The organism is Serratia sp. CY71090 (assembly GCF_052166845.1).
In the GTDB taxonomy this organism is placed as follows: domain Bacteria; phylum Pseudomonadota; class Gammaproteobacteria; order Enterobacterales; family Enterobacteriaceae; genus Serratia; species Serratia nematodiphila.
Genome location: NZ_JBJNOA010000003.1, coordinates 167351 through 391702, shown reverse-complemented (window position 1 = coordinate 391702; position 224352 = coordinate 167351). Strand labels below are relative to the sequence as shown.

Sequence of the window (224352 nt, the reverse complement as noted above, 5' to 3'; positions counted from 1 at the left end):
GCGACCCGCACCCGCGCCAGCAGCTCACCGATGCCGAACGGCTTGCTGAGGTAGTCGTCGGCGCCGGCGTCCAGCGCGGCAATTTTGTCCTCTTCGGCGTTGCGCGCCGACAGCACGATCACCGGAATGGCGCTCCACTGCCGCAGATCGCGGATGTAGCTCAGCCCGTCGCCATCCGGCAAGCCCAAATCCAGGATGATCAGATCTGGTTTGCGCGTGCCGGCCTCAATCAGCCCACGCTGCAGGGTTTCACTTTCAAACACCCGCAGGCCTTCGCTCTCCAGCGCGGTGCGCACGAAGCGGCGGATCTCTTTTTCATCTTCAACAATCAGAATGTTGGTTGGCGTTATGCTCACGTTTCCCCTGCGTTGATTACAGATCGAAGGCGTCGCCGTCGATCTCGGGCGGTTTTTCCAGCGGCAGCACGAAGCGGAAGCTGGCGCCGCCGTTGGCGCCGTTTTCCGCCCAGATGCGGCCGTCATGCACTTCAATAATGGCACGACAAATGGCTAACCCCAAGCCGACGCCGGGGATCGCCGACTCTTTATTGCCGCGTGAAAACTTGTCGAAAATCAGCTGCAGCTGATCGGCGGGGATGCCGGGGCCGTTATCCCAGACCTCGACTTCCAGCCACTCGGGCAGCGTGCGGGCGCGAATGCCGATGGTGGCCTCGGCGCCGGCGTATTTATTGGCGTTTTCCAACAGGTTGGTGAACACCCGTTCCAGCAGGCTGCCGTCGCAGTTGACCAGGATTTGTTCCGGCGGCAGCTCGACCTCGATCGGATGCTGGCTGAGCAGCGGCTCCAGCATGTGCAGCGAAGCGCCGACGATCTCTTCCAGCGACTGCCACTCTTTACGCAGGCTGAAACCGCCGGACTGGATGCGCGCCATATCCAGCAGGTTGTTCACCAGCCGGGTGGTGCTCAGCACCTGCTGGCGGATCTGGCTGGCCTGGGTGGCGTGATTGGAGCCTTCGGCCGCCAGGTCCAGCGTGAGAATTTCCGCCTGGCCGAACAGCACGGTCAGCGGCGTGCGCAGATCGTGCGACAGCGCCGCCAGCAGCGAGTTGCGCAGCTGTTCGCGTTCGGCGTCCAGCTTGGCTTCTTCGGCGCTGCGCGCCAGGTGCAGCCGTTCCAGCGCGCTGGCGATCAGCACTGCGAAGGTTTGCAGCAGCCGCTGTTGTTCCGGCACCATCAGCTGGCGCAGGTTGTTGGGTTCGATCGCCAACAGGCCGAAGGTCTGTTTGGGGGTATTGAGCGGCAGCAGCTGGTAAGGCACGCCGGGCAGAGTGTCGGTGCCGGCGCCGGCCGGCAAGCCTTTATCGAAACTCCAGCGTGCGATGGCTTCGTCTACTGACAGCAGCCCGCCTTCCTCGCCGATCATTTGCTGCAGCCGGCCGTCTTCCTGCGGCAGCAGCAGCACGGTTTTCGCCTGGAAGCTGCTGGAGAGGAAATGACGGCTGGTGTTGGCGATGTCGGCCACGGTCAGCGCGCGGCTCAGCCCGCGTGACATTTCGTACAGATGGCGCGCCCGCTGCTCGCGGTAGCGCGCCACCCGGGCCTGATAACGCACCCCGGCGGTCAGGTTGCCGATGATGATACCGACGGCGAGCATCACGCCGAAGGTCAGCAGATACTGCATATCACTGACGGCGAACGACCATTCGGGCTGGACGAAGAACAGATCGAAACTGGCGACGTTGATCACCGCCGCCAGCACCGATGGCCAGCGGCCGAAGAACAGCGCGACGATCGCCACGCCGAGCAGGTAGACCATCACCAGGTTGGCCTGATCGAAGCCCGGTAGCAGCCACTGCGAGAGCAGGGTGATCAGTGCGCACAGCGCCACCGCCACCGCGCAGCCGCGCAGCTGCATGCGCCATTTCTCATTGAAGCTGCGGCCGTCGTGCTCCTTGCCCGGCGGCGGCTGTGCGGCGTCGCTGTCCAGCGCGACGATCACCAGATCGAGATCCGGGCCCAGCCGGCCGAGGCGATCGGCGAAGCTGCCGCGCAGCTTCCAGCGTTGCTCGCTGCGGCGGCCGATGATGATTTTGCCGAGGTTATGTTCGCGGGCGTAGCGCAGCACTGCGCGCTCTTCGGACGGATCGGCCAGGGTGGCGGTTTCGGCGCCCAGCTCCTGCGCCAGCCGCAGCGCGCGCAGAATGGCGCGGCGCTGGTTTTCCGGCAGCCGGTGCAGCTTGGGGGTTTCCACGTAGACCGCATGCCAGTGGCAGCCGAGCCGCGCCGCCAGGCGGGCGGCGATGCGCACCAGCTTTTCGTTGCCGCTGTTGTGGCCGACGCACAGCAGAATGCTGTCGCGGGTGTGCCACACTTTCTCGCGCCCCTGGGTGTCGCGAAACTCGCGCATCTGGTCATCGACTCGATCGGCGGTGCGGCGCAGCGCCAACTCGCGCAGGGCGATCAGGTTGCCTTTACGGAAAAAATGCTCGATGGCGCGCTCGGCCTGGCCGGGAATATACACTTTGCCTTCGTGCAACCGCCGGCGCAGATCGTCCGGCGGCAGATCGACCAGCACCACTTCGCTGGCCTCGTCAAACACGTGGTCGGGCACCGTTTCGCGCACCCGCACGCCGGTCACGCCGCCCACCACGTCGTTCAGACTTTCCAAATGCTGCACGTTGACGGTAGTCAGCACGTCGATGCCGGCGTCCAGCAGCTCTTCCACATCCTGCCAGCGTTTGGGGTGGCGCGAACCGTGGGCGTTGCTGTGCGCCAGTTCGTCCATCAGGATCAGCGCCGGATGGCGCGCCAGCGCGGCGTCGAGATCGAATTCATGCACCAGCCGGCCGCGATGCTGGATGCGCTTTTGCGGCAACAGCGCCAGGCCATCGAGCAGGGCGGCGGTCTCGCTGCGGCCGTGGGTTTCCACCACGCCGACCAGCACGTCCAGCCCCTGAGCGCGCAAACGCTGGGCCTCCTGCAGCATGGCGTAGGTTTTGCCCACGCCGGCGCAGGCGCCGAAGAATACCTTCAACCGGCCGCGCGGTTTTTCATTGGCCAGCGCCAGCAGGCTATCGGGATCGGGACGCTGCTGTTCTTCTTCGACCATGACAATTCCTTGTGTTACCAAGCAAAAAGGGGTTCGGCATGCCGAACCCTATCACTATGCTGAATACGGCGCGTTACTTCAACGCATCCAGCGCCAGGTTCAGCTTCAGCACGTTGACCACCGATTCCCCCATGAAGTTGGGCGTGGCCCGATCGGTGTTGTCTTCGATCAGTTTGGCGACCTGTTCCGGCGGCAGATGGCGCGCCGCCGCGACCCGCGCCAGCTGATAACGCGCCGCGGCGATCGAAATCTGCGGATCCAGCCCGCTGCCGGAGGCGGTCAGCAGATCCACCGGGATCGGGCCGCTCATGGCCGGATTGGCCTGGCGCAGCTGCGCCGCGCGTTCGACGATAGCCTTATCCAGCGCCGGGTTGGTGGCCGCCAGGTTGCTGCCGGCGGAGGCCTGTGGATTATAAGCCGAATCGCCGGTGGCCGACGGGCGGCCCCAGAAATAGTCGGCGCGCGTGAAGTTCTGGCCGATCAGCGCGGAGCCGACCGCCTTGTCGCCCTGGTACAGCAGCGAACCGTTGGCCGCGCCCGAAAACAGCAGCTGCGCCAGCCCGGTGGTCAGCAGCGGATAGGCGATGCCGGTGATCAGCGTCAGCAGGATCAACATCACCAGCGCAGGTCGTAAATACGTCATGTTCATTTCCCTCAATGGTTAACCGGCGACGTGCAGCGCGACCAGGATCAGGTCGATCAGTTTGATGCCGACGAACGGCACCAGCAGACCGCCGACCCCGTACAGCCACAGGTTGCGGCGCAGCAGGGCCGCGGCGCTCATCGGTTTGTAGCTCACCCCTTTCAACGCCAGCGGGATCAGGAACACGATCACCAGGGCGTTGAAGATCACCGCCGACATGATGGCGGAGGCGGGGGAGTGCAGGTGCATCACGTTCAGCGCGTTCAGCTGCGGATAGGTGGCCGCGAACGCCGCCGGAATGATGGCGAAGTACTTGGCCACGTCGTTGGCGATGCTGAAGGTGGTCAGCGAGCCACGCGTCATCAGCATCTGTTTGCCGATATGCACCACTTCGATCAGCTTGGTCGGGTTGGAATCCAGATCGACCATGTTGCCCGCCTCTTTGGCGGCCTGGGTGCCGGAGTTCATCGCCACCGCCACATCGGCCTGCGCCAGCGCCGGGGCGTCGTTGGTGCCGTCGCCGGTCATCGCTACCAGACGGCCTTCCGCCTGATACTGGCGGATCAGCGCCAGCTTGGCTTCCGGCGTGGCTTCCGACAGGAAGTCGTCCACCCCGGCTTCGGCGGCGATCGCCGCTGCGGTCAGCGGGTTATCGCCGGTGATCATCACCGTTTTGATGCCCATCTTGCGCAGCTCATTGAAGCGTTCCTTGATGCCGCCCTTGACGATATCCTTCAACGCCACCACGCCCAGCACCCGTGCGCCTTCCGCCACCACCAGCGGCGTGCCGCCGGTGCGCGCCACGCTTTCCACCAGATCGTCCACCGCCCGCGGGAAGTGCCCCTGATTGGTTTCGACGTGACGGCGAATGGCGTCCACCGCGCCTTTGCGGATCATGCGCTCCTGCACGTTGACGCCGCTCATGCGGGTCTGGGCGGAGAAGGGCACGAAGGTGGCGTTCAGCGCCTGCAGATCGCGCTCGCGCAGGTTAAAGCGCTGTTTGGCCAGCACCACGATGCTGCGGCCTTCCGGCGTTTCATCCGCCAGCGAAGCCAGCTGCGCGGCGTCCGCCAGCTCTTGCTCTTTCACGCCCGGCGCCGGCAAAAACTCCGAAGCCTGACGGTTGCCCAGCGTGATGGTGCCGGTTTTATCCAGCAGCAGCACGTCCACATCGCCAGCGGCTTCCACCGCGCGGCCGCTGGTGGCGATCACGTTGGCGCCGAGCATGCGGCTCATCCCGGCCACGCCGATGGCGGACAGCAGGCCGCCGATGGTGGTGGGGATCAGGCAAACCAGCAACGCGACCAGTACGGTGATGGTGACCACGCTGCCGCTGCCGGCCGCCTCGACGCTGTATTGCGAGAACGGGAACAGGGTGGCGGTGGCCAGCACGAACACGATGGTCAGCGCCACCAGCAGGATGGTTAAGGCGATCTCGTTTGGCGTTTTGCGGCGCTTGGCGCCTTCCACCATGGCGATCATGCGATCGAGGAAGGTTTCCCCCGGGTTGACGCTGCACTGCACCACCAGCCAGTCGGACAGCACGCGGGTGCCGCCGGTGACCGAGGAGAAGTCGCCGCCGGATTCGCGGATCACCGGGGCGGATTCGCCGGTGATGGCGCTTTCATCCACCGAAGCGCCGCCTTCCAGCACTTCGCCGTCGCACGGGATGGTATCGCCGGCTTCCACCAGCACGATATCGCCTTTGCGCAGGCTCTCGGCGGCCACTTTCTCCGTGGCGCCGTCGCGGCGCGGGCCGGCCAGCTTTTTCGCCCAGCTGGTTTTCTTGGTGCCCTTCAGGCTTTCCGCCTGGGCTTTGCTGCGGCCTTCGGCCAGCGCTTCGGCGAAGTTGGCGAACAGCACGGTGAACCACAGCCACAGGGAGACGCTGCCGGTAAAGGCGGCGGCGCCGTCGGTTTGGCCGGTGAGCATCGCCAGCCAGATAGCGGTGGTCAGCAGGCTGCCGATATACACCACGAACATCACCGGGTTGCGCCATTGAACGCGAGGGTCCAGTTTTTTCACCGCATCGATCAGCGCGGTGCGCACCAGAGCCGGTTCAAACAGCGCGCGTTGTTTGCGAGTCATCTCTTATTCTCTCTCTCTGACGTCGGTTAGTTTGCCAACCAAAGCTGCAAATGCTCGGCCACCGGGCCCAGCGCCAGCGCCGGCACGAAGGTCAGCGCGCCCACCAGCAGCACGGTGCCGATCAGCAGGCCGATAAACAGCGGCCCATAGGTTGGCAGGGTGCCGTTGCCCGCCGGCTGGCGTTGCTTGGCGCTCAGCGAACCGGCGATCGCCAGCACCGGCAGGATCACCCCGAAGCGGCCGACGAACATGGCGAAGGCCAGCAGCAGGTTGTAGAACGGCGTATTGACGCTCAATCCGGCGAAGGCGCTGCCGTTGTTGTTGGCGGCGGAAGACAGGGCATACAGCACTTCGCTGAAGCCGTGGGCGCCCGGGTTGAGGATGCCGGCGCGGCCAGCGTCGGTGCCGATGGCCAGCGCGCTGCCCAGCAACACCAGCGTCGGCGTGACCAGGATCGCCAGTGCGGTCATCTTCATGTCGTAAACGTCGATTTTCTTGCCCAGGTATTCCGGGGTGCGGCCGATCATCAGGCCGGCGATAAACACCGTCAGCAGCACGAACAGCAGCATGCCGTACAGGCCGGAGCCGACGCCGCCGAACACCACTTCACCGATCTGCATCAGCCACATCGGCACCATGCCGCCCAGCGCGGTGAAGGAATCGTGCATGGCGTTGACCGCCCCACAGGACGCGGCGGTGGTCACCACCGAGAACAGGCTGGTGGCGAGAATGCCGAAGCGCGACTCTTTGCCTTCCATATTGATGTTGCTGTCGGCGCCCAGCGCGCTCAGGTGCGGGTTGCCCGCCAGCTCGGCAACCATCACCACCACCACCGCCACCACGAAGATCAGCGCCATCGCCCAGATCAGCGCATGGCCCTGGCGGTTTTCACCGGCCAGCTGGCCGAAGGAGAAGCACAGCGCGCAGGGGATCAGGAAGATGGCCAGCATCTGCACGAAGTTGGTCAGCACGGTCGGGTTTTCGAACGGGTGCGCCGAGTTGGCGCCGAAGAACCCCCCGCCGTTGGTGCCGAGCATCTTGATCGCTTCCTGCGAGGCGACCGGCCCCATCGGCAGCGTCTGCTGCGCGCCTTCGAGCGTGGTGACGTGCAGGTAAGGCAGGAAGTTTTGCAGCGTGCCCTGGCTGACGAAGAACAGGGCGATCGGCAGCGCGATCGGCAGCAGCACATACAGCGTGATGCGGAACAGATCGGCCCAGGCGTTGCCGACGGTCTTGCCGGCGCGGCGGGTAAAGGCGCGGATCAGCGCAAAGGCCACGGCGATCCCGGTGGCGGCGGAAACGAAGTTCTGCACCGCCAGCCCGGCCATCTGGCTGAAATAGCTGAGGGCGCTTTCGCCGCTGTAGGCCTGCCAGTTGGTGTTGGTGACGAAGCTGACGGCGGTGTTGAGCGCCAGATCCCAGGAGAGGCCCGGGAAGCCTTGCGGGTTGAGCGGCAGCGAGCCCTGCGTCATCAGCAGGGCGAACAGCAGCGCCAGGCCGAGCAGGTTGAACGCCAGGATCGCCAGCGCGTACTGCCACCAATTCATCTCGGTGGCGCGGATGCCGCAGGCGCGCCAGACGCCGGCTTCCACTGCGCGCAGCGCAGGCAGCGGCTCACCTTCGATCAGGCGCGCCATAAAACCGCCCAGCGGCCGGGCCAGCAGCAGAAGCACCAGCAGGAAGCTGGCGATCAGTAAAAAGGCTGAAGCCGCCATCAGAAATCCTCCGCGTTAAACAGGGCGTAGACCAGATAGGCCAACAGCAGCAGGACCAACAGCGCACCACCAATAACGCTGAAACTCACGGGACACCTCCAGAGGTGTTGTTTTTGATAGAGGCAGTGTAGGGAGAGGGGTAGAAAGAAGATGAAAAAATCGCGCGGGCAGGTGTAAAAAAAGTATAAAAATGGCTGAAATTTCAGCGGAAATTGGCCGTTTCAGGCAGCCTGCTTGCGGCGAGATTGCGCCTGATGTGTGAATAAGCCGGGGCTGAGGCGTGGGATGAAGAACCGAATAATAACCACAATGTAACCCATGTTTAGTTAAAAATTAACTTGATTGTAACAAAATTACGAATCACTGCGGTGATTGGCGATTTTTTGTGCGATTTAGTGGTCGGATGAGTAGTAAACTTTCATCAAGTGCGCTAAAATTTTGTCCAGTTACCAAATTACCGATTGTTCATTTGATACGCCGACGCCGTTTTCCCTGACAAATCAACGGCAGGCGTTTTTAAGGAGGTTCGCATGTCTACGACCTATCACGCTTATTCACTGCATCGGATTCTCCTGCGCCGCAGCGCAGTGGTTATCGCGGGCATTTTAGCCCTGCCGGTGATGCTGTTCCGCAGCGATCGCGGGCGTTTTTACAGCTACCTGCACCGCGTCTGGTCAAAAACCAGCGACAAGCCGGTCTGGCTGCAGCAGGCGGAACTGGCGTCCTGCGACTTCTACTGAGTCACTGCCGACTCACGAACAACCCTCGCCCTGCGGCGGGGGTTTTTTTATGCCCTGGCCGCCCCTACCCAACGTAAGGTCGTATTCGGCAAGCCGTTCTTCTACACTTTCCTCAATCGGCTAACAACGCGGGAGAGCGGTATGAGCGACAAGATCCCTATCGGCATCAGCGCCTGTTTACTGGGCGAGACGGTGCGTTTCGACGGCGGCCACAAGCGGTTGGCCTTTGCGGTGGAACAGTTGGCGCCCTATGTGCGCTTTGAGCCCGTTTGCCCGGAAATGGCGATCGGCCTGCCCACGCCGCGCCCGGCGCTGCGCCTGGTGAAACAGACGCAGCCCTGGCCGGCGATGCGCTATAGCAACGACGCGAGCGTGGATCTGACCGAGGAGATGCGCAGTTTCTCCGCGCAGCGCGTGGCCGCGTTGCAGCACCTGTGCGGTTATATTGTCTGCGCCAAGTCGCCGAGCTGCGGCCTGGAGCGGGTGCGGGTCTACAGCGAGAACGGCAAGGACTCGCGTAAAAACGGCGTCGGGCTGTTTACCGCCGAACTGCTGCGTCAGATGCCGTGGCTGCCGGTGGAAGAAGACGGACGATTGCAGGATGCGGCATTGCGGGAAAACTTCATTGAACGGGTGTACGCGCTGTATGAGTTGAATATGCTGTGGCGCCAGGGGCTGACCCGCGGCGGGCTGATCGCGTTTCACAGCCGCTACAAGCTGTCGCTGCTGGCGCATTCGCAGCCGGCTTATCGCGAGCTGGGGCGCTTCGTCGCCGACATTCATCGCTGGGACTCGCTGGAGGCCTTCGCCGTGGAATACCGCAGCCGCCTGATGGCGCTGTTGGCGCACAAGGCGACGCGCCGCAACCATACCAACGTGCTGATGCACGTGCAGGGGTACTTCCGCCGCCAGCTCAGCGCGGCGCAGCGCCAGGAGCTGGCGCACCTGATCGACCGCTACCGGCAGGGCATGCAGCCGCTGCTGGCGCCGATCGCCTTGCTTAAGCATTACATGGCGGAATACCCCGACAGTTATCTGGCGGAACAACGCTATTTCGAACCTTATCCGGAGGCGCTGCGTTTGCGTTACGGCCATTGATTGACAAGGGAATTTTATGACCACGCATCTGGTCTGGTTGCGTAACGATCTGCGTATCACCGACAACAAAGCGCTGCACGCCGCCTGCAGCGATCCCAAAGCCCGGGTGTTGGCGGTGTTTATCGCCACCCCGCAGCAGTGGCGGCAGCATGAGATGGCGCCGCGGCAGGCGGCGCTGATCCACGCCAGCCTGCAGGCGGTACAGCAGGCGCTGGCGCAAAAGGGCATTGCGCTGCATTGCCATGCCGGCACGGACTTTGCCGCGTCGATCGACTGGTTGGCGGAGTATTGCCGGCGAGAGCAGGTGGACGCGCTGTTTTACAACCGCCAGTACGAACTGAATGAACGGCGACGCGATGCGCGGCTGGAGCAGCAGTTGAATGGACAGGTAACGTGCCACGGTTTTGATGACAGCCTGCTGTTGCCGCCGGGCAGCGTGCTAACCGGCGGCGGCGAGATGTACAAGGTTTATACGCCGTTTCGCAACGCCTTCATTCAGCGCCTGACTGAGTCCGACGTGAGCTGCCTGCCGGCGCCGAAGATCCGTGCCGATGGCGCGTTGCCTGCGCCTGAAGCGCCGGCGGCGTTCGATTATCCCGCGGCGGACATCGGGGATGACTATCCCGCCGGCGAGGAGGCCGCGCTGCAGCGGCTGCGCGCCTTTTGTCGTGAGCAAGTGCAGGATTACCTTCGCCAGCGCGATCTGCCCGCCATCGCCGGCACCAGCAGCCTGTCGCCCTATCTGGCGATTGGCGCGCTGTCGCCGCGCCAGTGCTTCAATCGCCTGCGCGCCGAATGCCCGCGGTTGCTGGAAGATCGCGAGAGCGGCGCTTTCGCCTGGCTGAACGAGCTGATTTGGCGCGAGTTCTACCGCCATCTGCTGGTGGCCTATCCCGAGCTGTGCCGCCATCGGCCGTTTATCGCCTGGACGGACAAAGTGCGCTGGTGCGATGACGCGGCGAAGCTGCAGGCCTGGCAGCGGGGCGAGACCGGCTATCCGATCGTCGATGCCGCCATGCGCCAGTTGAACGCTACCGGCTGGATGCACAACCGGCTGCGCATGATCAGCGCCAGTTTTCTGGTGAAGGATCTGCTGATTGACTGGCGGGCCGGGGAGCGCTACTTCATGTCGCAACTGCTGGACGGGGATCTGGCGGCCAATAACGGCGGCTGGCAGTGGGCGGCCTCCACCGGCACCGACGCCGCGCCGTATTTCCGCATCTTCAACCCGACGACGCAGGGTGAACGTTTTGATCCACAAGGCACTTTTATCCGTAAATGGTTGCCGGAACTGGCGGATGTGCCCGACAATGACATCCATCATCCTCACCGTTGGGCGGAAAAGCAGCGCCGTACGCTGAACTACCCGCTGCCGATCGTCGATCACAAACAAGCCCGCGTGGAGACGCTGGCGGCGTTCGAGGCGGCGAAACGGGGAGAGTCTTGAGGCAACTGCAAGGAGCGACGTAATGATGAAAAAGGTGCTGGCCCTGTGCCTGAGCGGCTATTCCGCGCTGGCGATCGCCGGCTTTGACGTGGTGGCGCTGGGCGTCGACGGCGGCGTCAGCGACGGCAACCTGACTTCCTACCTGATCCGCAGCGATAATCAGCCGCAGTATGTGGCGCTGGACGCCGGCTCGCTGTTGCCGGGCATCGCCAAAGGGCTGGAGAAGGGCAGTTTCCCGCAGGTGACCCCCGAGCTGGCCGCGCCTTACACGCCGCAGGGCTACGTGTTCCGGCAGTTGATCGGCGGCTATTTCATCAGCCACGGCCATCTGGACCACGTGGCGGGGCTGATCGTCGGCTCGCCCGAGGATAATAAAAAAACCGTTTACGCCCAGGCGGACACCGTGCTGACCCTGCGCAACCATTACTTCAACTGGAAGGCCTGGCCGAACTTTACCGATGCCGGCAACGGTGCGCGGCTGGGCACCTACCGGCTGCAAACGGTGCGGCCGCAGCAGCGATTTACCCTCGGCCTGACCGGGTTGACCGGCGTGATGTATCCGCTCAGCCACGATCGCTATCCGTCGTCGATGCTGCTGATTTCCAACGGCAACGAGTTCTTCGCCTATTTCGGCGATACCGGGCCGGATAAGGTGGAGCAGTCGCGCGATCTCGATACCGTCTGGCGCGCGCTGGGGCCGCTTGTCGAGCAGAAAAAGCTCAAGGGCATGATTATCGAAACCTCTTACCCTAACGGGGTGGAGGACAAACATCTGTACGGCCATTTGACGCCGGCCTGGCTGCTGAAGGAGCTGAAGAATCTGACGCAGTACAGCGGCGGCGAAGGCTCGCTGAACGGTCTGCCGGTGGTCATCAGCCACATCAAGCCCAGCCTGAAGCAGGGCGAAGACGCGCGCGCCGCCATTGCGCAGCAGCTGGCGCAGGGCAACGATCTGGGGGTGAAATTCATCCTGATGGCGCAGGGCGACCGGCAGACATTTTGACTATGAAGAGAGAAGAGAATGCGTAACCTCGATCTGGAACAACTGATCAACACAGAACTGAACGCCGCGGCGTTTCAGGACTACGCCCCCAACGGTTTGCAGGTGGAGGGGCGTGCGCATGTACAGCGCATCGTGACCGGCGTCACAGCCTGTCAGGCGCTGTTGGACGCCGCGGTGGCGCATCAGGCCGACGCGATCATCGTGCATCACGGCTATTTCTGGAAAAACGAGGCGCCGGCGGTGCGCGGCATGAAGCGTAACCGCCTGAAAACGCTGTTGACCCACGACATCAACCTGTACGGTTATCATTTGCCGCTGGACGCGCATCCGGTGCTGGGCAACAACGCGCAGCTGGCGCAGGCGCTGGGCATTCGGGTGATTGGTGAAATCGAGCCGCTGGTGCCGCACGGGGAATTCGAACAGCCGCTGACCGGCGAAGTGCTGCAACAGCGCATCGAAAGCCGGCTGGGGCGCGCGGTGCTGCACTGCGGCGATAACGCGCCTGAGCATATTCGCCGAGTGGCCTGGTGCACCGGCGGCGGCCAGGGCTTTATCGACAGCGCGGCGCGCTTCGGCGTCGATGCGTTCATCAGCGGTGAAGTCTCTGAGCAGACCATTCACAGCGCGCGCGAAATGGGCGTGCATTTCTTCGCCGCCGGTCACCACGCCACCGAGCGCGGCGGCGTGAAGGCGTTGGGGGACTGGCTGGCCCAGCACCACGGCTTTGATGTGACCTTTATCGATATCCCGAATCCCGCCTGATCTTTTTCTTCCCCGGATCCAGCCCGGCCTGCGCGCCGGCTGAATCCTTTTATCGCGCTATTTCCTTATTTTCCTTATGGTTGCGTTCTATTGACAGCCGGGGCCGCGTCACGCATAACTGGTGTGTTTTTCAGCGCGATAATAAGGAGAATAAGGGTGCAACAAGCACGTTATTACCTGTTGGGTGAAAGAGCGGTAGTGCTTGAACTGTCGCCGCCGGTGACGTTACCGAGCCAGCAGCGCATTTGGGCGCTGGCGGAAAAGCTGAATCACCACCCCGACGTGCGGGAAGTGGTGCCGGGGATGAATAACCTGACGCTGTTGCTGCATACGCCGCAGGCCGACGCCGAAGCGATGCTGGCATTGCTGCAGCAGGGGTGGGAGAGCAAAGAGCGCCTGACGCCGGAATCGCGTCAGGTGGATATTCCGGTTATCTACGGCGGGGAACAGGGCCCCGACCTGGATGAGGTGGCGCGTCATACTGGCATGACGCCGCAACAGGTGGTGGAATGCCACGCGGCGGCGGCCTATGTGGTCTATTTCCTCGGCTTTCAGCCGGGCTTCTCCTATTTGGGCGGCATGCCGGAACAACTGGCGACGCCGCGCCGCGCTGAACCGCGTCTGGCGGTGGCGGCCGGTTCCGTCGGCATCGGCGGCGGCCAGACCGGCATCTATCCGCTGGTGACGCCCGGCGGCTGGCAGCTGATTGGCCGCACGCCGCTGGCGTTGTTCAATCCGCATGAAATGCCGCCGACGCTGCTGCGCCCAGGCGATAGCGTACGCTTTGTGCCGCAGAAGGAGGGCGTATGCTGATTATTCTGCGCGCCGGCATCTATACCACGGTGCAGGATTTGGGCCGCGAGGGATTCCGCCGCTTGGGCATCAGCACCGGCGGAGCGCTGGATCAACCGGCGCTGAAGATCGCCAACCTGCTGGTGGGCAACGCGCCGGAGGCCGCCGGGCTGGAGATCACCCTCGGCCAGTTCAGCGCCGAGTTTACCCGCGCAGGCTGGATCGCCCTGACCGGCGCCGGCTGCGACGCGCAGCTGGACGGCAAACCGCTGTGGACCGGCTGGCGCTATCCGGTGAAAAAGGGGCAGCGGCTGGCGCTGGGCACGCCGAAACGCGGCATGCGTAGCTACCTGGCGATCGCCGGCGGCATCGCCGTGCCGGAAATGCTGGGTTCGCGCAGCACCGACATGAAAGCCGCCTTTGGCGGATGCGAGGGGCGTAATCTGAAGGACGGCGACCGGTTGCCGCTCGGCAACTCCGCCGCTGAACCGCAACATTCCTGTGGCGTGAAACAGCTGCTGTTCACCAATCGCATCCGTGCGTTGCCGGGGCCGGAGTACGCCGAATTCAGCGAAGAGGCGCAAGATACGTTTTGGCGCGCCGCCTGGCAGCTCAGCCCGCAGAGCAACCGCATGGGCTACCGTCTGCACGGCGGCACGCCGCTGGCACGCACCACCGAGAGAGAGATGCTGTCGCACGGCCTGCTGCCCGGCGTGGTGCAGGTGCCGCACAACGGCCAGCCGATCGTGCTGATGGCCGATGCGCAAACCACCGGCGGTTACCCGCGCATTGCCTGCGTGATCGAAGCCGATCTCTACCATTTGGCGCAGATCCGGCTCGGCGAACCGATCCACTTCGATCTCTGCTCACTGGCCGAGGCGCAGCGCGCCAAGGCCGAGCAGGATCTTTTCCTTCGACAGATTGCCTGGGGGTTACATGATCGTTGATTTGAACGCCGATCTCGGCGAGGGCTGCGCCAACGACCAGGCGCTGCTGCAATTGGTGAGTTCGGCCAACATCGCCTGCGGCTTCCACGCCGGCGATGCGCAGACCATGCGTCAGTCGGTGCGCTGGGCATTGCAGTACGGCGTGGCGATCGGCGCCCATCCGAGTTTTCCCGATCGGGAGAATTTCGGCCGCACTCGCATGCAGCTGCCGCCGGAAACGGTCTACGCGCAGGTGGTGTATCAGCTCGGGGCGCTGGCGGCCATCGCCCGCGCCGAGGGCGGGGTGATGGTGCACGTTAAGCCGCACGGCATGCTGTACAACCAGGCGGCGGTTGAGCCGGCGCTGGCGGAAGCGATCGCCCGGGCGGTGCAGGCGGTCGATCCGGCGCTGCGGCTGGTGGGGCTGGCCGGCAGCGAGCTGATCCGCGCCGGGCAACGGCTCGGTCTGACCACCCGGCAGGAGGTGTTCGCCGATCGCGGTTATCAGGCCGACGGCACGCTGGTGCCGCGCGGTTTGCCGGGGGCATTGATCGAGGATGACGAACAGGCGCTGGCGCAAACGCTGGAGATGGTGCGCCATCACCGGGTGCGCAGCGTGGATGGCGTCTGGGCCCCCGTACAGGCGGAAACCGTCTGTCTGCACGGGGACGGCGAGCATGCGCTGGCGTATGCGCGCAAGCTGCGGGACAGTTTTGTTCAGCAGGGGATCCGCGTCAGCGCGGAGCAGTAAAGCAAGACACAACATCACAAGCAAAAAACTATTAGAAAATATCGAGGGAAGACTATGGAACAGGCCGTGAATCTCTGGCCACTGATCGGCATCGCCGCTATCGTGGTCGGGTTTGTATTGCGTTTCAACCCGGTGCTGGTGGTGATCGCCGCCGGCATCATCACCGGTCTGGCGGCGCTGATGCCGCTGGACGTCATTCTGGAAAAGCTCGGCGAGGGCTTTCTCAACACCCGTAACCTGCCGCTGATCCTGCTGCTGCCGCTGGCGGTGATCGGCCTGCTGGAGCGCCACGGGTTGAAAGAGCGGGCGCAGGCGTGGATCGCCAGGATCAAAAGCGCCACCGCCGGCCGTTTGCTGATCGTGTACCTGTTCGTGCGCGAGATCACCGCGGCGATGGGGCTGACCAGCCTGGGCGGGCACCCGCAGATGGTGCGGCCGCTGCTGGCGCCGATGGCGGAAGGGGCGACGGAAAACCGCTACGGCGAGCTGCCGGAGCGCACCCGCCACCGCCTGCGCGCCATGTCGGCCGCCACCGACAACGTCGGGCTGTTCTTCGGCGAGGATATCTTCGTGGCCTTCGGCGCGATCATCTTCATGCACAACTTTATGCTGGAGTCCGGCGGCATTCAGACCGAGCCGCTGCATATCGCGCTGTGGGGCATTCCGACCGCCATTTTCGCTTTCCTGATCCACGCCTTCCGGCTGTATCGGATGGATAAACAACTGAGCGCCGAGCTGGCGCAGCTGAATCAGGCGGCGCTGCAGGCGAAGGGGGAAGCACGATGAACTTCCAGCAACAATATCTCTACTGGCTGGCCGGCGCGGTGCTGCTGATTGTGGCGGTGATGTCCTTCCGCGATCGCGCCAACCCGCGCCGCATCACCACCGGGCTGTTTTGGGGGCTGTACGGCCTGGTGTTCCTGGTCGGCGACTGGACTTACCGCCTGCTGGGCGACGTGCTCGGCGAAGGCAGCAACGAGAAACGCATGCTGCACATCATCGTTGGCGTGGTGGTGGTGGTGATGGCCCTGATCGCCGGCTTCGGCGGCGTGCGCCTCGGCAGCTATCATCAACGAACGCCGCAGGAGCGCGAGGCCAGCGCCAAGCGCCTGGGCAACAAGCTGTTTATCCCCGCGCTGGCTATCCCGGTGGTGACGGTGATCGGCGTGCTGCTGTTCAACAACATTCCGGCGTTGCAAAGCGCGGTGTTCGGCAGCGGTAACCATGCGACGCTGATCACCCTGTTCTCTATGACCGTCGGCTGCCTGATTGGCCTGGCGATCGCGGTGAAAATGACCCATGAGAAGGCCTTGCAGCCGGTGCAGGAAGCGCGGCGCTTGCTGGATTCGATCGGCTGGGCGTTCATTCTGCCGCAGATCCTCGCCACGCTTGGCCTGCTGTTTACTGTCGCCGGCGTCGGCACCGCAATCTCGCATTTGACCCAGGAGTATTTGGCGGTGGATAACCGCTTTATCGCCGTGGCGGTCTACGCTATCGGTATGGCGGTGCTGACCATGGTGATGGGTAACGCCTTCGCCGCGTTCCCGATCGTCACCGCCGGCATCGGCATTCCTATCCTGGTGTTGCAGCACGGCGGCAACCCGGCGGTGATGGCGGCGATCGGCATGTTCTCCGGCTATTGCGGCACCCTGATGACGCCGATGGCGGCGAACTTCAACATTGTGCCGGCGGCGCTGCTGGAGCTGCCGGACAAGAATGCGGTGATCAAGGCGCAGGTGCCGACCGGCGTGCTGCTGCTGTTGGTTAACGTGTTCCTGCTGTATTTCCTGATGTTCCTGTAGGAGTAAGGATGCAAAAAGTATTGATTACCGGCTTCGAGCCGTTTGGCGGTGAGCGGCTCAACCCCTCCTGGGAAGTGGTGAAGCAGCTCAATGATATGGAGCTGGTGGGCACGCGCATCGTGGCGCGCCAGCTGCCGTGCGTGTTCGGCGCGGCGCTGGAGGCGCTCAATGCGGCGATCGACGAGGTGCAGCCGGTGATGGTGCTGGCTGTCGGCCAGGCCGGCGGCCGCACCGACATCACGATTGAACGGGTGGCGATCAACGTCGACGACGCGCGCATTCCCGACAATCAGGGGCAGCAGCCGGTGGACGAACCGATCGTCGCCGGCGGTCCGGCGGCCTATTTCAGCACCTTGCCGATCAAGGCGATGGTCAGCTCGATGCGCGAGGCCGGCATTCCGGCCTCCGTTTCGCAGACCGCCGGCACCTACGTGTGCAACCATGTCATGTACGGCCTGCTGCACCGGTTGAGCGGCCAACGCGAGGTGAAGGGCGGGTTTATTCATATCCCGTACCTGCCGGAACAGGCGGCGGCGCACCCCGGCGCACCGAGCATGGCGGCCTCGACGGTGCTGTTTGCGCTGGAGCTGGCCGTTTCCATCGCGTTGCAGGTGGAACACGATCTGAAAGTGGCGGGCGGCGCAACGCATTAATCAAGAGAATCCCCGGCGCATCGGGCTGCGCCGGGTCTACGCAAGGAGTGGTCTATGCCGGAAGGACCGGAGATCCGCCGGGCGGCGGACAAACTGGCGGCGGCGGTGATCGATCAGCCGCTGACCTCCGTCGATTTCGCTTTTCCCCAGTTGAAGCACTATCGCCAGCGTCTGCTCGGCGAGCGTATCGTCGCCATCGAGCCGCGCGGCAAGGCGCTGCTGACCCATTTCTCCAATGGGTTGACGATGTACAGCCACAACCAGCTGTACGGCGTGTGGAAAGTGGCGGCGGCGGGGGAGGCGCCGGAGACCAAGCGCGATCTGCGGGTGCGGCTGGAAACCGCTCATAGCGCGATTTTGCTCTACAGCGCTTCCGACATTACCGTCGGGCCGCGCGAGGAAATAGAGCAACACCCGTTTTTGCAACGCATCGGCCCCGACGTGTTGGACATGTCGCTGACGGTGGATGAGGTGCAGGCGCGTTTGCTGACGCCGCGTTTTCGCCGCCGGCAACTGGGCGGCATGCTGCTCGACCAGGCGTTTCTTGCCGGATTGGGCAACTATCTGCGCGCCGAAATCCTGTGGCAGGCCGAGTTGGCACCGCAGCACAAACCGCAGGATCTGGCGCCAGATGCGCTGCGCCACCTGGCGGAGGCATTGCTGGCGGTGCCGCGCCTTTCCTACCAGACGCGCGGGCGGGCGGATGACAACCGGCATCACGGCGCGCTGTTTCGCTTCAAGGTGTTTCATCGCAGCGGCGAGCCCTGTGAACGCTGTGGTGGGATGATCGTGCGTACCGAGCTGTCTTCGCGGCCGTTTTATTGGTGCCCAGGCTGCCAGAAATAGCCAAAAAAAACGCCGCCCGAAAGGGCGGCGCTGTGCGTTTCAGCCGGTAAAACGGCTTACTTGTTTTTCAGCTGGGATTTGAAATCACGCTCGGCATAGCCGGTGTACAGCTGACGCGGACGGGCAATTTTGATGCCTTCGTCGTGCATTTCGTTCCAGTGGGCGATCCAGCCGATGGTGCGCGCGATGGCGAAGATCACGGTGAACATGGAAGAAGGAATGCCCATCGCCTTCAGGATGATGCCAGAGTAGAAGTCGACGTTCGGGTACAGTTTCTTCTCGATGAAGTACGGGTCGTTCAGCGCGATGTGTTCCAGCTCCATCGCCACCTGCAGCAGGTTGTCGTCCTTCTTGTTCAGCTCTTTCAGCACTTCGTGACAGGTCTCGCGCATCACGGTGGCGCGCGGATCGTAGTTCTTGTACACGCGGTGGCCGAAGCCCATCAGGCGGAAGGAGTCGTTCTTGTCCTTGGCGCGCTTGATGAATTCCGGAATGTGCTCGACGGTCTTGATCTCTTCCAGCATTTTCAGCGCCGCTTCGTTGGCGCCGCCGTGCGCCGGCCCCCACAGGGAGGCGATGCCGGCCGCGATGCAGGCGAACGGGTTGGCGCCGGAAGAGCCGGCGGTGCGCACGGTTGAGGTAGAGGCGTTCTGCTCATGGTCGGCGTGCAGGATCAGGATGCGATCCATGGCGCGTTCCAGCACCGGGTTCACCACGTACTCTTCGCACGGGGTGGCGAACATCATGTGCAGGAAGTTGCCGGCATAGGACAGATCGTTGCGCGGATAAACGAACGGCTGGCCCAGGGAGTATTTGTAGCACATCGCGGCCACGGTCGGCATTTTGGACAGCAGACGGAACGCGGTGATTTCACGGTGACGCTCGTTGTTGACGTCCAGCGCATCGTGGTAGAACGCCGCCAGCGCGCCGGTCACGCCGCACAGCACCGCCATCGGGTGCGAGTCGCGACGGAAGCCACGGAACAGATGGGTGATCTGGTCGTGGATCATGGTGTGACGGGTCACGGTGGTCTTGAAGGTTTCGAATTCTTCCGGCGTTGGGGTCTCGCCGTACAGCAGGATGTAGCACACTTCCAGGTAGGAAGATTCTTTCGCCAGCTGCTCGATAGGGAAGCCGCGGTGCAGCAGCACGCCTTTGTCGCCGTCGATGAAGGTAATCTTGGATTCGCAAGAAGCGGTGGAGGTAAAGCCGGGATCAAATGTGAAATAACCTTTGGAACCCAGAGCGCGGACATCGAGGACATCGGGGCCCAGTGTCGGTGTCAATACGCCCAGTTCGATCGGAGCTTCGCTGTCGTTAATGGTTAGCGTCGCTTTCTTATCAGTCATTTACTGTCTCCTTAGCGCCTTATTTTAAAAACCACTAACAACTGAAATACCTTAAATCTCTGCAGGTTGCCCGCAAAAAATGGTGCGGACGCTAACTCTGTGAGCGACTGCGCAACTGTGCGCGGGTAGGGTACAGAGTGCTGACCAGGCGAACGAGACGGGTGACCAGTTGTTAACGATTCATAGTAATTCGTTATAGTCTGTTAATCTTACCTATGAGCTGTTCGAAGAGATGTGAACCTATCCCAATAATCTGTTTTTATGTGCTTTATTTGCTTTTGACGCCGGCAAACTCGAGCGGGAAACAACGGCTATTGGGATAGGTTCGCCAAATACACTGTTGCATAACTCGAACCCGGGAGGAAGTGTATCTGCTGACCCATAGCGCATCATAGGACCGTTTGTGCCCCTATATGTAATGGAAATGTTGATCTCTTGTCAAATCAGATAATTAATTTTGCACTAATTGTGAAATCCGTGATCTGAATCACTGTTCGGGGGAAATGTTATCAAAGCGGTTGTATGAGAATTGTAATCAGAATGTGATCCTCCTATACTGCCGCCAGGTCTCCGGATTACCCTGAAGTAGGAGCACCCAGCGTTATAAATGCGCGCCGTTTGAGCACAGAGGATGTTGATGTTTGAGCGCGTGACGTGTAAGGGTTTTAGGCTCTTAACGCTGTCTGATCCCCGCCCAGGCCCGGAGGAAGGAAAATAATAAGAGCTGTGTGGGCAAATACGTGAAAAAACAACGACCTGTCAACTTGGATCTGCAAACGATCCGGTTCCCCGTAACTGCGATAGCGTCTATCTTACACCGAGTCTCTGGCGTAATTACCTTCGTTGCCGTGGGTATCCTCCTCTGGCTGCTGGGCCTGTCACTCTCTTCCCAAGAGGGGTTCCTGCAGGCGGCCGCCATCATGAATAGCTTCATCGTCAAATTCATATTCTGGGGCATCCTCACGGCGCTGGCCTATCACATTTGCGGTGGCATCCGTCACTTGTTAATGGATTTTGGCTACATCGAAGAGAGTTTGGCCGCCGGCACCCGTTCCGCCCAGGTGGCGATCGGTCTGACCGTCGTGCTGTCAGTTCTGGCTGGAGTCCTCGTATGGTAAACAACGTTTCTGCATTAGGGCGCAACGGCGTGCACGATTGGCTGCTGCTGCGCGCTTCCGCTATCATCATTACCCTGTACGTCCTGTATATCCTGGGCTTTTTCGTCACGGCTCCGGAACTCACTTATGACATCTGGCGCGGTTTCTTCGCCACTTCCATTACGAAAGTGTTCACTCTGCTGACCCTGCTGTCGATTCTGGTGCACGCCTGGATCGGGCTGTGGCAGGTGCTGACGGACTACGTCAAGCCGCTGGCGGTTCGCCTGGTGTTGCAGCTGGCTGTCGTGGTCGCGTTGCTGGTCTATTTACTGTACGGAACAATCGTAGTGTGGGGTGCTTAAATGAAACTGCCAGTCAGAGAGTTTGATGCCGTCGTAATCGGCGCCGGCGGTGCGGGCATGCGTGCCGCGCTGCAAATTTCCCAAGCGGGCTCGACCTGTGCCCTGCTGTCCAAAGTTTTCCCGACCCGTTCCCATACCGTGTCCGCACAGGGCGGCATCACCGTCGCTCTGGGCAACAGCCACGAGGACAACTGGGAATGGCATATGTACGACACGGTGAAAGGTTCCGACTATATCGGTGACCAGGACGCCATCGAATATATGTGTAAAACCGGCCCGGAAGCGATTCTGGAACTGGAACACATGGGTCTGCCGTTCTCTCGTCTGGACGACGGCCGCATCTATCAGCGCCCGTTCGGCGGCCAGTCGCTGAACTTCGGCGGCGAGCAGGCGGCGCGTACCGCAGCCGCAGCCGACCGTACCGGCCATGCGCTGCTGCACACCCTGTACCAACAGAACCTGAAAAACCACACCACCATCTTCTCCGAGTGGTATGCGCTTGATCTGGTGAAAAACCAGGACGGCGCGGTGGTCGGCACCACGGCTATCTGCATCGAAACCGGTGAAGTGGTTTACTTCAAAGCCAAAGCCACCGTGCTGGCGACCGGCGGCGCTGGCCGCATTTACCAGTCCACCACCAACGCCCACATCAACACCGGCGACGGTGTCGGCATGGCGCTGCGCGCCGGCGTGCCGGTGCAGGACATGGAAATGTGGCAGTTCCACCCGACCGGCATCGCCGGCGCGGGCGTGCTGGTGACCGAGGGTTGCCGCGGCGAAGGCGGTTACCTGCTGAACAAACACGGCGAGCGCTTCATGGAGCGTTATGCGCCGAACGCCAAAGATCTGGCGGGCCGCGACGTGGTTGCCCGTTCGATCATGATCGAAATCCGCGAAGGCCGCGGCTGCGACGGTCCTTGGGGCCCGCACGCCAAGCTGAAGCTGGATCACCTGGGCAAAGAGGTGCTGGAATCCCGTCTGCCGGGCATTCTGGAACTGTCCCGCACCTTCGCGCACGTCGATCCGGTGAAAGAGCCGATCCCGGTTATCCCAACCTGTCACTATATGATGGGCGGCATTCCGACCAAGGTGACCGGCCAGGCGCTGACCGTGAACGAGAAAGGCGAAGACGTGGTGATCCCGGGGCTGTTCGCCGTGGGCGAAATCGCCTGCGTATCGGTGCACGGCGCCAACCGTCTGGGCGGCAACTCGCTGCTCGACCTGGTGGTGTTCGGCCGTTCCGCCGGCATGCACCTGCAGGAATCGCTGGAAGAGCAGGGCGTGAGCCGTGACGCCAGCGACTCCGACGTGGAAGCCTCGCTGGACCGTCTGAACCGTTGGAACAACACCCGTTCCGGCGAAGACCCGGTTGAAATTCGCAAAGCGCTGCAGTCTTGCATGCAGCACAACTTCTCGGTATTCCGCGAAGGCGATGCGATGGCCAAGGGCCTGGAAGAACTGAAAGTGATCCGTGAACGTTTGAAGAACGCACGCCTGGATGATACCTCCAGCGAGTTCAACACCCAGCGCATCGAATGCCTGGAGTTGGATAACCTGATGGAGACTGCGTATTCCACCGCCGTGTCGGCCAACTTCCGTACCGAGAGCCGTGGCGCACACAGCCGCTTCGACTATCCGGAACGCGATGACGCCAACTGGCTGTGCCATTCGCTGTATCTGCCGCAATCGGAAAGCATGACGCGCCGCGAAGTGAACATGCAACCGAAGCTGCGCCCGGCATTCCCGCCGAAAGTGCGTTCTTACTAATTGCGGAGATCGACAGATGAAACTCGAATTTTCCATTTATCGCTACAACCCGGATGTCGACGACGCCCCGCACATGCAGGACTACACCCTGGAAGCGGAAGAAGGCCGTGACATGATGCTGCTGGATGCGTTGATCCAGCTGAAAGAAAAAGACCCGACCCTGTCGTTCCGTCGCTCATGCCGCGAAGGCGTGTGCGGTTCCGACGGCCTGAACATGAACGGTAAAAACGGCCTGGCGTGCATCACCCCGGTTTCGTCGCTGCGCAAAGGCAACGGCAAGATCGTGATCCGTCCGCTGCCGGGTCTGCCGGTGGTGCGCGATCTGGTGGTGGATATGGGCCAGTTCTACACCCAATATGAAAAGATCAAGCCATACCTGCTGAACGACGGCAAGAACCCGCCGGCGCGCGAGCACCTGCAGTCGCCGGAGCAGCGCGCCAAGCTGGACGGTCTGTACGAGTGCATTCTGTGCGCCTGCTGCTCGACCTCTTGCCCATCGTTCTGGTGGAACCCGGACAAGTTCATCGGGCCTGCCGGTCTGTTGGCGGCGTATCGCTTCCTGATCGACAGCCGTGACACGGAAACGCAAGAACGTTTAGATGATCTGGACGACGCTTTTAGTGTTTTCCGCTGCCATAGCATTATGAATTGTGTCAGTGTATGTCCTAAAGGCTTGAACCCGACGCGTGCGATCGGGCATATCAAGTCCATGCTGCTGCAACGCGGCGCATAAACGGAATGAGATGCTGCGCCGGGCTCTTTTCCGGCGCACGTCCCATAGGGGAGGGAACCTCTAAAAACTGACCCGCGGCTGCGGCGCTATGCAGCCTGGTTCTTCCGCCGGTTTTTAGAGGTTCCTTGTAAGGGACCGCAAGGTCCATAACAGAACGTATCGGGCCGACATGGCCGCAAGTACGTCGAGTGAACCGTTTTACGGCAAACCGTATTCATCACGGTAATTATGTTAACCACGGCGAAAACTAAAGCTTCAAAGCTTAAGGGATCATGATGCAGAACGGCGCAATGAAGGCCTGGCTGGATTCCTCCTATCTGGCGGGCGCGAACCAGTCTTACATAGAGCAGCTCTATGAAGACTTCTTAACCGATCCGGGTTCCGTTGAAGATAGCTGGCGTTCCATTTTTCAACAGCTACCAACCGCGGGTGTCAAACCCGATCAGCTTCACTCTCAAACGCGCGATTACTTCCGCCGCCTGGCGAAAGACTCCGCGCGCTACAACACCACCATCACCGATCCGGAAACCGACGCCAAACAGGTCAAGGTACTGCAGCTGATCAACGCCTTCCGCTTCCGCGGACATCAGCATGCCAACCTCGATCCGCTCGGCCTGTGGCAGCGCGAGCAAGTTCCTGACCTTGATCCCGCTTACCACAACCTGACCGAAGCCGATTTCCAGGAAACCTTCAACGTGGGCTCTTTCGCCATCGGCAAAGAAACCATGAAGCTGGGCGATCTGTACGCCGCGCTGAAGCAGACCTATTGCGGGTCGATCGGCGCTGAGTACATGCACATCACCAACACCGAAGAGAAACGCTGGATCCAGCAGCGCATCGAGTCGGTGGTGGGGCGCGCCAGCTTTACCGCCGACGAAAAACGCCGTTTCCTGAACGAGCTGACCGCGGCGGAAGGCCTGGAGCGCTACCTGGGCGCCAAATTCCCGGGCGCCAAACGCTTCTCGCTGGAAGGCGGCGACGCGCTGGTGCCGATGCTGAAAGAGATGGTGCGCCACGCCGGCAAGAACGGCACGCGCGAAGTGGTGTTGGGCATGGCCCACCGCGGCCGTCTGAACGTGCTGATCAACGTGCTGGGCAAAAAGCCGGCCGATCTGTTCGACGAATTCGCCGGCAAGCATAAAGAACACCTCGGCACCGGTGACGTGAAATATCACCAGGGCTTCTCCTCCGACGTGGAAACCGAAGGCGGCATGGTTCACCTGGCGCTGGCGTTCAACCCGTCGCACCTGGAGATCGTCAGCCCGGTGGTCATGGGGTCGGTACGCGCCCGTCGCGATCGTCTGGACGAAGCGCGCAGCAACATGGTGCTGCCGATCACCATCCACGGCGACGCCGCCATCACCGGCCAGGGCGTGGTTCAGGAAACCCTGAACATGTCTCAGGCTCGCGGCTACGAAGTGGGCGGCACCGTGCGCATCGTCATCAACAATCAGGTTGGCTTCACCACCTCCAACCCGCTGGATGCGCGCTCTACCGAATACTGCACCGACATCGCCAAAATGGTTCAGGCACCGATCTTCCACGTTAACGCGGACGATCCGGAAGCCGTGGCCTTCGTCACTCGCCTGGCGTTGGATTTCCGTAACACCTTCAAGCGTGACGTGATGATCGATCTGGTCTGCTACCGTCGCCATGGGCACAACGAGGCCGACGAGCCGAGCGCCACCCAGCCGGTGATGTATCAGAAGATCAAGAAACACCCTACGCCGCGCAAAATCTATGCTGACGTTCTGACCGAACAGAAAGTGGCCAGCCTGGAAGATGCCACGGAAATGGTCAACCTGTATCGTGATGCGCTCGACCGCGGCGATTGCGTGGTTGAAGAGTGGCGTCCGATGAACCTGCACTCCTTCACCTGGTCGCCGTACCTGAACCACGAGTGGGACGAAGAGTACCCGAGCAAGGTTGAGATGAAGCGCCTGCAGGAGCTGGGCCGCCGCATCAGCACCGTGCCGGAAGCGATCGAAATGCAATCGCGCGTGGCGAAAATCTACGCGGACCGCGCCGAGATGGCCGCAGGCAACAAGCCGTTCGACTGGGGCGCCGCCGAAACGCTGGCTTACGCCACCATGGCGGATGAAGGCATTCCAATCCGCATCTCCGGCGAAGACGCCGGCCGCGGCACCTTCTTCCACCGTCACGCGGTGGTGCACAACCAGAAAAACGGTTCGGTCTATGTTCCGCTGGCGAACATCCACAGCGGCCAGGGCGAATTCAAGGTCTGGGACTCCGTGCTGTCTGAAGAAGCGGTGCTGGCGTTCGAATACGGCTACGCCACGGCGGAACCGCGCACGCTGACCATCTGGGAAGCGCAGTTCGGCGACTTCGCCAACGGCGCACAGGTCGTTATCGACCAGTTCATCAGCTCCGGCGAGCAAAAATGGGGCCGTATGTGCGGCCTGGTGATGCTGCTGCCGCACGGCTATGAAGGCCAGGGCCCTGAGCACTCTTCCGCGCGTCTGGAACGCTATCTGCAGCTGTGCGCAGAGCAGAACATGCAGGTGTGCGTCCCGTCTACGCCGGCGCAGGTTTACCATATGCTGCGTCGTCAGGCGCTGCGCGGTATGCGCCGTCCGTTGGTGGTGATGTCACCGAAGTCGCTGCTGCGTCACCCGCTGGCGATTTCTTCGCTGGACGAGCTGGCTAACGGCACCTTCCTGCCGGCGATCGGCGAGAGCGACGACTTGGATCCGAAAGCGGTCAAGCGCGTCGTGCTGTGCTCCGGCAAGGTCTACTACGACCTGCTGGAACAGCGTCGCAAGAACGAGCAGAAAGACGTGGCCATCGTGCGCATCGAGCAGCTGTATCCGTTCCCGCATCAGGCCGTGCAGGCCGTGCTGGAGCAATACTCGCATGTGCATGATTTCGTCTGGTGTCAGGAAGAGCCGCTGAACCAGGGCGCCTGGTACTGCAGCCAACACAACTTCCGTGAAGTGGTGCCGTTCGGGGCTTCTTTACGTTACGCAGGACGTCCGGCCTCCGCTTCTCCGGCGGTGGGCTATATGTCCGTACACCAGAAGCAGCAGCAGGCTCTGGTGAACGACGCGCTGAATATTGACTAATGTTCGCTCGCTTGCCGGCCGAGGGGTCGGCAAGCAGATGATAAAAAACTTAAGGGAAAGCTAAATGAGTAGCGTAGATATTCTGGTTCCTGACCTTCCTGAATCGGTTGCCGATGCGACCGTAGCCACCTGGCACAAAAAACCGGGCGACAGCGTGCAGCGTGATGAAGTCCTGGTTGAAATCGAAACCGACAAAGTGGTGTTGGAAGTGCCGGCCAGTGAAGCGGGCATTCTCGATGCTATCGTGGAAGAAGAGGGTGCGACCGTGCTGTCTCGCCAGCTGCTCGGCCGCATCCGCCCAGGCGACAGCTCCGGCAAACCGACCGCCGAGAAGAGCCAGGAGAAAGAGTCCACGCCTGCACAGCGCGCGACCGCGAGCCTGGAAGAAGAAAGCAATGACGCGCTCAGCCCGGCGATTCGCCGCCTGATCGCCGAACACGACCTCGATGCCGGCGCCATCAAAGGCACCGGCGTGGGTGGCCGCATCACCCGTGAAGACGTGGAAGCGCACCTGGCCAAAGGCGGCGCCGCCGCCAAACCGGCCGCCGCCGTTGAAGCCGCACCGCAGCCGGCTCTGGCCGGCCGCAGCGAAAAACGCGTGCCGATGACCCGCCTGCGCAAACGCGTCGCCGAGCGTCTGCTGGAAGCGAAGAACAGCACCGCGATGCTGACCACCTTCAACGAAATCAACATGCAGCCGATCATGGATCTGCGCAAGCAGTACGGCGAAGCCTTCGAGAAACGCCACGGCGTGCGTCTGGGCTTCATGTCCTTCTACATCAAGGCGGTGGTTGAAGCGCTGAAGCGCTTCCCGGAAGTGAACGCGTCGATCGACGGTTCCGACGTGGTTTACCACAACTACTTCGACATCAGCATCGCGGTTTCTACCCCGCGCGGCCTGGTGACGCCGGTACTGCGCGATGTAGACGCCATGAGCATGGCTGACATCGAGAAGAAAATCAAAGAGCTGGCCGTTAAGGGCCGCGACGGCAAACTGACCGTGGAAGAGCTGACCGGCGGTAACTTCACCATTACCAACGGCGGCGTATTCGGCTCCCTGATGTCCACCCCGATCATCAACCCGCCGCAGAGCGCCATCCTGGGCATGCACGCCATCAAAGATCGCCCAATGGCGGTCAATGGTCAGGTGGTGATCCAGCCGATGATGTATCTGGCGCTGTCTTATGACCACCGCCTGATCGACGGTAAGGAATCCGTCGGTTATCTGGTGACGGTCAAAGAGATGCTGGAAGATCCGGCTCGTCTGTTGCTGGACGTCTAGTAACCCTTGCCGGGCGCGGCGTGCCGCGCCCGCACTCTGTGCTATGTGGCCGGAAAACCATGCGGTTTACCGCGTAATAATGGTCCGGCTAAAAACCTTCAGAACTGAATGGATAGAACATCATGAATTTACACGAATATCAGGCAAAACAGCTGTTTGCTCGGTATGGCATGCCGGCACCGACCGGTTACGCCTGTACCACTCCGCGTGAAGCAGAAGAAGCCGCATCCAAAATCGGCTCCGGCCCGTGGGTGGTGAAATGTCAGGTTCATGCTGGCGGCCGCGGTAAAGCGGGCGGCGTTAAAGTCGTCAACAGCAAAGAAGATATCCGTACTTTCGCGGAAGCCTGGTTGGGCAAGCGTCTGGTGACTTACCAGACTGACGCGCTGGGCCAGCCGGTTAACCAGATCCTGGTTGAAGCGGCGACCGACATCGATAAAGAACTGTACCTGGGCGCCGTCGTAGACCGCGCGACCCGTCGCATCGTATTCATGGCGTCTACCGAAGGCGGCGTGGAAATCGAGAAAGTGGCGGAAGAAACCCCGGAACTGATCCACAAAATGACCATCGATCCGCTGGCGGGTCCACAGCCTTATCAGGGCCGTGAGCTGGCCTTCAAACTGGGCCTGACCGGCAAGCAAGTCAGCCAGTTCGCCAAGATTTTCATGGGCCTGGCGACGCTGTTCCTGGAGCGTGACCTGGCGATGGTTGAGATCAACCCGCTGGTGATCACCAAGCAGGGCGATCTGGTGTGCCTGGACGGCAAACTGGGCGCCGACGGCAACGCCCTGTTCCGTCAGCCTGAACTGCGTGAAATGCGTGACCCTTCCCAGGAAGACGAGCGTGAATCCCGTGCGGCTCAGTGGGAGCTGAACTACGTTGCCCTCGACGGCAACATCGGCTGCATGGTGAACGGCGCCGGTCTGGCGATGGGCACCATGGACATCGTTAAACTGCACGGCGGCGAACCGGCCAACTTCCTGGACGTTGGCGGCGGCGCGACCAAAGAGCGCGTGACCGAAGCGTTCAAAATCATCCTGTCCGACGACAAGGTGAAAGCGGTTCTGGTTAACATCTTCGGTGGTATCGTACGTTGCGATCTGATCGCTGACGGCATCATCGGCGCAGTGGCTGAAGTGGGCGTTAACGTCCCGGTCGTGGTGCGCCTGGAAGGGAACAACGCCGAACTGGGCGCCAAGAAACTGGCGGACAGCGGCCTGAATATCATTGCTGCGACCAGCCTGACTGATGCGGCTCAGCAAGTTGTTGCAGCAGTGGAGGGTAAATAATGTCCATCTTAATCGATAAAAACACCAAAGTAATTTGCCAGGGCTTCACCGGTAGCCAGGGGACTTTCCATTCCGAACAAGCTATCGCTTACGGCACCAAAATGGTTGGCGGCGTCACCCCAGGCAAAGGCGGCACTCAGCACCTGGGTCTGCCGGTGTTCAACACCGTGCGCGAAGCGGTTGAAGCGACCGGCGCGACGGCCTCTGTCATCTACGTTCCAGCGCCGTTCTGCAAAGACTCCATTCTGGAAGCGATCGATGCCGGCATCAAACTGATCATCACCATCACCGAAGGCATCCCGACCCTGGACATGCTGACCGTGAAAGTGAAGCTGGACGAAGCCGGCGTGCGCATGATCGGGCCGAACTGCCCAGGCGTGATCACCCCGGGCGAGTGCAAAATCGGCATCATGCCTGGCCACATCCACCTGCCGGGCAAAGTGGGCATCGTTTCCCGCTCCGGCACCCTGACCTATGAAGCGGTGAAACAAACCACCGATGCCGGTCTGGGCCAGTCCACCTGTGTGGGCATCGGCGGCGACCCGATCCCGGGCTCCAACTTCATCGATATCCTGAAGATGTTCCAACAGGATCCGCAGACCGAAGCGATCGTGATGATCGGTGAGATCGGCGGCAGCGCTGAAGAAGAAGCGGCGGCTTACATCAAAGAACACGTCACCAAACCGGTTGTCGGCTACATCGCCGGCGTGACCGCGCCGAAAGGCAAGCGTATGGGCCACGCAGGCGCCATCATCGCCGGCGGCAAAGGCACGGCGGACGAGAAGTTTGCTGCGCTGGAAGCGGCGGGCGTGAAAACCGTTCGCAGCCTGGCGGACATCGGCGATGCGGTAAAAGCGGTGCTGAAGCGCTAAGAACCTAGTACGAAATAACAATATCTCGACATGTTTGGCCACCCAATGGGTGGCCTTTTTTATGGGCGAAACTCAGAAAACGTTGAGCGCCTTAATCAGCGCGATCCGATCCTGCAGGCGGCGCTGCTGCACCGGATCCGCGGCGGCTTGCCGCTGCTGCTCCAGCGAGGCGAGGGCGGCGCGGTAATCGTCGGCGTTGCGGAACAGCGCGTCTTTGACGTTGATCGAGGCGACGTTGGTGTAGCGGCCATCGTCGGTGGTCGGCACCTGGATAACGCCTTCATTCAGCAGCCGTTTAACGATCGCCCGCTGCGGTTCGTATCCCTCCATGCCGATCAGTTTCCAGCGCTGCGGCGGCACGCCCTGGTATTGGCCGTGTTTCACTTCTGTCAGGTAGCGCAGGGCCAGGTGGCGAATGGTGCCTTCTTCTTCACCGTACTGCGCTTTGCTGTCGAACAGCACCGGGAAGGATTGCCCTTCCAGCGCGCCGCCCTTTTGCGTCAGGTGGCCCATGCGGTAACTGTTCATGCCCAGACGGATCGGCATATCGTCCGTGACCGGCGTGCCGTCCGCCAGGCGCAGATCGACGATGCGCGAACCGGCGGGTTGGCGCAGATCAATGGTGTAAGTGACGCCATCGAAGAAATCGTTGGTGGAATATTTGGACGAACGCCGCGCCGGGTTAAAGCTGTAGGTGACGTCGCCCGGCTGCAGCTGATTGAAGTAGCCGGCGGACCACTCCATGTAGCGTTTAAGCGCTTTACCGTTAAGCTGATAAACGGTGATCTCGCCGCCGGCGTATTGGTAGTTAAAGGCGATATCCTTGGCCTTGATGTCGCCGACGTCCAGTTTGGCGCGATCGTTGTCGATCTGCAGGGCGATCACCTGCGCCAGCGGTGCGTAGTGACGGGCGGCCTGCTGGAACAGCGCGCTGATGCCGGTATCCTGCACGTGTACCTGAGGAATGCCGCGGAACTCGTCGGCAGGCACCAGGTCGCTGCCGCTCAGCTTCGCCACCACCCGGTTGGCGTTGGCGCGCAAAATGTCATGATACGGCTGGTAGAGAGCCTGCATGGCGCTGTCGGGCGTCAGCCCTTTGATCGGGTAGGTGTAGCTGTTTTTATCGATCAGCGTGAATTTGCCGTCGCGGCGTTCAAATTGCAGATCGATGCGTGACAGCGCGCGGCCGTATTTGTCCGGTTCGGTGATGATGACGCCGTTGACCACCGCCTTGTCGATCTTCACATGCATGTGGCCGGCGACGATCGCCGCCAGTTCCGGGTTGGCGTTGGCAATGTCGGCCACGCCGGTGCCCGGGCGCTGGTTCTCGTTGTCGATGCCCATATGCGCCACCAGTACGATGGCATCGACCTGGCCGTCGATTTGTTTGATGACCTGTTTCACCGCCTGCACCGGATCGGTGAAGTTCAGCCCCTTGATACGATCGGTGCCCTTGGCGAATTCAGCGGTCATCGGCGTGTCCATGCCGATAATGCCGATCTTCACGCCCTGGCGTTCGAGGATGGTGTAGGCCGGCAGATAAGGCTTGCCGTTGTCCCAGACGATGTTGCCCGCCAGCGCCGCGCCCTTGAACTGCTTGAGCGGGGTGGCCAGCACCGGCAGGCCGAAGTCGAACTCGTGATTGCCCATCACCCAGACGTCGTAATTGAGTGCATTGAGGCCCAGCATCATCGGGCTGACGGCCTCATGCTTGAAGGTTTCAACGAAGTTGCCCTGAATAGTGTCGCCGGCGTCCACCAGGATCAGGTTAGGCTGCTCGGCGCGCACCTTTTTGACCTGAGTGGCTATCTGGCTCAGGCTGCCCGCCAGGTTTTCCGTGTCGCTGGCGTAGTCCCAGGGCACGAAGGTGCCGTGCAGATCGGAGGTGCCCAGCAGGGTGATGTTTACCGTTTCGGCGGCCATGGCGTTTCCCGAGAGTCCCAAGACAGAGGCAAAGATGATTTTTTTCATAACTTATTGTCACTCAATGGAATTTTAACATAAGTGGTCATTTTGCTACAAAATCGCAACCTTTACGATCCCATCGCGAGAAATAGACTAATATTGGAGAGAGATTTGTTGTTTTGTGACTGCAATCACTGTCACGGCTTAATGGAAATAAAAGGTTAATTATGTCGCAGAATAAGCGCGTAATAATACAATGGCGGCTCTTTTAAATTACATTTATTTAACACAAAAATATCATTAAAAAACAATTAAACCATTGCGCAACATGCCCTCAAGAAAAATAGGCGAAATGTGCTGATGAATATGGAAATAATATGCGGATAGGCTTAAATTGTCTCAGATCAAATTAGCCCGAAGTACCTCTTTCGGCTAAGATTTGACCTGTAACCAAAAGTCCAACCCACGTCACGTAAAAACCTATTTATTGTGTGGGATTGGGCGAGTATCATCCATGTTGTGATTATGGATGGTTGATCTTGTTGCATTTGTTACCCGTTGTCGGTTTTCAGTGGCGTGCTTGTCGGCGGCCCGAGGGGCTATTGGCCGAGTGTGCGGTTGAAAGCGGAGAAGCTGGATCAAATTTGTTGTGTTTAAGGGCATTCACTGCGGGGCGTTACTGGCGGCTTTGAAAGAAGTATGCCGATAACCGCGTGTCGGAGTCTTCCTGCGAGGAGCAAGGAGTCAAGATGTTTGATATTGTCGAACTGTCGCGCTTACAGTTTGCTTTAACGGCGATGTACCATTTCTTATTTGTCCCATTAACGCTCGGTATGGCGTTCTTGCTGGCAATTATGGAAACGGTATATGTCCTGTCTGGCAAACAAATCTATAAAGACATGACCAAATTCTGGGGAAAGTTATTTGCGATTAACTTTGCTCTGGGTGTGGCCACCGGTTTGACCATGGAGTTCCAGTTCGGGACTAACTGGTCGTATTTCTCTCACTACGTCGGCGATATCTTCGGGGCCCCACTGGCCATCGAAGGTCTGATGGCGTTCTTCCTTGAATCGACGCTGGTCGGCCTGTTCTTCTTCGGCTGGGATCGTCTGAGCAAGGTGCAGCACATGGCGGTAACCTGGTTCGTGGCCCTCGGCTCAAACCTGTCCGCGCTGTGGATCCTGGTCGCCAACGGCTGGATGCAGAACCCGATCGCGTCGGATTTCAACTTCGAAACCATGCGCATGGAGATGGTCAGCTTCTCCGAGCTGGTGCTTAACCCGGTTGCGCAGGTGAAATTCGTTCACACCGTGGCTGCAGGCTACACCACCGGCGCCATGTTCGTGCTGGGCATCAGCGCTTACTACCTGCTGAAGGGCCGCGACATCGCTTTCGCCAAACGTTCCTTCGCCATCGCCGCCAGCTTCGGCATGGCTGCTGTGCTGTCGGTGATCGTGCTGGGTGACGAATCCGGTTACGAAATGGGCGACGTACAGAAAACCAAACTGGCCGCCATCGAAGCGGAGTGGGATACCCAGCCGGCGCCGGCGTCCTTCACCCTGTTCGGCATTCCCGATCAGGACAAGATGGAAAACTCCTTCTCTATTCAGATCCCGTATGCGCTTGGCCTGATCGCCACGCGTTCCACCGACACGCAGGTCACTGGCCTGAAAGATCTGCTGGCGCAACATGAAGTGCGTATCCGCAACGGCATGAAAGCCTACCAGCTGCTGGAAGAGCTGCGCGGCGGCAATACCGATCCTGCGGTGCGTGCGGAATTCAACAAAACCAAGCAAGACCTGGGCTACGGCATGCTGCTGAAGCGTTATACCCCGAACGTCAGCGACGCGACGGAAGCGCAGATCCAGCAGGCGACCAAGGACTCCATTCCACGCGTGGCGCCGCTGTACTTCGCCTTCCGCATCATGGTGGCCTGTGGCGTGCTGATGCTGCTGATTATTGGCCTGTCCTTCCTGAGCGTGGTGCGCGGCCGCATCGGCCAGAAGAAATGGCTGTTGCGTGCGGCGCTGTATGGCCTGCCGCTGCCGTGGATCGCGGTGGAAGCCGGCTGGTTCGTGGCGGAATACGGCCGTCAACCGTGGGCGATTGGTGAGGTGCTGCCGACCGCAGTCGCCAACTCTTCGCTGACCGCGGGCGACATTCTGTTCTCGATGGGGCTGATTTGCGGCTTGTACACCCTGTTCCTGGTGGCTGAAATGTACCTGATGTTCAAGTTTGCGCGTCTGGGTCCAAGCAGCCTGAAAACCGGCCGCTACCACTTTGAACAACCGACTGCCGCCGTGCAGGAAGCGCGCTAAACAGGAGTCCACGTATGTTTGACTATGAAGTACTGCGATTTATCTGGTGGGTGCTGGTTGGCGTACTGCTGATCGGCTTCGCCGTCACCGACGGTTTCGACATGGGCGTCGGCATCCTGGTGCGCATCATCGGTAAAACCGATACCGAGCGCCGGGTGATGATCAACTCCATCGCCCCGCACTGGGACGGTAACCAGGTGTGGCTGATCACCGCCGGCGGCGCGCTGTTCGCCGCCTGGCCGATGGTCTACGCAGCGGCCTTCTCGGGCTTCTACGTCGCCATGATCCTGGTGCTGGCGGCCTTGTTCTTCCGCCCGGTCGGTTTTGACTACCGTTCCAAGCTGGAGAGCAGCCGCTGGCGCAACATGTGGGACTGGGGCATCTTCATCGGTTCCTTCGTGCCTGCGTTGGTATTCGGCGTGGCGTTCGGCAACCTGCTGCAGGGCGTGCCGTTCCATGTGGACGAATACCTGCGTCTGTTCTACACCGGCAACTTCTTCCAGCTGCTGAATCCGTTCGGTTTGTTGGCGGGCGTGGTCAGTCTGACCATGCTGGTCACTCAGGGCGCGACCTACCTGCAGATGCGCACCACCGGCGAGATCCACCTGCGGTCACGCGCCGCAGCGCAGATCGCGACGCTGATCATGGCGGTATGCTTCCTGCTGGCGGGTGTATGGCTGGTGAAAGGCATCGACGGCTACGTGATCACTTCGGCGCTGGACACCATGGCGGAATCCAACCCGCTGCGTAAAGAAGTGGCGCATCAGGCCGGCGCATGGCTGATCAACTTCAACAAGTATCCGCTGCTGTGGGCATTGCCTGCACTGGGCGTGGTGCTGCCGTTGTTCACCATCCTGTTCTCGCGTCTGGAGAAAGGCGCGCTGGCGTTCGTCACTTCGTCGCTGACCATCGCCTGCGTCATCCTCACCGCCGGGGTCACCATGTTCCCGTTCGTGATGCCGTCCAGCACCGTGCCTAACGTCAGCCTGACCATGTGGGACGCGACGTCGAGCCTGTTGACGCTGAAAGTGATGACCGTCGTGGCGGCGATTTTCGTGCCTATCGTTTTGGCGTACACCAGCTGGTCGTACTACAAAATGTTCGGTCGCCTCGACAAGAACTACATCGAAAACAACAAGCATTCGCTGTACTAAGGATAAGGAGCTAAACCATGTGGTATTTTGCCTGGATTCTCGGAACGCTTCTTGCCTGCGCCTTCGGCATCATCACGGCGCTGGCGCTTGAGCAGAGCGAAGCGACCAAAGCTCAGCAAGACGGTAAGTAATGAGCTCGTCCGTGATTGACAAGCTGTACGCTGTCACCGACAAGGGCCCGGTTCGGGCCCTTTCCCTGGTGCTGGCGTTGATTTTGGCGGGGTGCGTGTTCTGGGATCCGACGCGTTTCGCCGCCAAAACCAGCTCGCTGGAGATTTGGGAAGGGCTGTTGCTGATTTGGGCAGTGTGCGCCGGGGTGATCCACGGTTTCGGATTCCGCCCGCAGCGCAGCGTCTGGCGCGCCTTTTTTGCGCCGCTTCCCGCAATTGTGATCTTGTGCGCAGGATTACTTTACGTTTCTTTATAATCTCCCTGATGTCCCCACGTTATGGGCCCTCACGGCCCATAATTATTTTCATTCCCATCTTGTAACCCATTCCCAACCCGATCCGTCTTGCGTATAGTAGCAGCGTTAAATTGCATTGCTGGGAAGTAGAGTGAGTAATACGTTGTTTCGATGGCCGGTTCGCGTTTACTACGAGGATACCGATGCCAGTGGTGTGGTCTATCACGCCCGCTACGTCGCCTTTTTTGAAAGAGCGCGCACAGAGATGCTGCGTCAGCACAACTTTCATCAACAGCAGCTGCTCAGTGAACAAGTCGCTTTTGTCGTCCGGCGCATGACGGTGGATTATCTGGCTCCGGCTCGTCTCGACGAGCAACTGGAGGTCCAGAGTGAAATCACCTCTCTGCGCGGGGCTTCTCTCACGTTTGCTCAACGCATTGTCAATTCTGACGGGGCCCTACTGAGCCAGGCAGATGTCCTGATTGCCTGTATTGATCCACACCAAATGAAGCCAAGAGCGCTTCCTAAGTCTATTGTCGCGGAGTTTAAGCAGTGACTGACATGAACATCCTAGATTTATTCTTGAAGGCGAGCCTGCTGGTTAAGCTTATCATGTTGATTTTGATATGCTTCTCGGTAGCCTCCTGGGCGATCATCATTCAGCGCACCCGCATCCTCAATGCGGCGACGCGTGACGCCGAAGCCTTTGAAGACAAATTCTGGTCCGGTATCGAGCTTTCCCGTCTGTACCAGGAAAGTCAGGCGCGTCGCGATAGCCTGACCGGTTCCGAGCAGATCTTCCATTCCGGGTTCAAAGAGTTCGCCCGCCTGCACCGCGCCAACAACCATGCGCCGGAGTCGGTGATCGAAGGGGCGTCGCGCGCGATGCGCATTTCGATGAACCGCGAGCTGGAAACGCTGGAAACCCATATTCCGTTCCTCGGCACCGTCGGTTCGATCAGCCCGTACATCGGCCTGTTCGGCACCGTGTGGGGGATCATGCATGCCTTTATCGCGCTGGGCGCGGTGAAGCAAGCCACGCTGCAGATGGTGGCGCCGGGTATCGCCGAAGCGCTGATCGCCACCGCGATCGGTCTGTTCGCCGCCATCCCGGCGGTTATGGCCTATAACCGTCTCAACCAGCGCGTCAACAAGCTTGAGCAGAATTACGACAACTTTATGGAAGAGTTCACCGCTATTCTGCATCGTCAGGCCTTCTCCAGCGACAGCAAATAAGTAGGAGGTAGCATGGCGAGAGTACGTGGACGTAGTCGGCGTGAGCTGAAGTCCGAAATTAACATCGTTCCGCTGCTCGACGTGTTGCTGGTGCTGCTGCTGATTTTTATGGCAACCGCGCCAATCATCACGCAGAGCGTGGAGGTTGACCTGCCGGACGCCACCGATTCCAAGACGGTGTCCAGCGATGATAATCCGCCGGTGATCCTCGAGGTTTCCGGCGTAGGTCAATACACCCTGGTGGTGGATCACAACCGTATGGAGCTGCTGCCGCCTGAGCAAGTCGCGGCCGAAGCCAAGTCGCGTTTGGCGGCTAACCCGAAAACGGTCTTTTTGATCGGCGGTGCGAAGGAAGTCCCTTACGATGAGATTATCAAGGCATTGAATATTCTCCATCAGGCGGGCGTGGCTTCCGTGGGGCTGATGACCCAGCCGATCTGACCGTAAGGCCAACGGCAACCCGGTTCCTGCGCTGTGGCCCAGGAACCCCGTATAAGCAACACCAGTTTTTGGGAATCTATTTTGGTAAAGGCAACTGAGCAAAACGATAAGCTGAACCGCGCCGTTATTGTTTCGGTCGTTCTGCACTTCATACTGATTGCCCTGCTGATTTGGGGATCGCTGCAGGAAAAGGTCGACATGGGCGCCGGCGGCGGCGGTGATGGCACCGTGGTGGGCGCGGTGATGGTCGATCCCGGCGCGGTGGTGGAGCAGTACAACCGCCAGCAGCAGCAGAGCAACGATGCGCAGCGTGCCGAAAAGCAGCGCCAGAAAAAAGCGGAGCAACAGGCCGAAGAGCTTCAGCAGAAGCAGGCGGAGCAGCAGCAGCGCCTGAAAGAGCTGGAGAAAGAGCGTTTGGCGGCGCAGGAGAAAGCCGCGCAGGACGCCAAGGCGCAGGCTGAGCAACAGCAGAAGGCGGCGGAGCAGCAAAAACAGGCCGCCGAGCAGCAAAAAGCGGCGGAAGCCGCCGCAGCCAAGGCCAAAGAACAACAGAAGGTCGCCGAAGCCGCTGCCGCCAAGGAGAAGGCCGAAGCGGACAAGGTCGCCAAGGCGCAGGCGGAAGCCCAGAAGAAAGCCGAAGCGGAAGCCAAGAAAGAAGCGGCCGCCGCCGCCGCCGCCAAGAAACAGGCGGAAGAGGCGAAGAAAGCCGCCGCCGCCGCGGCAGAAAAGAAAGCCGCAGAGGCCGCGGAGAAGAAAGCGGCCGCTGAAGCTGAGAAAAAAGCCGCAGCGGAAGCCGAGAAGAAGGCTGCCGCCGAGGCAGAGAAGAAAGCGGCCGCCGCTGAGAAAGCTGCGGCAGCCAAGAAAGCCGCTGCAGAGAAGAAAAAAGCCGCCGCCGAGGCTGCGAAGCAGTCGGCGGAAGTTGATGACCTGTTTGGCGGCCTGGCGGATGGCAAGAACGCGCCGAAAGGCGGCGGTGCCAAATCGAAGGGCGACGGTAAACCGGCCGGGCAGGGCAATGCCAAAACGGCTGGCGCCAGCGGGGCGGATATCAGCGGTTATATGGGGCAGATCCAAGGGGCGATTCAGAGCAAATTCTATGACGCCAGTTCGTTCGCCGGCAAAACCTGCGACCTGCGTATCAAGCTGGCGCCGGACGGCCTGCTGATAAGTGTACAAGCGGCGGGCGGCGATCCTGCTTTGTGTCAGGCCGCGGTCTCTGCCGCCAAATTGGCGCATATACCGAAGCCGCCGAGCGATGCCGTTTATCAGCACTTTAAGAATTCTATCCTTGAATTCAAACCGCAATAACGGTTGATTGAGTGAGTAATATCACAGGGATGTACTAAGGTAACCAACAGGGATTATGTAGTTTTGCGTAAGTTGGTTTGTTAAAATTCTGCTAATTTATCGCAGGCATCCCGCCTGGATAAGGGAGATGAGATGAAGCAGGCATTTCGAGTAGCGCTAGGTTTTTTAATTCTGTGGGCGTCCGTGCTGCACGCGGAAGTTCGCATTGAAATCACCCAAGGGGTCGACTCCGCTCGCCCGATTGGCGTGGTGCCGTTTAAATGGGCGGGCCCAGGCACGCCGCCGGAAGATATCGGCAAGATTGTCGGCGCGGATCTGCGCAACAGCGGCAAATTCAACCCGATCGACGTGGCGCGCATGCCGCAGCAACCGACCTCCGCGTCTGAAGTGACGCCGGCGGCCTGGACTGCATTGGGCATCGACGCCGTGGTGGTCGGCCAGGTTCAACCTGGCGCCGACGGCAGCTACCTGATTTCCTACCAACTGGTGGACACCTCGGGTTCGCCGGGCACCGTCTTGGCGCAGAACCAGTATAAAGTGACCAAACAGTGGTTGCGTTATTCTGCCCATACCGCCAGCGACGAAGTGTTCGAGAAGCTGACCGGCATCAAGGGCGCGTTCCGCACCCGTATCGCCTACGTGGTGCAGACCAACGGCGGGAAATTCCCGTACGAGCTGCGCGTAGCGGATTACGACGGTTACAACCAGTTCACGGTGCACCGTTCGCCTGAGCCGCTGATGTCGCCGGCCTGGTCGCCGGACGGCAGCAAACTGGCTTACGTGACCTTCGAGAGCGGCCGCTCTGCGCTGGTGGTGCAGACCCTGGCTAACGGCGCTATCCGCCAGATCGCCTCGTTCCCGCGCCACAACGGTGCGCCGGCGTTCTCGCCGGACGGCAGCAAGCTGGCCTTCGCGCTGTCCAAGAGCGGCAGCCTGAACCTGTACGTGATGAACCTCGGCTCCGGCCAGATCACGCAGCTGACCGATGGCCGTAACAACAACACCGAACCGACCTGGTTCCCGGATGGCCAGTCGCTGGCGTTTACCTCCGACCAGGGCGGGCGTCCGCAGATTTATAAAATCAGCGCCAGCGGCGGTGCCGCGCAGCGTCTGACGTGGGAAGGCTCTCAGAACCAGGATTCTGAAGTCAGCTCCGACGGTAAATTCCTGGTGATGGTGAGCACCAACAGTGGTGCACAACACATCGCCAAACAAGATCTTGGATCGGGCGCCGTTCAGGTTTTGACCGGCACCTTCCTGGATGAAACGCCTAGTATTGCGCCAAACGGCACCATGGTGATCTATAGCTCCACGCAAGGTATGGGCTCCGTGCTGCAGTTGGTGTCAACTGATGGGCGTTTCAAAGCGCGTCTTCCGGCAACTGATGGACAGGTCAAATTCCCTGCCTGGTCGCCGTATCTGTGATGCATGTGTAAATATGTATGGCAAACTATAAAAGGATCAAAGAAATGCAACTGAACAAAGTGCTGAAAGGGCTTCTGCTGGCACTGCCAGTTCTGGCTGTAGCAGCTTGTAGTTCTAACAAAAGCGCGAACAACGACCAATCTGGTATGGGCGCTGGCGCCGGCACTGGTATGGAAAACGGCAGCAGCAACCTGTCTTCCGAAGAACAAGCTCGTCTGCAGATGCAAGAACTGCAGAAGAACAACATCGTTTACTTCGGCCTGGACAAGTATGACGTAAGCTCCGAATTCGCTCAGATGCTGGACGCGCACGCTGCATTCCTGCGTAACAACCCGTCTTACAAAGTGACCGTTGAAGGCCACGCTGACGAACGCGGCACGCCGGAATACAACATCGCTCTGGGTGAGCGTCGTGCTAACGCCGTTAAAATGTACCTGCAAGGTAAAGGCGTTTCCGCTGACCAGATCTCTATCGTTTCTTACGGTAAAGAAAAACCAGCAGTACTGGGCCACGACGAAGCGGCTTATGCTAAAAACCGTCGTGCCGTTCTGGTTTACTAAGAGAATCGCATGAACAGTAACTTCAGACGTCACCTGTTGAGTCTGTCGTTACTGGTTGGCGTAGCGGCCCCTTGGGCCGCTACTGCCCAAGCGCCAATCAGTAATGTCGGCTCCGGCTCGGTCGAAGACCGTGTCACCTCGCTTGAGCGCATCAGCAATGCTCAAGGCCAGCTTTTAAACCAACTCCAGCAGCAACTCTCTGACAATCAACGCGACATTGATTCTCTCCGTGGGCAAATCCAGGAAAGCCAGTATCAGTTGAATCAGGTCGTTGAACGCCAGAAGCAAATCTATCAACAGATGGATAGCCTCAGCCAGGGCGGCGCTCAGAGCGCCTCTGCGGCAGCGGGCGCTGCCGGCGGGGCAGCCGCAGGCGCATCTTCCGATGCGGGCAGCAGCGCGCCTGCAGCCGCTTCTGCAACGCCGAGTGGCGGTGATGAGAACAGTGACTACAACGCCGCTGTTTCTCTGGCGCTGGAAAAAAAACAGTATGATCAGGCGATTTCCGCCTTTCAGTCCTTCGTAAAACAGTACCCGAAGTCTACTTACCAGCCCAACGCCAACTATTGGCTGGGTCAGTTGTTCTACAACAAGGGTAAAAAAGACGATGCGGCCTATTATTTTGCGGTGGTGGTGAAGAATTACGCTAAATCACCGAAGGCGCCGGACGCCATGTACAAGGTGGGTATCATCATGCAGGAAAAAGGGCAGGCTGATAAAGCCAAGGCCGTGTTCCAGCAGGTGATTAAACAATACCCAACCAGTGCGGCGGCCAAGCAGGCGAAAAGTCGCGTAGGCGGTTAACGGTTAGAAAAATGAGCCCAGAAGTTAGTCGATTTGACCGATTTCTGGGCTCATTCGCGTGAAGAACAAGCAGTTGAACGCATCAGTAAAAAATTTAGGTTGCGCTGCCAAGATAAATTAGTAATATATGCCGCCGTTGCCAAGACATCTTGCAAGATGTTAAAGCGGCAGGGAAATTGGGTCGTTAGCTCAGTTGGTAGAGCAGTTGACTTTTAATCAATTGGTCGCAGGTTCGAATCCTGCACGACCCACCAATTTCTGAAGTAGCAGTAACCACAACAGTGGGTGATTAGCTCAGTTGGTAGAGCATCTCCTTTACACGGAGGGGGTCGGCGGTTCGAGCCCGTCATCACCCACCACTGTTATGGGTCGTTAGCTCAGTTGGTAGAGCAGTTGACTTTTAATCAATTGGTCGCAGGTTCGAATCCTGCACGACCCACCATTCTTAGAGAATGGCAGCTTCAGAATCGGTTTGATGTGGCAAAGTAAAGGTCCGAGTCGAGTACCCGTCGAGTTGTCCTGAACATCCCCATCCTTGTTTTCCGCGAGTCGGTTTTTGTAACCTATTCGCCATCAGCAGTAAACCACATCAGTGGGTCGTTAGCTCAGTTGGTAGAGCAGTTGACTTTTAATCAATTGGTCGCAGGTTCGAATCCTGCACGACCCACCACTCTTTGATAGAGCAAGGTGTTAAATCGTCAGGATGAGAACCGTAGAGGTTCGAGTCTCGCAAAGCGAGACAACATCACCCCGGTGATGGCCCGTTAGGGCGAGGCCAAAGGCCGAGTTATCCTGCACGACCCACCACTCTTTGATAGAGCAAGGTGTGAAAAATAGCAGTACCACAGCAGTGGGTGATTAGCTCAGTTGGTAGAGCATCTCCTTTACACGGAGGGGGTCGGCGGTTCGAGCCCGTCATCACCCACCACACTGCGGGTCGTTAGCTCAGTTGGTAGAGCAGTTGACTTTTAATCAATTGGTCGCAGGTTCGAATCCTGCACGACCCACCAATTCAGAAAAAAGCGCCTTTTGGCGCTTTTTTCGCATCTGCGCCACCTGACTCTGCCTTTATCCTCTTACTGACATGGCCCACTGAGTCGTGCGGGTGAGATCCTGCGTTCAGGTTCGAGCATCGCGCAGCGATACGACAACGCGCAGCGTTGCCCGTAGGGTGAGGCCACAGGCCGAATCAATCCTGCACGACCCACCAATTCAGAAAAAAGCGCCTTTTGGCGCTTTTTTCGCCTCTGCGCCACCTGACTCTGCCTTTATCCTCTTACTGACATGGCCCACTGAGTCGTGCGGGTGAGATCCTGCGTTCAGGTTCGAGCATCGCGTAGCGATACGACAACGCGCAGCGTTGCCCGCAGGGTGAGGCCACAGGCCGAATCAATCCTGCACGACCCACCAATTCAGAAAAAAGCGCCTTTTGGCGCTTTTTTCGCCTCTGCAGCACCCCAACCTGAATCCCTGCTTTCTCGTTTCAACACTGCATCGATCGGCATCTCGCTCTTCTCTGAACGCCATACGCCCTCACCAGGACATTATCCGTCGTGATCTGCGTGGTCAATGTCTTTATTTTTAATCTATTAAACACTGAGTGCGTAAATATGAAAATATCAGCGGACTTTTCGCGCGGTTTTAGGTATTTTGTTTAGTATATAAAACGAGGGGCGTTGCGGCAGGCGATATTCACGCGGCAGGCGCCCAGCCTAGCATGAGATTGCAGCGATGAGTGAAATGTTTGATGTCAACGCGGCGGTGTATCCCTTCCCGCCGAAACCGGTACCGCTGGACGTAGCGGAAAAAGCCTTTTATCGCGAGAAGATCAAAACCCTGCTCAAGCAGCGCAACGCGGTAATGGTCGCCCATTATTATACCGACCCGGAAATCCAGGCGCTGGCGGAAGAAACCGGCGGCTGCGTGGCGGATTCGCTGGAAATGGCGCGCTTCGGCAGCTCGCATCCGGCTTCCACGCTGTTGGTGGCCGGCGTACGTTTCATGGGGGAAACCGCCAAGATCCTCAGCCCGGAAAAGCAGGTGCTGATGCCGACGCTGTTTGCCGAATGTTCGCTGGATCTGGGCTGCCCGGAAGAGGAATTTCATGCGTTTTGCGACAGCCATCCCGATCGCACCGTGGTGGTCTATGCGAATACCTCGGCGGCGGTCAAAGCGCGCGCTGACTGGGTGGTGACCTCCAGCATTGCCGTCGAACTGATCGAGCATCTGGATAGCCTGGGCGAGAAAATTATCTGGGCGCCGGATCGTCATCTCGGCAGCTACGTGCAGAAGCAGACCGGCGCCGACGTGTTGTGTTGGCAAGGCGCCTGCATTGTCCATGACGAGTTTAAGACCCAGGCGCTGCGGCGCATGAAGGCGCTCTATCCGCAGGCGGCCATCCTGGTGCATCCCGAATCGCCTCAGGCGGTGGTCGAGCTGGCGGATGCGGTGGGATCGACCAGCCAACTGATTCAGGCGGCGAAAACATTGCCGCATCAACAGCTGATTGTCGCCACCGATCGCGGTATCTTTTACAAGATGCAGCAGGCTTGTCCGGACAAGGAACTGTTCGAGGCGCCGACCGCCGGAGAAGGCGCGACTTGTCGCAGCTGCGCGCACTGCCCGTGGATGGCGATGAATGGCCTGAAGGCGATTGCCGAAGGGCTGGAGCGGGGGGGCGCGCAGCATGAGATCCACGTGGACGCCGCGCTGCGTGAAAAGGCGCTGGTGCCGCTGAACCGCATGCTGGATTTCGCCGCTCAGCTTAAGATGCAGGTTAAAGGCAACGCTTAACCGTTTAAAAGGATGACCTCATGAGCTTCTTCAGTACCAGCAATATTTTGGTGCATATTCCGCTTGGCGCGGGCGGTTACGATCTGTCGTGGATCGAAGCCATCGGCACACTGTTCGGGTTGCTGTGCATCTGGTACGCCAGCAAGGAAAAAATCATCAACTACCTGTTCGGCCTGATCAACGTCACGCTGTTCGCGGTGATTTTCTTCCAGATCCAGCTGTACGCCAGCCTGCTGCTGCAGCTGTTTTTCTTCGGCGCCAATATTTACGGTTGGTATGCCTGGAGCCGCCAAACCCAGGATAACCAGGCCGAGCTGCAGATCCGCTGGCTGCCGCTGCCGAAAGCGTTGGCCTGGGCGGCGGTTTGCGTCATCGGCATCGGCCTGATGACTTTCAACATTGACCGCGTGTTCGCCTGGCTGACGCAGATTGCGGTGGCGGTGATGCAAGGGCTGGGGCTGAACGTACAGATGCCGACGCTGCAGCCGGACGCCTTCCCGTTCTGGGATTCGGCGATGATGGTGCTCTCCATCGTGGCGATGATCCTGATGACGCGCAAGTACGTGGAAAACTGGCTGCTGTGGGTAGTTATCGATGTCATCAGCGTGGCGATCTTCGCTTACCAGGGCGTGTACGCGATGGCGCTGGAGTACGTCATTCTGACGCTGATCGCGCTGAACGGCTCCTGGCTGTGGATCAAGAGCGCCGGGCGCAACCATTCCAATCCGTTATCTTCCGCTCCGTAACAACGCAGAGGGCGCCGTGATGGCGCCCTCTTGGCTTAGTGGCGATGCCCCAGGTGCGAATGCGCTTCGGCATGTGAGTGTTCACTCGGCTCCGGCGCCCGGTTGATGCCGCAGTCCGGCGTCTCGCAGTGCCGGTACTCCATCTGAATGGTCACGTGGCCGATCTTGTAGTGTTCCAACAGATAAGCCTGGATACGTTGCAACAGCCCATCGTGGTCATGCGGCGGGATCACCTGCGCATGCAGCGTCATCAGCTTCTGTTCGCCGATCTGCCAGACGTGTACGTGGTGGATATTGCGCACTTCCGGGATGTTCAGGCACAGGTCTTTTTGCAGCTTGGCGATATCGACCTCCTGCGGCGTGCCTTCCAGCAGCTCGTGGAAGCTCTCCTTCAGCAGCCGCCAGGCGCTGCGCAGCACCAGACAGGAGACCAGCACCGACAGGATCGGGTCAATCGGCGTCCAGCCGGTGGCGAGAATAACGATGGCGGCGACGATGGCGCCCACCGAGCCGAGCAGGTCGCCCAGCACATGCAGCGCGGCCGCCCTCACGTTGATATTTTTCTCTTCGTTGCCGCGATGCAGCAGCCAGAAGGCGAACAGGTTCGCCAGCAGCCCCGCTATGGCGATGATCAGCATCGGAGTGCCCATCACCGGCTGGGGTTCGAAGAAACGCCGTATCGCCTCCCATAGGATGAATACCACGATCACCAGTAGCGCCGCGGCGTTAAGGAAGGCCGCCAGGGTGGTCAGGCGCAGATAGCCAAAGGTGTGGCGCGCGTTGGGCTTGCGCTGGGAAAAGTGCACCGCCATCAGCGCCACCAGCAGCGCGGCGGCATCGGTCAGCATGTGTCCCGCGTCGGCCAACAGCGCCAGCGAGCCGGACAACAGGCCGCCGACCACCTCGGCCACCATAAAGACGGCGGTGACTAAAAAAGCGGTCAGTAGGCGTTTACTATTACTGTCTTTCGGCAGGTGTACGTGTGGAGTGTCCGACATTATTCATCCTTATGCATAGCGAAAGTGGGGGCGGCGGCGAGCAGAGCGTCCAGCTCCGGTTCTATCTGCGCCACTAACGCCTTTAATTTAGTATAAGCGGCGGCGGCAAGCTCGCCCCGACGTGCGGTTTCCACCAGTTGCTGGCACAGCTGCGCGGCTTCCGGCAGCTGCAGCATCAGCAGGCTGCCCTTGATGCGGTGCGCCGCCTGTTCCAGGCGTGGCCAGTCGCTCGCGGCGACGGCATCCGCGAGCCGCTGCCGGTCTTGCCGCAGCGTGTCGCTGAGCGTCTGCGCCAGCCGCTGCATCATGGCGCGATCGCCGCCCGCCATTTCGGCCAGCGTTTGCCGCAGGTCAGTAAGGACTGACTTTTCTTCCTGAACCTGCGGTTGCTGAGCCAATACCTGGCCGATCGCCGCCAGTGAAATCGGCTTGGTCAGGAAGTGGTCGATCGCCACCAGCCCTGGCGGGATGCGGGTAAACTCCTGCACGTCTGCCGAGCAGAGCACGATGCGGCAAGGCGGGCGCCGTAGCCGCTGTTCGTCGCGGCGGATCAGCCTGGCCAGCGTCAGGCCGTCCGGGCGCGGCATGTTATAGTCGATAAACAGCAGATCGAAAGGTTGCCGGCGCTGAGCCTTCAGCAGCGCATAGCCTTGTTCAAAGCGGGCCGGCTGCAGCCCGAAGTGGCGCAGCTGGCGTTCCAGCAACAACAAATTGGTGGGATGGTCGTCGATCAGCGCGGTACGCAAGGTGGAAGACGGCAGAGCAAAGGTGTGCTCCTCCTGGGCGCCAGCCGTCGCGGCGCCGCTCAGCTCGACCGGTATCGCGACCTCGACGCGGGTGCCGACGCCCGGCTGCGAGTGCAACTCGATGCGGCCGCCCATCTGTTCGACGATTTCTTTGCAGATCGACAGGCCCAAACCGGTACCTTGCACCGAGATGCGTTGCGCGCCGCGCGCGCGGTAAAACGGTTGGAACAGTTTGCCTATTTCATCGGCGGCGATGCCGCAGCCGCTGTCGTTCACCGTTAATCGCAATTCCCCCTGCCGCTCATCCTGCGCGCGCCAGCCGACGTAGACCTGAATGGCGCCGCGCGGCGTGAACTTTATCGCGTTGTTTATCAGGTTGTTAGCCACCTGAAGTAAACGCTCACCATCAATAATCACCGCCTCCGGCAGAGCCGGATCCGCCACCACGCTCAAGGTCAACGGCCGTTCGCCGATCAGCGGCCGGTAAAGGGCGTCGATGCGCGCGACCCAGGGGCGCAGCGCCACCGGTTTCGGCGCCAGCGTCAACGACCCGGTTTCCAGCCGCGCGTGATCCTGCAGGTCGTTGAGCAGGTTGAGCAGCGATGAGGCCGAACTGTAAATCACCGGCAGGCCTTCCGGCGCAGGTTGGCGTTTGAGCTCCAGTTCCAGCAGGCCGAGGATGGCGTGCATCGGCGTGCGCAGTTCATGGCTGACGGTGGCGAGGAATTTGCTCTTCATGCGGTTTTCCGCTTCCGCGCGGCGGCGCGCCTGCTCGAGCTCTTCGCGTTCGCGTTTTTCACGGCGCTGCAGCATGAAACGGCGCAGCGTCAGCGCCAGCAGCAGCACGGTGGCGGCGGCCAACAGCGCCAGCAACCAGGTGGTCTGCGGCGGCATGCGGTTGTCGTTCACCGCGTCGATCAGGTTGCTGCGGTCGACGATCCACTCGTCGCGCAGCGATTGCAGGGTATCCGCCGGGATCTGCATCAGGTTCTTATCCAGGATCGCCAGCAGCAGCGGCCGATCGCGGCGCACGCCGAAGGCCACCGGATAGGGGATGTTGTTGGCGGCGAAGGCCAGCTTGATGGCGCCGGAATAGCGCGACAGCGCCAAAAAGTTGGCGGAGATGACGTTATCCACCAGCGCATCCAGCTGGCCGTTGGCCAGCGCGTCGTACATCGACTTGCTGTCGGCGAAGCTGACGGTCTGTTCCTGCTCCGGCACCAGCCCCTGAGCCAAATCGCCCTGCAGCACGCCGATGCGCTTGCCGGCCAGATCGCTCCAGGTCGAGACGCCGTTGGCATACTGGCCGACGTAAACGCCCCACAGCGAACGGTGGATCGGCATGCTGGCGCCGTAGCGCGCCTTGACGCCGCGCGCCAGCGGCAGGGCGGCGCGGAAGCTGGCCTGGCCGGACTGCACCAGCTGATCGGCCTGCTCGGCATTGCGCGCCCACAGCGGCGCGAAACGCAGCCCGGTGTTTTGCGCGATGATGTTGAGAATATCGATGGCGTAGCCGCGCGGCTGGCCGTCGGAACCGCGGTAGGCGAACGGGAAGTTGTTCTCGATGGCGGCGTAGTAAACCACGCGGTGGCTCGCTACCCAATTCTTCTCCATCGTCGTCAGATCGGCATTGCCGGTATCGAGGTAGCTGGGGATCTTTTTGCTCCAGCGGCTCTGCAGGGCATTCATCAGTTCCATCGGCGCGTCGGCGATGGCGGTGTTCAGCGTGTCTATCAGCCGCGGATCGGCGGCGGCGAACACGAAGGAGAGGTTGCCCAGGTTCTCGTTGCTTTCAATCTGATAGAGCTGGCCAAGCTGCAGCTGGTCGATGATAAAGCTGGCGCTGGCCTCGTCGGCGATAAAGTAGTCGCTGCTGCCGTTCAGCAGCGAATAGACCGCCTGCAGGTTGTTGTCGTAGCGCTGGATCTGCGATGCCACCGCCTGCAGGGCGCCGCCGGACTGCATGTCGGTCAGCGCGCCGATCGCGACGCGGGCGTTGGCGGAATTGAGCATCACCGGCCGATCGTTGCTGCGATCGCGCAATACGCGCAGGTTGCTGACGTAGTAAGGCTGGGAGATCTCCAGCCCGTGCAGCGCTTCGCTCTGCGGGATGCCGTACAACAGATCGACCTTGCCGTCGTGCAGCGCCTGCTCCAGCTGGGTCAGGTCGGCGAAGCCGTAAATGGCGAAGCGGATGCCGGTCACCTGCTGAATATAGCCGAGGTAGTCGGCGTTCAGCCCATACAGATCGTCATCCACAATGATGTTGTACGGGCTGGTGTTCTCACTGATGATGCCGACGCGCAGCGTGCGATCGCGCCAGGGATTTTTCTCGCCGACGATCAGCATATTCTCGGGGGGATTCAGGTTGCTGACCAGCTGATAGCGCACCGGCTCCCCCGCCTGCGCCAGGCCGCACCACAGGATCAGCAGCAGCAGGGCGCGGCGCATCATGGCGCCAGCTCTTTAAACACCGCTACCAGCTCCAGCAGATTACCGGCGCCGGTTTTGCGCTGGATGTTTTTCTTGTGGGTGCTGACGGTCTTGTTGCTGATGTGCAGCCGGTCGGCGATCTGCAGGTTGGACAGCCCCTGGCTCAGCAAACCCAGCACCTCGAGCTCCTTGGGCGTGAGCAGCCCGCCGTCCGCCGTCGGCGCTTCTTCGGCCAGCGCGGCGGCGGGGAAACTGGTTTCACCGTCCAGCACCTGCTCGATCGCTTGCACCAACTCCGCCAGCGAGCTGCCTTTGTTGACGAAACCGTCGGCGCCGGCGGCATGCGCCATGCGCGCATACACATCGGCCTCTTGCGCGGTATAGATCAGGATCTTCTGTTGCGGGTAGCGGCGGCGGATTTTTTTCAACAGCTGCAGCCCGTCGACCTGCGGCAGGCCGATATCCAGGATCACCAGGCTGAAAGCGGTCTCGGCCAGCAGAGCCAGCGCCTGGACGTCGTCCTGCGCCGCCTGCAGACGGTAGGGGCGGGATGATTTCATTAGCGCCGCTTCCAGTGCGACATGAACCACCGGGTGGTCATCAACTAATAACAGAGAAGGCATGTTCAACTCGGGTCGCTTTATATTCCGATCGCTAGCATAGCGAAAAAGGAGGCTCTGCGCTCCCCTGATGAAACAGCACAATCTGCTGTTAATTTGGCGGTTCCAGCGGAGGGGGGCAAAGGTGATTTACAGCGCCATTCCCACAGGCTAGATTGTTGGGATCTACACCGTTACGCACTGCGAAATACCCCTCGATACCGAATGGAAAAGCTATGAATTACCAAAACGACGACTTACGCATTAATGATATTAAGGAACTCCTGCCGCCGGTGGCTCTGCTGGAGAAATTCCCGGCCACTGAACGCGCGGCAAAGACGGTGTCCCAGGCCCGCAGCGCAATTCACAATATCCTTCGTGGCAGCGACGATCGCCTGCTGGTGGTGATTGGTCCTTGCTCCATCCACGATACCCAAGCCGCCAAAGAGTACGCGGGGCGCCTGCTGGCGCTGCGTGAAGAACTGAGCGGCGAGCTGGAAGTGGTGATGCGCGTATACTTCGAAAAACCGCGCACCACCGTGGGCTGGAAAGGCCTGATCAACGATCCGCAGATGGACAACAGCTTCAACATCAACGACGGCCTGCGCCTGGCGCGCAAGCTGCTGGTGGAGATCAACGACAGCGGCCTGCCGGCCGCCGGCGAATTCCTCGACATGATCACGCCGCAGTACCTGGCGGATCTGATGAGCTGGGGCGCCATCGGCGCGCGCACCACGGAATCGCAGGTGCACCGCGAGCTGGCCTCCGGCCTCTCGTGCCCGGTCGGTTTCAAGAACGGTACCGACGGCACCATCAAGGTGGCGATCGACGCCATCAACGCCGCCGGCGCGCCGCACTGCTTCCTGTCGGTGACCAAGTGGGGCCACTCGGCGATCGTTAACACCAGCGGCAACGGCGACTGCCACATTATCCTGCGCGGCGGCAAAGAGCCGAACTACAGCGCGGCGCACGTGAAGGACGTCAAAGCCGGCCTGAGCAAAGCCGGGCTGCCGGCGCAGGTGATGATCGACTTCAGCCACGCCAACAGCAGCAAACAGTTCAAAAAGCAGCTGGACGTGAGTGCGGACGTGTGCGGGCAGATCAGCGGCGGTGAAAAAGCGATTATCGGCGTGATGATCGAAAGCCACCTGGTGGAAGGTAACCAGAGCCTCGAAAGCGGCGAGCCGCTGGTTTACGGCAAGAGCGTCACCGACGGCTGCATCGGCTGGCAGGACACCGAAACCGTGCTGCGCGATCTGGCGGCGGCGGTGAAAGCGCGCCGCGGTTAATCGCGTAAAGAGGGGCTCGCCAGCGGGCCCTTTTTCTATTTACCTTAAAATTTTATATCTCCTGTCAATTTAAGGCCTACAGTCAATAGGCTTACTAAATCTTTAAGCGACCCCCTTCGCATTATTCCTATTTAAGAAAAGAATAATTGTCACTGCTCGCGGCATTGTGCTTATATAAGACGCTTTTTTTATTCCATAAACCCCGCAGGCCTAATAAGCGGGGAGTGGTATGACCTTATTCCTTTCAGGATGAAAGAATTATGACAAACAATACCTCGCAGCCGCTGGGGCTGCACCGGATTAAATTCCATGGGAAAGGTGGTGAGTACTTCGCTATTTGGTTAGTCAATGCATTATTGACCGCCCTGACCCTGGGAATCTATTCCGCCTGGGCGACGGTGCGCCGTCGCCGCTATTTTTACGGCAACACGGAATTGGACGGCGATCGTTTCGACTACCATGCACAACCGCTGCAAATTCTGAAAGGGCGGCTGTTGGTGATCGGCGGCATCATCGTGTTTTATATCTTGCTGGCGATAACGCCACTGTTGGGGCTGCTGGCTTTGCTGGTGTTGCTTGCCCTGCTGCCGTGGATCGTTATCCGCAGCTGGCGCTACAATGCGATTATGTCGAGCTATCGCGGCGTGCGTTTTAATTATGTCTGCCGCACCGGGCGCGCCTATTGGGCTTTACTGTTCTGCCCGTTATTGCTGATTATCGGGCTGTATGTCGGTCTGATCATCTTGCTCGGCATTGGCAGCGGTCTTGGCAGCATCAACGCCATCGCTTTTATGCTGGTGCTGACGCTGATTTTGGCCGTGCCGGCATTTGCGGCGGTAAATGGTATTATTAGCGCACTGCAGCATGATTTGTACGTTAATAACCTGTTCTTCGGGCGCACTCCGTTTATTGCCGAACTGAAGAAATCGGCCTTTATCAAATTTGCCTTGATCGGCCTGCTCATATTCCTGCCATTCATGTTGGTCGCGTTGGTGTGCATCGGTTCGTTCTTCTTTACTCTCTATCAGATGGTGTTGATGGGGATGTTAACCAACGAAGCCATTGATGTGCTGGTGCTGGACAATATCAGCAGCCTTCTGCTGATGATGGTGGTGCTGTTAATCGGCGCGCTGGTGGCCAGCAGCTACCAGGTCGTTGCCCAGCGCAACTATCTGTTTAACCAGGCAAGGCTGAACGGCGACATCAAGCTGCATTCCTCAATGAAAACGCTGCCATACATGGGATTGTTGATCACCAATACCCTGATTACCCTGTTCTCGCTCGGTTTGGCGGCGCCGGTGGCGGAAGTGCGTCATGCCCGTTATCTGGCGGCCTGCACGGCGGTTGAAGGCGATCTGGCGCTGCTGGACATTACGGCGCATCAGGAAAGCGCCAACAGCGCGGTGGCCGAAGAAGCGCTGCAGGCGCTGGATCTGGGCGGCAACTTCTGAGGCGCCGATGATCCTTGAAGGCGCTTATCAGTTGCCGGGACGGGCCGCACGTGAGGCGGCTCGTCTGCTGGTGAACGAAAGCGGCGAAGGCGTGACGTTGCAGCGGCAGGATGAACAGCGTTACATCCCGCTGACGGACATTACCGTTTCTGCCGCGCTGGGTAATATTCCGCTGACGCTCACCTTCAAGGGCGGCGGGCGCTTTGTGCCTGACGACGACGCAGCCTTTCGCCGCTGGTTCTATCAGCGCCGTTCGCCAGGGTGGGTGCATCGCCTGGAACGCCATAAACGCGGCGTCGCTCTGGCGCTGCTGATGACGCTGCTGGCGGTAGTGGCTTACGTTTACGTGGTGCTGCCGTGGGCGAGCAGCGAGATCGCCATGCGCATCCCCACCTCGGTGGAACAGACGCTGGGCAAACATACGCAGACGTTTTTGGACCAGAGCGGCTTCGCGCCCTCTGCACTGCCGGCCGAGCGGCAACGGGCGTTGCAGCAGCTATTTCGGCAGGTGATGCCGGCCGAGATGCGCCAGGAGCGCACGCCGCTCTCGCTGAAGCTGATGGCGGCGCCCGGTGCGCCGAACGCCTTTATGTTGCCCGACGGCACGCTGGTGCTCAGCGATAGCCTGGTCACCTTGTCAAAAAACGACGATGGCCTGGCGGCGGTGATGCTGCATGAGATGGGGCATCACGCTCATCGTCACCCGATGCGCATGTTGGTGCGTTCGTCACTGGTGGCGTTGACGCTGATGTGGATGACGGGTGACGTCAGCGGCATCGGCGATACGCTGCTGCAGTCTGCGTCCTTCGTGAATGAGATGCAGTTTTCTCGCGGGATGGAGCGTGAGGCGGATGCGTTTGCGATAGCGGAAATGCAGCGCCAGGGGCGTTCGCTGGCGGAAATGGCGGCGATCTACCGCGCGTTGGCGCAGGCGCCTGAACGAGAAAAGACCGATGACTGGGCGCTGCCGGCCTGGCTCAGCACCCATCCGGCGATGCAGGAACGGCTGGACGCGGTGAATGAGGCGATGGCGCAGCAGCAATAAAAAAGCCCCCGGTGAAAACCGGGGGCTTTTTCGTGAACGGGCGAAATTACTTCGCTTTACCCTGGTTCGCTACGGCCGCCGCTTTTGCTGCGATCTCGTCGGCGTTACCCAGGTAGTAACGTTTGGTTGGCTTGAAGTTCTCGTCGAACTCATACACCAACGGCACGCCGGTTGGGATGTTCAGCTCGAGGATTTCATCTTCGCTCAGGTTATCCAGGTATTTCACCAGCGCGCGCAGCGAGTTGCCGTGCGCCGCAACGATCACGCGCTCTCCGCTCTTGATGCGTGGCAGGATCTCTTCGTCCCAGTAAGGGATAACGCGATCGATGGTCAGCGCCAGGCTTTCGGTCAGCGGCAGCTCTTGCTCGGTCAGAGAAGCGTAGCGCGGATCGTGGCCAGGGTAACGTTCGTCTTCTTTGGTCAGCTCAGGTGGGGTCACCGCGAAGCCGCGACGCCATTGTTTCACCTGCTCGTCGCCGTATTTTTCTGCGGTTTCCGCTTTGTTCAGACCCTGCAGCGCGCCGTAGTGACGTTCGTTCAGCTTCCAGGATTTTTCGGTTGGCAACCAGGCCTGATCCAGCTCGTCGAGGATGTTCCACAGGGTGTGGATCGCGCGCTTCAGTACGGAGGTGTAAGCGAAGTCGAAAGTGAAACCTTCTTCTTTCAACAGCTTGCCTGCTGCTTTCGCTTCGGTGCGGCCCTTGTCGGACAGATCAACATCATACCAACCGGTGAAGCGGTTTTCTTGGTTCCACTGGCTTTCGCCGTGACGCACCAGAACCAGCTTAGTTACAGCCATAGCTTAACTCCTTAATAATCTGACATTTCAATGATAACGAAAATCATTATATTGCCGCGGGCCGGGGCTCGGCAATCGATAGTGTCTAACCATAGCCAATTTCTTGCCGCAAAGTAAGGGCTGGCGAAAGGAAAAAGCTGAATCGTTCAGGCTGATGCGGAAGGGGGAGAAACGGCACGTCGGAATCGCTCCGGACGCGCCGTGGCGTGGGGAAAATCAGGCCGATTTTTTCAGGCAGTTGCTCATGAAGGTTTTACGCGCGTCGCCCTTCAGATCCTTGGTCTTGGCGTCGGCATTGCAGCTTTTCATTTTCTGCTGCTGCGGCGTCAGGGTTTTGCCGGACGCAGCGGTGCCTTCGGACTTCAGGCAGGTGCTCATAAAGGTGGAGCGATCGGCGCCTTTCAGCGACTTGGTGGATGCCTGCTGGTTGCAATCGGTCATGCGTTTCTGTTGGGCCGCCTGCGCCGGCGAAGGCGTTTTCGTCGCCGTCGTCGCGTCGGCCGCCATCAGATTGGTGCTCAGCATTAAGCCCGCCAGCAATGGAAGTGCAGTAATCAGACGCATAGGTGTTCCTTCAGCTATTGATTGGCCGCCATCGGCCGAAAATTGTGACGTTGCACAAGGCGTTGTGCTTATCACGGTAGCCTGAGTGTAGTGTGCGCTTTGGAATAAGGGAAGGTGGGCGCCGTTGGGGGGATGGCGCTAAAAGGTAAGCATTTATAACAAATTGCCCCCGGCCGCGCGGCGAGGGGCGTAGCGGGTCAGATAGGATAAAACTGATAATGCGTGGCGCTGCGGTAGCGGCTCCCCGGTTGCAGCCAACAGTCCGGCTGCGGCCACTCGGGATGGTGCGGGCTGTCCGGCAAAAACTCGCTCTCCAACGCCACGCCGGCATGGTTGGCGTAGCTGCCGCCATCGCGCGCCGGCGTGCCGGCCAGATAATTGCCGCTGTAGAGCTGCAGCGCAGGCGCGTCGGTGAACACGCTCATTTGCACTTGCCCGTCGGCGGACCACAAATGCGCCGCCGGGCTCTCCAGCGCCCCGCAGGTACGATGCAGCAGAAAGGCGTGATCGTAGCCTTGCACCCGCTGCTGGTCGCGATCGCGCAGGAAATCCTGCAGCAGCGTTTTCGGCTGGCGGAAATCCATGCCGCTGCCGTCCACCGGCGTCAGATCGGCGCAGGGAATGCCCTCGGCGTCGACAGGCAGGTAGCGATCGGCGAACAGCTGCAACCGTTGGGCGCGGGCGTCGGTGCCGGCGCCGTCCAGATTGAAATAGGCGTGGTTGGTCAGATTGACCGGGCAGGGGCGATCGACCTGCGCCAGATAGTTGATTTCCAGGCGATTATCCGAGGTCAGGCGGTAACAAACCTGCACGTCGAGATTGCCGGGGAAACCCTGATCGCCCTCCGCCGAATGCAGCGCATAGCAGACCTGCTGCGCATCATGCTGCACCCGGCGCCAGCGGCGGGCATGAAAACCGTCGGGGCCACCGTGCAGCTGATGGGCGCCCTGATTGGCGGCCAGCGCATGGGGTTTCCCGCCGATGGGCAGACTGGCGTTGGCGATGCGGTTGGCGTAACGGCCGACGGTGGCACCCAGATAGGCGCCCTGACGTGGGTAGTCCGCCGGGCTGTGGCAGCCCAGCAACAGCTCGCGCTTTTCACCGGATTTGAGCGGCAAGACGGCGGACAGCCAGGTGGCGCCCCAGTCCATCAGCGTCACCGTCATGCCGCCGGCGTTTTGCAGCAGTGTCAGCTGGTAAGGTTGCCCATCGGGCGCCGCTGCCGCGGTTGCCGTCAGCATGTACCGGCTCCCTGCGAAGCCTGGCAGACATAGAACGTTTCCTGCAATCCGCCGGTTTGCCGCGGATACTCGTGCGCCACGGCGGCACGCACCGTCTCCACGAGATCCTGCGGCATCAACGCGACGATGCAGCCGCCAAAGCCGCCGCCGGTCATGCGCACGCCACCGCGCGGGCCGATCGTCGCTTTGACGATCTCGACCAACCGATCGATCGGCGGTACGGTGATTTCAAAGTCATCGCGCATCGAGGCGTGGGATTCCGCCATCAGCCGGCCCATGCGCTGCAGGTCGCCGGCCGCCAGCGCGTCGGCCGCCGCCAGCGTGCGGGCGTTCTCGCTGATGACGTGCCGCGCGCGTTTGGCCACCAACGGATCCAACTGATGTTGACGCGCTGCAAACTGTTCGGGGCTGACGTCGCGCAGCGCCTTGACGCCGAAGAACCGCGCCGCTTCTTCGCACTGTGTGCGGCGGGTGTTGTACTCGCTGTCCACCAGCCCGCGTTGCACATTGGAGTTGATGATCACCACCGCGACGCTGCCCGGCATCGGCACCGCACGGGTCTCCAGCGAGCGGCAGTCGATCAGCAGAGCGCTGTCGCGCCGGCCGAGCGCGGAGATCAACTGGTCCATGATGCCGCAGTTGCAGCCGACGAACTGGTTCTCCGCCTCCTGGCCGTTCAGCGCCAGCGCCACGCCGTCCAACGGCAGCTGATAGAGCGCCTGCAGCGCCTGGCCCACCGCCACCTCCAGCGCGGCGGAGGAGCTGAGCCCCGCCCCTTGCGGCACATTGCCGGCGATCACCAGATCCGCGCCGCCGAAGTCGGCGTTGCGGCGCTGAAGATGTTTCACCACGCCGCGCACATAGTCGGACCAGCGCTGATCGGGGTGGCTGACGATCGGCTCGTCGAGCGAGAATTGATCCTGCTGATTCTGATAATCGGCGGCCAGCACGCGGATCTGACGGTCGTCGCGCTTGGCGCAGGCGATGACGGTTTGGTAATCGATGGCGCAGGGCAGCACGAAGCCGTCGTTGTAATCGGTATGCTCGCCGATCAGGTTCACCCGCCCCGGCGCCTGGATGGTCAACGCCGGCGCGTAGCCGAAGTGTTCGGTAAACAGGGAATGGGTAAGCGGTTTCAGGCTCATGCTTGGGCTCCGGCTTCACGGTAATGTATATCGCTGACGGCGCGCAGACGCTCTGCGGCCTGTTCAGCGGTCAGATCGCGCTGGGTTTCCGCCAGCATCTCGTAACCGACCATAAACTTGCGCACGCTGGCTGAACGCAGCAGCGGCGGATAGAAATGGGCGTGCAGCTGCCAGTGCCGGTTGTCGGCACCGTTGAACGGCGCACCGTGCCATCCCATCGAATAGGGGAAGGAACACTGGAACAGGTTGTCGTAGCGGCTGGTCAGCTTCTTCAGCGCCAGCGCCAGATCTTGGCTTTGCGCCGCGCTGAGATCGGTGATGCGCTGCACCGCCGCTTTCGGCAGCAGCAGCGTTTCAAACGGCCAGGCGGCCCAGTAGGGCACTACCGCCAACCAGTGTTCGGTGTTCACCACGATGCGTTCGCCTGCGGCCAGCTCGCGCTGCGCATAATCCAGCAGCAGCGGGGAGGCGTGTTCCCGAAAATAGTCGTGCTGCAGGCGATCTTCGCGTTCGGCCTCGTTCGGCAGAAAGCTGTTGGCCCAGACTTGCCCGTGCGGGTGCGGGTTGGAGCAGCCCATCGCCGCGCCTTTGTTTTCGAACAGCTGTACCCAGGGGTAGTGCTTGCCCAGCTCAGCGGTTTGCGCCTGCCAGGCGGCGACCACCTGTTCCAGCGCCGGCAGCGCCAGTTCGGGCAGGGTCTTGCTGTGATCGGGAGAGAAGCAGATCACCCGGCTGACACCGCGCGCGCTCTGGCTGCGCATCAGCGGATCCTGGCTATCGGGCGCCGGTGGCGTATCGCTCATCAGCGCGGCGAAATCGTTGGCGAAAACATAGGTACCGCGATAATCCGGATTGCGATCGCCGGTGACGCGCGCATTGCCCGGGCACAGGAAACAGTCGGGATCGTGCGTTGGCAGCGTTTCCGTCGGGACGGCTTCTTGTTGGCCCTGCCAGGGGCGCTTGGCGCGGTGCGGTGAAACCAGCACCCACTGGCCGCTGAGCGGGTTGTAGCGGCGGTGCGGATGATCGATAGGGTTAAATTCCGTCATACGGTTCCTTTCTTGGCGCCGACGAAAGTGTAATCGCTTCCAATTACCGTCTTGAGACGCCCGTTGCTGAACAGGGAGAGGCTATTGCGCAGAAAGATAGCACGCCCGCGGCGGTAAAAAGGTGATCTAACGCGAAAAATGGAATCGTTTACACTTCATAGAAAAGCGCAGGAAGGGCGAAGAAAAGCGGGCGACAACGTGATTGAGGGCATTGCGGTGAGGTGCTGGTGATAGCGTTTTCACCTGACCAGCCGGCAGAGAGGGGGCTCTCTGCCGGCTTCAGCCGTTAAGAATGCTGGTACAGCGGATAGGTGAAGAACAGCAGATGGGTCAGATTAAGCCCGAAATGGAACAGAATCGGCACCCACAGACGGCCGCTCCACATCCACGCCAGGCCGTAGATCACCCCGGCGAGGGTCGCGAAGATCACCATCAGCGTACCGCCCGCCAGATGCGCGGCGCCGAACACCAGGGAGGCGACGATCAGCGCCGGCCAGGCGCCCAGCCACTGGCTGAGACGCTGTTGCAGGTAGCCGCGAAACAGCGCTTCCTCGGCCATGCAGACGAAGAACAGGTTTGCCATCACGAAAGGCAGGATCCAGGCGGGCGCATGCAACTCGATTTTTAAGCCGCCCAGCGCGACGGCCAGCAGCAACAGCGCCGGCACGGCCAGCAGCAGCGCAATCCAGCCCGCTTTGCCAGCGTTGCCGCCGCGTTCGGCGGAAAACAGCGTGGGCAAGCAGGCGAACAGCAGGAAGGGCACCATCGCCTTATCGAAGTTGTAATACATCGTGAACGGCGCGCTGAGCGGGCCGGCTTTTTCGCCGTCGATCATCAGTTGATTGTGGATGCCCGGCACCAGATGCAAGAACAGCGCCACGCAGCCGGCGACCACCAGCCCTTCGAGCGCAATCGCCAGATTACGCTGCTCGCGAAAATGGTGGCGCAGCCCCGCCAACGCCACGATGGCCAACAGGCAACCCAGGCTGAGCGGCGTCAGTACCCCATGATAAAGCCCCATGCCCGCCGAGGCGGCCAGGATCACCCAGGCTATCAGCCGATTAAACGGCAAGAAAAATAACGAAGCAGCCAGTACGCCCCACATAATATGTCCCTTTAAATATGTACACGGCGCTCAGCGCCTTTGCGGCGTGCGATGATGGCGAAATTGAGCGCTAGAGCGGATAGTAGCACACCAAGATGACGCTAAAGGTCGGGGCAGTGATGCATTTGTGCATGATGCTGGCCCACACGACCGGCGGCGATGAGGGTTAGCCTTTCATCCAGGCCTGCGAACGGGTGATTTCGGCCAGGTTTTGCAGGGTATCCAGGCTCTGCTGGTGGATCTCCTGCGTGGGGGCTGCGCACAGATCGTGCAGTACGGTCACCTGAAAGCCGGCGTCGTGCGCCTGCCGCGCGGTGCTCTCGATGGCGAGCGGCGTGCTGACGCCCGCCAGCAGCAGATGGTGGCACCGATGTTGCCGCAGCCAGGCTAACAAATTGTTACCGGAGAAAGCGCTGACTGCCGTTTTTTCAAACAGCAGATCGGTCTCTTCCTGATGCAGTTCGGGCATCCAGCGGCAGCCCGGGCCGTTTAACCGCAGTGCGCCGATCTGCTTGAGATGGTTGAACAGCGGCGAATGGGGCGGAATGTCATGATAATCGTCGGCGAATCCCACCCGCACCCAAATCACCGGGATTTTTCGCACCCGGGCATAGGCCGCGGCGGCATTGACGTTGGCGAGCAGGTGGGTCGCCGCCACCTGTTCGCGGCAGTGGTTGGCGCGCCCTTTGGGCCCGATCAGATCTTCGATCAGGTCGATGATAATCAACGCAGCGGACATGGCGTCTCCAAAAATGGCCTTCTTCCTTTCTATGATAAAAGGCCAAATGTGATGTGCTGCGGTGAAGTGTTGCCGGATATGTTTACGCCGCGTTTCAGGCGGAGGCCGCCTCCAGCCGTTGCTGTTGGTAACCATAGCCGCCTTCGCCGTCGGGCACGAAGCTGAGGCGGTGAGTGATGCACTGCGGCGCATCTTCGGCATGGTGCGAGACGAACAGCAGCTGGGTGGCGCCCTGGCCGATCAGCACGTCGATGAAGCGGCGCACCAGCTGGCGATTGAGCGGATCCAGCCCCTGCAGCGGCTCGTCGAGGATCAGCAGTGCCGGGTGTTTCACCAGCGCGCGGGCGATCAGCGCCAGCCGCTGTTGGCCCCAGGAAAGGCTGTGGAACGGGGCGTCACCGCGCGCGCCGTTGAGCCCGAGCAGCGCCAGCCATTGTTCGGTCAGCTGCCGCTGACGATCCGAAACCGCCTGATAAATGCCGATCGAATCGAAAAACCCTGACATCACCACGTTGCGCACGCTGGTGTTGACGCGATAATCCAGATGCAGGCTGCTGCTGACGTAGCCGATATGGCGTTTGATTTCCCAGATGGTTTCCCCGCTGCCGCGGCGGCGGCCGAATAGCGTCAGATCGTTGCTGTAGCCCTGTGGATGATCGCCGGTGATCAAGCTGAGCAATGTGGATTTGCCGGCGCCGTTCGGGCCGACGATCTGCCAGTGTTCGCCGGGATTTACCTGCCAGTCGAGGTGATTGAGGATCGGCCGATCGTCATAACTGACCACGCCGTCACGCAGGACGATCAGCGGCCGATCCGCCTGCAGGGCTACTTTTTGCGTCGGATCCTCGGTTTCCGGCAGCGCCAGCCCGCTGAGATTTTCGCTGTGCGCCAGCTGCGCCACCAGCGCGTCCGCCATCACCTGGCTGCGCGGCCCGCGGCTGGTCAGGGTGCACTCCGCCAGCACGCCCACCCGCCGGACAAAATCCGGGATTTCGTCGAACCGGTTGAGCACCAGCACCAGGGTCTGGCCCTGGGCGGAAAGCTCGCTCAGCAGCGTGGCGAGCTGCGCGCGCGAGTGCACGTCCAGCCCGTCGAAAGGCTCGTCGAGGATCAGCAGGTCGGGCTCGGGCATCAGCGCCCGGCACAGCAGGGTCTTGCGCGTTTCGCCGGTGGAGAGGTATTTGAAGCGGCGCGTTAGCAGGGCGGTGATGCCGAACTGTGCGGCCAGCCGCTCACAGCGCGCGGCGTCTTTCACCTCTTCCTGAATGATCTCAGCCGCGGTGCGGCCGGTGTCGTCCTCGTCCGCGCTGAGCAGATCGGTGTTGTTGCGTTGCCACTCGTCGCTGACCATTTTTTGCAGCTGTTCGAAGGAGATGCGCACCGCGTGCTGAAAGTCGCTGCGGCGCTCGCCACCGAGCAGAACCAGTTCGTCGGCCAGCGCCCGCGCCAGGGCAGATTTGCCGCTGCCGTTGGCGCCGACGAAGGCCCAGCTGTCGCCGGCCTGGATTTCCAGCGCGTCCAGCGTCAGGGTGCGGGTATCGCTTAAGCGGAATGAACCTTGCGAAATGTGCAACGACGACATCACCTGTTCCTTTTTTTGCAATTATTTGCCTTAGAAATAGGCGCATTGCAGGGGGATGTCAATCAACAAAAATGCAACGTTACGTTGCGCTTAACACAACGTGGCGACAATCACGTGGTCGGCGTTGAACAGGGCGTGTACGGCGGCGCCGACGCTCAGCTGCAGACGCTGCAGCTCCGCCGTCGTCAGCGTGGCGCACAGGGTTTCGCCGCCCGCCAGCGTCACCAGCACCTCACTGTGTTCGGCGCCTGGCTGAATGCCGGCCACCACGCCCGCCAGCGCGTTATCCGCGCCGGCATGTTCCGCCGTCTCGACGCTTAACCGCACCCAGGGCGCCTTGATCAGCGCCAGCACCTCTTTGCCCGGCGTCAGCTGCAGCCGGTCGGCGCTTTGCTGGGTAATGGCCGCCGTCAGACGAGTGCTGCCGTCGCTCAACAAAATCGCCAGGTGCTGCTGCACCTGCTGATGATCGCGTTCGATGACGGTACCGAAGAACTGATTGCGCGCGCTGGTTTGCAGCGAGAAGCGCGAGATGGCCGCCAGCAGGCTGTCGAGCGGCAGATCGTCCTGCTGCAACACGTCGAAGGCCTTTTGCTGCACCTGGCCCAGCAGGTCATACAGCTGGATCAGCCGCTGGCCATAGTGCGTCAGCTGTGCGCCGCCGCCGCCTTTCCCGCCGGTGGCGCGGTCCACCACCGTTTGTTCCGCCAACTGGTTCATCTCATTGATGGCATCCCAGGCGCTTTTGTAGCTGATGCCCGCCAGTTTGGCGCCCTGGCTGATGGAGCCGGTGTGCTGCACCTGTTTCAGCAGCGCGATGCGGCGCGGATCGGCGAACAGCTTTTGCTGGAGTTTGAGAGTCAGAAGAATTTCGGCCTGCATAGCGCATCCTGTCGGCGGCAAAAATCTTATTGTCGCCGATTTGGCGGCAAAGCGCCAAACGCAGTGCGCTGGAGAGCGGGGTAATAAAGACTGGCATTGCTTTATTGTTATAATATAACATAACAGAAAAACGATAAGGCTTTACGCCGGCTGCGGCCAGTTTTTATTTCACCACAGGGATGCTCCACATGAGTACGACACGCCGGCGTCTTGTCACGCCCAGAAAATCTTTATGCCTAGCCGCCGCCTGGGTCGGTGGCGCACTGACGGCGCCGCTGGCTTTCGCCGCCGACTGCGATAAAGCCCGCAGTGCCACGGGATGCGAAGAACATCTCACCGTGGAGGCGGCGGCCCCCGCCGGGCGCTACGATGCGTTGAACGCCGTGAGCCGCAGCGCGTCACAGCTCGGGCTGACCGCTCGGGAGACGCCGCGCAGTGTCGATATCATCAGCGCGCGGGCGATCCAACAGCGGGGCGATCGCTCGCTGGCCGCCGCCGTCGAGCGCGCCACCGGTCTGTCCGGCGTCGCTTCGCCAACGTTGTCCAATAACTTTTCCGCGCGCGGTTTCCGGCCGATCGCCTGGCTGTATAACGGCGTGGAGATGCCCGGCAGCACGCTGCAGCTGGGCGATCCGGCGCATTACGACAGCATCGAGGTACTGCGCGGGCCGGGATCGGCCTTGAACGGCCTGAGCGCCGCAGGCGGCAGCGTCAACCTGATCTCGCGGCGGCCGACCTTCAGCCGCCAGCCGGTTGAACTCGACTATGGCTTCGGCAGCTACCGCAGCCAGCGTTTGCATCTGGGAGCCGGCGGCGCGCTGGTGGTGGACGATGCGGTGGCGTACCGGTTGGACGTCAGCGGCAACGACAGCGGTAGCAACGTGCAGGACGAGCGCGATCGGCAGAAGCGGGTTTCCGGCTCGCTGCTGTTTAAGCTGACCGACGATGCGCTGTTGACGCTGAGCCTGGACCGCATGCTCAACCGCACCAATAACCCTTACTACGGCACGCCGCTGCTGGATGGGCGCATTGCCGGTGAGCTGCGCGACATCAATTACAACAACCTGACCGACAGCCGCATCCAGAGCAACGCCACCGCATTTCAGGCCGGTCTGGACTGGTTTATGACGCCCGAGGTGGAATGGCATAACCAATTCTATTACTACAGCGGCTTTCGCGAATGGCGCAACGTCGAGCGTTTCCGCGTCGCGGCGGCGGCCCGGCCCGGCGACGTCAACCGCGACTCTTTCGGCGCCCTGGCGCACGACGACGATCTGATCGGCAACCGCAGTTCGCTGGTGTTCGATCGCGCCATTGCCGGTTTCGATAACCGGTTGCTGGTCGGCTTCGACCTGAGCAAGCGGCATTTTCAGTACTACTCCAACGGTTTCCCCGGTTCTGAAGACGTGCCGCTCGGCGCGCCGCCCAGAGAGCCGTTCGCGCAGGGCACCGATCGCCAACGCGCGCCGGTGCGCCACGTCACCCAGAATCAGTACGCCGCCTTTCTTGAAGATCGCTTCAGCCTGACCGAGCGTTTAGCGTTGCTGGGCCAGTTGCGCTACAACCATATGGACATGGACTGGCGCTTCCAGGGGCCGCAGGAAGAGAGCCGCGCGCGCACCTACGTTTTCAGCACCTGGAGCCTGGGCCCCAGCTATGCATTGACCGATAACCTCACGCTCTACGCCAACTACACCACCGGCCAGGAGCCGGGCAACGATCTGTTCTTCCTCAGCCCGGCGCAGATCGATCTGCCGCTGACGCGAGCGCGCCAGTGGGAGGCCGGCGCCAAAGGGCAGTTTTGGGGTAACAAGGGCGAGGCGACGCTGGCGCTGTACGAACTGCGCAAGGACAACCTGTTTGTGCCCGACGCGCAGCGGCCGGATGCGTTGAACGCGGTAGGCAGGCAGACGTCACGTGGCATCGAACTTGGCGTGGTGCTGCGTCCCGACGATCGCTGGGAGCTGGCCGGCAACGCCGCCTACACGCACGCCCGCTACGACGACTATCGCGGCGGTAGCCCGCTGCGCAGCTACAACGGCAATCGCCCGGCCTATATCCCGGACTGGACCGCCAACCTCAGCGTGCATTATCAGGCGACGGAACGTTTGGGGCTGGCTTCTTCGCTGCGCTACGTCGGCAGCAGTTACAACGACGATGCCAACCGGCGCAAGATGCGCGCGTACACCACGCTTGATCTGGCGGCGGATTATCAGCTGACGCCGATCGTCGATGTCGGTTTCCGCATTCGCAACGCCACCAACCAGCTGTACGCCTATCAGCGCACCTACCCGGATCAGGCGCTGATCGCGCCGCCGCGCAGCTATGAAACCTTCGTGTCGGTCAGGTTCTGACGGCGTGAAACGTTCGCTTTACCTGTTGTTGTGCGCCCTGGGATTGGGCTGGGGCGCGCCGCTGCGTGCCGATGCCGTCAGCCTGCACAATTGCGGGGTAACGCGCGATTACCCGCAGCCGCCGCAGCGGGTGCTGGTTTACGCCAACCCGGCGCTGGAAAACCTGCTGGCGCTGGGGCTGGCCGGCCGTGCGATCGGCGTGGTCGGGTATGACCGCGCGCGCGATCTCGCGCCGACGGCGCCGGCCGAGGCGCTGCGGGTGCCAGCCAGCCCGGCGCCGCCCACGGCGGAAGCGTTGCTGCTGATGCGGCCGGATTTTGTCTATTCGGCCAGCTATTACTGGCTGTACAGCCCGGAAACGCCCGATCGGGCGCGGCTGGCGGAATGGGGCATCGGCACTTATCTCTCTCCCGGCGCCTGCAGCGGCCAGCAAAGCGCGATCGCCGCCGCGCTGACGTTCGAAGACATTTTCACCGAGCTGCGGGAGCTGGCGCGTATCTTCAACGTCAGCCGCGCCGGTGAAGCGCTGATCGAACGGCTGCGCGGGCAGTTGAGGGCGCTTGAGCCGCAGCGCGCACAGCTGCCGCATTGGCGGCTGCTGTGGTGGTATGCCGGCGCGCAGACGCCCTATGTGGCCGGCTGCTGCGGCGCGCCAGGCTTGCTGAGCCGCAGCGTCGGCAGCGAGAACCTGTTCGGCGATCTGCCCGAGCTGTGGCCGACGGTGTCCTGGGAGGTTATCGCCGCCCGCGATCCGGATGCGATCGTGCTTGGCGATCTGCCGCGCGGCGGCTTCGGCGACAGCGCGGCCGACAAGATCGCCTTTCTGGAGCATCACCCGCTGACCGCGACGCTGCGCGCCGTGCGTCAGCGGCGCTACGTGATCCTCCCCGGTTACGACATGGACCCTTCCGCCCGCACCGTGGCGGCGCTGGGCCGTTTGATTCGGGGCCTGGCGGCCTTGCCGCCGCAGGCTCCGACGCTTTCCAACAAGGAACCTTGATATGACTGCCGTTTCATTCTCTTCGCTGCTGGACTCCTGGGATCGCCAGCAGGCGGCCTACATCGCCGAACGCGAAGCGCGTTTTAACGCCCAGCTGGACGTGCTGGCGCTGGCCGTCGGCCAGGATTTTCACGTGCTGGATCTGGCCTGTGGCCCGGGATCGCTCAGCCTGCGTATTTTGCAGCGCTTTCCGCAGGCCAGGGTGACCGCCATCGATCTCGATCCGCTGCTGCTGGCGGTGGCGCGCGGCGCGCTGGCGGAGTATGGCGATCGGATCCGTATCCTGCAGGCCGATCTGGCGGATCCGGCCTGTTTTTCCGCGTTGTCCGGCCCCACGCCGCAGGCGGCGGTGTCCAGTACGGCGCTGCACTGGCTGATGCCGGAACAGCAGCTGGCATTGTACCGTAACGTCGCCGGGCTGCTGGCCGCCGGCGGCGTATTCCTCAATGCCGATCATCAGCGCTGTGACCATCGCCATCCGCGGTTGAAAGCGTTGGCGGAGCGGCACGACGAGCAGACCCAACAGCGCGCCTGGGACAGCGGCGTTGAGGATTGGGATCGTTGGTTCGCCGGTGCGCTGCAATCGCCGGCCTTGGCCGCTTATCAGGCCGAGCGCGAAGCGCTGTTCGCCGGCCGCCCGGTACCGCCGCCGACGCCGGTGGATTTCCAGCTCGCGGCCCTCAGACAAGCCGGTTTCAGCGAGGCGGGGACGGTATGGCAACTGTTGGACGACTATGTGATCGCAGGCTGGAAATAGCATGAGCCGGCGGTTACTGCCCGGCCGTGAGGCCGGCTGGTTGTTGCTGCTGGCGGCGGCGCTGCCGCTGGCTCTGCTGGGCGCCACCTTGTCGGGGCCCGCGCCGATCGCGTGGCGCGACGCCTGGCGCATTGTACTCGGCGTCAGCGGCGGCGCAGCGTCCGATGCCGAGGTGTATCAGCGCATCATCTGGTCGCTGCGGATGCCGCGCGCGCTGTTGGCGGCGCTGGCCGGCGCCGGGCTGGCGTTGGCGGGCACCGTGCTGCAGTCGCTGACCCGCAACCCGCTGGCCGATCCCTGGGTGCTGGGGATCTCCTCCGGCGCCGGCGTGGGGGCGGTGACGGTGTTGGTGTTGGGGCTGGGAGGCGGCCTGCTGTCGGTGTCCGGCGGGGCGTTTATCGGCGCGCTGGCGGCGTTTGCGTTGGTGATGCTGCTGGCCGGGCGTTCGCTGCAGGGGGAGTCCACGCTGTTTATTCTGGCCGGGGTGGCGGTGACGCAGCTGCTCTCCGCGCTGACTTCGCTGATCACCCTTTGGCAGGCGGACGCCAACGCCACGCGCGGCGTGATGTTCTGGCTGCTGGGATCGTTCAGCGACGCGCGCTGGCCGCAGGTCGGGCTGTGCGGGCTGGCGCTGGCGGCGACGCTGCTGCTTTGCTGGCTGTGGGCGGGCGAACTGGACGCGCTGGCGTTTGGCGGCGTGACCGCCGCTTCGCTGGGGGTGACGGTGGCCCCGCTGAAGCTGCTGCTGTATGTGGCGGCCACCGCGCTGACGGCGGCGATCGTCGCGTTCAGCGGCGCGGTGGGGTTTATCGGGCTGACGGTGCCGCACGTCGCCCGGCGGCTGGTCGGTTCGCGGCATCGGCTGCTGTTGCCGGCCAGCGCGCTGTGCGGCGCCCTGTTCGCCGTGGCGGCGGACACGCTGGCCAGAACGCTGTTTGCCCCGCGCGAGCTGCCGGTCGGCGTGCTGACGGCGCTGCTGGGGGTGCCGATATTCCTGCTGTTGCTGTATCGAAAGGTCAATGCATGACGATTGAAAAAGCGCGATCCGGCCTGTGCGCCGAGGCGGTGAGCTGGCGAGCGGGGGCGCGTACGGTGCTGGAAAATCTCAGTTTCTGCGCCTTGCCCGGTGAGATCACCGGCGTGCTCGGCGTCAACGGCAGCGGTAAATCGACGCTGCTTAAGCTGCTGGCCGGGCTGCAGACCGCCGCCGGGGGCCGCGTTTGGCTGGAAGGGCGCGAGCTCGCTGAGTTTTCCGCGCGGGAACGCGCCAGGCGCATCGCCTTTCTCGAGCAATCCGCCCCCGGCGCCTTCGCGCTGCCGGTGAAGGAGGCTGTATTATTGGGGCGCCTGGCCCATACCGGCCGCTGGCGCGGTTTCGGCGCCGAGGATCGCCGCCTCGCCGGGCAGGCGATGGAGCAAGTGGGCATCAGCCACCTGGCCGACCGCGATTGGCAGCGGCTGTCCGGCGGCGAACGGCAGCGGGTGCATCTGGCGCGCGCGCTGGCGCAGCAAACGCCGTGGCTGCTGCTGGACGAGCCCGCCAACCATTTGGATATCGCCCATCAACAGCAGTTTATGGCCTTGCTGCGGCGGCTGAAACTCAGCGTGGTGGTGACGCTGCACGACCTTAATCTGGCGGCCTGTTATTGCGATCGGGTCGCGCTGCTGCAGCGGGGCGGGATCTGTGCGGCGGGCGCGCCGCGGCAGGCGCTGACGCCGGAGAACATTCACGCGGTATACGGTGTGGAGGCCAGGCTGGCGGCGCCCGCCGGCTATGCGCCGCCGTTGATCTATTACCCCGCGCCGGGATGAGGGCGGCTGAAAGGGCACGTTTGGCCGATCACAATTTCGCCTCGCTGGCTAAAATAACTCCGTTTTACCGATTTTTTTGGGTTAGAATAACCGGATATGCGGTGAAAGGCATTTGCCGCTCAATGGGCAGTTAAGCGAGGCTATCATGTTGGAATTATTGAAAAGTCTGTTGTTCGCCGTGGTGATGGTGCCGGTGGTCATGGCGCTCATTCTCGGCCTGATCTACGGTTTTGGCGAAGTGTTCAACGTCTTCTCCAAAGTGGGCCGTTCGAAAGAAAACCGCGCCCAGCACTGACCGTTCCCCATCCCGATACCCGCCGGCATTCCCCGGCGGGCATTCCTCAAGTTATCTCACGCTTTGCCGATAAACCGCATGACAAGCTTTCGCGCAACGTTATATTATTTTTTATATAACGAAGAGTGATAATGCACGTTAACTTGCGGAGAAAAACAATGAAACAGCAATGGACTAAATGGGTTGGCGGGATCGTTCTGGCATCGGGTCTGGTGGCTCAGGCTGCGGCGGCGGAAAAGATCACCGTGTTCGCCGCCGCGTCGCTGACCAACGCGCTGCAGGACATCGCCACCCAGTATCAAAAAGGCAAGGACGTGCAGGTGGTTTCCTCCTTTGCGTCGTCCTCGACGCTGGCGCGCCAAATTGAGCAGGGCGCTCCGGCCGATCTGTTTATCTCCGCCGATCAGCAGTGGATGGATTACGCCATCGACAAGCAGCAGATGGTAAAAGACACCCGTTACACGCTGCTGGGCAATGAACTGGTGCTGATCGCCGCCAAGAGCGATAAGCAAGACAAGATCGCCATCGACAAGCAGACCGACTGGGCCAAGCTGCTCAACGGCGGCCGCCTGGCGGTGGGCGATCCGGATCATGTGCCGGCCGGCATCTACGCTAAGGAAGCGCTGGAACACCTGGGCGCCTGGAGCGCATTGGAGCCGAAACTGGCGCGCGCCAACAATGTGCGTAGCGCCATGGCGCTGGTGGAGCGCGGTGAAGCGCCGCTCGGCATCGTCTACGGCTCCGACGCGGTCGCCAGCGACAAGGTGAAAGTGGTGGGCGTGTTCCCGGAAGACAGCCACAAACCGGTTGAATATCCGATGGCGATGGTGAAAGATCGTCAAAATCCGACGGTCAGCGCTTTCTATACCTATCTGAAGAGCCCGGAAGCGGCCGCTATTTTCGAACATTATGGATTCACCCCGCGTAAATGATTCTGAGTGAGTACGAGTGGCAGGCGGTTGAGCTGAGCCTGAAAGTCTCCGGTTTGGCGGTGGTCTGCAGCCTGCCGTTCGGCATTCTGATGGCCTGGGTGCTGGTGCGTTGCCGCTTCCCCGGCAAGGCGCTGCTGGACGGCGTCATTCACCTGCCGCTGGTGCTGCCGCCGGTGGTGGTCGGCTATTTGCTGCTGATCGCCATGGGGCGGCGCGGCGTTATCGGCGAGTGGCTGTATGACTGGTTCGGTTTCAGCTTCAGTTTCAGCTGGCGCGGCGCCGCGCTGGCATCGGCGGTGGTGGCGTTTCCGCTGATGGTGCGCGCCATTCGGCTGGCGCTGGAGGCGGTGGATACCCGGCTGGAGCAGGCGGCGCGCACGCTGGGCGCCAATCCGTGGCGGGTGTTTTTCACCATCACGCTGCCGCTGTCGCTGCCCGGCGTCATTGTCGGCGTGGTGCTGGCCTTCGCCCGTTCGCTGGGGGAGTTTGGCGCCACCATCACCTTCGTCTCCAACATTCCCGGTGAAACCCGCACCATTCCGCTGGCGATGTATACGCTGATTGAAACGCCGGGGGCGGAGGCCGCCGCCGCGCGTCTGTGTGTTATCGCCATCGTGCTGTCGCTGGCTTCGCTGATGGTGTCCGAATGGCTGGCCCGCTGGGGCCGCAAACGGATGGGGGTGTAAATGCTGGAGCTGGATTTCTCGCAGCAGCTGGGCGACCTCAATCTCAACGTCCGCGCCGATTTGCCGGCGCAGGGCATCACCGCGATTTTCGGCCTGTCCGGCGCGGGCAAAACCTCCCTGATCAACGCCATCGGCGGCCTGACCCGTTTGCAGCAGGGGCGCATCGCGCTCAATGGCCGTACGCTGGTGGATACCGCCTCCGGCCTCTGCCTGCCGCCGGAAAAGCGCCGTATCGGCTATGTGTTTCAGGATGCGCGGCTGTTCCCGCACTACCGGGTGCGCGGCAACCTGCAGTACGGCATGGCGGCCGGCATGCGCGCGCAGTTCAATACCATCGTCGAGCTGCTGGGCATCGGGCCGCTGTTGCACCGGCTGCCGCTGACGCTCTCCGGCGGTGAAAAACAGCGGGTGGCGATCGGCCGCGCGCTGCTGACCGCGCCGGAACTGCTGCTGATGGATGAACCGCTGGCCTCGCTCGATCTGCCGCGCAAACGCGAGCTGCTGCCGTATCTGGAGCGGTTGGCGCAGGACGTGAACATCCCCATCCTTTACGTCAGCCACAGCCTGGACGAGATCCTGCGGCTGGCCGAGCAGGTGATGGTGCTGGATCGCGGCGAAGTGCGCGCGTTCGGCGGGCTGGAAGAAGTCTGGGCCAGCAGCGCGCTGCGGCCGTGGCTGCAGCGTGAAGATCAGAGCAGCGTGCTGCGCGTCAGCGTGATCGAGCATCATCAACGTTATGCCATGACGGCGCTGGCGCTTGGCGATCAAAGGCTGTGGGTCAGCGGCATCGACGCTGAATTGGGCACCCAACTGCGCATCCGCATCAACGCCGCCGACGTCTCGCTGGTGCTGCAGCCGCCGGTCAACAGCAGTATTCGCAACGTCTTGCCAGCCAAGGTGAGCGAGTGTCTGGACGTGGACGGGCAGGTGGAAGTGAAACTGGCGGTCGGCGAACACGTGCTGTGGGCGCGCATTACGCCATGGGCGCGCGATGAACTGGCGATCCGCCCCGGGCAGTGGCTGTATGCGCAGGTGAAAAGCGTGTCGATCAGCCGCGAGAGCCGTTAAGGCGGGCCCTCTCGGCGGGAGGGCGAAAAGACTACAGCACGCGGGTGCGGATCACCTCGGCGATGCCCGGCTGCAGGTTATCGGCGATCACCAGATCGGCACGTTCCTTGATGGCGTCATCGGCGTTGCCCATCGCCACGCCCAAACCGACCGCTTCCAGCATGCTGATGTCGTTGTAGTTGTCGCCGAACGCCACCACCTGATCCATGCTCAACCCCTGCGACTCCACCCATTGGCGCAGGCGCTTGCCTTTGCTGTTGCCGCCTTTGGCGATATCCACCTGATCGTGCCAGGACCATTCGCACGCCAGCCCCAACTCTTTTTCCACCGTGTCGGCAAACTCGCGCAGCGCCGGAATATCGGCGTGCGAGGTGGCGAATTTCCAGATCGCCTGCGCGTCGTCGGCCGCCTGCGTCAGGCTGCCGACCTGCAGCAGCGTCGGGCGCTGCGCCGCCGGCAGGGTTTCGGCCCAGGCCAGCGAGCGAATCACGTGGCCGCTCGGTTCCTGATACAGCATGGCATCGTCAACGTACATCAGCCCGTGAATGTCGGTCTGTTTGAGCATCTGCAGCACCTGTTTGGCCTGCTCCTTCGCCAAGGGATCGGCGGCCAGCACCTTTTTCTGCTGAAAATCATACAGGTAGGTGCCGTTGCAGCAGATGGCCGGGGTATCTATCTGCAGCGCCTGGTAAAACGGATGGATGGCGACGTGGTGGCGGCCGGTGACCACCACCACCTGGACGCCGGCGGCGCGCGCCTGCGCCAGCGCTTCCAGCGACTGCGGTAAGATGCGTTTTTGGTTGTCCAACAGGGTGCCGTCAAGATCGAGGGCGATGACGCGGTAGCTCATAGGGTTCTCGTTATCGTTAGCCATAAAATTAATCCGATGGTACCTCTTCGCTCTGATGCAAACAATTCGGTCTGCCTGCTATCGCCGACCGATGACTTATTTGGACGCTGATGAGAACAGAGTTTTGAACATCGGTACCAGAAGTTTGTTGCCATATTCGCTAAGATGGTTATCGTCAAAATAGATGGGCCGCCCATTGTGAGTTCCCGCGCACTTGCCGTCTTCGCACAGGTAAGGAAGCGGATCCAAAATTTTTACGCCACATTTTTTCGCCGCTTCATCTTGAGCTTGCCAGACAAAAGCATGACGTTGTCGGTAATCTGTTTCGGAGATGGATATGTCGGGCTCTGAACCGCCAAAACTCAGCAGGCGCGACAGTGTTTTTGGCACATTGACGAGCATTTCCGGCACCGGACGCACAACATAAATTTGCCGTTCTGTAGCCATTTCACACAGAGTGTCGACGAGTGAAGTTTTGAACTCGGACAAAAATCCCGGCTCAGGGGTACGATATACCTTCGAAAAATACACCGATGGTTGGTTCTGCTTCGCGCCCGCAATTTGCTGGCCGAAGGCGTAAGCACTGGTTCGGTTAATCACGACTGCGGGGATATTGTTGTCCAGCGTGGATAGTTTTTCTTTTATCCACTGATTGAATGCGCTGCACTGAATATTATCGTCAAGCGCGCCGGGAACAACGTTGGCTCCGAAGAGCGTTGGGCAGCCTGCATAAGTGAGATTGAGAAGCCCATCAGTTTGATTTGGCAGGGCGGACTCGACTGCAGAGATCATCGCATCGCCGTGGCTATCGCCAACGATGATAACCCGAATATTTTCGCCTCCATAGATACAGGATGGCGAGCTGAAGCCGGACTTGGCGAAGCATTCATCTCTGTTGGCGAGCATGTTGGTACTTTCGTTGGCGATCAGATCGATTTGCTGCGGTAACCTGCCGGAGAAATTAACGGTAAACAGTGTGACACACAGCGCAGCAACCAGCATGGTAGCGATTCCGATTGTACACACTGATTGACGCGTTGTTTGCCTTGAAAGCCACTTGCGGACAGGGGTTTCTATAAGACGAAGCGACAACTCGCCAAGCAACACGCTGGCCAGTAATCCCGCAACTACCCATTTCATCTCGGATTGAGCATTGGTGTAGACAAGCAGCACCACAATCGGCCAATGCCAAAGGTAAATAGAGTAGGATGAAACACCCAGACGTGCAGCGACGGGGTTTGAGGTCAAGGGGGAATCCTGGCGGCCGGCGGCAAGCACCAACATGGCGCCGATAACCGGCAACAGGGCGTTGTAACCGGGCCAGGGTTTACTGGCATCACATCCCACGATGGCTATCGCGATGCATAGCATCCCAAGCCATTCCGTATAAATACGTCTTTTTCCGCTGAGCGTTCGGTTTTGCGTTAACCGCCAGACGATTCCTCCGGCAAGCATTTCCCAGGCTCGGGTTGGGATAAGAAAAAAACCGGCGGAGGGCGCGAGGGAAGACATGATGATTGATAAGCCAAAGGAGACCGCGCCGGCTAAAATGATGAAGCGCATGAAGCCGTTTTTGCCCCCCAATCGCCATATCAACATAAGGGCCAGCGGCAGGATAATATAGAACTGCCATTCTACGGATAACGACCAAGTATGCAGCAGCCATTTTTCATGGGATACGCTGTCAAAATAGCCGGCTTCTTTCCAAAACTTCACGTTAGACAGGAAGAGTATGGCGGTAAAGGCATGTTTTGCCAGTTGACTGTAATCCAGCGTTGGTAACCAGAACCATCCCAGGCACAGTAAGGTCGAACAGAGCGCAAGTAGGGCGGGAATGATGCGACGGGCTCGAGCCAGGTAAAAGCGCCAAAGTGAAAAACGATCTTGTTCCAGGCCGGTAATGATGATCTGCATCATCAGGAAACCGGATATGACGAAGAATACATCTACGCCGACAAAGCCGCCGGAAAAACCCGGGATGCCGAAATGAAAAAGTACGACAGCGATCACTGCCCAGGCTCTAAGCCCGTTGATGTCATGTCTGAAATTCTGTGAAGAAGAAAGCATATCTATTACTCAGTAAATGTATTTTGGGTTTTTTATAGTCATCCATAAGGAGTGCGGGCACGCTTTTCCATGGTGTTATTGCAATCGCGATTGAAGTTTTTATTCATTCCTCTTAATTATTTTTCATTTGTATTTATGTAATCAGTCAAATTAATTCATTAGGTGAATTATTAAAGGGGCACGCCACTGGCATAGGAGGCATGCCAAACTCGACATAACTGCTATGTCCAGCGAGTCATGGGCGTGTCTGTGTCGACCTTGGGCGGCAATATGTTATGTATAGATTAATTGATATTTTTTATATTATTAATATATCTATATCTATTATGATTTGTTTCTTGTTATTTATATTAATTATGTTTTTAGTGACGCCAGGTGGTTATGTGTATTGCTAATGTAAAGAGGATTAACCGTTCGGCGGCAAATTCTATTTTAATTTTTGAGCAGGCTTTTTAATTTATCAATAATTCGTGAGTCTGTCTTCCATTCTCTATGACTGCTCGTTTCCGATAAGAAAATCGCAGCAGACGTTAGGGTGATGGCTTTTGGCATTTTGAACGTGGATGTTGTCTGGGGGGGAAAGAATGTGGCTTGGGGATTTAAGCGTAATGCGGTAGTGCCATGCGACGGATGTGCGGTAAGCTAGGGGCAAGCGAACGGCCTGAAACCGGTTCCTCTTTTACCCTTTGCAAGGAGAACACATGAAGCAAATCGTTTATGTCGCCAGCCCGGAGAGCCAGCAGATCCACGTCTGGCAGTTGGACGACGCCGGCGCGCTGGCGCTGCTGCAAACCGTTGACGTGCCGGGCCAGGTGCAGCCGATGACCCTTCATCCGGACAAGACTCACCTGTACGTCGGCGTGCGTCCGGCGTTCGGTATCGTCAGCTACCGCATCGAGGCGGATGGCACGTTGCAGCAGGCCGGCATGGCGCCGCTGCCGGGCAGCCCGACCCATATCTCGACTGATTTGCAGGGGCGTTACCTGTTCTCCGCTTCCTACAGCGGCAACTGCGCCAGCATCAGCCCGATCGGCCACGACGGCGTAGTAACGGCGCCGATCCAACAGATCGACGGCCTGAACGCGCCGCACTCGGCGAACATCGATCCGACCAACCAGCTGGTGCTGGTGCCGTGCCTGAAAGAAGACCGCATCCGTCTGTTTAACCTGAGCCTGGCGGGCCAGCTGACGCCGCACGCGCAGGACGCGGTGGATATCGCCGCCGGCGCCGGCCCGCGCCATATGGCGTTCCACCACAACGACAAGTTCGCCTACTGCGTCAATGAGCTGAACGGCACGGTAGACGTGCTGGCCATTTCGGAAAACGGCGGCAAATACAGCGTGACGCAGACGCTGGACATCATGCCGAGCGATTTCGACGGCACCCGCTGGGCGGCGGACATTCATATCACGCCGAACGGCCGCTTCCTGTATACCAGCGATCGCACCGCCAGCATTCTGACCCTCTTCAGCGTTTCCGAAGACGGCGGCACGCTGAGCGTGGTCGGCTATTATCCGACCGAAACGCAGCCGCGCGGTTTCAATATCGATCACAGCGGCCGCTTCGTGATTTCGTCCGGCCAGAAGTCCGATCACATCGCGGTGCATGAAATTGATCAGGCCAGCGGTAAGCTGACTACGCTGGCGCGTTATCCGGTGGGCAAAGGCCCGATGTGGGTAAGCGTGCTGGCGAAGTAATTCGTCAGCCAGACTCGAGTGGAAAGCGCGGTGCGGTTGACCGCGCTTTTTTATTGGCGGGGGATCAGTTGAACATCACCGTCAGCGTGGCGCTGCCGAGACTGTGGAAATGGACGTTAAAGCCCACCAGAGCGCCGCTGGACCCTTCATCCACCTCGATGCTTTCCACGTCCAGCGCGTGCACGGTGAACTGATAGCGGTGGCTTTCGCCATTCGGCGGCGCGGCGCCGCCGTAACCGGCCGAGCCGAAGTCGGTACGGGTTTGCAGCGCGGCGCTCGGCAGCGGCGCTTTGCCGGAGCCTGCGCCCTGCGGCAGCTCACGCACGTCGGCCGGGATATTGGCCACCACCCAGTGCCACCAGCCGGAGCCGGTTGGGGCATCAGGATCGTACAGGGTGACGACGAAGCTCTTGGTGCCCTCGGGCACGCCGTCCCAGGCCAGGTGGGGCGACAGGTTATCGCCGTGGTAGCCCATGCCGTTGAAAACCTGCGTCTGCGGCATTGTGCCGCCGTCCTGCAGATCGTTGCTGTACAAACGAAAAGCCATAATGACTCCCAGTTGCGATAAAAGCTGAGCCCTTAAGCTAGATCTTTTTGGTGGAACAATACAACCCCTTGCGCCAGCGGCGGGCGGTTGATCTCGACGGTAACATGCACCAGTTCGGGATGAACGGCCAACAGTCGACGTATCCTGTCGGCGGTGAGGGCGCGATCGGCGCTGCTCAGGGCGATGACGCAATGATATTTTCCTTTGCCGATGCGGCCTAAATGCAAATCTGTCAGCGTGAGCGAGTGGCCGGAGGTGGCCAGGGTCTGACGCATCTCTTGCGCCACGGGGGCGTCCATTTCGGCATCCAGCAAAATCTTCCCGCTATCGCGCATCAGGCTATAGGCCCAGGCGGCCACCATCATCGCGCCGACGATGCCCATCAACGGATCGAGCCAGGCGGCGCCCCAAAGCTTGCCGCCGAACAGCGCGACGAGGGCCAACACCGAGGTGGCGGCGTCGGCGATGACGTGGATATAGGCGGAACGCAGGTTGAGGTCATGATGATGGTCATCGTGGTGATCCCCGTGGTGGTGATGGTGGCCGCCGCCGCGCAACAGCCAGGCGCAGAGCAGGTTGACGGCCAGCCCGATCGTACCGATGGCGATGGCTTCGTTATAATGAATCGGGCTGGGATTCAGCAGCCGCTGCGCTGACTGAAACAGCATCAGCGCCGCCACCAGCACCAACAACACCGCGCTGGTGTAACCGGCCAGCACTTCTATCTTCCAGGTGCCGAGGCTGAAGCGGCGAGCCTTGGCCAACCGGCGTGCGGCGCCGTAAGCCAGCAGCGACAGGCCCAGAGCCAGCGCATGCGAGCTCATGTGCCAGCCGTCGGCCAGCAATGCCATCGAGTTAAACAGCCAGCCCCCGGCTATCTCGATGACCATCATACTGGCGGTGAGTATCACCGCCCATCTGGTGTTTCTTTCGGCCAATGGGTTACCATCGTCAAAAACGTGGCTGTGCTCGCGGTGCAAAGCGGGCGCGTGAGACGTCATGGTGAAGTTCCTCAGCAAAAGGTAGTGTGCTGAAATATACTATACCCCAGTATAGTAAATAACAATCAGGCGGAAATAATGAGCCATACCCTCAGAGATCAAAAGAAGCTGTTGGCGCGGGTGCGCCGCATTAAAGGGCAGGCCGAAGCGCTGGAGCGCGCGCTGGAGAGCGGCGGCGAATGTTCTGCTGTGCTGCAGCAGATCGCGGCGGTGCGCGGCGCGGTCAACGGTTTAATGGCGCAGGTGCTGGAAGGGCATGTGCGCGAACATCTGGCTGCCGCGGACGCGACGCCGCAGCAGCGCGAGCAGGACATCGAGCAATTGATGACCGTTTTACGTTCTTATATGAAGTAATCATGATTTCACTGAAAAAACGCACGCCGTGGTTCGGCTGGCTGCGCCGTTGGGCCAAAGGCATCAAGCGCGATATTTACGCGCTGTGGCTGGCCGCCCGTGATAAGCGCACCCCGTGGTATGCCAAGCTGATCGCACTGCTGGTGGCCGGCTATGCGATCTCGCCGATCGATCTGATCCCGGACTTCATTCCGGTATTGGGCTATCTAGACGACGTGATTATCGTACCGTTGGGCATCATGCTGGCGGTGCGCCTGATCCCCAAGCCGCTGATGGCCGAGCTGCGCGAGAAGGCGCAACAGCGCGTCGACAACCCCACCGGCCGCATGGCGGCGGCGATGATCATTTTACTCTGGCTGCTGTGCCTGGGATTGCTGGCCCGCTATCTCGACCAGCATTGGTAAGGCATTAACGCGCGGCGGCAGCCACGGCGGCGGTCAGGCGGCTGAGCTGGTCCGCTTCGATGATGTAAGGCGGCATCAGGTAAATCAGCTTGCCGAACGGCCGGATCCATACCCCGCGCTTGACGAACCCGCGCTGCAGCTCGGCGACATCCACCGGTTCGCGCATCTCCACCACCCCAATCGCCCCCAGCACCCGCACGTCCGCCACTTTCGGCAGCGCCGCCAACGGCAGCAGTTCCTGTTTCAGCTGGGCCTCGATGGCGCTCACCTGCGCCTGCCAGCGATTTTCCGCCAGCAGCGCCAGGCTGGCGTCCGCCACGGCGCAGGCCAGCGGATTGCCCATAAAGGTCGGCCCGTGCATAAAGCAGCCGGCCGCGCCGTTGCTGATGGTCTCCGCCACGTGGCGGGTGGTCAGGGTGGCGGAAAGGGTCATGTAACCGCCGGTCAGCGCCTTGCCCAGACAGAGAATGTCCGGCACCACCTGCGCGTGTTCGCAGGCGAACAGCTTGCCGGTGCGGCCGAAGCCGGTGGCGATCTCGTCGGCGATCAGCAGCACCTGATGGCGGTCGCACAGCTCGCGCACCCGCTTGAGGTAGGTTGGGTGGTAGATGCGCATGCCGCCGGCGCCTTGCACCACCGGTTCCAGGATCACCGCCGCCACTTCACCGGCGTGCTGCTCCAGCAGCGCGGCGAACGGCGCAATGTCTTCTTCGCGCCATTCCTCGTCGAAGCGGCACTGCGGCGCGGTGGCGAACAGGTGCGGCGCCAGATAGCCCTGATAGAGGCTGTGCATCGAGTTGTCCGGATCGCAGACCGACATCGCGCCGAAGGTATCGCCGTGATAGCCGTGGCGCAGAGTGAGGATGCGCTGCCGGCGCTCGCCGCGCGCCTGCCAGTACTGCAGCGCCATCTTCAGTGACACTTCCACCGCCACCGAACCGGAATCTGCCAGGAACACGCACTGCAGCGCTTCCGGCGTCATTTCCACCAGCCGACGGCACAGCGAGATGGCGGCCGGATGGGTGATGCCGCCGAACATCACGTGCGACATCTTCTCCAACTGCTGGCTGGCGGCCTGATTCAGACTCGGATGGTTGTAACCGTGGATCGCCGCCCACCAGGAGGACATGCCGTCCACCAGGCGCCGGCCATCCGCCAGCTGCAGCTCGACGCCGCTGGCCGACTCGATCGGGTAACAGGGCAACGGGCGGCTCATGGAGGTGTAGGGGTGCCAGATATGACGTTGGTCAAACGCCAGGTCGGAAGCGGTGACAGACATACTTGTAAACCAAATTGAATTAAGATTGGTTGACAGTATATCCGCAATATTTAAACTGGCGACACTTTTTCGTTTTGGAGACGCCATGATGGCCGACCGCATTCACTGGACAGTAGGGCAAGCCCAGGCCCTGTTTGATAAACCGCTGCTGGAACTGCTGTTCGAAGCGCAAACCGTACACCGTCAGCACTTCGACCCGCGTCAGGTGCAGGTCAGCACACTGCTGTCGATCAAAACCGGCGCTTGCCCGGAAGACTGTAAATACTGCCCGCAGAGCTCACGCTACAAGACCGGCCTGGAGTCGGAGCGGTTGATGCAGGTCGAGCAGGTACTGGAATCGGCGCGCAAGGCCAAGGCGAACGGCTCGACCCGTTTTTGCATGGGCGCGGCGTGGAAGAACCCGCACGAGCGCGATATGCCTTATCTGCAGCAGATGGTGCAGGGCGTGAAAGCGATGGGCATGGAAACCTGCATGACGCTGGGCACGCTTGACGGTACTCAGGCCGAGCGGCTGGCGGAAGCCGGGCTGGATTATTACAACCATAACCTCGATACCTCGCCGGAGTTCTACGGCAGCATCATCACCACCCGCAGCTACCAGGAACGCCTGGATACGCTCGACAAAGTGCGCGACGCCGGCATCAAAGTGTGCTCCGGCGGCATCGTTGGGCTGGGTGAAACGGTGCGCGACCGCGCCGGGCTGCTGGTGCAGCTAGCCAACCTGCCGAAACCGCCGGAGAGCGTGCCGATCAACATGTTGGTGAAGGTGAAAGGCACGCCGCTGGCGGATAACGATGACGTCGATCCGTTCGATTTCATCCGCACTATCGCGGTGGCGCGCATCATGATGCCGGCCTCTTATGTCCGTCTCTCCGCCGGCCGCGAACAGATGAACGAACAGACGCAGGCGATGTGCTTCATGGCCGGCGCCAACTCCATCTTCTACGGCTGCAAGCTGCTGACCACGCCGAATCCGGAAGAAGACAAAGACCTGCAGCTGTTCCGCAAGCTGGGGCTCAACCCGCAGCAGACCGCAACCGAACACGGCGACAACCAGCAACAGCAGGTGCTGGCCAAGCAACTGCTGAACGCCGATACCGCCGAGTTTTACAACGCGGCGCCGTGATGAGCTGGCCACAACGCATCGAGCAGGCGCTGGCGGAGCGGCGTTTGAACGCCGCCTACCGCCGGCGACAGACCACCGAGGGCGGCAACGGCCGCCAGATCCGGCTCGGCGATCGTCTCTACCTGAACTTCTCCGGTAACGACTACCTGGGGCTGAGCCAGGATGCGCGGGTGATCGCCGCCTGGCAGCAGGGCGCGCAGCGTTACGGCGTCGGCAGCGGCGGTTCGGGCCACGTCACCGGCTTTAGCGCGGCGCATCAGGCGCTGGAGGAGCAACTGGCGGCGTGGCTCGGCTATCCGCGCGCGCTGCTGTTCATCTCCGGCTACGCCGCCAACCAGGCGGTGCTGGCGGCGTTGATGCAAAAGGGCGATCGCATTTTGGCCGATCGCCTCAGCCATGCCTCGCTGCTGGAGGCGGCGGCTCAGTCGCCGGCCGAGCTGCGTCGCTTCCAGCACAACCAGCCGCAGGCGCTGGCGGATCTGCTGGCCAAACCCTGCGACGGGCAGCGGCTGGCGGTGACCGAAGGGGTGTTCAGCATGGACGGCGACGGCGCACCGTTGGCGGAGCTGCATCGCTTAACCCGCGCGGCGGGCGCCTGGCTGATGGTGGACGATGCCCACGGCGTCGGCGTGCGCGGCGAGCAAGGCCGCGGCAGCTGCTGGCAGCAGGGCGTGCGTCCTGAACTGCTGGTGGCGACCTTCGGCAAGGCGTTCGGCGTCAGCGGCGCGGCAGTGCTGTGCGATGAGGCGACCGCCGAGTATCTGCTGCAGTTCGCTCGCCATCTGATCTACAGCACCGCGATGCCGCCGGCGCAGGCCTGCGCGCTGCAGGCGGCGCTGGCCTGCATTCGAGAGGGTGATGAACTGCGCGTCCGGCTGCAGGACAACATCCGGCGTTTCCGCCAGGGCGCGGCGCCGCTGGCGCTGACCCTGACGGATTCCGACACCGCCATCCAGCCGCTGCTGGTGGGGGACAATCAGCGTGCGCTCGATCTGGCGACCCGTCTGCGCGATCGCGGCCTGTGGGTGAGCGCCATCCGTCCGCCGACGGTACCGCCGGGCGGCGCGCGGCTGCGTATTACCCTGACGGCGGCGCACCAGCCGCAGGATATCGATCGCCTGCTGGAGGTATTGCATGACGTCAGCCAATGACACAGTGAACAAACAGGCGGTCGCCTCGGCCTTCAGCCGCGCGGCCGGCAGCTACGACGCCGCCGCCGCGCTGCAGCGTGACGTTGGCGAGCGCTTACTGGGGATGGGGAGTTCCCACCCGGGCGAACGGCTGCTGGATGCCGGCTGCGGCACCGGCTATTTCAGCCGTCTGTGGCGCGAGCGCGGCAAGCAGGTGACGGCGCTCGATCTGGCGCCGGGGATGTTGGCATTCGCCCGCCAGCAACAGGCGGCGCACCATTATCTGCTGGGCGATATCGAGCAGGTGCCGTTGCCCGACGCGGCGATGGACATCTGTTTCAGCAGCCTGGTGGTGCAGTGGTGCAGCGATCTGCCCGCCGCGCTGGCAGAGCTGTATCGCGTCACCCGGCCCGGCGGTGTGATCCTGTTCTCCACGCTGGCGGCGGGCTCGCTGCAGGAATTGGGGGACGCCTGGCAACAGGTGGACGGCGAACGTCATGTGAACGCCTTCCTGCCGCTGGCGCAGATCCGCGCCGCCTGTGCCGACTATCGACACGAGCTGGTGACGGAGCTGCGCACCCTGAATTACCCGGACGTGATGACGCTGATGCGTTCGCTCAAGGGCATCGGGGCGACACATCTGCACCAGGGACGCGAGGGCGGCCTGATGTCGCGCGGCCGTCTCGCTGCGTTGCAGGCGGCTTACCCGTGCCGGCAGGGGCAGTTCCCGCTCAGCTATCATCTGGCTTATGGAGTGATTTATCGTGATTAAACGTTGGTTCGTGACCGGCACCGACACCGAGGTCGGGAAAACCGTCGCCAGCAGCGCCTTGCTGCAGGCCGCCAATCTGGCGGGCTACCGCAGCGCCGGCTATAAGCCGGTGGCCTCGGGCAGCGAGATGACCGCCGAGGGGCTGCGCAACGGCGACGCGCTGGCGCTGCAGGCCAACAGCAGCGTGGCGCTGGGGTACGACGAAGTGAACCCTTACGTTTTTGCCGAACCGACTTCGCCGCATATCGTTAGCGCCGATGAAGGCCGGCCGATCGACGCAGCGCGGCTGTCCGACGGCCTGCGCCGGCTGGAACAGCGCGCCGACTGGGTATTGGTCGAGGGCGCCGGCGGGTGGTTTACTCCGTTGTCGGCGCAGTACACCTTCGCCGACTGGGTGCAGCAGGAGCAACTGCCGGTGATCCTGGTGGTGGGCATCAAACTGGGCTGCATCAACCATGCGGTGTTGACGGCGCAGGCGGTGCGACAAGCGGGGCTGACGCTGGCCGGTTGGATCGCCAACGACGTGGCGCCGCCGGGGCGGCGGCATCAGGAATACCTGGCCACGCTGCGCCGCATGCTGCCGGCGCCGCTGCTGGGTGAAATCCCGCACCTGCCGCAGGCCGAACGGGCGCCGCTGGGGCAGTATCTGGATATCAGCCTGTTATAAACTCTCAATGAGGGAGCCTCGCTCCCTCATCCTCCGTCCTGTTCCGCCAGCCCGGCGCCGATCAGCGCCTCATCCAACTGCGTCAGCGCGCCGTGCGCCACGGTGCGCCCGCTATCCAACAGGCAAAAGCGGTCCGCCACCCGGCGCACGAACGGCAGCTGATGCTCTACCAGCAAAATGGTCATGCCCAACTCAAAGTTGAGCCTGCGGATCACGTTGCCGATGTCGGCGGCGATCGAAGGCGGCATGCCCGCCGTCGGTTCGTCGAGGATCAGCAGTGCCGGTTCCTGCGCCAGCGCACGGCCGATCGCCAACTGGCGTTGGGCGCCTTCGCACAGATCGCCGGCGCGGCGGGTACGCATCTGGCGCAAATTGGGAAACAGGCTGTAGATCAGCGGCGGAATGCGGCGAGGGGCGCCGCGCACGGCCATCTGCGCCACCTGCAGATTCTCTTCCACGCTCAGCTGCGAGAAGAGTTGCCGCCCTTGCGGGACGTGGCTGATGCCGAGTGCGGCGCGGCGCTCCATCGGTTGCAGCAGCAGGTTTTGCGGCGGCTGATCTGCCGGCTGCCAGGTCATGCTGCCGCTCACTACCGGCAAATGCCCCATGATGCAGTTGACCAGCGTGGTCTTGCCCACGCCGTTGCGCCCGAGCAGCACGGTGCACTGGCCGCGCGGCAGCTCCAGGTTGATGTCCCACAGGGTGTGGTTTTGACCGTAGAATTGATTGACCGATCTCAGGCTCAGCATTTGGCATTCTCCTCATAGACGCTCGTTTCACTCGTTGGCGGGGGACAGCAAAGGCCGCATGCGCGGCGAATTTCCCGAGTGTGGCAATGTCTGGAACAAGATGCCGTCCGTCCGATGAGCCAGAGCAAGGTCTGCGGTGGACGGAATGACAGTCAATATGTCGTTAAAAACGACGCTTGTGACGACTTGGTGTCGTTCTTGCGCTTTTACAGGCGATAGCACCGCGAGGCGTACACGCTGCGGCTGGCAGCGCATCACGCCGCCGCACCGCATTGATACGCAGGAAGATAAAGCAACTCCCAGGCCAATTTTGTCGCCGGGTGAAAACGGGAGGTTGTTATCGCCTTGTTAACCGCTAATCAGGCCTGACGCGCTCTGCCGCGGCGGCCTGAAAATACGCCGGGAAGTTAACCCGGACGTTTTTTGCACTCTTGTGGTGCTCTGCGGTGAGGGCATGGTGCAAGGCATTGCGCCGCCGTCAAGCGCGATCCGCGAGAAAGGGGGCAATGCGATTTTAGCAATGGGGATTTTTAGTATTAATCGGCATAAACAAAGCGATATTTTTATGAAAAAATAACTAAAAAAGCCATTTTGGCGAGTGTAAAGGGCGAAAAGCTTTCTTTCTGTAACTCCCGCCCCGGGCGGGGCGGTGAGAGTTATCCACTATTCCTGTGGATAACCTTGTGCATTAGATTTAGAAAAACGCTGTAAAGCGAGAGCCGACGCGGGTTCTGTTCGCTTTGCCCGCATTCTCGTCTTTTTATTAAATATCTTATATATCAATAGATTAATTAAAATCAAGACACAAGGGTATTGATCAGGTCTCTATGTATGATTTTTCGACGCGGTGCTATCAATAAGTTAATTCGCGGCAAGTTCTGGGGATAAATCTGTTATTGACAATAAAAATGTCACCCGGCTGTAACCTCACGGTGCAACGGCATCGCCGCCGTGCCGGGCGCAGCGACGAATCCGCTTGAAGCTGGTTTTATATCCAGTATCATGGGCACTGGCGCAAATCGCCGACACTTTCCATAATTAGGGGCCATATCCGGCGCAGAGCCGGCTGGCCGCCTGAGCGCGCGCATCTCCACAGGGTAGCCGAGCAATGAGTAAACTTTTCAAACTGCATTCCGAGTTCAAACCGGCCGGCGATCAGCCGGAAGCCATCCGCAAGCTGGAAGAGGGGCTGGAAGACGGCCTGGCGCACCAGACGCTGCTGGGGGTCACCGGTTCGGGCAAAACGTTCACCATCGCCAACGTGATAGCCGATCTGAATCGGCCGACCATGGTGCTGGCGCCGAACAAGACGCTGGCGGCGCAGCTGTACGGCGAGATGAAAGCGTTTTTCCCTGAGAATGCGGTGGAATACTTCGTCTCCTACTACGACTACTACCAGCCGGAAGCCTACGTGCCCAGCTCCGACACCTTCATTGAAAAAGACGCTTCGGTGAACGAGCACATCGAACAGATGCGTCTTTCCGCCACCAAGGCGTTGCTGGAGCGGCGCGATGTGGTGGTGGTGGCGTCGGTGTCGGCGATCTACGGTCTGGGCGATCCGGATCTTTACCTGAAGATGATGCTGCACCTGACCCAGGGGATGATTATCGATCAGCGCTCCATTTTGCGCCGCCTGGCGGAGCTGCAGTATTCCCGTAACGATCAGGCTTTCCAGCGCGCCACCTTCCGCGTGCGCGGCGAGGTGATCGACATCTTCCCGGCGGAATCGGACGAGCTGGCGCTGCGCGTCGAGCTGTTCGACGAAGAAGTGGAACGGCTATCGCTGTTCGATCCGCTGACCGGGCAGATTGAGCAGGTGGTGCCGCGTTTTACCATTTACCCGAAGTCGCACTACGTGACGCCGCGCGAGCGGATCATGCAGGCGATGGAAGAGATCAAGGTCGATCTGGCGGACCGCCGCAAGGTGCTGTTGGCCAACAACAAGCTGCTGGAAGAGCAACGCCTGACGCAGCGCACCCAGTTCGATCTGGAGATGATGAACGAGCTGGGCTACTGCTCGGGCATTGAAAACTACTCGCGCTACCTTTCCGGGCGCGCCGAGGGCGAGCCGCCGCCGACGCTGTTCGACTACCTGCCGGCGGACGGCCTGCTGGTGGTCGACGAATCCCACGTCACCATTCCGCAGATCGGCGCGATGTTCAAGGGCGACCGCGCGCGCAAGGAAACGCTGGTGGAGTACGGCTTCCGTCTGCCGTCGGCGCTGGACAACCGCCCGCTGCGCTTCGAGGAGTTCGAGGCGCTGGCGCCGCAGACCATCTATGTTTCCGCCACGCCGGGCAAATATGAGCTGGAGAAATCCGGCGGCGATCTGATCGATCAGGTGGTGCGCCCGACCGGGCTGCTGGATCCGATCGTGGAAGTGCGGCCGGTCGCCACTCAGGTGGACGATCTGCTCTCCGAGATCCGCAAGCGCGCGGCGATCAACGAACGCGTGCTGGTGACCACCCTGACCAAACGCATGGCGGAAGACCTGACCGAATACCTGGAAGAGCATGGCGAGCGCGTGCGCTACCTGCACTCGGACATCGATACCGTGGAACGGGTCGAAATCATCCGTGACCTGCGTCTGGGCGAGTTTGACGTGCTGGTGGGCATCAACCTGCTGCGTGAGGGCCTCGACATGCCTGAGGTGTCGCTGGTGGCGATTCTGGACGCCGACAAGGAAGGCTTCCTGCGTTCCGAGCGTTCACTGATCCAGACCATCGGCCGCGCGGCGCGTAACCTGAACGGCAAGGCGATCCTGTATGGCGATCGCATCACCGATTCGATGGCCAAGGCGATCGGTGAAACCGAGCGGCGCCGCGCCAAGCAGCAGGCCTATAACGAAGCCAACGGCATTGTGCCGCAGGGGCTGAACAAGAAGATCGGCGATATTCTGCAGATCGGCCAGCCGGTCAACCGCGCCAAGGCTAAAGGCAAGGGCAAGGCGGCGGACAGCGGCGCTCAGCTGCAGAACCTTACGCCGAAAGCGCTGGATCAGAAAATCCGCGATCTGGAAGCGCAGATGTACACCCATGCGCAAAACCTGGAGTTCGAGCAGGCGGCTGCGCTGCGCGACGAAATCCACCAGCTGCGCGAGCAGTTCATCGCGATTTCCTGACCGTTGGACGGCGCCCGCGCTGTGGGCGTCAAAATTCCTTGTCGGCCGCGTCAAAGCTGTTATGGTGTGCGGCCCGATTTGACCACGAAGAGTACCGAACATGAGCCAACACCAGTCTAAAGACCCGCTGCACGGCGTGACGCTGGAGCAACTGCTGAATAAACTGGTGGATCACTACGGTTGGTCCGAACTGGGCGCGCGCATTCGCATTAACTGCTTCCGCAGCGATCCGAGCATCAAGTCCAGCCTGAAGTTTTTGCGTCGCACGCCCTGGGCGCGCAAAGAGGTGGAAGAGCTGTATATCGATATGGTCAGCCATCCCGCCCCGACCAGCGATAATCCCTGGCTGCGCGGGCGCGACGGCTAAATTCGGTCAGCGGCGGGCGGCCAGCTCCACCAGCGCGTGATCCAGCGCCTGGCGCAGCAGCTGGCGATCGTGGCGGTAGGGGATGTCGCTCGCTTCCAGCGGCTGTTGAATCACCACCCGATCCTGCACTTCACTGGTGTCCACCGCCGGGCCGACAATCAGCGCATCGATCATCCGGCGGCCGATCTTCTCTTCCATCAGCGTCAGCTTATCCTTTAACGACAGCGCCGCGGCGGCCACGCTCAGTTCGCGGCCGAGGTTGCCGATATAGATCATGCTGGCGCTGCTGCGGCGCAGCGCCTGGGTGAGATCGTCCAGCAGCAGCAGCGGCATCAGGCTGGTGAGGAAGCTGCCCGGCCCGATCAGGATCACGTCGGCTTGCGCGATGGCGTCCAGCGCTTCGCGCGTGGCGTTGACCGGGGGCGACAGCATCAGCTCCTGCGGCATAAGAGTCAGTTGATCGACATTCACTTCACCGTAAACGTGATTGCCTTCGTGATCGTGCGCCATCAAATCCACCGGCTGCTCCGACATCGGGATCAGCGCCGCGTCCACCTTCAGCAAGCTGCGCACCAGGTTGATCGCTTCCAGCGGGCGCACGCTCAGGTGATCCAGCGCTTTCAGCATCAGGTTGCCCAGGTTATGGCCGGCCAGCTCACCGTTGCCGCTGAAACGGTATTCGAACATCGCCGAGGCGACGCTCGGTTCGGTGATCAGCTGGTTGAGGCAGTTGCGGGTATCGCCCCAGGCAATGCCGCCTTCCGAACGGCGGATGCGGCCGGTGGAACCGCCGTTGTCGGTGGTGGTGACGATGCCGGTCAGGCGGGAGCCTAAGGACGACAGGGCCGACATCACACGGCCCAGACCGTGTCCGCCGCCCAACGCCACCACGCGGTCGAGATCGGCCAGGGTACGATTACGCATAAATTTCCTTACAAAGGGGCTGAACTGCCGGCATAAGGTAGCGGATCCGGCATAAAAACGCGATAAAGAGTGTCATTTGCGTGATTCTGGTCAATTCGTCCACGCAAGCGATGTTTATCATGGTTTACCCGAATAGACGGCGTCTAAAAACGCTGTATAGACAATTATATAGCGAATTAACGCGTTGGCTATCGTTGCCGATTAGCGCTAGAATTCTGCTGAAAACCACGGTTTCATTCCGGCTACTCAAGGTAGCGGGAAGAGAAATCAAACTCCTAGCCCCTGCGCCTACGTTGTTCATCCGGAACGATATGGCGCCTGGGCCGTGGCGAAGTCAGCCACCAGGGTGCAGAGGGGAAACGCTCGCATCTCCCGACTTTGGAAAGGTGTTATGGTACCGCAACTCATTGATGCTTATGAGCGCAAGTTCTATTACCTGCGCTTGTCGATCACCGACGTGTGCAACTTTCGTTGCACCTATTGTCTGCCCGATGGCTACAAGCCGAGCGGCAGCCCGAAAAGCTTCCTGTCGCTGGATGAAATCCGCCGCGTCAGCCGCGCGTTCGCCGAACTGGGCACCGAAAAGGTGCGCCTGACCGGCGGCGAGCCTTCGCTGCGCCGTGATTTTACCGAGATCATCGCCGCCGTGCGGGAAAACCCGGCCATCCGTACCCTGGCGGTCACCACCAACGGCTACCGTCTGGCGCGCGACGTCGCCGCCTGGCGTGATGCCGGTCTGACGGCGATTAACGTCAGCGTCGACAGCCTGGATCCCCGTCAGTTTCACGCCATCACCGGCCAGGACAAGTTCCGCCAGGTGATGGACGGCATCGACGCCGCCTTCAGCGCCGGTTTCAGCAAGGTCAAGGTCAACGCCGTGCTGATGCGCGACGTCAATCACCAGCAGCTCGGCGCCTTTCTCGCCTGGATCAAGGATCGGCCGATCCAGCTGCGTTTTATCGAACTGATGGAAACCGGCGAGGGCGGCGAGCTGTTTCGCAAACACCACGTTTCCGGCGAAGTGATTCGCCGGCAGCTGGAACAGCAGGGCTGGCAGCGCCAGGCGCGCGGCCGCAGCGACGGCCCGGCGCAGGTGTTCAGCCACCCTGACTACCAGGGTGAGGTGGGTCTTATCATGCCGTATGAAAAAGACTTCTGCGCCAGCTGCAACCGGCTGCGCGTTTCTTCCATCGGCAATCTGCACCTGTGCCTGTTCGGCGAGCAGGGGGTGCCCCTGCGCGATCTGCTGGCGGACGACGGCCAGCTCGATGCGCTGAAGGCGCGCATCCAGAGCGGGCTGCTGAGCAAGAAGCAGACCCATTTCCTGCATCAGGGCAACAGCGGGATCACCCAGAACCTGTCGTTTATCGGCGGCTGACAGCCAATAGGAGCTTATTGAACCATGAGCCATGCGAGCAGCGAGTTTATTCCGGCCCATATCGCCATCCTGACCGTGTCCGACAGCCGCGGCGAGGCGGAAGACACCTCCGGCCAATATCTGCAGGACGCGGCGCGGGAAGCCGGCCATCAGGTGGTGGATCGCGCCATCGTCAAAGATGACATTTACCAGATCCGCGCGCGGGTTTCCGCGTGGATTGCCGATGACAACGTGCAGGCGGTGCTGATCACCGGCGGCACCGGTTTTACCGCGCGCGACAACACGCCGGAAGCGCTGTTGCCGCTGTTCGACAGAGAGGTGGAAGGGTTCGGCGAACTGTTCCGCATGGTGTCGTACGAAGAGATCGGCACCGCGACGATCCAGTCGCGCGCGCTGGCCGGCCTGGCCAACCGCACGGTGATTTTCGCCATGCCGGGCTCCACCCGCGCCTGCCGCACCGCCTGGGAGCGGATTATCGAAGAGCAGTTGGACGCGCGCCATCGCCCGTGCAACTTCCAAGCCCATTTGAAGAAGCCCTGAGTCATGACACAGCTAACCCATATTAACGCCGCCGGCGAAGCCCATATGGTCGACGTTTCCGCCAAGGCCGAAACGGTGCGCGAGGCGCGCGCCGAAGCCTTCGTCGAGATGCTGCCCGCCACGTTGGCGATGATCGTCGACGGCAGCCATCACAAGGGCGACGTGTTCGCCACGGCGCGCATCGCCGGCATTCAGGCGGCCAAACGCACCTGGGAACTGATCCCGCTGTGCCACCCGCTGATGTTGAGCAAAGTCGAAGTGCAGCTGGAGGCGCAAACGGAGCACAGCCGGGTGCGCATCGAAACCTGCTGCCGGCTGACCGGCAAAACCGGCGTCGAGATGGAGGCGCTGACCGCCGCCTCGGTGGCGGCATTGACCATCTATGACATGTGCAAAGCGGTACAGAAAGACATGGTGATCGGCCCGGTGCGCCTGCTGGCGAAAAGCGGCGGCAAATCCGGCGATTTTAAGGTGAACGCATGATTGATATTCTTTTCTTCGCGCAGGTGCGCGAACTGGTGGGCACCGGCGCGCTGTCGATGCCGGCGGATTATCCCACCGTTGAGGCATTGCGTCAGGCGCTGTGCGCGCGCGGCGATCGCTGGGCGCTGGCGCTGGAGTCCGGCAAACTGCTGGCGGCGGTCAATCAGTCGCTGGTGGCGGCGGATCACCCGCTGCGCGCCGGCGATGAAGTGGCCTTCTTCCCGCCGGTCACCGGGGGGTAAGCATGGAAAACACCCGCATTCGCGTGGGCGAAGCGCCGTTCAACGTCGGCGACGAGTATCAGTGGCTGGCGCAGTGTGACGCCGACGGCGCGGTGGTGACCTTCACCGGCAAGGTGCGCAACCATAACCTTGGGGACGACGTCAGCGCGCTGACGCTGGAACACTACCCCGGCATGACCGAGAAGGCGCTGGCGGAGATCGTGGCCGAGGCGCGCAGCCGCTGGCCGCTGCAGCGCGTGACGGTGATCCACCGCGTCGGCGCGTTGTATCCCGGCGACGAGATCGTGTTCGTTGGCGTGACCGGCGCGCACCGCGGCATGGCGTTCGCCGCCAGCGAGTTCATCATGGACTACCTGAAGACCCGCGCGCCGTTCTGGAAGCGCGAAGCGACCGGCCAGGGCGATCGTTGGGTGGACGCTCGCGACAGCGATCGCGAGGCCGCGCAGCGCTGGCAAAAAGCGGCTAAATAACGCCTCAACAGCGGAAACAAATCAAGACCTTTGCCGCTTTCGCGCGGCCTATTCTGTGGTACGCTTATAGCAGGCGAAGCCCCGTTCGCGGGGCTTCGGAATCTTGTTTACAACGCAAAAGGTAACCGTCATGGACCGATATCCACGCTCTAATGGTTCAATCGTCGAACGTGCCAACAGCGGCATTCAGGCCTACATGGCGCAGGTTTACGGCTGGATGACCTGCGGTCTGCTGCTGACGGCGTTCGTTTCCTGGTATGCGGCCAATACGCCCGCGATCCTTAACTTCATCTTCTCCAGTCAGATCACCTTCTTCGGTCTGATCATCGCCCAGTTGGCGCTGGTGTTCGTGATTTCCGGCATGGTCCACCGCCTGAGCGGCGCGGTGGCCACCTCGCTGTTCATGCTCTACTCGGCGCTGACCGGGCTGACGCTGTCGAGCATCTTCATCGCTTATACCTACAGTTCGATCGCCAGCACCTTCGTGGTCACCGCCGGCATGTTCGGCGCCATGAGCCTGTACGGCTACACCACCAAGCGCGATCTGAGCGGCTTCGGCAGCATGCTGTTCATGGCATTGATCGGCATCGTGCTGGCTTCGCTGGTGAACATCTGGCTGAAAAGCACCGCGCTGATGTGGGCGATTACCTACATCGGGGTGGTGGTGTTCGTCGGCCTGACCGCGTACGACACGCAGAAACTCAAGGCGATGGGCGAGCAGCTGAACGCCGATGATAAAGACGGCTTCCGCAAGTACGCCATCGTCGGCGCGCTGACGCTGTATCTCGACTTCATCAACCTGTTCCTGATGTTGCTGCGCATTTTCGGCAACCGCCGCTAAATCCGTCGTCTTTCATGCCTTAGGGTATCTGGCGATCAAAAAGCTCTGCATGTGATATGCAGAGCTTTTTTTATGCGATCTTGCGGCGGAACAGCGCGTAGGCGGCGCTGCCGGTGGTGGCGGTGATCACCAGCAGCGGCCACAGGCTGCGCCAGATAATGCTGAAGCTGGCGTCCTTCAGGTAGATCTGCTTGGTGATGTCGGTGAAGTGGCGTATCGGGTTCACCCAGGTCAGATCCTGCAGCCACACCGGCATATTCTCCACCGGCGAGACATACCCCGAGAGCAGGATCGCCGGCATCATGAACACGAACACGCCGATAAACGCCTGCTGCTGAGTGGCGCACAGCGACGAGATCAGCAGGCCGAAACCGACCAGCGACAGCCCGTAGAGCAGCATGGTGGCATAGAACAGCAACAGCGATCCGGCGAACGGGATCTGGTACAGGAAGATGCCGATCAACAGCACGATGCTGGACTGGAAGCTGGCGACGATCAGCGCCGGCACCGCCTTGCCGGTAAAGATCTGCCAGGTGGTGAGCGGCGAGACCAGCAGCTGTTCCAGCGTGCCCTGTTCGCGTTCGCGTGCCACCGACAGCGAGGTGACGATCAGCACGCCGATGGTGGTGATCATGGCGATCAGCGACGGCACCACAAACCATTTGTAGTCCAGATTCGGGTTATACCAGTTGCGCACCACCAGTTCGCTGTTGTTGGGTTTGGCGCGGTTGCCGAGCAGCTCGTTCTGATATTCCTGCACGATCTGCTGCACGTAGTTGGCGGCGATCTGCGCGCTGTTGGAGTTGCGCCCGTCGAGCAGCAACTGCAGCGGCGCGGTGTTGCCGGCGGCGATATCGCGCGAGAACTGCGCCGGGAAGCGGATCAGCAGTAGCGCCCGCTGGTTGTCGATGGTGGTCTTTATTTCCTGCGGATTGCGCAGCAGCAGCACATGGGAGAAGGCTTTGGCCTTGGCGAAGCGTTGGGTCAGCTCCACCGATGCCTGGCCGCTGTCCTCGCTGTAGACCGCGATGGTGGCGTTGGTGACTTCCAGCGTCGCGGCGAACGGGAACAGCAGCACCTGCAGGATCACCGGCATGATCAGGATGGCGCGGGTTTGCGGATCGCGCAGCAGCGCCTGCATTTCCTTGATGATAAGCGTCAACAGACGGTGAAACATCGCTCTTTCTCCTTAATCCAGCCGGCGCTGGGTTTTCCAGGCCGTCAGGCCGATGAACACCACGGCGGAAGCGATCAGGAACAGCAGATTGATCGCCAGCACGGTGCCGACGTTGCCCGCCAGGAACAGCGTTTGCAGCGTGCTGACGAAGTAACGCGCCGGAATGATGTAGGTCACCGCGCGCACGATGGCCGGCATGCTGTCGATTTGGAAAATGAAGCCGGACAGCATGATCGACGGCAGAAAGGCGGCGTTCAGCGCCACCATCGCCGCGTTGAACTGGTTGCGGGTGAGGGTGGAGATCAGCAGGCCCATGCCGAGGGTGCTGGCGAGGAACAGGCTGCTGATCAGCAGCAGGATCGGCAGCGAACCGCGATAGGGCACGCCGAGCACCCAGACCGCCACCGCCATGCACAGCGCCATGGCGATCATGCCGAGGAAGTAATAGGGGATCAGCTTGGAGAGCAGCAGCTCGCTGCGCGTCACCTGGGTGGACAGCAGAGCCTCCATGGTGCCGCGCTCCCATTCGCGGGCGATCACCAGCGAGGTGAGAATGGCGCCGATCACCGTCATGATGATGGTGATGGCGCCGGGAATGATGTAGTGCCGGCTGATGGCCGCCGGGTTGAACCAGTAGCGCATCTGCACGTCAATCAGCGGCTTGTCGCTGCTCCCCCGATCGGCGGCGCGTTGCTGCTGCCAAACTTGCCATACGCCCTGGGCATAGCCCTGCACGAAGTTGGCGGTGTTCGGCTCGCTGCCGTCGGTGATCACCTGGATAGGGGCGCTGTCGTGCGGGCGCGCCATGCGCTGGTCGAAATCCACCGGGATCACCACCAGGCCGCGGATCGTGCCGGCCTGCATCTGCTGGATCAGCTGCTGGCGGTTGTCGCTGATGGTCGGTTCGATATAGGGTGAACCGGCGAAGGCGTGGGCCAGATCGCGCGCGTCTTCGCTCTGTTGCTCCATCAGAATGCCCAGATGCAGCTTGCTGGAGTCCAGGTTGATGCCGTAGCCGAAGATAAACAGCAGCATCAGCGGGATGACGAAGGCGATCAGGCCGCTGCTGGGATCGCGCAGTATCTGCCGCGTCTCCTTCAGGCACAGCGCCCGCAGCCGGCGCCAGGAGAAGCCGCCGTCGTCGATTGGGGGTAGGTTATCGCTCACCGCGTTTCCTCCTCGTCGTAGCCCTGCACCAGCTCGATAAACGCCTGCTCCATCGAAGGGCTGGGATTGTCGTCGCGCGCCACCTGTTGTTTGAGATCGTCCGGCGTGCCGGCGGCGATGATCTTGCCGCGATATACCAGACCGATGCGGTCGCAGTATTCCGCCTCGTCCATAAAGTGGGTGGTCACCATCACCGTGACGCCCTTGTCGACCATGCCGTTGATGTGCAGCCAGAACTCGCGCCGCGTCAGCGGATCGACGCCGGAAGTCGGTTCGTCGAGGAACAGAATATCCGGTTCGTGCATCAGCGCGCAGGCCAGCGCCAGGCGCTGTTTGAAGCCGAGCGGCAGCGCGTCCGGCGTCTGATCGAGGATCGGCGCGAAGTTGAAGGCGCGCGACATCTCGTCGATTTTGTCGCGCTGCGCCTTGCCGCTCAGGCCGTAGACGCCGGAGAAGAACTTCAGGTTCTGCGCCACCGTCAGGTTGCCGTACAGCGAGAATTTTTGCGCCATGTAGCCGAGGCGTTGGCGCGCCTTGCCGGAGCTGGTCTTCAGATCCATCCCCAGCACCAGCGCCTTGCCGCCGGACGGCACCAGCAGGCCGCACATCATTTTGAAGGTGGTGGACTTGCCGGCGCCGTTCGGGCCGAGCAGGCCGAAGATTTCTCCGCGCCGCACCTGAAAGTCGACGTGATCGGTGGCGGCGAAGTCGCCGAATTTTTTGGTCAGCTGCACCGCTTCGATCACCGTTTCGCCGCTTTCACCGTTGACGGTCGGCATGATCTCCGCCAGCGCCGAGCGATGGTTGGGGCCGCCGCCGAGCAGATCGATAAACGCATCCTCGAAGCGCGGATCCGCTTCGTCCAGTTCGGCGTCCGGCAGATCCAGCGCCTGCAGCAGCTGCCGGTGATCTTCGCCTTCTTTCAGGATCAGGCGCAGGTATTTGCCCTGGATCACGCCGTCGGTGACCGCCGGCAGGCAGATCGCCCGCTGCAGCAACGATCGATGGCTGCCGGGCGGCGCGGCGATCAACACCGTGCGTCCGGCCATGCGCTGGGTCAGATCCTGCGGCGCGCCGCTGAACAGCAGCTCACCCTCGTTGAGCAACAGCACTTCGCGGCACTGCTCGGCCTCGTCGAGATAAGAGGTGCTCCACAGGATCAACATGCCGTCGTTGGCCAGCTCGTGCACCATGCGCCACAGCTCGCGGCGCGAGATAGGATCGACGCCGACGCCCGGCTCATCCAGCAGCAGCACCTGGGGTTCGCCCACCAGCGTGCAGGCCAGTCCCAGTTTTTGCTTCATGCCACCGGACAGCTTGCCCGCCAGGCGCTCGGTGAAGCGGGTCAGATCGGTGAATTTCAATAGCCGTTCGAAGGTCTGGCGCCGCAGATCGCCGGTGACGCCGCGCAGATCGGCGTACAGCGTCAGGTTCTCCATCACCGTCAGATCCTCATACAGCCCGAACTTCTGCGGCATGTAGCCGAGGATCGCATGCAGTTGACGATCCTGCGCGATCGGATCCAGCCCGGCGACCCGCAGCTTGCCGCTGCTGGGCTGCAGCAGCCCGGCCAGCATGCGCAGCAGGGTGGTTTTGCCGGCGCCGTCCGGGCCGACCAGCCCGATCACCGCGCCGCTGCGCAGGGTGGTGGTCAGGCTGGCGACCGCCGGTTTCTCAAGCGACGGGAAGCGTTTTTCCAGCCCTTCCAGCTCGATGGTGTGCGCCTGTTCCATGGCCGGCCTCAGGGTTTGGCGAAGCGCAGGGTGACCGGCATGCCCTGACGCAGCGCATCGTCGGCGTCGGTGACGATCACCCGCAGGCGGTACACCAGATCGGTGCGCAGATCCGGCGTTTCAACGCTTTTCGGCGTGAATTCCGCGGTCGGCGAGACGAAACCGATCTTGCCGTGGTAAGGCTTGCCGGGGCGGCCGTCGGTGTAAATTTCCAGCTCGGTGCCGGGCACCGCCTGGTTCAGGCTGGTCTCGTTGACGTAGGCGCGCACCCACACCGGCCGGGTCAGCGACAGGGTGAATACTGTGCCGCCGGCGCCGAGCATGGTGCCCGGCTCCACCGCGCGGGTCAGCACCGTGCCGGCGGACGGGGAGACCAGCGTGGCGTCTTGCAGATTCAATTGCGCCTGCGCCAGCGCCGCTTCGCTTTGTGCCACCTCGGCCTTGGCCTGTTCAATCTCTTGCGGGCGATTGCCGCTGCGGTATTGCGACAGCTTGTCCTTCGCCGCCTGCAGATTGGCCAGCGCCTGATTGCGGGCGGTGCGCGCATCTTCCAGCGCGTCGGCGGACGTGGCGTTTTTCGCCCACAGCCCTTGCTGGCGCTTCAGGAAGCTGTCGGCGTAGGCGAAGGCGGACTGGCGCTGCGCCATTTCTGACTGCACCTGGGCGATCTCTTCGCTGCGATAGCCGGCCTGCAGCAGCGACAGTTTGGCGCGCGCGCTGCCGACGTTGGCCTCGGCCTGCTGCAGTGCGTTGCGATAGGGGGCATCGTCCAGTTTGCCGAGCAGCTGGCCCGGCTGAACGGCATCGCCTTCATCCACCGTCAGCGACGCCAGGCGGCCGTCGACGCGGAAGCCGAGGTTGACCGTGCGGATATCGACGTTGCCGTACAGCGTCAGCGGCTTATCCTGCTGCTGTTGGTAATGCCAGACCGCGTAAGCGGCGGCCGCGATCAGCAGAATTAACAACACGATCAAGGCACTGCGTTTTTTGTTCATAACACTCCCTGCCTGAATTTACGCGCCGTGACGTTGGCGCAGCCCAATAACCAAAATCTCGATATGCTCGCTCAGCACCGCCGCGATCTGCGCCGCTTCACTTTCACCAATCTCTTGCCAGCCGGCCTGGCGGCGGATGGTCTCTCGCGCTACGCGGAACGACAGCACCTCGCCGATCAGCGCGTGGGTATGCAGCACCAGGCGAGTGGCGTGCTCGTCAATGCCGGTGGCGGCAGACAGCAGGCGGCACAGCCGCTCGTGCATCGGCGCGATCACCTGGCGGTGGATCAGCGGATAGGCCTCGGTCGGGGCGAGCTGTTCGCGCGACATGATTTTGCTCAGGTTCAGCGTGTGCGGCTGGGTCATCAGCTCGCTGAAGGCCAGCAGGCCGCGCTGCAGCAAGCGCAGCGCCGCGTCGGGTGAGCGTTGTTCGGGCGCTTCTTGCCCAAAGCGATCGACCTCTTCGGCCAACGGGGCGAACGCCTGCTGGATGAAATCGGCGAGCGACTGCGCCACGGCCAGATACAGCCCCTCTTTGGAGCTGAAGTAGTAGGTGATGGCGGCGATGTTCTGGCCGGCGCGCTGGGCGATATCGCGCGTGGTGGCGCCCTGCAGGCCGAATTCGCCGAACAGTTCGGTCGCCGCGGCGAGCAGTTGCCGGCGCGTTTGCTCGCCGCGCGCCCGGCCGGCGGCCTGATGAGGTACGGAAGCTGGCATGGGTCACGCTCGAAGTTAATCAATCATATGATTAACTTTATGCCAGATTGTCTAAAACGCAACCGCTAACCACAATGAGTTATGTGATCGGCTTCAGACAATGCTGAATTTACGGCAGATTGTGCTCTGGGTGCGTAAAAGTGCTTTTTATTGCGCGACTTCTGTTACAATCGCCGCCTGGTGCACTGCAGTTTGTGCCAATCCCTCGTGGTCATGCTTAATGCCCCGTCTGATCATCCTCCCAGGAAACTGCACCGAACACCGTTAGGTTAGGGGGGATCTGGAGTTTTTCTCTTTATGTCATTTGAAACCCTCGGCTTAAGTGCTGAAATTGTGCGCGCTGTTGAAGAACAGGGCTATCGCGAACCGACGCCAATCCAGCGTCAGGCTATCCCTGTCGTGCTTGAAGGTCGTGACCTGATGGCCAGCGCCCAGACCGGCACCGGTAAAACCGCCGGTTTTACCCTGCCGCTGTTGCAGCTGCTGAGCAAGCATGACCATCCGGTCAAGGGCCGTCGCCCGGTGCGCGCGCTGATCCTGACGCCAACCCGTGAGCTGGCGGCGCAGATCGGCGAAAACGTCGATGCCTACAGCAAACACCTGCGCCTGCGTTCGCTGGTGGTGTTTGGCGGCGTGAGCATCAACCCGCAGATGATGAAGCTGCGCGGCGGCGTCGATATCCTGGTGGCGACGCCGGGCCGTCTGCTGGATCTGGAGCATCAGAACGCGGTTGACCTGTCCAAAATCGAAATTCTGGTGCTGGATGAAGCGGACCGCATGCTGGACATGGGCTTTATCCACGACATCCGCCGCGTGCTGGCCAAGCTGCCGGCCAAGCGCCAGAACCTGCTGTTCTCCGCGACCTTCTCCGACGACATCAAGGCGCTGGCCAACAAGCTGCTGCATAACCCGGCCTCGGTGGAAGTGGCGCGCCGCAACACCGCGTCCGAGCAGATTGAGCAGAGCGTGCACTTCGTCGACAAGAAGCGTAAGCGGGAACTGCTGTCGCAGATGATCGGCGAAGGCGACTGGAAACAGGTGCTGGTGTTTACCCGCACCAAGCACGGCGCCAACCATCTGGCGGAACAGCTGAACAAAGACGGCATCACCGCCGCGGCGATCCACGGCAACAAGAGCCAGGGCGCCCGTACCCGCGCGCTGGCCGATTTCAAAGACGGCCGCATCCGCGTGCTGGTGGCGACCGACATCGCGGCGCGCGGTCTGGATATCGACCAGCTGCCGCACGTGGTGAACTACGAGCTGCCTAACGTGCCGGAAGACTATGTGCACCGTATCGGCCGTACCGGCCGTGCGGAGCGCACCGGCGAAGCTATCTCGCTGGTGTGCGTGGATGAGCACAAGCTGCTGCGCGACATCGAACGTCTGCTGAAGCGTGAAATTCCGCGCATTGCGCTGCCGGGCTACGAGCCGGATCCGACCATCAAGGCCGAGCCGATCATCAACGGCCGTCAGGGCGGCGGACGCGGCGCGCCGCGCGGCAACGGCGGCGGCCAGCGTTCCGGTAACGGCGGCGGTCAGCGCAGCGGTAACGCGAACGGCGGCCAGCGTGAAAACCGCGGCAACGGCAACGGTAACGCCCGCCCGCAGGGTGATGGCCAGCGTCGTTCCGGCGCGCCGTCTTCGCGCCGCCCGCGCAACCGCAAACCGGCCGAATAAGCCTGATTGCTCAAAGAGTAAGCCGCCGATACGGGCGGCTTTTTTTTTGCCTGGCGGAACGGCATTTTCGTACTAGGCTGGACGGTGGCTACCCCTAGATTCCAGGAGACGGAGATGAAATTGAAGTGCGCAATTCTCGATGATTACCAGCAGGTGGCGCTCAAGATGGCGGACTGGTCGGCGCTGGCCGATCGGGTGGAGGTGTCGGCCATCAGCGCGCACTTTACCGATGAAGCGGAGCTGGCGGTGCATCTGCAGGAATGCGACATTTTGGTCATCATGCGCGAGCGCACGCCGATGACCGCCTCGCTGCTGGCGCGGCTGCCGAAGCTGAAGCTGCTGATCACCTCCGGCATGCGCAACGCCGCTATCGATCTGGCCGCCGCCGCCGAGCGCGGCGTGGTGGTGTGCGGCACCGCCAGCGGCTCGGCCGCGCCGATGGAACTGAGCTGGGCGCTGCTGCTCGGGCTGGCGAAGCATATCGTGCCGGAAAACGTCGGGCTGCGGAACAACGGCCCGTGGCAGCTGGGCTTGGGCGTCACGCTGCAAGGAAAAACGCTGGGGCTGCTGGGGCTGGGCAAGATCGGTGGCCAGATGGCCCGGGTGGCGCAGGCGTTCGGCATGCGGGTGCTGGCCTGGAGCCAGAACCTGACGGCGGAACGGGCGGCGCAGGAGGGCGCTGAGCTGACGCCGTCCAAGCGGGCGCTGTTTGAGCAGAGCGATTTTGTCTCCATTCACCTGGTGCTGAGCGATCGCAGCCGCGGGTTGGTGGGGCGTGATGAATTGGCGGCGATGAAGCCCACCGCGTACCTGATCAATACCTCGCGCGCAGGCATCGTCGATCGGGCGGCGTTGGTGGACGTCCTGCAACAGCGGAAGATCGCCGGCGCCGGGCTGGACGTGTTCGAGACGGAGCCGCTGCCGGCCGACGACGTGTTTCGCCAGTTGCCCAACGTGCTGGCGACGCCGCATGTGGGTTACGTGGCGGACGACAATTACCGCGCCTACTTCACCGAGGCGGTCGAGGACATTGCGGCGTTCCTTGCCGGCCAACCGATCCGCCGGCTGGGCTGACGGCATTTTTAATGCCCGCAGAGGCTTGTCTGGCGCGGGCATTCACCCGTATCATTGCGGGTCTTTTTTTGCTGGGATTGGTCATGCGCGTATTATTGGCTCCGATGGAGGGCGTTCTCGATTCTTTGGTGCGTGAGTTACTCACCGAAGTGAACGACTACGATCTGTGCATCACCGAATTTTTGCGCGTGGTCGATCAGCTGCTGCCGGCCAAGTCGTTCTACCGGCTGTGCCCGGAGCTGCGTCGCGCCAGCCGCACGCCGTCGGGCACGCTGGTGCGGGTACAGCTGCTGGGGCAGTATCCGCAGTGGCTGGCGGAAAACGCCGCGCGTGCGGTGGAATTGGGCTCTTACGGCGTCGATCTCAACTGCGGCTGCCCGTCCAAACTGGTGAACGGCAGCGGCGGCGGGGCGACGCTGCTCAAAGATCCGGAATTGATCTACCAGGGCGCCAAAGCGATGCGCGCGGCGGTGCCGGCCCATCTGCCGGTCACGGTGAAGGTGCGCCTGGGCTGGGACTCCTCCAATCGCAGCTTTGAAATCGCCGATGCGGTGCAGCAGGCGGGCGCCAGTGAGCTGACGGTGCACGGCCGCACCAAAGAGGACGGCTACAAGGCGGATCGCATCAACTGGGCGGCGATCGGCGAGATCCGTCAGCGGCTCAGCATCCCGGTTGTCGCCAACGGCGAGATCTGGGATCACCAGAGCGCGCAGGATTGCCTGCAGGCGACCGGCTGCGACGCCATCATGCTGGGGCGCGGCGCGCTCAACGTGCCGAACCTGAGCCGGGTGGTGAAATATAACGAACCGCGCATGCCCTGGCCGCAGGTGGTTGAGCTGCTGCAAAAATACGTCCATCTGGAAAAGCAGGGCGACACCGGCCTGTATCACGTGGCGCGCATTAAACAGTGGCTGGGTTATTTGCGTAAAGAATATGATGAAGCCACCGAACTGTTCAGCGAAATACGCGCGCTGACGACGTCCGGGGATATTGCGCGCGTCATCTGCCGCAGCTGAAAATAAACCCGCGCGCGGCGGGTTTATTTAAATCGGCATTATCAGGCGGCTTTATCAAGACGGTTCAATTCTATCTCGATATCCTGAATGGTTTTTTCCAGCCCTTCCAGACAGGCGCCCTGTTTATTCAACAGGTCGTTAATGGCTTCGGCGAATGCCTTATTTTTGCATTCCCCCTGATCGAAGGCCAGCCAGTGTGCGGAGAGCGTCTCGGTATTCGCCTGTGCATAGTGGCGCATTTCCTTCAGCTGGGAAGCGACGTTGCGTAAATTATCCAGCTGCGCCTGTGCGTTTGCATTGTTGCTCATGAATTTCTCCTTGAGTTGGCCGTTAAATAATTTCGACTGCGGGACTAAGCTTACCCTATCCAAATAAAAATATCACCCTCGGTGGCCTTTTTGGTTATTTTTCAATGAATGCGGCTATATTTATTATTCGGCTGAACAAGGACTTGGGTGGAATTGTAAAAATAGATAAATACGGTATTTTTGGCGATTATTTCCGGCCATCCCATACGGGATGACCGTTATTCTAACGCTTAAGAGTGATGCTTATTATGCCGCGTCCGCCAGCATAAACATGCCGTAGGGGTGAATTTCCAGATAATAGCGCTCGCCGACGTTCGGCTGCAGGCGGGTGGCGTTGACCTGCAGCAAAATCTGCTGCCCGTGCCACGCCACCGTTACCTCATACTGCGGCCCCATGTAGGCGACATGTTCGATCACGCAGCACTGGCTTTCATCGCCATGCTCGCTCAGCGTGATCGCCTCCGGGCGCACGCCCACCGTGCCGGCGCCCTGGGCGGCAAAGTGCGCGGGGCGCGGCAGACGATAGCCGCTGATATCGACATGGTCGGCGCTGAAGCTGGCCGGGAACAGGTTGGCGTCCCCCATAAAGCTCGCCATAAAGCGCGAGGCGGGCTGCCGATAGAGATCCTGCGGCGAGCCCATCTGCATGATATGCCCCTTGTTCATCACCAGCACGGTGTCGGAGACCGCAAAAGCCTCGCTCTGATCGTGGGTGACGTACAGCGACGTGATATCAAACTGCTTTTGCAGCTCGCGGATCTTTTCACGCATGCTGCGGCGCAGGTTGGCGTCGAGGTTGCTCAACGGCTCGTCGAACAGCAGCACTTTCGGCTTGAGGATCAGCGCGCGCGCCAGGGCCACGCGCTGCTGTTGGCCGCCGGAGATCTGATCGACATAGCGATCGTCAAACCCCGCCAGATCCACCATCGCCAACGCTTCCTGCACGCGCGCTTTCACTTCGGCGCGCGGAATGCCGAGCATCTTCAGGCCATAGCCGACGTTCTCCCCCAGCGACATGTGCGGGAACAGGGCATAAGACTGGAATACCATGCAGATGTCACGCTGCTGGATGGAACGATGGGTAACGTCTTCACCATCAATGAATATCTGCCCGTCGCTCGGCTTTTCCAGCCCGGCGACCAGGCGCAAAATGGTGGTCTTGCCGCAGCCGGAAGGGCCGAGCAGCGTCACCATTTGCCCCCGCGGGATGGTGAGCGTGATGTTATCGATTACCGTGTTGTTGCCGAACCGTTTGGAGACGTTGCGCAGTTCAACGAAATTTTTCTGGCTCATCATGGGCTCCATTACGCCTGGTTTTTGGCTTTTGAACGGGAGATGCGTGCCTCGCCGATCAGCCAGTCAAAGAGGAAAATAATCGCCAGCATCACCACGATCAGAATTGAACCGTAGGCGATCGCCACGCCGTATTCGCCGTCTTCCACGCGGTTGAGGATGTAGGCGGTGGCCACGCGGGTATCGGGGGTGACCAGGAAGACGATGGCGCTGACGGAGGTGATGGCGCGCACGAAGCTGTAGATCAGCGCCGACAGGATCGCCGGGCGCAGCAGCGGCAGCAGGATGTGCGTGATGGTGCGCAGCGAGCCGGCGCGCAGGCTGAGCGAGGCTTCGTCCAGCGATTTGTCTATCTGGCCCAGCCCGGCGATCCCGGCGCGAATGCCCACCGGCACGTTGCGCATCACCATCGAGATAATCACGATGGCGGCCGTGCCGGTGAGGTACACCGGCGCGCCGTTAAAGGCGAGAATGTAAGAGACGCCCGCCACGGTGCCCGGCACCGCAAAGCACAGCATGGTGGTGAACTCGATGGTCTTTTTGCCCTTGAACTGCTGGCGCACCACGATCCAGGCGATCAGCAGGCCGAACGCGGCGGTGATCGGCGCGGCGATCCCGGCGTACAGCAGCGTGTCGAGCAGCGAAGGCCACGCGCCGTCGCTCATGCCCTGGCCGAACAGCTTGATGAAGTTATCCAGCGTCAGCGTGTAATCCACCCCCCAGTTGACGGTGAAGCTGCCGTAGAAAATGCTGCCGTAAAGCAGGGCGTTAAAGGCTACCCACACCGCCAGCAGCGCGATCACGCTCCACACCAGCGTGACCGGCAGCGGCTGTACGTCGCCCCGATAGGATTTGCCGGACACGGTGACGTAGGAACGCTTGCCGATCCACATATACTGGATGCAGAACACCAGCAGCGAGAACAGCAGCAAGAAGGCGCCGAGGGTGCTGGCGGCCTGATAATCGAGCTGCGAACCGGTGATGTAAAAATAGATTTGCGTCGCCAGCACGTCGAAGTTGCCGCCGAGCACCAGCGGGTTGCTGAAGTCGGCCAGCGATTGCACCACCACGATCAGAAACGCGTTGGCCAGCGCCGGTTTCAGCAGCGGCACGAACACGCCGTTAAAGGTTTGCCAACGGCTGGCGCGCAGGGTGTAGGAGGCCTCTTCCAGCGAAGGATGAATGGTCTTGATCGCGCCGTCGAGGATCATGAACGCCATCGGGGTGAACGCCAGCACCTGCGCCAGCCAGATGCCGGTAAAGCCGTACAGCCAGTTGGTGTTGGTCAGGCCGAACCAGGCCACCATCCACTCGGTCACGTAGCCGGAGCGCCCCATCATCAGCGTGACGCCCAGGCCGACGACGAACGGCGGCGTGACGATGGGCAGGATGGAGAAGATACGGCCGATAATGGCGCTGCGCCTGGCGATGCGGGTAGTGTAAATCGCCAGCACCAGGCCGAAGAAGGTGCAGCCGGCGCCCACCGCGATCGACAGGGCGATGGAGTTGAGGATCACCTGGACGATGTGCGCCTGCGACAGCACATTCATAAACGCCAGCGGCGCGAAAGCGCCCGTCTGGTCGGTGAACATCGGAATGAAAATCGCGATGCTCGGCCAGACGATGAAGACGCCGATCAGCGCCACGATGGTGACCAGCGCGCCGATCACAAAGCGGTCGCCGCCCAGCCAGTCGAGGCGGGTCAGCGCCAACGTCATGATGGCGCCCAGCGCGGTCAACTGCACCAGGGTGGCGTAGCCTAAACCGCGTCCCGCCAGCGTGGCGCTGACGACGATAAAGGCCATGCATAGCAGCGCCCAGCCGGCGTCGAACGCGTGGCGCCGCCGCCGTTCACCGCCCGCCGCAGCGTAAGGGCGCAGCAGCAGCAGGCTCGGCAGCAGGCACCAAAGCCAGCTGACATTGCGATTTGACCAGCCGTAGGCCGCGAGGATCTCTTCGCCGGTGGACTCCAGCAGGCCGTAATCCAGGCTCCAGCTCGGCAGCAGGGCGAACGCCAGCCAGCCAAGCAAAACCCAAAGGGATATCGCATCTCGTTTTTTCACGAGATGGAGTGCATGTGTATGTGACATAAGTTTCCCGGATGTTCAGGCCGGGCAAGCCGTGAGGCTTACCCGGCAACAGGCGCAGAATGTGGGCTTATTTACCCATCTTGACTTCGCTGACCCATTTATTGATCAGCGCCTTGCGGACCTCGGTCGAACCGTACTTGTCCATGTCGTAGTTGATCAGCTTCAGGTCGTCGAGCTTCAGCGAGTTCGGCGAGGTATCGGCGGTGGTGTTGGTCAGGATCTGATAGGATTTGCCTTGCTTCCACGCCAGCTCCTGCGCCTCTTTCGACAGCACCCAATCCACGAACAGTTTGGCGTTGTCGAGGTTGCGCGCACCTTTGAGGATGCTGACGCCGCCGATTTCATAGCCGGTGCCTTCGCAAGGCGAGATCAGCTCCAGCGGCGCGCCCTGTTCTTTTTCAAGCGAATAGTCATGCAGGAAACCGATGCCGATCGCCGTTTCACCGCGGGCGGCGTTGCGCGCCGGGGCAATGCCGGACTTGGTGTACTGCGAGACGTTGGCGTTCAGCTGCTTGAGGTAATCGAACGCCTGATCGTCTCCCCACAGCTGGGCAAAGGTCGCCAGCGCGGTATAGGCGGTGCCGGAGCTTTGCGGATCGGCGATTTGAATCTCGCCTTTGTATTCCGGCTTGGTCAGGTCTTTCCAGCATTTGGGCACCGGCAGGTTTTTCTCTTTCAGGCGTTGGGTGTTGACGCCGAAACCGAGAATGCCGACGTAGACCGCCGAGGAGTAGTTGCCTTTCAACTTGGCCGGATCGCGGAATTGCGTCATCACCTGGTCGAGGTTCGGCGATTTGTACGGCTGCAGCAGCCCCATTTCACCGGCCTGGGATTGCGGATCGAGCGTGCCGCCGTACCAGACGTCCGCCTGCGGGTTCTTCTTCTCGGCGTCCACTTTCGCCAGCGTGCTGCCGGAGCCGTTGCGGATGAACGAGGTTTTCACGTCATATTTCTCGCCGAAGGCTTTGGTTTCCGCTTCGCACATTTCATTGGTGGCGCTGCAGTAGACCACCAGGCGGCCCTTGGCGTGCGCGGCGCCGCTCAGCGTCGCCAGCGCGATGCCGGACGCTATCAGGGTAGTGACCCACGTTTTTTTCATTGTTTTATCCTTCTCTCGGTAGAGGTGGTAACGCTCGCCATCAGCAGCGGCATCAGCAATAAACCCATAAGAACGGCGGCGATGGACAGCAAACTGAACATGCCCGACCAGCCGTAGCCTTCGATGACCCGCGACAGCGGCCAGCCCGCCAGCGCCGCCCCCAGGTAGGCGAACAGGCCGAGAAAGCCGGTGATGGAGCCCGCGGCGCCTTTGTGCCCGCACTCCACGGCGGCGAGGCCAATCAACATTTGTGGGCCGAAGACAAAAAAGCCCACCGTAAAGAAACAGCCCGCCAGCAGCGCGTAGTGATGCACCGGCGCCAGCCACAGCGCGGCGACGGAAACCATCAGCCCGAGCGTGAACAGCAAAATCATCGGCGCGCGCTGCCCGCCGAACAGCACATCCGAGCCCCAGCCGGCGAACAGCGCGCCGAGCAGGCCGCCTATCTCGAACAGCATCACCGTCGCGTTGGCGCTGAGCAGGTTGACGCCGTGGCTTTCCGTCAGCCACAGATTGCCCCAGTCGTTCAACGCAATGCGGATCAGGTAGACCAGCACGTAAGAGACGCCCAGCAGCCAGATCATCGGGTTCTTCAGCATCGTGGTGCGCAACATCCGCCACAGCCCCATCGGCGGGCTTTGCTGTTCCTGGCGCAGCTCCAGCGGATCGTGGCGCCACCGGCCGACCGACGGCAGGCCTTCTTCCTGCGGCGTGCCTGTCAGCCGCCGCGTGAGCCAGAGGCCCAACGCCATGCTGACGGCCCCCGGGATCAACATCGCCGCCTGCCAGCCCCAGCGCTGGGCGGCGAAGGCGCTGATCAGCGGCACGATCGCGCCGCCGAGGTTGATCGACATATTCCAGCAGCCCCACCAGAAGCCGCGCTCGTTGCGCGAATACCAGTGGGTCAGCAGCCGCGCGCAGGGCGGCCAGCCCCAGCCCTGAAAGAAGCCGTTCAGCGCCCAGACCGCCAACAGCAGCGTCAGCGATTCGCCGAAGGCGAACGCCACGTTCAGCACGCCGGTGGCGAACAGGCCGATCCCCATAAACCTGCGCTGCCCGTGGCCGTCGTGCCACAATCCGGCGCTGAATTTCGACAGGCCGTAGCTCAGGTAAAACAGCGAGCCGAGCAGGCCGATGTCCCCTTTATCCAGCCCCAAATCCGTTTGCAGCGCCGGCAGCACGTAATTCACGCTTTTGCGCGTCAGGTAAAAGGCGGCGTAGCCGATGACCATGTACAGCAGCAGTCGCGGGCGCAGCGCGCGGTAACGATGATCGATTTCAGATGCCGAGCGTGTCTGCATAGCCGTCTCCCTGGTGATGACTATAAGAAGGTGAAAGGGAAAGGGGATGAGAGAAAGTCCGGACTGGCTAAGACTTTTTCCTAGTTAGTCGGCGGTTTGTTGCAAATTTGTGGGCAGGTTAACAATTACCCGCGTGCCGCGCTGTGTGTCCAGCGTCAGTTCGCCGCCGAGCGCGCTGACCCGTTCGCGCATCCCCTGAATGCCGAGGCCGGGCGCCTTGTCCGCCCGGATGCCGATGCCGTTGTCCCGCACCTCGAGGTGCAAAAGTGCCCCCTGTTGATACAAAACGATGGCGACTTCGCTGGCTTCGGCGTGTTTGCACACGTTGTTGAGCAGCTCTTGCAGCAGTCGGTAGAGGGTAAAGCGCACCGTCTCGCCGGCGGGCGTGTTGATGAGCCGGTAGTCGAAACGGCAACGGATGCCCCGTTCGCTGAAGGCGAATTCATTCAGCAGGTGGTGAAGCGCGTCTTTGAACGCCAGCTCGTCCAGCGCGGGCGGGCGCAGCTGGCGCAGCAGCTGGCGCGTGGAGTGATGTATGCGCCGGGCGAGATCGGCTATCTGGTTCGCGGCGGCCTGGGTTTGCGCCGGATCGCGCGCCCGTTTGACCAGCTGCGACTGAATTTGAATCGCGGTGATGTTCTGGCCGATTTCATCGTGCAGCTCGCGCGCCAGGTTCTTTCGCGTGTCTTCTTCGGTGTGGATCAGTTTTTCGGTCAACGCCCGCCGCGCCGCCAACTCTTCTTCCAGGCGTCGGCGATAGTGGTGCAGGTTTTGCGCCAGGTGCTGCTGACGGCTGATGGCGATGCCCAGACCGATGCCGAGCAGCGCCTGCGTCGCCAGAAAGATTTCCAGCTCGATCAGATTGCCGAACCCCACGCCGACCTGCCGCGCGATGGTGATCATCATGCTGCCGAGCAGGCCGGACAGCACGCCGCCCTGCCAGCCGAACTTCCACGCCATCACCACGTTCGGCAAAAACACCACGATCAGCAGCAGGCGTTCGATTTCCGGCGACAGCACCATCTGGGTGCCGATGCCGATAACGAAAAACAGGCTGCACCAGATGATTAAGGACGCGCGCAGCGGCGGGTTGCTGGTGTCCAGCCCCAGCAGATGGTAGCGGTGCTGCTGGCGCAGAAATTCAAAAATCAGGTAGACGAACGGGGTCAGCAAGACGCCGCCGGTAAATGACGCCAGGCCGAGCAGCATCGCCGGGCTGTGCGCGAAAGGCGCAAGCAGGGCGGTATTGAGCAGCGAGGCGGCGGTCACTGCGGCCAGCAGCAGCGTCAGCCGCTGCCAGTAGAGTGGAAAACGGCGCCAGAATCGCTGTGCGAGCGCGGCCGGGAGCAGGGTGATGAACGGCGCGGCCAGCAGGCTGTAGCCGCTCAGCAGGCGTTCGCCGTGCAGCCAGAACAGCAGCAGCACCGGCGGTATTATCAGGGCGGGCCAATAGCGGCGCGCCAGCAGGATCAGCAGCGCGAGATAGACGCCGTGAGGCAGAAACAGCGCCGCCTGATTGCCGTTGTGGGTCAGGTAGAAACCGAGCGTCCACAGCATCAGCCAACCGCTGCCCCAGGCCAACAGGATAAACAGCGAGATAACCCAGGGCCGGAAGCGGGGCGACATCAATGCCCCGCCAGCAGCTGATGGTCGAGGGCGAAATGCACCAGTTCAATGGTGCTGCTGCACTGCAGCTTGCCCAGGACGTTGGCGCGATGCACGTGCACCGTTTTATGGCTGAGATCGAGCTTGAAAGCGATCTCCTTTACGCTGTCGCCTTTGACCAGCAGATCGAAGATCTCGCGCTCGCGCGGGGTCAACGCCTCCAGCGCCGTGGTCGGCTGCTCGCCGCCGCGCAGCGCCCGCAGCGCGTCGGCGCACAGGTAATGGCCGCCCATATCGACGGAGCGCACCGCCTGCACCAGTTCTTCCGGCCCGCAGCGTTTGGTCAGATAGCCGCTGGCGCCGGCATCCAGCGCGCTCTGCACGAAGGTCGGGGTATCATAGATACTGAGGATGATCGCGCGAAACTGCGGCTTCTGCGCCCGCAGGCGTTTCAACAGGCTCAGGCCGTTTTCATCCGGCATGGCGATGTCCATCACCGCGACGCTGACGTCGTCGCGCAGCAATGCCGGCCAGGCCGCCGCCGCGCTGCTGTATTGCCCCACCACGTCGAGATCGTCCTCGAGGCTGAGCAATTGCGCAAAGCCGGAGCGCACCACCACATGGTCATCCACCAGTATCACACGGATCATTTTTCGCACTCTGTTGCCGAATCATGGCCCTATGATGCCTGCCGCCGCGGTGCTGGCAATCAGCCAAGCGCGGTTATGCAATCGGTGTAACAGAATCGCAATAAAAGGGCGCCGCCGGCGCCGTCAACGCTCCAAATCGATGGCGAAATGCTGCCACAGTACGGCGCGCCGTTCCTCTTCCGAATGCAACGTCGTTTCGTGGCGCTGGTGATCTTCGGTCACGATCAGCTTCATGTCGCTGAGGGTCACCCGGCCGTGCTCCGTCGGCCGTGAACACACCAGGCGCTGGGTGAAGTGCGACTGCGGCGAGGTGCTGTGGAATCGGCACATCTCGTCGAACTCAGGCAACTCGCGCGGCTGAACGGTAAAGCGATACAGGGTCTTGGCATGTGAGCGTTGGTCGCCGTTGCGGCGCTCCAGCAGGTAATAGTCGCCTTCCCGTTCCAGGTGGAAAGTGCCGCTGGCCTGCGGTTGCGGCTCGGCGACGACGATCTTCAGCGGCGTCAGGAAGGAATCGCCGAAACCGACATCCACCAGCCAGGCCTGCCCCGCCAGATCCACCCGCAGCGCCAGATGGTCGTAGGGCGGGCCGAAATGGCCGTCGCGCGCGCGGATCTCGCCGGAGATAAAGCTCACCTTGAAACCGATCTCCCGCAACAGCAGGGCGAACAGCGTGTTCAGCTCATAACAGAAACCGCCGCGGTTACGCTCGACCACCTTGCTGAACAGCGCTTCGGGCGCCAGCTGAATACCCTGATGATAAATAATGCTCAGGTTCTCGAACGGGACGCTCAGCATGTGGCGATGGTGCAGCTGTTGCAACGTGGGGAGGTCAGGGCGGGCGGTGCCGGCAAAGCCGATATGCTGCAGGTAGCGTTGGGTATCCACAGGGTGTCTCGCATGAGAAAAAGTAGGCATAAAATAGCGGGCTTTGCGGCGTTTGTGAGCGCATTACGTGCTGCGTTGTCGGCATAACTCATAACCAAATCGACTCAGATGTCAGCATGGCTGCCGTTAGACTGAATCGATATGGATAAGGAGAAAGTATGGATTTAACCTTGAAAGCGCAGCGATTTGCCAATGACGCTCACCATGCCTGCAATCAGCGGCGCAAGTTCACCGGGGAGCCGTATATCGTGCACCCCGCGGCGGTGGTGGATTTGCTGCAGCGGGCTAAGCCGACGCCAGAAATGGTCGCCGCTGCCTGGCTGCATGATACGGTAGAAGATACGGCGGTGACCCTGGCGGATATCCGGCGAGAATTCGGTCCGACGGTCGAGCGTTATGTGGAAATGTTGACCGACGTGCAGCCTCGCAGCTACGGCGGTGAGCGTCTGCACCGTAAAAATGCCAATCTGCGGCACAGCGCGCAGGCCTGTGCGGAAGCGCAGACCATCAAACTGTGCGACTTGATTGACAACAGCAAAAACATTACCGATTACGATGTCTCCTTTGCCCGTCACTATCTGGTGGAAATGGCGCGCTTATTGGCTGTTTTATCGGCGGGCGAGGCCGGCCTGTTGGCCTTGGCCCGCCGACAGTGTGCGGAAGCGGTCGAGCGCATCAACGATCGTCATGGAGACGACGGCTGGTTCGACGCGTTGTGGCGGAAGTATGAGGCCCATCTTAAGCTGGATGAGCTGAAAACTGGGTCAACAGCAAAATAACAGGAATGGTGACCGCCGCCAGCAACGTTTGGATCGTGATGATACCGGCCGACAAGCGATGATCGCCGCCCAGCAGTTTCGCCATGATGTAGGCGGAAGGTGTACAGGGTAAGGCGTTAAACAGGACGATAGTCGCCAGCACCGGGCCGGAGATGCCCAGGGTGATGCCGATTCCCAGCGTCAACAGCGGTACCAGCAGTAACTTGACGAAGGTCGATTGCAGTACGGGGCCCTGTGCCGTACGCGCCGCCTTGATATCCAGCCCCGCGCCGACCGCCAGCAACCCCAACGGCAGAGAGGCGCCGCCGAGAATGGTGAGAATGTTCTCCAGCGCCGTGCCGAGCGACCAGCCGCTGGCATTGAAGGCCAGACCGGCCAAGACCGAAAGGATCACTGGGTTTTTCCCCAGCGCTTTGGCGATCTGTCTGCCGCCGGGGCGGGAGCCCTGGCCGTAATGCATCAGTATGACAATCGAGGCCACGTTCAACAGCGGGATGGCGACGGCGATGCTGATTGAGGTCACCGTCAGGCCGGTGTGGCCGAAAGTCGCCGCTGCTGCGGCAACCCCGATGTAGGTATTGGGGCGCAGAGCGCCCTGTATGACGGAAGAGAAAACCGGCCCGGGCTGTTTTAGCCAGATTCGCCAGAGGTACAACGACAAGGCGCCGATCAACACGGCTCCCAGGACCGACAGGGCGATCGGCCGTACCGGAAACTGGCTCAGGTCGGCTTTGCCGACCTGAATAAACATCAGCGCCGGGAAGAGATAAAAGTAGTTCAACTTCTCGCAGGGCAGCCAGAAAGCCCGATCGATCAGGTTTTTGTGCCGCAGAGTGAATCCCATGGCGATTAAAAATATCACCGGGATCAGAGAAAAGAGAGTCGTCGTCATGGGGAGCCTATAAATAGCCTTTAGTGAGAACGGCCACGCCATAGAAGGCAATAAAGCCGGTTACCATTTTTTCATAAACGGGAGCGCTGGCCCTCTTGAACAGCAGATTGCCGACGACCAGATACACCAGCAGAGCCAGCGGTGCCGCGGCGAAACCGTCGAGGTTCAGGGCTTGCCATTTAATGCAGGCCAGCGTGGCCAATTGGATTAAACCGAACATCAGGTAGTAACGGGAGACGGTGGTTCTTATCTCCAGTTTCTCGCGATGGCTGGCGGTAGCGTAGAGTGCCAGCAAGGCGCCACCCATGTTGGTGACGCCATGTATCAGGCCCATGACTGCGACATAAGCGCGCTGATGTTTGCCGAGATAATGCTTCACGGTTTCCTGCAGTGACAGATGAAAGCGCATCAAGGCGGAAAACAGCAGGATGGCGCCCACCAGCAGATCGACATTCATCTTCAGCGTCGAATGCAAGACCAGGCTCAGCGCCAGAATGACGAAAATGGCGCAAATCAGCATATTGACCTTTTCGCGAGCGGGAAAAGCAATTCGTCGGGCGCCAAGCGTCTGCGTCAGAGAGATCAGCACCGACGACGGCAGCAGTAGCCCAAGTACGGAGGAGAAATCAACGCCCAGCATTAATAGCGTCGGTGTACCGAACACCAAGATGCCCATGCCGAAAACCGATTGGATCACGGCAAATAGCGCAATCACCAGATAGAACAACGCATGATTATCCATCAGGCCACCTCTTCTTTCCGGTGAGGTTCCCGCGCCGCGTCAGATTGCAGGTAGGCATCGGCGCTGAGCGTGCGCAAGATATTCCCGCTGATATGCTGATTGTCTTGCTGGGCGCTGACCAGCAGCAAAACATCGTGCCGATTTATCAATCCATTGTCTGACAGGACATTCAGAGCCAAACGTTCGGTTTCCGGCTGTGTCAGATCGATCCGAGGCAATGTCAGGCCGGTGATGCCTGGCAGCATATTCCAGCTGCGCACCGTCGCCGCATCGTTGCCGAATGCGACGATCGGGAGGCCGATGTTGGCCATGGCGGCGATGCGCACGCTGTAACCTGTGCGAGAAAACACCACCACCCGGGAGATCGGCAAGGCGCGGATAAGAGCGCCGACAGCCTGTCGAATATCGTCAACCTGCGCAGGGGGGGATGAGTGGGGCGCATGCGCTAAATGCTGTTCCGCCTGATGGGCTACGCTGGCGATACGGGCAACGGCCTCCAGAGGATAGCGGCCTACGGCGGTTTCACCGGAGAGCATCACCGCCGCGGCGCCATCCAGCACCGCGTTGGTGATGTCGCTGACCTCCGCTTTGGTTGGCAGCGGGTTCTCTATCATGCTGTGCAGCAATTCCGTCGCCACGATGGTGGGTTTGCCCGCATGGGAGGCGGCTCGGAGGATCTGTTTTTGGTAGAGAGAAACGCGGTCGATCGAGGTTTCCACCGCCAGATCGCCGCGATCGATCATGATAACGTCGGCGGCGGCGATGACTTCCTCCAGATGCTCTATGCCGCCGCTGTTTTCCACTTTCGCCACGATGCGGGGCGTATCGCCTCCGATCAGCGTTCTGATCGCGTTGATGTGTGCCGCGCTTTCGACGAAGCTTATGCCGATGTAGTCCACTTGATGCGCTTTGGCGAAGGCGATCATGTCGCGATCTTTCTCCGTTATCAGCGCCTGCCCGAGATCGATGCCAGGCACATTGATGCCTTTGCGGCTTTTCAGTTGGCCGTCCATGTCGGCCCGCAGGTGGATGTCCCGATCGACGATGTTAACGACCTGAAACGAGAGGGTGCCATCATCGGCGAAAACCTTATCGCCCACCGTCAGCCGTTCATGCAACCGGCCGTACCCCACCGGGACTTTTTCCTCCCCGTTATGCGAGGTATCGGTCGTGAGGATCAGCGTTTGCCCTTTAGTGAATGAGGGTTCGTGTTTCAGTTGCAATGTGCGGATTTTTCTACCGGGAATGTCCAACAGCACCGGCGTATCCGGCAACGTTTTACGCAGCAGGGCGATGGTTTCCGCATGCCAGTCGAGCGTGTTGTGCGAACCGTTCAATCGGGCGACGGACATGCCGGCTTTTTCCAGCGCTGCCAACGTGTTGATGTGGCGAGAGGCGGGGCCGATGGTAGCGATAATGCGAGTCTTTGCCATGATAAATGCTCCGAAAAGTTAAGATGCATTTATCTATGACAGTTTTGTGACAGCGGGGAAAATAGGGGTTTAATCTAACTAATATATAAAAAGTTATAATGAGTTTTGGCGTCAGAGTGGGTGCGCCTTACACATTTAATGATGAAAATAAAATGGTTATACAATTTACTTCCATCGTATAGATAAAATATTGATAAGCATTACTCCTTTTATTCCTCGCCGCGTTGGGCATCACTGCTGCCGCAAACTGTCACTTGCCGGCGCTAGCCTGTTCCCCTTGAACTCAACTTTGCAGGAGAACGGCTATGCAAGATTTCAAACATCGGGTGGCGCTGGTGACCGGCGCGTCCACCGGCATTGGCGAAGCGATCGCCGCCGAGCTGTTTCGGCGCGGAGCCACGGTGGTGATGACCGGCCGACATGCTGCGCCTCTCGCCGCCGCCGCCGCGCGGCTCGATCCCGACGGCCGGCGGGTGATGATGTTGCGGATGGACGTGCGCGACGCGCAGTCGGTGCAGCAGGGTATTGAAGAGATCGTGCGGCGCTGCGGCGCGCTGCATCTGCTGGTCAACAACGCCGGGATCACCGGCCCGCACGAGGTGGATATCGATCGGTACGCGGTCGAAGATTGGCATGAGGTGATCGCCACCTGCCTGAGCGGCACGTTTTTCGGCATGAAGTACGGCCTGCCGGCGATCGTCGCCGGCGGCGGCGGGGCAGTGGTGAACCTCTCTTCCGCCAACGGCGTGGTGGGCATTGCCGGGATTGCGCCCTATACCGCCGCCAAGCATGGCGTGCTGGGCCTGACGCGCTCGGCGGCGCTGGAATTCGCTACGCGCGGTGTGCGCGTCAACGCCGTCGGGCCGGGTTATGTAGATACGCCGGCGATGGGGGAACTGCCGGCGTCGGCGCGGGCGCAGATGGCCGCTTCGCACCCGATGGGGAGAATGGCGACGCGGGAAGAGGTGGCGAAAACGGTGGCCTTCCTGCTTTCGGACGACAGCAGTTTCACCACCGGCGCGTTTTACAGCATCGACGGCGGTTATACCGCGTGCTGAGCCAGCGCCTGCAACCAGCTCAGAAACGCCGCTGCGCCGGGTTTTTCCAGCGTGCGCGGCGGGTAAACCACGTAGTAGGGTTTGCTGAGCGGCAGCGCCGGTTCGGCCAGGGTGACCAGCCGGCCCTCCGCCAGTTCACGGGCGATCAGCCGCCGCTGGCCGAGCAGCACCCCGCGCCCTTGTACGGCGGCGTCGATGGCCAGCGAGGTCAGGTTATAGGTCAGCCCGCGCCGCGGCGGCGGCGACCGATCGGCGGCGGTGAACCACTCGTGCCAGCCCGGCAGAAACTGGCTCTCCTTGCCCCAGTCGACGTGGATCAGCGGCAGCTGCGTCCAGTCGCCGCGATCGCGCAGCGCCGGGCTGCATACCGGCTGCACCCGATCCTGAAACAGCTGCACCTTTTCCAGCAGCGGGTAATCCTGATCGCCGAAGCACAGGGCGAAATCCGCCGCCGAATGGGCGAAATCGACCGCCGCATGGGTCGCGTGCAGTCGCAGATCGCCGTCGGGGCACTGCGCCAGCCAGTCGCCCAGCGCCGGGTTCAGCCATTTGGAGGCCAACGCCGGCAGGGCGAACACCGTCAGCGCCTGTTTGCCGCGCTGGCGTTCGACGTGTTGCTGCGCCACGCGCAGCGTTTCAAACGCCTCCTGCACGTAGGCCAGGTAGTCCGCGCCCTGTTCGGTCAGCGTGACGCCGCTTTTGGCGCGAATGAACAGCGTGATGCCCAGATGTTGTTCGAGCTGGCGGATCTGCTGGCTGACGGCGGCGGCGGTCAGCGCCAGCGCATCCGCCGCACGGGCCAGGCTGCCGGTGCGAGCGGCGGTTTCGAACGCCAGAATGGCGCTCAGCTTGGGCAAGCGCGCACGGGACGGTGAGTGCATGAGCAGGGCTTATCGCTAAGAATTCGTTAGCTTATCCATAACGTATTTTTGTTATGGCGGCAATGCGGCATTCGCTACAGTGAGAGGCATCCGGCTTTCGCACACGAGGGGAACGTCATGCCGCCACTTGCCGATATTATCGATCTGTCCGCCCATCCCATCGATGACGCCGCGTTCCGCGCCCGCTGCCGACAAACGCTGGCGCGCGCCGGCGCGCTGGTGCTGCCGGGATTTCTGCGCGAAGCCGCGCTGGCGACGGTGCGGCTGGAAGGCGCCGAACAGCACCATGCGGCGTTTTACGCCACCAGCAAACACAACGTGTATCTACGGCCGCAGGACGACGCGCTGCCGGCCGACCATGCGCGCAACCGGCTGGTGGTGTCGTCCAAGGGCTGCATTACCGACGAGGATATTCCGCCGCAGTCGCCGCTGCGCGCGCTGTACGATGCCCCGGCGTTTCGCGCGTTCCTGTGTGCGGTGCTGGGCGAGGCGCAGCTCTACCCCTACGCCGATCGGCTGTCGTCGATCAATCTGCATTACGCCCATACCGGTCAGGAGCTGGGCTGGCATTTTGACAACTCCTCGTTCGCCATCACGCTGCTGATCCAGAAACCGCAGGCGGGCGGGCGCTTCGAATACGTGGAGAACCTGCGCGACGCCGATCGCGGCGAGATGAACTATGCCGGGGTCACGCAGGTGCTGGACGGCGAGCGGGCGGTCAAACGGCTGGCGATGGAGGAGGGGGATTTGGTGCTGTTTCGCGGGCGCAACGCCATGCACCGGGTGACGCCGACCGAAGGCGACACCACGCGCATGCTGGTGGTGTTGGCCTACAATGCGCAGCCGGACGTGATGCTGTCGGAAAGCGCCAGAATGACGTTCTACGGGCGGTTATAGCGGATAAAAAAAACCGCCCCGGAGGGCGGTTTGTCGATTCAGTGCGGGTTCTGCTCTTCGTGAGCCTGCTGTTCCAGCTTCACTTCCTGCGCGCGTTTGCGCAGGCCGAACCAGCCCAGCGTCAGCAGCACCGCCAACACCGGAATGGTGGCGATGGTCCAGGTGCCGTTCGGGTAGTCGAAGGCCATCATTACCACCACGATCAGCAGGAACGCCAGCGTCAGCCACGAAGTGAACGGCGCGCCCGGCATTCTGAACGACACCGGCTGAGCGCGGCCTTCGCGCACGGCTTTGCGCAGGCGCATCTGGCAAACGATGATAAACGCCCAGGAGGCGATGATGCCCAGCGAGGCGATGTTCAGCACGATCTCGAACACCTGCGCCGGCACCAGGTAGTTGAGCACCACGCCGATCACGTAGATGCCGCAGGTGACCAGGATGCCGGCGTAAGGCACCTGCTGGCTGCTCATTTTGGCCATCAGCTTCGGCGCGGAGCCGCCCATCGCCAGCGAACGCAGGATGCGGCCGGTGGAGTAGAGGCCGGAGTTGAGGCTGGACAGCGCGGCGGTCAACACCACGATGTTCATGATGGTGCCGATGTAAGGCACGCCCAGCTTGCTGAAGAAGGTGACGAACGGGCTTTGGCCGGCCTGATAGGCGTTCCACGGCAGCAGCAGCACCAGCAGCACCACGGAGCCGACGTAGAACAGGCCGATACGCCAGATCACGCTGTTGATCGCTTTAGGCATCATTTTGGCCGGATCTTTACACTCGCCGGCGGCGGTGCCGATAAGCTCGATGCCGGCGAAGGCGAAGATCACCCCTTGCACCAGTACCAGAGCAGGCAACAGGCCGTGCGGGAACATGCCGCCGTTTTCGGTGATCAGGTGCATGCCGGTGGTGTGGCCGGCGACCGGGGTGCCGGTGCCGAGGAAGACGACGCCGACAATCAGGAACAGCGCGATGGCGGCGACCTTGATCAGCGCGAACCAGAACTCCATCTCGGCGAACCACTTCACGCCGATCATGTTCATGGTGGCGACGATACCGAGCGCGCCGAGGGCGAACAGCCACTGCGGCACGTCGGCGAAGGTGCCCCAGTAGTGCATGTACAGCGCCACGGCGGTGATGTCGACGATGCCGGTCATCGCCCAGTTGAGGAAATACATCCAACCGGCGACGTAAGAGGCTTTTTCGCCGAGGAATTCGCGGGCGTAAGAAACGAAGCTGCCGCTGGAAGGGCGATGCAGCACCAGTTCGCCCAGCGCGCGCAGGATGAAGAAAGAGAAGATCCCGCACACCAGATAGACCAGCGCCAGCGCCGGCCCGGCCAGTTCGAGACGGCCGCCGGTCCCGAGGAACAAGCCGGTGCCGATGGAGCCGCCGATGGCGATCATTTGGATTTGCCGGTTGCCCATGCTTTTGTGATAACCGGATTCATGAGAGTCTAGCCAGCGTCTTCTGGCGGCGTGTTTGTCATCCGCCGACTTTTTTTGTGAGTGCATTATCCGTCCTGTTTACCTGTCTATGTTAACCCTGCTCTTAATGAGAGCAAACGATTGCTATGACCAATCGTCTTGAGAATGAGGTCGTGGCATCATTCCGCTGTTTATTGTGTATACAGCCATCACTAAAATAACGGCGAAGCATGCTACCTTTTCTCCGTAATGGTGGCAAAAAATACTGCGCATAAAACGTGAACAAGTGTGTTTATTTTTTAATCCAAATATAAAAGGATATATTATTCAAAAAGATGTGATGTTTTATCAAGACGGAAATATCGAGGAATAAAAAGTGATTAAAATCACAAAATAATAATTACCGTGCAAATTACAGGGTGTTGTTCTTATATTTCGCGGTGAGAAATAAGGGGGGAAGGAAATGGCGACCCGCGCAGAAAATGGGATAAAGCAGCGGGTCGGTTGGCGCGTAACGAGTCTTAGGCCGATTCACCGGCCGGCAGGGCCGATGCGGGCAGACCGAACAGCTTGTCGAACGCCCAGTTAAACAGGAAGGTGTAGCAAGGAATGATGACGATCAGCGCCATATCCAGCAGCAGCGCCTGCCACAGCGTGATGCCCATCCACCAGGCGATCAGCGGGATCAGATACACCACCAGCGTCAGCTGAAAGCCGACGGCGTGCAAAATGCGGCGTTTGAGCGTGCGGGTGCGCGACGCCTGGCGGCTTTCCCACCACTCGAATAAATAGTTGTAAATAAAGTTCCAGCTGACCGCGATGGTGGTGATCACCACCGCCAGCGGCCCGGTGCTGCTCGGCGCATGGCCCGACAGCAGCGCCAACCCCAGCGCCGAGATCGCCATACCGATGATTTCATAAGCGGTGACATACACCAGTTTGCGTTTGACGCCTTGCATCGTTTTCTCCCGATCTGTTTTTAGTTGCCTCTGTGGCGACGGCGGCTAAGATAACGTCAATCACATTGATAGAAAAAGTCAGGAGTTGTCAGTTTTACTGACAGATAAAACAATGAATTTCTCCAGCGACAATATCGAACTGTTTTTGGCGGTGCTCGATCGCGGCTCGTTTTCCGCCGCCGCCCGCGCGCTGCGGCGCGTGCCCTCCGCCGTCAGCATGGCCATCGCCAACATGGAGGCGGAGCTCGGTTTCGCCTTGTTCGACCGTTCTCACCGTGAACCGACGCCGACCGCGCTGGCGCTGGCTCTGGCGCCGCATGCCCGCCTGATCGCCGGGCAGCTCAAGCAGCTGCAGGTGCACGCCATCGAACTGTCCCAGGGGCTGGAGAGTCGGCTTTCGATCGGCGTGGCGTCGGATATCAACGGCGCCGGCCTGCTGGCGGCGGTGAAAACGCTGTCGCAGCGTTATCCGCTGCTGAACATTGAAGTGCTCAGCGCGCCGCAGGACGACGTGCTGCACATGCTGCACGAGGGGCGCATCGGTGTTTGTCTGGCGTTCGGCGGGCTGAACATCAATAGCGCGGAGCAGTTCCACTTCGTCGGCGCGGAGTCGCTGGTGGCGATGCTGTCGCCGCAGCACCCGGCGCTGGACGGCGCGGCGGGTGAGCTGTTTCTCGAGGATCTGGTCAACGTGCGGCAGATCATGGTGGCCAGCCGCGATCTGCCGATCGGCGATCTGCGTCCGCAGGTGGCGGAGGCGTACTGGCGCACCGACAGCCTGCCGATGGCGCTGAACATGGTGGAGGCGGGCCTGGGCTGGGGCAACTTCCCGCTGTCGCTGGCCGAGCCGCTGCTGGCGCAGGGGCGTCTGGTGCGGCTGAAATTCAAAAACACCAAGAACGAGCTGCGCTTGCCGATGCATTTGATCTGGCTGAAGAACCGCCCGTTGGACAAAGCGGCGCGCGAGCTGGTCGAGCTGATGCGCGCGGCGCCGCAGGAAAGCTGACGCCCGCTGCGTTTGCTCACTCCGCGTGGCGTTTGCGCCACCAGAAGCGCACCAGCAGAATGGCGGCGATCGCCAGCGCGACAAACAGCAGGCTGGAGAGCTTTTTGTCGAAGCCGGTAACGAAGCGTTCGATCGCCTGGCCGCCAAAATAACCGAGCATGACGAAGATCGTCGCCCATAAAATGGCGCCGAGGATATTGAGCGGCACGAAGCGCGACGGCGGCAGGCGGCTGGCGCCGATCAACACCGGGCCGATGATGCGGAAACCGTACATGAAACGCACCCCGATAACGAACAGCATCGGGTGGCGGGCGATCAGCCTTCTGGCGCGCGCGATGCGCTTTTCCTGTCCCTTGAGCCGCGAGATGACGCGGCCTTCAAACCGGCGGCCGGCGAAGTACAGCAGTTGGTCTCCCATCATGCCGCCCAGCGCCACCACTGCGATCACCCACGGCCAGTGCAACAGCCCTTCATGGGCGGCGATGCCGCCCAGCAGCGTGATGGTTTCCCCTTCCGCCAGGCAGCCGATAAACAACGCCCAGTAGCCATAGTCCGTAATGTAGTGGGCCAAATCTGTCATTCCTTACTCCTTATGTGGCTGACGCATAAGGGCAAGTATACGCCCGATTGCTAACCTTGGGCGATCTGGGCCACCAACGCTCTGCGCCGCTGAAGGCTCTCCGCCATCTGCGCCTGTACCCTGGCGTAAATGTGCGGCGGGGCCAATTCCGGCGTGCCGCCCTCGAACGGCGGTGCCGGGGCGTATTCCAGATAGAGCTGGATCATTTGGGCGGTGTCTTCGCCGTGCAGTTCGGCGATCAGCGCCAGCGCGAAATCGATGCCGGCGGTGACGCCGCCGCCGCTGATCACGTTGCCGTCACGCTCTACGCGTGCAGCGCTGGGTATGGCGCCGAACAGCTTCAGGCTGTCGCGCATCGACCAGTGGCAGGCGGCGCGTTTGCCCGGCAGCAGGCCGGCGGCGGCCAGGATCAGCGAACCGGTGCATACCGAAGTCAGATAGCGGGCATCGGCGCCCAGCCGCCGGATTTGCTGCATGAATGCTTTATCCTGCAGCGCTTGGGTGCAGCCGCTGCCGCCCGGCACGCACAGCACATCGCAGCGTGCGATCTCCGGCAGCGGGCGCAGCTGGGTGAAGTGCAAGCCTTCCGACTCGACATCCGCGCCGTCTACTGAAGCGACGATGATTTCCGCGCCCGGCATGCGGCGCAGAAACTGCAGTGGGCCAGTGAAATCGAGCTGGGTGACGCCTTGATAGATGGGAAATACAATCACGAGTGGTTCAGACATGACATTCGCCTCATTTTTATCGTTGGACCTGGGCCATAATAGCCGCCCTGTTTTTGGCTGATATGACAGATAACCCTCAAAAAGCGCCATCATGAAAACGATCGGTTTTGTGGTTTTTCCCGGTTTCAACCTGCTGGACTTTGCCGGCCCGCTGGCGGCGTTCGATAACGTCAACCAGTTCACTGACCCGCCGGCCTACCGCTGCGTGGCGATCTCGCCGCAGGGCGGCATGGTCGCCAGCTCGGCCGGGGTGGAAATCGCCACGCAGCCGTGCGGCGACGAGCGTTTTGATACGTTGGTGGTGGCCGGCGGCAGCGGCAACGTGATGGCGGCGCAGTCACCGGCGCTGGCGGCGTTCCTGGCCAGCCAACGCCGACGAGCGCGGCGCATCGCCAGCGTGTGCACCGGGGCGTTTATTCTGGCGGCCTGCGGGCTGCTGGACGGCAAACGCGCCACCACTCACTGGTATCATGCGGCGCGGCTGCAGCAGAGTTATCCGCGTATCCGCGTCGACAGCAACCGCATTTTCATCCGCGACGGCGATATCTGGACCTCGGCGGGCATCAGCGCCGGCATCGATCTGGCGTTGGCGCTGATCGAGGACGATCTGGGCGCCACCCTGGCGGCGGCCGTGGCGCGGCAGCTGGTGGTCTATCACCGCCGCCCCGGCGGGCAGTCGCAGTATTCGCTGTTGCTGGCGCTGAACCCGTCGTCGGATCGCATGCGCGCCGCGCTGTCGTACGCGCGCGAACATTTGCACCAGCCGCTGTCGGTGGCGGATCTGGCCGACGCCGCCTGCCTGAGCGAGCGTCAGTTCGGCCGGCTGTTCCGCGCTGAAACCGGGCAGACGCCGGCCATGGTGGTCGAGCAATTGCGGGTCGAGGCGGCCAGGGTGCGCATCGAAGAGAGCGCCGAGCCGCTGGAAGCGATCGCCCGTTCGGTGGGGTTCAGCGATCCGGAACGCATGAGGCGGGCGTTTATCCGCGTATTTGGCCTGTCGCCGCAGGCGATCCGCCGGCTCGGCCGCGCGGGATAACTTTTTTGCCACGCCTGGCGGCGGGGCGCACCAGAGGAGCAACGGATGTATCAGGATTTTGAGAGCGAATTGAGCTGGGCGACGCGTCATATGCCGCGCACCCGGGCGGCGGTGGCGGCGTTGCCGGACCTGCACGGGGTGCGGCTGGCGTGCAATATGCACCTGGATCTGAAAATGGCGCCGCTGGTGGCCGGCCTGCTGGACAAGGGCGCAGCGATCTTCCTGACCACCTGCAATCCCACTACGGTGCAGGACGACGTGGTGGCCTGGCTGGAACGGCGGGGCGCGCAGGCCTATGCCTGGCGTGACATGAGCGCCGGCGAATGGTCGGAATCTTTCGATCGCGCGTTGGCCTGGCAGCCGACCCACCTGTGCGAAATGGGAGCGGATTTGACCACCCGTTTGCACCAATCGCCGAACGGCCCGCAGATCGTCGCCGGGCTGGAGGCCACCGGATCGGGCATCAATCGGTTAAACGGCGTGGCGCCGCGCTACCCGATCTTCAACTGGGACGATCTGCCGGTGAAAGAAGGGCTGCACAATCGGCATATGGTTGGGCTGACCGCCTGGCACACCTTCTTCCAGACCACCCATTTGACGCTGCATGAAAAGCGCGTGCTGGTGATTGGCTACGGCCTGGTCGGGCAGGGAACGGCGGCCGCGGCCAGGGCCTACGGCGGCCAGGTGATGGTGGCGGAAATCGATCCGGCGCGTGCGCTGCAGGCGCGTTATGACGGCTGGCAGGTGGTGGATCTGGCGAGCGGGGTCGCGCAGGCGGACGTGATCGCCACCGCGACCGGCGCGAAAAACGTGCTCTCGGCGCAGCATCTGCAGCAGGCGCAGGACGGCGTGTTTATCCTCAACGTCGGCCACGTGGCGGAAGAGATCGACGTCGGCTTCCTCAAAGGCCTGCCGCACCACGAGCCGATGCCTTATGTGAACGCCTACCAACTCAATGAGAAGACGGTCTATTTGCTGGCCAACGGTTCGATGTTCAACCTGACCGCCGGCTACGGCGACAGCCTCAATGCCTTCGACGTCACGCTGGCGGTGATGGCGGCCGGCATCGGCCATATCGTCGGCGCAGGGGCGCGGCAAACGCCGGGGTTGTACCTGTTGCCGCAGTCGGCCTGGCAGCCGGCGCTGTAACTTTTTCTACGCGGGCGTTCATCCCAGAGCGCCCGCGGGCTGTGCCGATTTTCGGCCGACAGAATTTGTCACAAATCCGCCCTATAATCCCAGTGCCAAGCGCTGAACCCTCACATATAATTCGCTGAGTTCAAGCCCCCATTTCAGAGTAATGCCTGTGAAAATACGTGTTTTGGTTCTGACCCTGCTCGCTTTGCAGGCGGGCGCAGGCTTTGCGCCGCGCGCGCTGGCCAGCGACAACGCTGCCGCCCTGCACGCCACCCAGCCTGAGCTGGCCTCCGGCAGCGCGATGGTCGTCGATATGCAAACCCATAAGGTGATGTACGCGCGCAACCCGGATGAAGTGGTGCCGATCGCCTCGATCACCAAGCTGATGACCGCCATGGTCACGTTGGACGCGCACCTGCCGCTCGACGAGATGCTGTCGGTGGACATCCACCAGACGCCGGAGATGAAAGGGGTGTATTCACGGGTGCGGCTGAACAGTGAAATTAGCCGCAAAGATATGCTGCTGCTGGCGCTGATGTCGTCGGAAAACCGCGCGGCCGCCAGCCTGGCGCACCACTATCCGGGGGGCTACAACGCCTTCATCAAAGCGATGAACGCCAAGGCCAGGGCGCTGGGTATGACCAACACCCATTACGTGGAACCGACCGGGCTCTCTATTCATAACGTGTCGACGGCGCGCGATCTGACCAAACTGCTGATCGCCACCAAGCAATACCCGTTGATCGGCCAGCTCAGCACCACGACCGAGCGCATGGCCAGCTTCAAGGATCCGAACTACACGCTGCCGTTCCGCAACACTAACCACCTGGTGTACAACCCGAAGTGGAACATTCAGCTGACCAAGACCGGTTTCACCAACCAGGCGGGGCACTGCCTGGCGATGCGCACCATGATCGGTAACCGCTCGGTGTCGCTGGTGGTGCTGGACGCCTTCGGCAAATACACTCACTTCGCCGATGCCAACCGTCTGCGCAGCTGGATTGAAACCGGCAAGGTGACGCCGATCCCGGCCGCCGCCCGCGACTATCGCCGCCAAAAAGACGCCCGTCTGGCGAAGAACGACAGCGAATAACCCGCCTGGCGGCCTGCTCTTTTGCTGCAGGCCGCTATCGGCCCTCGGCCCGCCTGATGACAAATCCCCGCTCGCGATCGCCGTCGAAACCCGCTTTGAGATAAAGCTGGTGCGCGCCGGTGCGTTGCTGTCCCGACAGCAGCATCACCTTATAACAGCCCTTGCGCCAGGCCAGCTGCAGCGCGTATTCGACCATCGCGAGCGCCACGCCGTGGCCGCGATAGGGCTCCGCCGTCACCACGTGCTCGATGACGCCGAACGGCTGCGCCTGATGCGCCAGCCCCGGGATCAGCGCCAGCATGCAGGTGGCGATCGGCTGTTCCTCGTCCGCCGCCACCACCAGGCGGATCGCCGGATCGTCCAGCAGGCGTTGCAGGGCACGGCGCGCGTCGTCGGCGCGCAGCGGCGCGTCCTGCGGGCGCAGCTCGCGATACAAGGCTAACAGGCCGTTGAGATCGTCCGGCTGCGCCAGGCGATGAATGATGCTCATGATTGCTCCTTTCCGCCGCTTCAACGGTAATCCGCTATCCTCCATTAATACCACAACGATTGTCGGAGGGGATGTTATGAGTCAGGTTTCGACCTTTGTCATGTTCCAGGGAGAGGCGCAGCGGGCGATCGACCTTTACAGCCAGGTGTTCGAGCGTTTTCGGCTCATGCAGGTGCAGCATTACGATCCGACGCCGGACGGCCGGCGGTTGATTAAGCATGCGTCCATCGATTTTGATCGGCAGAACCTGGTGTTTACCGATAGCCCGATCAGCCATGACTTCAGCTTTACCCCGGCGGTGTCGTTGTTCATCAACCTGCCTAACGAAGAGGCGCTTGAACAGGCCTTTCACCGGCTGGCGGAGGGCGGCAAGGTGCTGATGCCGCTCGATGACTACGGCTTCAGCGCCCGTTTCGGTTGGCTGAACGATCGTTTCGGCCTCTCCTGGCAGCTCAATGTGCCGGCGGGCGATCTGCCCTGAACTCAGCGCGCGGCGTGCAAAAGGCATGGTAGCGCCTGCTGTTGTTTCATATGTTCATCGCCATGGCGGCAAGGTTCTCTGCCGTAGGAAATACCGACAACATCATGGAAAGGTGCGCTTTGATTGATTTTGACCGCTATGTTGAGCAAGCGAAGTCTTACGGCGAGTGGCCGGGCGGGCATGTGGACATGTCGCCCGGTTGCGTCGAGGGGTTGAGCTATCGCCTGTATCGGCACGCTGCCGAGAGTGAAGACGCGATCGTGGTTTATCACGGCGGCGGGGTTAACAGCGCCGCCGGGTATGACGTTCTTGCGCGCCAGTTGGCCGCCGTGCCAACGCTCGCGGTGTGCCTGGTGGACATCCGCGGGCACGGCGATTCCGCGGGAGAGCGGGGGACGGTTGAGCGGCCTGAGCGTATTTGGCGCGATGTCGATGTCATCCTGGCGGAAATGCGCCGCCGTTTTCCGTTGGCGCGCAGGCACCTGCTGGGCCATTCCAGCGGCGCCGGGATGTTGCTCAACTACCTGACCCGTTATCCTGGCGAGCAGCAGGCGGACAGCCTGATCATGCTGGCGTCGGAGCTGGGGCCATTTTCCGGGATAGCCCGCGATCTGACGGCGGCGGCCCGTTTTGCTCAGGTGCGCCAATGGCCCTTTGTGGCCAATGCGCTCAGCGGTGGGCGATGGTTCGGGCAATCTCGGGCGGTCAGCCTGAATTTTCCCCCGCCTGTGCTGGCCGCCGCCCCCGATTTTGTCTGCCAATACAGCGTCAATATGGCTAACGCGCTGACGCCGCGTGCCCCGGCGAAGCAGCTGGCGGCGCTGCGATTGCCGACCTTGCTGCTGGCGGCAGCGCAGGATGAGTTGTTCAATGCGCAATCCATGCAGCGCTTCGTCGAACAGCATGGCAGCGTGCATGTGGCATTTGGTTTGCTTGAAGGCAGCACGCATTTATCGTGCGTCTTTGATGCCCATCGCCTTGTCCTTCAACATATCTCGCGTGTGTCCGCTATCGGATCCGATGAGGGGCTGGCGGGCGAGGGGGCTTAACGCCCGCCCGGCATTTTCCGAGATCCTCCCATATCCTTTTATGACGCTTTACCGCTATGCTAAACATAGAATGGCCCGTGAATATGAAAAGGATGAATCATTTTGGCAGGAAGTAGCTTACTTACCCTTATCGACGACATCGCCTCGTTGTTGGACGACGTCTCTTTAATGAGCAAGATGGCGGCAAAAAAAACCGCCGGGGTGCTGGGGGACGATCTGGCGCTCAACGCGCAGCAGGTCACCGGCGTTAAAGCCGACCGCGAGCTGCCGGTGGTGTGGAGCGTCGCTAAAGGCTCGCTGATCAACAAGGCGATCCTGGTGCCGTTGGCGCTCTTGATCAGCGCCTTCGCGCCCTGGGCGATTACGCCGCTGCTGATGGTGGGCGGCGCCTACCTGTGCTACGAAGGGTTCGAAAAGGTGTTCCACAGCCTGAGCCCCGGCAAGGCGGCGCAGGAGGAAAAATCGGACGGGCCCGGCGCCAATGAGGATGCCGCAGCCTATGAGAAGCGCAAGGTGAAAGGGGCGATACGCACCGACTTTGTGCTGTCCGCCGAGATCATCGCCATCACGCTGGGCACGGTCGCCGGCGCCACCATCAGCCAGCAGGTGATCGTCTTGTGCGGCATCGCCGTCGTGATGACGCTCGGCGTGTACGGCATTGTTGCCGGCATCGTCAGGCTGGACGATCTGGGGCTGTATCTGAGCCGCAAAGGCAGCGCGTTGGCGCGCGCCATCGGCAGCGGCATCGTGCGCGCCGCGCCTTATCTGATGAAAACGCTGTCGATCGTCGGCACTGTCGCCATGTTTATGGTCGGCGGCGGTATTCTGACCCACGGTTTGCCGCCGGTGCATCACCTGTTCGAAGATTGGGCCTCGTACACCACCGTGGTGCCGACGTTTGGCCATCTTTTGCAGGGTGTGGTTCCGGCCCTGCTGAACGTGGCGTTCGGGCTGGTGGCCGGCGGCGTGGTGCTGGCGGTGGTATCGGCGCTGGGGGCGGTACGCGCGCGTTTCAAGGCATGATGAAAAGTCTCGCCCCGGAAGGGGCGGGACGTATTAAGCGCATTAAAAGATCAGTTTGAGAACGCCGGTAATCGTCAACAAACCCACGATAAAGATGATGGCGACTATCCACAGAATAATTTTCATTTGATTCTCCCTTACCGGTTAAAGCTGGCGCGCGATTGGCGTTAACTCAATGAAATCACTCTTCACTATAGACGCTAACTCCCTATCGTGCGTCGCCATGCCTTCAAGGATGCTGATTGTCGCCCGCGCCCAGCGCGCGCTGCATGATGTGGGTGTCGCGCCATTCCCCCAGCTTGAATCCCACGGCCTTTAACGTCCCGACGCTGGTAAAGCCGAGCGACTGGTGCAGCGCCAGCGAGCCGCGGTTGGCGGCGGAATCGCCGACGATCGCCAGCATCTGGCGCCAGGGACCTTGCTCGCAGCGGGCGATCAGCGCGCTCAGCAGCGCCTTGCCGACGCCTTTGCCCTGCTGCCCTTCGGCGATATACACCGAGTCTTCCACGGTAAAGCGATAGGCCGGCCGGGGGCGATACGGCGTGGCATAGCAGTAGCCCACAATACGGCCTTCGCTTTTCGCCACCAGCCAGGGCAGCCCGGCTGCTTGCACCTTGGCCAACCGCAGCTGCATTTCCGCCCGCGTCGGCGGTTGTTCTTCAAACGAGGCGGCTCCGTGCAGCACGTGGTGGGTGTAAATACGCTGCACGGCGGCCATATCGTCCGGTGTGGCGTCAAGGAGGCTGAGTACGGGAGCGGAGAGCGTCATGGCGGGTCTGTTCACCTTGAAAATCAGCGGATAAACGCCATTATGCGCGCCGCTCGCCGTCGGGGTAAATCGGGTTTTCTTATGGTGAGATAAGAAAACCCTATGGGGTCGTCAACCGCGCATCAGCCGGGTCACGGCCTGGCGCAGATAGGCCAGAAGCGGCGGAGTCAGCCAGGTGCCCTCGGTCAGCGAGGGTTCCCGTTCCATCGCTTCGCGGATCTTCATTTGCGTCGCCGGGTTGGTGCCTGCATAGGATTGGAACAGCGCCAGCCAACTGGCCGCCAATCGCACCGCCTCCGGCGAATCGGACGGTATGCCGTTGTTCATCGCTTGATGGAATTGAGCGATCAGAGCCGGCCACTCCTGCAGGCGGGTGAAATAGTGTTGACGCACATAGGCGTACTCTTCCGCCGACAGGTATTTTTGATAGACAGCCAGCTTGGTTTCGGCAAAGGCGCGGGTGATGTAGTCCGTCATCGTCGGTGTAATGCCGGTCTGTTCGCGCATCGACGGTTCGTCGGCGTGCATGGCGTTCAGCCGGGTGAGAAAGGCCGGATTGCCGGCGGTGTCGCGCTCCAGCATCAGCATCCAGCGGCGCGCCAGCGCCTGTGCCTGTGGCGCCTGAGGTTCGACGCCTTCCGCCATCAGTTGTCCCACGCTGCTCACCAATGCAGCCCATTCCTGATTGCGGGCGGGATCGGCCTGGTAGAACGGCAGTTGCGCCAGCTCATCGGCGGTAAAGTATTTATCGTACATGGTCATTAACTCCAACGTAGTTAGCCAGTCGTTCAGTTCTGGTTCGTGCCCGGTGGAGAGTTGGGCATGCATGTATTGCAGCCGGCCGCGCAATGCGGCGATCTGTGCCAACTGCTGGTCCAACATGGCGATCTGCTGCTCAATCACCGCCGGAAGCGCCAGCCCTGAACGCGCCAGAATTGCCCCGACTTCCGCCAGCGAAACGCCCATCCGGCGCAGCGCCTGGATGTGGTGCAAGCGGGTGATGTCAGCCCGGTTGTATAAACGATAACCGGCGTCGGAACGCGCAGAAGGGACCAGCAAGCCAATGCTGTCGTAGTGATGCAGTGTGCGAACGGTAATGCCGGAACGGCGCGCCAGTTCGCCGACTTTCAATAACATATGTAGCTCCTCCCTTGTGCGTGCCGGGATACTAAAGCCTGACGCCACGTAAGGGTCAAGAGCGGGAAGAAAAGATGACGTTTTAAAAATCGGTGGGCGCTTGATAGGCAAAAGCCCAGCTGGATGGCTGGGCTTCGCAGGTCCCTGAAAGGGAGGGTATAGCATAAGGGCCTTTATCGGCTACGGCGACAATTTCACCTGATTTGTCTGTTTTGTCAACAACAGCGTACTGGTCAGAACAGCATATTTTTGGCATTGATCGACTTAATGACGGCGCGTTGTATGTCAGCAACAAGCTCGCGCGACAGACACTGGGTAAGAAAGCCTCTCTCTTTACGGGCTCTGTTCAGCCGTTGGCGGCTGACTTGCTGCACCAGATCGCCCTTTGCCCAGCGGGTTTGCGGATGAAAGAATCTCATATCTTCGATGAGTTCACGCGTAATTTCGATGTGCAATCCCCGTTCGATCTTGTTCGAATCTCTGGTGGTCGACAGCGGTACGATAATGCAGGCATTGCCGTTAATTTTGCCGTTTAACACAACAACTAAACGGTTCTTCACCATTTCTGGTGGAATGTGGCCATCATAAAAGCCGGCTTCATGCGGTTGGCAGACTGATAGGGGATAGTTGCCATAGTTGCACTCAAGAATTTCCCCGACCTTGGGGGCAAATTTGATCGGCATCGAGACACTCCTTTGTTGTGAACAATCCGTGTTATGGAGGAATGAGCATGCGGGCGTTTTGCTTTTAGAGAAAGGTGTGGCTAAGGAAACGGGGAATGAAAGTGAAATATTGCGGATTCGTACGCAGAATCCGCCTTGATGGTGGCCGAATTTACCAGCCTTTCACCGCGCCGCCGTTGAAGATTTTTTCGGCGGCTTTGGCCACTTCATCCGACTCATAGGCCTTGATGAAGTTCTGCACGTTCGGCGCGTCCTTGTTGTCTTCGCGGGTGACGATGATGTTGGTGTACGGTGAGTCTTTATCCTCGATGAAGATGCCGTCTTTGGTCGGCGACAGGCCGGTCTGGTTGATGTAGGTGGTGCTGATGACGGCGACGGTGACTTTCGGATCGTCCAGCACGTGCGGCAGCTGCGCGCCTTCCAGCTCCATGATCTGATAACGATGCGGGTTGGCGCTGATGTCCAGGGCGGTAGGCAGCAGCCCCTTACCAGGCTTCAGGCTAATCAGCCCGGTTTTTTCCAGCAGCAGCAGGGCGCGCCCCAGGTTGGTCGGATCGAGCGGGATGGCGATCACCGCGCCGTCCGGCAGCTCTTTCAGCGATTTTATCTTTTTGGAGTAGCCGGCCATCGGGAAGACGAAGGTATTGCCGACCGCCACCAGCTTGTAGCCGTGATCTTTGTTTTGCTGTTCGAGGAATGGGCGGTGTTGGAACACGTTGGCGTCCAGTTCGCCCTTGTCGGTGGCGTCGTTCGGCAGCAGCGAGCCGCTGAAGCCGACCAGCTCGACGTCCAGCCCATATTTCTCTTTCGCCACCTGCCTGGCGACTTCCGCCACGTCCTGTTCCGCGCCGTTGATGACGCCGACTTTGATATGGTTTTGGTCGGTTTTTTGATCGCAGCCCTGTAGCGCCAATACGGCGGCGAAGGCCGCCGCCAGAGGGGTGATACGCCAGCGTAAGGTCATCGAAGTCTCCCTGAAAAGAACAATAAAATCAGTTGGTTTTTGTTCTTACAGCTAAGCCTGAACCGCCGATGAAGTCAAACGCTCGTTCAGCATAAACGGCTATAGCTTATAGCCGTTATGCGGCGGGGAGTTATCGGCTGAGCGAACGCAGCACGACGATGCCCGGCGTAGCCATCACGTAATCCATAAAGGGCGAATCGACCACCCGCATGTTGGCTTTGCGCGATGAGGCGTTGCGCAGCACCGGGCCGTTGTCGGTCATCACGAAGATGCCGGTGTGGGTCACGTCCAGCCCGGCGAGATTGGTGTAAATGCCGATGTAATCGCCGGTGCGCAGTTGGGCCAGCACCTTGTCGTCGACGCTGTCGCTGGGGATATAGGTCACGCTGCGCTGTACGTCGGGCAAGCCGGGCAGGTAGCTGCTGCCGTCCGCCTTCTGGTTGAGGGTTTTCACGAGGCTGACGGCGTGCGGGCTGAGCTGCGCGGTGATGTCTTCGGCCACCTGGTGCGGCCGCTGCGCCCAGTCGGTGAAGAAGTGCTTGCGCTGCGGGAAGGCGATTTTGCCATCGACGTAGCGGATGTCTATCAGCCGCTGTACGAACTCGCCCTCGCTGCGGGCGGTGCTGAGCGCTTCCACATAATCGATGTAGGTGAAGCAATCCAGCCCGCGGAAGTCGATCACCAGCTGCTCGGGCGTGCTCTGCGAGCCGATCAGGCGGTTGGCGAGGTAGGGCGTGCCGAGGAATTCGCGCGAAATCAAATCGACGGTGCGGCCATGCGGCTGCGCGGCGGGCCAACCGGCGCGCAGCGCGAGGATCTCACGCAGCTTGCTGCGGGTGCTGGCGTCCATCTGCGGCTGCAGGTTCGGCGGCGCAACGGTGGCGTCGGTCGGCGGCGTTGCCGGGGTGGGGCGCTCGGCGCATCCGCTCATGGCGATAGCTAACATCAGTAAAACAGCCTTGTTCTTGTTCATACGGCCCTCCATGGGTGTCGCTGGCTTATCAGAGTAAGTGATAACAGTTCTCATCCGATGGTAGGGGTTAAAAAGTAAACATAACCTCAATGAGGCCCGATAAATCAGTAACCGATTTCGTTATTGAACGGCAAATACCAGAACAGCGCGATCTCGTGATCGGCGATCTCCGGTTCGGCGCGGTACAGCAAGCGATCGATGCCGCCGAGAATAAACCCGTAATGCTGATAGCAGCGGCAGGCCGCCAGGTTGTTGTTCTGCGTTTCGAGCATCATACCTGAGGTTTCCTGCTGCCGCGCCCACTGTTTGGCGCAGTCCAGCAGCGCCCCGGCGATGCCCTGGCGGCGCGCGTCAGCGCTGACGGCGATCTCGTCGATCAGGGTGTAGCCGTTCCAGTTTTTGCTCAGCGTGATGTGGCCAACGGCGTCGTCCTGGCGATAAGCCAGGAAGGTCACGCTGTCTTCGTTGGCGAACGGCGCCAGGGGATAGCGTTTGCGAAACGGCGCCACCGGGCGGGTTGGCCAGCTGTCGACCGGGCTGTCGAACTGCGGCAGGGCGTAACAGGCGATGGTAAAGCCGAAATCGCCGCGCGTCAGGTAATCATCGGGCAGCGCCTCAATGGCCACGATGCGGATGGCCGGGATCATTACGGCAGCTCCCGCAGCAGGCGCGCCGGGTTGCCGGCGTAGATCCCCTTGCGGGTGATGTCGCGGGTCACGACCGCCCCGGCGCCGATCACCGCGTCGCTGCAGATCTCCACCGCCAGGATCGTGGCGCCGGAGCCGATGGACACCCGATCGCCGATGCAGGTGCGCCCCCAGCTGGCCGGATCGGCATTGGGCGCGCCGTCTTTGAACAGATCGTTGGCGAAGGTGACGCCGTGGCCGACAAAGCACGCTTCGCCGAGGGTGACGTATTCGCAGATAAAGCTGTGCGACTGAATTTTACTGCGCGCGCCGATGCTGACGTGGCGCTGGATCTCGACGAACGGGCCGACGAAGACATCGTCACCGAGCCGGCAACCGTACAGATTGCAGGGTTCGATCACGGTAACGTTGCGCCCGGCTTCGACGTCGACGATCCCCGCCTGGCGGGTGGTGATAACGGATGACATGACCTTCCTCACAGCCTGGTTTTCATGGTGGGAGTATAAGACAAAGCGCCGCGGCGTTGCGCTTTCCGCACGTTTTTTCGCCGAAAGACTATAATTAGTACAGGGGAGAGAGCCCCGTGGCCGCAATCCTCGCACGGGTAGCAGTCCGTCAGAGGTGTGAAATTCGTTCGCCGATCGCGGCCTACGGCGAGATTGGAGGTGTCTCATGGTCAGTCATGTTTGGGGACTTCTGGCGCATCCCAGCGCCGAGTTCGAACAGATCAAAAGCGAGAATGAAAGCGTCTCGCACCTATACACCCATCACGTGTTGCTCTTGGCAGCCATCCCGGTGGTCTGCGCCTTTATCGGCACCACCCAGTTGGGCTGGCTCTCCGGCGAGGGACATGCCATCAGGCTCGACATGTTTACCGCGCTTTATACCGCCGTGGCGTTCTACCTGCTGATGCTGGCGGGCGTAGCGGCCATGGGGAAAGTCATTCACTGGATGGCGCGGCGTTATGAATCGCGCCCCAGCCTGCACCGCTGCATGGTGTTCGCCGGCTACGTGGCGACCCCGATGTTCCTCAGCGGGGTAGTGGCGCTTTATCCGGTCGTCTGGCTGTGTCTGTTTGTCGGCATTATCGGCCTGTGCTATTCGGGCTATCTGCTGAATCTGGGGATCCCGCACTTCCTGAATATCGACAGTAAGGAAGGGTTCATCTTCTCCAGCTCGACCTTCGCTATCGGCATTCTGTTGCTCGAGCTGCTGCTTGGGGTGACGGTGCTGCTGTGGGGGTACGGTTCCTGGTTATTCTGAGTTAACGGCTGTTGTTGTCGCCCCCGCGCCGGTGGAACGGCGCGGGGGCTTTTGCTTTTATGCGCGGCGGAAAACCAGCATCACGCCGAGCACGATGCCCGCCATCCCCAACAGGCTCAGCGCGGCCAGCGCGTGGCCGAGCAGCAGATAATCCAGCAGGGCGGTCACCGCCGGGATCAGATAGAACAGGCTGGTGACCTGCACCAGGTTGCCGCGCTGGATCAGGCGATACAGCAAGAACGTCGCCAGCACCGAGATCACCACCGCCATCCACAGCAGCGGCAGCACGAACTCAGGCCGCCAGTCGACCCGCAGCGGCTCAAACGGCAGCGCCAGCGTACACATCAATAGCCCGATGGCATACTGCAGCGGCAAGACCGCCAGCGGCGGCTGCGTCATGCCCTTTTGCAGCAGGGTGCCGGCGGTCATGCTCCCCAATGCGATAAAGGCGAACAGCATGCCGCTCGGCGAGAAATGAGCCACCATCAGGCTTTGGTACACCACCAGCGTCAGCCCGGCCATCGCCAGCGCCAGCCCGAATGCGCGCAGCCCGGTGCAGCGCCGTTCGGTGATGAACTGGGTGAGGATCGGCTGTACGCCGAGCAATGTGGCCAGCACGCCGGGCGTAATGCCCTGTTCCAACGCCAGCAGATAGCAGATCTGATAGCTGCCGATCATCAACACGCCGATCAGCGCGACGCGCCGGCGGGTGCCGGGGGCGGGCAGGCACTGGCGCCGCCACAGGCCGATGGCCAACAGCACCGCCAGCGCGATGGCGCAGCGGAAGAACAGAAAAGCGAAGGCGGAGGCGTGCTCCAATCCCCAACGGGAGAAGATCGCGCCGCTGCTCCAGAGCAGGACGAACAGCGTAGCCAGGCCGGCATTGGCCCAGAGAGAAGGTAATCGCATATCAATTTCACCTGTCGTGAAAATTACAGGCTCCGGCGCGCGCGGTGGTCTACGCATGAACGCAACAGATCACTAAGCCGGAGGTAAAAAGTCGGTTTGGCTTAACGCACAACCACAAGGCGTGGCGGGTAAGCGGCAACCGCAGAAACGACAGAAGAAACGGCGGGTGGGGCGGAGGAAGCACACAGCAAAACGACGGCCGGAACGGTCGCGTTTGTCGGATCTGTGCTGTGCGCCAGGTAGGTCATGTGAGTTCCTGAAAACCGTGAATGAAACCAGTCGCCTCAAACATAACCAAGTTCAGCGGGGCGTGCAATCGGAAATCACAGAGATATTAATGATAATGAAAATCATTATCATTAATAAAAAGGTGTGCTATGTTGCTTTAATCACGCCGTTTTGACGCAGGGCGCGGCTTGCCCTCTGCCTTGCTTCACGCAGCGCGTGCGGCAGAAGAGTTTGCGATTCGCTTTTGCAGAAGGCGAGCAATCGTGGTAAAAACACTGATATGTTATAATATAACAATTTATGCATGATGAATTCAGCTCACGACATCCTCCATGTTGATGGAGTTAGCCTGACCGGCCACGGCGGGGAATTGATACTCGACAACATCCATTTCGCGCTCCGCGCCGGTGAGAAGCTGGCGGTGATCGGCCCCAACGGCAGCGGCAAGTCCAGCCTGTTGCGCACCCTGATCGGCGAAACGCGGCCGGACAGCGGCGGCATTTACTGGCGAGGGCGCGCCTTGTCCGCGTGGCCGGCGGCGGAGCGCGCCAGAAGCATCGCCTTTCTGGCGCAAAACGATCTGCCGGATTTGCGGCTGTCGGTTGAGGATTACGTGGCGTTGGGCCGTTTACCGCATGGCGAACGCTCTGCGACGGGAAGGCGCATCGTTGACGAGGCCATCGGGGAAACCGGGCTGGCGCCGCTCAGGCGCCACCCGTTAGGGCGGCTCTCGGGCGGCCAGCGCCAGCGCGCCGCACTGGCCCGGGCGTTGGCGCAGTCTCCCGAGCTGTTGTTGCTGGATGAACCGACCAATCATCTCGATCCGCCCGGGCGCTCGGCGCTGCTGTCGTTAGTGAAAAATAAAGATATCGCCGTGATTGCGGTGCTGCACGATTTGCCCGTGGCGGAGGCGTTTGCCGATCGGATCCTGGTGCTCAACGAAAGCCGCCAGGTAGCCTGTGGTACGCCCGAGGCGGTGTTGCAGACCCCGGTGATTTTGCCGGTGTTCGGCATGAACAGTTTCAAGGTGGCGCACCCCGTCAGCGGGAAAACGCTGCGTATTTTTGACGTTCCCCATTGCGCTTGATAAACCAGAGAGAAATATGAACACACGCGTATTCCCCCTGCTCCTGCTCCTGCTGCTGGCCGGTGGGGCGGCGGCGGCCGAAAAATTTCCCGTCACCGTAGACAGCTGCGGTTCGCCGATCACCTTCAACCAGGCGCCTCAACGCGCCGTCATCAACGACATCAACATGGCCGAGATGGCCTTTGCGCTCCATCTGCAGGATCGCATTGTCGGGCTGACCGGCATCACCGGCTGGTACAAACTGACGCCCGACTTCAAGGCGGCGATGGGCGCCATTCCCGAACTGGCGCCGAAATATCCCGCTTTGGAAACGTTGCTGGCGGCGCAGCCGGATTTCTTCTTCGCCGGCTGGAATTACGGTATGAAGATCGGCGGCGACGTCACGCCGGAGAAGCTCGCCCCGTTCGGCATCAAAACGCTGGTGTTGAGCGAGAGCTGCGTGCAGGCCGGCGGGCGGCCGCAGAAGGCCGATATGAACCTGCTGTATGACGATGAGCTGAAGCTCGGCAAGATTTTCGGCAAGCCGCAAGAGGCCGCCGCGTTGGTTGAAGGCTGGCGGCGCCGGTTGGCCGCGCTGCCAGTCAGACCGGCGGGTCAGACGCCGCTCAAGGTGTTCGTCTATGACTCGGGGGAGGAGAAGCCTTTTACCAGCGGCAATTACGCCATGCCGACGGCGATCATCGAAGCGGCGGGCGGCCGCAACGTGATGGACGATTTGCCGGCGAGCTGGACGACGGCGTCCTGGGAGGCGGTGGCGGCGGCCGAGCCCGACTTCATTATTCTGCTGGATTACCAGACCGGTTCGGGGGCCGATGCGCTGCGGCGCTTCCTCGAGTCTCACCCGTTGATGAAATTGACCCCCGCGGTACGGCACCACCGTTATCTGAAACTGCAGTATGCGGAGCTGACGCCGGGGCCGGCCAACATCGGCGCGGTGGAAAAGCTGGCGCGGGCGCTGTACGCGCCGGAGGCTGAATGAACTCGCCGACCCGGCGATTTATGCTGCTCGCGCCGCTGGCGCTGTCGGTATTGTGTGGGCTAATGATCTGGAGCCTGCAGCTGGGCAGCGTTGCGCTGTCATGGCGGCAGGCGTTGGCGGCGCTAGGGCTCGGTTCGGCGCCCCTCTCCGGCATGCTGGATACCATCGTTGTGCAACTGCGGGTGCCCAGAGCCCTGTTGGCGGCGTTGACCGGCGCCGGGCTGGCGATGACCGGCGCGTTGCTGCAGACCACCACCCGCAATGAGCTGGCCGATCCTTTTCTGTTTGGGCTCTCCTCCGGCGCCTCCGCCGGCGCGGTGCTGGTCATCACGCGCTTCGGCGATGCGCTGGGCGCGCTGACGTTGCCGCTGTCCGCTTTCGCCGGCGGCATTTTGTCCGCGATGGCGGTGATGATCCTGTTTCGCGTCAGCCGGGTCAGGCACGCCGAGCAGCTGATCGTCTGCGGCCTGGCGGTCTCGTTTTTGTTCAGCGCGCTCACCAGCTACCTGGTGTTTTCCGGCGATCAGCGGGCGGCCGGTTCGGTGTTGTTCTGGTCGCTGGGCGGGCTGGGGCTGGCGCGTTGGGATAATCTGTTCATTCCGTTGGCGAGTTTCGCGCTGCTGGCCGGGTTTACGGCGCTGCGTTGGCGGGCGCTGGACGCGCTGCTGGCGGGCGAGCACACCGCCCATTCGATGGGGGTCAACGTCGCGCGTCTGCGCACCGAGACCTTTCTGTGCTGCGCACTGTCCACGGCGTTTCTCGTTTCGCTGACGGGCGTGATCGGTTTTGTCGGGCTGATGGTGCCTTATCTGGCCCGGCGCCTGGTGGGCGTGCGCCACCGCTTGTCCGTGCCGATGTGCGGCCTGCTGGGGGCGATGCTGCTGACCGGCGGCGACATGCTCAGCCGCAGCCTGATCCCCAATCAGGAGCTGCCCATCGGCATCATTACGGCGGGGCTGGGGGGCGCGTTCATCGTCTCCTTGCTGCTGCGCGCGGAACGCTGAATGGGCCATTGAAGGTCAACAGGAAGGTGAGGTGGCCCGCGTCGGCAGGCCAATCGGGCGCTCTTAGCGGGGGTCTTCGGCCCAGCCTTTGCGTTTGCTGGTTTTGCCGATGCCGGGGTTGAAGCTGTTGGTCGGATCGGCGGTGCGGTAGAACGCCTGCAGATCCGGTTTGGCGTGGTACAGGTGGCCGACATTATGCTCCGCCGGGTACTCGGCGCCGCGCCGGTTGAGGATCTCGAGCATCTTTTCTTTCAGTGCATGGCTGTCCACGCCTTTTTTCACCACGTAGTCCTGGTGGAAGACGTGGCACATAAAGTGGCCGTAATACAGCTTATGCACCAACTGACTGTCGATTTCCGGCGGCAGCGTTTCGAACCAGTCGGTGTCGTTGCGGCGCAGGGCGATGTCCAGCGCCAGAATATCCTCCACCTTGTCGGCGTGCACCGCGTGGTAGCGCACCGCGGCGCCGGCGGCGGCGAAGCGGTGCAGGAAGGCCTTTTTGCCTTCGTCAGGCGTGCAGGCGAAGAAGGCGCCTTCGGCCTGGGCGAAATAGTCGGTCAGGTAGCGCTGCGCTTCGTCTACGCCGGGGCCGGCCATCTTCAGCAGCAGGTGGTGTTCGAAACGTTCGCGGTATTCCTTCATGCGCCTCGGCAGGTGGCTCGGCGCCAGATGGCTCAGGCCCTGCATCAGCCGATCGGTCAGGTTGTGCGGCAGCAGCGGCAGCTTGTTGAGGCTGGCGTCCATGCGGCCTTTCAGGGTGAAGAAGCGCGGCATCTGATCGGTGCCGAGCTTGTCGATCATCATGAAGGTGTCTTTGCCGTACACCTCGGCGATGTCGAAGATATCGCGGTGCATGTATTCACCGGCCACCGGCAGGTTTTCGAATTTGCTCAGCATGTGGCGGCGCAGTTCGGTCAGCACCGCGGTGTCGTTGGTGCCGATATAGAACACCTGTTCTTTGCCCTCTTTCTCGAAGGTGTCAAGCCGCACCGCGAACACTGCCAGCTTGCCGGCGCAGCCGGAGGCCTCGTACAGGCGGCGTTTGTCGGCGTTGAAGCGGGAAGGGGTGTCGGCATCGACGTCGCGCACCCGGCTGGCGTATTCGTTATCCGAGGCGCGCAGCTCACCGTATTCGACGTCCTCCGGGCGATAGTCGCCTTTTTCCAGCCGGGTGAGGATCTCTTCCGGCGTGTCGCCAAGCCGGATGCCCAGATGGTTCACCAGGCGCAGCTGGCCGTCTTCCCCCAGCTGGGCGTACAGCGCCATTTCGGTATAGGCCGGGCCGCGTTTCACCAGCGAGCCGCCGGAGTTGTTGCACACGCCGCCGATCACCGAGGCGCCGATGCAGGAAGAGCCGATCACCGAATGCGGTTCACGGCCGTAGGGTTTGAGCAATTTCTCGAGGTGGTGCAGGGTGCTGCCGGGGAAGCCGACCACCTGCTTGCCGTTGTCCAGCACCTGAATATGATCGAGGCGCAGGGTGCTGACGATGACGATATCGCGATCATAGTCGTTGCCGCTGGGGGTTGAGCCCTCGGTCAGGCCGGTGTTGGCGGCCTGCATGATGACGATTTTGTCGGCGGCCACGCAGGCCTGCAGAATGCGCCACAGCTGCAGCAGGCTGGTGGGAAACACCACCGCCAACGCCTGGCCTTCGCCGGAGCGGAAGCCCTTGCGATAACGCTCGGTGTTGCGATCGCCGGTCAACAGCTGCGGGCCGCCGACGATGTCCTTGAGCTGATTGATAAACGTCTGATTGCCTGACTGCATGCTGCCTGTCTCCCTGTCATCCCCGTCGCCTTAACCGCGGCGCCGGAGTGCCGCGCAATAAGCTAAGAGGTTATCAATTAAATAACTTATTAAGCTATCAGCTTAGCGGGCTAATGGCTTGCGGGTTTAGTAGCGCTCGGCGTAGCCGGCCCGGCGCTCTTCGTCGCGCAGCGTCAGGATCTCCACGCCGTCGGCGGTGACCGCCACGGTGTGCTCCCACTGCGCCGACAGTTTTTTGTCGCGCGTCACCACCGTCCAGCCGTCCTTCTTCTGCTTGATGCGGCGGTCGCCCTGATTGATCATCGGCTCGATGGTGAACACCATGCCTTCCTGCAGCGCCATGCCGCTGCCGGGTTGGCCGTAGTGCAGCACCGCCGGCTCTTCGTGCATGTCGCGGCCGATGCCGTGGCCGCAATATTCCCGCACGATGCTGTAGCCGGCCTGTTCGGCGTGCCGCTGGATGGCGTGGCCGATATCCCCCAGAGTGGCGCCCGGTTTGACCGCGCGAATGCCCTGCCACATCGATTCATAGACGTTGTTCACCAACCGTTTGGCCAGCGGCGTCACCTGGCCGATGCAGTACATCTTGCTGGAGTCGGCGATATAGCCGCCGTTTTCCAGCGTGATATCCACGTTGACAATCATGCCGGAACGCAGGATCTTGCTGGCCGACGGCACCCCGTGGCACACCACGTCGTCTACGGAGGTGTTGAGCACATAGGGGAAATCATACTGCCCCTTGCTGGCCGGGCGCGACTTCAGCTCTTCGACGATAAACGCCTCGGCGCGGTCGTTGATCTCCATGGTGGAGATGCCTTCGACGATGACTTCATCGAGCATAGCAAACACTTTGGCCAGCAGAGCGCCGGAATGGCGCATTTTGGCAATCTCTTCCGGCGTTTTAATCACAATTTGTTTCACCCGACAATCTCCTTCAGCGTCAGCGCATTATCTTTCATCATTTTTTTTACCAGTTGCGGGTAAGTCAGTTCCGGATGGAACTCCGCCAGCATGCCGATCCTGATCCAGTACTCGGCCTGCGCGTTGATCGAACGCGTCATGGTCAGGCTGGCGAGGCGCAGATCGTCATGCAGCGCGTCCGAAATTTTTACGATGCCCATCGGCGTCTCCATAAATGAACAATATACGAAGTGTATACGTTTTGGATGGTTGCGATGTGGCATTCCGTGGCGTAAGAAGATTCTGGCAACAACGATTGCCGCCGCCAGGCAATGCGTTTATTGTGATGAACGACTTTTTTGCCATGATTTTTCAGAAGGATTTAAGGCGTGACTAAACTACGTGTTGGAGTGATTTTTGGCGGTAAATCGGCGGAGCATGAGGTGTCGCTGCAGTCAGCCAAAAACATTGTGGATGCAATCGACAAAGAGAAGTTTGACGTCACGCTGCTGGGGATCGACAAACAGGGGCAGTGGCACATCAACGACGCCTCCAATTACCTGCTCAACGCCGAGAATCCGGCGCTGATCGCGCTGAACCGCTCGAACAAGAACGTGGCGCTGATCCCGGGCCAGGAAAAACAGCAGCTGATCGAAGCGGGCAGCGCCGGCGCGCTGGGCCAGCTCGACGTCATTTTCCCGATCGTGCACGGCACGCTGGGGGAGGACGGCTCGCTGCAGGGGCTGCTGCGCATGGCCAATATGCCGTTCGTCGGCGCCGGCGTGCTCGGCTCGGCGGTCAGCATGGATAAAGACGTGACCAAGCGCCTGCTGCGCGACGCCGGGCTGGCGGTGGCGCCGTTCGTCACCCTGACGCGCGCTAACCGCGCCGGGTTCACGTTTGAGCAACTGAGCGAGCGCCTCGGCCTGCCGCTGTTCGTCAAGCCGGCCAACCAGGGCTCGTCGGTCGGGGTCAGCAAGGTGGAAAACCGCGCCGAGTTCGACGCGGCGGTGGCGCTGGCCTTCAGTTTCGATCACAAGGTGCTGGTGGAGTCGGCGATCGTCGGCCGCGAGATCGAGTGCGCGGTGCTGGGCAACGACGATCCGCAGGCCAGCGTGTGCGGCGAGATCGTGCTGAGTGACGCCTTCTACTCCTACGACACCAAATACATCAATGAGCAGGGCGCTCAGGTGGTGGTGCCGGCGGCGATCGCGCCGGAAGTAAGCGACCACATCCGCGAGGTGGCGCTGAAGGCGTTCCGCGCGCTGGAGTGCTTCGGGCTGGCGCGGGTGGATGTGTTCCTGACGCCGGACAACCAGGTGGTAATCAACGAGATCAACACGCTGCCGGGCTTCACCAACATCAGCATGTATCCCAAGCTGTGGGCCGCCAGCGGCGTCAGCTACCAGGCGCTGATCACGCGCCTGATAGAATTGGCGCTGGAGCGCCACCAGCAGGATCGCGCGCTGAACAGCTCGGTGTTCGATCGCTAAACGCGGCAGGGGGCGGCGGTGCCGCCCCCGTCCATCACTTCACCGTCACGTCGATATCGCCGAAATACTTCTTCGACAGCGCCGCCACCGTGCCTTGCTGTTTCACTTTGGCGATGGCGGCATCCAGTTTCTTCTTCAGCGCCTCATCCCCTTTGCGCAGGCCGAAGGCAATGCCTTCACCGAGGATTTTGTCGTCGCGCACCGCCTCGCCGACGAAGGCGAAGCCCTTGCCGTCCGGCTGCGACAGGAAGCCGCTTTGCCCCGACGGCGCCATCACCAGCGTGGCGTCGAGCCGACCGGCCGCCAGATCGAGATAAACCTGATTCTGATCCTGGTAAGACACCACATCCACGCCCGCCGGCGCCCAATGGGTTTTGGCGTAGATCTCCTGAATTGAGCCTTGCAGCACGCCCACGTGTTTGCCCGCCAGCGCTTTGGCGTCCGGCAGCAGGCCGCTGTCGGCCTTGGCGATCAGGCGGTTCGGCACCTGATAGATGGCGTCGGTAAAGGCGATCGCCTGGCGCCGCTGTTCGGTCACGTTCATCGCCGAGTTGATGGCGTCGAACTTGCGCGCCTGCAGCGCCGGGATCAGGCTGTCGAACGAGGTTTCCACCCAGCTGCATTGCAACTGCGCGGCGGCGCACACCGCATCGCCCAGTTCAATGTCGAACCCTTCCAGTTTGCCGCTGGCGGATTTGGATTCGAACGGCGGATACAGCGCTTCCAGACCGAAGCGCAGGCTGTTTTCCGCCGCCAGAGAAGAGCCGGCGGCCAGCAGGCATCCGGCGGCGAACAGCGTTTTCAAAGCTTTCATAGGCAGTGCCCCTTTCCCATGGTCGGACAAAAAATTACACCTGGCTCAGGCGGCGCGCGCCTTCCAGCAGGGTCTCGTTATCTTTGGAAAAACTCAGCCGAATAAGGCCGGTATCGGTGCCGTCGCTGTAGAACGCCGACAGCGGGATCGTCGCCACCTTCGCTTCGCGGATCAAGCGCACGGCGAAATCATTGTCGCTTTCGTGACTGAAGCCGCTAAAGCGGGCCAGCATGAAGAAGCTGCCGCGGCTGGGCAGCAGCTCAAAGCGCGAATCCTGCAGGGCGCTGGCCAGCAGATCGCGCTTTTGTTGGTAAAACGCCGCCAGCCCCAGGTAACTCTGCGGGTTGGCGAGCGCGGCGGCGAAGGCGTGCTGCATCGGCGTATCGGCGGAGAACACCATGAACTGGTGCACCTTGCGGATCTCGTCCATCAACGCCGCCGGCGCCAGGCAATAGCCGACGCGCCAGCCGGTGACGTGGTAGGTTTTGCCGAACGACGACACGATCACGCTGCGTTCCGCCAGCTGCGGATAGCGCGCCATGCTGTGGTGAATTTCACCGTCGAACACCACGTGCTCGTAGACCTCGTCGGACAGGATCACGATGTCGGTGTCGCGGGTCAGGGCGGTCAGGCGGTCGATATCCTGCGCGTCAAACACCGCACCGGTCGGGTTGTGCGGCGTGTTGACGATGATCATGCGCGTTTTGCCGTTGATGGCGGCGGCCACTTCGTCCCAGTCGACGCGAAAATCCTGCAACGACAGTTTGATCGCCACCGGCGTGGCGCCCTGCAGGCGCACGATCGGCGCATAGCTGTCGAACGCCGGTTCGAAATAGATCACCTCGTCGCCGGGGTGTACCAGCGCGCTGATCGCCGAGTACAGCCCTTCGCTGGCGCTGGCGATCACCGTGATTTCTTCGTCGGCGTCATAGCGCGCGCCATACAATCGTTCAGCTTTTTCCGCCAGGGCAGCACGTAATGCCGCCACGCCGCTCATCGGCGCGTATTGGTTATGACCTGCGCGCATGGCTTGCGCCGTTGCCTCGATCAGCTGCGGGTCACCGGCGAAGTTGGGCGCGCCCTGCGACAGGTTGAGGGCCTGATGTTCGGCGCTGAGTTGGCCAATGACGGTGAAGATAGTGGTGCCGACGTCCGGCAGCTTCGAGCGGGATGAGCAGGCGCTCTGCATGATGGGCTCCAGGCAAACAGGGAAGTGTTGAGCGATTAAGCATCAGGCGGCGTAGGCGGACAAGGGAAAGTTTGTCATACTTGCCATGCACTACGATCATACCTAATCGAGGCACGCTATGCCGATATCCCTGCCGTCGCTCGACGTGTTGAAAACCTTCGTGGTGGTGGCGCAACGCCTTAACTTTACCCATGCCGCCCGGCAGTTGCACCTGACGCAGGGAGCGGTCAGCCGGCAAATCCTCGGGCTGGAACAGCGCCTGGGCTATCCGCTGTTCAGCCGCCAGGCGCGTGGTCTGGCGCTGACGCCGCAGGGCGCGCAGCTGCTGGCGCCGGTACAGCAGGCGCTGGGGCAGTTGGATGAAGCCCTGACGCGGGCCGCCGCTCCGCCGGGGGCGCTGCGCATCAAATGCCCGACCTGCGCCATGCGTTGGGTGCTGCCGCGCATCATTCGCCTGCAAAATGAACGGCCGGACATGCATATTGAGCTGACCGCCTCGGTGTCGCACGGCCTGGATTTCAGTACCGAGCAGTTTGACGCCGCGGTGGTATTCGGCCGGCCGCCGGGTAAAAAGCTGACCGCGCACTTGCTGTTCGATGAAATCCTCACGCCGGTCTGCACGCCGAAGTTCCTGCCGCCTGCGCCTCGGCTGACGGACTTGACGGACAAAACTCTGCTGCACCCGACGCGCGATCGGCGCGACTGGCTGCGCTGGCTGAAGGCGGCGGGCGCCGATGCGTTGCCGTCCGGTAAGGCCCAGCATTTCGATACCCTCGATCTGGCGATGAGCGCCGCGCTGCAGGGATTCGGCATCGCCATCGGCGATCTGTGCCTGCTGGAGGAAGATATTCAGGCGCAGCGCATCGTCACGCCGTTCCCGCTCTGCGTCAGCAGCGGCGCGGCCTATTATTTGGTCTATCCTGAACGCACGGTGGCGCCGCCGACGTTAACCGCGCTGGTCGATTTTCTGGCGGCGGAGGCCGCCGACAGCCGCGCCCGGCTGCAGAATTACCTGCCGATAACCTGTAATGCTTTGTAAACATTAGCGATGCGAATTCCCTTGGCGATGAAACAGAGTGTGGCAAACTGTTTCTTCACTCCGATTAAACTCCGCGGCGTTGGCGGCGGAAACACGCCTGAGATAAAACAAGATGAAATGGCTTTGTGTGGTGAGTATGTTGTCCGGTCTGGCCCTCAGCCCGGCTTTTGCGCAGGAAACGCCGATAACGCAGGGCATTCACGCCCAGCAGCGCGACGCCTTCGTGTCCAATTTGATGAAGCAGATGACGCTGGAAGAGAAGATCGGCCAGCTGCGGCTGATCAGCGTCGGGCCGGATAACCCGAAAGAAGCGATCCGCGAGGGGATCCGCAAAGGGCAGATCGGCGCCATCTTCAATACCGTCACCCGGCCGGATATCCGGGTGATGCAGGATCAGGCGATGCAGCTCAGCCGCCTGAAAATCCCGTTGTTCTTCGCCTATGACGTGGTGCATGGCCAGCGCACCGTGTTCCCGATCAGCCTGGGGCTGGCGGCCAGTTTCGATCTGGAAGCCATTGCGCTCAGCGCCCGCGTGGCGGCGCAGGAGGCCAGCGACGATGGCCTGAACATGACCTTCGCGCCGATGGTCGATATTACCCGCGATCCTCGCTGGGGCCGGGTCTCCGAAGGCTTCGGCGAAGACACCTGGCTGGTATCGAAAATCGCCAAGGTGATGGTCGACGGTTTCCAGAACGGCGATCCGGCCAAACCCGGTTCGGTGATGGCCAGCGTCAAGCACTTTGCATTGTACGGCGCCGTCGAAGGCGGCCGCGATTACAACACCGTCGACATGAGCCCGCTGCGCATGCATCAGGACTATCTGCCGCCTTACAAAGCGGCGGTGGACGCCGGCAGCGGCGGGGTGATGGTGTCGCTCAACGCGATCAACGGCGTGCCGGCCACCGCCAACCCGTGGCTGCTGAAAGATCTGCTGCGCGACCAGTGGGGCTTTAAAGGCATCACCATCAGCGACCACGGCGCGATCAAAGAGCTGATTAAACACGGCGTGGCCGCCGACGCGCGCGACGCGGTGCGCCTGGCGATCACCTCCGGCGTCGACATGAGCATGAGCGACGAGTTCTACGACAAATACCTGCCGGGTCTGGTGAAGGACGGACTGGTGTCTGAAAGCGATATCGACCGCGCCTGCCGCGACGTACTGAACACCAAATACGACATGGGGCTGTTCACCAATCCTTACGTGCATCTGGGCCCGGCGGGTTCCGATCCGCAGGACACCAACGCCGAAAGCCGCCTGCACCGCGCCGAAGCGCGGGTGGTGGCGCGCAAGACGATGGTGCTGCTGAAGAACGATAAGCAGACGCTGCCGCTGAGCAAGCAGGCGACCATTGCGCTGGTCGGGCCGATGGCCGACAGCCAGCGCGACGTGATGGGCAGTTGGTCGGCCGCCGGGGTGGTCAAGCAGTCGGTCACCCTGCGCGAAGGGCTGGAGCGGGCGGTGGGCGACAAGGCGCGCATTCTGTACGCCAAGGGCGCCAACGTCACGCAAGATAAAGGCATCATCGACTATCTGAACGAGTATGAGCCGGCGGTGGCGTTCGATACCCGCTCGCCGCAGCAGATGATCGACGAAGCGGTGCAGGCGGCGAACAAGGCCGACGTGGTGGTGGCGGTGGTGGGGGAATCGCAGGGCATGGCGCACGAGGCCTCCAGCCGCGCCGACATCACTATTCCGCAGAGCCAGCGCGATCTGATCGCCGCGCTGAAAGCCACCGGCAAGCCGCTGGTGCTAGTGCTGATGAACGGCCGGCCGTTGGCGCTGAGCTGGGAGAGCGAGCAGGCGGACGCGATGCTGGAAACCTGGTACAGCGGCACCGAAGGCGGCAACGCGGTGGCGGACGTGCTGTTCGGCGACTACAACCCGTCGGGCAAGCTGCCGATGACCTTCCCGCGCTCGGTCGGCCAGATCCCGATGTACTACAACCACCTGAACACCGGCCGGCCGTTCGGCAAGGAGAACCCCGGCAAGTACACCTCACGCTACTTCGATTCGCCGAATGGCCCGCTGTATCCGTTTGGTTACGGCCTGAGCTACACCACCTTCAGCCTGTCGGATCTGAAATTGTCCAGCCCGACGATGGCGCGCAACGGCAAGTTAACCGCCAGCGTCACGCTGAAGAATACCGGCAAGTACGACGGCGCCACGGTGGTGCAGCTGTATCTGCAGGACGTCACCGCGTCGGTCAGCCGCCCGGTGAAAGAGCTGCGCAACTTCAAGAAAGTGACGCTGAAGGCCGGTCAGTCGCAGCAGGTTGAGCTGCCGATTAGCGAAGAGGATCTGAAGTTCTACAACGCCAGCCTGAAGTGGGGGGCGGAGCCGGGCAAATTCAACGTGTTTGTCGGCCTGGATTCCGACAACGTGCAGTCGCAAAGCTTTACCCTGAAGTAAGTCTTCCCCCTCTTTCACTGCGGTGGGAGAGGGGGACCATCCATTCCCGCCAACGTCATCGGAGCCTGTCTCATGAAACGTTATCTGGACTGCAGCGCCAGCGATCTGGCCGATATCGGCAAAGCCGATCTGCTCTACGCCATCCGCGCCAGTGAAGGGCGCATTTTGGTCAGCGAAACCATCGCGGTCACTCAGCCGCTGCTCAATAACGTCACCAACGCCGAACTGGCGGCCAGCCAGGGCGCCGATCTGCTGCTGTTGAACCTGTTCGACGTCGATCGTCCGCACATCGCGGGCCTGCCCGCCGACGTGCCGCCGCAGGAGGCGCTGCGCACGCTGCAGCGGCTGACCGGACGAGTGATCGGGGTGAATCTGGAGGCCGTCGATCCGGCCTTCGCCACCGAACATAACGACTTCTGGCAGATGACGGCGGGCCGCGCCGCCACCGCCGAGAATGCGCGCAAGCTGTATCAGCTCGGCGCGCGCATGCTGGTGCTGACCGGCAACCCGAACAACGGCGTCAGCAATCAGGCGATCGCCGCCGCGCTGAAAGCGATCCGCGATGAGGTAGGCGACGAGATGGTGCTGGTGACCGGCAAGATGCACGGCGCCGGTATCGTGCGCGAAAGCGGCAGCCAGCTGATCGGCGAGCAGGATATCGCGCTGTTCGTGGAGAACGGCGCGGACATCGTGCTGTTGCCGGCGCCGGGCACCATTCCCGGCATGTCGCAGGAGAAAGTGGCGGCGCTGATCGCCTATGCCCAGCGGCAGGGCGCGCTGGCGATGACGGCGATCGGCACCTCGCAAGAGGGGGCCGACGTGCAGACCGTGCGGCAGATTGCGCTGATGAGCAAAATGGCCGGCGCCGATCTGCACCATATCGGCGATACCGGCTATCTGGGGTTGGCGCTGCCGGAAAACATCTTCGCCTACAGCGTGGCGATCCGCGGCGTGCGCCACACCTACAGCCGCATGGCGAGATCGGTGAACCGCTAAGCCTGGGGTTTTTGCGCCGTGACGATGCTGAAATAGCCGAGCGACGGCAGCACCTGAGCAGGCCCGAAGCCGACGTCGCGCAGCAGGTCGCCGATTTCCTTGCCGGAGTATTGGCGGCCCTGCGTCCATCCCATCATCATCAGGCTGTACCCCGCGGCGGCAGGTGGGCCGTCGCCGTCATCGTTGTACAGCACTTCGTGGATCACGATCCTGCCCCCGGGCGGGAGGGCCGCATAGCTCTTTTGCGCCAGGAAGCGGTTCTTGTTCATCGGCCAGTCGTGGAAAATATTGGAGTACAGGTGCAGATCCGCCGCCGGGTAGGGATCGCGCCACATATCGCCGCTGTGGGTGCCGATGCGCTGACTGAGGCCGTAATCGTGCGCGTAGTCGGCGGCGAGCGGGCACACCTCCGGCAGATCGAACACGGTGCACGTGAGCGCCGGCCAATGGGTCGCCAGACTGATGGCATGGGCGCCGGAGGCGCCGCCGATATCCAGCGCCGTGCGGCAGGCACCGAGGGGCAACAGCGTAGGCCAAACGCTGGCCGATCCCATGCTCAGGCTGTGCATGGCGTGGGTAAACAGCCGCATTCTGTCGGCGTCGAGCGTATGGGTTTCAAACAGCTCCTGCTCGCCGTACACCTGCGAGGCATTCTTTCTGATGGCGCTTTCCAGGTTTTTCAGCGTGAAAATCTCGCTGTTTTCAATCATCAAATCCCAAAAATAGCCGAAATAATGCGGGTTGTTTTTTAACAAAAAGGTTTCCGCTTCCGGCGTCAGAGAGAATGTTTCGCCGTCTCTGTCTATCAATTTCAATGCCACTAGCGCCATGACCAGCGTCTCTGCCGGGCGTCTTTCCACATTGGCCTGAGCGCATATATCGGTCAGGTTGCGGGGGTGCAATGCAATAAATTCAAAGATGCCCAGGCGGTGCGCAATAAGCGCCGCCGGATAGAGATATAAATTCATCGTGATATCGAGAATGGTTTTGTCGTCGCATTGCGGCGGCCGGACGGAATGGTTCATGTGAATCCTCTCCCACTAAGGCATGGCGCGTCTTAACAGGCTATGTTACGCCTGTGGTTTTAGCAAAGGGCGGGAGCGCGATTGACCGCAGGCCAACGCTTACGTTGTAAATAATTCCATAGTGAGACTATTTTAAAATTGAATTGGGCGCGGTTAATGTCGAACGTAAAAACTGACGTCGGGCGGAGTAATAACCCCATCATGCATTTTTATTTTACTGGAGGTTAACTTAATCACAGTTATTAACGCGTTAGGGTTGTGTTAATCTGAGTCGCCGTTATACCGTACCGATATTCACATTATTTTTGTGAATAATTCAAAGCTAAATAATTCATTATTAAAACGAGATAACAATGAAAAAGAGCATTCTGACCGGCATGATTGCCGCGACTCTGGGCCTGTTCAATACCGCTAATGCCGAAGGGATGGACCCTGCTGCATTGAAAAACGTCTATGACATTACGCGTAATACCAGCGGGCTGATGTCTTACTGCGTCGATAAAGGTTTTCTGAAAGCGGACAGCATCGACAACGCCAAGAAAATGGTGGCCTACGTGGCGGCTATTCCCGGCGGCGTCGACACCCGCGACGGCGACAAGCGTGAAGCGATGGGCCGTGAAGGCAATGTGCTGAACGACGACGGCAACGTGGTTGCGTTGGAAAAGGAAGCGCCACAGGGTCTGCAGACATGGTGCCAGCAGGCTGACGAAGGGATCCGCCAGGGTCTGACGTCTATTGGTCAATAAACGCCGGATGTAGCCTCCCCCTCCCTAAGGCTTCGTCTGAAGGGAATCTCCGGGCCAGGCGGCCCGGAGAATCTTACCAGAATAGTGGCGTAGTGTTTTCAGCCAGAAACGCCAGCAGCGTTTCATTGACCGCCGCCGGATTTTCCTTGTTGCTGATATGCCCGGCGTTGGGGATCAGCACATGTCGGCAGCCGAGAATATCCGCCATGCGCTGGCCTTCCGCCGGCGGGCGCGGCTTATCCTGCGCGCCGGTGATGACGATGCTGGCGGCGGTGATGTTTTCCAGCAGCGTCAGCTTGTCGGGGCGGCCGAAGATCATCCGGCCCAGTGGCACGATGCTGTCGCGCAGGCGCTCGGCGGGCAGGCTTTGCAGATGGGCCAGCAAAGGCTGCGACAGAGCAGCGGGCACGTCGTCGGAATAGAACTGCGCGGCGATATATTCCAGCAGCGGTGACGTGATGGCGCCGGCCTGTTCCACGGCGGCCAGCATGCCCATATAGCGCTGCCGCGCCTCCGGCGTTTCGTCGCCCAGGTAGCTGTCCAGCAGCGCCAGCACTTTCACCCGCTCCGGCGCCAGCGCCGCCAGTTCCGCGCCCCACATGCCGCCGACGGACAGGCCGACGATGCCGAACTCTGCAATATCCAAATGATCCATCAGCGCCAAATGATCGGCGGCGATATCCGACAGACTGTTTCGTCCAGGCGGCAGCGCCGGGGAGTCGCCGTGGCCCCAGAGATCAGGCACGATCAGGCGGTAGCGTTTCGCCAGCGCCTCGAACTGCGGTGCCCACATGTTCAGATCGAACAGATAGCTGTGGCCCAGCAGCAACGGAAAGCCCGAACCCACGTCGAGGTAATGCAGGGATTTGCCCATCGTTGGCATCTTGTCGGTTCCTTATATAAAGAGAGTCCGGCTGCTTATATCACACTCATATTCAACCTGCGGTATTAATTTACCTTAAATTACTTAGGTAAACCCTTATTTTTAATTTTTCTTGATAACAAGACGTCAATGAAAGGTGACGCTAAGGATAATATTCTGGTGACGATAAGAGCCTTGGTTTATGCTGGCGCTTCTTTCAAGATGGAATAGGTAAACAGGGCGTCGCGATGAAAAGACTTTTCAGACTATTAATTATTTTGCTTGTCATTTTGCTGCTGGCGGCGGTGCTGTGGTGGTTCTTCGGGCGCGGTAATCCGAATGCGCTGTGGCAAATCGTCAGCCAACAGTGCGTGCCCAATCAGCAGCAGAACAACGATCCGGCGCCCTGCTTAAAGGTTGATTTAACCGAGGGTTATGTGCTGTTTAAGGACAGCAAAGGCCCCTATCACGATCTGGTGATGCCGACCGAAAAGGTCAGCGGCATCGAGAGCCCGATATTGCAAGCGGAGCGAACGCCGCCTTATTTCGCCCAGGCCTGGAATAACCGCGAACATATATCCAGCGAGCTGGGTAAACCGTTAAAAGACGCATGGGTTTCTCTGGCGGTCAATTCGAAATATGGTCGCTCTCAGAATCAGCTGCATATTCACGTTGCCTGCTTGCGCCAGGATGTCTATAACGTGCTGGGGCAGCAGGCGGAACAATTAGATCAACAGTGGCGGCCGCTGGCGGTGAAATTGGTCGGCCACCAATATCTGGCCAGAAAATTGGCGGGCACCGATTTAACCCAGGAAGATCCTTTCCGTTTACTGCAGAACTATGTGGTCGAGCAGGGCGACAGCATCGGCAATTACGGCCTGGCGCTGGCGGTCAGCCCGCAGGGCGAGATGCTGCTGTTGGCGAACCGTTTGAAGCTGACCGATCTCAACCTGGGCTCGGCCGGCGAAATTCAGGACTACCGGTGCGAGGTCGCGGGGAACTGAGTTTTTCTTATCGCTCCCCGTCGTTGGGGAGCGTATGCCGTGCGATATGAACTAACCAAATGTATTAAATCGTTTTTATTTTATTCTCCCTCATCTGCTTGATCTCGTCATAACGTCCGATCTATTATTTGTTTGCACAAGCAAATAAATAATCGAGAGCAATCCGGTATGTCACAACCACGCAAACTTCCTGCTGCACTGGGCATCCATCTGGATGTCACCAATCGCCTGTGGCGCACGGCGATGGACCAGTCGGTGAAAATGACCAATCTAACGCGCCCGCACTGGCTGGCGCTGAGTGCGATTGCCGATCTGGGTGATGGCTGCACGTTGAAAGACGTTTCGCAGCATTTGAACGCCGAAGTCTCGACGATGTCGCGTGCGTTGCTGTTTTTGGAAAAAAATCGGCTGATCGCTCGCGATGCCCTGTCTGAAGATAAGCGCGCTAAAGGCGTGAGAATGACCGTGGCCGGGCAGGAGATGCTGGCGCAGTTGGATCACTCCAGCCAACAGGCGCGGCAAAAGCTGCTTAGCGGCATTTCGGCCGACGATCTGGAGGCTTTTTATCGCGTATTGTTTGGCATCAAACATAACGCGATAGCGATGCTCGAACAGGAAAATCTATTGCCGGACGAGTTTGCGCTGCTGGCGGAGGAGCGCGCGGGAGCGATGAAGCCGGAAGGTGAAGCGTGATCGGCCGCTGGCGGAGAGCACAACAGCTGTGCGTTATCGCGTTGGGGATCTTCTCCTGCTCGGTCTTCGCCAGCCAGAATGACCAACAGGTCATCGCACGCGGAAAATACCTGGCGATCGCCGCAGATTGCGCGGCTTGTCACCGCGGCAGCAGCCAACAGGAGGCCCCCTACGTCGGCGGTTATGCCATCGCTTCGCCGATGGGCGATATCATCGCCAGCAATATCACGCCCGCCAAAGGAACCGGCATTGGCGACTACAGTGAACCCGAGTTTCGCCGCGCGTTAACGCAGGGCATCCGGCGGGACGGCCAACCCTTGTATCCCGCCATGCCTTATACCGCTTATCAGGGGTTGAGCGATGACGATCTGCACGCGCTGTATCGTTATTTTATGACCGGGGTCGCACCGGTCGATCGTGCGGTGCCTGAGACCCAACTGACGTTCCCTTTTTCCTGGCGTTATGCGATCCACGGCTGGAACTGGCTGTTTCTGAAAAAAAGGCCCGGCGATGAAGATGAGAAAAAAGCGCGGGGTCGCTATCTGGTGGATGTTTTGGGGCATTGCTCGGCGTGTCACAGCCCGCGTAACGGGATGATGGCCGAACGCGACGATCGCTATCTGGCGGGAGGGGAGGCCGGCGGTTGGATCGCGCCGAATATCACCTCGGATCCCGTCAGCGGCATCGGCGGCTGGAGCCGGAAAGAGTTGGTGCAGTATCTGCGCACCGGGCGCAATGACAAAGCCCAGGCGGCCGGCGGCATGGCGGAGGCGGTGGAGCATAGCCTGCGTTTCCTGAGTGACGACGATCTCAACGCCATCGCCGACTGGCTTAAACAGACGCCGCCGATCGTCACCGTGCAAGGAACGAAAGCGGCCTATGACTATCAGGGAGGCGGTGAAGGCCGTGCAGCCGGGCAGGCGCTGTATGCCGCTGCCTGCGCCAGCTGCCATCGCCTGGGCGGCGAAGGCGCCTATGACGGCCATTTCCCTGCTTTGACTCACAATTCCACCGTAGGCAGCGAGCGGGTCAATAACCTGATCATGGTGATGCTGCATGGCGTGCAGCGCCAGGGAGAGACGCTGCAAACCTGGATGCCGGGATTCGCCGATAGCCTGGATGACCGACAACTGGCCGAGTTGGGCAACTATGTATTGCAGCAATTCGGCAATCCGGCAGTCAGGATAACGCCGGAGCAAGTGGCTCGGCAGCGGGCGGGCGGTGAAAAACCGCTGTTGATCGCGTCATTGCCTTATGTGTTCTGGGGCGGTGTATTGCTGGCATTGATCGTCATCGGGGCGTGGGTGAAACGTCGGATGAAGCATTGATCTAAGAGAGGATGGCATGAAGTTCAATCTGAACGGCCAGGCGGTCGAATTTAACGGCGAGCCGGATACGCCGCTGCTATGGGTGATCCGAGAACATTTTAAGTTGACCGGCACCAAGTTCGGCTGCGGTATCGGCGCCTGTGGCGCCTGTACGGTACATGTCGACGGTAAGGCAGTGCGTTCATGTTGCTATCCGCTGCAATTGGTACGCGACCGGCAGGTGACCACTATCGAAGGGTTGTCCACCGATCGCAGTCATCCGGTGCAGCAGGCCTGGATTGCGGAGGACGTGCCGCAGTGCGGCTACTGCCAATCAGGCATGATCATGGCGGTCAGCGCGCTGCTGGCGGAACACCCGAGGCCGGACGATCGACAGATAGATACGGGCCTGACCAATCTGTGCCGCTGCGCCACTTACCACCGTATCCGTGCGGCGGTGCACCGCGCCGCCGACAAGGGAGAACCCTGAGTATGGCGATCACCCGCAGAACCTTGTTAAAAGGCAGCACGTTGGCAGTGGCCGCCATGCTGCTGCCGATATCGACGCGCAGCCTGGCGGCCGTGGTTTCACAGGACGCGGTGCCACCGGACGGTCAGTACGAATTGAACGATTGGATCTGGATCGATCGCGGTGGCCGCATCATCATCGGCGTGTCGCAATGTGAGGTCGGGCAGGGGATTTACACCGGCCTGGCCGAAGTGGTGGCGGCGGAGATGGATGCCGATTGGGCACAGGTGACGGTGAAATTCGTCACCGGGCGTGATGCTTACCGTCAGGTTGCCGGGGGCGAGGCTTTCGCGCAATTTGTCGCCGCTTCAACCTCAATGACCAAATTTTATCAGCGCACCCGGCTGGCCGGCGCACAGGCGAGAGATTTCTTTCTGCGCGCCGGCGCAAAACATTTCGCGCTTTCACCGCAGCAGTGCCGCACGGAGAAAGGCTGGGTGCTTGAGGAGGGCGGGCAGCGCAAGGTCGCCTATGGCGATCTGGTGCGCTATGCCGCCGAGCTGCCGTTGGATCCGCAGCCTGCTTTAAAGAGCGAAGCGCAAGAGCAAGAGAGTTTCATCGGCAAGCCGCTGTTGCGGGTCGATACGCCGGAGAAAGTGGACGGCAGTGCGATTTACGGTATCGATATCGATCTGCCGGAGATGCTGATCGGCGTCCCCTGGATGGTGCCTGACCTCAGCGGAAAGCTGGTCGCCGTGCGTAATGAACGGCAGATTCGGGCCATGCCGGGCGTGGTGGATCTGGTGCTGACCCGGCAGTGGTCGATGAACAACATGGTCGGATTGGATCACGATATGTCACTCAATACGGTGATCGTGGTGGCGGCGAGCTACTGGCAGGCCAAAAAGGCGGCGGATTTGCTGGAGGTCGACTGGCTGCCGGGCGCAGGGCAAGCGCTGACCGGCAGCGCGATTGCGGCGGAGAATCTGGCGATGCTGGACGGCGATACCTTGGTGCCGGCGGTCGATCGCGGCGAGGCGTCGGCGTTGATTCATAACGCTGAGCAGGATTCGCGCCTGCATGAGGCGCGTTACAGCGCGCCTTATGTGGCGCATGCCACCCTGGAGCCTTGCAACGCCACCAGCCATTATGAAGAGGGCCGTATCGAAACCTGGGGCCCTTTCCAGGGGCAGGACATGGTGCGCAACGTTCTGGCGAAAATGTTCGGGCTGAAGCCGACGGATGTGGTGGTGAATACGACCTACCTGGGGGGCAGCTTTGGGCGCAAATATCTGCCGGATGCCGTGATGCATGCTACCGCCGCCTCCCGGGCGGTGGGGAAACCGGTCAAAGTGATCTATCCGCGCGAGATCGACATGCGGCATGAATACTATCGTCCGGCCTGCATCAGCCATTATCGGGCGCTGTTGGATGAAAACGGCTACCCGCAGGCACTGTGGGCGCGCTATGCCGGGCAGTCGCTCTTCTGGCAAATGCGGCGCGAAACGGTACACGAGGCCGGGGGATGGGATGAAAGTATGGTGGAGTGCGTTTACAGCACGCCGTATTGCATCCCTCATCTGAAAGTGGAGGCCGGCATCGTCGAACAACCGATTTCCCTGAGCTATCTGCGCGGCGTCGGCAGCGTCGCCAGCCTATTCTTTTTGGAAAGCTTTATCAGCGAACTCAGCCATAAGGCCAACCGGGACGAGTACCAGTATCGGCGGCATCTGTTGCAGGACACCCCGGAAGCGTTGCGCGTACTGGACGCCACCGCGGCGGCGTCTGGTTGGCAGCATGAACCGCCGCCGGGCGTTTATCGCGGGATGTCGTGCAATATTTGGGTTGGCCGCAATAACGCTTTCACCACTTACGTCGGTTTGGTGGTTGAAATCGCCATTCAAGAGGGGCGACTGCGGGTGCTCCGCGCGATATGCGCGATTGACTGCGGCAAGGTGATAAACCCGAACCTGGTGCGCGCCAACGTAGAGGGCGGCATCGGCTTTGCGCTGACCACCTGTCTGCACAGCGAACTGCATTTTGAACGGGGCGGCGTGGTGGAAGGGAATTTCGATCGTTATCCGCTGCTCGCGATCGCCGAAATGCCCAAGGTGGAAGTGGTGGTGCTCGACAGCGCGCGTGCGCCGCAGGGATGCGGGGAAGTGTCGACTGCGGTGGTCGCTCCGGCGATGGCCAGCGCGCTGCATAAGGCCACAGGCAAAACCTATCGTACTATGCCGTTCCCGCGCCAGTTTTCATCCGTTTAACGGCCCGCCGGCGTAGTCAGCCGGCGGCTGCCGTGCGGTCAGAGTTTTTTCAGCAATGCCAGCAGCTGCGTTTCGCTTTTCTCCGCCAGCCCGTCGATGGCGAGCTTGATGATGTCGGAGCGGGTGATGCGCACGATGCCGTTGCGCGCCGCCTGCACGATCACCTCATCGATGGCTTCGATGTGGTTGTCCGTCAGGCTGACGGAAATCGCCTTATAGGTGCGCTTGCGGCCGGCCGGCTTGGCTTCCGGCGCGGGCGCCGCAACCGGCAACGTATGCGAGGTGGCGCTGTTGATGAATTCGTCTTCCGACATGCGGTGGGTGGGGGGGCGCTTCTTCACAGGATCACCTCTTTCACCAGACATTCGATCTCGGCCTGCGCCTTTTCGTTGTTCGCCTCATGCACGGTGATGGCTTCGCCCCAGGCGTCGCGGTAAATTTTGCGATCGCACAGGCGGTGGCTCACCAGGGTGAACTCCGGGTATTCGCTCAGCACCTGCGCCGCTTCGTTGGCTTCATTAATGAAGATATTGGTCGGGCACATGTTCAGCACGATGTAGCCTTTGACCTTCTCGTTATATTCCTGCGCGGTGGAGAACATCTCCGACAGGTAGCCGATGGTGTCGAGATCCATCTGCGAAGGGCGCAGCGGCGAGAGGAACAGATCGGCGGCCAGCAGGCCGGAGCGCAGTTCGGCGCTGTCGCGGCCGGCGGTGTCGACGATCACGTAGTCGTAATGGCGATCGAGCTCCAGCAGCGTTTCCTTGATTTTGCCCGACGCGGCCACCACCGGAATGTGCGGCAGTCCCTCGACGTTCTGACGGTCGTTGTACCAGGTCATGATCGATTTCTGGTCGTCGGCATCGACGATGATCGCCGTCTTGCCTTGCTTAAGAATCAGATACCCGGCGATATTCACCGCTTTCGTCGACTTGCCGACACCGCCTTTTTGCGAGCCAATCAGAACAATCATGCTGCCATCTCTCAAGTTATTAAGCAGGTAACTTATTAAGTTAATGTGCTTATTAGGTTGATAATCAAACAGGTTAACAAGAACAACTCGCGAACAATATGCACCAACTGCGGCGGCTTGCCAAGCCAGTATGTCGTTAACTGTGCAGCTTATTTTGCGCTGGATGGCCCGGATGGGTAAGTAGGAATTCTCTGGGAAGTGGCGATGCGGAGGGGGATTTTATTAATTTAACAGCTTAATAAGTTAGTAACTCATTAAGCTGTTGTCGACATTATTTCTTCATCATCGCCTTCAGGTTGGCGAACGGGTTGTGGGTGGCGACGCCGATATCTTTTTGCGCATCTTCACCGGCCACCACCGTCGAACCGTATTGATCGGCCTCGGTGTATTTCGAGTGTTCGTGGTCGTGGCAATACAGGCACAGCATTTCCCAGTTGCTGCCGTCTTCCGGGTTGTTACTGTGATCGTGATCGATATGGTGCACCGTCAGCTCGCGCAGGTTGGAATAAACGAATTCGCGTGAGCAGCGCCCACACACCCAGGGGAACAGTTTCAGCGCTTTTTCGCGGTAGCCGGTTTCCAGCTTCGCATAGTTTTTGGGGATATAGGCCATGGTGGTTGTCCGTCGGGAATCAATATGCGGCCAATAATACCACAGTGCGTGCGGCTACAACGTGCGGCTCATCTTGCCGCTGTCAAAAGTCTCCACCGCCCAGTCGATGAACGCCCGCAGCTTGCCGCTGAGGTGGCGATTGGACGGGTAGACCACGTACATCTGCTCCGGCGGCGGCTGCCAGTCGTGCAGCAGGCTGATCAGCTCGCCGCGCTCGAGGTGTGGCTGCGCCATAAACCGATAAATCTGGATGATGCCTAATCCGGCCAGGCTCGCCGCCAGCAGCGCGTTGCCTTCATTGATGCTGACCGGGTAGCGCTGCTGGATGGCGATCTCTTTGCCGCGCTCGACATAGCGTTGCGGATGGATGCGGTCGTTGACCGGATGGCGGTAGTGCACCATCGGAAAGCCCTGTTCCAGATCGCACGGGTGGCGCGGAGTGCCGTGGCGCGCCAGATAGGCCGGGGTGGCGCAACTGACCCAGTCCAGATCGAACAGACGCCGGGCGATCAGGCTGGAGTCGGCCAATGGGCCGCTGCGGATCACGCAGTCGGCGCTGTCGCTGATCAGATCGATAACGCGATCGCCGATGCTGAGATCGATTTGGATTTGCGGGTAGCGTTCCAAAAAGCCGGGCAGCGCCGGCAACAGCAGTTGGCGAGCGGTGCCGCTGCCGGTGTCGATGCGCAGCACGCCCTGCGGAGAACTTTGCGACTCGGTCAGGCAGCCCTCCATCTGCTCCAAATCCGCCAGCCATTTCACCGTATTTTGGTAATAGCATTCGCCTTCGCGGGTGACCGACACGCTGCGAGTGGTGCGCTGAAACAGCTTGGTCTGCAGGTGATCCTCCAGATTTTGGATCAGCTTGGTGACCGTCGCTTTCGGCATGCCCAGCGAATCGGCGGCGCGGGTAAAGCCGCCGGTTTCCACCACGCGGTTAAATACCCGGATAGCGAGCAAATGATGGTCCATAGGGTTCTCAACGCCATGCCCCGGCGGTGACCGGGGCATGTTTCTGCAGATAGATAATGATTAACACTGTTTAGCGCCAATCGCGCCGGAGCGCAAGCTGAGGCCGAACACCAGCGTGGCGGAGAGGATCAGCGCGCCGCCGAACAGCATGGCGCTGCTGACGCCCTGCCAGTCCACCACCTCGCCGCCCAGCAGCGCGCCGGAGGCCAGCGCGATCTGGATGACGCACACCAACAGCGCCTGGCCGGCTTCCGGCGCCTGCGGCACCGCGGCGAACATCCAGTTGGTGGCGCACACCGGGACGGCGCCAAAGGCCAGCCCCCACACCAGCACCATCAGCGTGGCGCCGGCGAGGCCGCTGAGCAGCGGCGAAACGATCAAAATGCCCGCCAGCATGGCGGCGATCAGAATAAAGGTGGCGCGCAGGCTGTATTCCCCCAGACGCTCGCCGAGGAAAGTGCCCAGCAGGCCGATGGCGCCATAGGCCAACAGCTGCAGCGAGATCGCCGACGGGCTGAGCACGAACACCTGCTGCAGCAGGGGCCGCAGATAGGTGTAGGCGGCGAAGTGGCCGATGAACAACAGCACGATGGCGATCAGGCCGATGCGCGCCATCGGCAGGCGCAGCGGCAGTACCAGATCGCGCGGCGTGACCGGCCGGGACGGTGGCACCGAGGTCAGCAAACGCAGCTGCGCCAACAGTACGCCGACCGCCAGCGCCGCACCGCCGAAGAAGGCGGCGCGCCAGCCAAACAGATCGCCGATCAGCGCCCCGGCCGGCACGCCGCACACCGCGCCGACCGAGATGCCGCTGAGGATCAGCGCGGTGGCGCGGCCCTGGCTGGCTTCCGGCACCAGATGGCGGCCGTAGTTGGCGGCGAACGACCAGAAGCCGCCGACGCAGATGCCCAGCAGCACGCGGCCCAGCAGCATCATCGGGAAGTTGACGGCCAGCGCCGCCACCAGGTTGGACACCATCAGCAGTAGCGACAGCCCCAGCATCAGCAGGCGTCTGTCCAGCCGGCCGGAAGCCAGGCTCAATACCGGTGCGGCCACCGCCGCCACGATGCCGGGCATGGTGACCATCAGCCCGGCGGTGCCGGTGCTGACACCGAGCGAAGGGGCGATGTTGGTCAGCAGGCCGATCGGCAGAAACTCGGTGGTGACCATGACAAAACAGGCGACCGTCAGCGAGAAGATCGCCGGCCACGGGGATGATGCAGGGTTATCTTTATTATTCAGCATAATGCCGCTCGTCTCAGGTGAATGCGCAGGCCGCGCGCGGGGCGCGGTGTGACCGAAGTCACAATCTACGGCAGGTGCAAGTCGCGGATAAATCCATCTGCGGTGGTTACACTGTTTCTGAGGGGAAACAATCGCGGCAGTGAGTTAAAGCGCGGCTTGCGCCGCGCCGAGGGGAAAGGAATAAAACGGCATAAGGTTATGACCGAATGCCGCGTGGCGCTTACAGCCCCGGCGCTTTCCACAGCGAGGTGGTCAGGCCGTTGTCCACCAGCGTCAACTGATCGGCGTAGACCCGCCGCCAGGTTTCTTTCTGTTCCTGATACAGCGCGTGGTGGGTCATGTCCGGCTGATGCTCGCGCTCCCAGCGCACCAGGCGCTCGCCGGTTTCGGCCAGCGATGCGTACAGCCCGGCGCCGACGCCGGCGGCGATCGCGCAGCCCAGCGCGGTGGCCTCTTTCACCACCGGCACCCGCACCGTCAGCCCGGTGACGTCGCTGAGGATCTGGCTCCACAGCTTGCCCTTGGCCCCGCCGCCGGCGAACACCAGCGAACGGGCTTGCACGCCGGAGAAGGCGGCGATCTGTTCCAGATTGCAGGCGGAGACGATGGCGGCATTCTCCTCCAGCGCGCGAAACAGCGTCTGTTTGTTGCAGCGCTCCGGGTCGATCGACATGTTGATGAACGACGGCGCCGCGTGATACCAGGTTTTGAAATGCATGGCGTCGGAGAAAATCGGCATCACGCCGTAGGCGCCCGGCGGTACTCTGGCCGCCATCTCTTCCAGCAGGCTGTAGGCGTCGACCCCCAGCCGCTCCGCCAGCAGTTTTTCTTCCGCGCAGAAGGCGTCGCGGAACCAGCGCATGGTCAGGCCGGTAAAGAAGCTGATGGATTCCGCCTGCGCCATGCCGGGAATGACGTGGGGGTTGATGCGGATGTTCATCTCCGGATCGATGGCCGGCTCCGGCAGGTTGACGATTTGCTGCCAGAAGGTGCCGCCGAGCACCGCCGTCTGCCCGGCGCGCACGATGCCGAGCCCCAGGCTGCCGAGCTGCACGTCGCCGCCGCCCATCACCACCGGGGTGCCGCGCAGCAGCCCGCTCTCCTGCGCCGCCTGTTCGGTGACGCGCCCCAGCACGCTGCCGGTCTCTTTCACCGGCGACAGAATATCGGCGCGCAGGCCGGCCATGTCGAGCAATGCCGGCCGCCAATCGCGGCTGGTCAGATCCAGCATGCCGGTAGTGCCGGCGTTGGAAGGATCGACCGCCAGTTCGCCGCTCAGCATGTTGGCCAGCCAGTCGCTGATCATGGTCAGCGTCGCCGCCTGGCGGTAGATGTCCGGCCGATGGTGCGCCAGCCACAGCAGACGCGGCATGGCGCTCAGCGCCAGCGTCTGGCCGGAGTGCTGGTACACCTCGCGTTCGAAGCCGTGGTTGTGCAGCTCTTTCAGCTCGCTGACTTCGTGGCTGGCGCGTGCGTCGACGTTGGCGCAGGCCCAGATCGGCACGCCGTTGCGGTCGTAGAGCACGATGCCTTCACGCATCGAGCAGCAGGCCACCGCGCGGATCGCCTGAGCGCTCAATCCTGCACGTTGCATCGCCTGGCGGATGCACTGGCAGGCCAGCTGCCAGTTGCGGCTGAGGTCAAACTCCATCGAGCCGGGCACGCCCGGCACCGCGAGGTGTTGCCACTCCGCCTGGCCGTGCGCGATCTGGTTACCCGCCAGATCGAAGATCACCGCGCGAATGCTGCCCGTTCCTGCGTCCAGCGCCATCAAGTAGTTATCCATAGCCTATGCTCTCAGGGGGAGGAATGTTAACTATAGATGCCGCCGCCTTACCCCGCCGGGGGAGGAGTGGGCGTCGCCGACGCGATTTGTGAGCCAGGCGGCAAAATTGCCGTTGCGGCAGGGCAATCGACGGGAATAAACCTATGGTTGGAAAGCGCCATGTTACGGCGCGCCGTTTAAACAAGGAGTTGCCATGCACGTCACATTGGTTGAGATCAACGTTAAACAAGACAAAATCGACGAATTTATCGATGTTTTCCGCGCCAATCACCTGGGCGCGATCGAAGAGCCGGGCAACCTGCGCTTCGATGTGCTGCAGGATGAACAGATCCCGACGCGGTTTTACATCTACGAAGCCTATCGCGACGAGCAGGCGGTGGCGGCGCACAAGCAGACCCCGCACTACCTGCAGTGCGTGGAGAAGCTGGAAGTGCTGATGACCGGCCCGCGCAAGAAGACCACCTTTATCGGCCTGATGCCGGAATAATCGCCGGCGTTTGCCGGTGTCCATGCGCCCGGTTTGGTTGTAACCTGCAAGGCAAAGCGAATTTTCAATGGGATAAGCGGGGCGAGGATGACATTGCGCGATCGGCTGTTGGCGCTGTTGGTGGTGGTGATCTGGGGCGTGAATTTCGTCGTGATCAAGTTCGGTTTACAGGGTATGCCGCCGTTTCTGCTGGCCGGGATGCGTTTTTTGCTGGTGGCGTTGCCGGCGATCTTCTTTATCCCGCGCCCGACTATTCCGTGGAGATGGCTGCTGCTGTACGGCATGACCATGAGCTTCGCGCAGTTCGCGTTTTTGTTCGTCGCCATCAAGGTGGGCATGCCGGCGGGGCTGGCCTCGCTGGTGCTGCAGGCGCAGGTGTTCTTCACCCTGCTGTTGGGCGTTGTGCTGATGGGCGAAAAGCTGCGGATCAACCATTTCGTCGGCATCGCTATCGCCAGCGGCGGCATGCTGGTGCTGGCGCAGGCCAGCCTGCATAAGCCGGGCAGCGGCGCGGTCCCCCTGGCGGGCCTGCTGTTGACGCTGGCGGCGGCGTTTTCCTGGGCGCTGGGAAACCTGACCAACAAGAAGATCCTGGCCGGTTTCCCGCAGCGTAATATCTTATCGCTGGTGGTGTGGAGCGCGCCGATCCCGGTCGTGCCGTTCCTGGCCTGCAGCTGGCTGTTCGACGGCCCTGAGGTGGTGCTGAGCAGCCTGAGCCATGTGCAGGTTGGCACCTGGCTGGCGGTGGCCTATCTGGCGTTCGCCGCCACGCTGTTCGGTTATTCGGTGTGGGGCAGCCTGCTGGGGCGCTATGAAACCTGGCGCGTTGCGCCGCTGACGCTGCTGGTGCCGCTGGTCGGGCTGTTCGCCGCCTGGCTGCTGCTGGACGAAGCGTTGTCGCCGGCGCAGTTCGGCGGCGCATTGCTGGTGCTGGCCGGCATGGCGGTCAACACCTTCGGGCTGCCGCGCCGCCGGGCCGTCGCCGTGCGCTAAACCGAATAGGGTAATTCTGTTCAATACGCTGTCGGCGGCGGTCGGCATTCTGGCGCCTGTGAATATTTTCTCAGGTGTCCATCATGAATATCTACCTTTCCATGGCCGCGTTTGCGCTGGCGGCCTCCATCACTCCCGGCCCGGTCAACATCGTCGCATTGAGCGCCGGGGCGCAATTCGGCTTTGGCGCGACCCAGCGCCATGTGTTTGGCGCCACGCTGGGGTTTACCCTGTTGCTGGTGCTGTTGGGATTGGGCATGCACCAACTGCTGATCCTGTGGCCGGGGCTGACCCGCTTGATCCAGTGGGCCGGCGTGGCCTTTCTGCTGTTTATGGCCTATCGGCTGGCGTTTGACGATGGCAGGCTGGGCAACGGCGCGGCGCAAGCGCCTTCCTGCTGGTACGGCGCGCTGATGCAATGGCTGAATCCCAAGGCATGGCTGGCGTCGGTGGCCAGCCTCGGCGCCTTTGTCGGCGATGGCGACATGCTGTTGCTATGGCAGTTCGCCGGGCTCTACTTCGTGATTTGCTATGCCTCGGTAGCCTGCTGGGCCTATGTCGGCGCGATGCTGCGCGGCCTGTTCGGGCAGGCGCGCAACGTACAGCGCTTTAATCGCGCGATGGCGGCGTTGCTGGCGGCCAGCGCTTGCTATCTGTTGGCGGAGGGTTTTTGATACTGGCCGGGCGTGGCGGCCAACAGCTGTTTGAAGGTGCGCTGAAAGTGCGCCTGATCGGCAAAGCCGCTTTCGCTGGCGGCCGCGGCGATCGGCAGGCCGCTTTTCAATAGCCGATGGCCGTGCTGTACGCGGCGGTTGACCAGATAGGCGTGCGGCGTCATGCCGTAACGCTGGCGGAAGGCGCGGATCAGGTAAGAAGGGGAGAGCGCGGCGGCGCGGCAAATGTCGTCCAGCGTCAGCGGCCGGGTGCAGTGCGCGTCGATAAACGCCGCCGCCGTCTCCAGCCGGGTATGTGGCGGCGTCTCCGGCTGGCGGACATCGCCCAGCCCGAGCTGCAGGGCGCTGAAATACTCCACCATGGCGATCTGTTTTTCCAGCGCGCTGCACAGCGGATCCGTCAGCAGCGCATAAAGCCGGTTCAGCCCGTGGAACAGCGCCGGATCGCGGCTGAGCGGCTGGCTGAACGGAACAAAACGGTCGCCCTCACCGCCGAGCAGCTCCTGCTGCAGCGCGCCGAGCCAGGCGAGATCGAGATAGAACATGACGTACGACCAACGGCGATCGGCGATGGGGTTGCAGGCGTGTGCCTGCTGCGGGTTGATGACAACCAGATCGCCGGCGCTGACCTGCATGCGTCGTTCGCCGTTGACATAGGTGCTGACGCCGCCGGTGATGGCGCCGATGGAAAAGAATTCGTGGCTGTGCTGGCTGTAGCACACCTGGCGGCCATCCGCGATGGCGCGGGCTTCGACGAACGGCAACTGCGGATCGCGCCAGAACTGCGGCGTTTTTTCACTCATACGCTTTCCTTTTCACTGCGGCGGCATCACAGTGTTATAGCCTGAAAGCGACGAGTGGGGGAATGGCGGATGATGATTTTTAACGTGTTCGGCCGTCTGCTGGGCGTGAAGCGCATCGGGGGCGAATGGCGGCTGTTCCGCGTGACGCTGCCGGAGCGCAAATATGCTCCCAGCTACGATATCGTGCTGCCGGCGGATCTGCGCGAAGAGGAGATCGCCGGCTATCTGGGGGATATTTATCACGAGGCCGCGACGCCGCAGCGGCCGGAGGTGTTTCGCGTCGAATAGCGCGGGCGTTACTCTTCCGTATTGCGCGCCATGAGGCGGCGCTGGTGTTCCTCGCTGGCGGCCTGGATTTCTTCCAGCACCGAGCCGACGTCGGCGCGCTTCTGGATTTCGTTGAATCGGCCGCTGAGGGCGCTGTCCGGCGTCAGGTTGCCTTCCTGATACAGCGCCCAAATCTCTTTGGCGTATTGGCTGTCGCGCAGTTCCGGCGCGAACTGGCCGTAATATTCGGCCAGATTGCCGATATCGCGCTCGAACATGCTTTTGGCGTGGTTGTTGGCGGCGGCGTCCACCACCTGCGGCAGATCGATGATCACCGGTCCGTCTTTATCCATCAGCACGTTGAATTCCGACAGGTCGCCGTGCACCAGCCCGGCGCACAGCATGCGCACCGCGTAGTTCATCATCAGGGCGTGATCGGCGCGCGCCTGTTCCGGCGTCAGGATGACATCGCTCAGGCGCGGCGCCACCAGGCCTTCTTCGTCGGTGATCAGCTCCATCAGCAGCACGCCGTCCAGGCAGATATCCGGCTGCGGCACCCGCACCCCGGCCTTGGCCAGCAGATACAGCGCGTCCACTTCGGTGTTTTGCCAGGCTTCTTCCTGCTGCTGGCGGCCGAATTTGGAGCCTTTGCTCATGGCGCGCGCGTCGCGGCTGTTGCGCACCTTGCGCCCTTCCTGATAGTGGACGGCCTGCTTGAAGTTGCGCTTCTCGGCCTCTTTGTACACTTTGGCGCAGCGGATCTCATCGCCGCAGCGCACGATAAACACGTCGGCTTCTTTGCCGCTTTTCAACCGGCGGATGACGTCGTCGATTAACCCGTCATCCACCAGCGGCTGGAGTCGTTTTGGAATTTTCATGCAGCCTTGTACCCTATTTAGGCTCCGGTGTGAATGGCTTGCGCAGTTGATAGCGTAAGTTAGACCCGAAAGGCAAACATTAGTTTTGCCGCCGCGTCATCATTACGCGGCGGCGGGCGCTCAGAGGCTGGCGGCCGGCACCCAGACGCTGACGCTGCCGGCGTTAACCGGGAAATGGGCGCTGCCCTGGTCGTCGGCGGTGATTTCCTCCGGGCGGTTGCCGAGGAAATCGCGCCAGGCGGTGTGCGCGAGATCGGCGCCGAGCGTAACCGTCTTGCCGCTCTCGCCGCCGTTGGTCAGCACCACCACGCAGCCGGGAGCCTCGGCAGTGCCGGCGCGGCTGAAGGCCACGCAGTGGCTGTCGTCGAAGTAGTCGGTTTGCGGGCCGTTGGCGAAGCGCTGGCGGGCGGCAATCAGCTTCTCCAGTTCCGGGATCGCCGGCATGTCGATCTGGTATTCGCCGCCGTCGCGCCCCTTGTCGCGGTAGCTGGCGCCATACAGGTCGGGGTAAAACACGCAGGGCACGCCCTGTTCGCGCAGCAGGATCAGCGCGTAGGCCAGCGGTTTGAACCAGGGTTCCACCGGCGCTTCCAGCGATTGCAGCGGCTGGGTATCGTGGTTGGCGACCAGCGTCACCGCGTGGGCCGGATCGGCGGCGGTCAGGGTATCGGTGAAGATCTGCGCCATGTCGAAGCCGTCGCCCTGCTTCGACGCCTGATGAAACTTCAGGTGCAGCGCCACGTCGAACAGCATCACCTTGCCGTCCACCAACTCGATGTATTGTTGCAGCGCGCCGAGATCGTGCGACCAGTATTCAGCAACGATAAACAGGTCGCGTTGCGCGCTGCCGCGCACGTGATCCGCCCACTCTTTGAAGAACCAGGCGGGAATGTGTTTGGCGGCGTCCAGGCGGAAGCCGTCGCACGGCAAGGTTTCCAACAGCCAGCGCGCCCAGTATTTGAGTTCCTCCGTCACGGCGGCGTTGCGGAACTCCACGTCGGCGCCCATCAGATAGTCGTAGTTGCCTTTCTCGTCGTCGACCTGATCGTTCCAACCGTCGTCGCCATAGTCGTTGGCGATTTTGAACACCCCTTTGTCGTCCGGCTGCTCAACATAGTCGACGCCGCTGAAGCATTTGTAATCCCAGATAAATTCGGAATGCACGCCCTGGCGGCCGGGGAAGGTGAAGCGGGTGTAGGCCAGCGCGTCGAAGCCCTGATCGTCGATGTCGTTGCGGTTGTTGGTGTCCACCTTGAACACGTGCACCCGTTCTTTCTCGTCCGCGCCGAGCTTGTGGTTGAACACCACATCGTAAAGCACGCCCACGCCGTGTTCGCGCAGCGTATTGGCGGCGTGTTCCAGCGCCGCCTTGTCGCCGTATTTGGTCGCCACGCTGCCTTTCTGGTCAAACTCGCCCAGATCGAACAGATCGTAAGTATCGTAGCCGACGGAGTAGCCGCCGGAAGCGCCCTTGCAGGCGGGCGGCAGCCACAGATCGGTGATGCCCAGTTCGGCCAGGTGCGGGGCGCGCTCGGCGGCCTCCTGCCACAGTTTGCCGCCGTCGGGGTAGTACCAGTGGAAGAATTGCAGCAGGGTGGTTTTTTTCGTCATGAGCCAGCGTCCCGGTTAGCCAGAAGGAGAGAAGCAGTTAAAGCATGGGCTACTTTTGGCAAAAGGGACAATGGCGCAGGGAAGCGCGCGAAGGCAGGCGTAAATATGTAACCGACGTTGACGAGGTAGCGCTTGAGTTGTTGCTATCAAGTTTTTACGTTTTAAATTTTATATTTTAAATTTCAAATAGATATTTGTTTTATTTTTTGTTTTACCCACTTTTGCCGTTTTTATGCTCACTTTTATTGGGTTTTTATTTCATCCTTAAATCTTAATATGATTTTTAATTTTATTAATTTGTTTTTAGTTAGATTAAAATGCTGTTTAATGAAATATTTTGACATATTCAGGTGCCGGATTGGTTATTCATTCGCAATTGTTTATGCGTTATCGTTATGTTTAAAATTAGATAACACTATCAACCAATAACCCATCCAACGTAGCCTGAAGGTGGGAGAACAGGGGAGCATAACGCCGTGAACATCAGGGATTTCAGAGCATTGGCGCGCAGTTTGGTCAGAGAATTCGGCATGTTGAACAAGCAGAGCAACGGCTCGCGCTTTTCGCCGCTGCAGATCCATCTGATGATCGAAGTCAGCGAGCAGCCGCTGGGCGTCACCGAACTGGCGGCCCGGCTTTGCATCGACAAGGCCAGCGCCAGCCGGGCGCTGCGCAGCCTGGTGGCCGCCGGCGTGATAGAAACGGTGGATCATCCTGATGACAAGCGGCACAACCTGCATCGGCTGAGTAAGCAGGGCGGCAAGACGCTGGCCGGCATCGAGAGCGACGCCGACGGTTTTATGCAGGCGGCGCTGGCGCAGTTGGACGACGATGAGCTGGCGAGCACCACCGCGGCGATGAAAAAGATGACCGCGGCGCTGCGCAGCGCGCGCAAACAGCGCGACGCCAATCTGCGGGTGCGGCCGATCGCCGAGCGCGACGATGCGGCGATGGCGGCGATCATTCGCGACGTGTTTCGCGAGTACGGCATGGACAAAATGGAAGGGGTCAGTCTGCACGATCCGGATCTCGATCGGCTGACCGGTCTGTATCGCGACAACGGCGGCCACTACTGGGTGCTGGAGCGGGACGGACAGGTGGTGGGGGGCGTCGGCATGGCGCCGCTGGCCGGCGAAGAGCCCGGCTATTGCGAGCTGCAAAAACTGTTTTTCAAACCCGGCGCGCGCGGGCTGGGCATGGCGCGCCATATGGTGGTGCAGGCGCTGAAGGCGGCGCGGGCGGCGGGGTATCGCTACTGCTACCTGGAAACCACCGAACAGTTGAAAGAGGCGATCGGGTTGTACTATGCGCTGGGGTTCACGCTGTTGACGGAACGGCGCGGCAATACCGGCCACCACGGCTGCAACGTATGCATGCTGAAAAATCTCCAGAGCGACGATATGTGAGCGGTTTCAAGGTTAGCGCCCGCGCCTTGTGTCACCCTGTTAACCGTTTGATAACAATCACAACGTTTTATCAGGGAGGAAACTATGTTGGGGGATCCGATGGCGCTGCCCGCGCTGGTCACGCTGGTGGTCATCGCGCTATGGGCCAGCGCCCGCTTGCCGGAGTATGTGGTCGCGCTGCTATTCTTTACGGCGGTGATGGTCTTGCAGCTGGCGCCCGCCGCGGTGACCTTTTCCGGTTTCGCGTCTTCCGCATTCTGGCTGGTGCTCAGCGGTTTCGTACTGGGCTCCGCCATCCGCAGCACCGGTTTGGCGGATCGCCTGGCCAACCGACTCTTGCCGCATCTGGCCGGTTCCTGGCCCCGGCTGGTGGGCGGCGTGGTGGCGATAAGCTACGCGCTGGCGTTTGTCATGCCTTCCAATATGGGGCGGATTACGCTGCTGATGCCGATCGTTATGGCGTTGGCCGAGCGCGCCGGCCTGGCGGAAGGCTCGCGCGGCCGCATCGGTTTGGCGCTGGCGGTGGGGTTCGGCACCTTCCAGCTCTCCGCCAGCATCCTGCCGGCCAACGTACCCAATCTGGTGATGAGCGGCGCGGCGGAAAGCGCCTATGGCAGCCACTTCGCTTATCTTTCTTACCTGCTGCTGCACGCCCCGGTACTCGGGGTAGCCAAAGGCGCGCTGCTGACGCTGTGCATCTGCGGCCTGTTCCGTGCGCGGCCGCAGCCGGTGGCGGCCGAGGCGGCGCAAACCCCGCTCAGCGCCGCCGAATGGCGGCTGATCGCGCTGTTGGGCGCCACGGTGCTGTTGTGGATGACCGACAGCTGGCACGGCATCGCTCCCGCCTGGATAGGGTTGGCGGCAGCCTGCTTCTGCCTGCTGCCGCGCATCGGTTTTCTCAACGGCGAGCAGTTCGCCGCCGGGGTTAACGTGCGCACCTGTATCTACGTGGCGGGGATCCTGGGGCTGACCGCATTGGTCAGCCACTCGGGGCTCGGCGATCGGTTGGGCGGCGCGCTGCTGGCGATGATGCCGGATCTGCACGGCAAGCCGTTCGCTGCGTTCGGTTCTCTGGTGGGGATCACCGCGCTGTTGAATTTCGTGGTGACCGCCAACGGCGTGCCGGCGCTGTTTACCCCGCTGGCGCAGGCGTTGTCCGCAGGCAGCGGCTTGCCGCTGCTGACGGTGCTGATGACCCAGGTGATCGGTTACGCCACGCCGCTGCTGCCGTATCAGGCTTCGCCGATCGTGGTGGCGATGGGGATGGGCAAAGTGCCGGCGCGTGAAGGGTTGAAGCTGTGTCTGCTGTTGGCCGCGCTCAGCTTCGCACTGCTGGTGCCGTTGGACTATCTGTGGTTCAGGCTGCTGGGGTGGATCCCGTAAACAGCCCTGCGCCGCCGGCGAAACAATCTTCGTCCAGCGTCAGAGTGGCGATTTTATGCACCGGTCCGCGCATGCTGACCTGAAAATCGCCGCTGAAGGCGATCTGCAGCTCGCCGCCCGGCATCCGCACGCTAACCCGATCGCCGACTCGTCCCAACTTGCGCATCACGCTGGCGGCGGCGCAGCTGCTGCTGCCGGAGGCGAGGGTAAAACCGGCGCCGCGCTCCCAGATGCCGATGCGCAGCGTCTGGCGATCGACCACTTCCACCAGTTGTACATTGGTGCGTTTCGGGAACAGCGGATGGCGTTCAATCTGCGGTCCGAGCCGATGCACCTGCGCCAGATCCAGTTTTTCCACCGGCACCACGCAGTGCGGGTTGCCCATCGACACCAGCGAAACGCTTAACGTCTCCTCCCTCAGGGGCAGCGGATAGTTCAGCGCCTCCGGCAGATCGATCAACGCCGGCAGCGCCGCCGGGCTGAAATTGGCGCGCCCCATTTCCACCGTTATCTGATGCGCGTCTTGCGCCACCTGGCAGCGCACGTCGCCGCCGGCGGTGTGCACCAAAAACGGTTGATGGCCCACGCGGCCGCTGTCAAACAGATAGCGCGCGTAGATGCGCAGGCCGTTGCCGCTCTTCTCCGCTTCGGAACCGTCCGGGTTGATGATGCGCAGGGTGGGATTGACGGCGTCGCCGCTGTCGATCAGCAGGCCGTCGGAACCGATGCCGTAATGCGGGTGGCACAGCAGACGGATCTGTTCATGGCTCAGCCGATCGGCGACCGAACGGTGGCATACCAGGTAGTCGTTGCCCAGACCGTGATATTTGTGGAACAGCAGGGGAGTCATGGCGTTGCTCGGCTCAGCGGAAAAAGGTCGCTACAGCTTACAACAGAACGTTGGCGTTAAAGCAAACAAAAGGCGGCCTGAGCCGCCCTTTTGCACGATTGCCGATCCGGCCATTAATTGTAGATGATCGCGGTGCCGTGCAGTTTATTGTCACCGGTGGTGGCGATGATCTGGAAGGATTTTGCGCCCGCCGCATCGGCTTTGGCCGCCAGTTTGTTTTCCAGGCTGCTCAGGTCGGACGCGCCGCTGACGGTGACGACGCCGGCTTTTTGCAGGTCGGCGGGTTGTGCGTTAACCAGTTCGGCGGCGAAGCTGCCGAAGGAGACGGAAGCCAGTGCGATGGCGGCGATGGTCATTTTCAGGTTTTTCATGGTCTTATTTCCTATCTTTGTTCTTTACGATGTTTGTTTTGTAAGGTCGTTAAATTAATTAACGATCGATAATTTAATGTTAGATGCCGGTTTGACGGATTGCAAGTATTTTTTTAATGCTCGTTAATTAATTTTTTTTTGACGCCCTGGCGTCGGGAGCACAACTTATCGCGATCCGCTGGTTTAATTCATTGTTATTGATAGATTTCTGCGGTGCCGTGCAGCTGGTTGTTACCGCCGGCGCCGATGATACGGAAGGATTTTGCACCGGCCTGATCGGCTTTGGCGGCCAGGCTGCTTTCCAGCGAGGTCAGATCGGATGCGCCGCTGACGGTGATGACGCCCACTTTCTGCTGGTCAGCCGGTTGGTTCTGGACCAAATCAGCGGCGAAGCTGCCGAAGGAAATGCTGGCCAGAGTGAGGGTTGCTAAGGTTAATTTTAAGTTTTTCATAATGTTAATTCCTTTCCGATAACGGTGAATAGAGGGGTTTAATCCGCTTCGCTAAATTATCTTAACGATCGATAACTAAATGCTAATCGGTTCTCGACGAGGGCGCAATATTTTTTTATAATGATCGTTAAGTTATTTGTGCTAACCCTGCTGTGGAGCGGGACAGGAGAGAATGATGAGCATCAATGAAGAGGTCTGCGGCAAAAAGAGCCGTGGCAGGCCGAAACAATTTGATCGCGACCGGGCGCTGGAAAGCGCGCTCGATCTGTTCTGGCGGCACGGCTATGAAGCCACCTCGCTGGCCGATCTGGTGGAAGTGACCGGCGCCAAAGCGCCGACGCTGTATGCGGAATTCGGCAACAAGGAAGGGATGTTCCGCGCGGCGGTGGAACGCTATCTGCAAAAATACACCACCTGCACCAACCAACTGTTGGAACAGGCGTTGCCGGTAGCCGAGATCGTCGAGGCCTACGTGCGTTCTTCCGTCGAAGTGTTTACCGATCCCGATACGCCGTCAGGTTGTTTTATGGTGTGCGCCTCGGCCGCGCTGTCGTCCGCGTCCGACGACGTCGCCCAGATGCTGCGCAAAAAACATCATGCCCAGGAAGCGGCGCTGAAAGCCTGTTTCGATCGCAAGGTGCAGCAGGGTGAACTGCTGGCGAAGACCGACACCGCGCTGCTGGCGAAATACGTCATTTGCACCATTGAAGGCATGTCGGTGCAGGCGCGCGAAGGGGCAAGCCGCAGCGATCTGCTGCGGTTGCTGGAGGCGTTGATGCTGGTGTGGCCGCGGCTCAGCCAGATTGGCAATAAGGTGTGACAACCGGCCCGGCTTTTACCGGGCCGTTTAACCCATTACTGATTGACCGGGATCACCGCGCCCTGGTACTTCTCGCGGATAAAGTCCTGAATCGGTTTAGAGTGCAGCACTTTGACCAGCGCCACGATCTCCGGCTTGTTCACGTCGGCTTTGTGCACGGTGATGATGTTGGCGTACGGGTTGTTTTCGCCGCTTTCGACCGCGATCGGATCCTTGGTCGGATTCAGCCCGGCGTCGATGGCGTAGTTGGCGTTGATCACCACCGCGTCGCCTTCGTTGTTGTTATACATCTGTGGCAGCAGCGCGCCCTCAACGTTGGCCTGGAACTTCAGGTGTTTCGGGTTTTCCACCACGTCGGTGATGCGCGCGTCCACTTTGCTCACCCCCGGCTTCAGCTTGATCACGCCTTCCCGTTCAAAAATAGACAGGATGCGGCCTTCTTCCGCCACCGCGTCGCGCATGATGATTTTGCCGTTTTCCGGCAGATCTTTCAGGCTCTTGTACTTCTTCGAGTAGATACCGATAGGCTCAATATGGATCGCGCCGGCGCTGACGAAGTCGTAGCTCTTGTCGTCGGCGTGATCTTTGAGCACCGAGTTCAGGTAAGGCACGTGCTGGAAATAGTTGGCGTCAATGTCATGGCTGGCCAGCGCAGTGTTCGGCAGGATGTAGTCCTGGAAGCGCTTGATCTGCAGATCGATGCCTTCTTTTGCCAGTATCGGTTTAGCCTGTTCGAGGATCTCGGCGTGCGGCACGTTGGAGGCGCCGACCACCAGCTTGGTCGCCGCGGCGGCGCCAAAAGAAGCCAGAGTGGCGACGGAGGCGAAAGCCAACATCAGTAGGTGCTTTTTCATCATCGTTTTCCTTGGTTAATTAACGTTTATCGAGCGTTCTTGTCAGGGTGTCGCCAATGAACTGAATGACGAAAACGATCAGCAGGATCGTCAGCGTCGCCACCAGCGTCACGTCACTGTGGTTGCGTTGGAAGCCTTCCAGATAGGCCAGGTTGCCCAGGCCGCCGGCGCCGATCACCCCGGCCATCGCGGTGTAGCTCACCAGCGCGATCAGGGTGACGGTGATGCCGGAAACCAGCGCCGGCGAGCTTTCCGGCAGCAATACGCGGAAAATCAGGGTGCGGTTTTTGGCGCCCATCGAGCGCGCCGCTTCGATCACTCCTTTGTCGACCTCGCGCAGCGCGATCTCCACCAGCCGGGCATAGAACGGCGCCGCGCCGACGATCAGCGCCGGCAGGGCCGCATCCGCGCCGAGAATGGTGCCGATAAGCGACTTGGTGAACGGGATCAGCAGCACGATCAGAATGATGAACGGAATGGAGCGGAAGACGTTGACCAACACGGAGATCAGCGAGTAGACCGCCCGGTTCTGCAACAGCTGGCCCTTCGAGGTTAAAAACAGCAGCACGCCGAGCACGATGCCCAGCACCAGCGTGGCCAAACCGGCGATGCCGGTCATGTACAGCGTTTCCCAGGTGGCGTCCCACAGTTGGTCCAGACGCAGGTGGGGGAACAGGGATTCAATCATGTTGGATAACCTCGACGGCGATGTCTCTTTCGTTCAGCAACTTGAGCATGTCGGCGACTTGTTGTTCGTTGCCTTCGGCGTGGATGTACAGTTCGCCGAACGAACCGTTGAGGGTGTGGCTGATCTTGCCGTGCAGAATGTTGACGGTCAGGGCGTAGCGCCGGATCACTTCAGAAATCACCGCCTGATGGGTTTGCACGCCGACGAAGGTCAACTTGAAAATCGCCCCCGGCAGGTGGGCGGTGAGCTGCGGGTTGAAGCTCTCTTCGGTGTCCGCATACTGCGACACCTGTTTGACGAACTGCCGGGTGATCGGCTGCTGCGGCCGGGTGAACACGTCGAGCACCGGGCCTTCTTCGACGATGCGGCCGTTTTCCATCACCGCCACGCGGTGGCAGATTTTGCGCACCACGTGCATCTCGTGGGTGATCAGCACGATGGTCAATTTCAGCTGACGGTTGATGTCCAACAGCAGGTCGAGAATGGCGTCGGTGGTCTGCGGATCGAGCGCCGAGGTGGCCTCGTCGCACAGCAGCACGCTCGGGTTATTGGCCAGCGCGCGGGCGATGCCGACGCGCTGCTTTTGGCCGCCGCTGAGCTGCGACGGGTAGGCGTTTTCGCGCCCCTGCAGGCCGACCAGCGCGATCAGTTCCGCCACGCGGGGCGCAATCTGCGCCTTGGGCACGCCGGCGATCTGCATGGAAAACGCGATGTTCTGGCTGACGGTGCGCGACCACAGCAGATTGAAGTGCTGAAACACCATGCTGATTTTCAGCCGTGCCTGGCGCAGATGGCTGCCTTTGGCGCGGGCGATATCGAAGCCGCCGACGTCGATGCGGCCGCTGGTGGGCGTTTCCAGGCCGTTGAGCAGGCGGATGAGCGTACTTTTGCCGGCGCCGCTGTAGCCGATAATGCCGTAAATTTGCCCGGCCTCTACCGCCAGGCTGACGTTATCTACCGCTACGACGCGGCCCTGTGTGCTGTCAAAAGTTTTGCAAACGTTCGAAAGAACGATCATAGCGAAGCGGATCCTTATCGATACATCACAGCATTCCGTCCAGAGCGCGGTGCGCCGGACAGAGATCGTTCGGCTTTTCGGCTGACGGAACCTCTGTTGCGGGTGAATACCGGGCAATCCTACCGAGGGTTGATAGTGACAGGAAGAATGTAAAATCTATTACTTATTCTGATTTGATATATAAGGCGGCGGGGGAGGCGGGGGAAGAAAACCGGCCGCAGGGCGGCCGGCGAGATTGATGACAAACCTTATACCCTTGCCGGGTTGGCAGAGAGCACCGAATAAAAAACAAGGAAAATCAAATTATTGATTTTCGGCTGATCACCACAAAGAGGGGAAAAACCACGCTTTTTCCCCTCTTTGTCAATAGACTGACCGGCCGCAGGGCGGCCGGCGGAGGGCTAGCGTTTGTCCAGCTTCATGTGCAGCAGCGGGAACGGGTTGCCCTGGCCGTCGAGCGGCGAGCGGCCGGTGATGACAAACCCGTAGTGGCGGTAGAAACCGCTGGCCTGCGGATTTTGCTCGTTCACGTCCAGCTGCAGCTCATCGTGCAGCGTTTCCGCGTGGGTCAACAGCGCTTTGCCCACGCCTTGGCCGCGCTGATCGGCGTCGATAAACAGCATCTCCACCTTGTTGCCGTTCAGGCCGATAAAGCCGCAGGGATGCCCCGGTCGGTCTTCGGCCACCCAAACGTTGACCGCCGGCAGGTAGTCGTTCAGCACCAGCGGGAACAGCTGCGCGATGTTGTCTTCGGTTAAAAAATGGTGGGTGGCGCGCACCGAACGCAGCCAGATATCTGCCAATTGCGCGTTGTCTTCCGCCGCGCGTGCTCTGATGGTAATCATCGAACTCTCTGCTATCTAAGTTGAAGGAAAAGAAACTAGATAGAGGTTTTGTGGGGTTAGTGCCGAATTAACGTGGGTTAACGCCCTGCAAAGCGCCTCTGCAGTGGATCGAATAGGCCCGCCTTCTCGCAAGCGGTATAACAACTGTAATTCAGCAAGTTAATGCTTTCAACCGCCGCAGGGCGCAATGAGGCGTTCGTCGCGTGATACACTGGCCGCTGAACCAGCAAGAGGGCGGCAGGATGGAAGCGGTACGCGCAGCGATAGAAAAACAGGTGCTCAGCCTGACCGGGCTGGCGCTCGGCGGCGTCGATTTTGAGAACCCGCCGGGCGATCCGGGCTTGTTCGGCCCGCAGTCTGTCATCTGGCAGGTACACCGCGACTTCACCCCGATGCTGTGCGGCGGCGTCAGCGCCTTGCTGCTGCAAATGCTGCACCCGCTGGCGCTGGCCGGAGTGTGGGATCACTCCAATTTTCGCGAAGATATGATCGGCCGCCTGCGCCGCACCAGCCAGTTCGTGTCGGTCACCACCTTCGGCCCGACCGCCGAGGCGCAGCGGCTGATCGCCAAAGTCAAAGCCATCCATCTGCGGGTGACCGGCGTCGGCAGCGACGGCACGCCTTATGCCGCCAGCGATCCGGCGCTGCTGACCTGGGTGCACGTGGCGGAGAGCAGCCGTTTTCTGGCCAGCCACCTGCGCTACCGCAACCCGCACCTTTCCCGCGATTTGCAGGATCAATACTATCGTGAAGCGGCGCGCGTGGCCGCCGCGCTGGGGGCGACGGCAATTCCTCAGTCCTGCGCGGAGGTCGAAGAATACCTGCAAGCGATGCGGCCGCAGCTGGTGTGCGATGAACGCACGCAAGAGGTGGCGCGCATTCTGCTGAAGGCGCCGGCGCCGAGCGCATTGGCGCGCCCCCTCGGCGGGGTGGTGATGCAGGCGGGCATCGATCTGTTGCCCGATTGGGCGCAGCGGCAGTTCGGTTTTCATCCGGGCGCGCTGCGGCGGCGGCTGGTGCGAACGGGCGCCGCCGGTTTGGGCAAGGTGCTGGGCGCGTCGATGCGCAACGGTTCCTATCAGCGTGCGGTGCGGCGCATCACTCAGCCGTCATGAGCCGCAGCCGCTATAATTAGCCTTTGTTTATCTTCGTTTACGGCCGTTTTTGAGACTTTTACGGGTGATCCGGCCAGTAATGCGTTTTACACTTGGGGCAAAGCCACATTCCATTTTTGGCGCGCAGCCGATTCTGCCGCGCCCTGACCCTATTGAGGTGATATGAACGAGTCATACGTACTTGCTGAAGTCAGCAATGAGAACCAGACGCTGGTCGCGGTGGTTCAGCAAGATCACCGGGCAGCCTATTTTTACATCTATCCCGCCGAAGCCTACAGCGATCGCTATCAGGTGCGTGCCTGCTGGCTGCGCAACCTGGCCGCCGCGCCGCTGCAGGAAGATCGCGCCGCGCTGGAACAAGGGCAGCCGCCGATGCTGGCGGCGGAGTATTGCCGCAACCTGGAAGGCGAAGCGCCGCTGAACCCGGAAGGGCTGATGGTGGTGTGGAGTGAAAGCGACGACGGCGCGGCCCTGTGGTATTACGGCCAACTGTTGGCGGTGATCCCCGGCTGGAGCCTGTATATCGATCATTCGGTGTGCTATTCGGCCAGCTGTATCAAGGAGAGCCCACTGGCCTATCCGCTCGGTTCGGCCTCGACCAACACCCAATATGCGCTGGCGGAAAGCACCCGCCAGTTTTGGCGCAGCTGGCAGCGTGAAGAGGGCAATCCGTGGCCGAAGATGCAGCGCGATTTTCAGGCGCGCTATGAGCCGCATTTCGGCCCTTCGGTAAAATACTACGCCATCGATCAGGGCAAGTGGCCGCCGATGGCCATCACCCAGCACGAACGCGACGGCATCTATTACTTCCTCACCATGGGGGTCAGCATCCGGCCGATGCCGTGGGTGGAGATCCTGTTCAACGACGAGGCTTCGCGCTATCGCCGCATGGAGATGGCGATCGCCATCGACAGTCAATACATGACCGAAGACAACGCGGTGCAGATGGCCAGCGCGCTGGCCGGTTTCGCTCATGCGCCGTGGGCGCGGCTGACCTGGATCGGCGAAGGGCATACGCTGGAGTCCGACGTGGCGCCGCTGGGCTATGAGGGCTATATTTTATCGTCGTCCTTCTACCCGCATCACGCGCACCTGGCTCTGCCGCAGCAGTATGGCGATCCGGTTAACCTGTTCTGGGCCAGCCCGGTGTTTACCGCCGAGCGCCAATTGGCGCACGCCACGCCGAATGGCGGGCACGATCTGGTGCACAGGCTGCGCGAGCAGGGCGTCGACCATATTTTCCGCCCGCGCCAGCCGGTGTGCTGACGCGCTTATCTTTTCTTCAGGAGCCGCCATGACCACCGCGCTGTTGATTATCGATGTGCAGGAAGGGTTGTTTACGCCGCCGCCGGCGGATGCCGCGGGCACCGTTGCGCGCATCAATCAGCTGAGCGAGCGCGCCCGCCGGGCCGGTGCGCCGGTTGTCGTCATTCAGCACCATACGCCGGACGATGAGTTGCCGCACGGCAGCGCCGCCTGGCAAGTGCTCGCGGCGCTGACGGTGGCGCCGGGCGACCATCGGGTGGAGAAAACCACGCCGGACTCGTTCCTGCGCACCTCGCTCGGCGCGTTACTGATCGCCAACGGCGTATCGCAGCTGGTGGTTTGCGGCTACTCCACGCCGTTTTGCATCGATACCACGGTGCGCAGCGCGGCGGCGCGCGGCTATCCGGTGACGCTGGCGGCGGATGCGCATACCTGCCACGACAAATCCTATGCCGATGGCCTGCTGATCCGCACCCACCATAACGAGACGCTGTCGAACATCGACAGCTTCGGCGTGCCGATCCGCGCAGTGCCCGCGGCGGACATCGTGTTCTGAGAACGGAAAACGGGGGCCAACGCCCCCGTTCGTTATTTCAGGCCCGCCCGCCGCGCCGCCACCTTGGCCAGCGCCGCCCAGTCCAGATCCGCATCCCCCTGCGCCATCGCGTCGAGGAAGTTGTCTTTCAGCACCCCGGCGAACGGCATCGGCGTATGGCTGTCGGCGCCGGCGGCCAGCGCCAGCCCGACGTCCTTCAGCCCCAGCGCCAGCCGGAATCCGGCGGGTGAATACTTCTCGGCGGCGATCAGCGCGCCATAGCCCTGATAGGCCGGGGCGGCGAAGACGGTGCTGCTCAGCATCTGCAGGTAGTCGGCGCCGGACACGCCGTAGTTGCGCACCAGCGCGCTGCCTTCCGCCATCGCTTCAATGGCGCTGGCCAAGGTAAAGTTGGTGGCGATTTTGACCACGTTAGCCTGCGCCGGATCGGCACCGAAGTGCCAGGTTTTCTGGCCAAGGGCATCGAACAGCGGCTGCGCTTGCTTCAGCCGCTCGCTATCGCCGGCCGCCAGAATATTCAGCTTGCCGGCGGCGGCCACGTCGACCCGGCCCAGCACCGGCGCGGCGAGATAGCCGATGCCGTGTTCCGCATGCAGCGTCGTCAGGCGTTTGGCGAGTTCGACCGAGATGGTCGCCATATTGATATGCAGCGCGCCCGGTTTCATCTGTTGCAGCAATCCGCTGTCCACCACCACCTGTTGCGTGGCGGCATCGTCAGCCAGCATGGTGATCAGCACCTCGGCATCGGCCAACTGTTCCGGCCGTTCGGCCTGCCGCGCGCCGGCGCTCACCAGCGGCTGCGCCGCCTGCGGCGAGCGGTTCCATACCGTTAAGGCGAAGCCCGCCTGCAACAGGTTGGCCGCCATGGCGCTGCCCATCCCACCCAGTCCGGCAAATCCGATCTTCATCATGCGCTCCTTTTTCAGGTTGAAGGTTTTACCCTAGCGCGCCAGGCCAGGAACGCAAATGCCGGAGTGTAACGTCGTCTTACGCACCGGCGGCGGGTTATTGACGTGCTGCCGCAGCGGGTATACCTTGATGCCATGAATATATCGATGCACTCCACCCACAATCAGTCATGGTGGCGCCTCTTCTGAGGCGGCACGAGTATTCACATCTCTTTTTAATGCCGCCGGTTTGGCGGCATTATTTTTTGTGGCGTTGATCCGGCGGTCTACAGACCTTCAGGAGCACTGTCATGAGTTACACCATTCTTACCGGCGATCGCGCCACCGGCCCACTGCATTTAGGCCACTTCGTCGGCTCGCTGCGCCAGCGCGTGGAACTGCAGCACCAGCATAACCAAACGGTGATGGTGGCGGATGTGCAGGGCCTGACCGACAACGGCAACAACCCGCAAAAAATCAGCGCCAACGTGCTCAACGTGGTGGCCGACTATCTGGCGGTGGGCATCGATCCGCACAAGACCACCATTTGCCTGCAGTCGGCGCTGCCGGCGTTGGCCGAGCTGACGATGTACTACCTCAATCTGGTCAGCGTGGCGCGGCTGGAACGCAACCCGACGGTGAAAAACGAAATCGCCGAGAAGGATTTCGCCCGCAGCCTGCCGGCCGGCTTTTTGATCTATCCGGTCAGCCAGGCGGCGGACATCACCGCCTTCGGCGCCACCCACGTGCCGGTCGGCGAGGATCAGCTGCCGATGCTGGAGCAAACCAACGAGATCGTGCGGCGCTTCAACCACATCGTCGGCCAACCGGTGCTGACGGAGTGCCAGCCGCTGTTGAGCAACGTCGGGCGTCTGCCGGGGCTGGACGGGCAGGGCAAGATGTCGAAATCGCGCGGCAACGCCATCCCGCTTGGCGCCGGCGCCGACGAGGTGCACAAGGCGGTGATGAGCATGTTCACCGATCCCGGTCATCTCAACGTCAGCGATCCCGGCCGGGTGGAGGGCAACATGGTGTTCACCTATCTGGACGCCTTCTGCGAAGACGCCGTGCTGGTGGTGGAGCTGAAGGCGCACTACCGGCGCGGCGGATTGGGGGACGTGAAAATCAAACGGCTGCTGGAGGATTGCCTGCAGAGCCTGCTCGAACCGATCCGCACCCGCCGCGCCGAATTCATCGCCGATAAAGGCGAGCTGACGCGCATCCTGCAGCACGGCACCCGCCGCGCGCATCAGGTCAGCCAGCAGACGCTGCAGCAGGTCAAGGCGGCGCTGGGGCTGGACTTCTTTAGCCTGGAATGATGCGCACGCCGGGGCGGCACGCGTCACGCCCCGGCCATAAAACCATCATCCCACTGTCATAAACTTATCCGTTAATAGGTGCCCATAATGATTAGCCACTGAAACCAGAGAAATCATATGGCTCAGGCACTGTTAAAATTGGCGCAGCACGACTTTCCAGGGCAGCACGCCGCCGCATCCCGCAAAGTGTTATCGGTAAAGGGGCTCGGCAAGGCCTACAAAGCGCAGCAGCGCGTGCTGGATGACATCAATTTCGATCTGCACGCCGGCGAATTCGTGGCGGTGATCGGCCGTTCCGGCGCGGGCAAGTCCACGCTGCTGCATACCCTCAACGGCACTATTCCTTCCAGCTGCGGCGAGATGCTGCACTTCGAAGACGATGGCGTGGCGCAGGATATCGCCCAGCTTGCCGGCCGCCAGATGCGCCAGTGGCGCGCGCGCTGCGGCATGATCTTCCAGGACTTCTGCCTGGTGCCGCGGCTGGACGTGATGACCAACGTGCTGCTGGGGCGCCTGAGCCACACCTCCACCCTGAAATCGTTCTTCAAACTGTTCGATGACGCCGATCGCGCTCGCGCCATTGAGCTGTTGCAGTGGCTCAACATGCTGCCGCACGCGCTGCAGCGCGCCGAGCACCTCTCCGGCGGCCAGATGCAGCGCGTCGCCATCTGCCGCGCGCTGATGCAAAATCCGCAAATCCTGCTGGCCGATGAGCCGGTGGCGTCGCTCGATCCGAAAAACACCCGCCGCATCATGGATGCGCTGCAGAAAATCAGCGAAGACGGCATCGCGGTGATGGTGAACCTGCACTCGGTCGAACTGGTGAAAGAGTATTGCTCGCGGGTGATCGGCATCGCCCACGGGAAGATCGTGTTTGACGGGCATCCTTCGCAACTGAACGAACGGATCCTGCACCAGCTGTATGGTGAAGAAGCCAATCAGATCCATTGAAGCACTTTGACCTTTACCCTTTACACACAAGGCACACCTAATGAAAAAAGTATTGAGTCTGACCACCCTGATGGCCGGCGCGATGATGGTATTTAATGCTGCCGCAGCGGATGCGCCGAAAGAGCTGAACCTGGGCATTCTCGGCGGCCAGAACGCCACCCAGCAGATCGGCGATAACCAGTGCGTGAAGCAGTTCCTGGATAAAGAGCTGAACGTCGATACCAAGCTGCGCAACTCGTCCGACTATTCCGGCGTGATCCAGGGCCTGCTGGGCGGCAAGATTGACCTGGTGCTGAGCATGTCGCCGTCGTCGTTCGCCTCGGTCTACATCAAGGATCCGAAAGCGGTGGACATCGTCGGCATCGCGGTCGATGACGTCGACCAGTCGCGCGGCTACCACTCGGTGGTGGTGGTGAAGGCCGGCAGCCCATACCAGAAACTGGAAGACCTGAAGGGCAAGGCCATCGGTTTCGCCGATCCGGATTCCACCTCCGGCTTCCTGATCCCGAACCAGGCGTTTAAAAAGCTGTTCGGCGGCACGGTCGACAACAAATACAACAACACCTTCTCCAGCGTCACCTTCTCCGGCGGCCACGAGCAGGACATCCTCGGCGTGCTGAACGGCCAGTTTGAAGGCGCGGTGACCTGGGCGTCGATGATCGGCGACTACAACACCGGCTACACCAGCGGCGCGTTCACCCGCATGATCCGCATGGATCACCCGGACCTGATGAAGCAGATCCGCATCATCTGGCAGTCGCCGCTGATCCCGAACGGCCCGATCCTGGTGAGCAACTCGCTGCCGGCCGACTTCAAGGCCAAAGTGATCACCGCCATCAAGAAGCTGGATAAAGACGATCACGCGTGCTTTATCAAAGCGATGGGCGGCAAACAGCACATCGGCGACACCACCCTGGCGGAATACCAGACCATCATCGATATGAAGCGCGAGCTGACCAAAGGCGACCGTTGATTCCCGGCTGCCTCGGCCGCCCGAATGAAGGGGTTCAGCATGCTGAACCCCTTGTTCCATAACGATGGAAGACCTGTTTTGAATACCGATTTCGCACACTATTACCAACGGATCCGCAGCAAGCAAAAGCGCGAAGCGCTGCTGTGGTCGCTCGGGCTGGTGGTGCTGTACCTGGGCGCCGGCAACCTCGCCGAGTTCAACCTGCACACCGTCTGGGTGTCTATTCCGCACTTCTTCGACTACCTGGCCGAAACCGTTCCGACGCTGCACTGGCATCTGCTGTTCGCCGACGGGCGCACCGAAGGCTCGCTGGCCTATTGGGGCTATCGTCTGAACATCCAGCTGCCGCTGATCTGGGAGACCCTGCAGCTGGCGCTGGCGGCGACCATTTTCTCGGTGCTGGTGGCGACCGTGCTGGCGTTTCTGGCGGCCGGCAATACCTATACCCCGGCCTCGGTGCGGCTGGCGATCCGCACGCTGGTGGCGTTTCTGCGCACCATGCCGGAGCTGGCGTGGGCGGTGATGTTCGTGATGGCGTTCGGCATCGGCGCCATTCCCGGCTTCCTGGCGCTGGCGCTGCACACCATCGGCAGCCTGACCAAGCTGTTCTACGAATCGATCGAAACCGCCTCCAACAAACCGGTGCGCGGGCTGGCGGCCTGCGGCGCCACGCCGCTGCAGCGCATGCGCTTTGGCCTGTGGCCGCAGGTGAAGCCGGTGTTTCTCTCCTACAGCTTCATGCGGCTGGAGATCAACTTTCGCCAGTCGACCATTTTGGGGCTGGTGGGGGCGGGCGGCATCGGCCAGGAGCTGATGACCAACATTAAACTCGACCGCTACGATCAGGTCAGCATGACGCTGCTGCTGATCATCGTGGTGGTTTCCGTGCTCGACTACGTGTCGGGCGAGCTGCGCAAGCGCGTGGTGGAGGGGGCAAAATGACAGCGGGCACTCCGGCATCGGCGGAAACGCTGCGCCAGTTGAAACAGCAGCATCCGGCGATCTTCGCGCAGCAGGGGCGCTACCTGCGCACCGTCGGCCTGATCGCGCTGGCGATCGTGCTGTACTACGTGTTCTTCTTCCTGGTCTTCGGCATTAGCTGGCCGCAGTTTATCAACGGCTGCCAGCAGCTGGGGCGCTATTTCCTGCGCATGTTCGTCTGGCATGACTTCGCCAACTGGCCGTTCATGTACTACTTCCAGCAGATTGGCATCACCATCGCCATCGTGTTCGCCGGCACCATCACCGCGTCGCTGATCGCGCTGCCGCTGTCGTTCTTCGCCGCGCGCAACGTGATGTCGACGCCGTTGCTGCGGCCGATCTCCGTGCTGGTGCGCCGCTTGCTCGACGTGCTGCGCGGTATCGATATGGCGATCTGGGGGCTGATCTTCGTGCGCGCCGTCGGCATGGGGCCGCTGGCCGGGGTGTTGGCTATCGTGATGCAGGACGTCGGGCTGCTGGGAAAACTGTACGCCGAAGGGCACGAGGCGGTGGACAAGTCCCCGAGCCGCGGCCTGACGGCGGTAGGCGCCAACGGGTTGCAGAAGCACCGCTACGGCATCTTCACTCAGTCGTTCCCCACCTTTCTGGCGCTCAGCCTGTACCAGATCGAATCCAACACCCGCTCTGCGGCGGTGCTGGGCTTCGTCGGCGCCGGCGGCATCGGCCTGGTGTACGCGGAGAACATGCGGCTGTGGAACTGGGACGTGGTGATGTTCATCACCCTGATCCTGGTGGTGGTGGTGATGATCATGGACAAGGTCTCTTCGCTGCTGCGCAACAAGTACATCATCGGCGAAGATATCCCGCTGTATCAGCAAAAAAGCCAAATCGATTGAGAAACCCCTTGCCGATCCCTATACTGCCGCACATTCAAGGTGTGCGGCCATACCCGTCATACTTGGAGCTGCCTCTTTGTTGGCTGCATTTGCGCGCCCCGGTCACATAGTTAACTATGCTCCGGGGGCTTACAAATTTGCCGCCGCGATGCAACTCCAATTATTTTGGGTATGGGGCATTTTTTTACAATACGCACGTCCCCGTTAGACAAGTAAAGGCAATGCAATCCCATGATGAACAACGACGTGCTGCGCAGCGTGCGCTATATGCTGAGCATTAACAACGCCAAAATGGTCGAGATTATCAAACTGGACGATTTCGAGGTGGCGGTGTCGGCGATGGACGCTTACGTGATCAAAGAAGGCGAGCCGGGCTACGAGAAGTGCCCGGACGAAGTGATGGCGCACTTCCTCAACGGCCTGGTGTTCTTCAAACGCGGCAAGGACGACAAGTTCCCGGCGCCGGCGGTTGAGCTGCCGATCACCAACAACCTGGTGCTGAAAAAGCTGCGCGTGGCGTTCGAGCTGAAAGACACCGACATGCACCAGATTTTCACCGCGGTGGATTTCCGCATCTCCAAGCCGGAGCTGAGCGCGCTGTTCCGCAAAGAGGGCACCAAGAACTACCGCCCGTGCGGCGATCAGATGCTGCGCTACTTCCTCAAAGGGCTGGCGCAGCGCGTTCGCGGCGAGTAACGCGTAGCGTTCACCGAACATCAGGCGCAATCGCAAGGTTGCGCCTTTTTTATTGCCGCTCTCCCGCCCGCCGTTGTTGTACAGGCCCTCAGCCATCCGTCATCGATGGAGGGCGTGCCGCCCATCCGGTTACTTTTCCAGGGTTCGTTCAATGTCGATTGAAACGTAAAATCCAGAGGAGTAATTCAATGGCTCAAATGTCAAAAGAAGATCCGCAGTTCAACACAAAAAATACCGCAGCTCAGGTCAATGACGGCGGCGAATTCGCTGAATATACCCCTGAACAGTTTGGCGCCGTAGGCGATGGCCTGGCCGATGATCGAGATGCTGTTAGCGCCATGTTCGCTAAAGTGGCGATTGACGCCGCTAAATCGATGAAAAAACGCCAGGTCAGAATGGCGAATGTCTATCGGTTGACGTTGGGTTCGGCTTGGCAGCCTCTGCAGATCCCCAGCAACTGCCATATTTATGGCGGTGGTGAAATTCACCTGGATGACGATACGCCTCAAATCAACATTTTTAATACCGTTGAACAGTCGAATTTCATCGTGGAAGATCTGAGGATTACGAGAAAGGTGACTCAGAAAGATACAGATCCTATTTGGTGGTATGCCACACGCGCGTGTACCGGCATGGCTTTCACCCGTTGTGAAAACTTCACCGTGAGAAATTGTGTCATCAGTATGCATACTGATGCTTTGGGCCTTTCTGACTGTACGTCAGTTACCCTTGAGAACAATTTACTTAAAGATTTGGGAGAGGAACCTATCGCGGTTCGTGGCGGCCGCCATATTACGATCCAGAATAACGAGCTGACGAATCACCAGGGTGATGGGATCCTGCTTAAAACGGGTGTGAACAGAGAGGCTTATGACATCTTAATCGTGAACAATCATATTCACGATGGGCACAAACCTGCGAAACCGGCAGGGGCAGGGCACACGCAAAGAGGGGGCGGGGTGACGCTCAATAACGAGGTGACCGGCACGCCTCATTCATTTACTAACCTGACCGTTGCCAATAACCATATTGTTAATACCAGCTATGGCATCGCGCTGGGGGGAATCAGTGACATTAATATCTCTAATAACTACATCAAGACGATCGAAAGGTTCGGCATTCAGATAGACTATTCCTTAGTAAATAACCCCACCAAAATTCCTACGAATAATTCCCGAATTATCGGGAATCACGTTGAGGATACCGTTGAGAATGGCATCGATTATCATGGTAACAATGATATTTCTGTCACGGAGTCTGTTATCGCAGATAACTTTTTAAATTTCTGTGGTACCTCCACGACGTCGGCCTTCAATGGCATTGCCGCAACGGAGGCGACCCTTTCAGGCAATATTATCAATAACTGCAAGGTTGCCCTGTTCGCTAATAGCTGCGTGATGACCGGCAATAAGATAACCAACTCCGGATGGGGCGCCAGTCAGGTATGGATCAAGTTGTATGGCGACCGAACGGTGTTTTCCGGCAATCGGGTGACGGACTCTGGGTTTGGTTATATCCGTTTCTTGAATGGGAAAAACGCCATTATTGAAGGGAATGTGATTAAACTGGCTGCGCCTGCTCGGGCGCTGGAGTTAGGCGGGGAATTTGACGAAACGACCCTCATTGGCAAGAACGCCTGGGATTGCGCTTTTAAACCTATTCTTTCTACGATTGCTGGGGTGACGGGCAATCAACTCATTCAGTACTCCTTCCCGAATGAAGGCGTGGCCCACATTACCCCGCAGATGTTCGGCGCGAAGGGTGATTGGAATGATACCGCTGGCGTTGGTACGGATGATACGCAGGCGTTTAAACAGGCTATCGCTTATGCGATTAGCCAAGGCTGCAAGAAGCTCTATGTGCCTGCCGGCAACTATTACATTACGGATACGTTAAATTTAGGGGGGGAAAACTACACCGGAGATAAAGGCATTGCGATAGAGGGTGAAAATTGGATTAGTACAAAATTCTTCTTTAAGCCGACGTCTAATGATCATGCGTGTTTTGAGTCGAAAGGCGGTTCCGGGATCCATACCAACAGATATATCAGCGACGTGACGATTACGCCGGCCAAGGGCGCGTTATATACGGGCACCGGCTATCGGATTAATGGTTCCTGCTTCATGCGGCATGAAAGATTGCTGATTATGAAGTTTTTTGTGAACCTACATCTGTTGAACGGCTATGCCGGTGCGTTTACCGAGTTCGTCAGTTTTCACTCTTGCCGGTTCCACCGTGGCTTGTCGAACATCTTGATGGAAAGCAATGGCGGGGATAGCTCCTTCCACGGCGTGGGGTTCCATGAAATTCAATGTCAGATCAAAGTTTCCGGCAATCCGGGCGATGGCGGCACAAATACGGATGCCGGCGTGGGGCTGGAGCTGAGAGGAAACGCCAACAGAGCAACCTGGTACAACGGTTTCTGCTATATCCACCTGTTCGGCGGCGTCGGCGCAACGGCGATCAAACTCACCCGGACCAACACCGATAACATCCTGGGGCAGTTTACTTGCGAAGGTGAAACCATTCTTCAGAGTGATGGAAGCACTTTTGAATGTCGAGGCGGTTTCTATAACGTGAGTACTACCACTTACAATGTGGCGGCAGAGCCGGTAAACGGCATTGCGGCGGCATTTGTGTTTGATAACATGATGAGCAATACGACAAGATTCGCCAACGCGGCAATCGCCGATATGGCTCCAAGGCAGCTTCCGTGGTCCTTGGCGGACAGGGCCAGTAATGGCGCTTATCCGGCGATTTTCCATGGCATCAAGGGCGACTCCGATAACCTGTTCTATGCAGCCAGAGGGGGAAGTACCAACTATCATTACTTTGGCGGTATTTCTCCAGGTAATAACCTTCAGGGGTTTGAACCGGGCGTCAGGTTGGCTCAGGACGGGGCTTCTTTCATTAGTTTTGCACCTAAGTTTACGCTTGGCGCGAATAACAATACGACCAGCAGCGGCGTATCCATCTCCCCTGCTGATTTTTCGCCGCAGAAGGATATCGCGACCGCCTTAGGACAGCCCTCATTCAAATGGAGCGGGTTGTACACTAAGCAGTTAACGGTCGCTGACAATGGCGTTTATCCTGCCGGTAACGGCGCTTACCCTATTGGTGGGCCGAATAACCAATTCTCCTCTGGCCACATAAAAGTGTTGAATATTTATGATTCAGCGAACGTGAACGGAGATCCCGTAGGTGTCAGAGTTGCCGTCCCCGCTTCGGCCGTTGCGCCCGGTAAAATAGGCCAATGGTCGGCAGACTCCGCATTCTTTTATGTTTGCACGGCGGCCAATACCTGGAGAAGGGTGGCGCTCACCACATGGTAGGTACTGAACTTGCGGCTGATGGCTGACCTATCCATATCATCCTTCCGGGGCGGCGAGTGTCGCCGCCCCGTTTTTTCCTCTGCGTCATCCCGCCATTGCACTCTTTTTGTTCTCCCGCTGCGCACCGCTGGTGCAGCCCGTTTGCCGCCGCTGTCATAAGTTTTAATTATAATTTATTGAAATCATGAGATTAAAAATTGGCACGCCGGTTGCTCTGTTGGATCCCATCTTGTGTACCAGATGGAATTCAGCCGATGAGCGAACCTGTTGAAGCGTGCGGTTTTACCCTCAGTGAATGGCAGCACCATTATCAAACCCGTCCGGCGGGCGAGCGCCTTGCCTGCGTCAGTGCGACGATCGAAACGCTGGTCGCCGGCCTGAACCCGGACGATAACGCCTGGCTGTATCTCGCCACGCCGGCGCAGCGCGAGCAGCAGTATCGGCAGCTCGCGCAGAGGCTTGAGGCGGTCGCCGGCGATCTCAGCCGCCTGCCGCTGTTCGGCGTGCCCTTTGCCATCAAAGACAATATCGACGTCGGCGGCTGGCCGACCAGCGCCGCGTGCCCGGCGTTCACCTATCAGGCCGCGGCGGACGCCACCGTGGTCGCCCACCTGCGCGCCGCCGGTGCGATCGCCCTCGGTAAAACCAACCTCGACCAGTTCGCTACCGGGTTGGTGGGCACCCGCTCACCTTATGGCGCGGTGGTCAACAGCTTCGACAGCCGTTACGTCAGCGGCGGTTCCAGCTCCGGCTCCGCTTCGGTGGTGGCGCGCGGCCTGGTGCCGTTCGCGCTGGGCACCGATACCGCCGGTTCGGGGCGCGTGCCTGCCGGGTTCAACAACATCGTCGGGCTGAAGCCGACCAAAGGGCGGTTGTCCAACCGCGGCGTGGTGCCGGCCTGCCGGTTGAACGATACGGTGTCGGTCTTCGCGTTGACGGTGGCCGATGCCGCGCAGGTGGCGGAGCTGGCGAGCGGCTTTGACGCGGCAGACCCGTATTCTCGTGCCGATCCGCATACCGCGCCGGCGGATATCCCCGCCGCGCCGCGTTTTGCCGTTCCCGCCCAGCTGGAGTTTTTCGGCGACGTGCAGGCCGAGCGGGCGTTTCATCGTGCGCTGGCGCAGCTGCAGGCGGGCGGCGCCACGCTGGAACCCCTCGATTTCGCGCCGTTTCGCACCCTGGCGGAACAGCTGTATTACGGGCCTTGGGTGGCGGAGCGCACCGTGGCGATTGAGCAGGTGCTGGAAGCGAGCCCGCAGGCCATCGATCCGGTGGTGCGCGGCATCGTTGGCAACGGCCTCGGCTACAGCGCCTGCGACGCCTACAAGGCGGAATACCTGCGCGCCGAGCTGGCGCGGCAGATCGCCCAGCGGCTGGCGCCGTTTGACGCGCTGGTGGTGCCGACCGCGCCCACTATCCGCACCCTGGCGGAGATGGCGCAGGAACCGGTGCTGTTCAATTCGCAGTTCGGCACTTACACCAATTTCACCAACCTGGCCGATCTGAGCGCGCTGGCGCTGCCGGGGCCGCTGCGCGAAGACGGCCTGCCGGCGGGCATCACCCTGATTGCGCCCGCCTGGCATGACCGGGCGCTGGCGGCGTTTGGCCTGCGCTGGCAACGGCAAAGCGCCTTGCCGCTCGGCGCTATCGGCCGGGCATTGCCGCCGCAGCCGGCGCTGGCCCCGTCTTCGGGACACGTGCGTCTGGCGGTAGTAGGCGCTCACCTTAGCGGCATGCCGCTCAACGCCCAGCTGACGCAGCGCGACGCGGTGTGGGTAGAGCAAACCGTTACCGCTCCCTGTTACCGCCTGTACGCGCTGGCCGATACCGAGCCGCCGAAGCCGGGGCTGGCGCGCGCGGCGCAGGGGGCGGCGATCCGCGTAGAGCTGTGGGACATCCCGCTGGCCCGTTTCGGCGAGTTTGTGGCGGAAATCCCGACGCCATTGGGCATCGGCACACTTCTGCTGGCGGACGGCCGGCGGGTGAAGGGGTTTATCTGCGAAGCCTGGGCGCTGGAAGGCGCTACGGATATCACTGAGTTTGGCGGCTGGCGCGACTATCTCGCCAGCGTTAAGGGAGCATGAACATGTTTACTACCGTACTGATCGCTAACCGCGGCGAAATTGCCTGCCGCGCCATTCGCACCCTGAAACGCCTGGGCGTCACCAGCGTGGCGGTCTATTCAGACGCCGACCGCAATGCGCCGCACGTCACCGAAGCCGACAGGGCGGTGGCGCTCGGCGGCGACAAGGCCGCAGACAGCTACCTGCGCATCGACAAGATCCTTGCGGCCGCCGCCGCCACCGGCGCGCAGGCGATCTACCCCGGCTACGGCTTTTTGTCCGAGAGCGCCGAGTTTGCCGAAGCCTGCGAGGCGGCCGGCATCGCCTTTATCGGCCCGACGGCGGCGCAGATGCGCGAGTTCGGCCTCAAGCACCGGGCGCGCGAGCTGGCGGCGTTGGCCGGGGTGCCGATGACGCCGGGTACCGGCTTGCTGGAGAACGTTGAGCAGGCGGTCGCCGCCGCTGCGCGCATCGGCTACCCGGTGATGCTGAAAAGCACCGCCGGCGGTGGCGGCATCGGCCTGACGCGCTGTGACGACGAGGCGGCGCTGCGCGACGCGTACGACAGCGTCAAACGGCTGGGGGAGCAGTTCTTCCGCGACGCCGGCGCCTTTATCGAACGCTTCGTCGATCGGGCGCGCCACGTCGAGGTGCAGATTTTCGGCGATGGCCAGGGGCAGGTGGCGGCGCTCGGCGAGCGCGACTGTTCACTGCAGCGCCGCAACCAAAAGGTGGTGGAGGAAACCCCGGCGCCGCATCTGCCGGCGGCGACCCGCCAGGCGCTGCATCGGGCGGCGGTGGCGCTGGGCGAGTCGGTGAATTACCGCAGCGCCGGCACGGTGGAGTTCATATACGACGCCGCGCGCGACGAGTTTTATTTCCTGGAAGTGAACACCCGCTTACAGGTAGAGCACCCGATCACCGAGATGGTCACCGGTCTGGATCTGATCGAATGCATGCTGCAGGTGGCGGCGGGCGATGCGCTGGATTGGGCGGCATTGCGCCGCGCGCCGCAGGGCGCGGCGATCGAGGTGCGCCTCTATGCCGAAGATCCGCTGAAAAACTTCCAGCCCAGCCCCGGCGTGCTGACCGAGGTGCATTTCCCTGACGACGTGCGCCTCGACGGCTGGGTGGCGACCGGCAGCGAAGTTTCGGCGTTTTACGACCCGATGATCGCCAAGCTGATCGTGCACGGCGCTGACCGGGCGCAGGCGCTGGAAAAACTGCGCGTGGCGCTGGCGGCGACCCGTTTGCACGGCATCGCCACCAACCTCGACTATCTGCGGCAGGTGATCGCCACGCCGCAATTTCAGCGCGGCGACGTCTGGACGCGCCTGCTGGACGATTTGCGTTTCCAGCCGCACTGCCTCGAAGTGCTGCAACCCGGCACCTACAGCAGCGTGCAGGATTATCCCGGCCGCCTCGGCTATTGGGACATCGGCGTGCCGCCGTCCGGCCCGATGGACGACTTCGCGTTTCGGCTGGCCAACCGCATCGTCGGCAACCACCCGGCGGCGGCCGGGCTGGAGTTTACCCTGCAGGGGCCGACGCTGCGCTTTCACTGCGACGCCACCATCGCGCTGACGGGCGCCAGCTGCCCGGCCGATCTGGACGGCGAGGCGGTTGCGTATTGGCGGCCGATTACGGTGCGGGCCGGGCAGGTGCTGACGCTGGGGCGCGCTACGCACGGCTGCCGCACCTATCTGGCGGTGCGTAACGGCTTCGACGTGCCGGTGTACCTCGGCAGCCGCTCCACCTTCGCGCTCGGGCAGTTCGGCGGCCACGCCGGGCGCACCTTGCGCGTGGCGGACATGCTGGCGATCGCCCAACCGGCGCTGGCGGCCAGCACCACGCCGGCGCCGATCGCCGCGCCGCAGGCGATGGACGACAGCCTGATCCCGCACTACGGCGATCAATGGCACATCGGCGTGCTGTACGGGCCGCACGGCGCGCCGGACTTTTTCACCGCCGAATCGATAGAGGCCTTCTTCGCCACCGACTGGCAGGTGCATTACAACTCCAACCGCCTCGGCGTGCGCCTGGCGGGGCCGAAGCCCGAGTGGGCGCGGGAGGACGGCGGCGAAGCCGGTTTGCATCCTTCCAACGTGCACGACTGCGAGTACGCCATCGGCGCGATCAACTTCACCGGCGACTTCCCGGTGATCCTGACCCGCGACGGGCCGAGCCTCGGCGGCTTCGTCTGCCCGGTGACCATTGCCAAGGCCGAACTGTGGAAAGTGGGGCAGGTGAAGCCGGGCGACCGCATCCGGTTCCATCCGATCGGCTTCCGGCAGGCGCAGTCGCTGGAGCAGGCGCAGCTTGGCAGCATCGAAGCGCTGGCGGCGGTGAAGGCCATCACCCTGCCGCCGCCGGATCTGGCCCCGGCGGACAGCGTTTCCGCCGCGGTGCTGGCGGCGCTGCCGGCGGCGGAGGGGCGCCCGGCGGTGGCGTATCGCCAGGCGGGGGACGGCTACATCCTGATGGAGTACGGTGACAACGTGCTCGATCTGGCGCTGCGCCTGCGCATTCATCTGCTGATGCAGTCGCTGCGGCAGGAGGCGATCCCGGGCGTGGCGGAGCTGGCGCCGGGCGTGCGTTCGCTGCAGATCCGCTACGACAGCCGGCAGATAAGCCAGGCCGACCTGTTGCAGCGCCTGCTGGCGCGCGAACGGGGGCTAGAGGACGTCAGCCGGCTGAAGGTGCCGACGCGCATCGTCTGGCTGCCGATGGCGTTCGAGGATTCGGCCACGCTGGGGGCGGTGGATCGCTATCAGCAGACGGTGCGCGCCTCGGCGCCCTGGCTGCCGAACAACGTCGATTTCATTCAGCGCATCAACGGCCTGAGCCGACGCGAGCAGGTGCGCGACATTCTGTTCGACGCCAGCTACCTGATCCTCGGGCTGGGAGACGTGTACCTCGGCGCGCCCTGCGCGGTGCCGCTCGATCCGCGCCATCGCCTGCTGAGCTCCAAATACAACCCGGCGCGCACCCACACCGCCGAAGGGACGGTCGGTATCGGCGGCATGTACATGTGCATCTACGGCATGGACTCGCCGGGCGGTTACCAGCTGGTGGGGCGCACGCTGCCGATCTGGAACAAATTCCTCAAAAATCCGCAGTTCACCGCTGGTGAACCCTGGCTGCTGCGCTTTTTCGATCAGGTGCGCTTCTACCCGGTCAGCGAGCAAGAGCTGGACGAGCAGCGCGAAGCGTTCCGCGAAGGGCGCATGCAGGTGCGCATCGAAGAGAGCGAGTTCGACTTCGCCGCCTACACCCGTTTCCTGGCCGACAACGCCGGGGCGATCGCCGATTTCCAGCATCGTCAGCAGCAGGCGTTCAGCGCCGAAGTGGCGCGCTGGCGCAGCGATGACGACGAGGCCGAGGCGCAGCTGTTGCCGCCGGAGGAAGAAGACGCCATCGACGGCGATCTGGTCAGCGCCGATCTGAACGGCAGCGTGTGGAAGATCCTGGTGGAACCGGGGCAGGCGGTGGCGGCCGGGCAGCCGCTGATCGTGGTCGAGGCGATGAAAATGGAGCTGGCGGTCACCGCGCCGCGCGCCGGGATCGTTAAACGCATCAGTTGCCGGCAGGGGCGGCCGGTCGGGCCGGGCGACGCCCTGCTGTGGCTGGAAAAGGCGGTCTGAACGGAGGAGCGATGATGCAAATCACCAACGGAGAGCACAAGGCGCGCCCGGAGGGGCTGGCGGAGCGCATTTATCTGCAGCTCAAGGCCGACATCTTCGAGTTTCGCCTGCTGCCGGGCGATCGCTTCAGCGAAAGCGAGGTGGCGCAGCGCATGGCGGCCAGCCGCACGCCGGTGCGCCAGGCGCTGTTTCGGCTGGAGCGCGAAGGCTATGTCGAGGTGTTGTTTCGCAGCGGCTGGCAGGTGCGGCCGTTCGATTTCGCCTACTTCGAAGAGCTGTACGACCTGCGCATCGTGCTGGAACAAGAGGCGGTGAAACGGCTGTGCGAACGCCCGGCTGGGGAAACGCCAGGCGCGCTGGCGGCGCTGAGCCGTTTTTGGGCCGAAGCGCCGCGCCTGGCGGACGGCAAGGCGGTGTCGCAGCACGATGAGCAGTTTCATCAGGCGTTGGTGGCCGCGGCGGGCAACGGCGAAATGGCGCGCATTCACCGCGAACTGACCGAAAAGATCCGCATCATTCGCCGGCTGGATTTCACCCAGCAGGCGCGGGTGGACGCCACCTACCGCGAACACGCCGCCATTTTGCAGGCGATCCTGCAGCGGCAAAGCGGGGCGGCGCAAACGCTGCTCGGCGAGCACATCGCCGTCAGCAAGGCAGAGGTACGAAAAATAACGCTGCACATGTTGCACCAGGCGCGGGCTCAGCAGCCTGCGCGCTCGGCGTAACGATTTTGATTTCACACACATCGGGAGTTTGAACTATGCAACGTCGTCGTTTTATCAAAGCTTTTGCGCTGTCCGCCGCCGCGATCGGCATGGGCCTGGCCTGGAGCGCGCAGGCCGCCGACACCATCAAGGTCGGCATTCTGAGTTCGCTTTCCGGCACCATGGCGATTTCCGAGACGCCGCTGAAGGATGTGGCGCTGATGACCATCGACGAGATCAACGCCAAAGGCGGGGTGCTCGGCAAAAAGCTGGAGCCGGTGGTGGTGGATCCGGCCTCCAACTGGCCGCTGTTCGCCGAAAAGGCGCGCCAGCTGCTGAGCCAGGACAAGGTGGCGGCGGTGTTCGGCTGCTGGACCTCGGTGTCGCGCAAGTCGGTGCTGCCGGTGTTTGAGGAGCTGAACGGACTGTTGTTCTATCCGGTGCAATACGAAGGCGAAGAGATGTCGCCGAACGTCTTCTACACCGGCGCGGCGCCGAACCAGCAGGCGATCCCGGCGGTGGAATACCTGCTGAGCGAGGACGGCGGCGGCGCCAAGCGCTTCTTCCTGTTGGGCACCGATTACGTCTATCCGCGCACCACCAACAAGATCCTACGCGCCTTCCTGCACAGCAAAGGCGTGCAGGACAAGGATATCGAAGAGGTCTATACGCCGTTCGGCTACAGCGATTACCAGACCATCGTCGCCAACATCAAGAAGTTCGCCGCCGGCGGCAACACCGCGGTGATCTCCACCATCAACGGCGATTCCAACGTGCCGTTCTACAAAGAACTCGCCAACCAGGGCGTCAAGGCCACCGACGTGCCGGTGATCGCCTTCTCGGTCGGCGAGGAAGAGCTGCGCGGCATCGACACCAAACCGCTGGTGGGCAACCTGGCGGCCTGGAACTACTTCGAATCGCTGGATAACCCGACCAACAAACAGTTTGTCAGCCAGTGGAAAGCCTACGCCAAGGCGCACAACCTGCCGAATTACGCCACTGCGGTGACCAACGATCCGATGGAAGCCACTTACGTCGGCCTGCACATGTGGGCGCAGGCGGTGGAAAAGGCCGGCACCACCGACGTCGATAAGGTGCGCGCGGCGATGGCCGGGCAAACCTTCGCCGCGCCGTCGGGCTTCACGCTGACCATGGACAAGACCAACCACCACCTGCACAAGCCGGTGATGATCGGCGAGATCGAGGGCAACGGCCAGTTCAACGTGGTGTGGCAGACCGAAGCGCCGGTGCGCGCGCAGCCGTGGAGCCCCTATATCGCCGGTAACGACAAAAAACCGGATTACCCGGTGAAAGGCGGCAAGTAACGTCACTCAGCGCCGGCGCGGCCCAACGCCCGCCGGCCCAACAGAAGAGGCAGCTGATGCAATCTCCGTTTTTATCCTTTTTGCGCGTCGGGCTGTGGCTGCTGTGCGCCTGGCCCCTGCTGGCGCAGGCCGGGCCGGCCGATGAGTTCGCGGCGGCCACTCGCGCGCAGCAGGCCAAACTGCTGCAGGCGTGGGCGGCCGAGCCGGATCCCGCGCGCCTGCCGTTGCTGCAGGGGCTGCAGCAGGAAACCGTGGCGATCGACGAAGCGAAGCGCGCCTTTATCCGCCAGGGCGATAGCTATCTGCCGCTTGAAGGTGAGGCGGCCCCGGTTGGCGAACCGAAGAAGGTGTGGCTGAACAACCGGCTGCGCATTCTGATCGCCAACGCGTTGTCGGCGCAGCGGTTGGTCAGCGCGGACGCGGCGGTGCGGCTGCAGGCGGCGACCGCGCTGCAGCGCGAGGCGCAGGGCGAGCAGTTGCCGCTGTTGACCCGGCGGCTGGCGCAGGAGAAAGACCCGCAGGTACGCGATGCGCTGAGCATTGCGCTGGCCAACCTGCAATTGACTGACGCCAGCCCGCAGGTGCGCTTCAATGCGGTGCGGCTGCTGGGGGAATCGGGCGAGCCGGAAACCCGCGCGCGGCTGCAGGCGTTGACCGACGCGGCCAATGAGCCGGACGCCGCGGTGCGCGCCGAGGCGCAACGCAGCCTGCAGCGCGTGCAGCATCGCCTGATGATCGGCGATCTGCTCGGCCAGGCGTTCAGCGGCCTGTCGCTCGGTTCGATCCTGCTGTTGGCGGCGCTTGGTCTGGCGATCACCTACGGCCTGCTCGGCGTCATCAATATGGCGCACGGCGAAATGCTGATGCTCGGCGCCTATTCGGCCTATCTGGTGCAGGGGCTGTTTCAACAGTTTGCGCCGCAGTGGCTGGCGCTCTATCCGTTGGCGGCGCTGCCGGTGGCGTTCGCCATCACCGCCGGGATCGGCATGGCGCTGGAGCGCACGGTGATCCGCCACCTGTACGGCCGGCCGCTGGAAACCCTGCTGGCTACCTGGGGCATCAGCCTGGTACTGATCCAGCTGGTGCGGGTGCTGTTCGGCGCGCAGAACGTCGAGGTCGCCAACCCGGCGTGGCTGTCGGGCGGCGTGCAGCTGTTGCCGAACCTGGTGTTGCCGTGGAACCGCATCGCGGTGATCGCGTTCGTGCTGCTGGTGCTGGCGTTGACCTGGCTGCTGCTGAACAAGACCCGGCTCGGCATGAACGTGCGCGCGGTGACGCAAAACCGCGCGATGGCGGCCTGCTGCGGCGTGCCTACCGGCCGGGTGGACATGCTGGCCTTCGGGCTGGGATCCGGCATCGCCGGGCTCGGCGGGGTGGCGCTGTCGCAGCTGGGCAACGTCGGGCCGGAGCTGGGGCAAGGTTACATCATCGATTCGTTCCTGGTGGTGGTGCTCGGTGGCGTCGGCCAGCTGGCGGGGACGGTGGCGGCGGCCTTTGGCCTCGGCATCGTCAATAAGATCCTCGAACCGCAGATCGGCGCCGTGCTGGGCAAGATCCTGATCCTGGTGCTGATCGTTCTGTTTATTCAAAAGCGTCCGCAGGGGCTGTTCGCCCTTAAGGGCAGGGTGATTGACTGATGAGCCAACCATTGACCGTAACCGGCGTGCAGAAAGCGCCCCGGCTGGCGTTGAGCATCGGCGGGTTGGCGTTGCTGGCGCTGCTGGTGATGCCGTTCATGACGCTGTTGCCGGCGGATCATCCGCTGGCGGTGTCCACCTATACCCTGACGCTGGCGGGCAAGATCCTGTGCTACGCGGTGGTGGCGGTGGCGCTCGATCTGGTGTGGGGCTATGCCGGGCTGCTGTCGCTCGGCCACGGGCTGTTCTTCGCGCTCGGCGGCTACGCCATGGGCATGTACCTGATGCGGCAGGCGGCGGGCGACGGGCTGCCGGCGTTTATGGCATTCCTCTCCTGGAATGAGCTGCCGTGGTTCTGGAGCGGCACCCAGCATTTCGCCTGGGCGCTGTGCCTGATCGTGCTGGTGCCGGGCCTGCTGGCCTTTCTGTTCGGCTATTTCGCCTTTCGCTCGAAAATCAAAGGGGTGTATTTCTCGATCATGACCCAGGCGCTGACCTATGCCGGCATGCTGCTGTTCTTTCGCAACGAGACCGGCTTCGGCGGCAATAACGGCTTTACCGGTTTCACCACGCTGCTCGGCTTTCCCATCACCGCCGCCGGCACGCGGGTGGCGCTGTTCCTGGCGACGGTGCTGCTGCTGGCCGCCAGCCTGGCCATCGGCTTTGCCCTGGCGCGCAGCAAGTTCGGCCGGGTGCTGACCGCAGTGCGCGATGCGGAAAACCGCCTGACCTTCTGCGGCTACGATCCGAAGGGCTTCAAGCTGTTCGTCTGGACGCTGTCGGCGGTGCTGTGCGGGCTGGCCGGCGCGCTCTATGTGCCGCAGGTCGGCATCATCAACCCCGGCGAAATGTCGCCGACCAACTCGATCGAGGCCGCCATCTGGGTGGCGCTCGGCGGGCGCGGCACGCTGGTGGGGCCGCTGCTCGGCGCCGGCATCGTCAACGGCGCCAAGAGCTGGTTCACCATGGCCATTCCCGAATACTGGCAGTTTTTCCTCGGCCTGATGTTTATCGTCGTCACGCTGTTTCTCCCTAAAGGGGTGATCGGCCTGCTGCGGCGGAGGAAAAGCTTATGAAGGCGATGCAAGTGACCGACGAACTGTTTACCCATCCGCTGCCGGCGGACAAATACCGGCAGCAAACCGATCCGGTGTTGCAGCTCGACAACGTCAACGTCAGCTTCGACGGTTTTCGCGCGCTGACCGATCTGTCGCTGCGCATTGGCGTCGGCGAACTGCGCTGCGTGATCGGCCCCAACGGCGCCGGCAAGACCACGCTGATGGATGTGATCACCGGCAAAACCCGGCCGGACAGCGGCAGGGTGTTTTACGATCAGACCGTCGATCTGACCCGGCTGGCGCCGATGCAGATCGCCCACGCCGGCATTGGCCGCAAGTTTCAAAAACCGACGGTGTTCGAGGCGCTGACGGTGTTCGAAAATCTGGAGATCGCCCAGAAAACCCGCAAGTCGGTGTGGGCCTGCCTGCGCGCCCGCCTGAGCAGCGAGCAGCGCGACCGCATCGACGAGATGCTGAAGACCCTGCGGCTGGGGCATGAACGCCACCGGCCCGCCGGGTTGCTGTCCCACGGGCAGAAACAGTTTCTTGAGATCGGCATGCTGCTGGTGCAGGAGCCGCACCTGCTGCTGCTGGACGAACCGGCGGCCGGCATGACCGACGCCGAAACCGACTACACCGCCGAACTGTTCCGCGAGCTGGCGGGCAAGCATTCGCTGATGGTGGTGGAGCACGACATGGGGTTTGTGGAAACCATTGCCGATCGCGTGACGGTGCTGCATCAGGGGCAGGTGCTGGCGGAAGGATCGCTGGCGCAGGTGCAGGCAGATGAACGGGTGATTGAGGTATATCTGGGGCGCTGAGGAGGCGTAATCATGCTGCAGGTAGAAGAATTGAATCAGTATTACGGCGGCAGCCACATTCTGCGCGGCCTGTCGTTCGAGGCGCGCATCGGCGAGGTGACCTGCCTGCTGGGGCGCAACGGCGTGGGCAAGACCACGCTGCTGAAATGCCTGATGGGGCTGATCCCGGCGCGCAGCGGCAGCGTCCGTTGGCAGGGCGAAACCATCACCGGTAAAAAGCCGCATCAGCGGGTGCAGGCGGGCATCGCCTATGTGCCGCAGGGGCGGGAGATTTTTCCGCGCCTGACGGTGGAGGAAAATCTGCTGATGGGGCTGGCGCGTTTTTCCGGCGCCGACGCGCGCGCGGTGCCGGATCCGATCTATGACCTGTTTCCGGTGCTGCGGCAAATGAAGGATCGGCGCGGCGGCGATCTCTCCGGCGGGCAGCAACAGCAGCTGGCGATCGGCCGGGCGCTGGCCTGCCGGCCGCAGCTGTTGATTCTCGACGAACCGACGGAAGGGATCCAGCCTTCGGTGATCAAGGAGATCGGCGCAGTGGTCAAACAGCTGGCGGCGCGCGGCGATATGGCGATCCTGCTGGTGGAGCAGTTCTATGACTTCGCCGCCGATCTGGCGGACAGCTATCTGGTGATGTCGCGCGGCAGCATCGTGCAGCGTGGCGCCGGCAGCGCTATGGAACAGGACGGCGTACGTGGGCTGGTGGCGATTTGAACGAAAAAATGGGAGCCGCATGTCTGAAAGTCGTGCCGTTGTTTTTCCTTGCTGATGTTATGGATTAATCTAAAAGACGTTCTTTATTAATCCCTTGCCATGGATAGCTAACATCATCATGAACGAAATCACTGTGTCACGCCTTGGTTGCATCGTCCTGTCTCTGTTTCCGGCCCTGTGGGGGCTGTTCAGCCTGTTGAACAATACGGCGGATTTCGCCGGCACCGCGCGCAATGCGGTCGGGCCGCCGCTTGCCATGCAGGATACCTATCAAACGCCGGGGCTGATGTGGCGCGCGATCAGCGCCGACTGGGCCTGCATGTTGGGGTTGGCGGTCATCACCACGCTGGAAACGCTGGCCGGCCTATTCGCGGCCGCGGGCGTGGTGCTGATGATCGGGCGATTGAAAGGCCCTTACACCGCCTTCGCCAAGGGCAAAGCCTGGGCGATGTTGGGAGCGCTTTGCGCGATCGCGGTGTGGGGCGTCGGCTTTATGGTGGTCGCCGGCGACTGGTTCATGGCCTGGCAGGCCAAGAAGGATCCGTTGGCGGTGCAGCTGGGGGCGCTGATCTACCTGGCGCCCAATGCGTTTGCCTTGCTGTTCCTGATGTTGCAGCGGGAGCCGCGCTAACGAAGGCGGAGCGGGGCGCGGTTACAGCGCCTTGCTCATATACCAGATGCCTATCGAGCCCTGGGCGCTGGTGTAGCAGGTCTCGCCACACATGCTCAATCCCTGACGCTGATAAAAACGTTGGGCGCCGGTGTTGCGTTGCAGCACCTCCAGCCACAGCGTCTTCTGCTGGCGCTCGATGGCCCGCTGCTGCACCTGTTCGTACAGGCGCTGGCCATAGCCGTTGCCGGCATGGCCCGGCAGGAAATAGATTTTCTGCAGCTCTGCGCCGATTTGTTCGGTTGGTGCCAGCAGGCTGTCGAAGTTCACCCGCGCATAGCCGACCAGGGCGTCATTCTCATAGGCCAACAGCCAGCACACGTCGGGCTGGCGCAGCGTCTGTTCCAGGGCGGAGACGGAAAAATCCTCCGCCAGAAAGGCCTCCAGCTCGTGCGGGTAGCGCCACAGCTCACCGAAGTGGGCGCGATAGGTGCGGATGCCGATATCGCGCACCAGGGTTAAATCTTCCAGCAATGCCTGACGGACGGTGAACATGAGTGCCCCTTTGAGTAAGAAAAATTACAGCCGTTGTTCCAGATGCCGGTGGGGCACCATCGCCTGATGCAGAATGGCAAGAACGGTGATGCCGGCAGGGCGGCTGCGGTAATAGATCCTATGGCTGGCGTAAGGAAAACTGCGTATCGCTTCGCCCAGATCGTGAAAGTGGGCCTTACCCGCTTCCGGCATATCCGCCAGATGATGCATGACCTCTCTCAACTGCTCAAGATAGCGGCGAGATTGCGCTTGGCCCCAGTGCTCGACGGTGAAATGGCGAATAGCCAGCAGATCTTGTTGCGCCTGCGGGGTGAGGCGAAACGCGGGCATCTCAGTCGGTTTCATCGGTGAGCAGACGGTTGAAGAAGGCATCGCCGTCTACCGCCTTACCGGCGTCTTCCTCGGCGGTAGCCTGCGCGATTTTTTGCTGCAGCGCGCGTAATTTGAGATCTTCCAGCGCCTGGTAGTCTTCTACCGACATGACGACGGCGACCGGTTTGCCGTTGCGATTGATTTGCACCGGTTCACGCTGCGCCTTGAGCAGCAAATCGCCGAATTGGGTTTTGGCCTCGTTCGCGGTGAGTGCGTACATTTAATCGCTCCAGTTAATTAAATCGTTCGATTCAATCATTATACGGCGCGATGAAAAAATCACCAATGTTATTCCGGCGGGCAGGTTTCGTTGGACAGATGCCGCGGCGTTTCGCGGCGAAAGCCCAGGCCGATGATGCGGCCGAACAGGCGAGGCAGCCAGCGGCTGTTGCCGACGCGGGCGATCAGGCGTGAGCCGCCCGCCGTGCGGCGCTGACCCGGCTTACGCTGACTCATTTTGATCTGCAAAAACTGGATGGCCCGGGTGGGAAATTCGCGCCGGCGCTGCACGCTCAGCAGATGCTTCAGCTGCAGCCGATGCTGGCGCAGCGGCGGGATCAGGGCGTTGGCGGCGGCCACCGCGTCCTGAATCGCCAGGTTGACGCCCACGCCGCCGATCGGCGACATGGCGTGCGCGGCGTCGCCGATGCACAGCACGCCCGGTTTGGCCCAGCGATCCAGACGATCGATGCGAATGCTCAGCAGTTTTACCTGATCCCACTCGACGATCTCCTGCAGGCGATCGTCCTGGAATGGCGCCACCTCGGCGAGGTGCAGCAAAAATTTCTCCAGCCCGCTGCGGCGGATCGCGTCGAAGCTGCCTTTGTCGATCGAATAGCCGCACTGCCAGTAGTCGCCGCGATCGATCATGATGAAGTTTTGCTTCGGCCCGGTGTGGCCCATCGACCAGGCCGGATCGCCCGGCTGCTTGCTGAGCTTCATCCACAAGACGTCGCGCGGGGCGCCGAAGGAGCGGCTGCTGAGCGCCGCCTGCTCGCGCACCACCGAGTTGCGGCCGTCGGTGCCGATCACCAGCTGGCTGCGCACGCGGATCGGGCCCTCCGGCGCGTCGGCCAGCACGCCGCATACCTGGCCGCGGTCATACAGCAGCTTATGAACCTGCGTCGAGGTGAGCAGCCTGAAATGGGGGAAGGCGGCGGCCTGCTGCGCCAAAAAGTTGAGAAACTCCCACTGCGGCATAAAGGCGATAAATTTGCAGCGCGTCGGCAGGCGGCTGAAATCCGCCAGCTTGATGTCGCGGCCGGCGACTTCGGCATGCAGGGATTCCGCGCGTTGGTGCGGCAACGTCAGCAGTTCGTCGAGCAGACCCAGCTGATGCATGACTTCCAGCGTCGACGGGTGAATGGTGTCACCGCGGAAATCACGCAGAAAGTCGGCGTGCTTCTCCAGCACCGTCACGTCGATCCCCGCCCGCGCCAGCAGATAGCCGAGCATCAGCCCGGCGGGGCCGCCCCCCACGATGCAGCAGGTGGTGGCGTAAGGTGTGATCGGTGATGACGGCATGGTGGTTGACCCCGGAGAGCGGCCCGCATCCCGTGAGCCGCAAGTGAATGTTTAGTGTTGATAATGATTATCAATATCAAGTTTGACTGTCAACCCGCGGCGCAGTGTGGTCAAAGGGGATGGACAGATGGCCGACGCAGCGCAGGCAGATCGCTGTAGGGGATGGTGGCCTGTTCCTGACAGGTTGCCCAGGCGGCCTCGGCCAGATGAGGGCGATCGAAATGCGTCAGCCAGTGATTGACGCGCGGCCAAACGTCGCCAGTACCTGAATCAACATGCACAGGGTAGACGGTAGCTCGCTTTTTAATCATTAAAGGCAGGGGGCGGCCAGCACCAGCAGATAATTCTTTATAGAATTTTGATAATTTCTGGCTCAGTGCGGAGGGTGGATGTAAGCACATTTATAAAATATGTCAGATGACCGTATGTTGATTTATGTAGGTTATAAGGAGAACATTGAGATGCATCGAACTTATTAACGTACTACAATACGATTGTAGCTTATTCTAAGGCTAAGCCCCCACAAAAGGAGTTGATATGAAAAGATTTAAGACGAAGTCCTTATTGTTAAGCGTACCTGCATTGTTATTATTAGGCTGCTCAAGTTACAAAGAAAAAGATCAGCTAAAGTATGTAGTTGGGCAGGATAGTTTTACCCTAAGTCATAAATGTGTCGCAACAGCAAAGTTACAAGATAATAAAAAGACTAATCAAACCGGTGTGATTATAAATTTAAGTGACAATGACCAGTGTAAGAAAAAGTTAAACAATTTGATAAACAGCAACGAGGGTAAGGATGTTTCCGTTTATTTTAACGAAACACCAGTAACATCTCCTGTAAGAATTCATTCTAAAATAGATGTTGGCAACGGATATTATCAGTCTGTCACCAACAAAGAACTCGCTATCGACATACTCAGTGCTTACGACCAATAAGGTATAGAATAGCAACCTTATTTATAATAAGGTTGCTTTATGGTATCAAGCTAAATTAGTATAAACGTGAACACCTTGTCCCGTCCCGCTAATGCTCTTAAATTTGATTTTATCTTGCCCAGCGCCTCGACATGCAATTTGAAACGATGCAGGGCCAATAACCGTCACTGTTTTAGGGCCGTTTGGCGCATACCAAATAAATGCCACAAAGGGACCTTCAAGTTGAGAGATAGACTCAAAGTAAACAGTGTATGCTATATCACCAATATGACTTTCAAGATTAACCCAGGGTCCAAAGGCACCTGGCGGTGCCCAGACGTTTTGAGAAATCATAATACCTCCAATTAATTAATGTTCATGTGAGTGCTGTTGCCATTGTTTGTCATTAGATACATCTATAATTGAAACATCGGCACCTTCAAAAGCCTTGAAGAAATAGTCTAGTGCTTGTTCTTTTGTTGCAACAATATCTGACTGGCAACTAATTTCGGTGCCATTCTCATTTTTATAAGAAAAGAGAATGCGTTGTATTAAAACTGACTTTTCGTTCTCCATAGTACCTCCTGCCTTTAATAGAGGAACTGAATTTAAGATAAATAACTATTGTTATCACCTTATGTAGGCCTTGTCAGAGATGGCACAACCTGAGCATTACAGGTCGACTCAAAAAGTGTATTAAAACTTATAAATTAGGTCAGCATAGCATTCTTGATAATTAAGAAGGTCAATCGACTTTTTGGGGTTTCTAACCATGAAACGCAGCGTGACCTATCCGCGGCTGGCGTGAACTAACGATACATAATGTATGAAAATGCCAGTTTCGATGTGTTTTTTAACCTAAAAACCATTTTTCAGGAACATTTATCCAATGCTGACAGCTGCAGTCATCTTTTTTCTCCATCAAATGGCGCTTGTCTGACAACCGGTTGGTGGCGTGCTCGCCTCGCGGTGGCGCTGCCTTCGCTGCGCTGCGCGTACAGATAGGCTTTGACGATCAGCTGCGGGCAGGCGTCGAGCCGATGGCCGAAATCGGCGATGCGGCGGCGGACGATCGCCATGTCGTAATCGGCGGGCAGGGTGAAACGGTATTGCATCGCGAGCATAAGGATTCTCCGCAAAGACATTGACCGGGAGAGCGTGACACGCCATCTTTATCAGTAAAATCGGTATTATTTTGATTGATGGTTCAGAAAATCAGGATGGTCAGCATGGGGCGAATCACGTTCGATCTCGAGGATTTGCGCAGCTTCGTCACCGGCGTCGAGCTGGGCAGCTTCGCCAAGGCGGCGGAACGGCTGGGGCGTTCGACGTCGGCGGTCAGCGCTCACCTGAAAAAGCTGGAGCAGCAGGTCGGCGCGCCGATCCTGCGCAAGGCCGGACGCGGCATGGTGATGACCGAGGCGGGGGAAACCCTGCTCGGTTACGCGCGCCGCCTGCTGGAGCTTAATGACGAAGCCGCCGCCGCGGTGCGCGGGTTGGATCTGCAGGGCACGGTGCGGCTGGGGCTGCAGGAGGATTTCGGCGAGACGTTTCTGCCGCAGGTGTTGGGCAGCTTTGCGCGTGCCAATCCGAAGGTGCGCATCGAGGCGCGCATCGCCCGCAATGCCGAGCTGATCGACTGGGTGCTGAAAGGCCAGCTGGATCTGTCGCTGGCGTGGGATGGCGGTCTGAGCACGCCGTTTCATCAGGCGCTGGGGCAGCGGCAGTTGCACTGGATTGCGTCGCCAGGCTTCGCGCTGGCGCCGTGGCGAGAAGGGGATGAGCCGTTGCCGTTGGTGATGTTCGACGCACCCTGTCTGATGCGCAGCGCGGCGACGCAGGCGCTGGATCGCGCCGGCATTCCCTGGCGCATCGCCTTTACCAGCCGCAGCCTGAACGGCGTTTGGGCGGCGGTGAGCGCCGGGTTGGGCGTCACGGTGCGCACGGCGGCGGGTTTGCCGCCCGGCCTGTCACCGTTGGCGCCCGAACTGCTGCCCGTTCTCGGCCAGCTCGGCGTGGTGCTGCACCGCGCCGAGGATCAGCCCTCGGCGGCCGTGCAGCGGCTGGCGCAGATCGTGGTCGAGCGGATCGAAACCTAATCTTTGGCGATGGGCTGTTTGCCGCTCAGCTGGCCCCATTCGCTCCAGGCGCCGTCATACAGCTTGACCTGCGGGGCGCCGAGCGACAGCAGGCCGAACGCCAGCACCGCCGCCGTCACGCCGGAGCCGCAGCTGGTGATGATCGGGCCGTTGATATCCACGCCCTTGTCGCTGAAGGTTTGGCGCAGCGCCTCCAGCGATTTGAAGCGGCCGTTTTCCAGCAGCTCGCCGTACGGAATGTTGATGCTGCCGGGAATGTGGCCGCGGTGCAGGCCGGGGCGCGGCTCCGGCGCTTCGGCATAAAAGCGCGGCGCGGCGCGCGCGTCGAGAATTTGCACCGGCGTGCCTAACGCCTGTTCCACTTGCCGCATATCCACCACCGCGTCGGCGTTGAACCGGGCGTTGAACGCCTGCGGTTCAGGCTGCGCCGGGCCGGTTGCCAGCGCCTGGCCCTGCGCCGTCCAGCCGTTCAGCCCTTCGTCCAGTACGTAAACATGCTGGGCGCCGAAATTGCGGAAGGTCCACCAGCCGCGCGGCGCGGAGAACTGGTTACCCTCATCGTAAATCACCAGGGTATCGCGCTCGCTGATGCCCAGCTTGCCCACCGCCGCGCCAAACTCCGCCGCCGTCGGCAACATGTGCGGCAGCGCGGTATTTTTGTCCGCCACTTCGTCGATGTCGAAATAGACCGCGCCGGGGATATGGCCGCGTTCGAACTCGGCAAGCATGTCCTTTTTCGGCGTTAGCCCCACCGGCGACATCCGGACGTCGATCACCACCAGATTTTCATCGTTGATATGTTGCGCAAGCCATTGAGGGGTCACCAGAAACGGAGAGTTCATCGTTATTGTTCGCCTGTTGTGAAAACGGATTTTCACTATACACCAGGCCGCGCGGGGATGAAGTATGATGTTCAGTCAAAGGCAATGGGCAGGGAGCGAAAAAATCATGACGGACGAGGCGTTTGGCGGGGCCAAGATCGCGCTGCTGTGCGATGGTTTCCTGCTGGTTTACCAACGGGACGATAAACCGGGCATTCCGTGGCCCGGCCTGTGGGATCTGCCCGGCGGCGGGCGGGAAAACGGCGAAACGCCGCTGCAATGCGTGCAGCGGGAGACGCAGGAAGAGTTCGGCGTGGCGATCGCCGAACGTCAGGTTGTCTGGCGGCGGCGCTACGACGGCATTTTGCCCGGCTATCCGCCGACCTGGTTCATGGCCGGGATGATCACTCCGGTGCAGATCGCCGCCATACGTTTCGGCGACGAGGGGCAGCGTTGGCGGATGATGCCGGTGGAGCAGTTTATTCACCATCCGCAGGGTATCGAACACCTGCGCCGCCGGGTGGCGGAGTATTGGCGGCAGGGCGGTTAACCCCGTTGTTCAGGATGCCGCCAGCCGGTTGATCTGCGCCGGTTCGATGATGCGCAGCGCGCTTTCCCGTCGCGCCACCGCCAGCATCGCCCGCCCGATTCGTTCGGTGCTGCTTACCCGGGCGGGAAACAGCCGCAATGCGCCGAGCCACAGCGGCTTGAACTGCCGATAGGCCAGATCGTAGAGGCGGGTTTTGGAGCGAATGCCGTGCAGCGGCACAATGGCGCCAGGGCGGAACATCACCGCGTGGAACGGCAGCGCCAGCAGCGCGTTTTCGGTGGCGCCCTTGACCCTGGCCCACATGCTGCGGCCGCGTTCGCTGCTGTCGGTGCCGAGGCCGGAGACGTAGACGAAGACCATCGACGGATTCAGCGTCGCCAACGGGCGGGCGGCGGCCAGCGTCAGATCGTAAGTCACCGCGCGATATTCAGCTTCACTCAGGCCGGAGGACGAAATCCCCAGGCAGAAGAAGCAGGCGTCGTAGCCGGCGAGCTGCGGCTCCAGCGCCGACAGATCACGCAGATCGGGCACAGAAAGCTGGCGCAGTTTGGCGTGGCTCTGGGCCAACGGGCTTCGGCCGATGCTGAGCACTTCGCTGACGCGCGGATCGCGCAGGCATTCCCGCAGCGCGCCCTGGCCCACCATGCCGCTGGCGCCGAAAATCATCATTTTCATGCTCTGTTCTCCCACTGGCCGGCGGCGCGCTGCGTGCGCCAGCGGCTGGGCGTCAGCGTTTCCCACTGAATAAAGGCGCGGCTGAACGAATTCAGCTCTTCGAATCCCAGCACAAAGGCGATTTCGCCCGGTTCAAGGTCGGTTTCCGCCAACAGCCGGCAGGCGGTGCGGTGGCGGGTTTTGTCCAACAATTGCTGGTAGCTGTAGCCGTGCTGTTGCAAGCGGCGCTGCAGCGTGCGCGGGCTGAGATAGAGTTCAGCGGCCACGCTGTTGACGCTGGGGCGCTGGCCGCGCATGCTGCGGCTGAGGATCGCCATCACCTGCGTGGGCAGATCGTGCGCCGACTGAGATTTGGCCAGCTCCGCCTCCAGCCCAGGCAGCAGCACCGCCAGCATGGCCTGGTTGTAGGTGACGAAGGGTTGACGCATCAACGCGCGATCGAACACCAGCACGTCCAGCGGGGCGTTGAATGTCACCGGGCAGCCGAAATAGCGCGCCAGCGGTGAGGCGGCGTCCGCTCGCCGGGTCAATTCGATCGCCTGCGGCTGCAGGGGCAAGCCGGTGCCGCGCCGACACAGGGCCGTGATGGCGGCGAACATGGCGTCGATCAGCAGCGCCGGCGCGTGGCCCTCGCTCATGGTCCAGCGGGTGTGCAGGCGCATGCTGTCGCCGTCTTCCACCAGCATCAGCTCTTCCGGGCAAACCAGCCGTTTATAGCGCGCCACCTTTTGCAATGCTTCGCCCAGCGTGGCGGAATGCAACGCGGCGACCAAGGCAATGTCATAGTGTTCCGGCGCCGCCTCGCCGCCCAGACGCAGACCGAAGGCGGGATCGTCGTTCAACTGCGGCAGACTGCGCCAAAGAGAGAAGAATTGTTGCGTAGTGAGTTTAATCTTGTCGCGCCGTTCGCCGAACAGCCCGGCGGGCAACCCGGCCAATCGGCCGAGCTGCTCAATATCGACGCCCTGCGCCGCCAGGTGTACCGCCAGCGCGCCGGAAACCGGAATTTGATCGCTGCTCAATGCGGGCTCCTTAGGATTTTCCCGTCACCACCGCCGCCATCGCGGCGTGATCCGGCGAGCTGTCGTCGTGGTCGGTGCTGAGACTGAGGGCGCGAAACGCGGCGTCCTCCGCCTGGCGTTCTGCCAACACCTGCGCCGCCATATGCACCGCGTCGCTGCCGAGCAGCAGGCGTAGCGGAGGGGCTTCCAGCGCCGCCAACTGCAGGATCGCCTGCGCCGCCTTGGCCGGATCGCCGGTTTGGCTGCCGTTATGCTGCTGCAGGAAGGCCAGCATCGGCCCCAGCGTCGGCTGATAGGCTTCGCCGATCGGCGCAATGGTCATTGAAGAACCGGCCCAGTCGGTGCGGAAGCCGCCGGGTTCGACCATCGTCACCTTGACGCCGAAGGGGGCCATCTCTTTGGCCAATGATTCGGAGAACCCTTCGACCGCCCACTTGGCGGTATGGTAGGCGCTGAGGCCGGCAATGCCGAGGCGAGCGCCGATGGTGGCGATCTGGATGATGTGGCCGCTGCCCTGCCGGCGTAATATCGGCAGCGCCGCGCGGGTGACGTTGAACACGCCGAAGAAGTTGGTTTCGAGCTGCGCGCGAAAATCGGCTTCATCGGCTTCCTCCACCGGCGCGATATTGCCGTAGCCGGCGTTGTTGACCAGCACGTCCAGCCGACCGAAGCGTTCAATCGCCGTGCGCACCGCGCGTTCGGCGGCGGCGGCGTCGGTGACGTCGAGCGCGACTGTGGCGACCCGATCGCCGTAGCGTTCCACCAGCGGCTGCAGCTGTTGCGGCTGACGGGCGGTGGCGACCAGACGGTGCCCGGCGGCCAACACCGCCTGCGCCAGCTGTTGGCCCAGGCCGCGGGAACTGCCGGTGATTAACCATACTTGTGACTGAGACATCATGACCTTCCTGATTGCGAGTGGGTGTGATGCCACTTTAGAGCGCCGGGCAGCGCAGCGATAATCCGATCGCGTCAAGATTTAATCCGATTGCGCCAAACTGTCGGCCGGCATCAGCCGCTGGATGGTGGCGCCGACCTTCTGCACTGCCATCTCGATCTCTGTCGTCAGCGTCGGCGCATAGTTGATGCGCAGGCAGTTGCGGTACTTGCCGGCGGCGGAAAAGATGCTGCCGACGGCGATTTGTACGCCTTGCTGTTCAAGATGGCGGTTCAGCCGCAGGGTGTCGAACGCCTCGTCCAGTTCGATCCACAGCATAAAACCGCCGCGCGGCCGGCTGACGCGGGTGCCGGCCGGGAAGTGTTTCAGGATAAGATCGGTCATGCGGTCGCGGTTCTGCTGGTAGCGGGCGCGCATGCGCCGCAGGTGCTGCAGGTAATGCCCGCCGCGGATAAATTCGGCGATCGCCAGCTGCGGCTGGGTGGCGGTGGCGCCGGAGCCGATGAACTTCATGTGCAGCACCCGTTCCAGGTAGCGGCCGGGCGCGATCCAGCCCACGCGCAGCCCCGGCGCCAGCGTTTTGGAAAACGAGCTGCACAGCAGCACGCGGCCGTCGTCGTCGAATGACTTGATGGTGCGCGGCCGCGGGTAGTGATAGGCGATGTCGCCGTAGACATCGTCTTCGATGATCGCCGCGTCGTGGCGCTGCGCCAGCGTCAGCAGCCGCTGTTTGTGGGCGTCGGGCATGATGTAGCCCAGCGGATTATTGCAGTTGGGCGTCAGCAGGATGGCCTTGACCGGCCACTGTTCCAGCGCCATCTCCAGCGCGGCCAGGCTGACGCCGGTGAGCGGATCGGTGGGGATTTCCAGCGCCTTGATGCCCAGCCCCTTCAGCGTCTGCATGGTGCCGTGGAAGCAGGGCGAATCGACCGCCACGATGTCGCCGGGTTGGCAAACGGCGCGCAGCCCGGCGGAGATTGCTTCCTGACAACCGGTGGTGATCAGCAGCTGATCGGGGCCGATTTGGCAGCCGGAGTCCAGCAGCAGACGGGCGACCTGTTCGCGCAGCGCGGCCACGCCCTGAATGCTGTCGTAATACAGACTGCGCAGGTCGCCGTGGCGGGCGGCGTTGCGCAGGGCGACGATCAGCGGTTTCATCGTCGGTTCGGCGATATCCGGCATGCCGCGCCCCAGCTGGATCAGGCCTTCGCGCGGCCGGCTGCGCACCAGTTCCAGCACCTGCTCCCATTGCGAAATGTCCACCGGCCGCTGCACCGGCGCCGTCATGGCGGGCAGCTCGGCCTGCGCGCGCTGCATATGCACGAAGTAGCCCGACTTCGGCCGCGCTTCCACCAGGCGCTGTTCCTCGAGCAACCGGTAGGCTTGCTGCACCGTGCTGATGCTGACGCCGTGCTCCTGGCTCAACGTGCGCACCGAAGGCAGGCGATGGCCGGCCGGATACAACCCTTGCTGAATGCGTTGGCTGAGAATGGCGGCCAGCGTGGCGTAGCGTGTCATACAGAGGCCTCTCATCGGTGGTCAGGATTAAAAAACCGGTACAGATACGTTCAAAATAAACCATTCAGCGGGTTTTTTGGCGCAGCTGTATGAAAAAAATAGCGCCAGCGTGAATCTGTATTGTTTTTTGCCTGGCGCGCATCATCACTACCAGGCGAAAACATCAGGGGGAATAATAAGATGGCTCTGTTTGATGGCATGACGATGTGGCGACGGGTAGGCTGGTCACGCTGGCGTTGGTATTTGTTGCGTCGCAGAACGCGCAGAGAGTTACTGCTGCTGAACGACAGGCAGCTGGCGGATATCGGCCTGACGCGGGCGGATGCCTGGCGGGAAGGGTATAAACCGTTCTGGAGAGAATAAGGAAAGTGAATGCTGAAATTATTGGGTAAAGCCTCATCGATCAACGTGCGCAAAGTGTTATGGACCTGTCAGGAGTTGGGGCTGACGCTGGAACGGGAGGACTGGGGCAGCGGTTATCGCTCCACGCAGGAGCCGGCGTTTTTGGCGCTCAATCCCAACGGCCTGGTGCCGGTGCTGATCGACGGCGAGCGGGTGCTGTGGGAGTCGAATACCATTTGCCGCTATCTGGCGGGGCGGGAGGGGCGGCAAGATCTGCTGCCGCAGGCACCCGGCGCGCGCGCGGCGGTGGAGATGTGGATGGACTGGCAGGCCACCGATCTGAACGGCGCCTGGCGCTACGTGTTTATGTCGCGGGTGCGTGGGCATGCGGATTATCAGGATGCCGCCAGCCTGGCAGCCGCCGAGCGCGAATGGAACCGGCTGATGGGCTTGTTGGACGCACATCTTGCGCAGCACGGCCCTTATGCCGCCGGCGCCGCCTTCACGCTGGCGGACGTGGTGCTGGGGCTGTCGCTGAACCGCTGGCTGATGACGCCGTTCGAGCGGCCGCATTATGCGGCGCTGGCGGCCTATCAGCAGCGCCTGTTGCAACGCCCTGGCTACGTGCAGCACGGTGCTAACGGTTTACCGTGATATGAAATAAACGGTTCATTTCATCTTGTCCGGATACGCCGGCCGTGTCCGGACTTTCCTCATTGCATCATCCCGTCAACGTTTCATGAACGGCATCACGAATATGAACTTTATTTTCCTGTGTGCTTGTTATTGAAATTTATATTCCATACAAACCCGTTATCAACCGGCGCGTTTCATTGAGCGACGCCTGGTTCTACGCAGAATTTTGGTCACGGGAGAAAATGATGAAACAGGTACGCGTTGGGTTAATCGGCACCGGTTATATCGGGCGTTGTCACGCTATCGCCTATGCGCAGGCCGCCACGGTCTTTCCTCTGAAAGGGGACCTGGTGCTGGAGATGCTGGCGGAAGTGACGCCCGAGCTGGCGGCGCAGCGCGCGGCCGAATTCGGCTTTGCGCGCTCGACCGGCGACTGGCGGCAGCTGGTCGCCGATCCGGCGATCGATGTGGTGGACATCTGCGCCCCCAACTTTTTGCATAAAGAGATGGCGCTGGCGGCGATCCGCCACGGCAAGCACGTGTATTCGGAAAAGCCGCTGGCGCTGGACGCCGCCGACGCGGCGGAGATGGTGCAGGCAGCGCGCGCCAAGGGGGTGAAAACGCTGGTCGGTTTTAACTACATGAAAAACCCCACCAGCCAACTGGCGCGCGAAATTATCGCCAACGGTGAAATCGGCGAGGTGGTGCATTTTTACGGCACCCACAATGAGGATTATCTGGCCGATCCGCGCACGCCGATCGACTGGCACTGCCGCCGCGCCAGCGCCGGGTTAGGCGCGCTCGGGGATCTGGCGGCGCACATCGTCAATATGGCGCACTACCTGGTGGGCGATATCGTGGCGGTTTCCGGCGATATGCAGACCGTGATCAAACAGCGCCCGGATCCGCAGGACCCGACGCGCCTGCACCCGGTGGAAAACGAAGATCAGGCCAGTGCGTTGCTGCGTTTCGCCGGCGGCGCGATGGGCACTATCGAAACGTCGCGCATTGCCTGCGGGCGCAAGATGGGGCTGACCTATGTGGTTACCGGCACCAAAGGCACGCTGAGTTATACCCAGGAACGGATGGCGGAGCTGAAGCTGTATCGGCACGATGAACCGGCGGAGCGGCAGGGGTTCAAGACGCTGCTGGTGGGGCCGAAGCACCCGGACTATGCGGCGTTTTGCATCAGCGCCGGGCACGGCATCGGCTTTAACGATCAGAAGACGGTGGAGATCCGCGATCTGGTCAACGGCATCGCCGCGGGCGATCGCATGTGGCCGGACTTTGAAGAGGGCTGGAAGGTGTCGTGCGTGCTGGACGCGATAGCCGCCTCCGCCGAACTGCGGCGCTGGCTGGAGATCAACCGCGATTGAAAATGAAATGGCGCTCTCCCGTGGATAGCGCCATTAATTTATTATGTTGCCATCTTAATAGCTTATTAAGTTAACTTTATAATAAGTTATTAGCTTGATAACTTAGAACGAGAAACACGAACAGCCGAACGCGCCCCAGAAGGCATTCTCGTCCGACACCGGGATGCTGGAGCGGCGCGCGATGTCATGCTGGTGTGCGTGCACGCCGCACGGACCGCAGCATTGATGCGCCTGGCTCACTACCCCGACGCGGGCCGCCGCCGACGGCGGTGCGGAGCGGTAATGGCCCGGCACCTGGGTGACCGGCGACCACTCCGGCAGCACCGGCAGCGGCGGCGGCGCCAGCGGCGAGAAGCTGCCGGCGGCGTAGACCACTTTGCCGTCCACCACCGTCATCACCGACTCGATGCCTTTGATCTGCTCTTCCGGCACGCTGAAGTAGTCCTGCGACAGCACCGCCAAATCCGCCAACTGGCCGACCTTGATCTGGCCTTTCTTGCCCTGCTCGGTGGAGAACCAGGCGCTGCCCTGCGTCCACAGCATCAGCGCCGTTTCGCGATCCAGCCGCGCGCTGTCGTCGTACATCGCCATGCCGCCGACGGTGCGGCCGGAAACCAGCCAGTACAGCGCCGTCCACGGGTTGTAGCTGGCGACGCGGGTGGCGTCGGTGCCCAGCCCGACCGGCAGCTCGGCCGCCAGCATTTTCGCCACCGGCGGCGTATGTTTGGCGGCTTCGATGCCGTAACGGTCGGCGAAATACTCCCCCTGGAACGCCATGCGGTGCTGGACTGCAATGCCGCCGCCCAGCGCCTTGACGCGCTCGATATTGCGCTCGGTAATGGTTTCGGCGTGGTCGAACAGCCAGTGCAGGCCGTTGAACGGAATATCGCGGTTCACCTTCTCGAACACGTCCAGCATGCGGCTGATGGATTCGTCATAGGTGGCGTGCAGGCGGAACGGCCAGCGGTGCTCGACCAGATGGCGCACCACTCGCTCCAGTTCGTCTTCGGTGCCCGGCGGCAGATCCGGGCGCGGCTGCAGGAAGTCTTCGAAGTCGGCGGCGGAAAACACCAGCATCTCGCCGGCGCCGTTGTGGCGATAGAAGTCGGTGCCCTGGCCCGGCTTGAGCATGTCGGTCCACAGCTCGAAGTCTTCCAGCTCCTGTTTAGGCCGCTGGGTGAACAGGTTATAGGCGATGCGGATGGTCAGCTGCTTTTTCTCGTGCAGCTCGGCGATCACCTGATAATCCTCCGGGTAGTTCTGGAAGCCGCCGCCGGCGTCGATGGCGCTGGTGAGACCGAGGCGGTTCAGCTCACGCATAAACTGGCGGGTGGAGTTGACCTGCTGCTCCAGCGGCAGCTTCGGCCCTTTCGCCAGCGTGGCGTACAGGATCATGGCGTTGGGTTTGGCGATCAGCATGCCGGTCGGGTTGCCGTTGGCGTCGCGCTGGATCTCGCCGCCCGGCGGGTTCGGCGTGTCTTTGGTGTATCCGACCACTTTCAACGCCGCACGGTTAAGCAGCGCGCGATCGTAGAGATGCAGAATAAATACCGGCGTGTCCGGCGCCGCCTGGTTGATTTCGTCCAGCGTCGGCATGCGGCGCTCGGCGAACTGGAATTCGGTCCAGCCGCCGACCACCCGCACCCATTGCGGGCTCGGGGTGCGCAGCGCCTGTTCTTTCAACATGCGCAGCGCGTCGGCCAGCGAGGGCACGCCTTCCCAGCGCAGCTCCAGGTTATAGTTCAGGCCACCGCGGATCAGGTGCAGGTGCGAGTCGTTCAGGCCCGGAATGGCGGTGTGGCCGTGCAGATCGATCACCTGGGTTTCCGGCCCGGCGTGCTGCATGACTTCGCTTTCGCTGCCGACCGCCAGAAACTTGCCGTCGCGGATGGCGACCGCTTGCGCGGTGGGGTGTTGGCGATCGATGGTGTGAAACTTGCCGTTGGTGATGATCAATGAAGCGTGGTGGTTCATAACATTCTCCCGGCGAACCGCCTAGCGGCGGGTCAGCCATTGATGAAAAACGCGAGTCACGATAGGCATCCACAGGTACACCACCAGGGCGACCACGGTGGCGTCATTGAGAAAATGGCCGAGCAGCGTGCCGTCCAGCTGCGGCAGCGCCAGCCCCCAAAACCAGGGCACCAGATTGGTGGATGGAAAGATCACCAGCAGGGTGATGATGAATTGCTTCCACTGGGGCGGCTGGCGCACGCTGGGGTTGGGCGGGGTAAACCAGAACTCTGCGCCGGGGCGGATCTCGATATGGTCGTTCTCCAGCAACAGCGGAGTGACTTCTTCGATGTATTGCTTGCGCTGCGGCGAGTTGAGCCAGCGGTAGAGATTGTCGAGATTGTCGAAGCGGACCAGCACCGTATAGGCCTGTTCGTCGCCGGAAGGGCGAATCACGTTGACGCCTAAATGGCCGGTGAAGCCCGCGGCGTCGGGCATGATGCGGTTCAGCCAGGCCTCATAGGCCTGTTCGTTCCCCGGCGCCAAACGGTGGGTGATCACCAGCGTGACATGCTGCGGATGGGCCATAAAACCGACTCCTGAAAATACCCCGGCGCGAGGCCGGGGCAAGGGGAATTATTTCACCGTGCGGGCCGGTGCGTGGTGCACCATGGTGTAAGCGTAGTCGACGCCCATGCCGTACGCGCCGCTGTGTTCGCGCACCAGCGCCATCACCGCGTCGTAGGTATCTTTGCGCGCCCAGTCGCGTTGGTACTCCAGCAGCACCTGCTGCCAGGTCACCGGTACGGCGCCGGCCTGCACCATGCGGTCGATCGAACGTTCGTGCGCATCGACGGAGGTGCCGCCGGAGGTGTCGGTCACCACATACACTTCATAGCCGGCTTCCAGCGCCATCAGCGCCGGGAAGGTCAGGCACACCTCGGTCCACAGCGCGGAGATCACCAGCTTTTTGCGGCCGGTGGCTTCCACGGCTTTAACGAAGGCCGCGTCTTCCCAGGAGTTCATTGAGGTGCGTTCAATCGGGGTGATTTCAGGGTGTACCGCCAGCAGTTCCGGCCAGATATAGCCGCTGAAGCTTTCGGTTTCGACCGAGGTGAAAAGGGTGGGAACGTTGAAAATCTTGCCTGCCTTCGCCAAACCAACAACGTTGTTTTTCAGTTGCTGACGATCAATATTAGCCACGCCGAAGGCCATTTGTGGTTGATGATCGATAAAAATCAGTGCGGAGTTGTCTTTATCAAGTAGTTGAAACTTGGACATAATTTACCTTCCCAGTGATATTTCGGTTGAACATCTGATGAGTGTAACGCCGATAAAACCCATGGTAGGCAGAGGGCGATTTCAAAGATACCGCAGAATTTTTGCCGACTTGTTGAGTTTTTTTATACACGGGAGAAAGCATGAGATTAAACCTGGAAGCGCTGCTGATTTTGGATGCGCTGGACCGGCACGGATCTTTCGCCGCCGCGGCCGCCGCACTGTTTAAAACCCCTTCGGCACTGAGCTATATGGTGCAAAAGCTGGAGAACGATCTCGACATCACCCTGCTCGATCGCTCCGGGCATCGGGCGAAGTTCACCGATACCGGCAAGCTGATGCTGGAAAAGGGGCGGGTGCTGCTGCGGGCGGCGCAGGATCTGGAGCAGCAGGCGCGCTATGTCGAAAACGGCTGGGAAAGCGAAATCACGCTCGGGATTGACGCCTCTTTCCCGTTTGCCCGCCTGTTGCCGCTGATCGACGAGTTCTATCGGCAGCATCACCATACCCGGCTGCGTTTCAGCCACGAAGTGCTGGCCGGCTCCTGGGAGTCGCTGGTCTACGGTTGCGCCGACATTATCATCGGCGCCATCTGCGAGCCGCCGTCACGGGTGGGCTATGCGTTCAGCAGGCTGGGGCAGCTGGATTACGTGTTCGCCGTCGCGCCGCAGCATCCGCTGGCGGCATTGCCGGAACCGTTGCCGAAGGACGAAATCCGTCAGCACCGGGCGGTGGTGGTGCGCGACACTTCGCGCGTCAACGCGCCGCAGAGCCTGAATCTGCTGGAAGAGCAGGATACGCTGACGGTCTTCGGTTTCGACGCCAAGCTGCAGGCGCAGCTGGCCGGGCTGGGCTGCGGCTATCTGCCGCGTTCTTTGGCGGAACCTTACCTGAACAGCGGCGAACTGGTGGCGAAACGCGTCGAATCGGAACGCTGCAGCGACATCGCCTATTTCGGTTGGCGGGAAAGCGCCAGCGGCCTGGCGGCCAAATGGTGGCGCGAACGGCTGCAGCGCTACGCGGACGACGGCGAGGCCTACCCGGCGGCGCAGTGAGGGCCGCCCGATAAGGATAAATCCCCCAATAAGGACATCGGGAATGAAAAAGACACTAAGCCTGTTGGCGTTGTTGTTGCTGAGCGGCTGCGGCGCCGGGCGCGAGGCCGGCATGCCGTTGCCGCAGGCCCCGGCACTGGCCGCAACGCAGCTCAGTTATCCGGAGCGGGTACATAACGCGGTGAGCCGTGAGCTGCGCTTGCCGGAACATGCGCACGGTCAGCGTTGCACCCTTGCTATCCGTTTGCAGCCGGACGGCAAGCTGGCGAGCAGCAAGATCGTAAGAGGCGATGCGCCCCTGTGCGCAGCGGCGAGCGCTGCGGTGCAGCGCGCGCAGTTTCCGCCGATGGCCAGCGCCACTGAATACGCGCTGTTCAACGCCGTGGTGCTCGATTTCGTTCCCTGAAGGGATATGACCGACGGGCCGTCTGCGCGGCCAATGCTTGTCAGTTAGCGTTTTTTTGAAGTACTCGTGACGTTTTCGGTCGATAAATGAGAGGTGCATCATGAGGCTCCTGCACCTCGACCGAGCCAGGGGCCGAAAGGCGCGGCCCCTGGCAACCCGCGCCTTTGCCCTATCAGACGGTTGGCTTTGCCAACGTTACTCAGCCCATCCCTGGGCCTCGCCCCTTCGGGGCCGCTGCAAGCAGCGTTCAAATCTGCTCCAGGCAGATTTGTCCTCGCTCCGCCATACCGCATTGAGGCCGGTTGCGACAGGCGTCCCTGCCTGTCTCACCTGAAACCGCCGTCCATGGCGGTTTCGCCTAATGCGCTATGCCTGCGTTCGGCGTCTTCAAGGGCGTCCAATACCGTGCTCATCTCCGATTCGTCTTCTTTGCGATATATGGGTTGCCCGGTAGCTGCCAGCTCGGGTGTTGACCTTTGGCGCGCATCACCGGCTGCCGAGCAAGACAGCGTTGTCAGGGGCAACCGGCCAGGGAAGGCCGGTAGAGGCGAGACTAACAGGGACGTTTGTCGTAGCCGACCCGCCCGACAATGCAGACGCGGCGAGGGCATCCGCACAGCGGACAGACGGTGTTAAGCGAAGGCGCGGGTGGAGGGGCCGCGCCTTCGGCCCCTCCAATTGCCGTTCATTGTAGTAACACAGAAATGCGGAACATTTACGGCAATTCAGGCTACACAAAACACACAAAGATGGGATAAAAAATGCCAGTCAGGTTTAACTGACTGATATTACCGCCTGCGCGGCCCGTTTTTTCGCTTTGCCGAGTACGCAACCCGCTGAATTTTCACTTAGCTTTGCCATTTTCGTTATTTTGAACGTCACTGCGGCTCACCGATACTGGGGGAAAATCCCCAACCGCGAGCCGCAGCATGTCCCACGCCCACTATTTGCACCCTGAACAACGCGACCGCATCCGGCGGCTTCATCGGCGCTGGCACTGGCGGCTGGAGTTGCCTACCTGGGGGATCATGGCGGCAGTGTACGGCGGCTGGTTCGGCGTGGCGCATTATTGGCAGGCGCTGGGCCCGTGGCTTGGCGCGCCGCTGCTGATCCTGCTGACCACCGGGTATATGTCGCTGCAACACGAGCTGATCCACGGCCATCCGACGCGCTGGCCGCGCGTCAATCAGCTGTTCGGCCTGTTGCCGCTGGCGGTGTGGTATCCCTATGGGCTGTATCGGGATTCGCATCTGCGCCACCACCGCAACGACCACCTGACCGATCCGCATGAAGATCCCGAAAGTTACTACTTCAGCGCCGCGCAGTGGCGGCGTTATCCCCGCCTGCTGCCGTTATTGGCCGCGGTGCGCAATACGCTGATCGGCCGGGTGCTCCTCGGCCCGGCGCTGGATATCGTCACCACGCTGTTCGGCGCAGTGAAGATGCTTGCAGCGGGCGATCTGCGCGCCTGGGCGATGTGGCTGGCGCATCTGTCGCTGTTGGCGGCGCTGCTGCACTGGCTGCAGATGCAGGGCATCGGCGCGGCGTTTTACCTGTTGGCCATCAGCTACCCGGCGCTGGCGCTGACCAAGGTAAGATCGTTTTTTGAGCATCGCGCCGTGGACGCACCGCAGGCACGTTCTATTATTAATGAGGCGGGCTGGCCGTGGCGGCTGCTGTTTCTCAATCTGAACTACCATTTAGTGCATCACGATTTGCCCGGCCTGCCCTGGTATGGCCTGCGCGAAGTCTATCTGGCGGAACGCGAGGCGTATCAGCGCCGCAGCCAGGGATTCGTCGCGCAGGGTTATGGCGAGTGGCTGCGCGATTACGCACTGACGCCGATCGACGTCGGCGTGCATCCGCTGAGCGCCGGCGAACGGCGGGAGGAACGCGATGTCCTGCCGAAGAAAAAACTTAT

General features: G+C 61.2%; 219 protein-coding genes, 6 tRNA genes, 3 other RNA genes, 1 pseudogene and 1 riboswitch (2 of these 230 only partly in view). Of the genes and pseudogenes, 132 read left to right on the top strand and 97 right to left on the bottom strand.

Annotation, left to right across the window (positions count from 1 at the left end; all coding sequences use genetic code 11):
• The 6 genes from kdpE to ACJ8OK_RS08230 form a co-directional block, all read right to left on the bottom strand.
• Positions 1-356, bottom strand: partial view of a two-component system response regulator KdpE gene (gene kdpE, locus ACJ8OK_RS08255; RefSeq protein WP_016928747.1) — the 5' portion only. 334 nt of this gene lie to the left of the window's left edge; only the first 356 of its 690 coding nucleotides appear in the window; it begins with the start codon at positions 354-356; the stop codon falls past the left edge of the window.
• Between the two features lie 16 nt (positions 357-372).
• Positions 373-3069, bottom strand: a complete 2697-nt coding sequence (gene kdpD, locus ACJ8OK_RS08250) for a two-component system sensor histidine kinase KdpD (RefSeq protein ID WP_033633919.1) — start codon at positions 3067-3069, stop codon at positions 373-375.
• A 73-nt stretch (positions 3070-3142) separates the two neighbouring features.
• Complete coding sequence (gene kdpC / locus ACJ8OK_RS08245) at positions 3143-3712, bottom strand: potassium-transporting ATPase subunit KdpC (RefSeq protein ID WP_033634138.1); 570 nt, start codon at positions 3710-3712, stop codon at positions 3143-3145.
• A gap of 18 nt (positions 3713-3730) precedes the next feature.
• On the bottom strand, positions 3731-5800 hold the full coding sequence (gene kdpB, locus ACJ8OK_RS08240; RefSeq protein ID WP_033633918.1) for a potassium-transporting ATPase subunit KdpB: 2070 nt from the start codon (positions 5798-5800) through the stop codon (positions 3731-3733).
• A 26-nt stretch (positions 5801-5826) separates the two neighbouring features.
• Positions 5827-7515: a potassium-transporting ATPase subunit KdpA gene (gene kdpA / locus ACJ8OK_RS08235; protein ID WP_060558780.1), complete on the bottom strand. Its 1689-nt coding sequence runs from the start codon at positions 7513-7515 to the stop codon at positions 5827-5829.
• Complete coding sequence (locus ACJ8OK_RS08230) at positions 7515-7604, bottom strand: K(+)-transporting ATPase subunit F (protein WP_016928742.1); 90 nt, start codon at positions 7602-7604, stop codon at positions 7515-7517. The genes kdpA and ACJ8OK_RS08230 overlap by 1 nt, the downstream gene beginning before the upstream one ends.
• A gap of 441 nt (positions 7605-8045) precedes the next feature.
• On the opposite strand from ACJ8OK_RS08230, the gene ACJ8OK_RS08225 reads away from it, so the two are divergent.
• The 12 genes from ACJ8OK_RS08225 to nei all read left to right on the top strand — a co-directional run bounded on the left by ACJ8OK_RS08225 (position 8046) and on the right by nei (position 18335).
• On the top strand, positions 8046-8255 hold the full coding sequence (locus tag ACJ8OK_RS08225) for a YbfA family protein (RefSeq protein ID WP_004939916.1): 210 nt from the start codon (positions 8046-8048) through the stop codon (positions 8253-8255).
• Positions 8256-8396: 141 nt separating this feature from the next.
• Positions 8397-9353 carry a YbgA family protein gene (locus ACJ8OK_RS08220; protein ID WP_033633915.1) on the top strand — a complete coding sequence of 319 codons (957 nt, stop codon included), beginning with the start codon at positions 8397-8399 and terminating at the stop codon, positions 9351-9353.
• 16 nt (positions 9354-9369) lie between these two features.
• Positions 9370-10800 (top strand): deoxyribodipyrimidine photo-lyase, encoded by a 1431-nt coding sequence (gene phrB / locus ACJ8OK_RS08215; RefSeq protein ID WP_274851033.1) that lies wholly within the window; start codon positions 9370-9372, stop codon positions 10798-10800.
• A 22-nt stretch (positions 10801-10822) separates the two neighbouring features.
• Positions 10823-11803: an MBL fold metallo-hydrolase gene (locus ACJ8OK_RS08210; RefSeq protein WP_060558787.1), complete on the top strand. Its 981-nt coding sequence runs from the start codon at positions 10823-10825 to the stop codon at positions 11801-11803.
• Positions 11804-11821: 18 nt separating this feature from the next.
• Entirely contained in the window at positions 11822-12565 is a 744-nt protein-coding gene (locus tag ACJ8OK_RS08205; protein WP_082997007.1) for a type 2 GTP cyclohydrolase I, read from the top strand.
• Between the two features lie 156 nt (positions 12566-12721).
• Positions 12722-13378 carry a 5-oxoprolinase subunit PxpB gene (gene pxpB / locus ACJ8OK_RS08200; protein ID WP_015376968.1) on the top strand — a complete coding sequence of 219 codons (657 nt, stop codon included), beginning with the start codon at positions 12722-12724 and terminating at the stop codon, positions 13376-13378.
• Complete coding sequence (pxpC, locus tag ACJ8OK_RS08195) at positions 13372-14304, top strand: 5-oxoprolinase subunit PxpC (RefSeq protein WP_442530512.1); 933 nt, start codon at positions 13372-13374, stop codon at positions 14302-14304. Before pxpB ends, pxpC begins: the two co-directional genes overlap by 7 nt.
• On the top strand, positions 14294-15034 hold the full coding sequence (pxpA, locus tag ACJ8OK_RS08190; protein WP_033633909.1) for a 5-oxoprolinase subunit PxpA: 741 nt from the start codon (positions 14294-14296) through the stop codon (positions 15032-15034). The genes pxpC and pxpA overlap by 11 nt, the downstream gene beginning before the upstream one ends.
• A gap of 54 nt (positions 15035-15088) precedes the next feature.
• A complete protein-coding gene (locus tag ACJ8OK_RS08185) occupies positions 15089-15820 on the top strand; it encodes a DUF969 domain-containing protein (protein WP_015376970.1) in 732 nt (243 codons plus the stop codon).
• A complete protein-coding gene (locus ACJ8OK_RS08180; RefSeq protein WP_004939900.1) occupies positions 15817-16836 on the top strand; it encodes a DUF979 domain-containing protein in 1020 nt (339 codons plus the stop codon). Before ACJ8OK_RS08185 ends, ACJ8OK_RS08180 begins: the two co-directional genes overlap by 4 nt.
• Positions 16837-16844: 8 nt before the next feature.
• A complete protein-coding gene (gene pcp, locus ACJ8OK_RS08175) occupies positions 16845-17489 on the top strand; it encodes a pyroglutamyl-peptidase I (RefSeq protein WP_049186579.1) in 645 nt (214 codons plus the stop codon).
• Between the two features lie 54 nt (positions 17490-17543).
• On the top strand, positions 17544-18335 hold the full coding sequence (gene nei, locus ACJ8OK_RS08170; RefSeq protein WP_442530511.1) for an endonuclease VIII: 792 nt from the start codon (positions 17544-17546) through the stop codon (positions 18333-18335).
• Positions 18336-18391: 56 nt separating this feature from the next.
• Here nei and ACJ8OK_RS08165 read toward each other — a convergent pair whose 3' ends face one another.
• Positions 18392-19684: a citrate synthase gene (locus ACJ8OK_RS08165; protein ID WP_016928730.1), complete on the bottom strand. Its 1293-nt coding sequence runs from the start codon at positions 19682-19684 to the stop codon at positions 18392-18394.
• 728 nt (positions 19685-20412) lie between these two features.
• On the opposite strand from ACJ8OK_RS08165, the gene sdhC reads away from it, so the two are divergent.
• The 8 genes from sdhC (at position 20413) to sucD (ending at position 30169) form a co-directional block, all read left to right on the top strand.
• Positions 20413-20802, top strand: coding sequence for a succinate dehydrogenase cytochrome b556 subunit (gene sdhC, locus ACJ8OK_RS08160; RefSeq protein WP_004939893.1), 390 nt, complete (start codon positions 20413-20415; stop codon positions 20800-20802).
• Positions 20796-21143 carry a succinate dehydrogenase membrane anchor subunit gene (gene sdhD / locus ACJ8OK_RS08155; protein WP_004939891.1) on the top strand — a complete coding sequence of 116 codons (348 nt, stop codon included), beginning with the start codon at positions 20796-20798 and terminating at the stop codon, positions 21141-21143. Before sdhC ends, sdhD begins: the two co-directional genes overlap by 7 nt.
• A complete protein-coding gene (gene sdhA / locus ACJ8OK_RS08150; protein ID WP_015376974.1) occupies positions 21144-22910 on the top strand; it encodes a succinate dehydrogenase flavoprotein subunit in 1767 nt (588 codons plus the stop codon).
• Positions 22911-22926: 16 nt separating this feature from the next.
• The gene (locus tag ACJ8OK_RS08145; protein ID WP_015376975.1) at positions 22927-23643 is read left to right on the top strand and encodes a succinate dehydrogenase iron-sulfur subunit; all 717 of its coding nucleotides are present in this window, start codon (positions 22927-22929) and stop codon (positions 23641-23643) included.
• 275 nt (positions 23644-23918) lie between these two features.
• On the top strand, positions 23919-26726 hold the full coding sequence (sucA, locus tag ACJ8OK_RS08140; RefSeq protein ID WP_442530510.1) for a 2-oxoglutarate dehydrogenase E1 component: 2808 nt from the start codon (positions 23919-23921) through the stop codon (positions 26724-26726).
• A 64-nt stretch (positions 26727-26790) separates the two neighbouring features.
• A complete protein-coding gene (odhB, locus tag ACJ8OK_RS08135; RefSeq protein WP_033633906.1) occupies positions 26791-28008 on the top strand; it encodes a 2-oxoglutarate dehydrogenase complex dihydrolipoyllysine-residue succinyltransferase in 1218 nt (405 codons plus the stop codon).
• A 122-nt stretch (positions 28009-28130) separates the two neighbouring features.
• Complete coding sequence (sucC, locus tag ACJ8OK_RS08130; RefSeq protein WP_442530509.1) at positions 28131-29297, top strand: ADP-forming succinate--CoA ligase subunit beta; 1167 nt, start codon at positions 28131-28133, stop codon at positions 29295-29297.
• A complete protein-coding gene (sucD, locus tag ACJ8OK_RS08125) occupies positions 29297-30169 on the top strand; it encodes a succinate--CoA ligase subunit alpha (RefSeq protein ID WP_004939878.1) in 873 nt (290 codons plus the stop codon). The genes sucC and sucD overlap by 1 nt, the downstream gene beginning before the upstream one ends.
• 72 nt (positions 30170-30241) lie before the next feature.
• Here the strand turns inward: sucD and ACJ8OK_RS08120 are convergent, their stop codons facing one another.
• Positions 30242-32140, bottom strand: coding sequence for a bifunctional metallophosphatase/5'-nucleotidase (locus ACJ8OK_RS08120; RefSeq protein WP_048322406.1), 1899 nt, complete (start codon positions 32138-32140; stop codon positions 30242-30244).
• A 683-nt stretch (positions 32141-32823) separates the two neighbouring features.
• Between ACJ8OK_RS08120 and cydA the strand changes: the two genes are divergently transcribed.
• The 22 genes from cydA to pnuC all read left to right on the top strand — a co-directional run bounded on the left by cydA (position 32824) and on the right by pnuC (position 45265).
• Positions 32824-34392 carry a cytochrome ubiquinol oxidase subunit I gene (gene cydA, locus ACJ8OK_RS08115; RefSeq protein WP_004939873.1) on the top strand — a complete coding sequence of 523 codons (1569 nt, stop codon included), beginning with the start codon at positions 32824-32826 and terminating at the stop codon, positions 34390-34392.
• Positions 34393-34406: 14 nt separating this feature from the next.
• Positions 34407-35546, top strand: coding sequence for a cytochrome d ubiquinol oxidase subunit II (gene cydB / locus ACJ8OK_RS08110; protein ID WP_015376980.1), 1140 nt, complete (start codon positions 34407-34409; stop codon positions 35544-35546).
• Positions 35547-35563: 17 nt separating this feature from the next.
• The gene (cydX, locus tag ACJ8OK_RS08105; RefSeq protein ID WP_004939868.1) at positions 35564-35677 is read left to right on the top strand and encodes a cytochrome bd-I oxidase subunit CydX; all 114 of its coding nucleotides are present in this window, start codon (positions 35564-35566) and stop codon (positions 35675-35677) included.
• On the top strand, positions 35677-35973 hold the full coding sequence (ybgE, locus tag ACJ8OK_RS08100; protein WP_004939866.1) for a cyd operon protein YbgE: 297 nt from the start codon (positions 35677-35679) through the stop codon (positions 35971-35973). The genes cydX and ybgE overlap by 1 nt, the downstream gene beginning before the upstream one ends.
• 130 nt (positions 35974-36103) lie before the next feature.
• The gene (gene ybgC, locus ACJ8OK_RS08095) at positions 36104-36508 is read left to right on the top strand and encodes a tol-pal system-associated acyl-CoA thioesterase (RefSeq protein WP_004939863.1); all 405 of its coding nucleotides are present in this window, start codon (positions 36104-36106) and stop codon (positions 36506-36508) included.
• On the top strand, positions 36505-37188 hold the full coding sequence (gene tolQ / locus ACJ8OK_RS08090) for a Tol-Pal system protein TolQ (protein WP_004939862.1): 684 nt from the start codon (positions 36505-36507) through the stop codon (positions 37186-37188). Before ybgC ends, tolQ begins: the two co-directional genes overlap by 4 nt.
• 12 nt (positions 37189-37200) lie before the next feature.
• Positions 37201-37629 (top strand): colicin uptake protein TolR, encoded by a 429-nt coding sequence (tolR, locus tag ACJ8OK_RS08085; protein ID WP_004939859.1) that lies wholly within the window; start codon positions 37201-37203, stop codon positions 37627-37629.
• 81 nt (positions 37630-37710) lie between these two features.
• Positions 37711-38937, top strand: coding sequence for a cell envelope integrity protein TolA (tolA, locus tag ACJ8OK_RS08080; RefSeq protein ID WP_442530508.1), 1227 nt, complete (start codon positions 37711-37713; stop codon positions 38935-38937).
• Positions 38938-39069: 132 nt separating this feature from the next.
• Complete coding sequence (tolB, locus tag ACJ8OK_RS08075) at positions 39070-40362, top strand: Tol-Pal system beta propeller repeat protein TolB (RefSeq protein WP_004939856.1); 1293 nt, start codon at positions 39070-39072, stop codon at positions 40360-40362.
• 44 nt (positions 40363-40406) lie between these two features.
• Positions 40407-40922 carry a peptidoglycan-associated lipoprotein Pal gene (pal, locus tag ACJ8OK_RS08070; protein WP_004939853.1) on the top strand — a complete coding sequence of 172 codons (516 nt, stop codon included), beginning with the start codon at positions 40407-40409 and terminating at the stop codon, positions 40920-40922.
• 9 nt (positions 40923-40931) lie between these two features.
• The gene (gene cpoB / locus ACJ8OK_RS08065; protein WP_004939852.1) at positions 40932-41726 is read left to right on the top strand and encodes a cell division protein CpoB; all 795 of its coding nucleotides are present in this window, start codon (positions 40932-40934) and stop codon (positions 41724-41726) included.
• 178 nt (positions 41727-41904) lie between these two features.
• A tRNA-Lys gene (locus ACJ8OK_RS08060) sits at positions 41905-41980 on the top strand.
• A 29-nt stretch (positions 41981-42009) separates the two neighbouring features.
• Positions 42010-42085: transfer RNA gene (locus tag ACJ8OK_RS08055), tRNA-Val, on the top strand.
• Between the two features lie 7 nt (positions 42086-42092).
• A tRNA-Lys gene (locus ACJ8OK_RS08050) sits at positions 42093-42168 on the top strand.
• A 152-nt stretch (positions 42169-42320) separates the two neighbouring features.
• Positions 42321-42396, top strand: a tRNA-Lys gene (locus tag ACJ8OK_RS08045).
• A 13-nt stretch (positions 42397-42409) separates the two neighbouring features.
• Positions 42410-42533, top strand: a non-coding RNA gene (locus ACJ8OK_RS08040) — RtT sRNA.
• Positions 42534-42578: 45 nt separating this feature from the next.
• Positions 42579-42654, top strand: a tRNA-Val gene (locus ACJ8OK_RS08035).
• A gap of 6 nt (positions 42655-42660) precedes the next feature.
• Positions 42661-42736 (top strand) — tRNA-Lys (locus tag ACJ8OK_RS08030).
• 75 nt (positions 42737-42811) lie between these two features.
• Positions 42812-42936: non-coding RNA, RtT sRNA (locus tag ACJ8OK_RS08025), on the top strand.
• Positions 42937-43011: 75 nt separating this feature from the next.
• Positions 43012-43136: non-coding RNA, RtT sRNA (locus ACJ8OK_RS08020), on the top strand.
• Between the two features lie 321 nt (positions 43137-43457).
• A complete protein-coding gene (gene nadA, locus ACJ8OK_RS08015; RefSeq protein ID WP_060558799.1) occupies positions 43458-44519 on the top strand; it encodes a quinolinate synthase NadA in 1062 nt (353 codons plus the stop codon).
• Between the two features lie 20 nt (positions 44520-44539).
• Positions 44540-45265, top strand: coding sequence for a nicotinamide riboside transporter PnuC (gene pnuC, locus ACJ8OK_RS08010; RefSeq protein ID WP_021504601.1), 726 nt, complete (start codon positions 44540-44542; stop codon positions 45263-45265).
• A 35-nt stretch (positions 45266-45300) separates the two neighbouring features.
• Here the strand turns inward: pnuC and zitB are convergent, their stop codons facing one another.
• Genes zitB through ACJ8OK_RS07995 form a run of 3 tightly spaced genes read right to left on the bottom strand, consistent with a single transcriptional unit; the run spans position 45301 to position 50065 of the window.
• Positions 45301-46263, bottom strand: a complete 963-nt coding sequence (gene zitB, locus ACJ8OK_RS08005; RefSeq protein WP_015376984.1) for a CDF family zinc transporter ZitB — start codon at positions 46261-46263, stop codon at positions 45301-45303.
• A complete protein-coding gene (locus ACJ8OK_RS08000) occupies positions 46263-49463 on the bottom strand; it encodes an ATP-binding protein (protein WP_082997001.1) in 3201 nt (1066 codons plus the stop codon). Before ACJ8OK_RS08000 ends, zitB begins: the two co-directional genes overlap by 1 nt.
• The gene (locus tag ACJ8OK_RS07995; RefSeq protein WP_033634136.1) at positions 49460-50065 is read right to left on the bottom strand and encodes a response regulator; all 606 of its coding nucleotides are present in this window, start codon (positions 50063-50065) and stop codon (positions 49460-49462) included. The genes ACJ8OK_RS08000 and ACJ8OK_RS07995 overlap by 4 nt, the downstream gene beginning before the upstream one ends.
• Positions 50066-50277: 212 nt before the next feature.
• On the opposite strand from ACJ8OK_RS07995, the gene aroG reads away from it, so the two are divergent.
• From aroG to ACJ8OK_RS07980, 3 genes are all read left to right on the top strand, one after another.
• Entirely contained in the window at positions 50278-51330 is a 1053-nt protein-coding gene (gene aroG, locus ACJ8OK_RS07990) for a 3-deoxy-7-phosphoheptulonate synthase AroG (RefSeq protein WP_033633901.1), read from the top strand.
• 260 nt (positions 51331-51590) lie between these two features.
• A complete protein-coding gene (locus tag ACJ8OK_RS07985; protein WP_033633900.1) occupies positions 51591-52781 on the top strand; it encodes a YjgN family protein in 1191 nt (396 codons plus the stop codon).
• A gap of 7 nt (positions 52782-52788) precedes the next feature.
• Positions 52789-53826 (top strand): M48 family metallopeptidase, encoded by a 1038-nt coding sequence (locus ACJ8OK_RS07980; protein ID WP_004939835.1) that lies wholly within the window; start codon positions 52789-52791, stop codon positions 53824-53826.
• A gap of 46 nt (positions 53827-53872) precedes the next feature.
• Here the strand turns inward: ACJ8OK_RS07980 and gpmA are convergent, their stop codons facing one another.
• The 9 genes from gpmA to modE all read right to left on the bottom strand — a co-directional run bounded on the left by gpmA (position 53873) and on the right by modE (position 62932).
• A complete protein-coding gene (gene gpmA / locus ACJ8OK_RS07975) occupies positions 53873-54625 on the bottom strand; it encodes a 2,3-diphosphoglycerate-dependent phosphoglycerate mutase (RefSeq protein WP_004939834.1) in 753 nt (250 codons plus the stop codon).
• Between the two features lie 216 nt (positions 54626-54841).
• A complete protein-coding gene (locus ACJ8OK_RS07970) occupies positions 54842-55189 on the bottom strand; it encodes a PsiF family protein (protein ID WP_033633898.1) in 348 nt (115 codons plus the stop codon).
• Between the two features lie 197 nt (positions 55190-55386).
• The gene (gene galM / locus ACJ8OK_RS07965) at positions 55387-56430 is read right to left on the bottom strand and encodes a galactose-1-epimerase (RefSeq protein ID WP_033633897.1); all 1044 of its coding nucleotides are present in this window, start codon (positions 56428-56430) and stop codon (positions 55387-55389) included.
• Complete coding sequence (gene galK, locus ACJ8OK_RS07960; RefSeq protein ID WP_033633895.1) at positions 56424-57575, bottom strand: galactokinase; 1152 nt, start codon at positions 57573-57575, stop codon at positions 56424-56426. Before galK ends, galM begins: the two co-directional genes overlap by 7 nt.
• Positions 57572-58624, bottom strand: coding sequence for a galactose-1-phosphate uridylyltransferase (gene galT, locus ACJ8OK_RS07955; protein WP_049278102.1), 1053 nt, complete (start codon positions 58622-58624; stop codon positions 57572-57574). The genes galK and galT overlap by 4 nt, the downstream gene beginning before the upstream one ends.
• 286 nt (positions 58625-58910) lie before the next feature.
• Positions 58911-59729, bottom strand: a complete 819-nt coding sequence (locus ACJ8OK_RS07950) for a CPBP family intramembrane glutamic endopeptidase (RefSeq protein WP_048322415.1) — start codon at positions 59727-59729, stop codon at positions 58911-58913.
• Positions 59730-59895: 166 nt separating this feature from the next.
• Positions 59896-60468 carry a cysteine hydrolase family protein gene (locus ACJ8OK_RS07945; protein ID WP_033633892.1) on the bottom strand — a complete coding sequence of 191 codons (573 nt, stop codon included), beginning with the start codon at positions 60466-60468 and terminating at the stop codon, positions 59896-59898.
• Between the two features lie 94 nt (positions 60469-60562).
• A complete protein-coding gene (gene modF, locus ACJ8OK_RS07940) occupies positions 60563-62050 on the bottom strand; it encodes a molybdate ABC transporter ATP-binding protein ModF (RefSeq protein WP_280598066.1) in 1488 nt (495 codons plus the stop codon).
• A 90-nt stretch (positions 62051-62140) separates the two neighbouring features.
• The gene (gene modE / locus ACJ8OK_RS07935) at positions 62141-62932 is read right to left on the bottom strand and encodes a molybdenum-dependent transcriptional regulator (RefSeq protein WP_135637896.1); all 792 of its coding nucleotides are present in this window, start codon (positions 62930-62932) and stop codon (positions 62141-62143) included.
• Between the two features lie 188 nt (positions 62933-63120).
• Between modE and ACJ8OK_RS07930 the strand changes: the two genes are divergently transcribed.
• The 9 genes from ACJ8OK_RS07930 to modC all read left to right on the top strand — a co-directional run bounded on the left by ACJ8OK_RS07930 (position 63121) and on the right by modC (position 71836).
• Positions 63121-65286 (top strand): TonB-dependent siderophore receptor, encoded by a 2166-nt coding sequence (locus ACJ8OK_RS07930; RefSeq protein ID WP_442530507.1) that lies wholly within the window; start codon positions 63121-63123, stop codon positions 65284-65286.
• A 4-nt stretch (positions 65287-65290) separates the two neighbouring features.
• The gene (locus tag ACJ8OK_RS07925; RefSeq protein WP_235363129.1) at positions 65291-66286 is read left to right on the top strand and encodes an ABC transporter substrate-binding protein; all 996 of its coding nucleotides are present in this window, start codon (positions 65291-65293) and stop codon (positions 66284-66286) included.
• 1 nt (position 66287) lies between these two features.
• A complete protein-coding gene (locus ACJ8OK_RS07920; protein WP_442530506.1) occupies positions 66288-67043 on the top strand; it encodes a class I SAM-dependent methyltransferase in 756 nt (251 codons plus the stop codon).
• A gap of 1 nt (position 67044) precedes the next feature.
• The gene (locus ACJ8OK_RS07915) at positions 67045-68070 is read left to right on the top strand and encodes a FecCD family ABC transporter permease (protein WP_442530505.1); all 1026 of its coding nucleotides are present in this window, start codon (positions 67045-67047) and stop codon (positions 68068-68070) included.
• Positions 68067-68855, top strand: coding sequence for an ABC transporter ATP-binding protein (locus ACJ8OK_RS07910; protein ID WP_060558821.1), 789 nt, complete (start codon positions 68067-68069; stop codon positions 68853-68855). The genes ACJ8OK_RS07915 and ACJ8OK_RS07910 overlap by 4 nt, the downstream gene beginning before the upstream one ends.
• Positions 68856-69000: 145 nt before the next feature.
• Positions 69001-69150, top strand: a complete 150-nt coding sequence (locus ACJ8OK_RS07905) for an AcrZ family multidrug efflux pump-associated protein (RefSeq protein WP_033633886.1) — start codon at positions 69001-69003, stop codon at positions 69148-69150.
• Between the two features lie 158 nt (positions 69151-69308).
• Positions 69309-70082, top strand: coding sequence for a molybdate ABC transporter substrate-binding protein (gene modA, locus ACJ8OK_RS07900; protein WP_049242112.1), 774 nt, complete (start codon positions 69309-69311; stop codon positions 70080-70082).
• The gene (gene modB, locus ACJ8OK_RS07895; RefSeq protein ID WP_015377003.1) at positions 70079-70768 is read left to right on the top strand and encodes a molybdate ABC transporter permease subunit; all 690 of its coding nucleotides are present in this window, start codon (positions 70079-70081) and stop codon (positions 70766-70768) included. The genes modA and modB overlap by 4 nt, the downstream gene beginning before the upstream one ends.
• Positions 70769-71836, top strand: a complete 1068-nt coding sequence (gene modC / locus ACJ8OK_RS07890) for a molybdenum ABC transporter ATP-binding protein ModC (protein ID WP_099981518.1) — start codon at positions 70769-70771, stop codon at positions 71834-71836.
• A 31-nt stretch (positions 71837-71867) separates the two neighbouring features.
• On the opposite strand, the gene ACJ8OK_RS07885 is transcribed toward modC, so the two are convergent.
• Together ACJ8OK_RS07885 and ACJ8OK_RS07880 are read right to left on the bottom strand one after the other, a co-directional pair.
• Positions 71868-72686, bottom strand: a complete 819-nt coding sequence (locus tag ACJ8OK_RS07885; RefSeq protein ID WP_004939809.1) for a pyridoxal phosphatase — start codon at positions 72684-72686, stop codon at positions 71868-71870.
• 96 nt (positions 72687-72782) lie between these two features.
• Positions 72783-74753 carry an acyltransferase family protein gene (locus tag ACJ8OK_RS07880; RefSeq protein WP_082996996.1) on the bottom strand — a complete coding sequence of 657 codons (1971 nt, stop codon included), beginning with the start codon at positions 74751-74753 and terminating at the stop codon, positions 72783-72785.
• A gap of 701 nt (positions 74754-75454) precedes the next feature.
• On the opposite strand from ACJ8OK_RS07880, the gene pgl reads away from it, so the two are divergent.
• Complete coding sequence (pgl, locus tag ACJ8OK_RS07875) at positions 75455-76450, top strand: 6-phosphogluconolactonase (protein ID WP_048322424.1); 996 nt, start codon at positions 75455-75457, stop codon at positions 76448-76450.
• Positions 76451-76514: 64 nt separating this feature from the next.
• Here pgl and ACJ8OK_RS07870 read toward each other — a convergent pair whose 3' ends face one another.
• Complete coding sequence (locus ACJ8OK_RS07870) at positions 76515-76997, bottom strand: kinase inhibitor (RefSeq protein ID WP_016928694.1); 483 nt, start codon at positions 76995-76997, stop codon at positions 76515-76517.
• Positions 76998-77029: 32 nt separating this feature from the next.
• Positions 77030-77998, bottom strand: a complete 969-nt coding sequence (gene dmeF, locus ACJ8OK_RS07865; RefSeq protein ID WP_442530504.1) for a CDF family Co(II)/Ni(II) efflux transporter DmeF — start codon at positions 77996-77998, stop codon at positions 77030-77032.
• A 78-nt stretch (positions 77999-78076) separates the two neighbouring features.
• Here dmeF and ACJ8OK_RS07860 point away from each other — a divergent pair, with 78 nt between their 5' ends.
• On the top strand, positions 78077-78352 hold the full coding sequence (locus ACJ8OK_RS07860; protein ID WP_004939805.1) for a metal/formaldehyde-sensitive transcriptional repressor: 276 nt from the start codon (positions 78077-78079) through the stop codon (positions 78350-78352).
• A 2-nt stretch (positions 78353-78354) separates the two neighbouring features.
• The gene (locus ACJ8OK_RS07855; protein WP_004939804.1) at positions 78355-78756 is read left to right on the top strand and encodes a YkvA family protein; all 402 of its coding nucleotides are present in this window, start codon (positions 78355-78357) and stop codon (positions 78754-78756) included.
• Positions 78757-78760: 4 nt separating this feature from the next.
• Here ACJ8OK_RS07855 and bioA read toward each other — a convergent pair whose 3' ends face one another.
• Complete coding sequence (gene bioA, locus ACJ8OK_RS07850; RefSeq protein WP_442530503.1) at positions 78761-80035, bottom strand: adenosylmethionine--8-amino-7-oxononanoate transaminase; 1275 nt, start codon at positions 80033-80035, stop codon at positions 78761-78763.
• A gap of 88 nt (positions 80036-80123) precedes the next feature.
• Here bioA and bioB point away from each other — a divergent pair, with 88 nt between their 5' ends.
• The 4 genes from bioB to bioD are packed head-to-tail and all read left to right on the top strand — an operon-like array spanning position 80124 to position 83730.
• Positions 80124-81161 (top strand): biotin synthase BioB, encoded by a 1038-nt coding sequence (gene bioB, locus ACJ8OK_RS07845; RefSeq protein WP_025160023.1) that lies wholly within the window; start codon positions 80124-80126, stop codon positions 81159-81161.
• The gene (gene bioF, locus ACJ8OK_RS07840; RefSeq protein WP_085336502.1) at positions 81161-82312 is read left to right on the top strand and encodes an 8-amino-7-oxononanoate synthase; all 1152 of its coding nucleotides are present in this window, start codon (positions 81161-81163) and stop codon (positions 82310-82312) included. Before bioB ends, bioF begins: the two co-directional genes overlap by 1 nt.
• Positions 82296-83063 (top strand): malonyl-ACP O-methyltransferase BioC, encoded by a 768-nt coding sequence (bioC, locus tag ACJ8OK_RS07835; RefSeq protein WP_015377013.1) that lies wholly within the window; start codon positions 82296-82298, stop codon positions 83061-83063. Before bioF ends, bioC begins: the two co-directional genes overlap by 17 nt.
• Positions 83056-83730 carry a dethiobiotin synthase gene (bioD, locus tag ACJ8OK_RS07830; protein WP_235363728.1) on the top strand — a complete coding sequence of 225 codons (675 nt, stop codon included), beginning with the start codon at positions 83056-83058 and terminating at the stop codon, positions 83728-83730. Before bioC ends, bioD begins: the two co-directional genes overlap by 8 nt.
• Before the next feature lie 26 nt (positions 83731-83756).
• Here bioD and ACJ8OK_RS07825 read toward each other — a convergent pair whose 3' ends face one another.
• The gene (locus tag ACJ8OK_RS07825) at positions 83757-84479 is read right to left on the bottom strand and encodes an ATP-binding cassette domain-containing protein (RefSeq protein WP_085336501.1); all 723 of its coding nucleotides are present in this window, start codon (positions 84477-84479) and stop codon (positions 83757-83759) included.
• 454 nt (positions 84480-84933) lie between these two features.
• Between ACJ8OK_RS07825 and ACJ8OK_RS07820 the strand changes: the two genes are divergently transcribed.
• The 3 genes from ACJ8OK_RS07820 (at position 84934) to ACJ8OK_RS07810 (ending at position 87967) form a co-directional block, all read left to right on the top strand.
• A complete protein-coding gene (locus tag ACJ8OK_RS07820; RefSeq protein WP_254901096.1) occupies positions 84934-85056 on the top strand; it encodes a hypothetical protein in 123 nt (40 codons plus the stop codon).
• Positions 85057-85587: 531 nt separating this feature from the next.
• Entirely contained in the window at positions 85588-87600 is a 2013-nt protein-coding gene (gene uvrB, locus ACJ8OK_RS07815) for an excinuclease ABC subunit UvrB (RefSeq protein WP_033633875.1), read from the top strand.
• 100 nt (positions 87601-87700) lie between these two features.
• Positions 87701-87967 (top strand): VF530 family DNA-binding protein, encoded by a 267-nt coding sequence (locus ACJ8OK_RS07810; protein ID WP_048322430.1) that lies wholly within the window; start codon positions 87701-87703, stop codon positions 87965-87967.
• A gap of 6 nt (positions 87968-87973) precedes the next feature.
• Here ACJ8OK_RS07810 and ACJ8OK_RS07805 read toward each other — a convergent pair whose 3' ends face one another.
• Complete coding sequence (locus ACJ8OK_RS07805; RefSeq protein WP_004939781.1) at positions 87974-88891, bottom strand: gluconeogenesis factor YvcK family protein; 918 nt, start codon at positions 88889-88891, stop codon at positions 87974-87976.
• A gap of 260 nt (positions 88892-89151) precedes the next feature.
• A riboswitch (molybdenum cofactor riboswitch) is annotated at positions 89152-89296 on the top strand.
• Here ACJ8OK_RS07805 and moaA point away from each other — a divergent pair.
• The 6 genes from moaA (at position 89283) to ACJ8OK_RS07775 (ending at position 92845) form a co-directional block, all read left to right on the top strand.
• Complete coding sequence (gene moaA / locus ACJ8OK_RS07800) at positions 89283-90269, top strand: GTP 3',8-cyclase MoaA (RefSeq protein ID WP_004939778.1); 987 nt, start codon at positions 89283-89285, stop codon at positions 90267-90269. Its footprint overlaps the riboswitch before it by 14 nt.
• A 24-nt stretch (positions 90270-90293) precedes the next feature.
• Entirely contained in the window at positions 90294-90809 is a 516-nt protein-coding gene (gene moaB / locus ACJ8OK_RS07795; protein ID WP_442530502.1) for a molybdenum cofactor biosynthesis protein B, read from the top strand.
• Between the two features lie 3 nt (positions 90810-90812).
• The gene (gene moaC / locus ACJ8OK_RS07790; protein ID WP_004939770.1) at positions 90813-91292 is read left to right on the top strand and encodes a cyclic pyranopterin monophosphate synthase MoaC; all 480 of its coding nucleotides are present in this window, start codon (positions 90813-90815) and stop codon (positions 91290-91292) included.
• On the top strand, positions 91289-91534 hold the full coding sequence (gene moaD / locus ACJ8OK_RS07785) for a molybdopterin synthase sulfur carrier subunit (RefSeq protein ID WP_004939768.1): 246 nt from the start codon (positions 91289-91291) through the stop codon (positions 91532-91534). Before moaC ends, moaD begins: the two co-directional genes overlap by 4 nt.
• 2 nt (positions 91535-91536) lie before the next feature.
• The gene (moaE, locus tag ACJ8OK_RS07780; protein WP_049187158.1) at positions 91537-92004 is read left to right on the top strand and encodes a molybdopterin synthase catalytic subunit MoaE; all 468 of its coding nucleotides are present in this window, start codon (positions 91537-91539) and stop codon (positions 92002-92004) included.
• Positions 92005-92134: 130 nt separating this feature from the next.
• Complete coding sequence (locus ACJ8OK_RS07775; protein WP_213929292.1) at positions 92135-92845, top strand: Bax inhibitor-1/YccA family protein; 711 nt, start codon at positions 92135-92137, stop codon at positions 92843-92845.
• Positions 92846-92915: 70 nt separating this feature from the next.
• Here ACJ8OK_RS07775 and ACJ8OK_RS07770 read toward each other — a convergent pair whose 3' ends face one another.
• The 5 genes from ACJ8OK_RS07770 to cecR are packed head-to-tail and all read right to left on the bottom strand — an operon-like array spanning position 92916 to position 98634.
• Positions 92916-94022: an ABC transporter permease gene (locus ACJ8OK_RS07770; protein ID WP_260952895.1), complete on the bottom strand. Its 1107-nt coding sequence runs from the start codon at positions 94020-94022 to the stop codon at positions 92916-92918.
• A gap of 12 nt (positions 94023-94034) precedes the next feature.
• Positions 94035-95189 (bottom strand): ABC transporter permease, encoded by a 1155-nt coding sequence (locus ACJ8OK_RS07765; protein ID WP_060558846.1) that lies wholly within the window; start codon positions 95187-95189, stop codon positions 94035-94037.
• Positions 95186-96922, bottom strand: coding sequence for an ATP-binding cassette domain-containing protein (locus tag ACJ8OK_RS07760; protein ID WP_015377021.1), 1737 nt, complete (start codon positions 96920-96922; stop codon positions 95186-95188). Before ACJ8OK_RS07760 ends, ACJ8OK_RS07765 begins: the two co-directional genes overlap by 4 nt.
• Before the next feature lie 8 nt (positions 96923-96930).
• On the bottom strand, positions 96931-97917 hold the full coding sequence (gene hlyD / locus ACJ8OK_RS07755; RefSeq protein ID WP_060558851.1) for a secretion protein HlyD: 987 nt from the start codon (positions 97915-97917) through the stop codon (positions 96931-96933).
• Between the two features lie 18 nt (positions 97918-97935).
• Positions 97936-98634: a transcriptional regulator CecR gene (gene cecR, locus ACJ8OK_RS07750; protein ID WP_021503995.1), complete on the bottom strand. Its 699-nt coding sequence runs from the start codon at positions 98632-98634 to the stop codon at positions 97936-97938.
• Between the two features lie 297 nt (positions 98635-98931).
• Here cecR and rhlE point away from each other — a divergent pair, with 297 nt between their 5' ends.
• From rhlE to dusC, 3 genes are all read left to right on the top strand, one after another.
• On the top strand, positions 98932-100311 hold the full coding sequence (rhlE, locus tag ACJ8OK_RS07745; RefSeq protein ID WP_033633865.1) for an ATP-dependent RNA helicase RhlE: 1380 nt from the start codon (positions 98932-98934) through the stop codon (positions 100309-100311).
• 114 nt (positions 100312-100425) lie between these two features.
• Positions 100426-101385 carry a D-2-hydroxyacid dehydrogenase family protein gene (locus ACJ8OK_RS07740; protein ID WP_033633864.1) on the top strand — a complete coding sequence of 320 codons (960 nt, stop codon included), beginning with the start codon at positions 100426-100428 and terminating at the stop codon, positions 101383-101385.
• Positions 101386-101468: 83 nt separating this feature from the next.
• On the top strand, positions 101469-102401 hold the full coding sequence (gene dusC, locus ACJ8OK_RS07735; protein WP_033634134.1) for a tRNA dihydrouridine(16) synthase DusC: 933 nt from the start codon (positions 101469-101471) through the stop codon (positions 102399-102401).
• A gap of 41 nt (positions 102402-102442) precedes the next feature.
• Here the strand turns inward: dusC and ACJ8OK_RS07730 are convergent, their stop codons facing one another.
• The 8 genes from ACJ8OK_RS07730 to ACJ8OK_RS07695 all read right to left on the bottom strand — a co-directional run bounded on the left by ACJ8OK_RS07730 (position 102443) and on the right by ACJ8OK_RS07695 (position 111635).
• Positions 102443-102709, bottom strand: coding sequence for a hypothetical protein (locus ACJ8OK_RS07730; protein WP_004939738.1), 267 nt, complete (start codon positions 102707-102709; stop codon positions 102443-102445).
• 246 nt (positions 102710-102955) lie between these two features.
• Positions 102956-104002, bottom strand: coding sequence for a ferric ABC transporter ATP-binding protein (fbpC, locus tag ACJ8OK_RS07725; RefSeq protein WP_085336494.1), 1047 nt, complete (start codon positions 104000-104002; stop codon positions 102956-102958).
• A gap of 11 nt (positions 104003-104013) precedes the next feature.
• On the bottom strand, positions 104014-106092 hold the full coding sequence (locus ACJ8OK_RS07720; protein WP_442530497.1) for an ABC transporter permease: 2079 nt from the start codon (positions 106090-106092) through the stop codon (positions 104014-104016).
• A gap of 67 nt (positions 106093-106159) precedes the next feature.
• Complete coding sequence (locus ACJ8OK_RS07715; RefSeq protein ID WP_004939729.1) at positions 106160-107191, bottom strand: ABC transporter substrate-binding protein; 1032 nt, start codon at positions 107189-107191, stop codon at positions 106160-106162.
• Entirely contained in the window at positions 107188-108510 is a 1323-nt protein-coding gene (gene uhpC / locus ACJ8OK_RS07710; protein ID WP_254901100.1) for an MFS transporter family glucose-6-phosphate receptor UhpC, read from the bottom strand. Before uhpC ends, ACJ8OK_RS07715 begins: the two co-directional genes overlap by 4 nt.
• 66 nt (positions 108511-108576) lie before the next feature.
• Complete coding sequence (locus ACJ8OK_RS07705) at positions 108577-110118, bottom strand: MASE1 domain-containing sensor histidine kinase (protein ID WP_085336492.1); 1542 nt, start codon at positions 110116-110118, stop codon at positions 108577-108579.
• A complete protein-coding gene (locus ACJ8OK_RS07700) occupies positions 110118-110747 on the bottom strand; it encodes a response regulator transcription factor (RefSeq protein WP_060558859.1) in 630 nt (209 codons plus the stop codon). Before ACJ8OK_RS07700 ends, ACJ8OK_RS07705 begins: the two co-directional genes overlap by 1 nt.
• 123 nt (positions 110748-110870) lie before the next feature.
• The gene (locus ACJ8OK_RS07695) at positions 110871-111635 is read right to left on the bottom strand and encodes an arylamine N-acetyltransferase family protein (protein WP_060558861.1); all 765 of its coding nucleotides are present in this window, start codon (positions 111633-111635) and stop codon (positions 110871-110873) included.
• A 158-nt stretch (positions 111636-111793) separates the two neighbouring features.
• Here ACJ8OK_RS07695 and ACJ8OK_RS07690 point away from each other — a divergent pair, with 158 nt between their 5' ends.
• Complete coding sequence (locus ACJ8OK_RS07690; RefSeq protein WP_082996985.1) at positions 111794-112414, top strand: HD domain-containing protein; 621 nt, start codon at positions 111794-111796, stop codon at positions 112412-112414.
• Here ACJ8OK_RS07690 and ACJ8OK_RS07685 read toward each other — a convergent pair.
• From ACJ8OK_RS07685 to pyk, 3 genes are read right to left on the bottom strand one after another with little or no spacing between them, the layout of a single operon-like run.
• On the bottom strand, positions 112374-113306 hold the full coding sequence (locus ACJ8OK_RS07685; protein ID WP_015377036.1) for an AEC family transporter: 933 nt from the start codon (positions 113304-113306) through the stop codon (positions 112374-112376). The genes ACJ8OK_RS07690 and ACJ8OK_RS07685 overlap by 41 nt on opposite strands.
• Positions 113307-113313: 7 nt before the next feature.
• The gene (locus ACJ8OK_RS07680; protein WP_085336490.1) at positions 113314-114048 is read right to left on the bottom strand and encodes a TSUP family transporter; all 735 of its coding nucleotides are present in this window, start codon (positions 114046-114048) and stop codon (positions 113314-113316) included.
• The gene (pyk, locus tag ACJ8OK_RS07675; protein ID WP_033633853.1) at positions 114048-115481 is read right to left on the bottom strand and encodes a pyruvate kinase; all 1434 of its coding nucleotides are present in this window, start codon (positions 115479-115481) and stop codon (positions 114048-114050) included. The genes ACJ8OK_RS07680 and pyk overlap by 1 nt, the downstream gene beginning before the upstream one ends.
• A gap of 305 nt (positions 115482-115786) precedes the next feature.
• On the opposite strand from pyk, the gene ACJ8OK_RS07670 reads away from it, so the two are divergent.
• Complete coding sequence (locus ACJ8OK_RS07670; protein WP_082996983.1) at positions 115787-116539, top strand: SDR family NAD(P)-dependent oxidoreductase; 753 nt, start codon at positions 115787-115789, stop codon at positions 116537-116539.
• Here ACJ8OK_RS07670 and ACJ8OK_RS07665 read toward each other — a convergent pair.
• Positions 116524-117420, bottom strand: a complete 897-nt coding sequence (locus tag ACJ8OK_RS07665; RefSeq protein WP_033633852.1) for a LysR substrate-binding domain-containing protein — start codon at positions 117418-117420, stop codon at positions 116524-116526. The two genes, ACJ8OK_RS07670 and ACJ8OK_RS07665, sit on opposite strands and share 16 nt — an antisense overlap.
• Before the next feature lie 117 nt (positions 117421-117537).
• Here ACJ8OK_RS07665 and ACJ8OK_RS07660 point away from each other — a divergent pair, with 117 nt between their 5' ends.
• The gene (locus tag ACJ8OK_RS07660) at positions 117538-118317 is read left to right on the top strand and encodes a HalD/BesD family halogenase (protein ID WP_015377040.1); all 780 of its coding nucleotides are present in this window, start codon (positions 117538-117540) and stop codon (positions 118315-118317) included.
• Between the two features lie 38 nt (positions 118318-118355).
• Here the strand turns inward: ACJ8OK_RS07660 and ansP are convergent, their stop codons facing one another.
• Together ansP and ACJ8OK_RS07650 are read right to left on the bottom strand one after the other, a co-directional pair.
• Complete coding sequence (ansP, locus tag ACJ8OK_RS07655) at positions 118356-119822, bottom strand: L-asparagine permease (RefSeq protein ID WP_156865302.1); 1467 nt, start codon at positions 119820-119822, stop codon at positions 118356-118358.
• Between the two features lie 434 nt (positions 119823-120256).
• Positions 120257-120694, bottom strand: a complete 438-nt coding sequence (locus ACJ8OK_RS07650; RefSeq protein WP_016928654.1) for a PACE efflux transporter — start codon at positions 120692-120694, stop codon at positions 120257-120259.
• Positions 120695-120806: 112 nt separating this feature from the next.
• Here ACJ8OK_RS07650 and ACJ8OK_RS07645 point away from each other — a divergent pair, with 112 nt between their 5' ends.
• Positions 120807-121700 carry a LysR family transcriptional regulator gene (locus ACJ8OK_RS07645; protein WP_033633850.1) on the top strand — a complete coding sequence of 298 codons (894 nt, stop codon included), beginning with the start codon at positions 120807-120809 and terminating at the stop codon, positions 121698-121700.
• A 16-nt stretch (positions 121701-121716) separates the two neighbouring features.
• Here ACJ8OK_RS07645 and ACJ8OK_RS07640 read toward each other — a convergent pair whose 3' ends face one another.
• Positions 121717-122280, bottom strand: coding sequence for a DedA family protein (locus tag ACJ8OK_RS07640; RefSeq protein WP_033633849.1), 564 nt, complete (start codon positions 122278-122280; stop codon positions 121717-121719).
• A gap of 50 nt (positions 122281-122330) precedes the next feature.
• Complete coding sequence (locus ACJ8OK_RS07635) at positions 122331-123008, bottom strand: DJ-1/PfpI family protein (protein ID WP_015377042.1); 678 nt, start codon at positions 123006-123008, stop codon at positions 122331-122333.
• A 91-nt stretch (positions 123009-123099) separates the two neighbouring features.
• Here ACJ8OK_RS07635 and ACJ8OK_RS07630 point away from each other — a divergent pair, with 91 nt between their 5' ends.
• The 3 genes from ACJ8OK_RS07630 (at position 123100) to pbpG (ending at position 126274) form a co-directional block, all read left to right on the top strand.
• Positions 123100-124044: a GlxA family transcriptional regulator gene (locus tag ACJ8OK_RS07630; protein WP_442530493.1), complete on the top strand. Its 945-nt coding sequence runs from the start codon at positions 123100-123102 to the stop codon at positions 124042-124044.
• Positions 124045-124089: 45 nt separating this feature from the next.
• On the top strand, positions 124090-125193 hold the full coding sequence (locus ACJ8OK_RS07625) for an adenosylhomocysteinase (protein ID WP_033633846.1): 1104 nt from the start codon (positions 124090-124092) through the stop codon (positions 125191-125193).
• 151 nt (positions 125194-125344) lie between these two features.
• Positions 125345-126274 (top strand): D-alanyl-D-alanine endopeptidase, encoded by a 930-nt coding sequence (pbpG, locus tag ACJ8OK_RS07620; RefSeq protein ID WP_015377045.1) that lies wholly within the window; start codon positions 125345-125347, stop codon positions 126272-126274.
• 34 nt (positions 126275-126308) lie between these two features.
• Here the strand turns inward: pbpG and ACJ8OK_RS07615 are convergent, their stop codons facing one another.
• Positions 126309-126764 (bottom strand): GNAT family N-acetyltransferase, encoded by a 456-nt coding sequence (locus tag ACJ8OK_RS07615; RefSeq protein ID WP_442530492.1) that lies wholly within the window; start codon positions 126762-126764, stop codon positions 126309-126311.
• Positions 126765-126840: 76 nt separating this feature from the next.
• Here ACJ8OK_RS07615 and ACJ8OK_RS07610 point away from each other — a divergent pair, with 76 nt between their 5' ends.
• The 3 genes from ACJ8OK_RS07610 to ACJ8OK_RS07600 all read left to right on the top strand — a co-directional run bounded on the left by ACJ8OK_RS07610 (position 126841) and on the right by ACJ8OK_RS07600 (position 129317).
• The gene (locus tag ACJ8OK_RS07610; RefSeq protein ID WP_033633845.1) at positions 126841-127245 is read left to right on the top strand and encodes a VOC family protein; all 405 of its coding nucleotides are present in this window, start codon (positions 126841-126843) and stop codon (positions 127243-127245) included.
• A 50-nt stretch (positions 127246-127295) separates the two neighbouring features.
• Positions 127296-128294, top strand: coding sequence for an alpha/beta fold hydrolase (locus ACJ8OK_RS07605; protein ID WP_442530491.1), 999 nt, complete (start codon positions 127296-127298; stop codon positions 128292-128294).
• Positions 128295-128396: 102 nt separating this feature from the next.
• A complete protein-coding gene (locus ACJ8OK_RS07600; protein ID WP_442530490.1) occupies positions 128397-129317 on the top strand; it encodes a DUF808 domain-containing protein in 921 nt (306 codons plus the stop codon).
• Between the two features lie 42 nt (positions 129318-129359).
• Here the strand turns inward: ACJ8OK_RS07600 and ACJ8OK_RS07595 are convergent, their stop codons facing one another.
• From ACJ8OK_RS07595 to ACJ8OK_RS07560, 8 genes are all read right to left on the bottom strand, one after another.
• Positions 129360-129443 carry a membrane protein gene (locus ACJ8OK_RS07595; protein WP_016928643.1) on the bottom strand — a complete coding sequence of 28 codons (84 nt, stop codon included), beginning with the start codon at positions 129441-129443 and terminating at the stop codon, positions 129360-129362.
• 103 nt (positions 129444-129546) lie between these two features.
• A complete protein-coding gene (locus ACJ8OK_RS07590) occupies positions 129547-130086 on the bottom strand; it encodes a GNAT family N-acetyltransferase (RefSeq protein ID WP_015377049.1) in 540 nt (179 codons plus the stop codon).
• Between the two features lie 111 nt (positions 130087-130197).
• Positions 130198-131223, bottom strand: a complete 1026-nt coding sequence (locus tag ACJ8OK_RS07585; RefSeq protein WP_442530489.1) for a MerR family transcriptional regulator — start codon at positions 131221-131223, stop codon at positions 130198-130200.
• A gap of 233 nt (positions 131224-131456) precedes the next feature.
• The gene (locus ACJ8OK_RS07580; RefSeq protein ID WP_004939660.1) at positions 131457-131906 is read right to left on the bottom strand and encodes a type II toxin-antitoxin system PemK/MazF family toxin; all 450 of its coding nucleotides are present in this window, start codon (positions 131904-131906) and stop codon (positions 131457-131459) included.
• 151 nt (positions 131907-132057) lie between these two features.
• Positions 132058-132870, bottom strand: a complete 813-nt coding sequence (locus ACJ8OK_RS07575; RefSeq protein ID WP_015377051.1) for a MetQ/NlpA family lipoprotein — start codon at positions 132868-132870, stop codon at positions 132058-132060.
• Between the two features lie 130 nt (positions 132871-133000).
• Positions 133001-133843: a DUF1460 domain-containing protein gene (locus ACJ8OK_RS07570; RefSeq protein ID WP_437211236.1), complete on the bottom strand. Its 843-nt coding sequence runs from the start codon at positions 133841-133843 to the stop codon at positions 133001-133003.
• Between the two features lie 104 nt (positions 133844-133947).
• Positions 133948-134490, bottom strand: coding sequence for a GNAT family N-acetyltransferase (locus ACJ8OK_RS07565; protein WP_033633837.1), 543 nt, complete (start codon positions 134488-134490; stop codon positions 133948-133950).
• Entirely contained in the window at positions 134490-134957 is a 468-nt protein-coding gene (locus ACJ8OK_RS07560) for an acyltransferase (RefSeq protein ID WP_004939644.1), read from the bottom strand. The genes ACJ8OK_RS07565 and ACJ8OK_RS07560 overlap by 1 nt, the downstream gene beginning before the upstream one ends.
• Before the next feature lie 205 nt (positions 134958-135162).
• Between ACJ8OK_RS07560 and ACJ8OK_RS07555 the strand changes: the two genes are divergently transcribed.
• Entirely contained in the window at positions 135163-135753 is a 591-nt protein-coding gene (locus tag ACJ8OK_RS07555; protein WP_033633836.1) for a Yip1 family protein, read from the top strand.
• Positions 135754-135810: 57 nt separating this feature from the next.
• Here the strand turns inward: ACJ8OK_RS07555 and ACJ8OK_RS07550 are convergent, their stop codons facing one another.
• Positions 135811-136662 (bottom strand): DMT family transporter, encoded by an 852-nt coding sequence (locus tag ACJ8OK_RS07550; protein WP_015377055.1) that lies wholly within the window; start codon positions 136660-136662, stop codon positions 135811-135813.
• A gap of 598 nt (positions 136663-137260) precedes the next feature.
• On the opposite strand from ACJ8OK_RS07550, the gene ACJ8OK_RS07545 reads away from it, so the two are divergent.
• Genes ACJ8OK_RS07545 through ACJ8OK_RS07535 form a run of 3 tightly spaced genes read left to right on the top strand, consistent with a single transcriptional unit; the run spans position 137261 to position 139960 of the window.
• Entirely contained in the window at positions 137261-137977 is a 717-nt protein-coding gene (locus tag ACJ8OK_RS07545; protein WP_060558876.1) for an ABC transporter ATP-binding protein, read from the top strand.
• 16 nt (positions 137978-137993) lie between these two features.
• Positions 137994-138956, top strand: coding sequence for an ABC transporter substrate-binding protein (locus ACJ8OK_RS07540; protein WP_033633831.1), 963 nt, complete (start codon positions 137994-137996; stop codon positions 138954-138956).
• Entirely contained in the window at positions 138953-139960 is a 1008-nt protein-coding gene (locus ACJ8OK_RS07535) for a FecCD family ABC transporter permease (protein WP_156865311.1), read from the top strand. The genes ACJ8OK_RS07540 and ACJ8OK_RS07535 overlap by 4 nt, the downstream gene beginning before the upstream one ends.
• A gap of 63 nt (positions 139961-140023) precedes the next feature.
• Here ACJ8OK_RS07535 and dld read toward each other — a convergent pair whose 3' ends face one another.
• The 3 genes from dld to ACJ8OK_RS07520 all read right to left on the bottom strand — a co-directional run bounded on the left by dld (position 140024) and on the right by ACJ8OK_RS07520 (position 142851).
• A complete protein-coding gene (gene dld / locus ACJ8OK_RS07530) occupies positions 140024-141730 on the bottom strand; it encodes a D-lactate dehydrogenase (RefSeq protein WP_033633829.1) in 1707 nt (568 codons plus the stop codon).
• A gap of 126 nt (positions 141731-141856) precedes the next feature.
• A complete protein-coding gene (gene map, locus ACJ8OK_RS07525) occupies positions 141857-142651 on the bottom strand; it encodes a type I methionyl aminopeptidase (protein WP_033642282.1) in 795 nt (264 codons plus the stop codon).
• On the bottom strand, positions 142648-142851 hold the full coding sequence (locus ACJ8OK_RS07520) for a ParD-like family protein (RefSeq protein WP_004939618.1): 204 nt from the start codon (positions 142849-142851) through the stop codon (positions 142648-142650). Before ACJ8OK_RS07520 ends, map begins: the two co-directional genes overlap by 4 nt.
• A 168-nt stretch (positions 142852-143019) precedes the next feature.
• Between ACJ8OK_RS07520 and ddlA the strand changes: the two genes are divergently transcribed.
• Positions 143020-144123 carry a D-alanine--D-alanine ligase gene (gene ddlA / locus ACJ8OK_RS07515; protein WP_015377061.1) on the top strand — a complete coding sequence of 368 codons (1104 nt, stop codon included), beginning with the start codon at positions 143020-143022 and terminating at the stop codon, positions 144121-144123.
• 34 nt (positions 144124-144157) lie between these two features.
• Here the strand turns inward: ddlA and ACJ8OK_RS07510 are convergent, their stop codons facing one another.
• A complete protein-coding gene (locus ACJ8OK_RS07510) occupies positions 144158-144937 on the bottom strand; it encodes an ABC transporter substrate-binding protein (RefSeq protein ID WP_015377062.1) in 780 nt (259 codons plus the stop codon).
• Between the two features lie 34 nt (positions 144938-144971).
• Entirely contained in the window at positions 144972-146126 is a 1155-nt protein-coding gene (locus tag ACJ8OK_RS07505; protein ID WP_033633825.1) for a pyridoxal phosphate-dependent aminotransferase, read from the bottom strand.
• A 118-nt stretch (positions 146127-146244) separates the two neighbouring features.
• Here ACJ8OK_RS07505 and ACJ8OK_RS07500 point away from each other — a divergent pair, with 118 nt between their 5' ends.
• From ACJ8OK_RS07500 to ACJ8OK_RS07490, 3 genes are all read left to right on the top strand, one after another.
• Positions 146245-147165, top strand: coding sequence for a LysR substrate-binding domain-containing protein (locus tag ACJ8OK_RS07500; RefSeq protein ID WP_442530488.1), 921 nt, complete (start codon positions 146245-146247; stop codon positions 147163-147165).
• A gap of 112 nt (positions 147166-147277) precedes the next feature.
• Positions 147278-149575 carry a beta-glucosidase BglX gene (gene bglX / locus ACJ8OK_RS07495; RefSeq protein ID WP_060558887.1) on the top strand — a complete coding sequence of 766 codons (2298 nt, stop codon included), beginning with the start codon at positions 147278-147280 and terminating at the stop codon, positions 149573-149575.
• A 72-nt stretch (positions 149576-149647) separates the two neighbouring features.
• A complete protein-coding gene (locus ACJ8OK_RS07490) occupies positions 149648-150571 on the top strand; it encodes a DUF7916 family protein (RefSeq protein WP_033633822.1) in 924 nt (307 codons plus the stop codon).
• On the opposite strand, the gene ACJ8OK_RS07485 is transcribed toward ACJ8OK_RS07490, so the two are convergent.
• Positions 150568-151596 (bottom strand): methyltransferase, encoded by a 1029-nt coding sequence (locus ACJ8OK_RS07485; RefSeq protein WP_049276879.1) that lies wholly within the window; start codon positions 151594-151596, stop codon positions 150568-150570. The two genes, ACJ8OK_RS07490 and ACJ8OK_RS07485, sit on opposite strands and share 4 nt — an antisense overlap.
• Before the next feature lie 353 nt (positions 151597-151949).
• Here ACJ8OK_RS07485 and ACJ8OK_RS07480 point away from each other — a divergent pair, with 353 nt between their 5' ends.
• Positions 151950-152342, top strand: coding sequence for a hypothetical protein (locus ACJ8OK_RS07480; protein ID WP_048322465.1), 393 nt, complete (start codon positions 151950-151952; stop codon positions 152340-152342).
• Positions 152343-152415: 73 nt separating this feature from the next.
• On the opposite strand, the gene ACJ8OK_RS07475 is transcribed toward ACJ8OK_RS07480, so the two are convergent.
• The gene (locus ACJ8OK_RS07475; protein ID WP_103686896.1) at positions 152416-153216 is read right to left on the bottom strand and encodes an alpha/beta fold hydrolase; all 801 of its coding nucleotides are present in this window, start codon (positions 153214-153216) and stop codon (positions 152416-152418) included.
• Between the two features lie 236 nt (positions 153217-153452).
• On the opposite strand from ACJ8OK_RS07475, the gene ACJ8OK_RS07470 reads away from it, so the two are divergent.
• The 5 genes from ACJ8OK_RS07470 to ACJ8OK_RS07450 all read left to right on the top strand — a co-directional run bounded on the left by ACJ8OK_RS07470 (position 153453) and on the right by ACJ8OK_RS07450 (position 158944).
• Entirely contained in the window at positions 153453-154208 is a 756-nt protein-coding gene (locus ACJ8OK_RS07470; protein WP_442530487.1) for a CDP-diacylglycerol diphosphatase, read from the top strand.
• Positions 154209-154376: 168 nt separating this feature from the next.
• Entirely contained in the window at positions 154377-154901 is a 525-nt protein-coding gene (locus ACJ8OK_RS07465; RefSeq protein WP_049276885.1) for a MarR family winged helix-turn-helix transcriptional regulator, read from the top strand.
• Positions 154898-156229 carry a c-type cytochrome gene (locus ACJ8OK_RS07460; protein WP_442530486.1) on the top strand — a complete coding sequence of 444 codons (1332 nt, stop codon included), beginning with the start codon at positions 154898-154900 and terminating at the stop codon, positions 156227-156229. Before ACJ8OK_RS07465 ends, ACJ8OK_RS07460 begins: the two co-directional genes overlap by 4 nt.
• Positions 156230-156245: 16 nt before the next feature.
• On the top strand, positions 156246-156698 hold the full coding sequence (locus tag ACJ8OK_RS07455; RefSeq protein ID WP_033633817.1) for a (2Fe-2S)-binding protein: 453 nt from the start codon (positions 156246-156248) through the stop codon (positions 156696-156698).
• A gap of 2 nt (positions 156699-156700) precedes the next feature.
• Positions 156701-158944 carry a molybdopterin cofactor-binding domain-containing protein gene (locus tag ACJ8OK_RS07450; RefSeq protein ID WP_442530485.1) on the top strand — a complete coding sequence of 748 codons (2244 nt, stop codon included), beginning with the start codon at positions 156701-156703 and terminating at the stop codon, positions 158942-158944.
• Between the two features lie 38 nt (positions 158945-158982).
• Here ACJ8OK_RS07450 and ACJ8OK_RS07445 read toward each other — a convergent pair whose 3' ends face one another.
• From ACJ8OK_RS07445 to lsrK, 6 genes are all read right to left on the bottom strand, one after another.
• Positions 158983-159285: a hypothetical protein gene (locus ACJ8OK_RS07445; protein ID WP_242141464.1), complete on the bottom strand. Its 303-nt coding sequence runs from the start codon at positions 159283-159285 to the stop codon at positions 158983-158985.
• Positions 159282-159917 carry an AAA family ATPase gene (locus tag ACJ8OK_RS07440; protein ID WP_015377071.1) on the bottom strand — a complete coding sequence of 212 codons (636 nt, stop codon included), beginning with the start codon at positions 159915-159917 and terminating at the stop codon, positions 159282-159284. The genes ACJ8OK_RS07445 and ACJ8OK_RS07440 overlap by 4 nt, the downstream gene beginning before the upstream one ends.
• A gap of 271 nt (positions 159918-160188) precedes the next feature.
• Complete coding sequence (gene yajD, locus ACJ8OK_RS07435; protein WP_004939576.1) at positions 160189-160530, bottom strand: HNH nuclease YajD; 342 nt, start codon at positions 160528-160530, stop codon at positions 160189-160191.
• A 54-nt stretch (positions 160531-160584) separates the two neighbouring features.
• A complete protein-coding gene (locus ACJ8OK_RS07430) occupies positions 160585-161502 on the bottom strand; it encodes a LysR family transcriptional regulator (protein WP_060558895.1) in 918 nt (305 codons plus the stop codon).
• Positions 161503-161562: 60 nt separating this feature from the next.
• Positions 161563-162747: an MFS transporter gene (locus ACJ8OK_RS07425; RefSeq protein WP_033633813.1), complete on the bottom strand. Its 1185-nt coding sequence runs from the start codon at positions 162745-162747 to the stop codon at positions 161563-161565.
• Between the two features lie 220 nt (positions 162748-162967).
• The gene (lsrK, locus tag ACJ8OK_RS07420; RefSeq protein WP_033645833.1) at positions 162968-164533 is read right to left on the bottom strand and encodes an autoinducer-2 kinase; all 1566 of its coding nucleotides are present in this window, start codon (positions 164531-164533) and stop codon (positions 162968-162970) included.
• Positions 164534-164726: 193 nt separating this feature from the next.
• Here lsrK and lsrG point away from each other — a divergent pair, with 193 nt between their 5' ends.
• From lsrG to ACJ8OK_RS07405, 3 genes are all read left to right on the top strand, one after another.
• Positions 164727-165020, top strand: coding sequence for a (4S)-4-hydroxy-5-phosphonooxypentane-2,3-dione isomerase (gene lsrG, locus ACJ8OK_RS07415; protein ID WP_082996967.1), 294 nt, complete (start codon positions 164727-164729; stop codon positions 165018-165020).
• A gap of 87 nt (positions 165021-165107) precedes the next feature.
• Positions 165108-166013: an EamA family transporter gene (locus ACJ8OK_RS07410; protein ID WP_033633812.1), complete on the top strand. Its 906-nt coding sequence runs from the start codon at positions 165108-165110 to the stop codon at positions 166011-166013.
• A gap of 83 nt (positions 166014-166096) precedes the next feature.
• Positions 166097-166687 (top strand): LysE family translocator, encoded by a 591-nt coding sequence (locus ACJ8OK_RS07405; RefSeq protein WP_033633811.1) that lies wholly within the window; start codon positions 166097-166099, stop codon positions 166685-166687.
• Here ACJ8OK_RS07405 and ACJ8OK_RS07400 read toward each other — a convergent pair.
• Positions 166663-167490 (bottom strand): helix-turn-helix domain-containing protein, encoded by an 828-nt coding sequence (locus ACJ8OK_RS07400; RefSeq protein ID WP_442530484.1) that lies wholly within the window; start codon positions 167488-167490, stop codon positions 166663-166665. The genes ACJ8OK_RS07405 and ACJ8OK_RS07400 overlap by 25 nt on opposite strands.
• A gap of 69 nt (positions 167491-167559) precedes the next feature.
• On the opposite strand from ACJ8OK_RS07400, the gene ACJ8OK_RS07395 reads away from it, so the two are divergent.
• Positions 167560-167778, top strand: coding sequence for a DUF7661 family protein (locus ACJ8OK_RS07395; RefSeq protein ID WP_033633809.1), 219 nt, complete (start codon positions 167560-167562; stop codon positions 167776-167778).
• 8 nt (positions 167779-167786) lie between these two features.
• Here the strand turns inward: ACJ8OK_RS07395 and ACJ8OK_RS07390 are convergent, their stop codons facing one another.
• Positions 167787-168635: a PA4780 family RIO1-like protein kinase gene (locus ACJ8OK_RS07390; RefSeq protein ID WP_015377080.1), complete on the bottom strand. Its 849-nt coding sequence runs from the start codon at positions 168633-168635 to the stop codon at positions 167787-167789.
• A gap of 120 nt (positions 168636-168755) precedes the next feature.
• Positions 168756-170246, bottom strand: a complete 1491-nt coding sequence (gene amyA / locus ACJ8OK_RS07385) for an alpha-amylase (RefSeq protein ID WP_060558899.1) — start codon at positions 170244-170246, stop codon at positions 168756-168758.
• Positions 170247-170746: 500 nt separating this feature from the next.
• Here amyA and ACJ8OK_RS07380 point away from each other — a divergent pair, with 500 nt between their 5' ends.
• Together ACJ8OK_RS07380 and ACJ8OK_RS07375 are read left to right on the top strand one after the other, a co-directional pair.
• A complete protein-coding gene (locus ACJ8OK_RS07380; RefSeq protein WP_033633807.1) occupies positions 170747-171652 on the top strand; it encodes a bifunctional helix-turn-helix transcriptional regulator/GNAT family N-acetyltransferase in 906 nt (301 codons plus the stop codon).
• A gap of 84 nt (positions 171653-171736) precedes the next feature.
• The gene (locus ACJ8OK_RS07375; protein WP_033633806.1) at positions 171737-173035 is read left to right on the top strand and encodes an SLC13 family permease; all 1299 of its coding nucleotides are present in this window, start codon (positions 171737-171739) and stop codon (positions 173033-173035) included.
• Here the strand turns inward: ACJ8OK_RS07375 and dapF are convergent.
• The 3 genes from dapF to bhsA (ACJ8OK_RS07360) form a co-directional block, all read right to left on the bottom strand.
• Entirely contained in the window at positions 173010-173885 is an 876-nt protein-coding gene (dapF, locus tag ACJ8OK_RS07370; RefSeq protein WP_033633805.1) for a diaminopimelate epimerase, read from the bottom strand. The two genes, ACJ8OK_RS07375 and dapF, sit on opposite strands and share 26 nt — an antisense overlap.
• Before the next feature lie 113 nt (positions 173886-173998).
• A complete protein-coding gene (gene bhsA, locus ACJ8OK_RS07365; protein WP_004939517.1) occupies positions 173999-174256 on the bottom strand; it encodes a multiple stress resistance protein BhsA in 258 nt (85 codons plus the stop codon).
• A 194-nt stretch (positions 174257-174450) separates the two neighbouring features.
• Complete coding sequence (gene bhsA, locus ACJ8OK_RS07360; RefSeq protein WP_166729704.1) at positions 174451-174708, bottom strand: multiple stress resistance protein BhsA; 258 nt, start codon at positions 174706-174708, stop codon at positions 174451-174453.
• A 175-nt stretch (positions 174709-174883) separates the two neighbouring features.
• Between bhsA (ACJ8OK_RS07360) and ACJ8OK_RS07355 the strand changes: the two genes are divergently transcribed.
• Complete coding sequence (locus ACJ8OK_RS07355) at positions 174884-175528, top strand: TetR/AcrR family transcriptional regulator (RefSeq protein ID WP_004939509.1); 645 nt, start codon at positions 174884-174886, stop codon at positions 175526-175528.
• Between the two features lie 35 nt (positions 175529-175563).
• Here ACJ8OK_RS07355 and ACJ8OK_RS07350 read toward each other — a convergent pair whose 3' ends face one another.
• From ACJ8OK_RS07350 to ACJ8OK_RS07335, 4 genes are all read right to left on the bottom strand, one after another.
• On the bottom strand, positions 175564-176382 hold the full coding sequence (locus ACJ8OK_RS07350; RefSeq protein WP_004939506.1) for a MetQ/NlpA family ABC transporter substrate-binding protein: 819 nt from the start codon (positions 176380-176382) through the stop codon (positions 175564-175566).
• A 19-nt stretch (positions 176383-176401) separates the two neighbouring features.
• Entirely contained in the window at positions 176402-177070 is a 669-nt protein-coding gene (locus ACJ8OK_RS07345) for a methionine ABC transporter permease (RefSeq protein ID WP_004939505.1), read from the bottom strand.
• The gene (locus ACJ8OK_RS07340; protein ID WP_033633804.1) at positions 177063-178088 is read right to left on the bottom strand and encodes a methionine ABC transporter ATP-binding protein; all 1026 of its coding nucleotides are present in this window, start codon (positions 178086-178088) and stop codon (positions 177063-177065) included. The genes ACJ8OK_RS07345 and ACJ8OK_RS07340 overlap by 8 nt, the downstream gene beginning before the upstream one ends.
• Positions 178089-178489: 401 nt before the next feature.
• Complete coding sequence (locus tag ACJ8OK_RS07335) at positions 178490-178933, bottom strand: acetyltransferase (RefSeq protein ID WP_004939500.1); 444 nt, start codon at positions 178931-178933, stop codon at positions 178490-178492.
• A gap of 242 nt (positions 178934-179175) precedes the next feature.
• Between ACJ8OK_RS07335 and ACJ8OK_RS07330 the strand changes: the two genes are divergently transcribed.
• From ACJ8OK_RS07330 to ACJ8OK_RS07320, 3 genes are all read left to right on the top strand, one after another.
• Positions 179176-180048, top strand: coding sequence for an oxygenase MpaB family protein (locus ACJ8OK_RS07330; RefSeq protein WP_004939498.1), 873 nt, complete (start codon positions 179176-179178; stop codon positions 180046-180048).
• 162 nt (positions 180049-180210) lie between these two features.
• A complete protein-coding gene (locus tag ACJ8OK_RS07325) occupies positions 180211-181314 on the top strand; it encodes a suppressor of fused domain protein (protein ID WP_082996965.1) in 1104 nt (367 codons plus the stop codon).
• A 28-nt stretch (positions 181315-181342) separates the two neighbouring features.
• A complete protein-coding gene (locus tag ACJ8OK_RS07320; protein WP_015377091.1) occupies positions 181343-181870 on the top strand; it encodes a cysteine hydrolase family protein in 528 nt (175 codons plus the stop codon).
• A gap of 32 nt (positions 181871-181902) precedes the next feature.
• Here ACJ8OK_RS07320 and ACJ8OK_RS07315 read toward each other — a convergent pair whose 3' ends face one another.
• Entirely contained in the window at positions 181903-182778 is an 876-nt protein-coding gene (locus ACJ8OK_RS07315) for an NAD(P)-dependent oxidoreductase (RefSeq protein ID WP_085336469.1), read from the bottom strand.
• Between the two features lie 290 nt (positions 182779-183068).
• Here ACJ8OK_RS07315 and trpS point away from each other — a divergent pair, with 290 nt between their 5' ends.
• From trpS to ACJ8OK_RS07235, 16 genes are all read left to right on the top strand, one after another.
• Positions 183069-184076, top strand: a complete 1008-nt coding sequence (gene trpS / locus ACJ8OK_RS07310; protein WP_442530483.1) for a tryptophan--tRNA ligase — start codon at positions 183069-183071, stop codon at positions 184074-184076.
• A gap of 117 nt (positions 184077-184193) precedes the next feature.
• A complete protein-coding gene (gene phnC / locus ACJ8OK_RS07305) occupies positions 184194-185027 on the top strand; it encodes a phosphonate ABC transporter ATP-binding protein (RefSeq protein ID WP_019454697.1) in 834 nt (277 codons plus the stop codon).
• Positions 185028-185067: 40 nt separating this feature from the next.
• The gene (gene phnD / locus ACJ8OK_RS07300) at positions 185068-186000 is read left to right on the top strand and encodes a phosphonate ABC transporter substrate-binding protein (protein WP_442530482.1); all 933 of its coding nucleotides are present in this window, start codon (positions 185068-185070) and stop codon (positions 185998-186000) included.
• A 78-nt stretch (positions 186001-186078) separates the two neighbouring features.
• Entirely contained in the window at positions 186079-186942 is an 864-nt protein-coding gene (gene phnE / locus ACJ8OK_RS07295) for a phosphonate ABC transporter, permease protein PhnE (RefSeq protein ID WP_021503954.1), read from the top strand.
• A complete protein-coding gene (gene phnE / locus ACJ8OK_RS07290) occupies positions 186939-187838 on the top strand; it encodes a phosphonate ABC transporter, permease protein PhnE (protein ID WP_033633798.1) in 900 nt (299 codons plus the stop codon). Before phnE (ACJ8OK_RS07295) ends, phnE (ACJ8OK_RS07290) begins: the two co-directional genes overlap by 4 nt.
• Positions 187839-188069: 231 nt before the next feature.
• Positions 188070-188534 carry a DUF1456 family protein gene (locus tag ACJ8OK_RS07285; RefSeq protein ID WP_004939471.1) on the top strand — a complete coding sequence of 155 codons (465 nt, stop codon included), beginning with the start codon at positions 188070-188072 and terminating at the stop codon, positions 188532-188534.
• A 188-nt stretch (positions 188535-188722) separates the two neighbouring features.
• Positions 188723-191866 (top strand): right-handed parallel beta-helix repeat-containing protein, encoded by a 3144-nt coding sequence (locus tag ACJ8OK_RS07280; RefSeq protein WP_103686885.1) that lies wholly within the window; start codon positions 188723-188725, stop codon positions 191864-191866.
• Positions 191867-192120: 254 nt separating this feature from the next.
• Positions 192121-193950 carry an allophanate hydrolase gene (atzF, locus tag ACJ8OK_RS07275; protein ID WP_060558912.1) on the top strand — a complete coding sequence of 610 codons (1830 nt, stop codon included), beginning with the start codon at positions 192121-192123 and terminating at the stop codon, positions 193948-193950.
• Between the two features lie 2 nt (positions 193951-193952).
• The gene (gene uca / locus ACJ8OK_RS07270; RefSeq protein ID WP_442530481.1) at positions 193953-197573 is read left to right on the top strand and encodes an urea carboxylase; all 3621 of its coding nucleotides are present in this window, start codon (positions 193953-193955) and stop codon (positions 197571-197573) included.
• 14 nt (positions 197574-197587) lie between these two features.
• Positions 197588-198298, top strand: coding sequence for a GntR family transcriptional regulator (locus tag ACJ8OK_RS07265; RefSeq protein WP_033634128.1), 711 nt, complete (start codon positions 197588-197590; stop codon positions 198296-198298).
• A gap of 35 nt (positions 198299-198333) precedes the next feature.
• Positions 198334-199602: an urea ABC transporter substrate-binding protein gene (urtA, locus tag ACJ8OK_RS07260; protein ID WP_033640971.1), complete on the top strand. Its 1269-nt coding sequence runs from the start codon at positions 198334-198336 to the stop codon at positions 199600-199602.
• Positions 199603-199658: 56 nt separating this feature from the next.
• Complete coding sequence (gene urtB, locus ACJ8OK_RS07255; protein ID WP_442530480.1) at positions 199659-201239, top strand: urea ABC transporter permease subunit UrtB; 1581 nt, start codon at positions 199659-199661, stop codon at positions 201237-201239.
• The gene (gene urtC, locus ACJ8OK_RS07250; protein WP_033633793.1) at positions 201239-202315 is read left to right on the top strand and encodes an urea ABC transporter permease subunit UrtC; all 1077 of its coding nucleotides are present in this window, start codon (positions 201239-201241) and stop codon (positions 202313-202315) included. Before urtB ends, urtC begins: the two co-directional genes overlap by 1 nt.
• Complete coding sequence (urtD, locus tag ACJ8OK_RS07245) at positions 202312-203118, top strand: urea ABC transporter ATP-binding protein UrtD (protein ID WP_015377102.1); 807 nt, start codon at positions 202312-202314, stop codon at positions 203116-203118. The genes urtC and urtD overlap by 4 nt, the downstream gene beginning before the upstream one ends.
• A gap of 12 nt (positions 203119-203130) precedes the next feature.
• A complete protein-coding gene (gene urtE, locus ACJ8OK_RS07240; RefSeq protein WP_277497043.1) occupies positions 203131-203829 on the top strand; it encodes an urea ABC transporter ATP-binding subunit UrtE in 699 nt (232 codons plus the stop codon).
• Between the two features lie 118 nt (positions 203830-203947).
• Positions 203948-204460 carry a DUF2165 family protein gene (locus tag ACJ8OK_RS07235; RefSeq protein WP_442530479.1) on the top strand — a complete coding sequence of 171 codons (513 nt, stop codon included), beginning with the start codon at positions 203948-203950 and terminating at the stop codon, positions 204458-204460.
• A gap of 21 nt (positions 204461-204481) precedes the next feature.
• Here ACJ8OK_RS07235 and ACJ8OK_RS07230 read toward each other — a convergent pair whose 3' ends face one another.
• The 4 genes from ACJ8OK_RS07230 to ACJ8OK_RS07215 all read right to left on the bottom strand — a co-directional run bounded on the left by ACJ8OK_RS07230 (position 204482) and on the right by ACJ8OK_RS07215 (position 206890).
• Positions 204482-204994, bottom strand: a complete 513-nt coding sequence (locus tag ACJ8OK_RS07230) for a GNAT family N-acetyltransferase (RefSeq protein WP_166729710.1) — start codon at positions 204992-204994, stop codon at positions 204482-204484.
• Positions 204995-205018: 24 nt separating this feature from the next.
• A complete protein-coding gene (locus ACJ8OK_RS07225) occupies positions 205019-205366 on the bottom strand; it encodes a type II toxin-antitoxin system RelE/ParE family toxin (RefSeq protein WP_060558924.1) in 348 nt (115 codons plus the stop codon).
• Positions 205326-205586, bottom strand: a complete 261-nt coding sequence (locus ACJ8OK_RS07220; protein ID WP_015377106.1) for a type II toxin-antitoxin system Phd/YefM family antitoxin — start codon at positions 205584-205586, stop codon at positions 205326-205328. The genes ACJ8OK_RS07225 and ACJ8OK_RS07220 overlap by 41 nt, the downstream gene beginning before the upstream one ends.
• Before the next feature lie 68 nt (positions 205587-205654).
• A complete protein-coding gene (locus tag ACJ8OK_RS07215) occupies positions 205655-206890 on the bottom strand; it encodes an FAD-dependent oxidoreductase (RefSeq protein ID WP_442530478.1) in 1236 nt (411 codons plus the stop codon).
• 537 nt (positions 206891-207427) lie between these two features.
• On the opposite strand from ACJ8OK_RS07215, the gene ACJ8OK_RS07210 reads away from it, so the two are divergent.
• Positions 207428-207826, top strand: coding sequence for a hypothetical protein (locus ACJ8OK_RS07210; RefSeq protein WP_049203899.1), 399 nt, complete (start codon positions 207428-207430; stop codon positions 207824-207826).
• Positions 207827-207871: 45 nt separating this feature from the next.
• On the opposite strand, the gene ACJ8OK_RS07205 is transcribed toward ACJ8OK_RS07210, so the two are convergent.
• The 3 genes and pseudogenes from ACJ8OK_RS07205 to ACJ8OK_RS07195 form a co-directional block, all read right to left on the bottom strand.
• Positions 207872-208159 (bottom strand): colicin Z C-terminal domain-related protein, encoded by a 288-nt coding sequence (locus ACJ8OK_RS07205; protein ID WP_072269807.1) that lies wholly within the window; start codon positions 208157-208159, stop codon positions 207872-207874.
• 15 nt (positions 208160-208174) lie between these two features.
• Complete coding sequence (locus ACJ8OK_RS07200) at positions 208175-208381, bottom strand: hypothetical protein (protein ID WP_126191985.1); 207 nt, start codon at positions 208379-208381, stop codon at positions 208175-208177.
• Positions 208382-208779: 398 nt separating this feature from the next.
• Positions 208780-208929, bottom strand: a pseudogene (locus ACJ8OK_RS07195) (DUF4865 family protein); the annotation flags it as partial.
• Between the two features lie 105 nt (positions 208930-209034).
• On the opposite strand from ACJ8OK_RS07195, the gene ACJ8OK_RS07190 reads away from it, so the two are divergent.
• Entirely contained in the window at positions 209035-209904 is an 870-nt protein-coding gene (locus tag ACJ8OK_RS07190; RefSeq protein WP_015377109.1) for a LysR substrate-binding domain-containing protein, read from the top strand.
• On the opposite strand, the gene sseA is transcribed toward ACJ8OK_RS07190, so the two are convergent.
• Positions 209901-210746, bottom strand: a complete 846-nt coding sequence (gene sseA, locus ACJ8OK_RS07185; RefSeq protein WP_015377110.1) for a 3-mercaptopyruvate sulfurtransferase — start codon at positions 210744-210746, stop codon at positions 209901-209903. The two genes, ACJ8OK_RS07190 and sseA, sit on opposite strands and share 4 nt — an antisense overlap.
• A 106-nt stretch (positions 210747-210852) precedes the next feature.
• Between sseA and ACJ8OK_RS07180 the strand changes: the two genes are divergently transcribed.
• Positions 210853-211275 carry an NUDIX hydrolase gene (locus tag ACJ8OK_RS07180; RefSeq protein WP_004939419.1) on the top strand — a complete coding sequence of 141 codons (423 nt, stop codon included), beginning with the start codon at positions 210853-210855 and terminating at the stop codon, positions 211273-211275.
• A gap of 9 nt (positions 211276-211284) precedes the next feature.
• Here the strand turns inward: ACJ8OK_RS07180 and ACJ8OK_RS07175 are convergent, their stop codons facing one another.
• The 4 genes from ACJ8OK_RS07175 to ACJ8OK_RS07160 form a co-directional block, all read right to left on the bottom strand.
• A complete protein-coding gene (locus ACJ8OK_RS07175; RefSeq protein WP_442530477.1) occupies positions 211285-211950 on the bottom strand; it encodes an epimerase in 666 nt (221 codons plus the stop codon).
• Complete coding sequence (locus ACJ8OK_RS07170; RefSeq protein WP_033633788.1) at positions 211947-212972, bottom strand: AraC family transcriptional regulator; 1026 nt, start codon at positions 212970-212972, stop codon at positions 211947-211949. The genes ACJ8OK_RS07175 and ACJ8OK_RS07170 overlap by 4 nt, the downstream gene beginning before the upstream one ends.
• A 10-nt stretch (positions 212973-212982) precedes the next feature.
• On the bottom strand, positions 212983-213867 hold the full coding sequence (locus tag ACJ8OK_RS07165) for an oxidoreductase (RefSeq protein WP_060558937.1): 885 nt from the start codon (positions 213865-213867) through the stop codon (positions 212983-212985).
• 81 nt (positions 213868-213948) lie between these two features.
• Positions 213949-215385: an aminotransferase-like domain-containing protein gene (locus ACJ8OK_RS07160; RefSeq protein WP_060558939.1), complete on the bottom strand. Its 1437-nt coding sequence runs from the start codon at positions 215383-215385 to the stop codon at positions 213949-213951.
• Positions 215386-215565: 180 nt separating this feature from the next.
• Here ACJ8OK_RS07160 and ACJ8OK_RS07155 point away from each other — a divergent pair, with 180 nt between their 5' ends.
• The 3 genes from ACJ8OK_RS07155 (at position 215566) to ACJ8OK_RS07145 (ending at position 217739) form a co-directional block, all read left to right on the top strand.
• Positions 215566-215748, top strand: a complete 183-nt coding sequence (locus tag ACJ8OK_RS07155; RefSeq protein ID WP_072010125.1) for a DUF1127 domain-containing protein — start codon at positions 215566-215568, stop codon at positions 215746-215748.
• A gap of 9 nt (positions 215749-215757) precedes the next feature.
• A complete protein-coding gene (locus tag ACJ8OK_RS07150) occupies positions 215758-216381 on the top strand; it encodes a glutathione S-transferase family protein (RefSeq protein ID WP_004939402.1) in 624 nt (207 codons plus the stop codon).
• A gap of 227 nt (positions 216382-216608) precedes the next feature.
• Complete coding sequence (locus ACJ8OK_RS07145) at positions 216609-217739, top strand: Gfo/Idh/MocA family protein (protein WP_442530476.1); 1131 nt, start codon at positions 216609-216611, stop codon at positions 217737-217739.
• Between the two features lie 102 nt (positions 217740-217841).
• Here the strand turns inward: ACJ8OK_RS07145 and ACJ8OK_RS07140 are convergent, their stop codons facing one another.
• Genes ACJ8OK_RS07140 through ACJ8OK_RS07130 form a run of 3 tightly spaced genes read right to left on the bottom strand, consistent with a single transcriptional unit; the run spans position 217842 to position 220973 of the window.
• Positions 217842-219713 (bottom strand): amidohydrolase, encoded by a 1872-nt coding sequence (locus ACJ8OK_RS07140; protein WP_442530475.1) that lies wholly within the window; start codon positions 219711-219713, stop codon positions 217842-217844.
• A 21-nt stretch (positions 219714-219734) separates the two neighbouring features.
• Positions 219735-220280 (bottom strand): antibiotic biosynthesis monooxygenase, encoded by a 546-nt coding sequence (locus ACJ8OK_RS07135; RefSeq protein WP_048322496.1) that lies wholly within the window; start codon positions 220278-220280, stop codon positions 219735-219737.
• Positions 220281-220328: 48 nt separating this feature from the next.
• Complete coding sequence (locus ACJ8OK_RS07130; protein ID WP_004939390.1) at positions 220329-220973, bottom strand: hydrolase; 645 nt, start codon at positions 220971-220973, stop codon at positions 220329-220331.
• A 140-nt stretch (positions 220974-221113) separates the two neighbouring features.
• On the opposite strand from ACJ8OK_RS07130, the gene ACJ8OK_RS07125 reads away from it, so the two are divergent.
• From ACJ8OK_RS07125 to ACJ8OK_RS07115, 3 genes are all read left to right on the top strand, one after another.
• Positions 221114-222025 carry a LysR substrate-binding domain-containing protein gene (locus ACJ8OK_RS07125; RefSeq protein ID WP_004939387.1) on the top strand — a complete coding sequence of 304 codons (912 nt, stop codon included), beginning with the start codon at positions 221114-221116 and terminating at the stop codon, positions 222023-222025.
• A gap of 43 nt (positions 222026-222068) precedes the next feature.
• On the top strand, positions 222069-222431 hold the full coding sequence (locus ACJ8OK_RS07120; RefSeq protein WP_033633785.1) for a cell envelope integrity TolA C-terminal domain-containing protein: 363 nt from the start codon (positions 222069-222071) through the stop codon (positions 222429-222431).
• Positions 222432-223360: 929 nt separating this feature from the next.
• Positions 223361-224352 carry the 5' portion of a fatty acid desaturase gene (locus tag ACJ8OK_RS07115; protein ID WP_103085791.1) on the top strand. The gene runs 67 nt beyond the window's last position, so the window shows 992 of its 1059 coding nt (coding positions 1-992); it begins with the start codon at positions 223361-223363; its stop codon lies beyond the right edge, outside the window.

Bases quoted from the DNA above. Each gene is read 5' to 3' on its own strand.
- ACJ8OK_RS07820 (WP_254901096.1), top strand. From the start codon at position 84,934: ATGGTGCAAGGCATTGCGCCGCCGTCAAGCGCGATCCGCGAGAAAGGG.
- ACJ8OK_RS07730 (WP_004939738.1), bottom strand. From the start codon at position 102,709: ATGAGCAACAATGCAAACGCACAGGCGCAGCTGGATAATTTACGCAAC.
- ACJ8OK_RS07630 (WP_442530493.1), top strand. From the start codon at position 123,100: ATGAAAACGATCGGTTTTGTGGTTTTTCCCGGTTTCAACCTGCTGGAC.
- pnuC (WP_021504601.1), top strand. From the start codon at position 44,540: ATGAGCTTCTTCAGTACCAGCAATATTTTGGTGCATATTCCGCTTGGC.
- ybgE (WP_004939866.1), top strand. From the start codon at position 35,677: ATGAGCTCGTCCGTGATTGACAAGCTGTACGCTGTCACCGACAAGGGC.
- urtC (WP_033633793.1), top strand. From the start codon at position 201,239: ATGAGCCAACCATTGACCGTAACCGGCGTGCAGAAAGCGCCCCGGCTG.
- rhlE (WP_033633865.1), top strand. From the start codon at position 98,932: ATGTCATTTGAAACCCTCGGCTTAAGTGCTGAAATTGTGCGCGCTGTT.
- moaC (WP_004939770.1), top strand. From the start codon at position 90,813: ATGACACAGCTAACCCATATTAACGCCGCCGGCGAAGCCCATATGGTC.
- ACJ8OK_RS07375 (WP_033633806.1), top strand. From the start codon at position 171,737: ATGTTGGGGGATCCGATGGCGCTGCCCGCGCTGGTCACGCTGGTGGTC.
- ACJ8OK_RS07400 (WP_442530484.1), bottom strand. From the start codon at position 167,490: ATGAGTGAAAAAACGCCGCAGTTCTGGCGCGATCCGCAGTTGCCGTTC.
- pbpG (WP_015377045.1), top strand. From the start codon at position 125,345: ATGCCTGTGAAAATACGTGTTTTGGTTCTGACCCTGCTCGCTTTGCAG.
- bhsA (WP_004939517.1), bottom strand. From the start codon at position 174,256: ATGAAAAACCTGAAAATGACCATCGCCGCCATCGCACTGGCTTCCGTC.
- ACJ8OK_RS07615 (WP_442530492.1), bottom strand. From the start codon at position 126,764: ATGAGCATCATTCATCGCCTGGCGCAGCCGGACGATCTCAACGGCCTG.
- ACJ8OK_RS07870 (WP_016928694.1), bottom strand. From the start codon at position 76,997: ATGGCTTTTCGTTTGTACAGCAACGATCTGCAGGACGGCGGCACAATG.
- phnC (WP_019454697.1), top strand. From the start codon at position 184,194: ATGGCTCAGGCACTGTTAAAATTGGCGCAGCACGACTTTCCAGGGCAG.
- bioF (WP_085336502.1), top strand. From the start codon at position 81,161: ATGAGCTGGCCACAACGCATCGAGCAGGCGCTGGCGGAGCGGCGTTTG.
- ACJ8OK_RS07510 (WP_015377062.1), bottom strand. From the start codon at position 144,937: ATGAAAGCTTTGAAAACGCTGTTCGCCGCCGGATGCCTGCTGGCCGCC.
- ACJ8OK_RS07470 (WP_442530487.1), top strand. From the start codon at position 153,453: ATGAAAAGACTTTTCAGACTATTAATTATTTTGCTTGTCATTTTGCTG.
- cydA (WP_004939873.1), top strand. From the start codon at position 32,824: ATGTTTGATATTGTCGAACTGTCGCGCTTACAGTTTGCTTTAACGGCG.
- ACJ8OK_RS07155 (WP_072010125.1), top strand. From the start codon at position 215,566: ATGGCTCTGTTTGATGGCATGACGATGTGGCGACGGGTAGGCTGGTCA.
- ACJ8OK_RS07475 (WP_103686896.1), bottom strand. From the start codon at position 153,216: ATGGGCAAATCCCTGCATTACCTCGACGTGGGTTCGGGCTTTCCGTTG.
- ACJ8OK_RS07670 (WP_082996983.1), top strand. From the start codon at position 115,787: ATGCAAGATTTCAAACATCGGGTGGCGCTGGTGACCGGCGCGTCCACC.
- ACJ8OK_RS07680 (WP_085336490.1), bottom strand. From the start codon at position 114,048: ATGGATAATCATGCGTTGTTCTATCTGGTGATTGCGCTATTTGCCGTG.
- ACJ8OK_RS07355 (WP_004939509.1), top strand. From the start codon at position 174,884: ATGAGCATCAATGAAGAGGTCTGCGGCAAAAAGAGCCGTGGCAGGCCG.
- bioC (WP_015377013.1), top strand. From the start codon at position 82,296: ATGACGTCAGCCAATGACACAGTGAACAAACAGGCGGTCGCCTCGGCC.
- ACJ8OK_RS07985 (WP_033633900.1), top strand. From the start codon at position 51,591: ATGACAAACAATACCTCGCAGCCGCTGGGGCTGCACCGGATTAAATTC.
- ACJ8OK_RS07465 (WP_049276885.1), top strand. From the start codon at position 154,377: ATGTCACAACCACGCAAACTTCCTGCTGCACTGGGCATCCATCTGGAT.
- ACJ8OK_RS07235 (WP_442530479.1), top strand. From the start codon at position 203,948: ATGAACGAAATCACTGTGTCACGCCTTGGTTGCATCGTCCTGTCTCTG.
- cecR (WP_021503995.1), bottom strand. From the start codon at position 98,634: ATGCCAGCTTCCGTACCTCATCAGGCCGCCGGCCGGGCGCGCGGCGAG.
- ACJ8OK_RS07950 (WP_048322415.1), bottom strand. From the start codon at position 59,729: ATGTGGGGCGTACTGGCTGCTTCGTTATTTTTCTTGCCGTTTAATCGG.
- urtB (WP_442530480.1), top strand. From the start codon at position 199,659: ATGCAATCTCCGTTTTTATCCTTTTTGCGCGTCGGGCTGTGGCTGCTG.
- galK (WP_033633895.1), bottom strand. From the start codon at position 57,575: ATGAGCCTGAAACCGCTTACCCATTCCCTGTTTACCGAACACTTCGGC.
- ACJ8OK_RS07605 (WP_442530491.1), top strand. From the start codon at position 127,296: ATGTTCATCGCCATGGCGGCAAGGTTCTCTGCCGTAGGAAATACCGAC.
- amyA (WP_060558899.1), bottom strand. From the start codon at position 170,246: ATGACGAAAAAAACCACCCTGCTGCAATTCTTCCACTGGTACTACCCC.
- ACJ8OK_RS07425 (WP_033633813.1), bottom strand. From the start codon at position 162,747: ATGCTGAATAATAAAGATAACCCTGCATCATCCCCGTGGCCGGCGATC.
- ACJ8OK_RS07585 (WP_442530489.1), bottom strand. From the start codon at position 131,223: ATGTTATTGAAAGTCGGCGAACTGGCGCGCCGTTCCGGCATTACCGTT.
- ACJ8OK_RS07505 (WP_033633825.1), bottom strand. From the start codon at position 146,126: ATGCAGAGCGCCTGCTCATCCCGCTCGAAGCTGCCGGACGTCGGCACC.
- ACJ8OK_RS07810 (WP_048322430.1), top strand. From the start codon at position 87,701: ATGAGCCAACACCAGTCTAAAGACCCGCTGCACGGCGTGACGCTGGAG.
- ACJ8OK_RS07635 (WP_015377042.1), bottom strand. From the start codon at position 123,008: ATGTCTGAACCACTCGTGATTGTATTTCCCATCTATCAAGGCGTCACC.
- tolR (WP_004939859.1), top strand. From the start codon at position 37,201: ATGGCGAGAGTACGTGGACGTAGTCGGCGTGAGCTGAAGTCCGAAATT.
- ACJ8OK_RS07520 (WP_004939618.1), bottom strand. From the start codon at position 142,851: ATGGGCATCGTAAAAATTTCGGACGCGCTGCATGACGATCTGCGCCTC.
- tolB (WP_004939856.1), top strand. From the start codon at position 39,070: ATGAAGCAGGCATTTCGAGTAGCGCTAGGTTTTTTAATTCTGTGGGCG.
- moaD (WP_004939768.1), top strand. From the start codon at position 91,289: ATGATTGATATTCTTTTCTTCGCGCAGGTGCGCGAACTGGTGGGCACC.
- pgl (WP_048322424.1), top strand. From the start codon at position 75,455: ATGAAGCAAATCGTTTATGTCGCCAGCCCGGAGAGCCAGCAGATCCAC.
- ACJ8OK_RS07350 (WP_004939506.1), bottom strand. From the start codon at position 176,382: ATGAAAAAGCACCTACTGATGTTGGCTTTCGCCTCCGTCGCCACTCTG.
- ACJ8OK_RS07500 (WP_442530488.1), top strand. From the start codon at position 146,245: ATGCCGATATCCCTGCCGTCGCTCGACGTGTTGAAAACCTTCGTGGTG.
- gpmA (WP_004939834.1), bottom strand. From the start codon at position 54,625: ATGGCTGTAACTAAGCTGGTTCTGGTGCGTCACGGCGAAAGCCAGTGG.
- kdpB (WP_033633918.1), bottom strand. From the start codon at position 5,800: ATGACTCGCAAACAACGCGCGCTGTTTGAACCGGCTCTGGTGCGCACC.
- ACJ8OK_RS07315 (WP_085336469.1), bottom strand. From the start codon at position 182,778: ATGAAGATCGGATTTGCCGGACTGGGTGGGATGGGCAGCGCCATGGCG.
- fbpC (WP_085336494.1), bottom strand. From the start codon at position 104,002: ATGAGCCAGAAAAATTTCGTTGAACTGCGCAACGTCTCCAAACGGTTC.
- ACJ8OK_RS07265 (WP_033634128.1), top strand. From the start codon at position 197,588: ATGCAAATCACCAACGGAGAGCACAAGGCGCGCCCGGAGGGGCTGGCG.
- ACJ8OK_RS07560 (WP_004939644.1), bottom strand. From the start codon at position 134,957: ATGTCATCCGTTATCACCACCCGCCAGGCGGGGATCGTCGACGTCGAA.
- bioB (WP_025160023.1), top strand. From the start codon at position 80,124: ATGGCCGACCGCATTCACTGGACAGTAGGGCAAGCCCAGGCCCTGTTT.
- bglX (WP_060558887.1), top strand. From the start codon at position 147,278: ATGAAATGGCTTTGTGTGGTGAGTATGTTGTCCGGTCTGGCCCTCAGC.
- ansP (WP_156865302.1), bottom strand. From the start codon at position 119,822: ATGCACTCACAAAAAAAGTCGGCGGATGACAAACACGCCGCCAGAAGA.
- ACJ8OK_RS07285 (WP_004939471.1), top strand. From the start codon at position 188,070: ATGATGAACAACGACGTGCTGCGCAGCGTGCGCTATATGCTGAGCATT.
- pxpC (WP_442530512.1), top strand. From the start codon at position 13,372: ATGCTGATTATTCTGCGCGCCGGCATCTATACCACGGTGCAGGATTTG.
- ACJ8OK_RS07580 (WP_004939660.1), bottom strand. From the start codon at position 131,906: ATGCCGATCAAATTTGCCCCCAAGGTCGGGGAAATTCTTGAGTGCAAC.
- ACJ8OK_RS07135 (WP_048322496.1), bottom strand. From the start codon at position 220,280: ATGGCCCATCCGCAGCATGTCACGCTGGTGATCACCCACCGTTTGGCG.
- ACJ8OK_RS07590 (WP_015377049.1), bottom strand. From the start codon at position 130,086: ATGACGCTCTCCGCTCCCGTACTCAGCCTCCTTGACGCCACACCGGAC.
- ACJ8OK_RS07770 (WP_260952895.1), bottom strand. From the start codon at position 94,022: ATGTTTCACCGTCTGTTGACGCTTATCATCAAGGAAATGCAGGCGCTG.
- ACJ8OK_RS07440 (WP_015377071.1), bottom strand. From the start codon at position 159,917: ATGATTGTTCTGATTGGCTCGCAAAAAGGCGGTGTCGGCAAGTCGACG.
- ACJ8OK_RS07120 (WP_033633785.1), top strand. From the start codon at position 222,069: ATGAAAAAGACACTAAGCCTGTTGGCGTTGTTGTTGCTGAGCGGCTGC.
- ACJ8OK_RS08225 (WP_004939916.1), top strand. From the start codon at position 8,046: ATGTCTACGACCTATCACGCTTATTCACTGCATCGGATTCTCCTGCGC.
- pcp (WP_049186579.1), top strand. From the start codon at position 16,845: ATGCAAAAAGTATTGATTACCGGCTTCGAGCCGTTTGGCGGTGAGCGG.
- ACJ8OK_RS07190 (WP_015377109.1), top strand. From the start codon at position 209,035: ATGGGGCGAATCACGTTCGATCTCGAGGATTTGCGCAGCTTCGTCACC.
- ACJ8OK_RS07980 (WP_004939835.1), top strand. From the start codon at position 52,789: ATGATCCTTGAAGGCGCTTATCAGTTGCCGGGACGGGCCGCACGTGAG.
- ACJ8OK_RS07160 (WP_060558939.1), bottom strand. From the start codon at position 215,385: ATGACACGCTACGCCACGCTGGCCGCCATTCTCAGCCAACGCATTCAG.
- moaA (WP_004939778.1), top strand. From the start codon at position 89,283: ATGGTACCGCAACTCATTGATGCTTATGAGCGCAAGTTCTATTACCTG.
- hlyD (WP_060558851.1), bottom strand. From the start codon at position 97,917: ATGAACAAAAAACGCAGTGCCTTGATCGTGTTGTTAATTCTGCTGATC.
- ACJ8OK_RS07490 (WP_033633822.1), top strand. From the start codon at position 149,648: ATGAAACGTTATCTGGACTGCAGCGCCAGCGATCTGGCCGATATCGGC.
- ACJ8OK_RS07740 (WP_033633864.1), top strand. From the start codon at position 100,426: ATGAAATTGAAGTGCGCAATTCTCGATGATTACCAGCAGGTGGCGCTC.
- ACJ8OK_RS07995 (WP_033634136.1), bottom strand. From the start codon at position 50,065: ATGCCTTCTCTGTTATTAGTTGATGACCACCCGGTGGTTCATGTCGCA.
- ACJ8OK_RS07395 (WP_033633809.1), top strand. From the start codon at position 167,560: ATGATGATTTTTAACGTGTTCGGCCGTCTGCTGGGCGTGAAGCGCATC.
- uca (WP_442530481.1), top strand. From the start codon at position 193,953: ATGTTTACTACCGTACTGATCGCTAACCGCGGCGAAATTGCCTGCCGC.
- dusC (WP_033634134.1), top strand. From the start codon at position 101,469: ATGCGCGTATTATTGGCTCCGATGGAGGGCGTTCTCGATTCTTTGGTG.
- ACJ8OK_RS07140 (WP_442530475.1), bottom strand. From the start codon at position 219,713: ATGAACCACCACGCTTCATTGATCATCACCAACGGCAAGTTTCACACC.
- urtD (WP_015377102.1), top strand. From the start codon at position 202,312: ATGAAGGCGATGCAAGTGACCGACGAACTGTTTACCCATCCGCTGCCG.
- ACJ8OK_RS07665 (WP_033633852.1), bottom strand. From the start codon at position 117,420: ATGCACTCACCGTCCCGTGCGCGCTTGCCCAAGCTGAGCGCCATTCTG.
- ACJ8OK_RS07410 (WP_033633812.1), top strand. From the start codon at position 165,108: ATGACATTGCGCGATCGGCTGTTGGCGCTGTTGGTGGTGGTGATCTGG.
- urtA (WP_033640971.1), top strand. From the start codon at position 198,334: ATGCAACGTCGTCGTTTTATCAAAGCTTTTGCGCTGTCCGCCGCCGCG.
- sucA (WP_442530510.1), top strand. From the start codon at position 23,919: ATGCAGAACGGCGCAATGAAGGCCTGGCTGGATTCCTCCTATCTGGCG.
- ACJ8OK_RS07430 (WP_060558895.1), bottom strand. From the start codon at position 161,502: ATGGACCATCATTTGCTCGCTATCCGGGTATTTAACCGCGTGGTGGAA.
- phnE (WP_033633798.1), top strand. From the start codon at position 186,939: ATGACAGCGGGCACTCCGGCATCGGCGGAAACGCTGCGCCAGTTGAAA.
- bioA (WP_442530503.1), bottom strand. From the start codon at position 80,035: ATGTCTGTCACCGCTTCCGACCTGGCGTTTGACCAACGTCATATCTGG.
- ACJ8OK_RS07610 (WP_033633845.1), top strand. From the start codon at position 126,841: ATGAGTCAGGTTTCGACCTTTGTCATGTTCCAGGGAGAGGCGCAGCGG.
- ACJ8OK_RS07480 (WP_048322465.1), top strand. From the start codon at position 151,950: ATGAAAAAGAGCATTCTGACCGGCATGATTGCCGCGACTCTGGGCCTG.
- sdhA (WP_015376974.1), top strand. From the start codon at position 21,144: ATGAAACTGCCAGTCAGAGAGTTTGATGCCGTCGTAATCGGCGCCGGC.
- uvrB (WP_033633875.1), top strand. From the start codon at position 85,588: ATGAGTAAACTTTTCAAACTGCATTCCGAGTTCAAACCGGCCGGCGAT.
- dapF (WP_033633805.1), bottom strand. From the start codon at position 173,885: ATGACTCCCCTGCTGTTCCACAAATATCACGGTCTGGGCAACGACTAC.
- ACJ8OK_RS07970 (WP_033633898.1), bottom strand. From the start codon at position 55,189: ATGCGTCTGATTACTGCACTTCCATTGCTGGCGGGCTTAATGCTGAGC.
- cydB (WP_015376980.1), top strand. From the start codon at position 34,407: ATGTTTGACTATGAAGTACTGCGATTTATCTGGTGGGTGCTGGTTGGC.
- pal (WP_004939853.1), top strand. From the start codon at position 40,407: ATGCAACTGAACAAAGTGCTGAAAGGGCTTCTGCTGGCACTGCCAGTT.
- ACJ8OK_RS07390 (WP_015377080.1), bottom strand. From the start codon at position 168,635: ATGAAAATTCCAAAACGACTCCAGCCGCTGGTGGATGACGGGTTAATC.
- ACJ8OK_RS07280 (WP_103686885.1), top strand. From the start codon at position 188,723: ATGGCTCAAATGTCAAAAGAAGATCCGCAGTTCAACACAAAAAATACC.
- odhB (WP_033633906.1), top strand. From the start codon at position 26,791: ATGAGTAGCGTAGATATTCTGGTTCCTGACCTTCCTGAATCGGTTGCC.
- ACJ8OK_RS07320 (WP_015377091.1), top strand. From the start codon at position 181,343: ATGACCACCGCGCTGTTGATTATCGATGTGCAGGAAGGGTTGTTTACG.
- ACJ8OK_RS07130 (WP_004939390.1), bottom strand. From the start codon at position 220,973: ATGTCCAAGTTTCAACTACTTGATAAAGACAACTCCGCACTGATTTTT.
- phnD (WP_442530482.1), top strand. From the start codon at position 185,068: ATGAAAAAAGTATTGAGTCTGACCACCCTGATGGCCGGCGCGATGATG.
- moaE (WP_049187158.1), top strand. From the start codon at position 91,537: ATGGAAAACACCCGCATTCGCGTGGGCGAAGCGCCGTTCAACGTCGGC.
- ACJ8OK_RS07660 (WP_015377040.1), top strand. From the start codon at position 117,538: ATGCCGCCACTTGCCGATATTATCGATCTGTCCGCCCATCCCATCGAT.
- ACJ8OK_RS07945 (WP_033633892.1), bottom strand. From the start codon at position 60,468: ATGTCCGCTGCGTTGATTATCATCGACCTGATCGAAGATCTGATCGGG.
- ACJ8OK_RS07165 (WP_060558937.1), bottom strand. From the start codon at position 213,867: ATGTCTCAGTCACAAGTATGGTTAATCACCGGCAGTTCCCGCGGCCTG.
- ACJ8OK_RS07880 (WP_082996996.1), bottom strand. From the start codon at position 74,753: ATGCTTTCTTCTTCACAGAATTTCAGACATGACATCAACGGGCTTAGA.
- pxpA (WP_033633909.1), top strand. From the start codon at position 14,294: ATGATCGTTGATTTGAACGCCGATCTCGGCGAGGGCTGCGCCAACGAC.
- ACJ8OK_RS07230 (WP_166729710.1), bottom strand. From the start codon at position 204,994: ATGTTCACCGTCCGTCAGGCATTGCTGGAAGATTTAACCCTGGTGCGC.
- sucD (WP_004939878.1), top strand. From the start codon at position 29,297: ATGTCCATCTTAATCGATAAAAACACCAAAGTAATTTGCCAGGGCTTC.
- ACJ8OK_RS07690 (WP_082996985.1), top strand. From the start codon at position 111,794: ATGGATTTAACCTTGAAAGCGCAGCGATTTGCCAATGACGCTCACCAT.
- ACJ8OK_RS08210 (WP_060558787.1), top strand. From the start codon at position 10,823: ATGATGAAAAAGGTGCTGGCCCTGTGCCTGAGCGGCTATTCCGCGCTG.
- ACJ8OK_RS07175 (WP_442530477.1), bottom strand. From the start codon at position 211,950: ATGAAAATGATGATTTTCGGCGCCAGCGGCATGGTGGGCCAGGGCGCG.
- ACJ8OK_RS07860 (WP_004939805.1), top strand. From the start codon at position 78,077: ATGAGCCATACCCTCAGAGATCAAAAGAAGCTGTTGGCGCGGGTGCGC.
- kdpC (WP_033634138.1), bottom strand. From the start codon at position 3,712: ATGACGTATTTACGACCTGCGCTGGTGATGTTGATCCTGCTGACGCTG.
- dmeF (WP_442530504.1), bottom strand. From the start codon at position 77,998: ATGACGTCTCACGCGCCCGCTTTGCACCGCGAGCACAGCCACGTTTTT.
- atzF (WP_060558912.1), top strand. From the start codon at position 192,121: ATGAGCGAACCTGTTGAAGCGTGCGGTTTTACCCTCAGTGAATGGCAG.
- ACJ8OK_RS07760 (WP_015377021.1), bottom strand. From the start codon at position 96,922: ATGGAACAGGCGCACACCATCGAGCTGGAAGGGCTGGAAAAACGCTTC.
- kdpA (WP_060558780.1), bottom strand. From the start codon at position 7,515: ATGGCGGCTTCAGCCTTTTTACTGATCGCCAGCTTCCTGCTGGTGCTT.
- ACJ8OK_RS07340 (WP_033633804.1), bottom strand. From the start codon at position 178,088: ATGATCGTTCTTTCGAACGTTTGCAAAACTTTTGACAGCACACAGGGC.
- ACJ8OK_RS08120 (WP_048322406.1), bottom strand. From the start codon at position 32,140: ATGAAAAAAATCATCTTTGCCTCTGTCTTGGGACTCTCGGGAAACGCC.
- cpoB (WP_004939852.1), top strand. From the start codon at position 40,932: ATGAACAGTAACTTCAGACGTCACCTGTTGAGTCTGTCGTTACTGGTT.
- ACJ8OK_RS07905 (WP_033633886.1), top strand. From the start codon at position 69,001: ATGTTGGAATTATTGAAAAGTCTGTTGTTCGCCGTGGTGATGGTGCCG.
- ACJ8OK_RS07555 (WP_033633836.1), top strand. From the start codon at position 135,163: ATGGTCAGTCATGTTTGGGGACTTCTGGCGCATCCCAGCGCCGAGTTC.
- ACJ8OK_RS08165 (WP_016928730.1), bottom strand. From the start codon at position 19,684: ATGACTGATAAGAAAGCGACGCTAACCATTAACGACAGCGAAGCTCCG.
- yajD (WP_004939576.1), bottom strand. From the start codon at position 160,530: ATGGCCTATATCCCCAAAAACTATGCGAAGCTGGAAACCGGCTACCGC.
- galT (WP_049278102.1), bottom strand. From the start codon at position 58,624: ATGACGGAATTTAACCCTATCGATCATCCGCACCGCCGCTACAACCCG.
- ACJ8OK_RS07125 (WP_004939387.1), top strand. From the start codon at position 221,114: ATGAGATTAAACCTGGAAGCGCTGCTGATTTTGGATGCGCTGGACCGG.
- ACJ8OK_RS07915 (WP_442530505.1), top strand. From the start codon at position 67,045: ATGAGCCGGCGGTTACTGCCCGGCCGTGAGGCCGGCTGGTTGTTGCTG.
- ACJ8OK_RS07200 (WP_126191985.1), bottom strand. From the start codon at position 208,381: ATGGAGAACGAAAAGTCAGTTTTAATACAACGCATTCTCTTTTCTTAT.
- galM (WP_033633897.1), bottom strand. From the start codon at position 56,430: ATGCTGACGGCAACCGCGGCAGCGGCGCCCGATGGGCAACCTTACCAG.
- ACJ8OK_RS07345 (WP_004939505.1), bottom strand. From the start codon at position 177,070: ATGATTGAATCCCTGTTCCCCCACCTGCGTCTGGACCAACTGTGGGAC.
- bhsA (WP_166729704.1), bottom strand. From the start codon at position 174,708: ATGAAAAACTTAAAATTAACCTTAGCAACCCTCACTCTGGCCAGCATT.
- ACJ8OK_RS07220 (WP_015377106.1), bottom strand. From the start codon at position 205,586: ATGTACGCACTCACCGCGAACGAGGCCAAAACCCAATTCGGCGATTTG.
- ACJ8OK_RS07455 (WP_033633817.1), top strand. From the start codon at position 156,246: ATGAAGTTCAATCTGAACGGCCAGGCGGTCGAATTTAACGGCGAGCCG.
- ACJ8OK_RS07205 (WP_072269807.1), bottom strand. From the start codon at position 208,159: ATGATTTCTCAAAACGTCTGGGCACCGCCAGGTGCCTTTGGACCCTGG.
- ACJ8OK_RS08145 (WP_015376975.1), top strand. From the start codon at position 22,927: ATGAAACTCGAATTTTCCATTTATCGCTACAACCCGGATGTCGACGAC.
- ACJ8OK_RS07930 (WP_442530507.1), top strand. From the start codon at position 63,121: ATGAGTACGACACGCCGGCGTCTTGTCACGCCCAGAAAATCTTTATGC.
- modF (WP_280598066.1), bottom strand. From the start codon at position 62,050: ATGTCGTCGTTGCACATTTCGCAAGGTTCATTCCGCTTAAGCGATACC.
- ACJ8OK_RS07145 (WP_442530476.1), top strand. From the start codon at position 216,609: ATGAAACAGGTACGCGTTGGGTTAATCGGCACCGGTTATATCGGGCGT.
- dld (WP_033633829.1), bottom strand. From the start codon at position 141,730: ATGCAGTCAGGCAATCAGACGTTTATCAATCAGCTCAAGGACATCGTC.
- ACJ8OK_RS07910 (WP_060558821.1), top strand. From the start codon at position 68,067: ATGACGATTGAAAAAGCGCGATCCGGCCTGTGCGCCGAGGCGGTGAGC.
- moaB (WP_442530502.1), top strand. From the start codon at position 90,294: ATGAGCCATGCGAGCAGCGAGTTTATTCCGGCCCATATCGCCATCCTG.
- ACJ8OK_RS07485 (WP_049276879.1), bottom strand. From the start codon at position 151,596: ATGAACCATTCCGTCCGGCCGCCGCAATGCGACGACAAAACCATTCTC.
- ACJ8OK_RS07650 (WP_016928654.1), bottom strand. From the start codon at position 120,694: ATGCAAGGCGTCAAACGCAAACTGGTGTATGTCACCGCTTATGAAATC.
- ACJ8OK_RS07405 (WP_033633811.1), top strand. From the start codon at position 166,097: ATGAATATCTACCTTTCCATGGCCGCGTTTGCGCTGGCGGCCTCCATC.
- nadA (WP_060558799.1), top strand. From the start codon at position 43,458: ATGAGTGAAATGTTTGATGTCAACGCGGCGGTGTATCCCTTCCCGCCG.
- lsrK (WP_033645833.1), bottom strand. From the start codon at position 164,533: ATGGATAACTACTTGATGGCGCTGGACGCAGGAACGGGCAGCATTCGC.
- ACJ8OK_RS07180 (WP_004939419.1), top strand. From the start codon at position 210,853: ATGACGGACGAGGCGTTTGGCGGGGCCAAGATCGCGCTGCTGTGCGAT.
- ACJ8OK_RS07575 (WP_015377051.1), bottom strand. From the start codon at position 132,870: ATGACCTTACGCTGGCGTATCACCCCTCTGGCGGCGGCCTTCGCCGCC.
- ACJ8OK_RS07775 (WP_213929292.1), top strand. From the start codon at position 92,135: ATGGACCGATATCCACGCTCTAATGGTTCAATCGTCGAACGTGCCAAC.
- ACJ8OK_RS08180 (WP_004939900.1), top strand. From the start codon at position 15,817: ATGAACTTCCAGCAACAATATCTCTACTGGCTGGCCGGCGCGGTGCTG.
- ACJ8OK_RS08185 (WP_015376970.1), top strand. From the start codon at position 15,089: ATGGAACAGGCCGTGAATCTCTGGCCACTGATCGGCATCGCCGCTATC.
- urtE (WP_277497043.1), top strand. From the start codon at position 203,131: ATGCTGCAGGTAGAAGAATTGAATCAGTATTACGGCGGCAGCCACATT.
- ACJ8OK_RS07715 (WP_004939729.1), bottom strand. From the start codon at position 107,191: ATGAAAAAAACGTGGGTCACTACCCTGATAGCGTCCGGCATCGCGCTG.
- ACJ8OK_RS07550 (WP_015377055.1), bottom strand. From the start codon at position 136,662: ATGCGATTACCTTCTCTCTGGGCCAATGCCGGCCTGGCTACGCTGTTC.
- ACJ8OK_RS07685 (WP_015377036.1), bottom strand. From the start codon at position 113,306: ATGACGACGACTCTCTTTTCTCTGATCCCGGTGATATTTTTAATCGCC.
- ACJ8OK_RS07215 (WP_442530478.1), bottom strand. From the start codon at position 206,890: ATGCCGTCATCACCGATCACACCTTACGCCACCACCTGCTGCATCGTG.
- lsrG (WP_082996967.1), top strand. From the start codon at position 164,727: ATGCACGTCACATTGGTTGAGATCAACGTTAAACAAGACAAAATCGAC.
- ACJ8OK_RS07450 (WP_442530485.1), top strand. From the start codon at position 156,701: ATGGCGATCACCCGCAGAACCTTGTTAAAAGGCAGCACGTTGGCAGTG.
- phrB (WP_274851033.1), top strand. From the start codon at position 9,370: ATGACCACGCATCTGGTCTGGTTGCGTAACGATCTGCGTATCACCGAC.
- ACJ8OK_RS07700 (WP_060558859.1), bottom strand. From the start codon at position 110,747: ATGATCCGTGTGATACTGGTGGATGACCATGTGGTGGTGCGCTCCGGC.
- ACJ8OK_RS07595 (WP_016928643.1), bottom strand. From the start codon at position 129,443: ATGAAAATTATTCTGTGGATAGTCGCCATCATCTTTATCGTGGGTTTG.
- ACJ8OK_RS07885 (WP_004939809.1), bottom strand. From the start codon at position 72,686: ATGAGCTACCGCGTCATCGCCCTCGATCTTGACGGCACCCTGTTGGAC.
- ACJ8OK_RS07825 (WP_085336501.1), bottom strand. From the start codon at position 84,479: ATGCTGAGCCTGAGATCGGTCAATCAATTCTACGGTCAAAACCACACC.
- sucC (WP_442530509.1), top strand. From the start codon at position 28,131: ATGAATTTACACGAATATCAGGCAAAACAGCTGTTTGCTCGGTATGGC.
- ACJ8OK_RS07720 (WP_442530497.1), bottom strand. From the start codon at position 106,092: ATGTCACATACACATGCACTCCATCTCGTGAAAAAACGAGATGCGATA.
- sdhD (WP_004939891.1), top strand. From the start codon at position 20,796: ATGGTAAACAACGTTTCTGCATTAGGGCGCAACGGCGTGCACGATTGG.
- cydX (WP_004939868.1), top strand. From the start codon at position 35,564: ATGTGGTATTTTGCCTGGATTCTCGGAACGCTTCTTGCCTGCGCCTTC.
- ACJ8OK_RS07640 (WP_033633849.1), bottom strand. From the start codon at position 122,280: ATGACAGATTTGGCCCACTACATTACGGACTATGGCTACTGGGCGTTG.
- ACJ8OK_RS07565 (WP_033633837.1), bottom strand. From the start codon at position 134,490: ATGATCCCGGCCATCCGCATCGTGGCCATTGAGGCGCTGCCCGATGAT.
- ACJ8OK_RS07920 (WP_442530506.1), top strand. From the start codon at position 66,288: ATGACTGCCGTTTCATTCTCTTCGCTGCTGGACTCCTGGGATCGCCAG.
- ACJ8OK_RS07330 (WP_004939498.1), top strand. From the start codon at position 179,176: ATGGAAGCGGTACGCGCAGCGATAGAAAAACAGGTGCTCAGCCTGACC.
- ACJ8OK_RS07335 (WP_004939500.1), bottom strand. From the start codon at position 178,933: ATGATTACCATCAGAGCACGCGCGGCGGAAGACAACGCGCAATTGGCA.
- ACJ8OK_RS07645 (WP_033633850.1), top strand. From the start codon at position 120,807: ATGAATTTCTCCAGCGACAATATCGAACTGTTTTTGGCGGTGCTCGAT.
- ACJ8OK_RS07535 (WP_156865311.1), top strand. From the start codon at position 138,953: ATGAACTCGCCGACCCGGCGATTTATGCTGCTCGCGCCGCTGGCGCTG.
- zitB (WP_015376984.1), bottom strand. From the start codon at position 46,263: ATGTCGGACACTCCACACGTACACCTGCCGAAAGACAGTAATAGTAAA.
- ACJ8OK_RS08205 (WP_082997007.1), top strand. From the start codon at position 11,822: ATGCGTAACCTCGATCTGGAACAACTGATCAACACAGAACTGAACGCC.
- pyk (WP_033633853.1), bottom strand. From the start codon at position 115,481: ATGGCAAAGACTCGCATTATCGCTACCATCGGCCCCGCCTCTCGCCAC.
- ACJ8OK_RS07150 (WP_004939402.1), top strand. From the start codon at position 215,758: ATGCTGAAATTATTGGGTAAAGCCTCATCGATCAACGTGCGCAAAGTG.
- ACJ8OK_RS07570 (WP_437211236.1), bottom strand. From the start codon at position 133,843: ATGAACAAGAACAAGGCTGTTTTACTGATGTTAGCTATCGCCATGAGC.
- nei (WP_442530511.1), top strand. From the start codon at position 17,544: ATGCCGGAAGGACCGGAGATCCGCCGGGCGGCGGACAAACTGGCGGCG.
- ACJ8OK_RS07325 (WP_082996965.1), top strand. From the start codon at position 180,211: ATGAACGAGTCATACGTACTTGCTGAAGTCAGCAATGAGAACCAGACG.
- modB (WP_015377003.1), top strand. From the start codon at position 70,079: ATGATTCTGAGTGAGTACGAGTGGCAGGCGGTTGAGCTGAGCCTGAAA.
- trpS (WP_442530483.1), top strand. From the start codon at position 183,069: ATGAGTTACACCATTCTTACCGGCGATCGCGCCACCGGCCCACTGCAT.
- kdpD (WP_033633919.1), bottom strand. From the start codon at position 3,069: ATGGTCGAAGAAGAACAGCAGCGTCCCGATCCCGATAGCCTGCTGGCG.
- ACJ8OK_RS07540 (WP_033633831.1), top strand. From the start codon at position 137,994: ATGAACACACGCGTATTCCCCCTGCTCCTGCTCCTGCTGCTGGCCGGT.
- modE (WP_135637896.1), bottom strand. From the start codon at position 62,932: ATGCAGGCCGAAATTCTTCTGACTCTCAAACTCCAGCAAAAGCTGTTC.
- ACJ8OK_RS08220 (WP_033633915.1), top strand. From the start codon at position 8,397: ATGAGCGACAAGATCCCTATCGGCATCAGCGCCTGTTTACTGGGCGAG.
- ACJ8OK_RS07625 (WP_033633846.1), top strand. From the start codon at position 124,090: ATGTATCAGGATTTTGAGAGCGAATTGAGCTGGGCGACGCGTCATATG.
- ACJ8OK_RS07225 (WP_060558924.1), bottom strand. From the start codon at position 205,366: ATGCCTTCTTCAACCGTCTGCTCACCGATGAAACCGACTGAGATGCCC.
- aroG (WP_033633901.1), top strand. From the start codon at position 50,278: ATGAATTACCAAAACGACGACTTACGCATTAATGATATTAAGGAACTC.
- ACJ8OK_RS07805 (WP_004939781.1), bottom strand. From the start codon at position 88,891: ATGCGTAATCGTACCCTGGCCGATCTCGACCGCGTGGTGGCGTTGGGC.
- sseA (WP_015377110.1), bottom strand. From the start codon at position 210,746: ATGAACTCTCCGTTTCTGGTGACCCCTCAATGGCTTGCGCAACATATC.
- ACJ8OK_RS07210 (WP_049203899.1), top strand. From the start codon at position 207,428: ATGAAAAGATTTAAGACGAAGTCCTTATTGTTAAGCGTACCTGCATTG.
- ACJ8OK_RS08000 (WP_082997001.1), bottom strand. From the start codon at position 49,463: ATGATGCGCCGCGCCCTGCTGCTGCTGATCCTGTGGTGCGGCCTGGCG.
- modA (WP_049242112.1), top strand. From the start codon at position 69,309: ATGAAACAGCAATGGACTAAATGGGTTGGCGGGATCGTTCTGGCATCG.
- modC (WP_099981518.1), top strand. From the start codon at position 70,769: ATGCTGGAGCTGGATTTCTCGCAGCAGCTGGGCGACCTCAATCTCAAC.
- ACJ8OK_RS07855 (WP_004939804.1), top strand. From the start codon at position 78,355: ATGATTTCACTGAAAAAACGCACGCCGTGGTTCGGCTGGCTGCGCCGT.
- ACJ8OK_RS07705 (WP_085336492.1), bottom strand. From the start codon at position 110,118: ATGTCGCCCCGCTTCCGGCCCTGGGTTATCTCGCTGTTTATCCTGTTG.